This window comes from [Clostridium] celerecrescens 18A, assembly GCF_002797975.1.
Taxonomy (GTDB): Bacteria; Bacillota; Clostridia; order Lachnospirales; family Lachnospiraceae; genus Lacrimispora; species Lacrimispora celerecrescens.
In genome coordinates, this window is sequence record NZ_PGET01000001.1 from 1 (window position 1) to 230,686 (window position 230,686).

Annotated in this window: 222 protein-coding genes, 9 tRNA genes, 3 rRNA genes, 2 pseudogenes, 1 riboswitch and 1 other annotated feature (1 of these 238 cut by a window edge); of the genes and pseudogenes, 179 read left to right on the plus strand and 57 right to left on the minus strand. The window is 44.3% G+C overall.

All coding sequences use genetic code 11. The annotated features are described in order from the left end of the window. Positions 1-44 precede the first annotated feature (44 nt). The 9 genes from H171_RS00005 (at position 45) to H171_RS00045 (ending at position 8,661) form a co-directional block, all read left to right on the plus strand. Positions 45-1,573: ribosomal RNA gene (locus H171_RS00005) — 16S ribosomal RNA — on the plus strand. 198 nt (positions 1,574-1,771) lie between these two features. Then, positions 1,772-1,889, plus strand: a 5S ribosomal RNA gene (rrf, locus tag H171_RS00010). A gap of 7 nt (positions 1,890-1,896) precedes the next feature. Beyond that, positions 1,897-1,970 (plus strand) — tRNA-Ile (locus H171_RS00015). An 82-nt stretch (positions 1,971-2,052) separates the two neighbouring features. Beyond that, a tRNA-Ala gene (locus H171_RS00020) sits at positions 2,053-2,125 on the plus strand. Between the two features lie 375 nt (positions 2,126-2,500). Beyond that, positions 2,501-5,390, plus strand: a 23S ribosomal RNA gene (locus tag H171_RS00025). The 16S, 23S and 5S rRNA genes sit together here with 3 tRNA genes alongside, the layout of an rRNA operon. Before the next feature lie 99 nt (positions 5,391-5,489). Continuing rightward, a tRNA-Gly gene (locus H171_RS00030) sits at positions 5,490-5,562 on the plus strand. 774 nt (positions 5,563-6,336) lie between these two features. Then, on the plus strand, positions 6,337-6,528 hold the full coding sequence (locus tag H171_RS00035) for a YwbE family protein (RefSeq protein ID WP_038281155.1): 192 nt from the start codon (positions 6,337-6,339) through the stop codon (positions 6,526-6,528). 466 nt (positions 6,529-6,994) lie between these two features. Continuing rightward, positions 6,995-7,867: a damage-control phosphatase ARMT1 family protein gene (locus H171_RS00040; RefSeq protein WP_100303326.1), complete on the plus strand. Its 873-nt coding sequence runs from the start codon at positions 6,995-6,997 to the stop codon at positions 7,865-7,867. A gap of 239 nt (positions 7,868-8,106) precedes the next feature. After that, positions 8,107-8,661, plus strand: coding sequence for an AAA family ATPase (locus tag H171_RS00045; protein ID WP_100303327.1), 555 nt, complete (start codon positions 8,107-8,109; stop codon positions 8,659-8,661). Between the two features lie 439 nt (positions 8,662-9,100). On the opposite strand, the gene H171_RS00050 is transcribed toward H171_RS00045, so the two are convergent. Further along, the gene (locus tag H171_RS00050; protein WP_100303328.1) at positions 9,101-9,931 is read right to left on the minus strand and encodes a helix-turn-helix domain-containing protein; all 831 of its coding nucleotides are present in this window, start codon (positions 9,929-9,931) and stop codon (positions 9,101-9,103) included. Between H171_RS00050 and H171_RS00055 the strand changes: the two genes are divergently transcribed. From H171_RS00055 to H171_RS00070, 4 genes are all read left to right on the plus strand, one after another. Further along, a complete protein-coding gene (locus H171_RS00055; protein ID WP_100303329.1) occupies positions 9,930-10,085 on the plus strand; it encodes an FMN-binding protein in 156 nt (51 codons plus the stop codon). The genes H171_RS00050 and H171_RS00055 overlap by 2 nt on opposite strands. A gap of 590 nt (positions 10,086-10,675) precedes the next feature. Further along, positions 10,676-12,403: an ABC transporter ATP-binding protein gene (locus H171_RS00060; RefSeq protein ID WP_100303330.1), complete on the plus strand. Its 1,728-nt coding sequence runs from the start codon at positions 10,676-10,678 to the stop codon at positions 12,401-12,403. Then, the gene (locus tag H171_RS00065) at positions 12,400-14,259 is read left to right on the plus strand and encodes an ABC transporter ATP-binding protein (protein WP_408645653.1); all 1,860 of its coding nucleotides are present in this window, start codon (positions 12,400-12,402) and stop codon (positions 14,257-14,259) included. The genes H171_RS00060 and H171_RS00065 overlap by 4 nt, the downstream gene beginning before the upstream one ends. A gap of 79 nt (positions 14,260-14,338) precedes the next feature. Continuing rightward, positions 14,339-14,767 (plus strand): MarR family winged helix-turn-helix transcriptional regulator, encoded by a 429-nt coding sequence (locus H171_RS00070; protein ID WP_100303332.1) that lies wholly within the window; start codon positions 14,339-14,341, stop codon positions 14,765-14,767. Between the two features lie 139 nt (positions 14,768-14,906). On the opposite strand, the gene H171_RS00075 is transcribed toward H171_RS00070, so the two are convergent. The 8 genes from H171_RS00075 to H171_RS00110 all read right to left on the minus strand — a co-directional run bounded on the left by H171_RS00075 (position 14,907) and on the right by H171_RS00110 (position 17,021). Then, on the minus strand, positions 14,907-15,383 hold the full coding sequence (locus H171_RS00075) for a hypothetical protein (protein WP_242976823.1): 477 nt from the start codon (positions 15,381-15,383) through the stop codon (positions 14,907-14,909). A 13-nt stretch (positions 15,384-15,396) separates the two neighbouring features. Next, a complete protein-coding gene (locus H171_RS00080; protein ID WP_100303333.1) occupies positions 15,397-16,248 on the minus strand; it encodes an AraC family transcriptional regulator in 852 nt (283 codons plus the stop codon). Positions 16,249-16,456: 208 nt separating this feature from the next. Further along, positions 16,457-16,529: transfer RNA gene (locus tag H171_RS00085), tRNA-Lys, on the minus strand. Positions 16,530-16,532: 3 nt separating this feature from the next. Continuing rightward, positions 16,533-16,604 (minus strand) — tRNA-Gln (locus H171_RS00090). Between the two features lie 38 nt (positions 16,605-16,642). Continuing rightward, positions 16,643-16,718, minus strand: a tRNA-His gene (locus tag H171_RS00095). A 33-nt stretch (positions 16,719-16,751) separates the two neighbouring features. After that, positions 16,752-16,825: transfer RNA gene (locus tag H171_RS00100), tRNA-Arg, on the minus strand. A 3-nt stretch (positions 16,826-16,828) separates the two neighbouring features. Next, positions 16,829-16,899: transfer RNA gene (locus tag H171_RS00105), tRNA-Gly, on the minus strand. A 47-nt stretch (positions 16,900-16,946) separates the two neighbouring features. After that, positions 16,947-17,021: transfer RNA gene (locus tag H171_RS00110), tRNA-Pro, on the minus strand. A gap of 472 nt (positions 17,022-17,493) precedes the next feature. On the opposite strand from H171_RS00110, the gene H171_RS00115 reads away from it, so the two are divergent. Further along, positions 17,494-17,961 (plus strand): methylated-DNA--[protein]-cysteine S-methyltransferase, encoded by a 468-nt coding sequence (locus tag H171_RS00115; RefSeq protein WP_100303334.1) that lies wholly within the window; start codon positions 17,494-17,496, stop codon positions 17,959-17,961. Positions 17,962-18,086: 125 nt separating this feature from the next. Then, positions 18,087-18,779 (plus strand): hypothetical protein, encoded by a 693-nt coding sequence (locus H171_RS00120; RefSeq protein ID WP_100303335.1) that lies wholly within the window; start codon positions 18,087-18,089, stop codon positions 18,777-18,779. 64 nt (positions 18,780-18,843) lie between these two features. Here the strand turns inward: H171_RS00120 and H171_RS00125 are convergent, their stop codons facing one another. Genes H171_RS00125 through H171_RS00135 form a run of 3 tightly spaced genes read right to left on the minus strand, consistent with a single transcriptional unit; the run spans position 18,844 to position 21,290 of the window. Further along, positions 18,844-19,422, minus strand: a complete 579-nt coding sequence (locus H171_RS00125; protein ID WP_100303336.1) for an ATP-binding cassette domain-containing protein — start codon at positions 19,420-19,422, stop codon at positions 18,844-18,846. Positions 19,423-19,425: 3 nt separating this feature from the next. Further along, a complete protein-coding gene (locus H171_RS00130; RefSeq protein ID WP_100303337.1) occupies positions 19,426-20,196 on the minus strand; it encodes an ABC transporter permease in 771 nt (256 codons plus the stop codon). A 32-nt stretch (positions 20,197-20,228) separates the two neighbouring features. Further along, positions 20,229-21,290 (minus strand): ABC transporter substrate-binding protein, encoded by a 1,062-nt coding sequence (locus tag H171_RS00135; protein ID WP_100303338.1) that lies wholly within the window; start codon positions 21,288-21,290, stop codon positions 20,229-20,231. Between the two features lie 324 nt (positions 21,291-21,614). Between H171_RS00135 and H171_RS00140 the strand changes: the two genes are divergently transcribed. From H171_RS00140 to H171_RS00165, 6 genes are all read left to right on the plus strand, one after another. Then, positions 21,615-22,445, plus strand: coding sequence for a purine-nucleoside phosphorylase (locus H171_RS00140; RefSeq protein ID WP_100303339.1), 831 nt, complete (start codon positions 21,615-21,617; stop codon positions 22,443-22,445). 15 nt (positions 22,446-22,460) lie between these two features. Next, the gene (gene ade, locus H171_RS00145; RefSeq protein WP_100303340.1) at positions 22,461-24,212 is read left to right on the plus strand and encodes an adenine deaminase; all 1,752 of its coding nucleotides are present in this window, start codon (positions 22,461-22,463) and stop codon (positions 24,210-24,212) included. Between the two features lie 109 nt (positions 24,213-24,321). After that, complete coding sequence (locus H171_RS00150) at positions 24,322-24,561, plus strand: (2Fe-2S) ferredoxin domain-containing protein (protein WP_100042824.1); 240 nt, start codon at positions 24,322-24,324, stop codon at positions 24,559-24,561. Between the two features lie 2 nt (positions 24,562-24,563). Continuing rightward, positions 24,564-26,294 (plus strand): [Fe-Fe] hydrogenase large subunit C-terminal domain-containing protein, encoded by a 1,731-nt coding sequence (locus H171_RS00155; protein ID WP_100303341.1) that lies wholly within the window; start codon positions 24,564-24,566, stop codon positions 26,292-26,294. Continuing rightward, positions 26,294-27,475, plus strand: a complete 1,182-nt coding sequence (locus H171_RS00160) for a SpoIIE family protein phosphatase (protein ID WP_100303342.1) — start codon at positions 26,294-26,296, stop codon at positions 27,473-27,475. The genes H171_RS00155 and H171_RS00160 overlap by 1 nt, the downstream gene beginning before the upstream one ends. A 55-nt stretch (positions 27,476-27,530) precedes the next feature. Beyond that, positions 27,531-28,982 (plus strand): 4Fe-4S dicluster domain-containing protein, encoded by a 1,452-nt coding sequence (locus tag H171_RS00165; protein WP_100303343.1) that lies wholly within the window; start codon positions 27,531-27,533, stop codon positions 28,980-28,982. A 52-nt stretch (positions 28,983-29,034) separates the two neighbouring features. Here H171_RS00165 and H171_RS00170 read toward each other — a convergent pair whose 3' ends face one another. From H171_RS00170 to H171_RS00185, 5 genes are all read right to left on the minus strand, one after another. Continuing rightward, complete coding sequence (locus tag H171_RS00170; RefSeq protein ID WP_038278596.1) at positions 29,035-29,280, minus strand: spore coat protein; 246 nt, start codon at positions 29,278-29,280, stop codon at positions 29,035-29,037. A 13-nt stretch (positions 29,281-29,293) separates the two neighbouring features. Beyond that, positions 29,294-29,467 carry a hypothetical protein gene (locus tag H171_RS24260; RefSeq protein ID WP_166433200.1) on the minus strand — a complete coding sequence of 58 codons (174 nt, stop codon included), beginning with the start codon at positions 29,465-29,467 and terminating at the stop codon, positions 29,294-29,296. Positions 29,468-29,602: 135 nt separating this feature from the next. Then, on the minus strand, positions 29,603-31,279 hold the full coding sequence (locus H171_RS00175) for a glycoside hydrolase family 2 protein (protein ID WP_100303344.1): 1,677 nt from the start codon (positions 31,277-31,279) through the stop codon (positions 29,603-29,605). After that, positions 31,280-32,821, minus strand: a complete 1,542-nt coding sequence (locus tag H171_RS00180) for a response regulator transcription factor (RefSeq protein ID WP_100303345.1) — start codon at positions 32,819-32,821, stop codon at positions 31,280-31,282. 33 nt (positions 32,822-32,854) lie between these two features. After that, the gene (locus H171_RS00185) at positions 32,855-34,471 is read right to left on the minus strand and encodes a sensor histidine kinase (RefSeq protein WP_157803080.1); all 1,617 of its coding nucleotides are present in this window, start codon (positions 34,469-34,471) and stop codon (positions 32,855-32,857) included. Positions 34,472-34,798: 327 nt separating this feature from the next. Here H171_RS00185 and H171_RS00190 point away from each other — a divergent pair, with 327 nt between their 5' ends. The 5 genes from H171_RS00190 (at position 34,799) to H171_RS00210 (ending at position 40,787) form a co-directional block, all read left to right on the plus strand. Continuing rightward, positions 34,799-36,151, plus strand: a complete 1,353-nt coding sequence (locus H171_RS00190; protein ID WP_100303347.1) for an ABC transporter substrate-binding protein — start codon at positions 34,799-34,801, stop codon at positions 36,149-36,151. A gap of 90 nt (positions 36,152-36,241) precedes the next feature. After that, positions 36,242-37,132: a carbohydrate ABC transporter permease gene (locus tag H171_RS00195; RefSeq protein ID WP_100303348.1), complete on the plus strand. Its 891-nt coding sequence runs from the start codon at positions 36,242-36,244 to the stop codon at positions 37,130-37,132. Positions 37,133-37,143: 11 nt separating this feature from the next. Beyond that, the gene (locus H171_RS00200; RefSeq protein WP_100303349.1) at positions 37,144-37,974 is read left to right on the plus strand and encodes a carbohydrate ABC transporter permease; all 831 of its coding nucleotides are present in this window, start codon (positions 37,144-37,146) and stop codon (positions 37,972-37,974) included. A gap of 16 nt (positions 37,975-37,990) precedes the next feature. After that, positions 37,991-38,830 carry a sugar phosphate isomerase/epimerase family protein gene (locus H171_RS00205; RefSeq protein WP_100303350.1) on the plus strand — a complete coding sequence of 280 codons (840 nt, stop codon included), beginning with the start codon at positions 37,991-37,993 and terminating at the stop codon, positions 38,828-38,830. A gap of 22 nt (positions 38,831-38,852) precedes the next feature. After that, on the plus strand, positions 38,853-40,787 hold the full coding sequence (locus H171_RS00210) for a DUF2264 domain-containing protein (protein ID WP_100303351.1): 1,935 nt from the start codon (positions 38,853-38,855) through the stop codon (positions 40,785-40,787). A gap of 129 nt (positions 40,788-40,916) precedes the next feature. On the opposite strand, the gene H171_RS00215 is transcribed toward H171_RS00210, so the two are convergent. From H171_RS00215 to H171_RS00235, 5 genes are read right to left on the minus strand one after another with little or no spacing between them, the layout of a single operon-like run. Further along, the gene (locus H171_RS00215) at positions 40,917-42,662 is read right to left on the minus strand and encodes an NADH-dependent [FeFe] hydrogenase, group A6 (protein WP_100307361.1); all 1,746 of its coding nucleotides are present in this window, start codon (positions 42,660-42,662) and stop codon (positions 40,917-40,919) included. Positions 42,663-42,679: 17 nt separating this feature from the next. Further along, on the minus strand, positions 42,680-44,467 hold the full coding sequence (gene nuoF / locus H171_RS00220) for an NADH-quinone oxidoreductase subunit NuoF (protein ID WP_100303352.1): 1,788 nt from the start codon (positions 44,465-44,467) through the stop codon (positions 42,680-42,682). A gap of 12 nt (positions 44,468-44,479) precedes the next feature. Further along, a complete protein-coding gene (locus H171_RS00225; protein WP_025234797.1) occupies positions 44,480-44,857 on the minus strand; it encodes a (2Fe-2S) ferredoxin domain-containing protein in 378 nt (125 codons plus the stop codon). 34 nt (positions 44,858-44,891) lie between these two features. Continuing rightward, complete coding sequence (locus H171_RS00230; RefSeq protein ID WP_100303353.1) at positions 44,892-45,449, minus strand: ATP-binding protein; 558 nt, start codon at positions 45,447-45,449, stop codon at positions 44,892-44,894. A gap of 12 nt (positions 45,450-45,461) precedes the next feature. After that, positions 45,462-45,956 (minus strand): NADH-quinone oxidoreductase subunit NuoE family protein, encoded by a 495-nt coding sequence (locus H171_RS00235; RefSeq protein ID WP_100303354.1) that lies wholly within the window; start codon positions 45,954-45,956, stop codon positions 45,462-45,464. A gap of 234 nt (positions 45,957-46,190) precedes the next feature. Here H171_RS00235 and H171_RS00240 point away from each other — a divergent pair, with 234 nt between their 5' ends. From H171_RS00240 to H171_RS00285, 10 genes are all read left to right on the plus strand, one after another. After that, positions 46,191-46,538, plus strand: coding sequence for a DRTGG domain-containing protein (locus H171_RS00240; protein ID WP_025234794.1), 348 nt, complete (start codon positions 46,191-46,193; stop codon positions 46,536-46,538). Further along, positions 46,538-46,960, plus strand: a complete 423-nt coding sequence (locus H171_RS00245) for an ATP-binding protein (RefSeq protein ID WP_054791100.1) — start codon at positions 46,538-46,540, stop codon at positions 46,958-46,960. Before H171_RS00240 ends, H171_RS00245 begins: the two co-directional genes overlap by 1 nt. Positions 46,961-46,995: 35 nt before the next feature. Beyond that, positions 46,996-48,408, plus strand: coding sequence for a [Fe-Fe] hydrogenase large subunit C-terminal domain-containing protein (locus H171_RS00250; protein WP_100307362.1), 1,413 nt, complete (start codon positions 46,996-46,998; stop codon positions 48,406-48,408). Beyond that, positions 48,386-48,736, plus strand: coding sequence for a hypothetical protein (locus H171_RS00255; RefSeq protein ID WP_100303355.1), 351 nt, complete (start codon positions 48,386-48,388; stop codon positions 48,734-48,736). The genes H171_RS00250 and H171_RS00255 overlap by 23 nt, the downstream gene beginning before the upstream one ends. Next, on the plus strand, positions 48,717-49,433 hold the full coding sequence (locus H171_RS00260; protein ID WP_100303356.1) for a PHP domain-containing protein: 717 nt from the start codon (positions 48,717-48,719) through the stop codon (positions 49,431-49,433). The genes H171_RS00255 and H171_RS00260 overlap by 20 nt, the downstream gene beginning before the upstream one ends. A 145-nt stretch (positions 49,434-49,578) precedes the next feature. Further along, the gene (locus tag H171_RS00265) at positions 49,579-50,535 is read left to right on the plus strand and encodes a polysaccharide deacetylase family protein (RefSeq protein ID WP_100303357.1); all 957 of its coding nucleotides are present in this window, start codon (positions 49,579-49,581) and stop codon (positions 50,533-50,535) included. 373 nt (positions 50,536-50,908) lie between these two features. Then, positions 50,909-51,283 (plus strand): GntR family transcriptional regulator, encoded by a 375-nt coding sequence (locus H171_RS00270; RefSeq protein ID WP_100303358.1) that lies wholly within the window; start codon positions 50,909-50,911, stop codon positions 51,281-51,283. Further along, positions 51,280-51,987 carry an ABC transporter ATP-binding protein gene (locus H171_RS00275; RefSeq protein WP_100303359.1) on the plus strand — a complete coding sequence of 236 codons (708 nt, stop codon included), beginning with the start codon at positions 51,280-51,282 and terminating at the stop codon, positions 51,985-51,987. The genes H171_RS00270 and H171_RS00275 overlap by 4 nt, the downstream gene beginning before the upstream one ends. Positions 51,988-52,004: 17 nt before the next feature. Further along, complete coding sequence (locus tag H171_RS00280) at positions 52,005-52,877, plus strand: hypothetical protein (RefSeq protein ID WP_100303360.1); 873 nt, start codon at positions 52,005-52,007, stop codon at positions 52,875-52,877. A gap of 284 nt (positions 52,878-53,161) precedes the next feature. Beyond that, positions 53,162-54,301: an aldo/keto reductase gene (locus H171_RS00285; protein ID WP_100303361.1), complete on the plus strand. Its 1,140-nt coding sequence runs from the start codon at positions 53,162-53,164 to the stop codon at positions 54,299-54,301. Positions 54,302-54,410: 109 nt separating this feature from the next. On the opposite strand, the gene H171_RS00290 is transcribed toward H171_RS00285, so the two are convergent. From H171_RS00290 to H171_RS00300, 3 genes are read right to left on the minus strand one after another with little or no spacing between them, the layout of a single operon-like run. Beyond that, the gene (locus tag H171_RS00290) at positions 54,411-55,616 is read right to left on the minus strand and encodes a class I SAM-dependent rRNA methyltransferase (protein ID WP_100303362.1); all 1,206 of its coding nucleotides are present in this window, start codon (positions 55,614-55,616) and stop codon (positions 54,411-54,413) included. Between the two features lie 14 nt (positions 55,617-55,630). Further along, a complete protein-coding gene (locus H171_RS00295; RefSeq protein WP_100303363.1) occupies positions 55,631-56,152 on the minus strand; it encodes a hypothetical protein in 522 nt (173 codons plus the stop codon). Positions 56,153-56,154: 2 nt separating this feature from the next. Then, positions 56,155-56,580 (minus strand): DUF4430 domain-containing protein, encoded by a 426-nt coding sequence (locus H171_RS00300; protein ID WP_100303364.1) that lies wholly within the window; start codon positions 56,578-56,580, stop codon positions 56,155-56,157. 153 nt (positions 56,581-56,733) lie between these two features. Between H171_RS00300 and H171_RS00305 the strand changes: the two genes are divergently transcribed. The 5 genes from H171_RS00305 (at position 56,734) to H171_RS00325 (ending at position 60,382) form a co-directional block, all read left to right on the plus strand. After that, positions 56,734-57,351, plus strand: coding sequence for an SIR2 family NAD-dependent protein deacylase (locus H171_RS00305; RefSeq protein ID WP_100303365.1), 618 nt, complete (start codon positions 56,734-56,736; stop codon positions 57,349-57,351). Positions 57,352-57,422: 71 nt separating this feature from the next. After that, a complete protein-coding gene (gene hisH, locus H171_RS00310; RefSeq protein WP_100303366.1) occupies positions 57,423-58,031 on the plus strand; it encodes an imidazole glycerol phosphate synthase subunit HisH in 609 nt (202 codons plus the stop codon). Positions 58,032-58,042: 11 nt separating this feature from the next. Next, positions 58,043-58,804 carry an imidazole glycerol phosphate synthase subunit HisF gene (gene hisF, locus H171_RS00315; protein ID WP_100303367.1) on the plus strand — a complete coding sequence of 254 codons (762 nt, stop codon included), beginning with the start codon at positions 58,043-58,045 and terminating at the stop codon, positions 58,802-58,804. Positions 58,805-58,855: 51 nt separating this feature from the next. Next, complete coding sequence (gene ung, locus H171_RS00320; protein WP_100303368.1) at positions 58,856-59,530, plus strand: uracil-DNA glycosylase; 675 nt, start codon at positions 58,856-58,858, stop codon at positions 59,528-59,530. A gap of 18 nt (positions 59,531-59,548) precedes the next feature. Further along, positions 59,549-60,382 carry an undecaprenyl-diphosphate phosphatase gene (locus tag H171_RS00325; RefSeq protein WP_100303369.1) on the plus strand — a complete coding sequence of 278 codons (834 nt, stop codon included), beginning with the start codon at positions 59,549-59,551 and terminating at the stop codon, positions 60,380-60,382. A 90-nt stretch (positions 60,383-60,472) separates the two neighbouring features. Here the strand turns inward: H171_RS00325 and H171_RS00330 are convergent, their stop codons facing one another. Together H171_RS00330 and H171_RS00335 are read right to left on the minus strand one after the other, a co-directional pair. Further along, positions 60,473-60,718, minus strand: coding sequence for an HPr family phosphocarrier protein (locus H171_RS00330; RefSeq protein WP_100303370.1), 246 nt, complete (start codon positions 60,716-60,718; stop codon positions 60,473-60,475). 275 nt (positions 60,719-60,993) lie between these two features. Further along, positions 60,994-62,022: a 3-deoxy-7-phosphoheptulonate synthase gene (locus H171_RS00335; protein WP_100303371.1), complete on the minus strand. Its 1,029-nt coding sequence runs from the start codon at positions 62,020-62,022 to the stop codon at positions 60,994-60,996. A gap of 173 nt (positions 62,023-62,195) precedes the next feature. On the opposite strand from H171_RS00335, the gene H171_RS00340 reads away from it, so the two are divergent. The 17 genes and pseudogenes from H171_RS00340 (at position 62,196) to H171_RS00420 (ending at position 78,814) form a co-directional block, all read left to right on the plus strand. Next, positions 62,196-62,501, plus strand: coding sequence for a hypothetical protein (locus tag H171_RS00340; RefSeq protein WP_100303372.1), 306 nt, complete (start codon positions 62,196-62,198; stop codon positions 62,499-62,501). After that, complete coding sequence (locus H171_RS00345; protein ID WP_330404129.1) at positions 62,485-63,294, plus strand: MurR/RpiR family transcriptional regulator; 810 nt, start codon at positions 62,485-62,487, stop codon at positions 63,292-63,294. Before H171_RS00340 ends, H171_RS00345 begins: the two co-directional genes overlap by 17 nt. A 189-nt stretch (positions 63,295-63,483) precedes the next feature. Continuing rightward, the gene (locus H171_RS00350; RefSeq protein WP_100303374.1) at positions 63,484-65,076 is read left to right on the plus strand and encodes a PTS transporter subunit EIIC; all 1,593 of its coding nucleotides are present in this window, start codon (positions 63,484-63,486) and stop codon (positions 65,074-65,076) included. 35 nt (positions 65,077-65,111) lie between these two features. Continuing rightward, on the plus strand, positions 65,112-66,437 hold the full coding sequence (locus H171_RS00355; protein WP_100303375.1) for a 6-phospho-alpha-glucosidase: 1,326 nt from the start codon (positions 65,112-65,114) through the stop codon (positions 66,435-66,437). 253 nt (positions 66,438-66,690) lie between these two features. After that, a complete protein-coding gene (gene deoC, locus H171_RS00360) occupies positions 66,691-67,389 on the plus strand; it encodes a deoxyribose-phosphate aldolase (RefSeq protein WP_100303376.1) in 699 nt (232 codons plus the stop codon). A gap of 22 nt (positions 67,390-67,411) precedes the next feature. Beyond that, complete coding sequence (locus H171_RS00365) at positions 67,412-67,873, plus strand: PTS sugar transporter subunit IIA (protein ID WP_100303377.1); 462 nt, start codon at positions 67,412-67,414, stop codon at positions 67,871-67,873. Further along, on the plus strand, positions 67,870-69,234 hold the full coding sequence (locus tag H171_RS00370) for a PTS fructose transporter subunit IIC (RefSeq protein WP_100303378.1): 1,365 nt from the start codon (positions 67,870-67,872) through the stop codon (positions 69,232-69,234). The genes H171_RS00365 and H171_RS00370 overlap by 4 nt, the downstream gene beginning before the upstream one ends. A 26-nt stretch (positions 69,235-69,260) precedes the next feature. After that, positions 69,261-70,277, plus strand: coding sequence for a Gfo/Idh/MocA family oxidoreductase (locus H171_RS00375; protein WP_100303379.1), 1,017 nt, complete (start codon positions 69,261-69,263; stop codon positions 70,275-70,277). 75 nt (positions 70,278-70,352) lie between these two features. Further along, positions 70,353-71,393: an alcohol dehydrogenase catalytic domain-containing protein gene (locus H171_RS00380; protein ID WP_100303380.1), complete on the plus strand. Its 1,041-nt coding sequence runs from the start codon at positions 70,353-70,355 to the stop codon at positions 71,391-71,393. Positions 71,394-71,513: 120 nt separating this feature from the next. Next, positions 71,514-72,293, plus strand: a complete 780-nt coding sequence (locus H171_RS00385) for a DeoR/GlpR family DNA-binding transcription regulator (protein WP_100303381.1) — start codon at positions 71,514-71,516, stop codon at positions 72,291-72,293. A 414-nt stretch (positions 72,294-72,707) separates the two neighbouring features. After that, complete coding sequence (locus H171_RS00390; RefSeq protein WP_157803081.1) at positions 72,708-72,950, plus strand: MurR/RpiR family transcriptional regulator; 243 nt, start codon at positions 72,708-72,710, stop codon at positions 72,948-72,950. 184 nt (positions 72,951-73,134) lie between these two features. Continuing rightward, positions 73,135-73,422 (plus strand): annotated as a pseudogene (locus H171_RS00395) (PhoH family protein); the annotation flags it as partial. Positions 73,423-73,552: 130 nt separating this feature from the next. Then, on the plus strand, positions 73,553-74,425 hold the full coding sequence (gene pdxS / locus H171_RS00400; protein ID WP_186802617.1) for a pyridoxal 5'-phosphate synthase lyase subunit PdxS: 873 nt from the start codon (positions 73,553-73,555) through the stop codon (positions 74,423-74,425). 10 nt (positions 74,426-74,435) lie between these two features. Beyond that, positions 74,436-74,996: a pyridoxal 5'-phosphate synthase glutaminase subunit PdxT gene (pdxT, locus tag H171_RS00405; protein WP_100307363.1), complete on the plus strand. Its 561-nt coding sequence runs from the start codon at positions 74,436-74,438 to the stop codon at positions 74,994-74,996. 198 nt (positions 74,997-75,194) lie between these two features. Continuing rightward, a complete protein-coding gene (locus H171_RS00410; protein ID WP_100303384.1) occupies positions 75,195-76,967 on the plus strand; it encodes a MutS family DNA mismatch repair protein in 1,773 nt (590 codons plus the stop codon). A gap of 159 nt (positions 76,968-77,126) precedes the next feature. Then, the gene (locus tag H171_RS00415; RefSeq protein WP_100303385.1) at positions 77,127-77,639 is read left to right on the plus strand and encodes a dihydrofolate reductase family protein; all 513 of its coding nucleotides are present in this window, start codon (positions 77,127-77,129) and stop codon (positions 77,637-77,639) included. A gap of 605 nt (positions 77,640-78,244) precedes the next feature. After that, positions 78,245-78,814 (plus strand): DUF6143 family protein, encoded by a 570-nt coding sequence (locus H171_RS00420; protein WP_100303386.1) that lies wholly within the window; start codon positions 78,245-78,247, stop codon positions 78,812-78,814. 80 nt (positions 78,815-78,894) lie between these two features. On the opposite strand, the gene H171_RS00425 is transcribed toward H171_RS00420, so the two are convergent. Continuing rightward, positions 78,895-80,103 carry a winged helix-turn-helix domain-containing protein gene (locus H171_RS00425; RefSeq protein ID WP_100303387.1) on the minus strand — a complete coding sequence of 403 codons (1,209 nt, stop codon included), beginning with the start codon at positions 80,101-80,103 and terminating at the stop codon, positions 78,895-78,897. A 314-nt stretch (positions 80,104-80,417) separates the two neighbouring features. Beyond that, positions 80,418-80,674, plus strand: a binding site (T-box leader). Positions 80,675-80,713: 39 nt separating this feature from the next. On the opposite strand from H171_RS00425, the gene tyrS reads away from it, so the two are divergent. Then, positions 80,714-81,937 carry a tyrosine--tRNA ligase gene (gene tyrS / locus H171_RS00430; protein ID WP_100303388.1) on the plus strand — a complete coding sequence of 408 codons (1,224 nt, stop codon included), beginning with the start codon at positions 80,714-80,716 and terminating at the stop codon, positions 81,935-81,937. Positions 81,938-81,979: 42 nt separating this feature from the next. On the opposite strand, the gene H171_RS00435 is transcribed toward tyrS, so the two are convergent. Then, entirely contained in the window at positions 81,980-83,311 is a 1,332-nt protein-coding gene (locus H171_RS00435; RefSeq protein WP_207655164.1) for an HD-GYP domain-containing protein, read from the minus strand. 256 nt (positions 83,312-83,567) lie between these two features. Here H171_RS00435 and treR point away from each other — a divergent pair, with 256 nt between their 5' ends. From treR to treC, 3 genes are all read left to right on the plus strand, one after another. After that, on the plus strand, positions 83,568-84,281 hold the full coding sequence (treR, locus tag H171_RS00440; protein WP_100042782.1) for a trehalose operon repressor: 714 nt from the start codon (positions 83,568-83,570) through the stop codon (positions 84,279-84,281). A 229-nt stretch (positions 84,282-84,510) separates the two neighbouring features. Next, the gene (gene treP / locus H171_RS00445) at positions 84,511-85,920 is read left to right on the plus strand and encodes a PTS system trehalose-specific EIIBC component (RefSeq protein ID WP_100307365.1); all 1,410 of its coding nucleotides are present in this window, start codon (positions 84,511-84,513) and stop codon (positions 85,918-85,920) included. Beyond that, complete coding sequence (treC, locus tag H171_RS00450) at positions 85,921-87,570, plus strand: alpha,alpha-phosphotrehalase (protein WP_100303389.1); 1,650 nt, start codon at positions 85,921-85,923, stop codon at positions 87,568-87,570. Between the two features lie 5 nt (positions 87,571-87,575). On the opposite strand, the gene H171_RS00455 is transcribed toward treC, so the two are convergent. The 3 genes from H171_RS00455 to H171_RS00465 all read right to left on the minus strand — a co-directional run bounded on the left by H171_RS00455 (position 87,576) and on the right by H171_RS00465 (position 90,150). Then, positions 87,576-88,139, minus strand: a complete 564-nt coding sequence (locus H171_RS00455) for a manganese efflux pump MntP (protein WP_100303390.1) — start codon at positions 88,137-88,139, stop codon at positions 87,576-87,578. 63 nt (positions 88,140-88,202) lie between these two features. Next, positions 88,203-88,724, minus strand: a complete 522-nt coding sequence (locus H171_RS00460) for an NYN domain-containing protein (protein WP_100303391.1) — start codon at positions 88,722-88,724, stop codon at positions 88,203-88,205. A 55-nt stretch (positions 88,725-88,779) separates the two neighbouring features. Beyond that, complete coding sequence (locus H171_RS00465) at positions 88,780-90,150, minus strand: MATE family efflux transporter (RefSeq protein WP_100303392.1); 1,371 nt, start codon at positions 90,148-90,150, stop codon at positions 88,780-88,782. 690 nt (positions 90,151-90,840) lie between these two features. On the opposite strand from H171_RS00465, the gene aspS reads away from it, so the two are divergent. The 5 genes from aspS (at position 90,841) to H171_RS00490 (ending at position 96,833) form a co-directional block, all read left to right on the plus strand. Then, entirely contained in the window at positions 90,841-92,172 is a 1,332-nt protein-coding gene (gene aspS, locus H171_RS00470) for an aspartate--tRNA(Asn) ligase (protein ID WP_100303393.1), read from the plus strand. A 97-nt stretch (positions 92,173-92,269) separates the two neighbouring features. Further along, a complete protein-coding gene (gene gatC / locus H171_RS00475) occupies positions 92,270-92,563 on the plus strand; it encodes an Asp-tRNA(Asn)/Glu-tRNA(Gln) amidotransferase subunit GatC (RefSeq protein WP_100303394.1) in 294 nt (97 codons plus the stop codon). 12 nt (positions 92,564-92,575) lie between these two features. Next, positions 92,576-94,081 carry an Asp-tRNA(Asn)/Glu-tRNA(Gln) amidotransferase subunit GatA gene (gene gatA, locus H171_RS00480; RefSeq protein ID WP_100303395.1) on the plus strand — a complete coding sequence of 502 codons (1,506 nt, stop codon included), beginning with the start codon at positions 92,576-92,578 and terminating at the stop codon, positions 94,079-94,081. Then, positions 94,082-95,515: an Asp-tRNA(Asn)/Glu-tRNA(Gln) amidotransferase subunit GatB gene (gene gatB, locus H171_RS00485; RefSeq protein WP_100303396.1), complete on the plus strand. Its 1,434-nt coding sequence runs from the start codon at positions 94,082-94,084 to the stop codon at positions 95,513-95,515. A gap of 31 nt (positions 95,516-95,546) precedes the next feature. Next, a complete protein-coding gene (locus tag H171_RS00490; RefSeq protein ID WP_025234737.1) occupies positions 95,547-96,833 on the plus strand; it encodes an aminotransferase class I/II-fold pyridoxal phosphate-dependent enzyme in 1,287 nt (428 codons plus the stop codon). Between the two features lie 67 nt (positions 96,834-96,900). Here the strand turns inward: H171_RS00490 and apgM are convergent, their stop codons facing one another. From apgM to H171_RS00505, 3 genes are read right to left on the minus strand one after another with little or no spacing between them, the layout of a single operon-like run. Next, positions 96,901-98,154, minus strand: coding sequence for a 2,3-bisphosphoglycerate-independent phosphoglycerate mutase (gene apgM / locus H171_RS00495; protein WP_100303397.1), 1,254 nt, complete (start codon positions 98,152-98,154; stop codon positions 96,901-96,903). 24 nt (positions 98,155-98,178) lie between these two features. Next, positions 98,179-98,916 carry a hypothetical protein gene (locus tag H171_RS00500; protein ID WP_100303398.1) on the minus strand — a complete coding sequence of 246 codons (738 nt, stop codon included), beginning with the start codon at positions 98,914-98,916 and terminating at the stop codon, positions 98,179-98,181. A 19-nt stretch (positions 98,917-98,935) separates the two neighbouring features. After that, positions 98,936-100,423 (minus strand): SLC13 family permease, encoded by a 1,488-nt coding sequence (locus H171_RS00505; RefSeq protein WP_100303399.1) that lies wholly within the window; start codon positions 100,421-100,423, stop codon positions 98,936-98,938. A 241-nt stretch (positions 100,424-100,664) separates the two neighbouring features. Here H171_RS00505 and H171_RS00510 point away from each other — a divergent pair, with 241 nt between their 5' ends. Continuing rightward, positions 100,665-101,552: a LysR family transcriptional regulator gene (locus H171_RS00510; RefSeq protein ID WP_166433578.1), complete on the plus strand. Its 888-nt coding sequence runs from the start codon at positions 100,665-100,667 to the stop codon at positions 101,550-101,552. Positions 101,553-101,590: 38 nt separating this feature from the next. Here H171_RS00510 and H171_RS00515 read toward each other — a convergent pair whose 3' ends face one another. From H171_RS00515 to H171_RS00530, 4 genes are all read right to left on the minus strand, one after another. Continuing rightward, a complete protein-coding gene (locus tag H171_RS00515) occupies positions 101,591-102,469 on the minus strand; it encodes a LysR family transcriptional regulator (protein WP_100303401.1) in 879 nt (292 codons plus the stop codon). Positions 102,470-102,569: 100 nt separating this feature from the next. Beyond that, positions 102,570-103,118 carry a GNAT family N-acetyltransferase gene (locus H171_RS00520; protein WP_100303402.1) on the minus strand — a complete coding sequence of 183 codons (549 nt, stop codon included), beginning with the start codon at positions 103,116-103,118 and terminating at the stop codon, positions 102,570-102,572. An 87-nt stretch (positions 103,119-103,205) separates the two neighbouring features. Further along, positions 103,206-104,402, minus strand: coding sequence for an NADP-dependent isocitrate dehydrogenase (locus H171_RS00525; protein ID WP_100303403.1), 1,197 nt, complete (start codon positions 104,400-104,402; stop codon positions 103,206-103,208). Positions 104,403-104,473: 71 nt separating this feature from the next. Further along, positions 104,474-104,893, minus strand: a complete 420-nt coding sequence (locus H171_RS00530; RefSeq protein WP_100303404.1) for a metal-dependent transcriptional regulator — start codon at positions 104,891-104,893, stop codon at positions 104,474-104,476. A 305-nt stretch (positions 104,894-105,198) separates the two neighbouring features. Here H171_RS00530 and H171_RS00535 point away from each other — a divergent pair, with 305 nt between their 5' ends. The 10 genes from H171_RS00535 to H171_RS00580 all read left to right on the plus strand — a co-directional run bounded on the left by H171_RS00535 (position 105,199) and on the right by H171_RS00580 (position 117,801). Then, entirely contained in the window at positions 105,199-108,063 is a 2,865-nt protein-coding gene (locus H171_RS00535) for a penicillin-binding transpeptidase domain-containing protein (protein ID WP_100303405.1), read from the plus strand. Positions 108,064-108,076: 13 nt separating this feature from the next. After that, entirely contained in the window at positions 108,077-110,194 is a 2,118-nt protein-coding gene (locus H171_RS00540) for a penicillin-binding transpeptidase domain-containing protein (protein WP_100303406.1), read from the plus strand. Positions 110,195-110,665: 471 nt separating this feature from the next. Next, on the plus strand, positions 110,666-112,516 hold the full coding sequence (locus H171_RS00545; protein WP_100303407.1) for an RHS repeat domain-containing protein: 1,851 nt from the start codon (positions 110,666-110,668) through the stop codon (positions 112,514-112,516). A gap of 16 nt (positions 112,517-112,532) precedes the next feature. Then, the gene (locus H171_RS00550; protein WP_100303408.1) at positions 112,533-112,970 is read left to right on the plus strand and encodes a hypothetical protein; all 438 of its coding nucleotides are present in this window, start codon (positions 112,533-112,535) and stop codon (positions 112,968-112,970) included. A gap of 173 nt (positions 112,971-113,143) precedes the next feature. Then, positions 113,144-113,311 carry a phage holin family protein gene (locus H171_RS24845; RefSeq protein ID WP_242976824.1) on the plus strand — a complete coding sequence of 56 codons (168 nt, stop codon included), beginning with the start codon at positions 113,144-113,146 and terminating at the stop codon, positions 113,309-113,311. Between the two features lie 91 nt (positions 113,312-113,402). Further along, complete coding sequence (locus H171_RS24390; protein ID WP_207655165.1) at positions 113,403-113,894, plus strand: hypothetical protein; 492 nt, start codon at positions 113,403-113,405, stop codon at positions 113,892-113,894. Between the two features lie 36 nt (positions 113,895-113,930). Continuing rightward, positions 113,931-114,185: a CPCC family cysteine-rich protein gene (locus H171_RS00565; protein ID WP_100303409.1), complete on the plus strand. Its 255-nt coding sequence runs from the start codon at positions 113,931-113,933 to the stop codon at positions 114,183-114,185. A 190-nt stretch (positions 114,186-114,375) separates the two neighbouring features. Beyond that, on the plus strand, positions 114,376-114,804 hold the full coding sequence (locus H171_RS00570) for a DUF7674 family protein (protein ID WP_100303410.1): 429 nt from the start codon (positions 114,376-114,378) through the stop codon (positions 114,802-114,804). Between the two features lie 424 nt (positions 114,805-115,228). Next, positions 115,229-117,304, plus strand: coding sequence for an RHS repeat-associated core domain-containing protein (locus tag H171_RS00575; RefSeq protein ID WP_100303411.1), 2,076 nt, complete (start codon positions 115,229-115,231; stop codon positions 117,302-117,304). Next, positions 117,304-117,801: a hypothetical protein gene (locus H171_RS00580; protein WP_100303412.1), complete on the plus strand. Its 498-nt coding sequence runs from the start codon at positions 117,304-117,306 to the stop codon at positions 117,799-117,801. The genes H171_RS00575 and H171_RS00580 overlap by 1 nt, the downstream gene beginning before the upstream one ends. A 310-nt stretch (positions 117,802-118,111) precedes the next feature. Here the strand turns inward: H171_RS00580 and H171_RS00585 are convergent, their stop codons facing one another. Both H171_RS00585 and H171_RS00590 read right to left on the minus strand, forming a co-directional pair. Then, positions 118,112-119,908 carry a BlaR1 family beta-lactam sensor/signal transducer gene (locus H171_RS00585; RefSeq protein ID WP_100303413.1) on the minus strand — a complete coding sequence of 599 codons (1,797 nt, stop codon included), beginning with the start codon at positions 119,906-119,908 and terminating at the stop codon, positions 118,112-118,114. Between the two features lie 2 nt (positions 119,909-119,910). Continuing rightward, a complete protein-coding gene (locus H171_RS00590; RefSeq protein WP_025234720.1) occupies positions 119,911-120,294 on the minus strand; it encodes a BlaI/MecI/CopY family transcriptional regulator in 384 nt (127 codons plus the stop codon). 209 nt (positions 120,295-120,503) lie between these two features. Here H171_RS00590 and H171_RS00595 point away from each other — a divergent pair, with 209 nt between their 5' ends. From H171_RS00595 to H171_RS00635, 9 genes are all read left to right on the plus strand, one after another. Next, positions 120,504-121,946, plus strand: a complete 1,443-nt coding sequence (locus H171_RS00595) for an ABC transporter substrate-binding protein (protein WP_100303414.1) — start codon at positions 120,504-120,506, stop codon at positions 121,944-121,946. A 63-nt stretch (positions 121,947-122,009) separates the two neighbouring features. Further along, the gene (locus H171_RS00600) at positions 122,010-122,948 is read left to right on the plus strand and encodes a carbohydrate ABC transporter permease (protein ID WP_100303415.1); all 939 of its coding nucleotides are present in this window, start codon (positions 122,010-122,012) and stop codon (positions 122,946-122,948) included. A gap of 12 nt (positions 122,949-122,960) precedes the next feature. After that, the gene (locus H171_RS00605) at positions 122,961-123,824 is read left to right on the plus strand and encodes a carbohydrate ABC transporter permease (RefSeq protein WP_100303416.1); all 864 of its coding nucleotides are present in this window, start codon (positions 122,961-122,963) and stop codon (positions 123,822-123,824) included. A gap of 64 nt (positions 123,825-123,888) precedes the next feature. Continuing rightward, complete coding sequence (locus tag H171_RS00610) at positions 123,889-125,712, plus strand: histidine kinase (protein WP_100303417.1); 1,824 nt, start codon at positions 123,889-123,891, stop codon at positions 125,710-125,712. Continuing rightward, complete coding sequence (locus H171_RS00615; RefSeq protein ID WP_100303418.1) at positions 125,709-127,307, plus strand: response regulator; 1,599 nt, start codon at positions 125,709-125,711, stop codon at positions 127,305-127,307. Before H171_RS00610 ends, H171_RS00615 begins: the two co-directional genes overlap by 4 nt. A 13-nt stretch (positions 127,308-127,320) precedes the next feature. After that, positions 127,321-129,318, plus strand: coding sequence for a heparinase II/III domain-containing protein (locus tag H171_RS00620; RefSeq protein ID WP_166433579.1), 1,998 nt, complete (start codon positions 127,321-127,323; stop codon positions 129,316-129,318). Between the two features lie 153 nt (positions 129,319-129,471). After that, positions 129,472-129,774 carry a FeoA family protein gene (locus tag H171_RS00625; RefSeq protein WP_100303420.1) on the plus strand — a complete coding sequence of 101 codons (303 nt, stop codon included), beginning with the start codon at positions 129,472-129,474 and terminating at the stop codon, positions 129,772-129,774. Between the two features lie 2 nt (positions 129,775-129,776). After that, positions 129,777-131,084, plus strand: coding sequence for a ferrous iron transporter B (locus H171_RS00630; RefSeq protein WP_100303421.1), 1,308 nt, complete (start codon positions 129,777-129,779; stop codon positions 131,082-131,084). A 169-nt stretch (positions 131,085-131,253) separates the two neighbouring features. After that, entirely contained in the window at positions 131,254-132,585 is a 1,332-nt protein-coding gene (locus H171_RS00635; protein WP_100303422.1) for a redoxin family protein, read from the plus strand. A gap of 75 nt (positions 132,586-132,660) precedes the next feature. Here H171_RS00635 and H171_RS00640 read toward each other — a convergent pair whose 3' ends face one another. Continuing rightward, complete coding sequence (locus tag H171_RS00640) at positions 132,661-133,368, minus strand: FadR/GntR family transcriptional regulator (protein WP_100303423.1); 708 nt, start codon at positions 133,366-133,368, stop codon at positions 132,661-132,663. A 294-nt stretch (positions 133,369-133,662) separates the two neighbouring features. Between H171_RS00640 and ilvD (H171_RS00645) the strand changes: the two genes are divergently transcribed. From ilvD (H171_RS00645) to H171_RS00680, 9 genes and pseudogenes are all read left to right on the plus strand, one after another. After that, positions 133,663-135,378 (plus strand): dihydroxy-acid dehydratase, encoded by a 1,716-nt coding sequence (ilvD, locus tag H171_RS00645; RefSeq protein ID WP_100303424.1) that lies wholly within the window; start codon positions 133,663-133,665, stop codon positions 135,376-135,378. A 142-nt stretch (positions 135,379-135,520) separates the two neighbouring features. Next, positions 135,521-135,664, plus strand: a complete 144-nt coding sequence (locus H171_RS23970; protein ID WP_157803082.1) for a hypothetical protein — start codon at positions 135,521-135,523, stop codon at positions 135,662-135,664. Beyond that, complete coding sequence (locus H171_RS00650) at positions 135,661-135,858, plus strand: hypothetical protein (RefSeq protein WP_100303425.1); 198 nt, start codon at positions 135,661-135,663, stop codon at positions 135,856-135,858. Before H171_RS23970 ends, H171_RS00650 begins: the two co-directional genes overlap by 4 nt. Positions 135,859-135,941: 83 nt before the next feature. Beyond that, positions 135,942-136,412, plus strand: coding sequence for a methylated-DNA--[protein]-cysteine S-methyltransferase (locus H171_RS00655; protein WP_100303426.1), 471 nt, complete (start codon positions 135,942-135,944; stop codon positions 136,410-136,412). Beyond that, positions 136,399-137,016: a DNA-3-methyladenine glycosylase family protein gene (locus H171_RS00660; protein WP_100303427.1), complete on the plus strand. Its 618-nt coding sequence runs from the start codon at positions 136,399-136,401 to the stop codon at positions 137,014-137,016. Before H171_RS00655 ends, H171_RS00660 begins: the two co-directional genes overlap by 14 nt. A 69-nt stretch (positions 137,017-137,085) precedes the next feature. Beyond that, positions 137,086-137,667: a bifunctional transcriptional activator/DNA repair enzyme AdaA gene (locus tag H171_RS00665; protein WP_100303428.1), complete on the plus strand. Its 582-nt coding sequence runs from the start codon at positions 137,086-137,088 to the stop codon at positions 137,665-137,667. Positions 137,668-137,731: 64 nt separating this feature from the next. Next, on the plus strand, positions 137,732-139,399 hold the full coding sequence (locus H171_RS00670; protein WP_100303429.1) for a recombinase family protein: 1,668 nt from the start codon (positions 137,732-137,734) through the stop codon (positions 139,397-139,399). A gap of 12 nt (positions 139,400-139,411) precedes the next feature. Further along, positions 139,412-140,257 (plus strand): annotated as a pseudogene (locus tag H171_RS00675) (nucleoside recognition domain-containing protein); the annotation flags it as partial. Between the two features lie 66 nt (positions 140,258-140,323). Next, positions 140,324-140,551 carry a hypothetical protein gene (locus H171_RS00680; protein ID WP_100303431.1) on the plus strand — a complete coding sequence of 76 codons (228 nt, stop codon included), beginning with the start codon at positions 140,324-140,326 and terminating at the stop codon, positions 140,549-140,551. Between the two features lie 53 nt (positions 140,552-140,604). Here the strand turns inward: H171_RS00680 and H171_RS00685 are convergent, their stop codons facing one another. Next, entirely contained in the window at positions 140,605-141,003 is a 399-nt protein-coding gene (locus H171_RS00685; RefSeq protein ID WP_100303432.1) for a bacteriohemerythrin, read from the minus strand. A gap of 257 nt (positions 141,004-141,260) precedes the next feature. On the opposite strand from H171_RS00685, the gene H171_RS00690 reads away from it, so the two are divergent. Genes H171_RS00690 through metA form a run of 3 tightly spaced genes read left to right on the plus strand, consistent with a single transcriptional unit; the run spans position 141,261 to position 144,951 of the window. Then, entirely contained in the window at positions 141,261-142,082 is an 822-nt protein-coding gene (locus tag H171_RS00690; RefSeq protein ID WP_330398820.1) for a pseudouridine synthase, read from the plus strand. Next, positions 142,072-144,030: an NAD-dependent DNA ligase LigA gene (ligA, locus tag H171_RS00695; RefSeq protein ID WP_100303433.1), complete on the plus strand. Its 1,959-nt coding sequence runs from the start codon at positions 142,072-142,074 to the stop codon at positions 144,028-144,030. The genes H171_RS00690 and ligA overlap by 11 nt, the downstream gene beginning before the upstream one ends. A 3-nt stretch (positions 144,031-144,033) precedes the next feature. Continuing rightward, positions 144,034-144,951, plus strand: a complete 918-nt coding sequence (gene metA / locus H171_RS00700) for a homoserine O-acetyltransferase MetA (RefSeq protein WP_100303434.1) — start codon at positions 144,034-144,036, stop codon at positions 144,949-144,951. A gap of 1,121 nt (positions 144,952-146,072) precedes the next feature. On the opposite strand, the gene H171_RS23975 is transcribed toward metA, so the two are convergent. Next, positions 146,073-146,225, minus strand: coding sequence for a hypothetical protein (locus H171_RS23975; RefSeq protein ID WP_157803083.1), 153 nt, complete (start codon positions 146,223-146,225; stop codon positions 146,073-146,075). Positions 146,226-146,660: 435 nt separating this feature from the next. Between H171_RS23975 and H171_RS00710 the strand changes: the two genes are divergently transcribed. Next, positions 146,661-147,335 (plus strand): YczE/YyaS/YitT family protein, encoded by a 675-nt coding sequence (locus tag H171_RS00710; protein WP_100303436.1) that lies wholly within the window; start codon positions 146,661-146,663, stop codon positions 147,333-147,335. 127 nt (positions 147,336-147,462) lie between these two features. Here H171_RS00710 and H171_RS00715 read toward each other — a convergent pair whose 3' ends face one another. Next, positions 147,463-147,699 carry a hypothetical protein gene (locus tag H171_RS00715; protein WP_100303437.1) on the minus strand — a complete coding sequence of 79 codons (237 nt, stop codon included), beginning with the start codon at positions 147,697-147,699 and terminating at the stop codon, positions 147,463-147,465. A gap of 582 nt (positions 147,700-148,281) precedes the next feature. On the opposite strand from H171_RS00715, the gene H171_RS00725 reads away from it, so the two are divergent. Continuing rightward, a complete protein-coding gene (locus H171_RS00725; RefSeq protein WP_100303439.1) occupies positions 148,282-148,539 on the plus strand; it encodes a hypothetical protein in 258 nt (85 codons plus the stop codon). A 77-nt stretch (positions 148,540-148,616) separates the two neighbouring features. Here H171_RS00725 and H171_RS23980 read toward each other — a convergent pair whose 3' ends face one another. Continuing rightward, the gene (locus H171_RS23980) at positions 148,617-148,877 is read right to left on the minus strand and encodes a hypothetical protein (protein WP_157803084.1); all 261 of its coding nucleotides are present in this window, start codon (positions 148,875-148,877) and stop codon (positions 148,617-148,619) included. Positions 148,878-149,061: 184 nt separating this feature from the next. On the opposite strand from H171_RS23980, the gene H171_RS00730 reads away from it, so the two are divergent. Both H171_RS00730 and H171_RS23985 read left to right on the plus strand, forming a co-directional pair. After that, entirely contained in the window at positions 149,062-149,253 is a 192-nt protein-coding gene (locus H171_RS00730) for a hypothetical protein (RefSeq protein ID WP_100303440.1), read from the plus strand. Between the two features lie 137 nt (positions 149,254-149,390). Continuing rightward, complete coding sequence (locus H171_RS23985; RefSeq protein WP_157803085.1) at positions 149,391-149,711, plus strand: DNA methyltransferase; 321 nt, start codon at positions 149,391-149,393, stop codon at positions 149,709-149,711. 275 nt (positions 149,712-149,986) lie between these two features. Here the strand turns inward: H171_RS23985 and H171_RS24940 are convergent, their stop codons facing one another. After that, positions 149,987-150,208, minus strand: a complete 222-nt coding sequence (locus H171_RS24940) for a DUF4318 domain-containing protein (RefSeq protein ID WP_100303441.1) — start codon at positions 150,206-150,208, stop codon at positions 149,987-149,989. 183 nt (positions 150,209-150,391) lie between these two features. On the opposite strand from H171_RS24940, the gene H171_RS00745 reads away from it, so the two are divergent. Together H171_RS00745 and H171_RS00750 are read left to right on the plus strand one after the other, a co-directional pair. Then, complete coding sequence (locus tag H171_RS00745) at positions 150,392-150,847, plus strand: GNAT family N-acetyltransferase (protein ID WP_100303442.1); 456 nt, start codon at positions 150,392-150,394, stop codon at positions 150,845-150,847. Positions 150,848-151,104: 257 nt separating this feature from the next. Next, positions 151,105-151,716 carry a helix-turn-helix domain-containing protein gene (locus H171_RS00750; RefSeq protein ID WP_100303443.1) on the plus strand — a complete coding sequence of 204 codons (612 nt, stop codon included), beginning with the start codon at positions 151,105-151,107 and terminating at the stop codon, positions 151,714-151,716. Between the two features lie 228 nt (positions 151,717-151,944). On the opposite strand, the gene H171_RS00755 is transcribed toward H171_RS00750, so the two are convergent. Beyond that, the gene (locus H171_RS00755; protein ID WP_100303444.1) at positions 151,945-152,157 is read right to left on the minus strand and encodes a hypothetical protein; all 213 of its coding nucleotides are present in this window, start codon (positions 152,155-152,157) and stop codon (positions 151,945-151,947) included. A 309-nt stretch (positions 152,158-152,466) separates the two neighbouring features. Here H171_RS00755 and H171_RS00760 point away from each other — a divergent pair, with 309 nt between their 5' ends. From H171_RS00760 to H171_RS00765, 3 genes are all read left to right on the plus strand, one after another. Further along, positions 152,467-152,703 (plus strand): hypothetical protein, encoded by a 237-nt coding sequence (locus H171_RS00760; RefSeq protein WP_100303445.1) that lies wholly within the window; start codon positions 152,467-152,469, stop codon positions 152,701-152,703. Between the two features lie 29 nt (positions 152,704-152,732). After that, entirely contained in the window at positions 152,733-152,876 is a 144-nt protein-coding gene (locus H171_RS23990; RefSeq protein WP_157803086.1) for a hypothetical protein, read from the plus strand. Between the two features lie 354 nt (positions 152,877-153,230). Next, positions 153,231-154,601 carry a glycoside hydrolase family 18 protein gene (locus tag H171_RS00765; protein WP_100303446.1) on the plus strand — a complete coding sequence of 457 codons (1,371 nt, stop codon included), beginning with the start codon at positions 153,231-153,233 and terminating at the stop codon, positions 154,599-154,601. 88 nt (positions 154,602-154,689) lie between these two features. On the opposite strand, the gene H171_RS00770 is transcribed toward H171_RS00765, so the two are convergent. From H171_RS00770 to H171_RS00780, 3 genes are all read right to left on the minus strand, one after another. Further along, entirely contained in the window at positions 154,690-155,400 is a 711-nt protein-coding gene (locus tag H171_RS00770) for a hypothetical protein (RefSeq protein WP_100303447.1), read from the minus strand. After that, positions 155,384-156,925 (minus strand): DUF1538 domain-containing protein, encoded by a 1,542-nt coding sequence (locus tag H171_RS00775; protein ID WP_100303448.1) that lies wholly within the window; start codon positions 156,923-156,925, stop codon positions 155,384-155,386. Before H171_RS00775 ends, H171_RS00770 begins: the two co-directional genes overlap by 17 nt. Positions 156,926-157,098: 173 nt before the next feature. Beyond that, positions 157,099-158,073: a helix-turn-helix transcriptional regulator gene (locus H171_RS00780; protein WP_100303449.1), complete on the minus strand. Its 975-nt coding sequence runs from the start codon at positions 158,071-158,073 to the stop codon at positions 157,099-157,101. A gap of 250 nt (positions 158,074-158,323) precedes the next feature. On the opposite strand from H171_RS00780, the gene modA reads away from it, so the two are divergent. From modA to H171_RS00815, 7 genes are all read left to right on the plus strand, one after another. Next, the gene (gene modA, locus H171_RS00785; protein WP_100303450.1) at positions 158,324-159,217 is read left to right on the plus strand and encodes a molybdate ABC transporter substrate-binding protein; all 894 of its coding nucleotides are present in this window, start codon (positions 158,324-158,326) and stop codon (positions 159,215-159,217) included. Positions 159,218-159,245: 28 nt separating this feature from the next. Continuing rightward, complete coding sequence (gene modB / locus H171_RS00790) at positions 159,246-159,944, plus strand: molybdate ABC transporter permease subunit (protein WP_100303451.1); 699 nt, start codon at positions 159,246-159,248, stop codon at positions 159,942-159,944. Position 159,945: 1 nt separating this feature from the next. After that, positions 159,946-160,998 (plus strand): sulfate/molybdate ABC transporter ATP-binding protein, encoded by a 1,053-nt coding sequence (locus H171_RS00795; protein WP_100303452.1) that lies wholly within the window; start codon positions 159,946-159,948, stop codon positions 160,996-160,998. 216 nt (positions 160,999-161,214) lie between these two features. After that, a complete protein-coding gene (locus tag H171_RS00800; RefSeq protein ID WP_025234675.1) occupies positions 161,215-161,424 on the plus strand; it encodes a TOBE domain-containing protein in 210 nt (69 codons plus the stop codon). 283 nt (positions 161,425-161,707) lie between these two features. Then, positions 161,708-162,526, plus strand: coding sequence for a MerR family transcriptional regulator (locus H171_RS00805; RefSeq protein WP_100303453.1), 819 nt, complete (start codon positions 161,708-161,710; stop codon positions 162,524-162,526). Between the two features lie 125 nt (positions 162,527-162,651). Continuing rightward, positions 162,652-163,614, plus strand: a complete 963-nt coding sequence (locus H171_RS00810; RefSeq protein ID WP_100303454.1) for an ABC transporter ATP-binding protein — start codon at positions 162,652-162,654, stop codon at positions 163,612-163,614. Next, a complete protein-coding gene (locus H171_RS00815) occupies positions 163,601-164,344 on the plus strand; it encodes an ABC transporter permease (RefSeq protein ID WP_100303455.1) in 744 nt (247 codons plus the stop codon). Before H171_RS00810 ends, H171_RS00815 begins: the two co-directional genes overlap by 14 nt. A 174-nt stretch (positions 164,345-164,518) precedes the next feature. On the opposite strand, the gene H171_RS00820 is transcribed toward H171_RS00815, so the two are convergent. Beyond that, positions 164,519-166,069 carry a polysaccharide biosynthesis protein gene (locus tag H171_RS00820; RefSeq protein WP_100303456.1) on the minus strand — a complete coding sequence of 517 codons (1,551 nt, stop codon included), beginning with the start codon at positions 166,067-166,069 and terminating at the stop codon, positions 164,519-164,521. Positions 166,070-166,298: 229 nt separating this feature from the next. Between H171_RS00820 and nifS the strand changes: the two genes are divergently transcribed. The 6 genes from nifS to H171_RS00850 all read left to right on the plus strand — a co-directional run bounded on the left by nifS (position 166,299) and on the right by H171_RS00850 (position 171,799). After that, positions 166,299-167,483 (plus strand): cysteine desulfurase NifS, encoded by a 1,185-nt coding sequence (gene nifS, locus H171_RS00825; protein WP_100303457.1) that lies wholly within the window; start codon positions 166,299-166,301, stop codon positions 167,481-167,483. A gap of 69 nt (positions 167,484-167,552) precedes the next feature. Next, on the plus strand, positions 167,553-167,990 hold the full coding sequence (gene nifU, locus H171_RS00830; protein WP_100303458.1) for a Fe-S cluster assembly scaffold protein NifU: 438 nt from the start codon (positions 167,553-167,555) through the stop codon (positions 167,988-167,990). Positions 167,991-168,037: 47 nt separating this feature from the next. Then, complete coding sequence (gene mnmA, locus H171_RS00835) at positions 168,038-169,117, plus strand: tRNA 2-thiouridine(34) synthase MnmA (protein ID WP_100303459.1); 1,080 nt, start codon at positions 168,038-168,040, stop codon at positions 169,115-169,117. Continuing rightward, entirely contained in the window at positions 169,114-170,253 is a 1,140-nt protein-coding gene (locus H171_RS00840; RefSeq protein WP_100303460.1) for an N-acetylmuramoyl-L-alanine amidase, read from the plus strand. The genes mnmA and H171_RS00840 overlap by 4 nt, the downstream gene beginning before the upstream one ends. A 134-nt stretch (positions 170,254-170,387) precedes the next feature. Further along, complete coding sequence (locus H171_RS00845) at positions 170,388-171,278, plus strand: patatin-like phospholipase family protein (protein ID WP_100303461.1); 891 nt, start codon at positions 170,388-170,390, stop codon at positions 171,276-171,278. A gap of 47 nt (positions 171,279-171,325) precedes the next feature. Further along, positions 171,326-171,799, plus strand: a complete 474-nt coding sequence (locus H171_RS00850) for a GNAT family N-acetyltransferase (RefSeq protein WP_100303462.1) — start codon at positions 171,326-171,328, stop codon at positions 171,797-171,799. Positions 171,800-171,873: 74 nt separating this feature from the next. Here H171_RS00850 and H171_RS00855 read toward each other — a convergent pair whose 3' ends face one another. Next, complete coding sequence (locus tag H171_RS00855; RefSeq protein ID WP_100303463.1) at positions 171,874-173,100, minus strand: argininosuccinate synthase; 1,227 nt, start codon at positions 173,098-173,100, stop codon at positions 171,874-171,876. A gap of 273 nt (positions 173,101-173,373) precedes the next feature. Here H171_RS00855 and argC point away from each other — a divergent pair, with 273 nt between their 5' ends. From argC to H171_RS00945, 17 genes are all read left to right on the plus strand, one after another. Next, positions 173,374-174,414, plus strand: coding sequence for an N-acetyl-gamma-glutamyl-phosphate reductase (gene argC / locus H171_RS00860; protein ID WP_100303464.1), 1,041 nt, complete (start codon positions 173,374-173,376; stop codon positions 174,412-174,414). Positions 174,415-174,492: 78 nt separating this feature from the next. Next, a complete protein-coding gene (locus H171_RS00865) occupies positions 174,493-174,939 on the plus strand; it encodes a GNAT family N-acetyltransferase (RefSeq protein ID WP_100303465.1) in 447 nt (148 codons plus the stop codon). Between the two features lie 14 nt (positions 174,940-174,953). Continuing rightward, positions 174,954-175,346 (plus strand): ACT domain-containing protein, encoded by a 393-nt coding sequence (locus H171_RS00870; protein ID WP_100303466.1) that lies wholly within the window; start codon positions 174,954-174,956, stop codon positions 175,344-175,346. A gap of 1 nt (position 175,347) precedes the next feature. Then, positions 175,348-176,571, plus strand: a complete 1,224-nt coding sequence (argJ, locus tag H171_RS00875; RefSeq protein WP_100303467.1) for a bifunctional glutamate N-acetyltransferase/amino-acid acetyltransferase ArgJ — start codon at positions 175,348-175,350, stop codon at positions 176,569-176,571. 123 nt (positions 176,572-176,694) lie between these two features. Beyond that, positions 176,695-177,606, plus strand: a complete 912-nt coding sequence (gene argB / locus H171_RS00880) for an acetylglutamate kinase (protein WP_100303468.1) — start codon at positions 176,695-176,697, stop codon at positions 177,604-177,606. Next, positions 177,581-178,780, plus strand: coding sequence for an aspartate aminotransferase family protein (locus tag H171_RS00885; RefSeq protein WP_100303469.1), 1,200 nt, complete (start codon positions 177,581-177,583; stop codon positions 178,778-178,780). Before argB ends, H171_RS00885 begins: the two co-directional genes overlap by 26 nt. Before the next feature lie 414 nt (positions 178,781-179,194). After that, positions 179,195-180,322, plus strand: a complete 1,128-nt coding sequence (locus tag H171_RS00890) for a BMP family lipoprotein (protein WP_100303470.1) — start codon at positions 179,195-179,197, stop codon at positions 180,320-180,322. A 139-nt stretch (positions 180,323-180,461) separates the two neighbouring features. Further along, positions 180,462-181,979, plus strand: coding sequence for an ABC transporter ATP-binding protein (locus tag H171_RS00895; protein ID WP_166433658.1), 1,518 nt, complete (start codon positions 180,462-180,464; stop codon positions 181,977-181,979). Next, positions 181,976-183,007: an ABC transporter permease gene (locus H171_RS00900; protein WP_100303472.1), complete on the plus strand. Its 1,032-nt coding sequence runs from the start codon at positions 181,976-181,978 to the stop codon at positions 183,005-183,007. The genes H171_RS00895 and H171_RS00900 overlap by 4 nt, the downstream gene beginning before the upstream one ends. Positions 183,008-183,021: 14 nt before the next feature. Beyond that, positions 183,022-183,954 carry an ABC transporter permease gene (locus H171_RS00905; protein ID WP_100303473.1) on the plus strand — a complete coding sequence of 311 codons (933 nt, stop codon included), beginning with the start codon at positions 183,022-183,024 and terminating at the stop codon, positions 183,952-183,954. A 14-nt stretch (positions 183,955-183,968) separates the two neighbouring features. Further along, the gene (locus H171_RS00910; protein WP_100303474.1) at positions 183,969-184,907 is read left to right on the plus strand and encodes a nucleoside hydrolase; all 939 of its coding nucleotides are present in this window, start codon (positions 183,969-183,971) and stop codon (positions 184,905-184,907) included. Positions 184,908-184,912: 5 nt separating this feature from the next. Then, complete coding sequence (locus H171_RS00915) at positions 184,913-186,196, plus strand: M20 family metallopeptidase (protein WP_100303475.1); 1,284 nt, start codon at positions 184,913-184,915, stop codon at positions 186,194-186,196. Next, entirely contained in the window at positions 186,189-186,935 is a 747-nt protein-coding gene (locus H171_RS00920; RefSeq protein WP_100303476.1) for a glutamine amidotransferase, read from the plus strand. Before H171_RS00915 ends, H171_RS00920 begins: the two co-directional genes overlap by 8 nt. A 10-nt stretch (positions 186,936-186,945) precedes the next feature. Further along, positions 186,946-188,121: a M20 family metallopeptidase gene (locus tag H171_RS00925; RefSeq protein WP_100303477.1), complete on the plus strand. Its 1,176-nt coding sequence runs from the start codon at positions 186,946-186,948 to the stop codon at positions 188,119-188,121. Then, entirely contained in the window at positions 188,105-189,136 is a 1,032-nt protein-coding gene (locus H171_RS00930) for a LacI family DNA-binding transcriptional regulator (RefSeq protein ID WP_100303478.1), read from the plus strand. The genes H171_RS00925 and H171_RS00930 overlap by 17 nt, the downstream gene beginning before the upstream one ends. Then, positions 189,133-190,017 (plus strand): ribokinase, encoded by an 885-nt coding sequence (locus H171_RS00935; protein WP_100303479.1) that lies wholly within the window; start codon positions 189,133-189,135, stop codon positions 190,015-190,017. The genes H171_RS00930 and H171_RS00935 overlap by 4 nt, the downstream gene beginning before the upstream one ends. 545 nt (positions 190,018-190,562) lie before the next feature. Continuing rightward, the gene (locus H171_RS00945; RefSeq protein ID WP_100303480.1) at positions 190,563-190,955 is read left to right on the plus strand and encodes a hypothetical protein; all 393 of its coding nucleotides are present in this window, start codon (positions 190,563-190,565) and stop codon (positions 190,953-190,955) included. 163 nt (positions 190,956-191,118) lie between these two features. Here the strand turns inward: H171_RS00945 and H171_RS00950 are convergent, their stop codons facing one another. After that, positions 191,119-191,658 (minus strand): ECF transporter S component, encoded by a 540-nt coding sequence (locus tag H171_RS00950; RefSeq protein WP_100303481.1) that lies wholly within the window; start codon positions 191,656-191,658, stop codon positions 191,119-191,121. Positions 191,659-192,074: 416 nt separating this feature from the next. Between H171_RS00950 and H171_RS00955 the strand changes: the two genes are divergently transcribed. Next, on the plus strand, positions 192,075-192,704 hold the full coding sequence (locus H171_RS00955) for a cyclodeaminase/cyclohydrolase family protein (protein WP_100307367.1): 630 nt from the start codon (positions 192,075-192,077) through the stop codon (positions 192,702-192,704). 17 nt (positions 192,705-192,721) lie between these two features. Beyond that, positions 192,722-193,558, plus strand: a complete 837-nt coding sequence (locus H171_RS00960) for a bifunctional 5,10-methylenetetrahydrofolate dehydrogenase/5,10-methenyltetrahydrofolate cyclohydrolase (protein ID WP_100303482.1) — start codon at positions 192,722-192,724, stop codon at positions 193,556-193,558. 60 nt (positions 193,559-193,618) lie between these two features. On the opposite strand, the gene thiT is transcribed toward H171_RS00960, so the two are convergent. Then, positions 193,619-194,290 carry an energy-coupled thiamine transporter ThiT gene (thiT, locus tag H171_RS00965; RefSeq protein WP_100303483.1) on the minus strand — a complete coding sequence of 224 codons (672 nt, stop codon included), beginning with the start codon at positions 194,288-194,290 and terminating at the stop codon, positions 193,619-193,621. Positions 194,291-194,316: 26 nt separating this feature from the next. Then, a riboswitch (TPP riboswitch) is annotated at positions 194,317-194,415 on the minus strand. Positions 194,416-194,620: 205 nt separating this feature from the next. On the opposite strand from thiT, the gene H171_RS00970 reads away from it, so the two are divergent. From H171_RS00970 to H171_RS01050, 17 genes are all read left to right on the plus strand, one after another. Continuing rightward, entirely contained in the window at positions 194,621-195,046 is a 426-nt protein-coding gene (locus H171_RS00970) for a DMT family transporter (protein WP_100303484.1), read from the plus strand. 102 nt (positions 195,047-195,148) lie between these two features. Next, on the plus strand, positions 195,149-195,823 hold the full coding sequence (locus H171_RS00975) for a helix-hairpin-helix domain-containing protein (RefSeq protein ID WP_100303485.1): 675 nt from the start codon (positions 195,149-195,151) through the stop codon (positions 195,821-195,823). A gap of 21 nt (positions 195,824-195,844) precedes the next feature. Beyond that, a complete protein-coding gene (locus tag H171_RS00980; protein WP_025234634.1) occupies positions 195,845-196,543 on the plus strand; it encodes a response regulator transcription factor in 699 nt (232 codons plus the stop codon). Positions 196,544-196,657: 114 nt separating this feature from the next. Beyond that, a complete protein-coding gene (locus tag H171_RS00985) occupies positions 196,658-197,164 on the plus strand; it encodes a GNAT family N-acetyltransferase (protein WP_100307368.1) in 507 nt (168 codons plus the stop codon). Positions 197,165-197,176: 12 nt separating this feature from the next. Further along, the gene (locus tag H171_RS00990) at positions 197,177-199,033 is read left to right on the plus strand and encodes a DUF6320 domain-containing protein (RefSeq protein WP_100303486.1); all 1,857 of its coding nucleotides are present in this window, start codon (positions 197,177-197,179) and stop codon (positions 199,031-199,033) included. Between the two features lie 29 nt (positions 199,034-199,062). Continuing rightward, on the plus strand, positions 199,063-200,091 hold the full coding sequence (locus tag H171_RS00995) for an alpha/beta hydrolase (protein ID WP_100303487.1): 1,029 nt from the start codon (positions 199,063-199,065) through the stop codon (positions 200,089-200,091). An 11-nt stretch (positions 200,092-200,102) separates the two neighbouring features. Then, entirely contained in the window at positions 200,103-200,582 is a 480-nt protein-coding gene (gene rlmH / locus H171_RS01000; protein WP_100303488.1) for a 23S rRNA (pseudouridine(1915)-N(3))-methyltransferase RlmH, read from the plus strand. Between the two features lie 72 nt (positions 200,583-200,654). Further along, positions 200,655-201,407, plus strand: coding sequence for an IclR family transcriptional regulator (locus tag H171_RS01005; protein WP_100303489.1), 753 nt, complete (start codon positions 200,655-200,657; stop codon positions 201,405-201,407). Between the two features lie 184 nt (positions 201,408-201,591). Then, positions 201,592-203,265 carry a dihydroxy-acid dehydratase gene (gene ilvD, locus H171_RS01010; protein WP_100303490.1) on the plus strand — a complete coding sequence of 558 codons (1,674 nt, stop codon included), beginning with the start codon at positions 201,592-201,594 and terminating at the stop codon, positions 203,263-203,265. Positions 203,266-203,294: 29 nt separating this feature from the next. Further along, a complete protein-coding gene (locus tag H171_RS01015) occupies positions 203,295-204,554 on the plus strand; it encodes a GntP family permease (protein ID WP_100303491.1) in 1,260 nt (419 codons plus the stop codon). Positions 204,555-204,562: 8 nt separating this feature from the next. Continuing rightward, positions 204,563-205,450 (plus strand): dihydrodipicolinate synthase family protein, encoded by an 888-nt coding sequence (locus tag H171_RS01020; RefSeq protein ID WP_100303492.1) that lies wholly within the window; start codon positions 204,563-204,565, stop codon positions 205,448-205,450. Positions 205,451-205,467: 17 nt separating this feature from the next. Further along, positions 205,468-206,610 (plus strand): iron-containing alcohol dehydrogenase, encoded by a 1,143-nt coding sequence (locus tag H171_RS01025; protein WP_100303493.1) that lies wholly within the window; start codon positions 205,468-205,470, stop codon positions 206,608-206,610. Between the two features lie 340 nt (positions 206,611-206,950). Then, positions 206,951-207,511, plus strand: a complete 561-nt coding sequence (locus tag H171_RS01030) for a helix-turn-helix domain-containing protein (protein WP_100303494.1) — start codon at positions 206,951-206,953, stop codon at positions 207,509-207,511. Between the two features lie 14 nt (positions 207,512-207,525). Further along, a complete protein-coding gene (locus H171_RS01035) occupies positions 207,526-208,452 on the plus strand; it encodes a DMT family transporter (protein ID WP_100303495.1) in 927 nt (308 codons plus the stop codon). 319 nt (positions 208,453-208,771) lie between these two features. Continuing rightward, positions 208,772-209,431 (plus strand): pentapeptide repeat-containing protein, encoded by a 660-nt coding sequence (locus H171_RS01040; protein WP_100303496.1) that lies wholly within the window; start codon positions 208,772-208,774, stop codon positions 209,429-209,431. Positions 209,432-209,658: 227 nt separating this feature from the next. Continuing rightward, positions 209,659-209,943: a CD3324 family protein gene (locus H171_RS01045; protein ID WP_100303497.1), complete on the plus strand. Its 285-nt coding sequence runs from the start codon at positions 209,659-209,661 to the stop codon at positions 209,941-209,943. A gap of 127 nt (positions 209,944-210,070) precedes the next feature. After that, on the plus strand, positions 210,071-210,670 hold the full coding sequence (locus H171_RS01050; RefSeq protein ID WP_100303498.1) for a DUF1062 domain-containing protein: 600 nt from the start codon (positions 210,071-210,073) through the stop codon (positions 210,668-210,670). Positions 210,671-210,680: 10 nt separating this feature from the next. Here H171_RS01050 and H171_RS01055 read toward each other — a convergent pair whose 3' ends face one another. Beyond that, positions 210,681-211,928: an MFS transporter gene (locus H171_RS01055; RefSeq protein WP_157803087.1), complete on the minus strand. Its 1,248-nt coding sequence runs from the start codon at positions 211,926-211,928 to the stop codon at positions 210,681-210,683. Beyond that, positions 211,921-212,499 (minus strand): ArsR/SmtB family transcription factor, encoded by a 579-nt coding sequence (locus H171_RS01060; protein ID WP_100303500.1) that lies wholly within the window; start codon positions 212,497-212,499, stop codon positions 211,921-211,923. Before H171_RS01060 ends, H171_RS01055 begins: the two co-directional genes overlap by 8 nt. Before the next feature lie 431 nt (positions 212,500-212,930). On the opposite strand from H171_RS01060, the gene ahpC reads away from it, so the two are divergent. From ahpC to dxs, 22 genes are all read left to right on the plus strand, one after another. Continuing rightward, positions 212,931-213,494: an alkyl hydroperoxide reductase subunit C gene (gene ahpC, locus H171_RS01065; RefSeq protein WP_100303501.1), complete on the plus strand. Its 564-nt coding sequence runs from the start codon at positions 212,931-212,933 to the stop codon at positions 213,492-213,494. 12 nt (positions 213,495-213,506) lie between these two features. Beyond that, complete coding sequence (ahpF, locus tag H171_RS01070; protein ID WP_100303502.1) at positions 213,507-215,036, plus strand: alkyl hydroperoxide reductase subunit F; 1,530 nt, start codon at positions 213,507-213,509, stop codon at positions 215,034-215,036. A 196-nt stretch (positions 215,037-215,232) separates the two neighbouring features. Then, positions 215,233-215,616 (plus strand): YmaF family protein, encoded by a 384-nt coding sequence (locus H171_RS01075; protein WP_100303503.1) that lies wholly within the window; start codon positions 215,233-215,235, stop codon positions 215,614-215,616. 188 nt (positions 215,617-215,804) lie between these two features. Continuing rightward, entirely contained in the window at positions 215,805-216,344 is a 540-nt protein-coding gene (locus H171_RS01080) for a DUF3877 family protein (protein WP_157803088.1), read from the plus strand. Positions 216,345-216,370: 26 nt separating this feature from the next. Beyond that, entirely contained in the window at positions 216,371-216,916 is a 546-nt protein-coding gene (locus H171_RS01085; RefSeq protein ID WP_100303505.1) for a C40 family peptidase, read from the plus strand. Positions 216,917-217,082: 166 nt separating this feature from the next. Continuing rightward, positions 217,083-218,090: a stage III sporulation protein AA gene (gene spoIIIAA, locus H171_RS01090; protein WP_100307369.1), complete on the plus strand. Its 1,008-nt coding sequence runs from the start codon at positions 217,083-217,085 to the stop codon at positions 218,088-218,090. Then, the gene (locus tag H171_RS01095) at positions 218,083-218,613 is read left to right on the plus strand and encodes a stage III sporulation protein AB (protein ID WP_100303506.1); all 531 of its coding nucleotides are present in this window, start codon (positions 218,083-218,085) and stop codon (positions 218,611-218,613) included. Before spoIIIAA ends, H171_RS01095 begins: the two co-directional genes overlap by 8 nt. Before the next feature lie 10 nt (positions 218,614-218,623). Continuing rightward, on the plus strand, positions 218,624-218,818 hold the full coding sequence (gene spoIIIAC, locus H171_RS01100) for a stage III sporulation protein AC (RefSeq protein WP_013273849.1): 195 nt from the start codon (positions 218,624-218,626) through the stop codon (positions 218,816-218,818). 8 nt (positions 218,819-218,826) lie between these two features. Further along, positions 218,827-219,213 carry a stage III sporulation protein AD gene (gene spoIIIAD / locus H171_RS01105; RefSeq protein WP_038277071.1) on the plus strand — a complete coding sequence of 129 codons (387 nt, stop codon included), beginning with the start codon at positions 218,827-218,829 and terminating at the stop codon, positions 219,211-219,213. A gap of 17 nt (positions 219,214-219,230) precedes the next feature. After that, a complete protein-coding gene (locus H171_RS01110) occupies positions 219,231-220,412 on the plus strand; it encodes a stage III sporulation protein AE (protein WP_100303507.1) in 1,182 nt (393 codons plus the stop codon). A gap of 5 nt (positions 220,413-220,417) precedes the next feature. Next, the gene (locus H171_RS01115) at positions 220,418-221,101 is read left to right on the plus strand and encodes a stage III sporulation protein AF (protein WP_242976826.1); all 684 of its coding nucleotides are present in this window, start codon (positions 220,418-220,420) and stop codon (positions 221,099-221,101) included. Next, positions 221,049-221,675, plus strand: a complete 627-nt coding sequence (locus H171_RS01120; RefSeq protein ID WP_025234601.1) for a stage III sporulation protein AG — start codon at positions 221,049-221,051, stop codon at positions 221,673-221,675. The genes H171_RS01115 and H171_RS01120 overlap by 53 nt, the downstream gene beginning before the upstream one ends. 15 nt (positions 221,676-221,690) lie before the next feature. Then, positions 221,691-222,497 carry a SpoIIIAH-like family protein gene (locus H171_RS01125; RefSeq protein WP_186802610.1) on the plus strand — a complete coding sequence of 269 codons (807 nt, stop codon included), beginning with the start codon at positions 221,691-221,693 and terminating at the stop codon, positions 222,495-222,497. A 173-nt stretch (positions 222,498-222,670) separates the two neighbouring features. Continuing rightward, a complete protein-coding gene (locus H171_RS01130; RefSeq protein WP_029702046.1) occupies positions 222,671-223,048 on the plus strand; it encodes an Asp23/Gls24 family envelope stress response protein in 378 nt (125 codons plus the stop codon). Between the two features lie 125 nt (positions 223,049-223,173). After that, positions 223,174-224,520: a sensor domain-containing diguanylate cyclase gene (locus tag H171_RS01135; protein ID WP_100303509.1), complete on the plus strand. Its 1,347-nt coding sequence runs from the start codon at positions 223,174-223,176 to the stop codon at positions 224,518-224,520. An 88-nt stretch (positions 224,521-224,608) separates the two neighbouring features. Beyond that, the gene (locus H171_RS01140) at positions 224,609-225,394 is read left to right on the plus strand and encodes an aspartate dehydrogenase domain-containing protein (protein ID WP_100303510.1); all 786 of its coding nucleotides are present in this window, start codon (positions 224,609-224,611) and stop codon (positions 225,392-225,394) included. Positions 225,395-225,490: 96 nt separating this feature from the next. Then, on the plus strand, positions 225,491-226,399 hold the full coding sequence (locus tag H171_RS01145) for a D-isomer specific 2-hydroxyacid dehydrogenase family protein (protein WP_100303511.1): 909 nt from the start codon (positions 225,491-225,493) through the stop codon (positions 226,397-226,399). A gap of 65 nt (positions 226,400-226,464) precedes the next feature. Further along, positions 226,465-226,908, plus strand: coding sequence for a transcription antitermination factor NusB (gene nusB / locus H171_RS01150; RefSeq protein ID WP_100303512.1), 444 nt, complete (start codon positions 226,465-226,467; stop codon positions 226,906-226,908). 3 nt (positions 226,909-226,911) lie between these two features. Further along, entirely contained in the window at positions 226,912-228,225 is a 1,314-nt protein-coding gene (gene xseA / locus H171_RS01155) for an exodeoxyribonuclease VII large subunit (protein ID WP_100303513.1), read from the plus strand. Positions 228,226-228,242: 17 nt separating this feature from the next. After that, entirely contained in the window at positions 228,243-228,452 is a 210-nt protein-coding gene (gene xseB, locus H171_RS01160; protein ID WP_100042690.1) for an exodeoxyribonuclease VII small subunit, read from the plus strand. Beyond that, positions 228,445-229,332, plus strand: a complete 888-nt coding sequence (locus H171_RS01165; protein WP_100303514.1) for a polyprenyl synthetase family protein — start codon at positions 228,445-228,447, stop codon at positions 229,330-229,332. The genes xseB and H171_RS01165 overlap by 8 nt, the downstream gene beginning before the upstream one ends. A gap of 40 nt (positions 229,333-229,372) precedes the next feature. Next, a protein-coding gene (gene dxs / locus H171_RS01170; RefSeq protein ID WP_100303515.1) for a 1-deoxy-D-xylulose-5-phosphate synthase crosses the window boundary here: on the plus strand, positions 229,373-230,686 show its 5' portion. It continues 612 nt past the right edge of the window; 1,314 of the gene's 1,926 nt are visible here — the first part of the coding sequence; the start codon lies at positions 229,373-229,375; its stop codon lies off the right edge, out of view.

A 230,686-nucleotide genomic window follows, 5' to 3' on the forward strand; every position in this document is an offset into this window, starting at 1 on the left:
TAAATTAGCTAGTTAGTTGATTTTGACCCCGGATTGAACACCTTTAATTTGAGAGTTCGATCCTGGCTCAGGATGAACGCTGGCGGCGTGCTTAACACATGCAAGTCGAGCGAAGCGATTTCAAGGAAGTTTTCGGACGGAATTGAAATTGACTGAGCGGCGGACGGGGAGTAACGCGTGGGTAACCTGCCTCATACAGGGGGATAACAGTTGGAAACGACTGCTAATACCGCATAAGCACACAGTGCCGCATGGTACGGTGTGAAAAACTCCGGTGGTATGAGATGGACCCGCGTCTGATTAGGTAGTTGGTGAGGTAACGGCCCACCAAGCCGACGATCAGTAGCCGACCTGAGAGGGGTGACCGGCCACATTGGACTGAGACACGGCCCAAACTCCTACGGGAGGCAGCAGTGGGGAATATTGGACAATGGGGGAAACCCTGATCCAGCGACGCCGCGTGAGTGAAGAAGTATTTCGGTATGTAAAGCTCTATCAGCAGGGAAGAAAATGACGGTACCTGACTAAGAAGCCCCGGCTAACTACGTGCCAGCAGCCGCGGTAATACGTAGGGGCAAGCGTTATCCGGATTTACTGGGTGTAAAGGGAGCGTAGACGGCACTGCAAGTCTGGAGTGAAAGCCCGGGGCTCAACCCCGGGACTGCTTTGGAAACTGTGGTGCTAGAGTGCAGGAGAGGTAAGTGGAATTCCTAGTGTAGCGGTGAAATGCGTAGATATTAGGAGGAACACCAGTGGCGAAGGCGGCTTACTGGACTGTAACTGACGTTGAGGCTCGAAAGCGTGGGGAGCAAACAGGATTAGATACCCTGGTAGTCCACGCCGTAAACGATGAATACTAGGTGTTGGGGAGCAAAGCTCTTCGGTGCCGCCGCTAACGCAATAAGTATTCCACCTGGGGAGTACGTTCGCAAGAATGAAACTCAAAGGAATTGACGGGGACCCGCACAAGCGGTGGAGCATGTGGTTTAATTCGAAGCAACGCGAAGAACCTTACCAAGTCTTGACATCGGAATGACCGGGATGTAACGATCCCTTCCCTACGGGGCATTCCAGACAGGTGGTGCATGGTTGTCGTCAGCTCGTGTCGTGAGATGTTGGGTTAAGTCCCGCAACGAGCGCAACCCTTATCCTTAGTAGCCAGCAGGTAAAGCTGGGCACTCTGGGGAGACTGCCAGGGATAACCTGGAGGAAGGTGGGGATGACGTCAAATCATCATGCCCCTTATGATTTGGGCTACACACGTGCTACAATGGCGTAAACAAAGGGAGGCAAAGGAGCGATCTGGAGCAAACCCAAAAATAACGTCTCAGTTCGGATTGTAGTCTGCAACTCGACTACATGAAGCTGGAATCGCTAGTAATCGCGGATCAGAATGCCGCGGTGAATACGTTCCCGGGTCTTGTACACACCGCCCGTCACACCATGGGAGTTGGTAACGCCCGAAGTCAGTGACCCAACCGTAAGGAGGGAGCTGCCGAAGGCGGGACTGATAACTGGGGTGAAGTCGTAACAAGGTAGCCGTATCGGAAGGTGCGGCTGGATCACCTCCTTTCTAAGGAAGAAGAAGTAAGGGTTTTATATACTGTTGAGTCTTATGTTTCAAAGTTCCGTAATGTGTAACCTTGCGAACAAGTTCGCCCGGTCGCGGCTGCGCCGCTTATACAACAGAATACAAATGTGCTTATGAAAGCAAGCTTTCAACACACATTTCCATTCCGTTGTGCACGCATTACTAGTAAGACACGAAATTTCTGGTGCCGATGCGCTTAGGGGAGACACCCGTTCCCATCCCGAACACGATGGTTAAGACTTAAGCGGCCGATGGTACTATGCTGGAGACGGCATGGGAGAGCAGGTGGGTGCCAGATTATTTATGGGCTTATAGCTCAGCTGGTTAGAGCGCACGCCTGATAAGCGTGAGGTCGGTGGTTCGAGTCCACTTAAGCCCATTGGTTTATGAAACCAGATGATAAACATATAAAAAGAATATAGGGATAGCCTTTACAGGGTAGACCCACATCCAAGTTTTTCGGGGGTGTAGCTCAGTTGGGAGAGCACCTGCCTTGCAAGCAGGGGGTCAAGAGTTCGAATCTCTCCATCTCCATTTGGTGTAGTTGTGAAGGTGCACTTCGAAAAGCTGACGCTTTTCTCAGTCACGGCGTTACACGCCTATACAATGAAATACAAAACTGCTTATGAGAGCAAGCTTTCCACACAGTTTTCCATTCCATTGTGCACACTTTTAATTGCATCACGCATGTACCTTGAAAACCACATATTGAAATATATCTAGATTAGTTTTTATATGTCAAAGTATAAAAACAAAATCAAGACATCCGAGGTGTTACATCGCAAGATGTAACCAAACAAAACTCGTTAAAGTAACCGTAACGTACGGTGAAATAACAAACCTAAGACCAGAGATACAACGCTATGTATCTTAGATTAGTAGCCCGCACCCGCAGGTGAACATCGAATTGGTTAAGCTAATAAGAGCGCAGGGTGGATGCCTTGGCACTAAGAGCCGATGAAAGACGTGATAAGCTGCGAAAAGCTTCGGGGAGGAGCAAATATCCTTTGATCCGGAGATATCTGAATGGGGAAACCCAGCTGAGCAAACCTCAGTTGTCGTATGGTGAATCCATAGCCATACGTCGGGAACCCGGGGAACTGAAACATCTAAGTACCCGGAGGAAAAGAAAGAAAACTCGATTTCCAAAGTAGCGGCGAGCGAAATGGAAGGAGCCTAAACCAGTATGCGTGCATACTGGGGTTATGGACTGCAATAAGTGAGACGATTTGTTACCAGAACGGTCCTGGAAAGACCGGCCATAGAAAGTGAAAGCCTTGTATGGGAAAGCAATAGTCAGCGAGCAGGATCCAAAGTACCACGAGACACGAGAAACCTTGTGGGAATTCGGGGGGACCACCCCCCAAGGCTAAATACTACTTAGTGACCGATAGCGCATAGTACTGTGAAGGAAAGGTGAAAAGGACCCCGGGAGGGGAGTGAAAGAGAACCTGAAACCCTGTGTTTACAAGCTGTGGAACCACGTTAAAGGTGGAACCGCGTACTTTTTGTAGAACGGTCCGGCGAGTTACCGTTACTGGCAAGGTTAAGCACTTAAGGTGCGGAGCCGAAGGGAAACCAAGTCTTAATAGGGCGTTAAGTCAGTAAAGGTAGACCCGAAACCGGGTGATCTACCCATGTCCAGGTTGAAGTTTCCGTAAAAGGAAATGGAGGACCGAACGCACATCCGTTGAAAAGGGTGGCGATGAGGTGTGGGTAGGGGAGAAATTCCAATCGAACCCGGAGATAGCTGGTTCTCCTCGAAATAGCTTTAGGGCTAGCCTCGTATTAGTCTGCCGGAGGTAGAGCACTGAATTTCCTAGGGGGCGTCAAAGCTTACCAAAGAATATCAAACTCCGAATGCCGGCCAGATGATGTACGGGAGTCAGACTGCACGAGATAAGTTGGGTAGTCAAAAGGGAAAGAGCCCAGACCACCAGCTAAGGTCCCAAAGTGCGTGTTAAGTGGAAAAGGATGTGGGATTTCACAGACAACTAGGATGTTGGCTTAGAAGCAGCCACACATTCAAAGAGTGCGTAATAGCTCACTAGTCGAGAGGTCCTGCGCCGAAAATGTCCGGGGCTAAAACACGACACCGAAGCTGTGGAATGTATGTAAATACATTGGTAGAGGAGCATTCTTAACGCACAGAAGCATTACCGTAAGGAGATGTGGAGTGTTAAGAAGAGAGAATGCCGGAATGAGTAGCGAGATGGAGGTGAGAATCCTCCAGGCCGAATATCTAAGGTTTCCAGAGTAAAGCTGATCTGCTCTGGGTAAGTCGGGGCCTAAGGCGAGGTCGAAAGACGTAGTCGATGGACAACAGGTTGAAATTCCTGTACCGCATATCATCAGAACTGTGGGGACACAGAACCGAAGAAGAACCCGGGAATGAAAAGACCGGGGCAAGCACTGGACTGGCTGGAATGGCAAATCCACCCAGCAACAGGAAGGTGTGACGCGTACCGAACACAAGTAGGGAAGTCTTCGTAGGGGCTGTCAAGAAAAGCCGCTATTGTGTGATATGTGCCCGTACCGTAAACCGACACAGGTGGATGAGGAGAGAATCCTAAGGCCGGCGGGAGAAGCATTGTTAAGGAACTCGGCAAAATGACCCCGTAACTTCGGGATAAGGGGTGCCTGGGAAACCAGGCCGCAGAGAATAGGCTCAAGCAACTGTTTAGCAAAAACACAGGTCTATGCAAAACCGAAAGGTGAGGTATATGGGCTGACGCCTGCCCGGTGCTGGAAGGTTACGAGGAGGGGTTAGCGGCAACGCGAAGCTCTGAATTTAAGCCCCAGTAAACGGCGGCCGTAACTATAACGGTCCTAAGGTAGCGAAATTCCTTGTCGGGTAAGTTCCGACCCGCACGAAAGGCGTAATGATTTGAGCGCTGTCTCAACAATGCACCCGGTGAAATTGAAGTACCAGTGAAGATGCTGGTTACCTGCGCCAGGACGGAAAGACCCCATGGAGCTTTACTCCAGCTTGATACTGGGATTCGGTACTGCATGTACAGGATAGGTGGGAGGCAGAGAAGATAGGACGCCAGTCTTATCAGAGCCGATGTTGGGATACCACCCTTGCGGTATTGGATTTCTAACCTGCAGCCATGACCTGGCTGGGGGACAATGTCAGGCGGGGAGTTTGACTGGGGCGGTCGCCTCCGAAAGGGTATCGGAGGCGCTCAAAGGTTCCCTCAGAATGGACGGAAACCATTCGAAGAGTGCAAAGGCATAAGGGAGCTTGACTGCGACACCGACGGGTGGAGCAGGTAGGAAACTAGGACTTAGTGATCCGGTGGTATAAAGTGGGATTGCCATCGCTCAACGGATAAAAGCTACCCTGGGGATAACAGGCTTATCACTCCCAAGAGTTCACATCGACGGAGTGGTTTGGCACCTCGATGTCGGCTCATCGCATCCTGGGGCTGTAGTAGGTCCCAAGGGTTGGGCTGTTCGCCCATTAAAGCGGTACGCGAGCTGGGTTCAGAACGTCGTGAGACAGTTCGGTCCCTATCCGGCGTGGGCGTAGGATATTTGAGAGGAGCTGTCCTTAGTACGAGAGGACCGGGATGGACTGACCTCTGGTGTATCTGTTGGCTATCAAAGCCATGGCAGAGTAGCCAAGTCGGGAAGGGATAAACGCTGAAGGCATCTAAGCGTGAAGCCCCCCTCAAGATGAGATATCCCATCGCAAGAGTAAGACCCCTTGAAGACGACGAGGTAGATAGGGCAGAGGTGGAAGCATGGCAACATGTGCAGCTGACTGTCACTAATAGGTCGAGGGCTTAACCAGGTTGGTTTAGGTAAGAGGAAAGAACGGATGATAATAGATATGTAGCAATGTGTGGTTTTGAGGGTATATGTCTCAAAAGGAAAAGTAAAGAAGAGATATGCGCGAGTGGCTCAGTTGGTGGAGTACGACCTTGCCAAGGTCGGGGTCGCGGGTTCGAGTCCCGTCTCGCGCTTTTTTTTATTTGTAGCGGAAGTCTAGGTTTTATCAGGTTTCCGCTACTTTTTGATTTATAAAAATATATTTGATATATAGAAAGGGGTAGACATTAAACCGTTAAAGACTTTTATATATCGGATTCATTTTCTACACTGGTTTTTCGGTTGAAGAAGTAGTTTTTCATAGTGGTGCGCTCCGTCTTCATGGCCTACCTGTTTCCGTATCTGATAGATATTAATGCCCCAATGAGTTCTTATAAAAGTATGGATATTTACTTATTAGTGCAATAATATATTTATATTTTTAATTTCGAATCTAAATTATAGCAATAATGAGAAGTATACGTTAATACTAGAAAAATAAATGGGAGGTAAATATGAAGATAGTATTTTTGTTTAATAATAAGGGAGGCGTTGTAATATCTTAAACTTGTTTCTACAGGCGCAAGACCATCTAAATGAGAAGCGGTAAAATACCGTGTTATTTATATAAAATAAACAATGGAGAGATATAAAGGATAAATATAATTTTGCATGCAAGGCCTTAGAGTAGGCACAACAAGCTGTTATTTTTCAGGGAGAACGGACGATTGAAACAGCTCAAAACATTCCGATGATTTCATACCACATGTTTTGTTCGTTATCTCTTGACTCTAAATTCAGACAGAAGTCCGGAATTTAGAATTTTAATTTAAACAGCCTGTGGAAATGTTTTTCATAAAGGTAATTTAATAAACATCATCGTGTAGAATAATATATTATAAACTACTAATGCTTAAGCGAGGATAGAAATGAACGGACAAAATAGAATTGATATTAAAATAGGTGCAACAGTAAAAATTGTATTGAAATCTGACCAAAGAACCGGAAAACTAACAGAGGGAATTGTTGGAAAAATACTGACAAACAGTAGCTTTCATCCTCATGGTATCAAAGTGATGTTAACGAATGGACAAGTGGGGAGAGTCCAGGAAATATTATGATATAAGGCACATTATTTATTAAATAAGTATATTAATAAGAGGAAAGAATCTTAATCATGCATTTCCATATTTTGAAATGAATAGAGTTTTTTACAGGGTCAGGGCAAGCGTTGTTCCTGCAGAATCTTTGAAAGCTTCCTTTTAAAAGTAAAATATGGGGGTAGAGCGTGGGGGAGAGTACATAAGAGCAACTCTTAAACCCCTATAGGTTCGAGTCCCGTCTCTCGCTCTTTTTATTTGTAGCGGAAGCCGTTATTTATAAGGACTTCCGCTCTTTTTTGTATTCAGTTTGTATACAGTTACGCTTCTTTTTCCATTAGTGAATTGTAGATTTATCCAAGATAAATATTCTGAATGTAAATTCCTTGAAATTCATGGGATTTTTTGATACGTTGTTATGTGCACGGAACGATATTATGGTATTAGAAATTAATAAATAAGAAATATAAACAAAAGAGGTATCATTATGAGATTGCATGATAAATGTTTACCATGTGTTGTTAATCAAGCTATTAAAGTAGCGGATATCACCGGACTTAATACAAAGGAAGAGTTATTAAGAGAAGTTTTCACTTATCTTAGCAAAATGAACTTTCATGAAACTACTCCAGAAATTATAGGTGAAATCTTTGACATGATTAAAAGACATACGAATAATCCAGACCCATATAAAGAAACAAGAAATTACTACAATACTTTGTTTATGAAAATGCTACCTGAATTTGAGAGAAAGATTGAGCAGGCTGAAAATTCGTTTATGTTAGCAATTCGATATGCTATTGTTGGTAATATCATAGATTTCAATCCTATACACAATACGTTATTAGAGGATATTTATGATTGTTTTGAAAAAATGGAACAATTAGAATTAGCAATTAATGATTCTCATGCACTGATGAAAGATATTTCAAATGCAGGAACTTTGTTATATTTAGGTGATAATTGTGGAGAAATCTGTATGGATAAGATTCTTTTAAAAAAAATTAAAGAACAGAATCCTAATGTAAAATTGTTTTTTGGAGTACGAGGGAAACCTGTTGTAAATGATTCTATATCTGAAGACGCATATTCTGTAGGGATTGATGAATATGCAGAGGTTGTAGATAATGGGGATGGTTCCCTTGGGACTGTCCTTAATCGAACGAGTCCTGCATTCAAAGAAGTTTATAATAATGCTGATATAGTAATTGCCAAAGGGCAAGCAAACTATGAATGTTTGAGTGAAGAAAATAAAAATATCTATTTCCTGTTGATGACCAAATGTGAAGTAATTGCAAAAGATATCGGTGTCGAGGAAAAGAAAATGATCTGTATGAAAAACAAATCTTGGAAAAACTAATAAACCGCCATGAACACGTTATAAAGTTGGACGCGGATCGAACCCCTTTCTTTTAAGTATCTTATGGGTTGTCTATATGGGCCGTTGAAGCTTGGCATACTTTTACAGTACATAAGCAATCAGCTTTGATATTCCGGATTTAATAACGGTATGGATTTTTTTCTTGTGTGATAAAAAGATTGCATTATTTTAAGTTGAGCGTAATTAGAGCTAGTATTTTTATTAAGGTGGTTAAAGATATGGCAAGAGGGATTATTATTTTTGGTTCAGCAGGTTCAGGGAAAACAACATTGGGAAGAATGGTTGCTAATAAGCTTGGTTTTCCATATTTTGATATAGACGATTATATATGGAGAAAAGATACTGATAAACCTTTCACAGTTATGTATACTCGTGATGAGAAGATAAATAGGTTAATGACAGATATATCGAAAGGAAATTATTTTGTGATGGCAGGTTCCATGGATAGCTTTAATGCACCATTTGTCCCATTGTTCGATTTGGCAGCACATATCACTGCTTCTGTCGAAACAAGAATTGACCGGATTCATAAGAGAGAATATGAAATATTCGGAGAAAGAATCATGAAAGGTGGAGATATGTATGAGGGGCATTGCCGTTTTCTTGATAACTCAGCCAGATATGATTTGGATGGCTCTCCATGTATGAAGACACATATGCAGTGGGCTAATTCTTTACCTTGTAAAGTGCTGCAGCTGAGCGGACATGAGGATTTAAACAAGAATGTCGCTATACTAGTTCAAGAATATTTAAAGCTGGGTTTTACAAAATGAGTGTTCAAGAAATATGATATGGCTTATAATCGGATAGGTCAAGGGCAAGCGTTGCTCCAGCAGTACCCCTGATCTGTACAAACTTAAAATCCAACAATAATACAAAGTTGTAGACACTCATTGGACAGTGTGCGTCCCTCTTTATTTTATGTAGGTTTGCGGACAACAGTAATTCGAGCTCCGATCCCCACCTTTTTTATCTGTAGTGAAAATCCGGGTTTTTTCAGGGCTTTCACTATTTTTTGTTATGTAAATATATCTTCTGGGGATAGTCTGTGGTAGGCATTAGACATGCCTTTGCAGTCAATGATATGGTCCGTCTTTTGCTGTCACATTCCGCTTGCCGACTATTTAATCTGAGAGTTTCTTGATACTGCTTTCTTGAGTACCAGTTAAGTCAGCCCCTTTGTTCTGGCGCCGACCTTGCAGCCTTTTTAAATTATTTTGCGTCAAAAGATCGAATCAGGACGCGCGGAAGAATTCCGAATCTCTTTTGAAACGCTTCCGAGAAATGGCTTACGTTTGTATACCCCACAGCGAAGGCTGATTCACTCACGTTATGTTCCCCTTGCTCTAACAACGCAAATGCTTTTTCAAGCCGCTGCTCCCGAATAAACTCATAAACGGTTTTCCCAAAATACTGCTTGAAAGAACGTTTTAATTTACAATCATTCATATGGATTATCCGGGATAATTCTAACAATGTTGGAGGTGACTCCAGCCGGTTCAGAAGTATCTCACGTGCATAAGTCAAACGATCCATATCTGCTCTGGATAGCCTGCCTACATATTCCTTACTGTTATCTTTGCAAATCAACCTTTCTATATTAATGGATAACAGCTCTAAAATATAGCTTTCTAACAGAAGTCTGTTTATTTGATTCGTTTCTTTTATCAAACTCAGATCCAATTTGTTGATTATGCTTTCTTCCCGGGCATCGCTTTTAAAGCTGCAGCAAGAATACGTATTTTTTTGGAAAGAGCGGAACCCAATATTGCTTGTACCACAAACCGCTTCACAAAAACCATCGAACGTGTAAGGGCTAACCCAAATAGAGTATAGCTGAACTTCTTCGCCACTGTTGTATTCTGAATGTGCGCAGGCCTCTCCTAAAAAACCCAGCGACGAATATCCGGGCCGAAGCTCCACTGGTACACGATTTACCTCGCCATATATGTAATTTTTTCGTGTATAGCTTAGTTCAAACACAGGGGCTGTGGTGCCAGATTGTCTCTTTGTATTATTGGAAAATATACCAGAGGATACCATGATATGTACATCTGGGCGTATTGCTATTGTTTGTTTCGGAAATATGTTTGATGAGCTAACCTGGGAGGTGGATGCGGTTGCCTCTGCTACGGTGACCAGTGATGCAATCAAGGCTGCGGTAAAGGACTGTATAGAACAGGCTAAGAGCAAATAGTTGATAAGAGGTGAGGGGGGGTTCGCTTTTTTGTATCTTTCAGGCAGCAGACAGCTGAAAACAGGAAGTAGTTACAAAGATTTTAAAATAAATACATGTACTTGTAATATTTCAAAGAGTATGTATAATATAATAAAGAAAGGCAATCGCCACAGGGTGGTTGGCTAATTAGAAAAGCAAAGATCTTCCCGACCGGCCAAAGTACAGGGAAGGTCTTTTGCATTTAGCGACATGTCATAATGACGAATGTCAGCAGTGCTAGAAGGAACATACCAAAAGACATCAGGTCCTTAAAGTCAAGATTCTTCATGAGCAACACCTCCATTCTATGTAGAATCGAGGCCTACCACCCTATACACGATTGCCAGCAGTTTGTACCTGCCAGTATAATTATATGATCCAACTTGCAAATATACCAATAAAATATGAAAGTATCAGAAAAATCCCTCCCGGACAAAGTCATTGTCTGAGAGGGATTCTTAGTTTATGTATAAAATTCATTGACAATTCAAAGAATCACGATATAATAGTTATGTGTGCAATTGTTGCAAGTGCAATTATTGCTACAACAACTAATACGGGAGTCTAATATGAAAAATTTAATTCTCTATGCAAAAAAATACAAAAAAGAATTCATTCTTGCGGTCATCTGTATTGAGGCGGAAACCATTTTTGAATTAGTTATTCCCATGATTATGGCTGATATCATTGATGTGGGAGTTGCTAACGGTGATAGAAATTACATATTTCTAAAAGGATTTCAAATGGTTTTCTTTGCCGTTCTTTCTCTTTTTCTGGGGCATGCATGCGCCCGGTATACCGCGATCTGCGGAAATGGTGTGGGAGCTCAGATCCGAATGGCAGAGTTTCAAAAAATGCAGACTTATTCATTTGCTAACACGGACCGGTTCAGCACCCCTTCTCTGGTAACAAGGCTTACAAGCGATATTACCACAATCCAGAATTCCATTACAAACGGTATGCGTCCCGGTTTTCGTTCTCCAGTGATGATGATGACTGCACTGATCGTGTCCTTCCGGTTGAATGCGGAACTGGCTGTGGTATTTTTAATTGCAGCCCCCGTACTGGCCGTCATCTTATTTACAATCATCAAAAATGTAAGACCCTTATATGCAAAAATGCAGGGAGCCGTTGATCTTGTGAACCGGATCATTCAGGAGAATCTCATAGCTATCCGCGTGGTAAAAGCTTATGTCCGGGGCGATTATGAGATAAGTAAATTTAAAGAGGGAAATATGAATTTACAGAATTCTTCCGAAAGGTCCTTTTCCCTGGCGGCCTTAAATATGCCTGCCTTACAGTTTGTTATGTACGGGACCATATTAAGTATCCTTTGGTTTGGCGGTAACCTGGTTATGATCGGTAACATGAAGGTAGGTGCCCTGACGAGCTTTCTTAGCTACGTATTGCAGGTGCTTAATTCCCTTATGATGTTTTCCAATGTTTTTCTTTTATTTACCCGTTCCTTGACCTCATGGAAGAGGATTTCAGAGGTCTTAGAGGAAGAACCGACCATCAATGATGACCGTGCAAAGGATATCACCATCAAGGAAGGAAGGATCCGGTTTGAACATGTATATTTTAAATATAAGGAAGATGCAAAGGAATATGTTCTTTCCGATATTTCCTTTGAGATTGGACCCGGTGAGACCGTAGGAATCATTGGTCAGACAGGTGCCGCCAAAAGTACCCTGGTGCAGCTGATTCCAAGGCTCTATGAGGCGACAGCCGGTAATATTATCATAGACGGCTATCCCATATACGAGTATACTCAGGATCACCTAAGGGATTCCATTGCCATGGTGTTACAGAAGAACACTCTTTTTTCCGGCTCAGTGAAGGAAAATCTTTACTGGGGAAATGAGGATGCAACGGACGAAGAAATAGAGAAGGCATGCAGCATTGCCTGTGTTAACGAATTTATCGGCCGCCTGGATCATGGATATGATACGGAGCTGGGGCAGGGAGGCGTTAACGTCTCAGGCGGGCAGAAACAGCGGCTATGCATTGCAAGAGCGATTTTAAAAGCGCCAAAGGTACTTATTCTGGATGATTCTACAAGCGCCCTTGACACCGAGACAGAAGCAAAGATTAAAGAGGGCCTGGAAAAATCTCTTCCCGGTATGACAAAGATTATTATCAGCCAGCGGATCTCGTCTATCATGGATGCCGATCAGATTTTGATCCTTGATGACGGAAAGATAAATGCCATTGGAACTCATGATCAGCTGCTGGCAGACAATGAAATATATCAGGATATTTATTTTTCCCAGCAGAAAGGAGGCGGCCAGTCCTGATGAAGAATACCGGACATGTAAGACCCCAAAATACAAAAAAAGTTCTTGTTAAACTTTTGAGATACATTGGCCATTATAAGCTTTCCATGCTGGTCATAGCGATCCTGGTCAGCGTCAGTGCATTTTCCGGAATCATGGGAACCTATCTGCTGAAACCGGTCATAAACGAATATATTCTGCCGGGTAATATACCCGGTCTTGTGAGAATGATTGTTATCATGGGACTGATTTATCTGGCGGGAGCTATTTCCTGTCTGCTTTATAACCGGATGATGGTCCGTGTTTCCCAGCAGGTGGTCAGTGAGATAAGGATTGACTTATTCCGCCATACCCAGAAGCTTCCTTTAGAATTTTTTGATACCCGTACACATGGGGATTTAATGAGTCATTTTACAAATGATGTCGACACCATCTCGGAAGCACTCAATAACAGCTTTACATTGCTGATCCAGAGCTTTATTACTTCCACAGGTACCATTATCATGCTGATTCTCCTGGACTGGAAGCTGTCATTAATCGTTGTATTTTTTCTCCTGATTATGTTAATATATATTCGTCACAATGGAACGCTGAGCAAAAGGTATTTTGCTGAACAGCAGAAGAATCTGGGAAATATTAATGGTTATGTTGAGGAGATGGTGGAAGGCCAGAAGGTAGAAAAGATATTCCGCCATGAAAAACAGGATTTAAAAAAGTTTTGTGAGCTGAACGAGAAATTGAGGATTTCCTCAACAATGGCTGCAACTTATACGGGCATTACCGTTCCTACGATAGTTTCTCTTTCTTATATTAATTATGCTATTTCTGCCTGCGTGGGGGGATTGTTCGCTCTGTCCGGACTGATTAATATGGGAACACTGGCCTCTTATCTGGTTTATGTCAGGCAGAGTGCCATGCCTATGAACCAGTTTACCATGCAGATCAACTTTCTCATGGTAGCGCTGGCCAGTGCGGAAAAGATCTTTCATATGATGGAGGAAGAGCCTGAATATGATGAAGGAACCGTCACCTTAAAGAGGGTGGAGCAGGAGGCGGATGGGAGCCTTAAGGAAACGGATATTTATACCGGTGCATTTGCCTGGAAAGTTCCTGACAGAGATCATGGATATCTTCTTGTCCCTCTAAAGGGAGATGTCCGGTTTCACGATGTGGTTTTCGGTTATACAGGCGGAAATACAATTTTAAACAGCATAAGCCTGTATGCCAAGCCTGGTCAGAAAATCGCATTCGTAGGTTCTACCGGTGCGGGAAAGACGACTATCATCAACCTGATCAACCGATTTTATGAATTAAATGGAGGCACCATAACCTACGATGGAATCGATATCCGAAACATAAAAAAAGATGCTTTACGGCGTTCTATCTCTCTGGTCATTCAGGACACCCACTTATTTACCGGAAGCATTGCAGATAATATCCGATATGGAAGATTGAATGCTTCCCGTGAAGACATACTGGCTGCCGCAAAAATCGCTAATGCGGATTCCTTTATTAGACGTCTTCCTAATGGATACGATACTATGTTAGAAAGTGACGGCAGCAATTTATCACAGGGGCAGAGGCAGCTGATTGCCATCGCCAGGGCTGCCATATCACAGCCGCCTGTTCTTGTCATGGATGAAGCCACCAGCTCCATTGATACACGAACGGAAAAACTCATAGAAAAAGGGATGGATGCCCTTATGAAAGACCGGACGGTATTCGTCATTGCCCACAGACTTTCCACCGTAAGAAACTCAGATGCCATCCTGGTTCTTGAAAAAGGAGAGATTATTGAGCGGGGCAGTCATGACGAATTGCTGCAGGAAAAAGGGAAGTATTATCAACTGCATACCGGGCAGTTTGAATTAGAATGATGAAATGAAAGCGTAGAAGGGCACTACTGTTTCATGACTTATTAGTGCCCTTTGCAAAGGGAAAGGAGTGATAAAATATATGAAGCAGCATAATGTGAGAGAGCTATTGGTCCGTGAAGAAAAAGCCAGGAAACAGATAATTTCTCCGCTTCTGTCAAATATCGGATTGACGCCTGGACAGGGACATGCAAGGATCTTATATCATCTTTTACAAAAAGACCATATCACCCAAAAAGAGCTGGCAGACCGATGCCATTTCGATACGGCTACCATGTCAAGAAATATAGACAAACTGCAGGATATGGGGTTCCTGCTCAGGGAAAATAATCCGGACTGCAGACGTTCCGTTCTGATCAGCCTTACAGAAAAAGGGGTTGTTGAAGCAGAAGAGGTAAGAAAAGTTTTCAAGCAGTTTGAAGAACTTATCTGCTCTGATATACCTGAAGACGAAATAGCTGTATTCTGTAAAGTGTTAATGAAAATGTGCGACAATCTGGAAGCTTATTAAATTTCGGTAAGTATGAGAATAAAGGAGCGTTCAGCACAATGTCATGAAATCAGCGGCCATATCGCCAGGAGCAAGCCTTTTGGGATTCCTCCATAGCTGTCTGTACCCTTTGAACGATTGGCCGCTGTTACATGCAGTATTATGCGTTTAACTCCTTTTCTAGAAATTCCTTGATATAGGGCGTGGTCTCTTCACTTAGTGCAGGCATGAATGCCATGTAACGGCATTTTTGATGATGTTCCTCATCTAAAAGGAAGTCATATCCCATGTGACATTTAGAGTTGCATTCCTCCGGATTTATTATCCGCTTACACACAGATGCTTTTTTGATTTCTTTTTTCATTATTTCCGGCAAAGTATTTAAAAAGGATTCATAAGCTTTTACGTGCTCCGGATATATTCGTATTCTCATTCCTGTTTTCCGAAACACAAAAGTAGCTAAGACTTTTTTTGTAGTCTCTGGTTTATAAGAAGCGATAAAACCATTTTTAGCAGGCTTAATTTCACACTTACAATTATTTTGTGTAAGGTAATCATTTATTTCCATAACGAAATCTTTATAACGATCGTCTACTGCCTTAAGAAAAACATTAAAGTTCTCATTTGTTTTATCCAAGGTGCCCTCCTGATTATTTTTTAATAACGGGAATCCATACTTCAAATCTTGCATTCTGTGGGTCAGAATTTAAATAGACCTCAATATCCGGTCCATTATCATATTCGTATCCAGAAGTGGGAAGCCATTCGGTTACAATCCGCTTCTCTAGTTCTTGTATTGCATGGGGGCATTGGCCTTCTCCATAGAATATGGCCCAGGTGAAAGAGGAAACCGTATATTCTTCCAATGTATCATCAGCTTCTTTCGTGCTGGCTGCGGCTATAAAGTACCGCCATTCTTCCAGGTCATTGCAGATGCTGACTCCTAATATTCCTCCAGGGCAGCCATCTGCCATGGAGGCTAATTTAGGGATCGTTCCGTCCATAGCAGCCTTGCTCCACATTTGAGGTACTATTTCAAAATTCTTTTCAATTTCCCGGTTCAGGGATTGTGCAGTGCCTACAATCCGAAACGGATCCTTCTTTTCAATTCGATAATTCAATTCATCCACTCCTTTTATAATAATTTTGAAGCTGATAGGTGGATATGACTTTACGGTTGCGCCGCTTTCTTTTATACGAGATGGCGCTATTCCATGGATGCTTTGAAATGCCCGGTTAAATGCAGTGGGAGAGTGATATCCATATTTAAGAGCAACATCAATAATTTTATTATTCCCGTTCAGCAGATCCACCGCCGCCAAGGACATACGCCTGCGCCGGATATATTCAGATAAAGGTACATTTGCCATATATGCGAACATTCTCTGAAAGTGATAAACAGAACAACATGCGATTTTTCCTAACTGCTCATAGTCTATTTCTTCTGTTAAATGTTCCTCAATATAGTTAATTGATTTGTTTAATCCCTCGATCCATTCCATAAAATCAATCCTTTCTTATGTATTATATTTGTTATCGATTTGCTCGTCCTCTCTTTTTGTGCACAAATAAGAGAGGACGAGTGCAGGGAATGCCATGATCCTATTATAGGTTCTCAGGGATATTTTAACAATCACCTTTTATCCCATACGCGGGTAAATAAAAAGAGCGGGAAATCAAATGATTTCCCGCTCTTTTTCAATGCATTCATGAGACACCGGGGACTCGAACCCCGGACAACTTGATTAAAAGTCAAGTGCTCTACCACCTGAGCTAGTATCCCATACTGGGCTAGTTGGATTCGAACCAACGACTGCAGGAGTCAAAGTCCTGTGCCTTACCGCTTGGCGATAGCCCATTAAAACTTGTGATAAAAAAAAATTCCCTAAAAGGGAAAGGTGAGTACAGGGATTCGAACCCTGGGCCTCCAGAGCCACAATCTGGCGCGATAACCAACTTCGCCATACCCACCATAAATTTTCACACCTTGGTTAGAGATGTGAAACGAGCCTGAAGGGATTCGAACCCCCGACCCACGGCTTAGAAGGCCGTTGCTCTATCCAACTGAGCTACAGACTCAAAAGCGGGTGATGGGAATCGAACCCACGTATCCAGCTTGGAAGGCTGGTGTTCTACCATTGAACTACACCCGCAAAAGGTAAGAGAAACTAATACTACCATTGACGGTTTTTCTCTTGAATCGGGGTGACAGGATTCGAACCTGCGACCCCCTGGTCCCAAACCAGGTACTCTAGCCAAACTGAGCCACACCCCGATAGTGAAAGTATTTTCTATCTTTCGCTTGGTTGCTTTTCCGCAACGCAAGAGTTATTATATATGATGGATATCATTTTGTCAACATTATTTTAGAAAAAATTTCAAATTCGTAATTAAGCCTGTATTTATGCGGTTTTTTAGGAAAAAAGACCCTGAAATGGGAGGAACCGGCAGGTACATAAAATGTTCCTGCCGGTTGAGTATGAAAAATAAAAAGTCAATGTTAAAAGGGTGGGGTTCCTTTACAATATTTAGTATACGCGGAAATTATGACCGAAGTTTGACTAAGCCATAAATATTTCATAAAAAAACTAAAAGAATTATGAGGAATATTTGAAAAAACAGATAGCTTACTACTTTCGGCCCTGGAACAATGAATGAAAGAAGAGGTCGTCTCTAAGCTTTGTATATGATATAATGTAATTAGATGAAAACATGGTGCCGTTCATAAGAGAAAGAAGGAATATTATATGAAGTACTGGGAAGTTTATGAGAGCAAAATAGGACCTCTTACCATTCTATGTGATGATGAAGCTCTTCTTAGAATTGATTTTGGGAGGACGGAGCCTGAGAATGCCGTAAGGGAGCGGACAGAGCTGATCCGGAAAACAGAAGGCCAATTGGAGGAATATATGGCTGGAAAGAGAACGGTGTTTGATCTGCCTCTTAAACCAGAGGGAACGGAATTTCAAAAAAAGGTTTGGAATGCTTTGTTGATGATTCCATACGGAAAGACGAAAAGCTATAAGGATATTGCGGTCATGGTTGATAATCCCAAAGGCTGCCGTGCGGTTGGCATGGCAAATAACCGCAATCCCATACCTGTCATCATTCCTTGCCACCGGGTGATAGGGGCCAACGGAAGCCTGATAGGATATGGCGGGGGCCTGGATATTAAAGTGAAGTTACTGGATCTGGAGCGCACAGAAGCTTCCTAATATAATTATTAAGAATTTTTGGTGATTCTTTCAGTTCCTTTAATCCCCTATACATTTGATGCAGATAATGTTATAATCCTCATCGTCACCAGGAATGAGTTTGATGATAATGAGGAGTGATTAAAATGAGAAAAAACAAAATGTTGGCAGTAATAGCCATCGCCATGGCAGTTATGATGGCGGCTACAGGCTGTGGATCAAAAGATAATGGGAAATCCACGCAGGATAATCCTACAGAAGTAAGTGCTGCCGAGACAAAAGTAGCAGGTACAGATGAGACTACGTTAGGTGAGGATGAATCTGATAGTGAGGAAGACGGAACAGACGAAACCACCGAAACCACTGCTTCTGATGCAGGTAACTTATCTTCCGGCGTCTTTACATCAAAATCCGGAAAATATCAGATTACACCGCCAGAAGGCTGGACCATTGAAGATGATGGAGATGAAAGCTCAGTCGCATTCACCTCTTCCAATGGCAACGATCTGTTAGAAGTCGTCTATGTAGAAGGAGATGACGCCGACGGAGCCAGAGAAGTCTATCCGGCTACCATGGAAGAATACAAGGAATTTGTCAGCCGTGGCGAGGATATGGAATTTGTCCGCTATAATGTAGAAAACGGCAGCGACGGAAGCCAGACGTTCCGCTATGCAATCCGGTATAAGACGAATGAGGATGGGGTCCGTTATTATGCAATTTCCGGTTCTTACAATGCGGCTACAAAAAAGTACATCAGCGCGGCAGGTACGGTTGAATCACCAGACAGTGCGGTAGAAGGACAGATTGAAGCAGCACTGGATACCTTAAAACTGAAATAAAACTGAAAATAAGATAGGAATAAAACAGGGGCAAAAGCAGGAATATCTGCTTTTGCCCCTGTTTTTACAGTTTTATAAGGGTGCCGTTAAGGAGTGCCACATCTTCCTCCTGGTGGGTGCTTATGATGACCAGTTTGTCACGGGTCTTTTCTTTGATGTATTGAATTACGGTTCGTTTTGTGTTCTCATCAAGTCCAGTAAAGGGTTCGTCCATTAAAATCATGTCACAAGGGACCGACAAGGCTCTTATAATGGCAACCCGGCGCTTCATTCCCCCGCTTAAGGTAGATACGGGGCGGGATAAGGCCTCTTCCGGAAGAAGCCTTAAAAGCTCTCCTCTGGCCTGTTTTCTGCTTCGGGAGGAACGACCGGGGATTACCATGGTAATGTTGTCTACCGGGGTAAATGACTCACACAGACGGTTTTCCTGAAACACGGCGGAGGCTCTTATGCCCTGAAGTCCTTCCATGGATCCGGAATCGGCTTCTTCAAGTCCCAGAAGGATCCGGAAGAATGTGGTTTTCCCGGATCCTGAGGAACCCATGAGACAGTAGACCTGGCCGGAATGAAGGGAAAGATTCACCTGCATAAATACGTTAAGAGTCCCAAAGGATTTGGACAGTTGATTTACCTTTAGTTCCATGGATCAAGCCTCCTTTTTTTTATGGAATTTCCGGCCGGGACTTGCAAGGCTTAAAAGACATAAAAAGAATTTTTCAAAAAGGGCACTGATTACGATAATCACCAGGGTCCAGGCAAAAAGGTCCGCAGTGCTTAAATAAATTTTTGCCATATAGAGTTTTTCACCGATGGAATGGCTTGGGACGCCGATCACTTCAGCGGCAACCCCAGATTTCCAGCCCATGCCCAAAGCCACCCTGCAGCCGCTTATGAGGTAGGGAAGAAGGGCGGGGCGGTATATATAAAGGAGCTTCTTTTTGCCTTGCATACGGAACACCCGGGACATTTCCAAAAGCTTTGGATCGGTACTCATAAATCCTGCAATGGTATTTATGTAAATGATGGGGAATACCACAAGAAAGGCAATAAAAACGGATAAATTTTCAGAACCAACCCAGATCAGGGCCAGTATGACAAAGGAAGCTACCGGAACCGACTTTATCAGGGACATAAGCGGTTCCAGTAAATCCCTTAAAAGAGGGAAACGCCATGCAGCTCCCCCGGCCAGGATTCCTGAGCCAAAGGCCATAAGGAATCCAAGACTTATCTTTCCAAAGGAGAGGGCAATGGTTATCCAGAAGCCGGACATGGCCCTCTGGATCCATAAAGCCTGGATTACCTCCAAAGGGCCTACCAGTATGATGCTGTTGTGCACGGACAGACTAACTGCCTGCCACGCAAGAAGCCAGAGAAAGATGATACCGGCCTTTTTAGCCGGGAGGGCTGTTGGTTTCATAATGGGAATCTCCTTACAAAGCTTTACCTTAATTATGGCATATAGTAGAAGTCATCGGCTGGCAGTGTTCCGCCCACGGAAGACGGCTCCATATCGAAAAGTACTTTTAAGTATCCGCTTAACAGAGATTTCATCCGGTCACCGTCTACATAGGTGATGCTGCAGTATGGGATTGCCTTTTCAGCAACCGGTGCTTTTTCAATGATTCCGGCAGCAGCCACCAGAGCTGCAGTTTCGGCTACATTGGCATTGGCAAATTCAGCGGATTCCTTATGCTCCGCCATAAAGGCGGCAATGGCTTCCCCATGGTCTTTGATCACGTCATTCCGGCAGATGGTAACTCCGGTCACCAGACTGCCGCCGCTTTCACCGGCTGTGGCATCCCACTCCTTTGTTAAGTCAAGAACCATTTTTAGGGAGTCATTCTGAGCCATGGCCGCTGTTACAAAAGGCTGGGGAAGAAGACCTACTGCATCAGGCTTTTCCTTCAGGATAGAAACGACCTCAGCGGCTTCGGACTTATATTCCAGGGTTATGTCGTCAGCGGTTAAGCCGCTGGCTTTAAGCACGTGCTGAAGGGCATAGTCCGGCGTGGTCCCTTTGCCGGTTAAGTAAACGGTCTTACCCTTTAAGTCTGCGGCTGTTTTAATGGAATCATCGGCGGATACCCCGTAGAGAACACCCAGGGTGTTAATATCCAGGACAGTCACCTCATGATTGGTTTTATTATAAATAATAGAGGCCATATTGGCGGGCACAAGGGCAATATCCAGATCTTTGCTTACAATTTTTCCAAGGAGTTCGTCAGCAGCGGTTACCATGGTAAAATCATAGGAGCCTTCTGCATTGCCTTTTTCAGACTGGTCCATCAGCTTTACAAGGCCCATAGAGGTGGGCCCTTTTAAAGAACCGATCTTTAAGGTATAACGATCAGCTGGTTCTTGTGCTTTTGATGTTTCTTCTGCTGTCTCAGAGGTGGATTCCTTTTCAGAGACTGATGTTGCCTGGGGGTTTTCAGCGCCGCCTTTTGCACAGCCGGAGAGTACGGCCGCCGTTACGGCAAACGCCATCAATAGGGATAATGCTTTTTTCATAAGATCCTCGCTTTCTGTCCGTACCTGTTATAGTTCTTTTTTCTTTACGTCTATCAAAAAATCCCACACCAACAGGCATGGGATTTCCGGTTTACGTATTCTCCTCGCCTTCGCCGTCAGGGATCCTTCCGGGTTAGTACGAACACCTTCAGTATATCATTATTCCCCCATATTTGTCAAAATATAGATACAGATATATTGGCAGATGTGGTATACTGTATATACCTATGACGACCTTGTCTGGCGGTAATAATGAAACACCCTGCGGGTATACCTGTATGTCCAGAAAGCATGGACAATAACATTGGAAGGAGAACATGGTATATGAATGAAGTATATGCAAAGCTTAAGAATTGTTTGGAAAGTGTGCGGGAGAAGACGGACTTTGTCCCGGAGATAGCTCTGATCCTGGGGTCTGGCCTTGGGGAATATGCAGAGGAGATAAAGGTAGAGACCTCCATTGATTATAAAGACATTGAAGGATTTCCGGTATCAACGGTGGCAGGCCATAAAGGAAGGTTTGTATTCGGATATGTAAATGATGTTCCGGTGGTAATCATGCAGGGACGGGTTCATTTCTACGAGGGGTATCCAATGACGGACGTGGTGCTTCCGGCCAGGCTTATGGGCCTTTTAGGAGCAAAGGTCCTGTTTTTAACCAATGCTTGCGGTGGTGTTAACAAAGAGTTTAAGGCGGGTGATTTCATGCTCATAAGGGATCATATTGCGAGCTTTGTTCCGTCTCCGTTAATTGGGGCAAATTTAGAAGAGCTGGGACCCAGATTCCCGGATATGAGTGATGTTTACAGCAGAGAACTTCAGCAGACCATCAGAGAGGCTGCAGGAGAAGAAGAAATCGGCCTTAGAGAGGGTATTTACATGCAGCTTTCCGGTCCGGCATATGAATCTCCGGCAGAGGTACAGATGTGCCGCATTCTGGGAGCTGATGCGGTAGGAATGAGCACAGCCTGTGAAGCAGTTGCGGCAAACCACATGGGGATGAAGGTTTGCGGCATTTCCTGTATCACCAATATGGCCTGCGGTATTACGGATCAGCCTTTGAGCCATGGAGAGGTACAAGAGACGGCAGACCGGGTTGCACCTTTGTTTAAAAGATTGATTACGGCATCTATTACAAAGATCGCAGGTAAATAAAAGGAGGAGTTTCTTATGGATCGGTTGTTAGCTGAACGGGTTTTGGCAGCATCAGGGGCGAAAAAGGCGTCCCTGGTGCTAAAGAATGCCAGGGTGGTCAATGTTTTTACGGCTGAGCTGGAAAACGGAGATATTGCCATTGAGGAAGGTTACATTGTAGGGATTGGAGAATATGAGGGACAGACAGAGATCGAGCTGGGGGGCGCGGTGGTTTGTCCAGGACTGATTGACGGCCATATACACCTGGAAAGTTCTATGGTTGCACCGGGAGAATTTGAACGCTCTGTGGTGCCTCATGGGACTCAGGCGGTTATTACGGATCCTCACGAGATCGCCAATGTGGCGGGAGCGGAAGGGATCCGCTTTATGATGGAGAGGACGAAGGGACTTACCCTTGATGTGTATTTTATGCTCCCTTCCTGCGTACCGGCAACGGGACTGGATGAATCGGGGGCTGTTCTGGCGGCTGAGAATCTTTCACCCCTCTATGAAGAGGAGCGGGTACTGGGCCTTGCTGAGCTTATGAACTCCTACGGAACCGTAAGGGCAGACCGTGGGATCCTTGATAAGGTAGAGGAAGCCAGAAACAGGAATCTCTTAATCGACGGTCATGCTCCCGGGCTTTCCGGCAGGGAACTGAATGCCTATGTGACTGCCGGAGTGCAGTCGGACCATGAATGCTCCGATTGGGAAGAGGCGGTGGAAAAGCTTAAGAGAGGCCAGTGGATCATGATCCGGGAGGGTACGGCAGCCAGGAATTTAAATGCCCTTATGCCACTGTTTAAGGAGCCTTATTACCACCGCTGCATGCTGGTTACCGATGACAAGCATCCAGGGGATTTAATACGGCTGGGGCATTTAGACTATATCATTAAAAAGGCCATTAGCCTTGGGGCTGATCCGGTTCATGCGGTCATGATGGCCTCCCTTCATCCGGCTGAGTATTTCGGGCTTCGGAATGTAGGTGCCGTTGCACCGGGATATAAGGCAAACTTCATTGTTGTTTCTGATCTCAATGAATTTGTGGTAAAGCAGGTATATAAAAATGGTAAGCTGGTGGCGGAAAACGGCGGGATGAAGGCGGAAATCCTTGCAGCTGAAGAACGGAGCGTGGAAACGCCTGTCAGAGTGGGCGATTCCTTCCATTTAGAAGAGACTCGTCCGGAAGATTTCCATGTTAAGAAAAAAGGCAATACCATCCGGGTACTTTGCCTCACTCCCGGAGAGCTGACCACCAAATCCCTTCTGGCCCCATGGGTAGAAAAGGCAGGGGTCGCTCCCGGCGTCAACATTGAGCAGGACATTGTGAAAATGGCAGTGCTGGAACGCCATCATAATACCGGCCATATGGGATTAGGTTTTTTAGGCGGGTATGGCTTAAAACGGGGAGCGGTGGCCACCAGCATTGCCCACGATTCCCATAACCTGATCGTTGCAGGAACCAATGATGAAGATATGGCACTCGCTGCCAACATTGTGAGGAAGAACCGGGGCGGCCTGGCGGTCGTGGCCGATGGGAAGCTTATGGGTGAGCTGCCTCTTCCCATCGCAGGACTTATGAGCGAGGAACCGGCTGAGTGGGTGGATGAAAAGCTGGAAGAATTAAAGGCCCAGACAAGAAGCCTTGGAATCGGAGAAAGCATCGATCCTTTCATGACCCTTGCTTTTGCAAGCCTTCCGGTCATTCCGGAGCTGCGGCTGAATACATATGGCCTTATTGACGTAGAGAAACAGGAAATTTTAGAGACAATTATTTCCTGTATGTGAAAAAGAACAGGAAATCGATAAAAAAATATTGATAAAAATATAACGATGTGCGATAATATTTCAAAAGGGCAATCAAATGTAAGGTACAAAATTTGGAGGGAGAATATTCATGAGAGTAACAATATGTATAGGGAGCGCATGCCATTTAAAGGGTTCCAGAGAAATCATCGCACAGCTGCAGACCCTTGTGAAGGAAAACCATCTGGAGGATAAGGTGGATCTAAACGGGTCCTTTTGCTGCGGGGATTGTGTAAATGGAGTCTGTGTGACCGTGGAGGGTCAATTATACTCTTTAAAACCAGAAGATACAAAGGAGTTTTTTGACAAAGAGATCATGGGGAGGCTGTAATCATGGGGATCATTGATTTCAAGGCTACTAAATGCAAACATTGCTATAAATGTATTCGTAATTGCGAAGTCAAGGCAGTCATGATTAAAGATGAGCGGGCTGAAATTATGCCGGATAAATGCATTTTATGCGGAAAATGCATGCAGGTATGTCCTCAGTCAGCAAAAACTCTCATAAGTGATCTGGATCTGGTAAAGAGTTACATTGACGCAGGGATCCGGACAGTTATCTCCCTGGCGCCGTCTTATATGGGCTTGTTAAATTATAAGACCATCGGCCAGGTTAACGGTGCGCTGCGGAAGCTGGGATTTTATGACGTAAGGGAGACTTCGGAGGGGGCGGCTGTTGTAACAGCGGAATATGCAAGGCTTTTAAGTGAAGGGAAGATGGAAAACATCATCACCACCTGCTGCCCCAGCGTCAATGATTTGATCGAGATTTATTACCCCAAGCTGATTCCATATATGGCTCCTGTGGTATCTCCTATGATTGCCCATGGAAAGATGTTAAAAGAAGAACTGGGAACTGAGGTAAAGGTGGTATTCCTTGGACCGTGCATTGCAAAGAAAAAGGAAGCTGGAGACCCCCGCCATGATGGCTATATTGATGCTGTCCTGAATTTCAATGATATTTCCAGGTGGCTTTCTGAAGAGGAAATAACCATTGAAGACTGCGAGGATATCCCGTTTGCAAGGAACCCCAGAATCAACCGCCTTTATCCGGTTACCAATGGAGTGGTAAATTCTGTTCTGGCCACGGAAGAGAAACGGGATGGATACCGGAAATTTTATGTCCATGGCTGTCTCAACTGCATGGATTTGTGCGAAAGCATGCTGCGGGGAGGAATTAAGGGCTGCTTTATTGAGATGAATATGTGCTCCGGCGGCTGCATCAAGGGTCCCACAGTAGAGGACGAGAACGTATCCAGATTCAAGATTAAGCTGGATATGGAGGAATCCATTGAAAAGGATCCGGTACCAAGGGAGGAGCTGGCCCCTGTTATGGAGCGTATCTCCTTTCGGAAGCTGTTCCTGGACCGTGCACCCAAGGATGTCATGCCAACAGAAGTCCAGATTCAGGAGATATTAAAAATGACCGGAAAGACCAGGCCGGAGGATGAATTAAACTGCGGTGCCTGCGGTTATTCCACCTGCCGGGAAAAGGCCATAGCAGTTTTCCAGAAAAAGGCAGAGCTTAATATGTGCATTCCATTTATGCATGAAAAATCAGAGTCATTATCCAATCTCGTGATGCAGACCTCTCCCAATATTGTTCTGATCGTAGATAAAGATATGAAAATTTTAGAGTATTCTGCAGTGGGAGAAAAATATTTTGGAAAAACCAGGCAGGAAGCTTTGACCATGTATTTATATGAACTCATTGATCCTTCGGATTTCCAGTGGGTTTATAATACCCACCAGAAGATCCATGGAAAAAAGGTGACATATGGGGAATACCATATTTCCACTCTTCAGAATATTCTTTACATTGAAAAAGAAGATGTGGTATTAGCCACCTTCATAGATATCACCAAAGAGGAAGAACAGGCAAAGCAGGACTACGAACAGAAACTGGAAACCATTGCCCTGGCACAGAAAGTCATTCATAAGCAGATGATGGTTGCCCAGGAAATTGCAGGTCTTTTAGGGGAAACCACGGCGGAGACCAAGACTACCTTAACGAAGCTTTGCAGATCCTTACTGGATGAGGGAAGTGAAGGTGAGGTTAAGTGATGGGGATTACCGTAGATGTTGCATACACAAGCCTGAATAAATTCAAGGAAGTATTGTGCGGGGATAAGGTTGAACTTTTGCAGACCGAGGATTCCAATATTATGATACTCGCTGACGGTATGGGCAGCGGGGTAAAGGCCAACATTCTGGCCACCATGACCTCCAAGATTCTCGGAACCATGTTTCTAAACGGTGCGACCCTGGAAGAGTGTGTGGAAACCATTGTGGAGACCCTTCCGGTATGTCAGGTGCGCCAGGTAGCCTATTCGACCTTCAGCATCCTTCAGGTGTTTCATGACGGTGAAGCCTATCTGGTGGAGTTTGATAATCCCGGCTGTATCTTCATCAGGGATGGGAGCCTGGTTTCCATACCACGAAACACCAGGGTTATCAGGGATAAAAAAATCAATGAATACCGTTTTAAGGTGAGAAAAGGGGACGCGCTGATCCTGATGAGTGACGGGACCATCCATGCAGGAGTGGGGAAGCTCCTGAATTTTGGCTGGCTGTGGGAGGATGTTGCTTCTTATGCGGTGAAGCAGTACCGCCTGACCATATCTGCAGCTCGTCTTGCGAATGCGTTAACCAGCGCCTGTGATGAACTGTATCAGTACCGGCCTGGCGATGATACCACGGTTGCCGTTATGAGGATCATTGACCGCAAGCCGGTGCATTTGATGACAGGCCCGCCCAGGAAGACGGAGGACGACTGCGTGATGGTGAATGATTTCCTGTCGGGAGATGATTCCGCTAAGAAAGTCGTCTGCGGAGGAACCAGTGCCAATATTGTTTCCAGGGTAACTGAAAGGGAGCTGTTTGTTTCCCTGGATTACGATGATCCGGACATTCCGCCAATCGCTTATATTGACGGAATTGAGCTGGTTACAGAAGGTGTTTTGACATTAAATAAAGTGTTAAAGCTTTTAAGGCGTTATGTGAAGAATGAATCCGTCACAGAGGATTTTTTCCTGGAGTTAGATAAGCCAAACGGAGCTTCCATGGTAGCAAAGATGATCATTGAGGATTGTACGGAGCTTAAGTTATACGTGGGAATGGCAATTAACAGCGCTTATCAGAATCCTGGCCTGCCCTTTGATTTAGGGATCCGCCAGAATCTTGTGGAGCAGTTAAAGCACGTAGTGGAAGAAATGGGGAAAAGGGTTACGGTAACCTATTATTGAATTTGGATAGATATTCACAGAGCCACGATACGTGGAAGTTACAAGGAGGAAAAATATGGCAACAAATGATGCGACATTACTTCGCATAAAGCATCAGGTTTTAAATGAAGTGGCGAAACTTGCATGGGAGGGAAAGCTTGAGGAGAAAAGAAATGAGATTCCCTATGATATCATTCCAGGTCCCAAGGCCCAGTTCCGCTGCTGCATTTACAGGGAACGGGAAATCATCAGAGAGAGAATCCGCCTGGCGGAAGGTCTCTGCCCCAGCGGAAGGGATACGAAGAACGTCGTTCAGGTAATCAGCTCTGCCTGTGAAGACTGTCCCATCGCCCGGTATGTGGTAACCGATAACTGCCAGCTGTGTATGGGTAAGGCGTGCCAGGGTTCCTGTAATTTTGGCGCCATCAGCATGGGACGTGATCGTGCCTATATTGATCCTGATAAATGTAAGGAATGCGGAAAATGTTCCCAGGCATGTCCTTATAACGCCATTGCAGATCTGACCCGTCCCTGTAAGAAAAGCTGTCCGGTGGATGCCATCACCATGGATGAAAATGGCATAGTCGTCATTGACGAGAGCAAATGCATCCAGTGCGGAGCCTGCATTCATGGCTGTCCCTTTGGTGCCATTGATTCCAAGACATTCCTTGTGGATGTGATTAATCTTATTAATGCCGGAAAACGGGTGGTTGCCATGATCGCTCCGGCGACAGAAGGCCAGTTCGGCCCGGAAATCACCATGGCAAGCTGGAGAACCGCTTTAAAGAAGATCGGTTTCCAGGATATGATTGAGGTTGCACTTGGCGGCGATCTGACCGCTGCAGCAGAAGCGGCGGAATGGGCAGAGGCTTATAAGGAAGGCAAGAAGATGACGACCTCCTGCTGTCCGGCATTTGTGAACATGATTAAACAGCATTATCCTATGCTCCTTGAGAATATGTCCACCACAGTATCCCCTATGTGCGCTGTATCAAGAATGCTGAAGGAAAAGGATCCGGAAACGATCACCGTATTCATCGGGCCGTGTATTGCTAAGAAAAGCGAAACTCTGGATTTAAATATTAAAGACAACGCGGATTATGCCCTGACCCTGGGAGAAATTCAGGCAATGATGGCATCAAAGGGCGTTGAGTTATTGCCGGAAGATAACACCTACCAGGCAGGATCTGTATTCGGTAAGCGTTTTGGAAATGGCGGCGGTGTAACTGCGGCTGTTCTGGAATGTTTAAAGGAGACAGGAGAAGGTACGGATATCGAAGTCCTTAAATGCAATGGAGCGGCTGAGTGCAAGAAGGCTCTGATGCTTCTTAAGATTGGAAGGCTTCCAGGAGACTTCATAGAAGGAATGGCATGTGTGGGAGGCTGTGTAGGCGGCCCCAGCAGGCATAAGAGTGAGAATGAAGCAAAGAAAGCTCGTGATTTGCTGATCAAACAGGCGGATGGAAGAGAAGTCCATGAAAACTTACGGAACCAGGGACTTGAAGAAGTTGCGATGCACAGACATTAACAAAAAGGCTATGGATGCCCCCTTTTACCGGGAACACCCATAGCTTTTTTATTTACATTCCTGCGAACTGGCTCTTAACTTTCGTGAGTTTCTGCTGTTCTGCCTGATCTGTGGTATACCATCCCTTTGCGGACATTTTCTTGTAGATATCGCCCTGCATGCACAGGCTGTCGCTTAATGCGGTGTCAAATGCCTGATGTACGTTCATGGTAGGGGACTCGATGGTTCCATGCAGGTATAAGTCACACACGCCTTTTGTGGTGTGGAGCAGGTTTTCCATAATACACTTGTCATCCATATGTGATTCCTCCTTACACTAAGTTATAGAAGCTGTCAAAAATCTGCTGGTGCTTTTGCATAAGCTGCTGCGCACAGGCTTTTAATTCAGGATCCTGAAGATTCTGCGCTGCTTGCTGGCACTGGGTTTTTAAAAATTGCTCATGGCCAAGAGCATCTTCAATATAATTTAATTCTTTTGGGCTCATATGATATTCCCTCCATTGTTATACTATCTTTCGGCGTGTTTTCCCGGAAGACAGTATTAATATGGACGTTTTATGGGAATCCATGCATAACAACGGAAAAAATTCAATAACAGGGAGTACGATCCTTGATATATTTTAAGATTCCTTATAATTTCCATAACTTGTATAAATTTCTTTCACAACCTCATAAGAAAGCTTGTGCCTTCTGTATTCGTCGACGATTCCTTTATTATTCATTGTCCTTGGGCGGTTTAGGTACCATTCTTCACTGATTCTCACATCGCAGAACTGCCAGATATACAGTCCTGACGTACCGGGATGTTCCAGGATAACAGTAAGCTGTTCTCCCAGCGTCTCCGACTGATACTCTTCCGACCACTTGACCTTAGCTGGGCTCCTGTAACCGTAGATGGCTCCTGCGCCAACTTCCGTAATAAGAAATGGCTTGTTTTTTCCTGGTGTTTCTATTTGTACCCATTGGTACAGATCATCTAAATATTCCCGGACAGGGGTGTTGTGATACCATCTCGGATAAATGTTGTAGGAAACTACTTCCGGAAAGTCGAGACAAACATCTGTTTTAAATTTACAGCTTGCGCTGGAACGCGGGCGGGAAGAATCCAGCTGACTGATGAGGTCATACTGCTTTTTATAACATTCCCTGCCGTAGGGAGTTTCGCTGGCACATTCATTTAAGATACCCCAAATATAGATGCTCGGATGATTATAGTGATTCATGATCATTTCACGGATCACTACTTCTGCCTGCCTCTCAAAATTAGGATTTCTCATCTGTTCTTCGGAAAGCCCTCTTGCGTGGTTTTCTTCCCAGATCAATATTCCCAGTTCGTCACATAAATCCAGGAAAATTTCATCATTGGGATAATGCACGCATCTTATAGAATTCACCCCCATATCTTTGATTGTCTGCAGATCTGAGGCAATCTGAGAAAATGGGATAGCACAGCCGAATGCGGGATGGTCTTCATGACGGCAGAGTCCCTTTATCAGGAGGGCTTTGCCGTTTAAGAAGATAGAGTTGTTTTCTATTTTCACTTCCCGGAAGCCAGTTCTCTCTGTTAAGTCGTCTATGGCAGAACCGTTTTTGAATAGCGTTACTTCTACTGTATATAATTTTGGATGTTCCATGCTCCATTCTTCTGCATCTGATACGGCTGTCTCCGTTTGTATCAAAGATTCCGTATTTGCTTTTACGGTAATGTCCGGGAGTTTTAAATCTGTCTTATTTATCGTTATTGTTGCATCTAAGCTGATATCTTCATCAGATATATTGGAAATACAGAGTGTGAGGCCGGCCTTCCAGGTTTCGTCCTTTTTTTCAGGTGTAATATGGATCCATTTTATGTATGCGCAGTTAAGTTCCTCTAAAACGACACCTCTGGTAATGCCGCCGTAGCTCATATAATCGTTGGGAATATGCAGCGAGCTTTCTTCTGAAAACCGGTTATCAGCTATGACCTCTAGCAGATGATCTCCTCCAGGCAAACCTTTCAGGAAAATCTCAAAAGGCGTATAGGCGTTGTAATGGGTTCCTCTCATGGTCCCGTCTACGAAAACTTTTGCTGTATGGCTTACGCCTTTTAACAGAAGCCGTACATTCCCCTCTGACGTAAAAGTAGTGGAATATTTCCCTTCTCCCCTGTAAGCTTCATATCCCGGATAAGTTTCCCAGGCACTTGGGACAGGTACCGGGAACGTCTTATCTTTTCCGTCTAAGGGGGTGAAATCCCAAAGTTTACCGGAAAGTTCTGATATTTTTCTTACTGAATTTGTTTGAAAGGTACGTATCATTTAATTTTCCTCCTGTTTCAGGGTACATCTCCCCATATCCGTAGGGGTGTGTCCCGTATATTTTTTAAAGACTCTTGAAAAATACTGCGGGTTGTCAAATCCCAGTTCTTCACTGATCTGATAAATCTTCAAGTTGCTTTTTGCAAGCAGCTCCTGGGCTTTTTTAACTTTCATTTTATTGATATATTCAGAAAAGCCAAGATCGGAATATTGTCTGAAAAGAGCGGATAAGTAATTAGGGCTTACATTTATAAAAGAAGCGGTATCCGCTAAACTGATTTTCATAAAAATGTGATTTTTGATATAGTCTTTTGCCTGAATGACCAGATTGTATTTCGGATCGTTCAATTGGTTTTGCATTGCACTTTTTACTGCGGTTTTAAATACATCCAGATATCTGATGATTTCAGTTTTCTTATGATAGGTATATAAAACCTGGTAAGATTTTGCCTCTTTTTTGTAGCTTTCCGAAAGTATTTTTTCTCCGTCATAGATACAGTTCATTACCAGATGTATCATAAAGGACACAATATTGATCAGTTCTTCAAATGCCAGGGTATCTATGGCGGCTTCAATCGCTCTCACAGTCTGATCAAAAAGGGTAAGATTAAAATTTTCCAGGGATTCTATCAGTCTTTTGTTAAAGACATTCAGATCAAAGGTATTATTAAGGGATGGGGCTTCTTCCTTATTAAATTCAAAACACAGGTGGATCTCATTGAGGGAAGAGGTCATTTTTCCCGGTTTTATGGAAACTCCGGTATTGAAAAAAATTTTAATAAGCTGTCGGATGTCTTCTGAGACTGTATTGGTCAGCGCATTGATTTCATCTGCTTTATGAAAGAGAAGAATACATGCAATCCTTTGATGGTTGTACGCGATCACCGTGCTTTTTGTATAACGGCCGATGCACTCCTTTACGGTACTTAAAATACTTAAATAGGTAGAGTAAGCTCCGGTATTTAAGTTTTCCTTTTCAAAAAGGATGTCTACGGTCAGGGGCTGATAAAACTTCGCTTTCAAATCCAGATCGTACATTTTTATGAAATCCAGAATTTCTTCCTCGGAAGTGTAGCCGCCGCTTACCAGGTGGTAGAGAAAACGGTTTGTAAACAGATTAATCTCTTGCCCATACCTGCCGGCTTCTGTTTTTCTCTCGGCCAGTACTTTTTTAGCCTTGTTCAATGTTTTTTCAAGAGTTTCTTTGTTCAGCTCCATTTTTACAAGATAGTCAAAGGCATTCAGCTTCATGGCAGTCCGGGCATATTCAAATTCTTCAAAGCTGGATAAAAGGATACACAAAGGAGCGTTTTTATTCTCTGTGTTTTGTATGTATGTTAAAATGTCAAATCCGTCTGCTGCAGGCATTTTTATGTCTGTTATGACCAGGTCAAAGGTCTCTTTTTTTAAGATTTCGATTGCTTCGTTACCGTTTGCAGCAGTAGAGGCTATCTCAAAATCAGGGAAGTTCTCACATACCAGACCTGAAAGCCCTATACGGGCTAAGGGTTCATCGTCAACAATCAGGATCTTATATTTCATATTTTCCCTCTTTCATAAACGAATCATATGCTATTACGGTTTTTTATAAATCAGAGGCATTTTTACGGTAACTTTTGTAAATTCACCGAGAATGCTTTCTATGCTCAGTCCGTATTGGTCGCCGAACTCCATTTGTATTCTCTGGTGTATGTTTTGGATTCCTATGCCGGAAAGCCTGTCTGTCTTTGCTGTTTCCCTTGCGATTTCATCCAAAGACCGGACGGCAAGACCTACTCCGTTGTCTTTTACCACGAAAATCAGATCTTCACGTTCTCTATATACCCCTATCAGCAATGCACATTTCCTGCCTGCAGGTCCTATGCCGTGAAAAAGTGCATTTTCCACTAAGGGCTGTAAGGTAAATCTTAAAACAGAAGCGCTTAGAACTTCCGGATCCGGAATGTCGAATACCGGAGTAAACATATCTGCATAACGGTAAGATTGCAAATGGATGTATTCTTTTATAAAGTCCAGTTCTTCTTCCACACGGAACCATTCGGAATTGTTCTTAAAAACGGCCCTCATCATATTGGAAAGAGAGGTTGTCATGTCCACGATCGGCAGAACAGAATTCATCTGCCCCAGCCATCGGATGGAATTTAGAGTATTGTAAATGAAATGAGGATGGATCTGGTTCTGCAAAAGCCGGAATTTATAATTCCTTTTCAGTGTTTCTTCCTCTTTCAGCTGATTCAGTGCCAATTGAAAAGCTCCAGCCAGTTCATTGATATGGGTGCTTATTTCTTCAAATTCCGAGATGCCTGTAAATGCAGGTGAGACTTCATAATCCGCTTGTATCATTCTTGACACCTGATTATAAATGATCTTTACCGGTTTGTTGACAAGTTTGTTTAATAAAAGATACCAGAAAAACACCTGAAGGAAAAGCAATGAAAACGCGGGGAAGATAAAATTAAAATCAGGTACGAATATGTCGTCATGAAGAGCTTTTAAAGGGCTTATTAAAACGACGCCCGATTTGGATTTTGTAAGGAATACCGTTCCGTTATAAAGGTCTTTGTATTCCTTTGACACAATATGGGAGTTAGGAGCCAAAGCATCAAATTGCTTCACATCAAAATCCAGAGGTGAAAAATGTGTATTTTCAATTTTATAAAGCTGATCGCCAAGAAGAATAAAGGATTCTTCCAGGCCTTTTAGCGGATCCGCAAGTATGGCGGTATCTAAGGCTATATAAAAATTTCCTATTTTTTGGTTTGTTTTATAGCTGCTTACGGGAAAACGGAGGGGAAGTATCTGTTCCGGCTTGTACTGGCCGTAAAATTCCGGATTAAAGGGATTCACTGTTATGGGATAAGAAAAGGAGGGGCCGGCCAATTCTTCGGGGCATAATTTTTCAAAAGTCGCCCTGTCGGAAATCTGACCGTAAAAAAGGCCGATTTGTATATACCTCGGGTTCCGATCCGAAGTCAGGAGCATTTTAGGAACGTAACCGGAGATGGAAGTTGTATTTAACAGCATTTTTGCTTCGGTAACTGCCGAGAGCGCATAAGACATATTGCGTATGCTGTCTTTTCCGTTATCAGAAAGAAAAGCGGTGATTTTTGTATTAGCGGAAAGGACGGTATTTAAAGCAGAAACCTGGGCTAAGTTATTTTCTATGCCATAATTGGCATTCGTATGAAGCATAAGAGCGCTTTCCTCTGCTTCCCTTTCGTATTTTTCTTTTGCGGAAGAATAAAATATCCAGGAAAAAACTGAAGTAAGTAGCAAGACAAAACAAAAACAATACAACAGTAATTTAAATGTAAGGGTTTTATAAAATAAATTATTCTTTTTCATACATTAATTATATGATTGTAATAAAAAAAGTCAAGCATATGGGGGGTGCCTTGGTAAGATATTGCACGAAATCGTAAGATATTTCCTTGTACGTATTGTATAAATATACTAATATATCATTAACAAACAGTGGAATAGCATACATAATGCAATAAAAATTAAAGGAGGAGTTTTATGAAGTTGAGAAAGATTGCAGCATTAGGCCTTGCAGGTATTACGGCGGTCAGTCTGGCAGCTTGCGGGGGCAGTTCAGGTTCTGCCGGAGCTACGGCAGCGGGTACTACAGCGGCGGGCACTACGGCAGCAGCGCAGACGAATACGGGGGCAGGTGCCGAACCGGTGACAATTAAAGTTTCGCTTTGGGATTATTCAAACACAGCATATTATCCGATCATGGTGGAAGCGTTTGAAAAGTCTCATCCGAATATCAAGGTTGACATTGTTGAATTTTCGGCTGCAGAATATTCAGATACGATCGTTGTCAAGATGGGGGCAAAAGAAAAGTATGATGTGGTTTTTATGAAGGGTCTGCCTGAAATGAGTGCTTTGATCGCAGGAGGGCATCTGCAGCCTTTGACAGACAGAATCACCGGTTTTGATATGAAGCCATACGGCGGTTCGGAAAAGTCTCTGAGTCTGAACGGCGTTGTCTACGGTCTTCCTTTCCGGACGGATAATAATATGATTTTCTACAATAAAGATTTATTTGACAAAGCAGGAGTCCAATATCCTGAAGATGGTATGACGATGGAGGAATACAGGGAACTTGCAAAGAAGATGACTTCGGGCGAAGGTGCGGAAAAAGTATATGGGTCCCATGTGCACACATGGCCGTCAAACGTTTATCAGTATTCCAGATTCATTGACGAATTCAATTATCTGGATACATCGACTTATGAAAAACTAAAGCCATATTATGAGACGATTCTCGGAATGCAGAATGAAGATAAGTCCGTTCAGGATTACGGCGAATTAAAGACAGGAAATATCCATTATTCAGGTGTTTTTTATAATGAACAGGTTGCAATGCTTCAAATCGGGTCCTGGTATATTGAAATGCTTACCGGCAATGTAACACCTCAAAGCGAACACTATTTTAAGTGGGGCGCGGTGACCTTGCCTAATTCAAAGGGAAATACATACGAAAATATGGTAGGCGGGATTACCCCCTGTTCCATCGGCGCATATTCGGAACATCCGGAAGAGGCATGGGAATTTTTAAGCTATGTTTGCGGGGAAGAAGGGGCGAAAGTAATTGCGGAGCGAGGAATCGTCCCCGGCTGGAAAGGCCAGTCCATATTAGATATATTTGACAAAATACCAGAGCAGTTCCCCAATGCACCGGAAGGGCTTTCAAAATTCCTTACGCCTCCCAATTATATTGTGGAACAGCCTATGGATCCCAATGCAAAAGCGATTAATACGGTAATAGAAGAAATGCATTCTGATATCATGACCAATAGCGTTTCCATTGATGACGGTATTAAAACGGCGATTGAAAGGGCAAAAGAGGCCGGAGCGAAGTAAACTTAGAAATCATGAAATGGCGGTCAAAACCTGACCGCCATTTTCAAAATTTGTTTCATATGGTTTCAAATACGGACGGAGGTATCACTTATGCTCAAAAAAAGTTATAGACGTAAGAAAAGCCTGATCGCTTATTCTTTTATTCTGCCGAATTTCATAGGCTATTTTATTTTGACTTTTATCCCGATCATTCTGACTTTTGTTATGAGTTTATGTGAATGGAATTTTGGTCAGACTGTGAATTTTGTTGGTTTCAAGAATTTTATACAGATGTTCACGAAGGATTCCCAGTTTTCTTTGGTTCTTATAAATACCATTTATTATACAGTAGTTACAGTCCCTGTAACTATGCTGTTTTCTTTGCTTCTGGCCATGCTCATGAATTCCAATCTGAAAGGAAGGGTGTTTTTCCGCTCTGTCCTTTTCTTCCCTTATGTGGCTTCCTTAGTGGCGATCGCTATCGTGTGGATGGCTCTGTTTTCCCCGCAGTCCGGTCCGGTCAACTCGGTGCTTCGCTCCATAGGAATTGCGAATCCACCGCGCTGGGCGGCGGATAAACACTGGGCTATGCCTACGATCATCGGTCTTACGGTCTGGAAGGGCGTGGGATATTATATGATCGTTTACCTTGCGGCTTTGCAGGGCGTCCCCGGGGAACTTTACGAGGCGGCCAGAATTGATGGAGCTTCCGGATTCCAGCAGTTTACGAACATTACCTGGCCTACGGTCACTCCCACGACATTCTTTGTCGTTATGATGTTAACTATTTCCACCTTTAAATCATACGACATTATGTATATCACGACTCAGGGCGGTCCCGGAACGGCGACAAAGGTCCTGGCCTATCACATATACAACAAAGCGTTTAAAGATAACGCATTCGGATATGCTTCCGCACTTTCCATCGTTCTGTTTCTGATCGTGCTTGCCTTTACCCTGCTGCAATTTAAGGTAGAGAAAAGGTTCACCAACGACTTATAGGAGGTGGGATTATGAAAAAAAACGCAGGTATGATAAAACTGATCATAATCTATGGCCTTATGATATTCTGTGCCCTCATAATGCTTACGCCTTTTGCCTGGATGATATCTGCTTCTTTAAAGCTGGAAAAAGACGTATTTGCTTATCCGATTAAATGGATACCGAGAAATCCCGTATGGTCGAACTATACCGTGATCTGGGAAAAATTTCCTCTGTCCATAGGCTTTATTAATTCCTTTAAACTTACTTTTGCTACGATGGTTTTGCAGATCACAACATCTTCAGCTGCAGCTTACGCGTTTGCAAAACTTGATTTTAAGGGGCGGAACACACTTTTTATGGCTTATGTTACTACAATTGCGATCCCGTGGCAGGTCTATATGGTTCCGCAATACATCATGATGAGTAAATTTCACCTGGTAGACAGCCATATCGGAATTATATTGATGCATGCGTTTACGGCCATGGGAGTTTTCCTGATCCGGCAGTTTTATATGGGGATCCCCAATGAGCTTTTAGAGGCAGCCAGAATCGACGGTCTTAGTGAATACGGAATTTTAGCCCGGATCATGCTTCCTCTTTCGAAACCTGCAATTGCTACCATGGCAATTACTTCTTTTGTTTTTGAATGGAATGACTTTATGGGACCGCTCATTTATTTAAGTACGACCGAGAAAAAGACGATACAACTTATGATAAGGCTCTTTAACACGATGTACTCCACAAATTACGCCTGGATGATGGCGGCAGCGGTGATAGCGCTTATTCCGGTGTTTATTATTTTTATTGCGCTGCAGAAGTATTTTGTGCAGGGGGTTGCTACCAGCGGGCTGAAGGGCTAGGAGAAAGGAGAAAAATATGAAATATTCTGTATTTACCGTAGGACTTCCTGAAATGACAATAGAGGAAGCTCTTAAAAAAATGAAAGAGTATGGCTATGACGGTGTGGATTTCAGGGTAACGGAAATGAAAGAGGAGTTTGCCAGGGAACTACCGTCTTTCTGGAGAAATAATTACTGCACCGTGGATATAAACACGGTGGAAGAAAAGGCGGAGGAGTTAAAGGCTTTGGCTGACAAATACGGTTTAGAGGTCAATGCCCTTGCTTCTTATCTTACCTGTACGGATGATATTGATAAAATCGCCTCCGTAATGAGGGCTGCAAAAAAGATGGGAGCTGGGAGGATCCGTGTGAACGCCCCTAAATATGATTCTGAAAAGGGCTATAAAAAGGTGTTTGAAGAAGCACGCCAGGGCTTTCAGAGAGTGGAAGAAAAAGCAAGGGAAACAGGAATTAAAGCACATTTTGAAATGCACCATGGAACAATTACTCCTTCCGCGTCAGCGGCTTACGCGCTTGCTAAAAACTTTGATCCAAAATATATCGGCGTTATCTATGATACAGGGAATATCATATACGAAGGTCTGGAAGAATATCAGATGGCTCTGGAAATCCTGGGGGAATACTTAGATCATGTCCATATTAAAAACGCCTGCTGGCTGAAAAAGGGAGAGAAATACGGAGCAGACTGGGCGTCCTTTTCCGATGGATATGCGGATTTTCCAAAATTTTTTAAAGCTTTACATGCCGTAGGCTATGACGGTTATGTGACTTTTGAGGATTTTTCAGGAAAAGAAACCTCGGATGAGAAGCTTAAGAACAATCTTATTTTCATAAAAGAGATCATCGGCCGATGAAGAAAAAAAAGGATGAAGTTTTATGAAATTTGAAGTTGTAAATCCGAATTATGAGCAAAGCCCTTTCAGCGGAATGGACCGGAGTCATTGGATAGAGGCGGGAAAGTTTCTTCTTGGAGGGCTGTTTTCCCATATAAAATCCATGGACGATCCGGTATCTCCCCCAAGAAACGAAGAAAAAATAAGCTATCCGTTTCCCGGCGATCAGAGGGGGCGCATTGGTGCGGCACGATTTGAAGGCCTGGCGAGATCCTTCAGTATGGCAGCACCTCTGATACTGGAAGAAGAAAACCTGACCCTGAACGGAATCAATGTACGTGATTACTACGCATATCAAATTGTTCGGGGAATGACTTCGGGTGCTGAAACAGGGTTTGGGACTTTGAACGAACTTATAGAAGAAAAGGCTGGCCCGGGCCCTTTTCAGCAAACCGTGGAATGCGGGATCATGGGGATGAACCTCCTCATTTCCAAACCTGTGATATGGGATCGGTTTACGCAGGATGAAAAGGAGGTTGTGGCAGGATTCTTGTCCGAATATGGGCATTATCGGACCCATGATTCCAACTGGAGATTTTTTAATTTACTGGCACTTACGTTTTTGAAACTAGAAGGCTATGAGGTGGATGAAGTATTATATAAAGACCATCTGGAGTATCTGCTCTCTTTGTATGCGGGCGAAGGCTGGTATAGGGACGGAAATCTCTTTGATTATTACAGTGCCTGGGAATTTATATTGGATGCCTCGATTTGGTGTAAATATTACGGTTACAAATACGAAAAGGAAGCAGCAGCTGTATTTGAAAATAATATCGGTTTATTTTTATCATCTTATTGGAGAATGTTCAGTGAAAAGGGCGAAAGCATCCTTTGGGGACGGAGCGGAATCTACCGATTTTGTGCGTCGTCCGCCCTTTGTGCAGGGGGGTTTTTAAAGAATTATAACGGTTCTTCTGAATTTAATTTTTCTTCTGCCCGCCGTCTTATGTCCGGAAATCTTCTGCAATTTATCACGAAAGAAGAAATGTTTGTAAATTCGGTTCCCTGTCTTGGCTATTATGGTCCGTTTTTACCTATGGTGCAGTCTTATTCCTGTGTGAGCAGTCCCTTTTGGTGCAGCAAAGCCTTTTTGTGCCTGATCCTTGAGAAAGAACATCCTTTCTGGACTGAAAAAGAAGAGAATCCCTGGAATCAGACAAAGGACTTTGTATGTACGCTGGGGGCGCCGGGCATCCGGTTTGTGAATCACAAGGAAAGCGGCATTACGGAAATTAAAACGGCTAAATTTATGTTTGATGAGTCGTCAGATTATCTTCCCGCCTATGCAAGAGTTGCATTTTCTTCTGCGCTTCCATGGGAGAAGATGACAAAAACCCCGGCGGAAGCGATGGCATATAAATTAAATGGAAAGAAAGTGCCCACATCCTTTGCTTTCTGCAAAGATGAGAAGGGTATTTTGTACCGGTCAGCTTTTTTTGAAATTATGAAAAGCAGGGCAAAAAAAGTCGATATGGCCGATATAGAAGTTCCTTTCGGTACGCTTCGGGTGGACAGGGTTAGGATAAATGACAGGCCTTTTACATTGACTCTAGGGCATTTCGGACTTCCCGTAGAAGATGGGGTTTTGGAAGTGAAGGAAGGAATCGTTGAATATGAAAAGCAAAGCCTTCCTTACATAATTGCAAAAACAAAAAATTATCAGACAGCAATTGTTTTATATTCGGGATGGCAGAAACTTTCCTATTGTATCAGGGAGGAGGTCAATGCGGTGTCAAAAGAATCCTGCCTCTTATATGCTTCATATACAAGAGAAAAATTCTATGATAAATCAGAATACCTAATCGCTTTGTATCTGACCAAAGCCGCGGATTCAGAGTTTAGCCTGGAGGAATTATCGGCATTTGGCGGAAGAGAAAGGGTTGACTTTACAGGGATCGACGGGTTTGTATGCTTTTAGGCGAATAGGACTATATGAGTATAGGAACTTAATATTTAATGTATAAAAAATGAGCTTTGACATGGTTTTAAGACCAATCAAAGCTCATTTTTACACACTTATTTGCAGCAGTTCTTTTTATATCACAGATTAAATTTCGTTTATTCTTCTCTTTACGTAGGTTGTATGAAGCAGGTGATGAGCCTTTTCACTTCCCGGCTCTCCAAGGTAGGTCTCATAAAGTTCCTTGATTGCAGGGTTCTCGTGAGACTTACGAATGGTCTTTGCAGCATCTACATCATAAAGGACCTTAGCACGCAGGCCGCGGATATCCGTTGTATTGTGTACAAAGCCAGGCTGCTGAGGCTGTCCGCCGCCGTTTACACATCCGCCGGGGCATCCCATGATCTCGATGAAGTGATAATTTGCCTCTCCGGATTTTACCCGGTTAAGTAATTCTCTTGCATTGCCGAGACCGGAAGCGACTGCAACATTTACATCCATATCACCTACACGGTAGGTAGCTTCCTTAATTCCCTCTGTTCCACGGACATCGGTGAAGTCAGGCCTTTCAAGTTCTTCCCCGGTCAGGCTTTCTACAGCAGTTCTTAAGGCTGCTTCCATAACGCCACCAGTAGCTCCGAAGATAACAGCTGCTCCGGTACCAAGGCCTAATGGTGTGTCAAAATCTTCGTCAGGAAGCTCTGTGAACCGGATTCCTGCCTGCTTGATCATTCTGGCCAGTTCTCTGGTAGTCATGGAATAATCTACGTCAGGAGAACCGTTGGCATCCTGGTCATCTCTTCCGATTTCGAATTTCTTAGCGGTACATGGCATCACGCTGACGGATACAATATCCTCTGGCTTCAGACCCATCTTTTCTGCATAGTAGGATTTGGCAATGGCGCCGAACATCTGCTGCGGGGATTTGCAGGAGGATAAATTCTCTGTCATATCCGGGAAGTAGTGTTCACAGTATTTGATCCATCCTGGGGAACAGGAGGTGATTAATGGAAGAACGCCGCCGTTTTGCACGCGGTCAATGAATTCATGTGCTTCTTCCATAATGGTTAAATCGGCGCTGAAGTTGGTATCAAATACCTTGTCAAAGCCCAGTCTTCTTAAAGCGGCAACCATCTGGCCTTCCACATTGGTTCCGATGGAATAACCGAATTCTTCTCCCAGGGCTGCACGTACAGCCGGAGCGGTCTGGACGATCACATGCTTTGCCGGATCTGCAATGGCAGCAGCCACTTCGTCAATGCTGCTCTTCTCATAGAGAGCGCCGGTAGGACAGACAGCGATACACTGTCCGCAGGATACACAGCTTGTTTCACCAAGTCCCTTGTCAAAGGCAGAGCCGATGACGGTGGCGAATCCACGTTCATTCGGTCCGATCACGCCGATTCCCTGAACTTTTTCACAAACAGCAGAACAGCGGCGGCAAAGGATACATTTGCTGTTATCCCGTACCATATGCGCTGCACTTTCATCTGGGGTAGAAGGTGTTTTTGCTCCATCGTAATAATCATCCACATCAACTCCCAGTTCCTTACATAAGGTCTGTAATTCGCAGTTTCCGCTGCGGACGCAGGAGAGACAGGAACGGTCGTGATTGGAAAGGATCAGCTGAAGCGTTTTCTTTCTGTAATCACGAAGCTTCGGTGTATTGGTCTTTACTTCCATGCCCGGATTAATGGGGTAAACGCAGGAAGCAGCCATTTTGCCGCCGTTGATCTCTACGGTACAGATACGGCAGGCAGCGATTTCATTCATATCTTTTAAAAAGCATAAAGTCGGTATCTCAACATGGGCCAGTCTGGCAGCTTCCAGGATGGTGGAGCCTGCCGGAGCGCTTACGTCCATGCCATTGATTTTTATTGTGATATTCTCCATGATCCAATTTCCCTCCATTATTTCTTGTAAACAGCGTCAAACTTACATTTCTCCATACATACGCCGCACTTGATACACTTCTCAGGATCAATGACATGTGGGTTCTTAACGGAACCGGAGATAGCGTTAACCGGGCAGTTTCTTGCACAAAGGGTACAGCCCTTACATTTCTCTGCATCAATGTGGTAGGAGAGCAGCGCTTTGCACACACCAGACGGACATGTCTTATCGACAATATGGGCATTGTATTCGTCGCGGAAGAACTTAAGGGTTGACAGAACCGGGTTTGGTGCTGTCTGTCCAAGGCCGCAGGCAGAGTTTTCTTTTACGTAGTAGCACAACTCTTCCAGACGGTCTAAATCTTCCAGCTTTGCCTGTCCCTTGGTGATCTTATCGAGGATCTCCAGCATACGCTTTGTTCCGATACGGCATGGCGTACATTTTCCGCAGGATTCTTCTACGGTGAATTCCAGGAAGAATTTTGCGATATCAACCATACAGTCGGTTTCATCCATAACGATCAGACCGCCGGAACCCATCATGGAGCCGATTGCAATCAGGTTGTCGTAATCAATAGGAATATCGTAATGTTCTACAGGAATACAACCGCCGGATGGTCCGCCGGTCTGGGCAGCCTTGAACTTTTTGCCGTTTGGAATGCCGCCGCCGATTTCTTCGATGATTTCACGGAGGGTAGTTCCCATAGGAACTTCTACCAGTCCGGTGTTATGGATTTTTCCGCCTAAAGCGAATACCTTTGTTCCCTTGGATTTCTCAGTACCCATGGAAGCAAACCATTCGGATCCGTTTAAGATGATCTGCGGGATATTTGCATAAGTTTCAACATTATTTAAGATGGTTGGCTTGCCGAATAAACCTTTCTGTGCCGGGAACGGAGGACGTGGTCTTGGCTCTCCGCGGTTGCCTTCGATGGAAACCATAAGTGCGGTCTCTTCGCCGCAAACGAATGCACCAGCACCCAAACGAAGGTCAATGTTAAAGGAGAAACCGGATCCAAAGATATCATCGCCTAAAAGCTCCATCTCTTTGGCCTGGTTAATGGCGATCTTTAAACGCTGTACGGCGATGGGATACTCTGCACGAACGTAGATGTAACCCTGGGAAGCGCCGATGGCATAGCCGGCAATGGTCATGGCCTCCAAAAGAGCATGAGGATCACCCTCTAATACGGAACGGTCCATAAATGCGCCTGGGTCGCCTTCGTCTGCGTTACAACAGACATACTTCTGATCTGCGTCGTTTTGCTTGGCCAGCTTCCATTTGAGGCCGGTTGGGAATCCTGCGCCGCCTCGTCCTCTTAATCCGCTGTCTAAGAGAGTCTGGATCACTTCGTCGGGAGTCATTTCAGTAAGAACCTTACCAAGAGCCTGATATCCGCCGGTACCAATGTATTCTTCAATTTCTTCCGGATTGATGACACCACAGTTGCGCAGAGCGATCCTGTGCTGTTTTTTATAGAAATCGGTATCACTTAAGGCTTTGATACCTGCCGGGGTCACAGTCTCATCATAAAGCAGTCTTTCCACCGGACGTCCTTTTAATAAGTGCTCGGTTACAATTTCGGAAATATCTTCTTCCTTTACCATTGCATAGAAGGTGGCATCCGGGTAAATGATCATAATCGGGCCTAATGCACAAAGGCCGTGGCAGCCGGTCTGTACAACGGATACTTCCTGATCCAGACCCTGATTCTTTAATTCATCTCTTAATTTTACCATAATCTGCTGGCTTCCAGAGGAAGTACATCCTGTGCCGCCGCAAACTAATACATGTGAACGATACATCTTATTTCCTCCTTATTTGATGTCAGCAGAAGCTAACGTATAGTTTTGAACAACGTGGCCACTCAGTAAATGCTCTTTGTAAACTTCTTCTGCTTTTTCCGGGGTCATATTGATATAAGTAACTTTTTCTTTACCGGGTTCCAGAATTTCAACGATCGGTTCATATTGACATAAACCGATGCATCCGGTCTGGGTAACAGAAAAACGATCTGTCATATTGTTTTCCTGAACCAGGTTTGATAATGTATTAAGTACAGGTCTTGCTCCGCTGGCTATTCCGCATGTAGCCATGCCGACCAGAATCCGGGTACGTCCGTGATCTTCGCCACGCATGCTGACTTGACCCTGCATCTTTTCCCGAATTGCTTTTAATTCTTCAAGAGTCTTCATGTTAATCCTCCAATTCAACTTTGATCCGACGGACCTAAATGGCCGCGCCTCCATCTGTTTCCAATTTGTTTTCACTGAGATATTCCTTAATATAAGCCGATACCTCCGGGGTATCAAAGGGGATATCCCCTAAAATTTCGCGGAACGCTCTGGTATCCAGCTCAAACGACGCTTGGTTGTAACGATAGATATAGAGAAAGTCTGTGTCCGGATGACAGGTGATAAGGGTTTCAATGGTACTGTTTATATCACCAAGGGGCATACGGTCGATATGGGATAGCCCGAAAACAGCGGTTACTGCCGTGCCGGTCCCCAACTCTGACTCGATGGAAAAACTTCCGCCTGTGCTTTCCGCCGCATATTTGAAAAACGGAACGCCAAGGCCCACTTTTCTGGTTCCTCTGGTGGTAAAGAAGGGATCGGTCACTTGAAGTGCCTGTTCCTTTGTCATGCCGCAGCCGTTGTCCTCAATGGTAACAATCAGTTTGTCTGCAGCCGTTTCGACGGAAACAAGAATGGTAACCAGGGTAGCCCCTGCCCGCGTGGAGTTTTCTGCCACATCCAGGATATTTAAAGAAATCTCTGTCATCATAAGCGTGACTTTCTATTCGTACTTTGCAAGTATGTCATGAACATCATCAGTGGTCAGCCTACCGTAAACATCCCCGTTCACCATCATGACGGGAGCCAGGCCGCAAGCACCTACGCAGCGGCAGGAATCAAGGGAGAACTTTCCATCCGGTGTACATTCGCCGTTGGTAATCCCAAGGATTTCCTCAAGCTTATGGAAGATGTCTCCGGAACCTTTAACATAGCAAGCAGTTCCTAGACAGACAGATACCTGGTACTTGCCCTTTGGCTGAAGTGCGAACTGGGCATAAAAAGTTGCAACGCCATAAATCTTCTCAAGGGGAATACCCGTTTCATCAGAAATTATGGTCTGGACTTCGATTGGAAGATAGCCGTAAATCTCCTGTGCCTTTTGCATGATAGGCATGAGAGATCCTTTTGTGTCTTTGAGCAGGGCGATTGCTTCCTTTAAAGCAGCTTCCTGCTCCTTGGTCCCGTTAAATTGGACGCCTTGTGTTTTACAAGCCATTTTATAACCTCCTTATATGTTGCTTATGCAATGTACATGATATTTTAACATGTTATGAATGAAAAATCTATAGTTTCGGCAACTTTCGATAAAAAAATAACAATCCTTCCGTGGAATCTTTCTATACCTGGCGCCCTATTTATGTTATAATAGTTAATAATGATACGAATTGTATGAATAGTGCGAATCAAGTTGCCCAAAAGCTGGCAGGAAGAAGGAAAGGGGAGCATCAATATGACAGTAAGAGATGTAAGAGATAAACTGGGTGCCAAGGTGCTTGCAGGAGAGGACCACCTGGATGAGGAGGTAAAGAGTGCCTGCGGTTCTGATATGATGAGCGATGTGCTGGCGTTCTCCAAGGATCACTCGGTCCTTCTTACGGGACTTTGCAACCCCCAGGTAATCCGTACGGCGGAGATGCTTGATATAGTCTGTATCGTATTTGTCAGAGGCAAAAAACCGGATGAGTCCATGCTTTTGATGGCAGAGGAGCGGGGAATCATTATCCTGTCCACCGGGCATCGAATGTTCTCGGCCTGCGGCCTGCTTTATGAGGCAGGACTTCACGGAGGTGCGATCTGATGACGGATATGATAACGTTTCACTACAGGATTTCACCTGATGATTTTACAAGAGCAGGGGAAGCCAGCAGTGATGTGAAGAGCAAGCTGAAAAAGATGGGGGTCACCCCGGAAGCGGTGCGCAAGGTGGCCATTGCCATGTATGAAGGGGAGATCAATATGGTGATCCACGCGCAGGGGGGAGAGATAACCGTTAACATAACTACGGACAGGATCGAGATGATCCTGGCTGATGTGGGTCCGGGAATACCAGATGTCGGTCTGGCCATGCAGGCGGGATATTCCACTGCGCCGGATGCAGTGCGTTCCCTGGGCTTTGGAGCAGGAATGGGGCTTCCGAATATGAAAAAGTATTCGGATGAGATGGAGATCGATACGGTAATAGGAAAAGGAACGACCATTCGTATGATGGTGAATATATAAGAAGCTGGGCGATCATGTGGAAATGGGGGAATAAGGTGGATAAATTTTATCATTCAGTAAGGCTTGATGAAGAGCTTTGCATGGGGTGTATCAATTGTATCAAACGGTGCCCTACTCAGGCCATCAGGGTGAGAAACGGTAAGGCACAGATCAACAGTAAATTCTGCATTGACTGCGGGGAGTGCATCCGGGTATGCCCTCATCATGCAAAACATGCCACATATGACAAGATGGAGGTTTTGAAACAATATGAATATACGGTAGCATTGCCGCCGCCATCCCTGTACAGCCAGTTTAACAATCTGGATGATGTGAATATTGTCTTAAATGCTCTTCTTATGATGGGGTTTGATGATGTATTTGAAGTAAGCGCGGCAGCGGAGCTGGTAAGCGAGGCTACCAGGGAATATTTAAGTGAAAATCCGGACAAACTTCCGGCCATCAGCACCGCCTGCCCTTCCGTGGTGCGACTTATAAGGGTCAAGTTCCCGAACTTAATCCCAAACCTTCTGCCATTAAATCCTCCGGTGGAGGTGGCAGCCATCCTTGCCGCCCAAAAGGCAATGGAAAAAACCGGACTTGATAGAGATAAGATCGGGATCATATTCATCTCCCCCTGTCCGTCCAAGGTGACCTATGTGAAATCGCCTCTGGGAACGGAACACAGTGAAGTGGATAAGGTGCTTGCAATAAAGGATTTGTATCCCCGGCTTTTATCCTGTATGAAAGCGGTGGGAGATGATCCGCCTGAAATTGGGACTTCAGGTAAGATCGGAGTCAGCTGGGGGCGCAGCGGAGGAGAGGCGAGCGGCTTGTTTACCGAGGATTACCTGGCAGCAGATGGCATTGAAAATGTCATAAGGGTTCTGGAGGATATGGAAGACCAGAAATTTACGAACCTGAAATTTGTGGAGCTCAGCGCCTGCAACGGCGGCTGTGTGGGCGGTGTGCTCACGGTAGAAAATCCATATGTAGCGGAGGTAAAACTGAAACGGCTTCGTAAGTACATGCCTGTAGCAAGGAGCCATATGCAGGCAGGAGCCGAAGAACTGGTAAAATGGACGAAGGAGGTTCATTATGAGCCGGTGTTTAATTTGGGCGAAACCATGATGGAAAGCTTTGCAAGGCTTAATCAGGTAGAGCGGCTTTTAAAGAAGCTTCCCGGCTTAGACTGCGGTTCCTGCGGTGCGCCTACCTGCAAGGCCCTGGCCGAGGATATTGTGCGTGGAGAAGCGGTGGAATCGGACTGCGTTTATTTCCTCAGGGACAATGTGCATAAGCTGGCGGAGGAAGTTTCCAGACTGGCGTCTGATATCGTGGAAGGCGACAGAGACAGCTATGAGAAATTCAAGGTCATGACAAAATATATCGAAAGAATTTCTGATGAAATGACTCAGCTTGACAGAAAAGAAGGGAGGAAGCGTAATGACAGTAAGGGAACTGATTGACAGCAATTTATTTGAAATAATTAATGTTGGAGAAGAGCTTGACCGTGAAATTAAAAAGCCGTTTTGCTGTGATTTATTGAGTATTGCAATGGGAAGAGCGGCAGAGGGGTGCGCATGGGTAACGGTGATGGGAAATGTAAACACTCTTGCGGTAGCCTCACTTGCCGACGCTGCCTGCGTTGTTATGGCAGAGGGAACTGCTCTTGACGAAGCGGCTGTGAAAAAGGCGGCAGACCAGGAGATCACGGTTTTGAAAACAGAGCTGCCTATCTTTGAGGCCGCCCTGCTGATCTATCAAAGGCTGCCTCATGATGAACTTAACTTATGACCTTCACATCCATTCCTGCTTATCACCGTGCGGGGATGATGATATGACACCGGCAAATATTGTGGGGATGGCTGCCTTAAAAGGGCTTGACGTGATTGCGGTGACGGATCACAATTCCTGTAAAAATTGTCCGGCTGTGTTACATTTTGCAAAGGAATATGGGATCGTTGCTTTGCCGGGAATGGAAGTCTGTACATCGGAGGAGGTACATGCAGTATGCCTGTTTGACCATCTTGATAAGGCTATGGAGTTTGATGAGTATGTGTATGAACGGTTGTTGGCATTTCCAAATAATGAGGAAATATTTGGAAAGCAGCAGATATATAATAAGGAAGATGTCCTAAGCGGAACAGTGCCAAATCTTCTCATTAACAGCGTGGACATTTCTTTTGACCAGTTGTGGGGCCTGGTCCGGTCCTATGGAGGCGTCATGTTCCCGGCTCATATCGATAAGTCTGCCAACAGCCTGCTCTCAAATTTAGGCTTTGTGCCTCCTGACAGTCAGTTTAAAACGGCGGAGGTAAAGGACCTTACAAGGCTTCATGAGCTAAGAAAAAAGAACCCTTATCTGGAGGGCTGCCGGATCATCAGCAATTCCGATGCACATTATCTGGAGGACATTCATGAGCCAAGGTTAACGATTGAAGCAGAGGAAAAAAGCATGGCTGCTGTGGTCCGTGCGCTTCTGCACCACTAGGACTTTTTATTTAAGTTTGGAAATTTTCTTCCAATTTCCTCCTATTTCCTGTATAGTAGTGGTTAGTAACAGGAAAACACCCTGCAGGTAGTATACCTGTTTGCCCGGAAAGCACGGGCAAAAAAGGGGAAAGGAGAGATGTAACATGAAAAAACTATTACAATTGGGCTTCGGTCTGATGACTGTGGCACTTGTGACAGCGTTCGTACCAGCAACACCGTTTCCTTCCATGGCGGATGAAACGGCATCGGGCCAGGAGGCATCGGAAGTACGGAATGACTGGATAGATGAAAACCTGGGACCAGGTGTGGCCAGGTGGGTAGACGGGAATGGTAATATTTCAGAACAACCGGGAAAGCATACGGAGGACGAAGCCGGTGAGAGCCAGAGCAGTGCGGAGGGCCAGGACTTAAATGCCGGGACTGCAGCAGAAGGGCAGCAGGAGGCCGGTTCACAGGAGAGCCAGGAACAGGCAGCCGCAGGACGCCAGATAGACCCTTCAAGGCCAATGGTGGCTCTGACCTTTGATGACGGACCGTTTGCACCCGTGGGTAATCAAATTATGGATTGTCTGGCACAGTACGGCGGAAAAGCCACGTTTTTCGTGGTGGGAAGCCGTGTTTCTGTTTATGGGGCAGAACTGCAGCGCATGGTTGCGGAAGGACATGAAATCGGCAATCACACCAATGAGCACAAAAATCTTACCAAGTTAAGCGGTTCCCAGATCCAAAGCCAGATAAACCAATGCAATGATGCGGTACAAGCTGCCTGCGGCGTCAGACCGTCTCTGGTAAGACCGCCGGGAGGAGCAAAAAACAGTACGGTCCTTGCAAATGTACAAGCACCCGTGATTATGTGGAGTATTGATACAAGGGACTGGAAGACGCGAAATACCGGTAAAACGGTAAATGCGGTAATGAGCCAGGTACGGGATGGGGACATCGTTCTGATGCATGAGCTTTATTCCCAGACCGGAGCAGCAGCCATTGAAATGATCCCCAGACTTACAGAGGCAGGCTACCAGCTGGTTACGGTAAGTGAGATGGCTGCACTCAGGGGAGGAACTGCCCCGGGCGGAGTTTATTTTCATTTTTATCCATAAAGGATGAAGAAAGTGTATAGAATTAAATTAAGATACGAAAAGTGTTTGAGCCACCCATTGTTGGGGGGCTCAAACTTTTTTATTGGGCTGACTGCCATCATCACGCTAAATTTAACCTCATCAAGTAGCAAAGCGGATTGCGAACATCCCATTGCCCATTCCTGAATCCACCAGGTATCAGCCAGATGAAGAAGGGAGTATGGGAGAAACAAGTTTTGGCAATAGTTTGAAAAACAATAATTTAAAAATGCCTATTGACAAATACACAGAATAATTGTATTCTTGTATTAAGGCATTAGTACAACAATACAATGGTACAATAATCCTTAATATTACAATAAAATGATACAGCAATACAAAAGGAGGCAGTATTATGATCTGGAAACTGACCGATGACCGGCCGATCTGGATACAACTTTTCGAACAGCTCACTTTGCGCATCGTGTCCGGCTTATATGCACCTGGCTCGGCTGTGCCCACTGTACGCGCGCTGGCCAATGAGGCGGGGGTAAACCCGAATACAATGCAGCGTGCACTGGCGGAGCTGGAAAGCAGGGGTTTAGTAGAAACCCGCCGCACAGCCGGACGGATCGTTACTGAGGATCTGTCACTCATCCACAACGTGCGGAACGAGCTTGCCTATGCGCGGATGGATGAATTTCTTGCGTCCATGCGTGCCCTGGGCTACACCGATGAACAAATCCGCGAGCTGCTAGCCGCGTGGGATAAAAAGGAGGAACATGTATGAATCAGGAACTTATCACTGCGCGTGGCCTGACTAAGAATTATGGAACAAAGCCCGCGCTTGACCATATTGATTTAACGGTAGGCCGGGGCCGCATCGTAGGTCTTCTAGGTCCAAACGGCTCAGGCAAGACCACCTTTATTAAGCTTTTATGCGGACTCTTGCAGCCCACCTCCGGTACGCTGGAGGTAAACAGCAATGCGCCCGGCGTAGAAACCAAATCAGTCATCTCTTACCTGCCAGACCGCATGTACTTTGCCGATTGGATGAAGGCCTGCGACTTGACAGACTTCTTTGCCGACTTTTATGTGGATTTTGACCGCACAAAGGCAATGGAGATGTTCTCGGCTCTTGGCATTCAGCCGAAGGACCGGCTTAAAACAATGTCAAAGGGTACCAAAGAAAAGGTGCAGCTTGCGCTTATTATGAGCCGTAAGGCGCAGCTTTATCTGCTTGATGAACCGATCGGCGGGGTTGACCCGGCAGCACGTGACTTTATCTTAAACACGATTCTGACCAACTATAACGAAAATGGCACGGTCATGTTGTCCACACATCTTATTTCTGATATCGAGCGCGTGTTGGATGAGGCCATTTTCCTGCAAAACGGCAAGGTTGTCCGCCATGATACCGTGGATAACATCCGTGAGCAGGAAGGCAAGTCAGTCGATCAGCTGTTCCGCGAAATATTCGCGTATAGCAGCTAGAATAAGGAGGAAAAAAGATGTTTGGCAAACTTTGCAAATACGAATTTAAATCCATTGGGCGCACGCTTGTGCCTATTTACCTGGCGATTATCGCCATATCCATTCTCAATGCATTTATGGGTTTGGGCTCGCTGGCCAATGGCTATTATAACGGCCTGATGTCTGGCTTAAGCTTTGGCCGCGGCCTTCTCAGCCTGATCCAGACGCTCTCCATCATCGCCTATTTCGGTGTTCTCGTTGCGATGAGTGTCCTGACGCTGATTGTTGTTATCCAGCGGTTTTATAAGGGCCTTCTGTGCGATGAAGGTTATTTGATGTTTACCCTGCCGGTGAAGCCCTGGCAGCTGATCGCGGCAAAGGGTTTGGTGGCATTTGTGATGTCGCTGGCCAGTTCCCTGGTGGCTTTTGCTTCCATTTTTATTCTGGTGCTAGGTACTGCAGGTACTGCCAAGGTTTTTACAGCAATTACGGATCCCCAGTTATGGAGTGCCATCAGCCGCGCGATTGCTCATGTTTCGTCCTGGCCGCTGCTGGTGTTTGAGGTGATTATTCTGGTCATCGTCAGCGGACTGGTCCAGCTTTACCACATGTACTTTTCTATGGCACTTGGCCATCTGGCCAGCAAAAACCGTGTGATGATGTCCGTTGTCGCCTTTATTGCAATATCCATGCTCTTTAGCTTTATCAACGGCCTTGCAATGATCATTCTGGGTAATGTACCGTCCTTTCAATCGTTCTTCCGTATGATCGAAACGATGCCCGATACACAGGGGATTTCCATGATCATGCATTTAACCTTCATCGGTTCGGTTATTTACAACGCAATTCAGCTTGCGATATTCTTCTTCGGCACGGAACGTATCCTGTCCAAGCGTCTAAATCTGGAATAAAGTATAAAACAAGGCTTATAAACTAATCAAAAAATGATGCCTCGCAATTGATGATAGATTAATTAATTGTGAGGTATTTTTTTAAATTGGAATACCAGGCCATATCTTGACTTCTCTGTTTACAAGTGCTGTTATAACAGTTATAATAGGGCAAACGGAAGAAATAATGGAAGATCCTGCCACTAAAAAGCTGCTGTCCGGACCGGAACTGGCAGTTAAAGACATAGGAGAAGGCGGATAAATTACGGGGAAAAAGTTAAAAGATATATTCAGGAGGGAATAAGATGGAATACAGAGAGGTCGGAAAAACCGGCAAGCATGCAAGTATTATTGGCCTTGGCTGCGAACACCTTGACGGCAAGCCATACGAGCAGGTGAAGGAGACGATTGATGCCGCACTTGAGTATGGAGTTAATCTCATGGATGTTTTTATGCCCGGCACGGAAGTGCGTGAAAACATCGCAAAAGCACTGGGCAGTAAGCGGGATCAGGTGATGTTACAGGGGCATATCGGTTCCACGAATGTAAATATGCAGTACGATATCAGCCGGGATATGCCTGTGGTCAAGCAGTATTTTGAAGAACTGATGCGGGTCTTCGGCTACATAGATTTTGGCATGATGTTTTTTATTGATTCGGAGCAGGACTATAAAAATGTTTTCGAGACAGATTTTATTACATATGTGGAGCGTCTAAAACAACAAGGGGACATCCGGCACATTGGTTTTAGCTCCCATAACCCTGAAACTGCAATGAAGGTCATTGAGACAGGAGTGCCGGAGATGATGATGTTCAGCATTAATCCTGCATTTGATATGCTATCATCGAAAGCGAGTATTTTTGATTGTCTTGATAATGGCTTCCAGGCAGGGGCCTATAACGGAATTGATCCCAAACGTGCGGAATTATATAAGCTGTGTACGCAAAAACAAGTTGGTATTACTGTGATGAAAACCTTTGGCGGCGGCAAACTGCTTTCGCCGGAACATACGCCTTACAGCAGGCCGATGACTTCGCAGCAGTGCGTCCATTATGCACTCTCAAGGCCAGCGGTTGCCAGTGTCCTGACAGGCTGTAAAACCAGGGCTGAGATGAAGGACACCATGAGTTATCTTTCGGCATCTGACTCTGATAAGGATTACACATGGATTTATAACGAAGTGCATAGTGCTTTTGATGGAAACTGCGTGTACTGCGGACATTGCCAGCCATGTCCCTCTGAAATAGATATTGCCGCTGTCAACAAATACTTGGACATCGCACGGCTGGATAAAGAAGCAATCCCACCATCCATACGTTCTCATTATCAAAGCCTGTCTCATGGCGGTGATGAGTGTATTGCCTGCGGCAGCTGCGAAAGCCGTTGTCCTTTTGGGGTACCGATCATTAAAAATATGATAGAAGCTGATTCACTGCTTGGCTGAAGGAGGGAATGAGTGAGTAAAAGAGGGTGCCCCAAATTACTTTTTGGGCACCCTCTTTTACTTCATCAAGCAGGGTCGCGGATTGCGGATATCCGATTGACCCTTAATCTTATTTCTCGTCACAAACCTGAAAAATGTAAAATTTTAAGTAATAGGAGGTTTCATCTCCCGCCCACAAGATCGGATGATCTGCAGCCTGAGTCCGGTATTCTACCTGACGGAGGCGTTTGTGGACATTTGCGGCCGCCTCCCGGATGGTCTTTGTGAAAAGCTCGGGGGTCATGAAATGGGAACAGGAGCAGGTGGCTAAATAGCCGCCGTCTTTTACCAGCTTCATACCGCGGAGATTGATCTCCCGGTAGCCTTTTACTGCGTTTTTCACGGAGTTCCTGGATTTGGTGAAGGCAGGAGGGTCCAGGATGACCACATCGAAGGTTTCTCCGTTTTTCTCCAGTTGGGGAAGGAGTTCAAAAACATCGGCGCACTGAAAGGCTACCCGGTCAGATAAGCCGTTTAATGCGGCATTTTCTTTTGCCTGTGCGATGCCAAGTTCAGAGGCATCCACCCCAAGAACTTCCCTTGCTCCGGCAATACCGGCATTTAAGGCAAAGGAGCCGGTATGGGTAAAGCAGTCTAAGACCCGCTTGTCCTTACATAAGCGCTGAATGGCAAGGCGGTTGTATTTTTGGTCAAGGAAAAAGCCGGTTTTCTGCCCATCCTGGACATCGACCTGGTATTTAACCCCGTTTTCCGAGATCTCCACCTTAGTGTCAAAGGAAGGACCGATAAAGCCCTTATAGCGTTCCATGCCTTCCTGGAGGCGGACCTTGGCGTCGCTTCGTTCATAAATGCCGCGGATTTTAATGCCCTCCTCTTCCAGAACCTTTTTCAGCTTTTCCAGAATTACAGGCTTTAGCCGGTCAATGCCAAGGGCAAGGGATTCCACCACAAGGATATCCTCAAACTTGTCTACTACAATGCCGGGAAGGAAGTCTGCCTCTCCGAAGATGAGACGGCAGCTGGAGGTATCCACAGTGGCTTTGCGGTATTCCCAGGCGTTGCGGACCCGCATTTCCAGAAAGCTTTCATTCACTTCATTGCCTTTTTTCCGGGACATGATTCGGATGGTGAGCTTGGAATTGGTATTGATAAAGCCACGACCCAGGAAATAGCCGTCAAAGTCTTCCACGGATACGATATCACCGTTGGTATAATCCCCGGTGATGGTATCGATTTCATTGTCATAGATCCAAGGACCGCCGGCTTTTAATGAGCGGCCTTCTCCTTTTTTTAATCTTACGGTTGCTGATTCCATAAGCATACACTCCTTTATTGATGAGATTGACCCCGTTTTAATGAGGTGAGCAGCCGGTATAACGGCCGGAATAAAATGAGGGACAGAAAAAAATTGCCTGTTCCATGGACGATATCGTATGGAATTCCTGCCGCCCACCAGGTAAGAGCTGCGCCAGGACCTCCGGAAATTAAGTAGAACCCGGCACAGAAGAATCCAAACAGCATTCCAAAGATTCCGGAAAGCAGGGATATGCCAAAAGTTCCTGGCATATTGTTTTTATAAATCAAAAATACGGCGGCCGGAAGAATGGGCCACACATAAAGATAGGAAAACCACCAGAGGCCGAAGCCATAGACCAACCCTTCCAATATAACAAACACGTATAGGATGAGCCATACGTGTTTGCGGAATACGAGGGTGTATAAAATTAGAAGCAGGGATACCAGTTCTACGTTGGGAAGCCAGGACAAGCTTACCTGGCTGACAAATAAAAGGGCTGAAAGCAGTGCGTCTAATACAAGCTCCCTGGTGGTAAACAGGGGATGGTTTTTCATGATTATTTTGTTTCCTCAGAGGACAGTGTGTATTGAAAGGTATAGCGCTCCCCATCCTTGATGGCCTGCTGGCTCACTCCGTAGGTACAAGTTTCCCCGTCGCAGAGAAGAGCCCAGTAAGCGCCGTCCTTTTGGTAGTCTGCCCGCTTTCCGTTAATTGTATTGACCATGAGGCCAAATTCTTCAGAAGTGGTTCCTTCGATTTGAAAATCCGGTATAGATTTAAGCGCTTCTAACAGAAACTGCGCTTCTGTAGTGATCTGGTAGTGGTCATTTACTCCGTTTTCATATACCACATCAATGGAAATACTTTTTGGCCCCGCCATGGGAACCGGTTTTGTCAGGGTATATACGACTAAAAGCAGTGCCAGGACCGCGATGGCGGCGCAGCCTCCCAAAAAGGGAGAAAGCCTCTTAAACTTATTCATGATCTGCTGACTTCCTTTTTCATTATTTGACTAAATGCATGGATTAGTATAGCATATATTCATGGCACGCCGCAAGAACAGAATTTCCTTCTTTTCTTAAAATACCCTTTGATGTATAATAAATGGGTATTGTTTGAAAAAGAAGGTGGTTAGATGACTGTGAATGAACAGATTTTAAAAAAAATAGCAGCTTGTGAAAAGCTTTTGATCGGAATCGGAGAGGAATGGATAACAGAGGGAATTCCGGATATGGGAAACCTTTATGAGAAAATGAATGATCTCATAAAGGACAAGGATTTCTTTCTTGTAACTACAGTGACCGATGGTGAGATATTTAATTCTCCCCTGGATAAGAGCCGGATGGTAGCACCCTGCGGAAACGTGACATGGAGGCAATGCTCCAAAACCTGTACAAAGGATATCTGGGAACCGGGAGAGATCCCAAAGGATGTCTGTCCTCATTGCGGGGCACCTCTTACGGGCAATACCATAGAGGCTGAAGATTACATAGAAGAGGGGTATCTTCCCCAGTGGAGGGCTTACACCGCGTGGCTGGCAGGGACCCTTAATAAAAAGCTGCTGGTTTTGGAACTGGGGGTAGGGTTTAAGACACCTACGGTCATCCGCTGGCCGTTTGAGAAGACGGTGTCCATAAATAAAAAGGCCCATATGTACCGGATTCATGAAACGTTGGCACAACTGCCGGAAACTGTAAAGGGAAAGGCAGATGCTGTTTTAGAAAGTTCTACGGAATTCTTTCGGAAATTATAGGCTTATTTTGCGTTGTACATTACACGTTACTGTGTTAAAATGTTGAAAAAAGACGTAAAGAGGTGACGGCCATGATTGCGATAATCGACTACGATGCTGGAAACTTAAAGAGTGTGGAGAAAGCACTGACCGCATTGGGGGAAAAGCCGGTGGTTAGCCGGGAAAAGGAGATCCTCCTTTCTGCGGACAAGGTGATTCTTCCGGGTGTTGGTTCTTTTGGCGATGCGATGGAAAAGCTTCATCAGTATGAGCTGGTGGATGTGATCCATCAGGTGGTTTCAAAAGGAACGCCTTTTCTCGGGATATGCCTGGGACTTCAGCTTTTCTTTGAAAGCAGCGGAGAATGCGAAGGGGTCAGAGGACTTTCCCTGCTTCCAGGTAAGATCGTGAAATTTCCGGAGACACCGGGGCTTAAAGTCCCTCATATGGGCTGGAACCGTCTGGATATAAAGCCTGGTACAAGACTTTTTAAAGGAATAGATTCCGGGGCATATGTGTATTTTGTCCATTCATATTATTTAGAAGCGGAACGGGAATCCGATGTGGCCGCATCTGCAATCTATGGAATAAAGTTCGGGGCATCGGTGGAACATGAAAATTTATTTGCCTGCCAGTTCCATCCGGAGAAGAGCAGTGATACTGGCTTGAACATTCTGAAAAATTTCATTGAATTGACTTAAGGAGGTACAGGATGCTTACGAAGAGGATCATTCCATGCCTGGATGTGATGGACGGAAGAGTAGTAAAGGGTGTTAATTTCGTGAATTTAAAGGATGCCGGGGACCCGGTGGAGATTGCAGCAGCTTATGACAGGGCTGGTGCCGATGAACTGGTATTTCTTGATATCACCGCGTCCTCTGATCACCGGAATACGGTGGTGGATATGGTGCGCCGGGTGGCGGAAAAGGTATTTATCCCCTTTACAGTTGGCGGTGGGATCCGCACGGTGGAGGATTTTAGAATGCTTTTAAGAGAAGGAGCGGATAAGATATCCATTAATTCCTCAGCCATCAATACCCCTCAGCTGATCTTCGACGCAGCTGGCAAATTCGGACGCCAATGTGTGGTGGTTGCCATTGATGCCAGAAGGCGGAAGGATGGAAGCGGCTGGAACGTATATAAGAACGGCGGCCGGATCGATACGGGACTGGATGCGGTAGAATGGGCCATGAAGGCAGACAGCCTTGGAGCAGGGGAGATCCTCCTTACCAGCATGGACTGCGACGGAACGAAAGCAGGATATGATGATGAGTTAAACCGCATCATAGCAGAGCATGTTTCCGTGCCGGTGATCGCTTCAGGTGGTGCAGGCACGATGGAGCATTTCCATCACGCTCTGACGGAAGGAAAGGCTGATGCGGCTTTAGCGGCATCCTTGTTCCATTACAAGGAGCTGGAGATCATGGAATTAAAACGGTATTTGGAAGTCATGGGAGTACCAGTGAGGATTTAAGGATTATTTTAATACAAATGGGGTTTTCCCGAAACATGCAAAGGAGAAAGAATGGGAGCAATTGAGAACGACTGGCTGGAACCCTTAAGCGAAGAGTTTAAAAAGCCATATTACAGGGAACTTTATCAGAAAGTGAAGCATGAATATGAGATGACCCAGGTCTTTCCTGACCCAAACGACATTTTTAACGCGTTTCAGTTTACGCCTCTTTCCAATGCCAAGGTAGTGATTTTAGGTCAGGATCCTTATCATAATAATGGGCAGGCCCACGGGCTTTGTTTTTCCGTAAAACCTGATGTGGATATTCCTCCGTCCCTTGTAAATATTTATCAGGAGCTGAGGGAAGATCTTGGCTGTGAGGTTCCAAATAACGGATATTTAAAAAAGTGGGCAGATCAGGGGGTCATGCTCCTTAATACGGTGCTTACGGTGCGTGCCCATGCAGCCAACTCCCACCAGGGGATCGGCTGGGAGACCTTTACAGATGCTGCCATTAAGATTTTAAATAAACAGGACCGGCCCATGGTATTCCTTTTGTGGGGACGCCCGGCCCAGAATAAGAAGGTCATGTTAACAAACCCCAGGCACCTCATTCTGGAGGCGCCTCATCCCAGCCCTCTTTCCGCTTACAGAGGATTCTTTGGCTGTAAACACTTTAGCAAAACCAATGCTTATTTAAAGGAAAATGGGTTGGAGCCTATTGACTGGCAGATTGAAAATATATAAAAGGACAGGGGAAAAGGAATGAATATCATTGAGATTTTAAAAGTAATTGTTCTTGGAATAGTGGAGGGCTTTACGGAGTGGCTTCCCATAAGCAGTACGGGCCACATGATCCTGGTGGATGAGATTATACATTTAAATCAGCCGAGTGCATTTAAAAATATGTTTTTGGTCGTCATTCAGCTGGGAGCGATTCTGGCGGTGCTGGTTTTGTATTTTGACAAGCTTAACCCCTTTTCCGCCAGGAAAAAACCGGCACAGAAGCAGGCGACTCTGGTTCTATGGTCAAAGATCATCTTAGCCTGTATTCCCGCAGCAGTGATCGGGTTCCTGGTGGATGATATTCTTGATGAGTATCTGATGAACGGCTATGTAGTTGCAGCGACCCTGATCCTCTATGGTGTGTTGTTTATTATCATTGAGAACAGAAACCAGTACCGGAGTTTTGAAGTTCAGAAGGTGGGAGATATCTCATACCAGACAGCTCTTTGGATCGGACTGTTTCAGCTTCTTGCCCTGATTCCGGGTACCTCACGTTCCGGTGCCACCATTCTCGGCGCCATGATCCTGGGATGTTCCCGGGCGGCTTCCGCAGAATTTTCCTTTTTCCTGGGAATTCCGGTGATGTTCGGAGCCAGCTTTTTAAAGGTTGTGAAATATGGATTAAATTTTACCGGATCTCAGATCTTCTATCTGATTTTAGGCATGGTGGTGGCTTTTGTGGTTTCTGTTTATTCGATTAAGTTCTTAATGGGATATATCAGACAGCATGATTTTAAATTTTTCGGATATTACAGAATCGTATTGGGAGCAGTGGTGCTTTTGTATTTTACCATAACGGCTTTCCTTGGTTAAGGAAATAGAGAAACGAGAGTTGATGGTCAGCGTTATACTGATATCAACTCTCGTTTTTATGATAATTCATAAAGGTTCCTTTCTGACGGATTATGGTTGAAACAGCATCTCGATCCGTCCTTCGGCGGCCAGTTCATCAATGCCGTCGAAATTAAATTGTAAGTTCCGGTTCTGCGTGTTAAGCCCTTTTTTCATCTCGTCGTAGTCCTTGACATTCACCTTTGTTAAACCGTAGTCAATATAGATATCACAGTCAAAGGCATTAGCGGTGTTGATTAAAAGCGCGAGGGGAATGGGGGTGTAACGCAGCTGGATATCGACTTCAATGGTCCGCATACCCATACCTCCTTTTCCTGATAGCCGGATAAACCCGGCATGAACGTGCCAACAACATAGGGGGGTATAGAGATATCAACAGGATGAAGAGTCATATAAATGACTCTGATTTTATTTTATCATCTCTTGTTAGAAAAACAAGAGAAAATTGAAGAATAGTCAAAAAACAGGTTAATTACTAATAATAAACGGAGAATATGCATAGTAATCAGTAAAAAGAAACATGCCAGAGACAGTTATAAGTACCTCTGGCATGACTTGAGTTATAATACTATTTATGCATTTTCAGCGATTTCATAGATCAGACGCTCGGAATCTTCCCATCCCAGACAGGGATCGGTGATGGATTTTCCGTAAATGCCTTCTCCGACTTTCTGGCTGCCTGGCTCAATGTAGCTTTCAATCATCAGGCCTTTTATTAAGGAACGGATTTCCGGGGAATGCCTTCTGCTGTGCAGGACTTCCTTGGAAATACGGAACTGTTCCTTATATTTCTTGTTGGAATTGGAGTGGTTGGTGTCCACGATGCAGGCCGGGTTCTGGAGATTGCGGCGGCTGTACATCTCATGAAGAAGAAATAAATCTTCAAAATGGTAGTTGGGGATGCACTGGCCGTGCTTGTTGACCGCACCTCTAAGGATGGTGTGGGCCAATGGATTGCCCTTGCTCCTCACTTCCCAACCTCTGTAAGTGAAATCATGGGCCTGCTGTGCGGCAACTACGGAGTTAAGCATAACAGACATGTCTCCGCTGGTAGGATTCTTCATGCCTACGGCAACATCACAGGCACTGGAAGTCAGACGGTGCTGCTGGTTTTCCACGGAACGGGCACCAATGGCAATGTAAGACATAATATCATCAAGATATCCCAGGTTTTCCGGATATAACATCTCATCGGCTGTGGATAAACCGGTTTCAAGGAACACATTCATGTGCATCCTGCGGATGGCTATGAGACCTTCGTGCATGTCCGGCTTTTTTTCCGGATCAGGCTGGTGAAGCATTCCCTTGTATCCTTCTCCAGTGGTTCTGGGTTTATTGGTATAGATTCTTGGGATGAGGATCAGACGGTCTTTTGTCTTTTCCTGTACCTTTACAAGCCGGTTCACATAATCAGAAACAGACTCCTCATTGTCAGCGGAGCAAGGGCCGATAATAACAAGGAATTTATCGCTTTTTCCTGTGAGTACATCGCTGATGGCTTGATCGCGTTCTATTTTAAGGGCTTTAAATTCTGCTGGAAGTGGAAAGCGTTCCTTGATCTCTTCCGGGCTTGGCAGATTGTTTACGTATTGAAATCCCATGGCATCCTCCTGTGTATGTGATTAATCTGTGTTTTTTCTGTTGATTATATAACAGAACCCGTGAAAAATCCAGCATTCATTGAAAATTTAGCAATGTGCCTCCCTAAAGTGTTTCTTTTTGAAGAAAAATGGTGTATGATTGCAGAGAATGAATAGAGGAAGGATGGATTTCAATGGAACGATACTGGAACTGGCAGGGAAATTATATCGGAGTAAGGCAGAGGAATTACCTGGCCGCCTGTGACGGAAGGATTCTTGGGAAATTCTATGGAAAAGAAATCTACGACCAAAATGGGAATTACATCGGTGAAGTGGGCAGAGGCGGCCGGCTGATAAAAAATAAGAACAAGGAAGATTTTCGCCGCCAGGGGTTCAGCACCTATGTGAAGGGAACCATAACTGCGGCCTTAAAGGGCAGTGCCCCTTATCCCATGATTCAGGGGTATGAAGATTTTATAATGGATGAGACACGAGAATGAGGAAAGAAGGATAGCAGGAATGGTGGATTTAAGCAAACTGACAGCGGGAAAGAACCTGACTGAGGTGGAGGACAGTGTTCTCCGTTATATCATTGAACACATGGATTCCATGCTTAAAATGGGGGTGAGGGGAGTTGCAAAGGAAAATTACACCTCCACCTCAACCATTATGCGCCTGACAAAAAAGCTGGGCTACAGCGGGTTTGTGGACATGTATTACAAGCTGTTGCCGCTTGTGAACCGGGCCAGGGACAATGAGGACGCCGGAATGCAGTTTATCAACAGCTTTTGCTCCAACTCTCTTTTAAAGTATAATTCCTATGAAGACATCCGGGCATTTGCCAGACGGCTGGGCCATCTGGATGAAGGTTACGTATTTTTGTACGCAACGGGCTTTTCTGCTATTCCTGTGGAATATTTAACAAAAAAGCTTCTTGTCCTTGGGATAAAATGCATTTATTCCAATGGAATGGATTCCATCGGTGTTTTTGAGAACAATCTGGAGAATATGAAAATGCTCATTGTAGTTTCCAGGTCAGGAGAAACGGACTGGGTAGCGGACCGGGTAAAGACTGCCAGAGAGAACGGCATTTTTACCGTGTCATTTACCAATGAAGCGGAGAACCGGGTCAGTTCCATAACAGATATGCAGTTTCGCATAGAGGACAGCAATAAGCTGGACGACAGAAATATGATGGCAAACACATTTTTCCCCAATGTATTCATGCTGATGGAGCTTTTAATCTACGAATATCATAAGGTGCTTCAAAATATGGATAAAAAAGAAGAATAAAGGTTCCGGATGACGTTTAAAATAGCGGCATCCGGTTTTTTTTTGAAACCTGTTACCACTTGGAATAACAGGTTCCTATTCTTTCCCAAAGTATATACAAAAGGGGGAGACGGCGGCTATAATACGGATATGAATTTCACGTGAAATGAAAAACAGAAAACCATTTATTGATAGTTGGAGGAAAAGAGAATGAAAGATAAAGTGATGGATCAGCTGCAGCGCTTTTCAAAAGCAATGTTCATCCCGGTTTTGATCCTGCCCATCGCAGGTATTTTAATCGCTGTGGGAAACTTATTTACCAATGCAAAATTGCTGGAGCTTCTGCCCTTTATGGACAATCCGGTGACAAAGGGCTTTGGCACCATTTTGTCTGGTTCCCTGGTTTCGATCCTGAATAACCTGGGACTGATCTTCTGTGTGGGACTTGCGGCGGGCCTTGCCAATAAGAAGAAATATGAGGCTGGTTTTACCGGCCTTTTGGGATTTCTGGTATTCATTAACGCCATGAACAAATTCATGACTCTGACAGGGATCCTGTTTACAGGGGAATCTTTAAGGGGAACGGGTCAGGCCATGGTGCTGGGCGTACAGATCCTGGACATGGGCGTGTTCCTGGGAATTATTCTGGGAATCGTAACGGCTATGGTCCATAACCGGTTTTGTGAAACAGAATTTCAAAACGCGTTCCAGATTTACGGAGGTTCCAGGTTTGTATTCATCGTATTGATTCCAGTGACCGTTTTACTGGCTGTGCTCCTTACTTATGTATGGCCCTTTGTCCAGATGGGAATCACCAGCCTTGGAGGGTTCATTAATCGTTCCGGAAACTTCGGGATCTTTATGTACGGTGCTCTGGAACGACTTTTAATACCAACAGGCCTTCACCATCTGGTCTATACCCCGTTTTTATATACCTCTCTTGGAGGCATTGAAACCATTGGGGGACAGGTGTTTGAAGGTGCAAGGAATATTTATTATGCAGAAATCGCAGACCCTTCCATTCAGGTACTGTCCCGGTCAGTGATATGGGATGCAAGAGGTATTTCCAAGATGTTCGGCCTTATGGGTGCCTGTCTTGCCATGTATCATACGGCCAGACCGGAAAACCGCAATAAGATAAAAGCCATTCTGATTCCTGCTGCATTTACTTCTTTCATCGCAGGTGTTACAGAACCAATTGAATTTTCCTTTATGTTCGTGGCTCCGGTCCTGTTTATTGTTCATGCGGGTTTAAGCGGACTCAGCATGGTGGTTCTTAATATATTGAATGTACGTGCCATCGGTCCCAACGGCTTCCTGGATTTTCTGCTTTTCAATGTGCCTTTGGGAATTCATAAAACCGGATGGCCCATGTACATCGTCACAGGCCTTATATTTTTTGTAGTCTATTATGCCATATTCCGCCTTCTCATTACAAAGCTGAATTTAAAGACTCTGGGGCGGGAAACAGAAGGAATGGAAATGAAGCTTCATACGAAGGCGGAGTATAAGGAAAAGGTGGCTTCTGAAAAAGAGGGAAAAGACGCCGATGATGTGGATGCCCCACTGATTATAAAAGCCCTGGGCGGTGCAGGCAATATTGAAAAAGTAGATAACTGCTTCACCCGTCTTCGCCTGATCCTTACAGATCCGGACCTGGTACTGGAGGATGTATTGAAAAACGGCACCGGAGCCAATGGTGTGGTGAAAAAGGGCAATAACGTTCAGGTAATCTATGGTTTAAAGGTAACTGCCGTAAGAAGAGCTGTTGATGAGGAGCTGGGAAATGGCGAGAGTAACTAACTGATAAACCAGACATAGCAAGGAGGTAAAATAAAGTGAAAAAATTCTCAATCGTAATCGCAGGAGGCGGGAGTACTTACACGCCAGGCATTGTAATGATGCTGATGGATAACCTGCATCGTTTTCCCATACGTTCTTTAAAGCTTTACGACAATGACGGAGAGCGCCAGGAAACCCTGGCAAAGGCCATAGGCATCGTAATGAAGGAAATAGCACCGGAGGTGGAGTTTTCCTATACAACGGATCCTAAGGAAGCCTTTACTGATGTGGATTTCTGCATGGCTCATATCCGGGTGGGCAAATATGCCATGCGGGAGCTGGATGAAAAGATTCCAATGAAATACCATGTGGTAGGACAGGAGACCTGCGGTCCCGGTGGAATCGCATATGGGATGAGAAGCATTGGCGGTATGATGGAGTTAATTGATTTTATGGAAAAATATTCTCCGGACTGCTGGATGCTTAATTACTCTAATCCTGCTTCTATCGTGGCGGAGGCCTGCCGTGTATTAAAGCCTAATTCCAAGGTATTAAATATCTGCGACATGCCGGTGGGAACCAAGAGACGTATGGGATACATTGTAGGCAGGGATCCTAAAGATATGGATGTGAAATATTTTGGACTGAACCATTTTGGCTGGTGGACCAGCGTAAAGGATAAGGATGGGACAGACCTGATGCCGCAGCTTTTGGATTATGTGTCTAAAAACGGTTATCTGACAGAAAAGGCTGTGGAGACTCAGCATATGGATGAAAGCTGGCAGCTGACCCATAAAAAGGCGGCAGATTTATTAAAGCTGGAACCAGATTTTCTCCCCAATACGTATTTAAAATACTACCTTTACCCGGATTATGTGGTGGAACACACCGATCCCAACCATACCAGAGCCAATGAGGTAATGGAGGGAAGAGAAAAAGAAGTGTTTAGTGCCGCAAAAGCCATCATTCAGGCAGGGACTGCAAAAGGCGGAGAGTTCTCCATAGACAATCACGCTTCCTTTATAGTGGATCTGGCCTGCGCGATTGGGTTCAATACCCGCGAGCAGATGCTCTGCATCGTGGAAAATAAGGGTGCTATCTCTAATTTTGACCCTACTGCCATGGTAGAAGTTCCTTGCCTGGTAGGTAATGAAGGACCGGAGCCATTGTGCCAGGGAAACATTCCAACCTTTGAAAAAGGCATGATGGAAGAGCAGCTCGCAGTGGAACGTCTGGTGGTAGAGGCCTGGACCGAAGGAAGCTATTTAAAGCTGTGGCAGGCCCTGACCTTATCAAAGACAGTACCAAGCGCCTCTGTTGCAAAACAGATTTTAGATGATCTGATAGTAGCCAATAAAAAATATTGGCCGGAATTGAAGTAAGATTTTCGCAAATATATAAATAAAAAAGCTCTTAGCGAGACTTTCGCCTCGTCCTTTTGATAGGACGGGGCTGTTTTTTTGTTTATTTTAACATTGCATTCCATCAATACGCAACAATGAAGTTGGTTGAAGTAAAATGAAAGGGAAGAAAGTAAAAATATATGAAAGTATATTATTGACAAATAGAGAAAATGTGATAATATTAAAATGAGATATGAAACTAAACAAAAACAAATAGAAAGGAAATGAAAGAATGAAGCTAAGTGAGTTAACGGAAGCAAAGCTGGCAAATCTCTTTGACCATACCTGTTTAAAAGCCGGTGCGGTAAAAGCTGATTTTGACCTGCTGTGCAGGGAGGCAAAAGAGAATGGTTTTAAGATGGTTGCGATTAACTCCTCACCGGTTGCCTATTGTAAATCCCTGTTAAAGGATACTCCGGTCCATGTGGGGGCCGCAATAGGATTTCCTTTGGGACAGACAACCATTGAGACAAAGTGTTTCGAGACACAGGATGCGATTTTGCATGGGGCGGATGAAATTGATTATGTAATCAATATCGGGGAACTAAAAAACGGTAATTACGATTACATAGAAGAAGAGATGAGACGGATCTGCGATATCTGCCGAAAAGCGGGTGTCTTAAGCAAAGTTATCTTTGAAAACTGCTATCTTGAAAAAGATGAGATCCGTAAAGCAGCGGAGATTGCCAATAAAGTAAAGCCTGATTTTGTAAAGACCTCTACCGGGTTTGGAACAAGCGGGGCCACTGTAGAAGATGTAAGGCTGATGAAAGAGGCTGTAGGAGAAGAGATCAAAGTGAAGGCAGCAGGAGGAATACGGGACTGGGAAACCTGCAGGCAGATGATTGAAGCGGGAGCTGAGCGCATCGGCACCAGCAGCAGCTTTAACATACTGGAAGGCTACCGTGAAGCTTTGAAGTCCGGCTATTAAACGATGAGGGTGGGGAACAAACATGCTAAAAATTTCAGCTTTAATTAATGAGGATTTAATGATCACGGATTTATCAGCAGGTCATAAGGAGAAATGTCTGACTGACATGATTGCCCTGCTAAAGGCAGACGGCCGGATTGAAGACGAAGCGGTCTTTCTGGAGACAGTAATGGAGCGGGAGGCGGTCGGACCTACGGGAATCGGCATGCAGGTGGCAATTCCTCATGGTAAGAGTCACACAGTCAAGAGGCCAGCCCTGGTTTTTGCCAAGAGCAAAGACGGTGTGGATTTCAATGCTCCAGATGGGAGCCTTGCATCTTTGATCTTTTTGATTGCAGTTCCGGACACCACAGACGATCTGCACTTAAAGATATTGGCAAAGCTGGCAAGAAGCCTGATGCATGAAGAATTCAGAAGCCGTTTACTGACATGTAAGGATAAAAAACAACTGTTCATTATTTTAGAAGAGGGGGTTTCTTTATGAAATTAGTAGCAATTACTTCCTGCTCCACAGGAATCGCACATACTTATATGGCTGCAGAGAAACTTATGATGGAAGCTAAGGTCATGGGGCACGAGATCAAGGTTGAGACACAAGGGTCCATTGGTGCGGAAAATATACTTACAGCGGAAGACATTGCCGCAGCGGACGCAGTACTTATTGCAGCCAATACCGGTGTCAATAAGGAACGGTTTCATGGAAAACGTCTGTATGAGACCAATGTGGAGGACGGCATCAACAAGGCCGGTGAGATCATTGAGAAGGCACTGGCAAGTACATATATTTACAAGAACGCTGAGGCAGGTATGGACACAAATGCAGCGCAAAATACGAAACAAAAGGTCAGTGTCTACAAACATCTGATGGCAGGTGTTTCCTATATGATTCCCTTTGTTGTGGCGGGAGGCATCTGTATTGCCCTTTCTTTTGCATTCGGCGGCATCCATTCGGAGGGACCGATTGCACAAGCCTTCAGCATGATTGGCGGCGGAGTCTGCATGGCTCTCATGTTCCCGATTCTGGGAGGATTTATCGGACACTCCATCTCAGACCGGCCCGGCCTGCTGCCTGGTATGGTGGGTGGTATGCTAGCCAGCACATTGAATGCGGGATTTTTAGGAGCGCTGATCGGTGGATTTTTAGGCGGATACTCGGCATTATTCTTAAAAAAGGTGATCAAAATGCCAAAGGGCCTGGAAGGCCTGATGCCTGTTTTGATCGTACCGTTTTTGTCGTCTGTAATTGTAGGGCTTACCATGATTTTTATCATCGGCACTCCGTTTAAGGCGCTGAATGTCTGGATCACAGAGTTTTTAAACAGCTTATCCGGTGTGAATTCTGCTCTTCTGGGATTGATTCTTGGGGCAATGATGGCGGTAGATTTAGCCGGGCCCATCGGAAAGGCAGCTTATTTCTTTGGAGTTGCGTCTTTAACGACCTTGTCTCCGGGAGAGACGGCACCGGTTATGGCGGCGGTAATGGCCTCGGGTATGGTTCCTCCGTTAGCGATGGCACTTTCCACCATCATTGCGAAGGATCGCTATACCACGGACCAGATTGAGTCGGGAAAGACGGCCTGGATCTTGGGAGCTTCTTTTATCAGCGAGGGGGCAATCCCCTTTGCGGCAGCCGATCCGGTCCGCGTACTTCCTTCTGTTACCATAGGAGCTGCGGTAACCGGAGCGCTTTCCATGATTTTTAACTGCGGGCTTGCGGTTCCTCATGGCGGAGCCTTTGTATTTGTTATTCCGGGGGCAGTTTCCAATCTGCCGCTCTACCTTGTGGCAATTATCGCAGGAACGATTATATCCGGAGTTTTGGTAAGCTTTTTAAAGAAACGCTGATTTGACAGCGGTGAGGGGAAATAAGGATGAGAGACATAATAAATATCTGTTTGATAGGCGCAGGGCGTGCAGGAATGATTCATGCCAGAAATTTCGTATCCCGAGTACCGTATGCGAAAATGGCTGCAGTCTGTGATCCTTCGGAAGCAGCGTGCCAGGCGGCGGTGAAGGAACTGGAGATTTCACTGTATTATACGGATTATAGGGAAGCACTGAATAATGATGAGATCGATGCCGTAGTCGTTGTCACGCCCACCGTGTTTCATCATGAGATTGTAATAGCGGCAGCGAATGCAAAGAAGCACATTCTCTGCGAAAAGCCAATGGCCATGAATGAGAAAGAGTGCGAGGAGATGATTGATGCCGCAAAGGCAAACGGCGTCAAGCTGCAAATCGGGTTCATGCGGAGATTTGATGACAGCTTCGTCTATGGGAAGAAGCTTGTGGAGGAAGGGGGGATCGGTGATGTGGTGCTTGTTAAATCTCTCACAAGGGGCCCCAGCATACCCAAGCCATGGATGTATGATATTAAAAAGAGCAACGGCCCCCTTGCAGAAGTAAACAGCCATGACATCGACACGCTCCGCTGGTTTACAAAGGGAGAATTTCAAACCGTATACGCGGTGGCGGGGAATTATAGGTGCGTGGAGGCGAAAGAGGAGTTCCCTGATTTTTATGATAACGTCATACTGAATGCAAAGTTTGACAATGGCATTCTGGGAAGCATTGACGGCGCCCAGGGAGTGGGCTATGGATACGATGCGCGCGTGGAAATCCTGGGAACCAGAGGACTGATCACATTAGGGGAGCTAAAGGATAAGTCCACAGTCATTTATACCAAAAATAACGGCGGTAATATGGATGTTGTGAACAGCTGGACCCATCTGTTCCGGGAGGCTTATATCAATGAAGACATCAGCTTTATCCAGGCGATTTTAAATGACCGGGAACCGGAAGTGACAGGGAAGGACGGTTTGATGGCCGTAAAGGTGGTCAATGCAGGAAATGAATCCATTGTCACCGGAGAGATTGTGAAACTGTAAGGTGCATGCTGCAGGAATTTTACCCCAAGGAACGTACTGCAGAAGCAGAGAGTGTAGAAATATAAGGGAGTATTTATGAAAGCGATAAGATTATATGGAAAAGAGGATCTGCGTCTGGAAGACGTAAATGAACCTGTAATAACCGAGGATGAAGTTCTGATAAAGACAAAGAGTGCAGCGCTTTGCGGAACCGATATCCGGATGTACAAAAACGGTGCATCAGGAATCGATAAAGATCATCCGCTGATCATCGGACATGAGATCAGCGGGATCATTGAACAGGTTGGCAAACATGTACGGGGCTATCGCCCCGGAATGAGAGTTGCCGTAGCCCCCAATATGGGCTGCGGAACCTGTGACAGCTGTGTGTCCGGCAATACCCATCTGTGCGCGGATTATCAGGCACTTGGAATCAACTTAGACGGGGGTTTTGCCGAATATGTCAGAATTCCGAAAGCGGCGGTTATCCAGGGAAACATCAAAATACTGGAGGACCACATGGGCTATGACGAAGCGGCTGTGGCAGAACCGCTTTCCTGTGTGTACAACGGACAAAAGCAGGCTGGAATTCATCCCGGGGATAAAGTGCTGGTTATCGGAGCAGGACCGATCGGTCTGATGCATGGAATGCTGGCAAAGATGCAGGGAGCAGGCATGGTCATGATGAATGATCTGTCTGCGGAACGCCTGGCTTACTGTAAGTCTTTGTATCCGTATATGCATACCATAGAGGCAGATTCCCTGCGTGAGACGGTGATGCGTCTGACGAAAAACCGGGGGGCGGACGTGATTATTGTTGCCTGTCCGTCGGGAGAAATGCAGTCCATGGCCATCGAACTGGCAGGCTTGTTCGGCAGAGTTTTGTTCTTTGGAGGCTTGCCAAAAGACCGGGAGCTGGTTTCAATCAATTCAAACCTGATCCACTATAAGCAGATCAGTATCCATGGAAGCACCAGAGCCAGCTTAAGCCAGTACCGCAAAGTCCTGGATTTTGCGGCAGACGGTGTTATCGACTTAAAGCAGCTGGTTACCCATGTCTATGAGATAGGCGATTATCAGAAGGCGTTTCATGAAGCGATAAAATCCAGCGGACTCAAGCATGTGATACGATTTTAACCTCATCAAGCAGGCAGCGAAGCGGATTGCAATATCCGATTGACAATTGGCCTACTCCTGACTTTATTTTTCCGGTAATTTATAGTATATTAGATATAGTAAAAACAGGGGTGAAGCCAAATGAATGAAAAAGAAACCGTATTTATGGAAGAACGAAAGCAGATGATTTTGAATTTACTGCAGGAGACCGAGAAGGTGACGGTAGCCTATTTAAGTGAACTGTTCAATGTATCAGGTGCAACAATCCGAAGCGATTTAAGAGATCTGGAGAACGAAAAGCTTCTGCTCAGGACCCATGGCGGGGCAATGCGGATATCCAAGTCGGCATTTGAGATAGAGCCTCAAAAGCGGGGAGAAGCTACCGAATGCAAGGAGGCGATAGCCAGGGAGGCAGTAAAGTTCATTGATGACGGGGATACGATAGCGGTGGATACAGGCAGTACCTGTTATGCATTTGCCAAGCATCTGGGTACTAAAAAGGATCTTCGCGTCGTAACCAACGACTTAAGCATTGCCGCTCTGCTTGACCAGTTTGAGGATGTTACGGTTTATTTCATCGGAGGTGTCATCCGCAAGCATTATAATTGTACCATAGGCAGCTTTGGTACCGCACCGTTTCAGGATCTGGTTGTGGACAAGGCAATTATGGGTACAAACAGTTTTACTCTGGCAAAGGGTGCGACAACCCCGGACGTGGGACAGGCGGAGATGAAAAAGCTTCTTGTGTCAATATCGGATAAGGTTTTCATCCTGGGAAGCAGTGATAAAATCGGCCGGAATTCGTTTGTGACCTTTGCGGAAAGTAATCAGATAGATGTGATCATTACGGATGGAGCGATCAGTAAGGCATATAAAGAAAGCATAGAAGACAGTGGTATTGAATTGGTAATTGCTGAATAAAAGAGAGTGGAGCTAGAAAATTACACTTCCGCCTCAATCATTTGTTCTTAAAAAAGCTGGGCTGCAGTGGGGTGTGTGATAAAAACTGTAGCCCAGCATCGTTATTTCTGCTTGTTCTTTTCGCATAATAATTACATCAATCAAAAATATTTTGGTTTCTAATAGCAAATAACAGCTTACAAGGCCGCTTCCTCCATTCTTCTTTCTTTTCGAATCCCACATAGCCAAATAAACAATAAGCCGCAGACATGAATTACCATTTTCCTGAATTGTCCTTCATATTTGCATACTGAGAAAGTTTACTTTCATTTTACTTCAGTTTGATGGATAAGTTTACATAGTGCATTTATACTGGAAGTGACTCAATAAGGCTGCATGATTAAGAAGTATCCGCAGTGTAAAGGAGGTGGCTTTATGCAGCTGCATTTTCCGGCTTTGCCGGAAGAACTGACCAGCGCAGATCAAAAAATTATAGAATATATCAGCAGCCATACCGACGTATTTTTATTTATGACCATCGGTCAGCTGTCAGCCTGTTTGGGACTGTCGGTTGCCACGGTTTCCCGTTTTGCACGTCATGTGGGCTGCAAGGATTTTAAGGAGCTTAAGCATGTAGTAATACAGCAAAGTACGGAACACAAGCCTGTGCAAAAATAGCTGCAACGCTTTTGCAGGATGCAGGATTCACTCTGCAAAATTGGCTCTTGCGGCAGCAGCATTGCATACAAAAGACCCTGGAGCAGCTGGATACATCGGAGTTTGAATGTGCTATCAGGTCTATTCAGGAGGCAAAAAGCATCTTTATTTATGCTAAAAATGCCTCATTCTCTCTGGGACAGTTTTCATGCGCGGCCGTTCCATCACCGATACATGGCTTATTATCGACGAGGCACAGAATCTGACTCCGCGGCAGGTGAAAGGAATTGTTACCCGCGTGGGCAAGGGCACTAAAGTCATTTTGCTGGGAGATCCGGCTCAGATAGACCATCCTCTTCTGGATGAGCGCACCAATGGTCTTTCCTATGCAGCAGAGCGGATGAAGGGCAGCCCGCTCAGTGTTCAGCTTGCGATGTTCCCTGATGAATGCGTGCGCTCCGATCTGGCCTTGGACGCGGCTCAAAGGATGTAATACGGATTAGCAGTTGCTCTAATATCTAACTGGTATTTTTAAATAAACATTAACTGGTACTTTCGATAAGACCAGTTTTGGGGCATAATAAGGATATTAACTTAGACCCAAGATACCAGGAGGATTTATTATGTCAGAGCAATATGAACTCAATAAAAATCTGGCTCAAATGCTAAAGGGCGGCGTAATCATGGACGTCATCACCCCGGAACAAGCGCGAATAGCGGAACAAGCGGGTGCATGTGCGGTGATGGCTTTGGAGCGGATTCCCGCCGACATTCGGGCAGCAGGCGGCGTTTCCCGGATGAGCGACCCTAAAATGATTAGAGGGATTCAGGCATCGGTTTCCATTCCTGTAATGGCAAAAGTACGCATTGGGCATTTTGTGGAAGCGCAAATTCTGGAGGCCATCGAAATCGACTACATAGACGAAAGCGAAGTGCTTTCTCCGGCAGATGACATCTATCACATTGACAAAACCAAATTCCGCGCCCCCTTTGTCTGCGGTGCGAAAGACTTAGGAGAAGCATTGCGCCGCATTGCCGAGGGCGCATCGATGATTCGTACTAAGGGCGAGCCAGGGACTGGCGATGTAGTGCAGGCCGTGCGGCATATGCGGAAAATTCAAAGCGAAATACGGAGACTCACTGCATTGCGGGCGGATGAATTATTTGAAGCCGCGAAACAACTGGCTTCCCCATTGAATCTGGTAAAATGGGTGGCACAGAACGGCAAACTTCCTGTGGTGAACTTTGCCGCCGGAGGCGTGGCGACACCTGCTGATGCCGCGCTGATGATGCAGCTGGGAGCGGAAGGTGTGTTTGTGGGTTCTGGTATCTTTAAATCCGGCAATCCAGAAAAACGTGCCGCCGCCATTGTAAAAGCTGTTACCAATTTTAATGATGCAAAGTTAATCGCAGAACTTAGCGAAGACTTGGGCGAAGCGATGGTAGGTATCAACGAGCAGGAAATCGCCCTTTTGATGGCGGAACGTGGAAAGTAGAGTGAATGCCATGAGGATTGGAATACTTGCCCTGCAGGGGGCGTTTACAGAGCATGAAAAGATGTTGTCCAAACTAGGGGCAGACAGCTTTGAAATCCGGCAGCGGGCAGATTTTACCGAAGCAATAAGTGGCTTAATTCTGCCCGGCGGCGAAAGCACGGTGATGGAAAAGTTGATGAGGGAATCAGAATTAAAGGAGCCAATTCTTCAAATGATTCAGAGAGGAATCCCTGTGATGGGTACTTGCGCCGGTATGATTCTGCTGGCGAAGACGGTTATCGGAGGAGAAAGCCATCTTGCTTGTATGGACATTACAGTGGAGCGCAACGCATACGGGAGACAGCTGGCCAGTTTCAAAACTGAATCAAAATTTGGCGGCACTGGAATCATTCCAATGGTGTTTATCCGTGCGCCATATGTTGCTGATGCTGGCCAGGGGGTGGAGGTTTTGGCAAAGGTTGATGGAAAAATCGTAGCTGCCCGGGAAAAGAATATGCTTGCTTGTGCGTTCCATCCGGAGTTGACGGAAGATACGACCGTTCATTCTTACTTTTTACACATGTGTAGATAAATAAATTGTTGTGAGAAGGTTTTGTTGAGTAACAACAAAAAGAACTAAATGAAGTATGCCACATAACGCGGGGGCTGCATTAAGGGAAGTGCAAAAAAGGGACAGGGTAGGAAAAAATGGAAATAATGTTTTATAATCACTTGTTATCTCGTATAATAAAATATAATATTTGAATCTTTATATTGGAGACCATTACTTATGTATCAAACATACGAACTTGAAATACGTCAAAGAGAATCAGAACACGAAGAATACGATAAATTAGCTGATATAGTAGGTAGATTCAAATTGATTTGGATAGTTATGCTGGGGTATACCATTTATAATGCATGGACAAATCATTTTCCATTAAGATTTATTGTATTGTTGTTAGTAGAAGCGGTCTTTTTTATAATTGCCTGCATCTATCATAGAAAACTATTTCAACGTATCGCATATGAGGAGGGTCTTATTGCTATTGCAAAAAAGAACTTGTGCCGCATGTCAGGAGAATGGAGAACATTCGATGACATAGGGGAAGAGTTTATTGATTATAACCATAGCTATGCAATGGATTTAGATATTGTTGGCAGGAACTCCTTGTTTCAGTTTTTGAACAGTACAAACACTTATTATGGAAGATTAAGGTTTGCTCAAGACTTGTTAAATCCTAATTATTCAACAAAGGATATACAAATGAGGCAAGAGTCAATTTCAGAATTGAGCGATGATTATCCCTGGAGTAGTCACTTAGAATACTACTTTTCAAAAATCGGTATAGATAGGTCATTTCCCACGCTTATTTCAGAATTGGAGTGTAAAAATACCTTCATCAAAAGTAAGCTTTTACAACGTTTGCTGGATATTTTCCGTGTACTCACTTGTGGGTCAATCATTTTTTCTATATTAACAAAGAACAGATACGGTATACTTGTTGCAGGTTCACTGATTTTGTTTCAACTTTTCCTTTGGGGAATTGGCTTTCTTAGAGCAAATAGATATGTAGGAATAATGAGGAAAATCCCTTATAAAATATTTAGATATGATGATGTTATTCAGGAAATTGTGGAAAAGGAATTTTGTTCTTCTCGGTTAAAGAAGATCAAATCAATTTTGCACTCGGCTAAAGAGGCAATACAAGATTTATCAAAGATATCAAGTAATATCAGTCAACGGCAAAATGGAATTGCTTGTCTCTTTTTGAATGCTATATGGCTATGGGATTATAAAAATGCCGTGGATTTAGATATCTGGAAACGTAAGCATGGTGATTCAGTGGCTATGTGGTTTTCCACTATGGGGGAATTGGAAAGCTTGTTGAGTTTGGCAAATCTGCCCCGTAATTGCACTGTTACTGGCCTTCCTATAATTTCCCCACAGCCGAATACCATAAGGGCTAAAAATTTAGGACACCCCCTTTTAAACAATAATAATAGGGTTAGCAACGATTTGGAACTAGACAATCATATTTTTATTATTTCCGGCTCCAATATGTCTGGAAAAACCACATTTATGAGAACTGTGGGAATTAATATGATTTTAGCGAGTACAGGAAGTTATGTATGTGCAGATCATATGATATTTTCAAGGATGAAAGTAATGACTTCTATGCGTATAGTGGATGCATTAACAGAAGAAATTTCCACATTCTATGCGGAACTAAAGCGAATTAAAGAAATTATAGATGCAGCGCAGGTGAATGAGAATATACTATTCCTGATTGATGAAATATTTCGGGGCACAAACTCTGTTGACAGGTTGAAAGGAGCAGAAGGTGTTCTTCAAAAACTTCATATACTTGGAATATGCGGTATCATTACGACACATGATTTAGAGGTTTGTAAATTAGAAAGTGCATACCTCCGTATTAATAATTATTGTTTTAATGAACGATATTCTAATAACGATATTATCTTTGATTATAAAATGAAAAAAGGAGTATCGGAAACAACCAACGCACAATTTCTTCTTAAAAAAGTTGGTATTATTTAAGCAAACAATATTGATTAGATTGGGAATCATTAATAGCTCCAATAGACATTCCCGGAAGATCAGACTGCCTATCAAAGGCCGTGAAGTATTTTTCTAATGCAAAATCTTTATGACGATATTATATTACTAAACAGGAATTAATCAAAGGAGGGTTAAAAAATGAGTGTGTTTTTTTACGGTTGCATTACTTTGGATGGTTATCTTGCTGACAAAAACCATAACCTGGATTGGCTTTATCAAACTGGCACAATAGAAGAAACTGGTTATGAAAGCTTCTACAAAAACATGGATATTACTATAATGGGTAAAAGAACATTTAATGAAATAAAAAACATAGGAGAAATCGGCGGTATTTATCCTATTACTCAAAATTATGTTTTTACACATGCTGAAAGCTTATCGGCTAAGGAATTTATTCCTATAAAGTGTGATGTTGTTGAATTCGTGAAACAAATAGAGAGGGATAAAAATATTTGGATTATCGGAGGAAATACAATATTGGCCCCTCTGCTTGATCATCATTTGGTTGATACCATGATAATTCAGATCGCCCCTGTGTTATTAGGGAGGGGAATACCAATATTTTCACAAAAAGAAGGGTTAAAGCGATTTTGCTTAAAAGAAGTAAAAAAATACGGACAATTTGCAGAATTAATTTATAGTAAAATATAGTTCGTAGCAGCTTTTCAAAATCCCTTGCCTTTACCATAGTTGGTCATATAAATTCCAATCTATAAATTCCAAGACTACAAACTTTTGTATTAGGTTAGTAGTCTTTTTTGTTTCCAGAGTACTGTCCAAAAAAGAGAGTAGCCGACAAAACCTGGGGAAGATTTCATCGGCAGAAGTATGAACATGAAATGTCTGTTCTTAAATAGGATATCATGATTTGCTGAAATAAAGCTGAAAAAATTATTGAGAGGCCGACAAGAGTGAGAGATCCTGCCGGCTTTATGAAGTAGATTTATGTAAAAGGCTGTTAGCCTACTTACGATGATACTATAATGGAAAGTTATGATAAAAGTTTGTTGAATTTGTGAAAAGTTTGTGAAAATATTACTCAAAGTTTTGACAGCCCGCTTTAATATTATAATAGAAGTAAGCGTCAATTTGACGCTTACTATTTTTCTATACTTGCTTCCTCTCTACCAGTCCATTGAACAAGGAATAGTATTGCCATTGAATGAAATGATCTAATTGCTGCAGCATAGTATATATTGGCTGATTCAGTGCCAGCCTGTTAAACAGTAAATAATTCAGAAAGGTGATGTGGTAATATGGATAACTATATATGCAGTCATGATACGTGCATATTACCCAAAAAGGTGGATGTTTCAATAGAACTCTACAAGTCTCTGCAAGGGGTATACTTTATTGGCTATGCAGATAACTTAACTTTTGGCAACAATACAAGCGCGTGGGCGAGGTTATATAATCCGAGTCACTCTCGGGTTAACTTATATGTAAATGTATGGACTGTTACAGATATTTCGGAAGCACCTTACCGCGCCCAGTTCTGGTTCAATGCAACTCCACCGGGCACACCAACAGATTCGGATTTGGTAACGCCTACCAATACTGCCATTATTCCTCTACCAAAAACAAAAATAAAGCTACAGTATGCCTCAAACGTTGAGGGGGATCCATCAGGAGGCATAAAAGCGTTTGTTCGCAGAGCTCAACCGGAAACAACATTAGTTGAGACTGAAAATGGTAAATTAATATTCCCGCCCGGAGGTTCTTTATTGATATTCCTGTCTACTCCGGAAGCTCCCACCTCGTCTGCCTCAGGTAGGATAGCTTTTGGCTGGTGGGAAGAAAGCATTTATGAAACGTGTATTATATGAAACGGCTGATACCGATGGAAGCGAAGGCATTGCCCTTCGCTTCCTTTCAGCGTTGAGAGCATTTAAAAGGAGCAATGCAGTCATACATCCAGATACGCAAAATCAATTACATCACACTCATTAAACTTAGCAAATCGTTTCAAACAGCCAATAATGGCTTCCTGTAGCTTTTTTGTTTGCCTGATTCCATCCTCATACCAGATGTTTTTGATAACCAGCGTACTCTTCTTTATGTCAGCGACTGCTTCCAGACGTCCGATAAAACGGTTGCCATAAAGCATCGGTAAAACATAAAAACCATATTTACGTTTGTCAGCCGGAGTATAGATTTCCCAGGTATATTCAAAGTCAAATAATGCACGGATCAACTTTCTGTCCCACATCATGCAGTCAAGCGGTGCAATCAGTTCACAGCGTGGTTTATAAGTATCGGTTTGTAGTACAGTATCTATAAGAGATAAATCCTCTGCCTGGCAGAAAAGAATATCTTTTAAGCCGTCTACACTGACTTGCAGAATTTTCCCTTCGTCAAGCAATTCTTTGAACATTTCAGTTCTTTGAGGAGTTTTAAGCCCCCAAATATTTAACCATGCATCGGAAGAACGATTCCATAGAAGCCCTACCGCGCCTATCCGCCGAAGAATACGCCATTTTTGATGCTCAAATTCATCCGGCAGCGGGTCAGGAATGTCGAGGAGTTCGGCAGGCAGATGTTTATGGGTGAGGTCGTAATACTTCCGAGATCCTTTTTTATGGTGAATGATCAGCTCACCGGTAGAATATAACTGCTCCAGCACCGCCCGTGACGCGTTGGTATCGCCGCTCCAATTACCGCTCCAATGAATGGAAGAGTGCCAGTGTATGCTGCCTTTTATGGGGAGATTATCAGAGCCGACCGATCCGTTCGCCTGGATGTAATCCTTCGTGCTTGATTCCAGCTCCCTCAGTTCTTTGAAACGCCGTCCGCCTTCCCGTGCAGCATTCCGATAACGTTCAAAATACGGCCAGTCTTCTGTGGGAATGATGGAAAGATTTTTATCGGGATAATCCACAAGTATTCGGTCGTTATACAGCAGTTCATAAAGCGTTTGCTTCGTAAAGTCTTTGACACGGGACTGCAGCGTAAGCTCCGCATTCTTTCCACAGGAATCAACCGGATCAAACTGAATACAGCCTGCCTGGCGCACAAATTCAAAGACGCCCTGTTTTCCGTTAAATTTGTGATCGCCCAGAAGCCCGTGTTTGAGAAGCATAAAATTTCTTGCCTGTTTGTTAGTTAACGTGATCATAAGTTTTCTCCCAGTTTGTTTCCGGATTCGTTATTTTACTCTTTTTTGTTGCAGTGATGTTCAGATTTCTAGATGCATCCATTCTACCATAATCCAAAATTTTTTACTATATTCCATAACTTCATATCGTGTAAACCTACAATCTTTCGTTTGTTTGCTAAGTAATCCCAATCTTAATAATTGCTTCATTTCTTTCGGGTTACCTGCATGGAATCAATTCATTTTTTGTCATATCCGGACCAATAAAAAATGAAAAAAACCCTCTTGACAAATAAAACAAAACAACATATACTAGTCAATAACTTCATAAACAAGTAAAAGCGTTGATAAGAACAAGTAGCAGTACGATGGACCACACAGAAAGCAGCCGGCAGATGAGAGGCGCGTGGGATACGGGTTGTGAATACATCTTTGAGCTTCGCACCAAACGGCTTTGATGCCAAGTAGGCTGCGACGGATTCCCGCACCCGTTATTGTGCTAGAGTATCGCATCAGGTACTTAAAGAGGTAAACAGCGTGAGCTGTTTATAAACTTAAGGTGGTAACACGAGACTTCAGCCTCGTCCTTTTGATAGGACGGGGCTTATTTTTATGAAAAAGGAGAATAATGATGAAAATTTATGACGAATTGAAAGCCCGCGGCCTGATCGCCCAGGTGACGAATGAAGAAGAAATCAGCAAAATGGTAAATGAAGGAAAAGCCGTATTTTACATCGGATTTGATCCCACGGCCGACAGCCTTCACGTTGGTCATTTTATGGCCCTGTGCTTAATGAAGCGCCTTCAGGAGGCAGGCAATAAGCCCATCGCCCTGATCGGAGGCGGAACCGGTATGGTTGGAGATCCTTCCGGAAGAAGCGACCTTCGGCAGGTGATGACAGTGGAAACGATCCAGCATAACTGTGACTGTTTTAAAAAGCAGATGAGCCGTTTTATCGACTTTTCGGAAGGAAAGGCTCTTATGGTTAATAATGCAGACTGGCTTCTTAACTTAAATTACATTGATTTCCTCAGAGAGGTTGGCCCCCATTTTTCCGTCAACCGCATGCTGACCGCGGAATGCTATAAGCAGCGTATGGAAAAAGGCTTAAGCTTCCTGGAATTCAACTACATGATCATGCAGAGCTTTGACTTCTATGAGCTGTTCAACCGTTACGGCTGCAACATGCAGTTTGGAGGAGATGACCAGTGGAGCAATATGCTTGGCGGCACAGAGCTGATCCGCCGGAAGCTGGGAAAAGATGCTCATGCAATGACCATCACCCTGCTACTAAATTCCGAGGGAAATAAGATGGGGAAAACCCAGTCCGGCGCTGTATGGCTTGATCCGGAAAAGACGACTCCTTTTGACTTTTTCCAGTACTGGAGAAACATTGCCGATGCAGATGTGTTAAAATGCCTGCGTATGCTTACCTTCCTTCCCATTGAGCAGATTAACGAGATGGACAGCTGGGAAGGCAGCCAGTTAAATGAAGCAAAAGAAATCCTTGCCTATGAGCTGACCAATCTGGTTCATGGGGAAGAGGAAGCGGAAAGAGCAAGAGAGAGTGCCAGAGCGCTGTTTACCGGCGGCAATGCGGCAGATATGCCGACCTGTGAGCTGGAAGAGGCAGATTTTACGGACGGAAGCATTGACATCCTGGCCATTCTACAGAAATCCGGTCTGGCTCCTACCCGTTCCGAAGCAAGACGCAATGTGGAACAGGGAGGAGTAACCGTAGAAGGCGAAACTGTTTCCGATGTGAAAGCCGTTTTTGCAAAAGAACAGTTTTCCGGAGATGGGATGATCGTAAAACGCGGTAAGAAAAAGTTTGTAAGAGTAATTGCTAAATAAGAAAAAATATATCCGGCTGGTTCCAGCCGGATTTTTTATGCTTCATGGCCAGGACGGCAAAAGCTCAGGATCTCTTAAGGTAAGCGCAAAGTGAAGCTTTTCATCGTAAGATTCAAATTTAGGCAGAGTTTCATATTCTTTTCTCAGCTTCTCATAAATGCTTAATATGGGCTTACACCGGATTAAGGTGGTATCAAGGATATCATCAAGATGTTCCGCTGCCAGGTCAACAATGGATTCATCCAGGAGGCCGTCATATTTCATCCGGGTGAGGATGGACAGGATGTCGTCTGTTGGAAAGGAATCCTTATAGCTTCTGGCACCTGTTAAGGCGCTGATGATATCGGCAATGGCCACCAGGCGTTCTTCCGTAGTTAAATCCTCGGCTTTCAGCCTTTTCGGATAACCGGTTCCATTTAGTTTTTCATGATGACGCAGTGCGATGCGCTCAATGGTTTTATCAATGCTGCCGCCAAATATTTTTTCCGTGAAATTTACATGGGTCCGCATGACTTCCATGGCCTTTTGGCTTAATGTTCCTGGATACTCAAGAATTTCCACAGGAATGGCGATTTTACCCAGATCGTGCAGCAGTGAGCCGCAGAGAACCAGGTTTAATTGATCCTCACTTAAGGACAGGAGTTTTCCAAGCTCATAGCTGATGCTGGTTGTGGTTATGGTATGGGTTACCGTGTAATGACTTCTAAAATCAATGATAAAGACCAGCATTTTCAAATATTCCGTAGTCTCTTCTTCGGAAAGTGGAATGCTGGTTAAAAAGTCGAAGTATTCTGAATCTTTTCTCCATTCATTTTCAATGGAATCTTTAAAGTCAAGCCTGTCTGCAAGATCTACGATATGAGGGGCAAATACGTTATTCGTTCCCTGGGTGATCAGCTGGAGGGTTTCCTCCCAGGAACGCTTTTCCAGTGACATGGAGACATCAATGCGGTCTGCAATGTGAAGGATTTGTGATAGATCTTTTAATTTCGTGCTGGGTTCATCTCCCTGTTCCAGAAAATTCCAGGTGATATGGTGTAAGAGTACAGCAGGAGCGAATTCCTTGAGGGGAGAAAAATATCGTATGAAAAGATATCCGTAGAAGGAATGATCCCATATATCATCGGTTTCAAATTGAAGCATCCTGGAGATTTCTTCTGTTTTGTATGCTCCGATATCATGAAGCTGGGCCAAAAAACAGATATCCCGAAGCTCCTGCTTCGTATATTGTCCGGTATCCTGCAGCATACGGGAAATGATATAGGCCACGTGGGAACCGTGTTCCGTCAGCCGTGGATCAATATAATTACAGAAGCGCCGGATTATGCCTAAGACGCCTTTATTATTAAAACTCTTCGTATATTGGATTTGCATATTTAAGTCCTCCTATGTAGTCGTTGCTCTAAAATCAGTTTACCATATCATTCCATATATGGAAAGAAAAGAAAGGCGGCTATTGCATAATTAATTCTACTTAATAGAGGAAAAGGTGTATGTGAAAAAAATAAATAGATGTATGCTTATTTTTTTGTATGAACCTGAATTATTTGACTAAGGTATACGTATATGTTAAAATAAAGACTGATATGTAAATCAATGGAAAAGACAGGTAAAGTGAGGATATAGGCCTATGGAAAGTAAATACAGGCGTCTTTATAAGGAGCTGCTTGAAAAAATAGAAAAGCGGGAATACCGTCCGGGAGACAAGCTTCCGGCGGAAGGAGAGCTGATGGAGATATACGGTGCATCCCGTGACACTGTCCGCAAAGCCCTGGGGCTTTTGGAAGAAGATGGCTGCATCCGCAAAGCCAGGGGAAAGGCCGCCGAGGTGTTGGATAAGAGCAAGTTTAATTTTCCGGTATCGGAGATAGCAAGCTTTAAGGAAATCTACCGCTATTCAGATTCCAGGCCCAGAACCTTTGTGGAGAATTTAGAAATTGTAAAAAATGATAAGAAGTTGATGGAAGCCCTTCAGATCGGCCCGGAGGATGAGGCCTTTGTATTGGAACGGGTCCGGGAAATCGATGGGGAAAAGATCATAATTGATAAGGATTATTTTTCAAGGAAAGTCGTGGAGAATCTGCCTTTGCGCGCTGCCCAGGATTCTGTTTATGAATATTTAGAGAATGAACAAGGGCTTAAAATCGGCTTTGCCATGAAGGAGATCACGGTCCATACAGCAACGGATGAGGATTACCGGCTCCTTGATATGGGACGTTATGATATGGTGGTGGTTGTGAAGAGTTATACGTATCTGGAGGACTCTACCTTGTTCCAGTACACGGAATCGCGACACAGGCCGGACAAGTTTAAGTTTGTGGATTTTGCCCGCCGGAAGCTTTAATAAATAATAAGAAGAGAAGAATGCGCTTCTCATATACCCTTTGAAACGGTCCTACTCTATCTTACCAGGTCCGTACAAATACTGCATGCGGCGTCGCTTGCCCGCAGACGGACAAGTTAAATTATCTTTTCTGCATATTGACAAAGATATACGTATATGTTATAGTGTAATCACAAAATAAACGTATAAGTTCGGGAGCGTCTAAAACATGTATGAAGGGAGTATGAATATGGGTAAGTATGAGAGCGATGCCAGGAAACTGTTAGAGTATGTGGGGGGAAAAGAAAATATAGGTGCAGTGACCCACTGTATGACGAGAATGCGTTTTGCCCTGGTTGATCCGGAAAAAGCGGATACCAAGCTGATTGAAGCACTTTCAAGTGTCAAAGGTACCTTTACACAAGCCGGACAGTTTCAGGTAATCATTGGAAATGATGTACAGTCCTTTTACAATGACTTTGTATCCGTATCCGGCGTGGAAGGAGTATCCAAGGACGAAGTAAAGAAAGAGGCGAAAGGGAATTTAAACCTTTTGCAGCGGGCGGTGGCGGATATCGCAGAGATTTTTGCTCCATTGATTCCGGCGATCATCGTAGGCGGTCTGATTCTTGGCTTCCGTAACATCATAGGAGAGATCAATCTTATGAATGGGGGGACCCAGACTCTCATTCAGGTGTCACAGTTCTGGGCAGGTGTTCATAGCTTTCTCTGGCTCCTTGGCGAGGCGATCTTCCATTTCCTGCCAGTAGGAATCACCTGGTCTGTTACAAGAAAAATGGGAACCACCCAGATCCTTGGAATTGTTCTGGGGCTTACCCTTGTATCTCCTCAGCTGTTAAATGCCTATGCCATGGCATCAGGCGCTGAGGTTCCGGTCTGGGACTTTGGATTTGTGAAAATGGAGATGATCGGCTACCAGGCTCAAGTCATTCCGGCCATTTTAGCTGGCTTTGTATTGGTCTATCTGGAGAGGTTCTTTAAGAAAATTACGCCTCAGGCGATCTCTATGATCGTGGTTCCATTCTGTTCCCTTCTTCTTGCGGTAATCGCTGCACACGCAGTGGTAGGCCCGATTGGCTGGACGATTGGATCCTGGATTTCAAAAGTGGTTTATGCAGGACTCACCTCCAGCTTCCGCTGGCTCTTTGCAACCTTATTTGGCTTTGTCTATGCTCCGCTTGTTATTACCGGCCTTCATCATATGACCAATGCCATTGACTTGCAGCTCATGGCAGAGTTTGGAGGAACGATGCTGTGGCCTATGATCGCTTTATCCAATATTGCACAGGGTTCAGCAGTTCTTGGCATGATGTACCTCCAGAAAAAGGATGAGGAAGCAAAGCAGATTTCCATTCCTGCCTGCATTTCCTGCTATCTGGGAGTAACGGAGCCGGCGATGTTCGGTGTGAATTTAAAGAGGGGATTTCCGTTCCTTTCTGCCATGATCGGTTCCGCCATAGCTGCAACGGTTTCCGTGGGAATGAATGTTATGGCAAATTCCATCGGTGTGGGCGGTATTCCAGGTATCCTGTCTATCCAGCCTCAGTATATGGGAATCTTCGGTTTGTGCATGCTCATTGCCATTGCAGTGCCCTTTACACTGACAGTTATGGTCGGAAAAAAGAAAGGAATTGTATAAATGGAGAGCTTTAAGAAATCATGTGTTTATCAGATCTATCCCAAATCCTTCCGGGACAGCAACGGTGACGGGATCGGAGATTTAAAGGGAGTGATGGAAAAACTGGATTACTTAAAAACGCTGGGAGTGGATTGCCTCTGGCTGACCCCGTTTTTCCTGTCTCCTCAGAATGACAATGGGTATGATATCCAGGATTACTGCCGGATCGATCCTCTGTTTGGGACTATGGAAGATCTGGACCGGCTGACCGCAAAGGCCGGAGAGCTGGGTATGGGGCTGATGTTTGATATGGTTTTTAACCATACCTCCACAAGTCATGAATGGTTTCAAAAGGCTCTTAACGGCGATAAGAAATTCCAGGATTACTATTTCTTTAAGGAAGGAGCTCCGGGTAATCCGCCGACCAACTGGCAGTCAAAGTTTGGCGGCAGTGCATGGGAATATTCAGAGGAAGTCGGGAAATATTATCTTCATTTGTTTGATAAGACCCAGGCAGACTTAAACTGGGAGAATCCCATGGTACGGGAAGAGATAAAAAAGGTGATCCGGTTCTGGAAGGAAAAAGGGATCAGGGGATTCCGGTTTGATGTGATTAATCTGGTTTCAAAGCCTTCTGCCTGGGAGGATGATGAGGAGGGAGACGGCCGCCGGTTTTATACCGACGGCCCCCGGATTCATGAGTATCTGAGGGAAATCGTGGTGGATACAGGGTTAGATGCCGATGATATCATTACGGTTGGAGAGATGTCCTCTACTACCATTGACCACTGCATCCGATATACCAATCCCGATGAAAAGCAGTTTAAGATGTGTTTTAATTTTCATCATTTAAAGGTGGATTATAAGGACGGAGATAAATGGTCTTTAATGCCCTTTGATTTCAATAAACTGAAAAAGATTTTCCACACATGGCAGACTTCCATGGACGAAGAGAACGGTTGGAATGCGGTGTTCTGGTGCAATCATGACCAGCCAAGGGCCGTGTCCAGGTTTGGCGATGATGGAATATACAGAAAGCGTACCGCAAAGATGCTGGCTACTGTCATACACGGAATGCGGGGCACGCCCTATATTTACCAGGGAGAGGAAATCGGCATGACCAATGCAAATTTCACCCACATTTCCCAGTACCGTGATGTGGAAAGCCTTCATTACTTTGAAATATTGAAAGAACAGGGAAGAAAAGAAGAAGAAATTTACCGGGTATTAAGAGAGCGGTCCAGAGATAACAGCAGGACCCCTATGCAATGGGAGGCAGGAGAACAGGCTGGATTTACCACAGGCACCCCATGGATCGGCGTCAATGAAAATTGTGAGGAGATCAATGTGAAGGAGAGCCTGGCTGATCCTGATTCAGTCTTTTGTTATTATCAGAAGCTGATTGAACTGAGGAAACGCTGCAACGTGATCAGTGAAGGAAGCTATGAGCCGGTTCCGCTTAAGCAGGAAGGGATTTTTGCCTATCAGAGAAGCTGGCAGAAAGAAAAACTGCTGGTCTTTGCAAATTTCACCGGAAAGGACCAGGAGATAGAAGGAAGGGAAGCCTTGGACAACTGGGAGATCCTGTTATCCAATTACAACGCTCCAAAGATCAATGGGAAAAAGTTTGTACTGGCCCCCTTTGGCACAGTCATGCTGTATTCCTGTTAAAAAGCTTAATGCTCCAACAAATGCTGCACCAGAATTTTAAATCCCATAAGGATCAGGATCAGTCCGCCGGCAAATTCTGCTTTTGATTTATAGCGTGTTCCAAAAACATTTCCTACTTTAACTCCCAGGACAGACAGGGTAAAGGTGGTAGCTCCGATAAAGGAAACAGCTGGAACGATCTGTACCTGGAGGAATGCAAAAGTAACCCCCACAGCCAGAGCATCAATGCTGGTTGCTATCGCCAGAGGGATCATGTTTTGGGGAGACATGGGGGAAACCTCACATTCTTCCGTTTCTTTGCTAAAGGATTCCTTTATCATGCTGATGCCAATGGCTCCAAGCAAAATAAAAGCGATCCAGTGGTCAAAGGAAGTGATGGCCTCCTTAAACTGCGATCCCAGCAGGTAGCCCAAAAGCGGCATTCCGGATTGGAATCCCCCGAAATACAGGCCTGCGGTGACTGCATTGTTCCAGCTCATCTTTGGCATGCATAATCCTTTGCAGATGGATACGGCAAAGGCATCCATGGATAAGGCTACCGCGATGATGAACAATTCAAGTAATGACATGTGATATTCCTCCTATGTATAGGCTTAATAAATATATGCCCCGGAAAAAAAGGATAGAATGAGTTAATCCTTTTTATTCAGCCGTATTTTCTCCAGATATTCAAAAAGCTCCGGGTCTACGTTGTCGAAGAGGCGGTTTTTCTTTGATGGAATTCGCTCCAGATGTTCCTTCTTAATCTCAGAATTCGTCTCTTCGATTTCTTTTTTTAAATCCCTGGCGGAGAGGCGTGTGCTGCCTGTTCCCAGGATGATGATCTGCTCTAACTTGTCCGAGGTGGCTACCCGCACCTGATACTGCCTGCCGATCTGTTGGGAGACCTTTTCGATGTACTGGTCTGCGGTTTCCGCTTCCTTGGTAAAAATCACATGAATGTTGTGGTATTTTATAACTGTGCCTGGGTTTCCCTTGACCTTGTAGCCGTCAAAAACCAAGATGACATTGCATTTTTTATAACCCTGGTAATTGCATAGAATATCCTGAAGTTTCGTTCTGGCGGAGTCCAAATTGGTCTCCGCCAGTTCCTTTAGTTCAGGCCAGGCAAATATGATGTTGTAGCCGTCTATTAAAAGATATTCGGAACTCATTGTTTGCCTCCTAATGAAGCAAGCAGAATGCTTGCATATTCAGTTGCGTGGGAAACTATAGTTTCTTGATGCAGTTTTCATAAATTCGTTTAAACAGTATGGTGGTTAAAACCAGAGACATGATTTCAGCCAGAGGGAATGCAAACCAGATTGCATTAAGACCGAAGACGTTCGCGAAAATATATGCAATTGGCAAAATACAAACAAGCTGCCTGGCGACAGACACGATCAGGCTATAGATGCCGTTCCCAAGAGCCTGAAAAACAGAACCGATAATGATGCTGTAGCCGGCAAAGAGGAACCCTAAGCTGATGATGCGAAGAGCAGGAACCCCGATAGAAATCATGTGCTCTGAGGCATCGAACAGGAGCAAAAGCTGCTTTGGAAACACCTGGAAAATGATAACTCCCAGGAACATGATGGAGACAGATCCTATGACGCTGGAGCGTATGGTTTTCATGATACGGTCCTTGTTTTTTGCCCCCCAGTTATAGGCGACAATGGGTACCATACCATTATTGAGTCCGAATACGGGCATAAAGATGAAGCTTTGCAGCTTAAAGAAAATGCCGAATACGGATACTGCGGTTTCGGAGAACATAAGAAGGATCTTGTTCACACCAAAGGTCATGACAGAACCGATGGACTGCATGATAATGGAGGGAAGTCCTACCTTATAAATATCAATGATCGTTTCTTTATGCGGGCGAAAACCACGCATGTTCAAATTTACATCAGGATTCCTGGTTAAATTAAAATACAGCAGGAGCATCATGGCAATGATCTGGCCGATGATGGTTGCAATAGCGGCTCCGGCAATGCCAAGGCGTGGAAATCCAAAGAGCCCGAAAATGAGAATTGGATCCAGAATGATATTGATAATGGCTCCCAGTCCCTGGGTGATCATATTATAGATGGTGCGTCCGGTGGACTGCATGATCCGTTCAAAAGCAATTTGCAGATAAACGCCAAAGGAAAAGATGGTGCAGATGGAAAGATAAATGGTTCCCTGGTTAATGATCTCCTCATTGCCTGTCTGTACTGTAAAATAAAACCGGGAAAAGAAAATTCCAAACAGGGCGGAGACAAGATAGCTGAGAATAAAAATAAATATTCCATTGACTGCGGCCAGATTTGCCTTTTCCGGATTCTTTTCCCCCAGGGAGCGGGAAAGGAGAGCATTGACTCCCACACCGGTTCCTACGGCGATGGCGATGATTAAATTTTGTATGGGAAATGCAAGGGAAACTGCGGTAAGAGCTGTTTCACTGATCTGTGCGACGAAAATACTGTCGACTACGTTATAAAGTGCCTGTATCAACATGGAAATAACCATGGGAAGTGACATGGTCAGTAAAAGTTTGTTTACTGGCATGGTTCCCATCTTATTTTCTTCAGGTCTTATAGCATCCAATGTTTCAGACATAAAAAAAGGCCCTCCTGATTCTTTAGTAAGCGTGTTCATAATTGTAACTGCTTCAACAGGAAAAGTCAATATTGTATGATTTATTAGGTTCTATTTCCCAATGCTGGGGATAATTTGTGAAAAATAAATATTGCAGGTTAAAATGGATTATGATATTATTAGTGAAATTCATTGTAGTGAAGTGATGAACTGTTATAAAACAGGCCTGTACAGGGAATCATGAATCAACAGGAGTTTAAAGGCATTCGGTGAGCCAAGCGAACCGAACTTCCGTTATATTGAAAAAGGCAGAGAAGGAGACTCTGGCCTATGGACCTCAACAGGAAGAGGGCGTCACCGACTGAGAGCGCCGTCATGTGGGACTTGGCTAAGGGAACACTCCGGAGCCGATATGCCGAAGCGGCGGTCAATTCTTAAAGTGATTGATTGTGACATGAGTAGGCTTATCCGTACACATGCGTTAAATGTTTGAGTGGGGGCATTTGCTTATCTGGCTGTCATATCTGCGGCCGGAGGAAGAAGCAGCTGTCTCAATGCGGGTGGTACCGCGGGAACTTATAGCCATATAAATCCCGTCCCGGAATATGTAACTGTATTCCGGGGCGGGATATTTTTATGCTTAGCACTGCTAAACGATAAATATCATTACCGGAATCAAAACAATTACATTCAGGTAAGGAGAATGCAGATATGGAATTTATCAGTGGTGTTAAAGAAAAGGAGACGGTCCCTGTGGACCGCATTAAATCCGGCGGTTATGAAGGCCGGACCGTAAAAATGGAAGGAAGCGTCCATACCATAAGGGATATGGGAGAGGTTGCTTTCGTGATCCTTCGGAAAGCAGAAGGACTGGTACAGTGCGTGTACGAGGAAGGGAAAACGGATTTTGACTTAAGCCTTTTAAAAGAAGAGTCAGCGGTCAGGGTCACTGGAATCGTAACGAAGGAAGAGAGGGCTCCCCATGGGTTTGAGATCCGTCTTTTGAAGATTGACTTATTGTCCCAGCCGTCAGAGGCCCTTCCTGTGGCAATCAGCAAGTGGAAATTAAACACTTCCCTGGAGACAAAGCTTACGCTGCGCCCCATTACCCTTCGCAATCCCATGGAGAGGGCAAAGTTCCGTCTTCAGGAAGGAATTGTAAGAGGCTTTCGGGACTTCCTTCACAGCCAGGGTTTTACGGAGATCCGTACACCAAAGATCGTAGCCCGCGGAGCAGAAGGCGGCTCCAACGTATTTAAACTGGATTACTTTAATAAAAAAGCAGAACTGGGCCAAAGCCCCCAGTTTTATAAGCAGACCATGGTAGGCGTATACGACCGGGTATTTGAGGTCGCTCCCGTCTTCCGTGCGGAAAAGCATAATACAACAAGACATTTAAATGAATATACCAGCATGGACTTTGAAATGGGATACATTGAAAGCTATGAGGAGATCATGGAAATGGAGACAGCTATGCTCCAATATACCTTTGGACTTCTTTGCGAGGAATATGAAGCAGAGCTTAACATGCTTAAGGTCACACTTCCCGATGTAACCAATATCCCTACGGTCCGTTTTGCAGAAGCAAAGGAGCTGGTTGCCGGGAAATATAACCGTAAAATCAGAAACCCTTATGACCTGGAACCGGAGGAGGAGGTGCTTATCGGCCGGTACTTTAAGGAAGAGTATGGCAGCGATTTCGTATTTGTTACCCATTATCCATCAAAGAAGCGTCCTTTCTATGCCATGGACGATCCGGCAGACCCTAAGTTTACCTTAAGCTTTGATTTATTGTTCAAGGGACTGGAAGTGACTACCGGAGGCCAGAGAATCCATGATTATGCAGCGATCCTCAGGAAAATGGAGGCCAGAGGCATGAATCCGGAGGATATTTCTTCCTATTTAATGATATTCCAATATGGTATGCCGCCTCACGGAGGCCTTGGAATCGGCCTGGAACGCCTTACCATGCGTCTTCTTGACGAAGGGAATATAAGGGAAACCACCCTATTTCCAAGAGATGTAACGAGACTGGAGCCATAATGAAGGGAATCACCCTGCGGGTATCTTTTATGCCTGGTAAAACGGGCGGCCCTGCCCAGAATATGTGGACTGGAAATATGAATGGAGGAAGAAAAAGATGGCACACATGATCGATGATGCTACAATCGAATACGTTGGAATCCTGGCACAGCTTGAACTTGACCAGACGGAAAGGGAAGCGGCAAAGAATGATATGGGCCGTATGCTGGATTATATTGATAAAATAAACGAACTGAATACCGATGGCGTGGAACCCATGTCCCATGTATTCCCGGTACACAACGTTTTCCGTGAGGATGTGGTGGAAAACGGTGACGACAGAGAGAACATCTTAAAAAATGCTCCGGAAAGTAAGGATGGAGCTTTTAAGGTGCCAAAAACAGTGGAATAGGGGGAATCTGGTATGACAGCGAAAGAAATATTATCCCTCACGGCGGTACAGCTTGGGAAAAAAATTAAAGACGGAGAGGTTACTTCCGTAGAAGCAGTAAAAGCGGTCCTGGGTCAGATAAAGGCCATGGAGCCGGTGCTTAACAGCTTTGTGACAATAGAGGGAGAAAGTGCACTGAAACAGGCAGAGGAGGTGCAGAAGCAGATTGCAGCCGGTGAACTGACTGGTCCTCTGGCAGGTGTACCGGTAGCGGTAAAGGATAACATCTGCATCGATGGAATGAAGACCACCTGCAGCTCCAAAATCCTTTGGGACTTTGTTCCTGCCTACACGGCAACAGCAGTGGAGAATTTAAAAAAGGCCGGAGCAGTGATTCTTGGAAAAACCAATATGGATGAGTTTGCCATGGGAAGCACTACGGAAACTTCGGCATACGGAGTTACAAGAAACCCATGGAACCCGGACCACGTTCCCGGCGGTTCCTCCGGCGGTTCCTGTGCGGCAGTAGCGGCGGCGGAATGCTTTTATGCCTTGGGTTCGGATACAGGAGGTTCCATTAGACAGCCGGCCTCCTTCTGCGGAGTTACCGGATTAAAGCCTACTTACGGAACCATTTCCAGGTACGGGCTGATTGCCTATGGGTCTTCCTTAGACCAGATCGGCCCCGTTGCAAAGGACGTGACGGACTGCGCCGCGGTTCTTGAGGTTCTGGCTTCCCATGATGAGAAGGACAGCACATCCGTGGAACGGAAAGACTGTGACTTTACTGAGGCTTTAAGAGATGATGTGAAGGGAATGCGGATCGGCATACCGGCGGATTATCTGGGGGAAGGACTTGATCCGGAAGTGAAGGAGGCGGTATTAAAAGCCGCCAGGGTTCTGGAGGAAAAGGGAGCCATCCTGGAGACCTTTGATCTGGGTATGGTGGAATATGCGATTCCGGCATACTATGTGATCGCTTCCGCAGAGGCCAGCTCCAACTTGTCCAGGTTTGACGGTGTCAAATACGGCTATCGTGCAAGAGAATACGACGGACTACACGGAATGTATAAAAAGAGCCGTTCCCAGGGCTTTGGCCCGGAGGTAAAACGACGCATCATGCTTGGTTCCTTTGTATTAAGCTCCGGTTATTATGACGCCTATTATCTGAAGGCTTTAAAGACAAAGGCTTTGATCAAGAAAGCATTTGACGAGGCATTTTCAAAATACGATGTAATTCTGGGGCCCGCTTCCCCGTCCACAGCACCAAAGCTTGGAGAGAGCTTAAGCGATCCCTTAAAGATGTATCTGGGGGATATCTATACCATATCCGTAAACCTTGCCGGACTTCCAGGTCTTACGGTTCCCTGTGGCAAGGATTCTAAAGGATTACCAATTGGAGTTCAGTTTATTGGGGATTGTTTTAAGGAGAAGAACATCATCCGGGCAGGCTTTGCTTTTGAGCAGAGCAGAAACTATGAGATGCCACCTATGGCGGAAGATGCTATTTTAAAACAAGCGGGAAAGGAGGAGAGGTAAATGAGCAAACAGTATGAGACAGTTATAGGACTGGAAGTCCATGTGGAACTTGCCACAAACACGAAAATCTTCTGCGCCTGCTCTACGGAATTCGGTGGTGCGCCCAATACCCACACCTGCCCGGTCTGCACTGGTATGCCAGGTTCCCTTCCTGTCCTTAATAAACAGGTGGTGGAATATGCCCTTGCAGTAGGTCTAGCGGTAAACTGTCAGATCAACCAGTACTGCAAGTTTGACCGGAAGAATTACTTCTATCCTGATAATCCGCAGAACTATCAGATATCCCAGCTTTATCTCCCCATCTGCCACGATGGCTGCGTGGAGATTGACACACCGGCAGGAAAGAAAAAAATCGGGATCCATGAGATCCATATGGAAGAGGATGCGGGAAAGCTTATCCATGACGAATGGGAGGATTGTTCGCTTGTGGACTTTAACCGGAGCGGGGTCCCTCTCATTGAAATCGTTTCAGAACCTGATATGAGAAGCGGGGATGAGGTAATCGCCTATCTGGAAAAGCTGAGGCTCATCATTCAGTATCTGGGAGCCTCCGACTGTAAGCTTCAGGAAGGCTCCATGAGAGCTGATGTGAATTTATCAGTCCGTGAAGCCGGTTCCTCCGAATTTGGAACCAGAACGGAGATGAAAAATTTAAATTCCTTTAAGGCCATTGCCCGTGCCATTGAAGGAGAGCGGAAACGCCAGATTGAATTGCTTGAAGAAGGGAAGCCGGTGGTTCAGGAAACAAGGCGGTGGGATGATAATAAGGAATTCTCCTATGCCATGCGATCCAAAGAGGATGCCAGGGATTACCGTTATTTCCCGGACCCGGATCTGCCTCCGGTGGTCATAAGTGATGAATGGATCAGGAGCATAAGGGCCAGACAGCCGGAGCTGCGGACGGAGAAGATGGCCCGCTATCAGGAGGAATTTAAGCTTTCTGGATATGATGCAGATATCATCACCGGATCTAAGCATATGGCGGATATTTTTGAAGCGGTCACAGCAATCTGCAGTAAGCCGAAAGAAGCTGCAAACTGGCTGATGGTAGAAGCCATGCGGCTTTTAAAAGAGCATGACATGGATCCTGAAAAAATGACATTTTCCGCGGAAAACCTTGCAAAATTAATTCTTTTAGTAGATAATGGTACCATTAACCGTACCGTGGGCAAGGAAGTCTTTGAAAAGATCTTCGCAGAAAACATTGATCCGGAACAGTATGTGGAAGAAAAAGGATTAAGGGTTGTAAATGACGAAGAGGAGCTGCACAGGGTAATTGAGGGAATCGTTTCCGCAAATCCACAGTCTGTGGAGGATTATCATAGTGGGAAAGAGAAAGCTTTTGGGTTTTTGGTAGGCCAGACCATGCGGTCTATGAAGGGAAAAGCCGATCCGGGAGCGGTCAACAGGATTCTTAAGGAACTATTAGGTTAAAGGAGTCTATATGAGGAGGAAAAAGAAATCTATGAAGCCATATGTTGAGATGACAAAGGAAGAGTTACAGGAACTGAGAAAACAGCTTCACGTGCAGTATAAGGAGTTTCAGGGCAAGGACTTAAGGCTTGATATGTCCAGAGGAAAGCCCAGCACGGAACAGCTGGATATATCCATGGGAATGATGGATGTACTGAGCAGCAACGACGATTTAACCTGTGATGACGGTACCGACTGCCGTAACTATGGGGTGCTTGACGGAATCAAGGAGGCAAAGGAGCTTCTTGCCGATATGATGGAGGTTGCGCCTGACCATATCATTATTTACGGCAATTCCAGCTTAAATGTCATGTATGATACGGTTTCACGCTCCATGACTCACGGCGTTATGGGAAGCACTCCCTGGAGTAAGCTGGATAAAGTGAAATTCTTATGCCCTGTTCCTGGGTATGACAGACATTTCTCCATAACCGAGTATTTTGGGATCGAGATGGTGAATGTTCCCATGACCCCAACCGGTCCGGATATGGATATGGTGGAAGAGCTGGTGGCAAACGATGATTCCATTAAAGGGATCTGGTGCGTTCCAAAGTATTCCAATCCTCAGGGGATTTCCTATTCCGATGATACGGTACGCCGTTTTGCCCGGTTAAAACCGGCTGCCAAAGACTTCCGCATCTACTGGGACAATGCGTATACCATTCATCATTTATATGACAGGGACCAGGATCATCTCATTGAAATTCTTGCAGAGTGCAAGAGAGCCGGTAATCCGGATATGGTATATAAATTCGCTTCCACCTCAAAGGTCAGCTTCCCGGGTTCCGGTATCGCAACCATCGCGGCCAGCCAGAACAACCTGGTTGACATAATGAAGCAGTTAAAGATCCAGACCATCGGCCATGATAAGGTAAATCAGCTGCGCCATGTACGCTTCTTTGGAGATATTCACGGGATGGTAGAGCATATGAGAAAGCATGCAGACATCATGAGGCCGAAATTCGAAGCAGTGAACCAGATCCTGGAAAGAGAGCTTGGCGGACTTGGAATCGGAGAATGGACCAGTCCCAAAGGCGGCTATTTCATTTCCTTTGATTCCCTTGACGGATGTGCAAAAGCCATTGTAGCAAGGTGTAAGAAATCCGGTCTCGTCATGACCGGGGCAGGAGCCACTTACCCATATGGAAAGGATCCAAGGGATAACAATATCCGCATTGCGCCTTCTTATCCACCCTTATCTGATCTGATCCTGGCGATGGAATTATTTGCTCTTTGTGTGAAAATCGTCAGCATTGACAAGATTTTAAAGGAATCATAAAATAAAAAGCGCCGGAAAATGACAGCAGTTTCATCATTTTGCGGCGCTTCCTTTTGGTTTATCTGGATTAGGCTCCTCTTTTTTTGGTAAAGCCCATCAGGTCCATTTGCATGGTAAATATATCCCTTGCCTTTAGGTTTTGCAAGGCTCCTTCCATAAAAAAGGTTTCACCTGCCTTTTCTGTCTTATCCCGTCTTACATCCCAACCCCATATAATGGTGGGGACGCCGTCTCCTGTATGGTCTCTTGCTTCACAGGGGGTGGAATGGTCTGCTGTGAAAGCGATGTAACATTGTTCTCCGCTAATGTGATCCATGATATAGCCTGCCATGCCGTCAATCTCTTCTATGATCCGGACCTTTTCCAAAGGCTGGTTGTCATGACCAGCCAGATCGGTGCCCTTTATATGGACGATGACCCAGTCGTAGCCTTCCTTTAAAGAATCCACAGCCTTGCGGGCTTTTCCCATGATGTCTGTGTTAAATCCACCGGTAAAGGATTCCTGTACGTAATAATCGAAACCAACCAGCCGGGCGATCCCTCCTACGGTGATATCGCCTGCAATGCAGAGGGCACGGATGCCCAGCTGCCGGGCCGTACTCGGTATGGTGCTTAGCTTTCCCGGTCCCCTGGTTATGATTACGTTGGCCGGCAGCAGTCCGTTCCTGACCCGTTCCTGGTTGACAGGATGTTTTTTTAGGATCTCCATAGCATTCAGGGTAAATTCCCAAAGGTTTTCAGCAGTTTTTACAGCCTCTTTACAGGCAGGATCCTCTGGGCAGGGGATCACCAGCTTTGCACCTTCGTTGGCAGTGCCGACATCTGTGGGTACAATAGCCGCAGACAGTTCCTTCCCACGAAGCAACACTGCGACCCTGTGCTGGGTCAGCTCCTTTACGAGAACTGTTGTGCCGTCTTTAAGCTTCATACCGGATAAGGCTTCGGCAAGTTCCCGGGTTCCAGCCTGAATCCGTCCGGCTCTTCGGTCGATCACCGTATATTCCTCGTCAATGGTTCCGAAATTCCCGCGAAAGGCAACATCCCCTTCCCTTATTTCGATTCCTCCGCTTAAAGCTTCCAGAGGGCCCCTGCCGGGGTAGTACTTATTGGAATCGCAGCCAAAGATCTCCATATGGCCCACATCGGTGCCAACGGGTATCCCTGGGGCGATGGGGTAGACGTTCCCTGTGCAGCCTTCTCTTGACAGGCGGTCCAGGTTTGGCGTGTTTGCATATTCTAACGGGGTTAAACCGCCCAGCGCCTTTATCGGCCGGTCTCCCAGGCCATCAGAAATAATCAGTATTCCCTGTCTTTTCCTCATATGATCACCCATCCTCTTTTCGATTTATTCATTGACCGGCTTTTTTAGCAGGTCTAAATTGCGGTACATGAATCCGGCTGACAGCAGGATAATGATGATCCATAGGAAAACAGAGGAACCGCTTTTCTTGTCGAACACGTTAATAGCAAGCTTTGATTCTTTTCCCGGGGAAACCTTTCCGAAATCAAATCCTCCGAACGTATATTCGTCTTCGCTGGTGATGGTGAAAGGCTTTTTGTCGGAATAATCCACGATATTAAGAAGCTCTTTTCCCTTTGGAACGGCAATTTTCATCTGGTAAGAACCGATGGATATTGGGGTGGTATTTTTGGCCTTAAATGAGAGTTCCTTTGCATTGCCGGGATAGGTATCGCCTAAATCCGCAGCCTCTCCTTCATAAAATCCTTCCCCCCGTAAAACCACCTGAAAAGAAACCTCCTTTTCTTTTTCAGCAAACACCGCCAGATAATAGGACTGATCGCCATCTGTTTTTTCAGTTACTTCTTCTGCTGTCAGATTACCGGAGATGGTTTTTATGGACTCTATGGCAGCATCTTTCCAAATGGGAAAGATGACTTCCCCGGATTCATTGGTTTTGGCATTTATGGTCTGGGTAATGATTCCATCTTGGCCATCAGGCGTTATCCGGTCTTCCATGGATACAACTTTACCGGCATCGCCTGCATAAGAGGTCTGTACTGCCGCCAATGAGACAAACAGGCAGAGGTATGAGATATATGATAATTTTTTAATTTTATTCATATGATTTATTTCCTTTCTCTTATACTAGTCCGATGAATCGGAACCAGGTCAGGGAGGCGATGATCATTAAGCCCCATTTGGCAAGCAGAACCAGTGTGCCGTAAAGCATTTGTTCAAGGACATTGAAAAAACCGGTATTGTAATAGATTAGGTTGACTTTGCTGTGAGGCGGCAAAGTTATGGTATCGGAAATGCAAAATGCAGCCGGAAGGGCCAGGGCAACAGGATTAATCCCGGTTGCATTGGCGATGCCGATGATTGTGGGAATAAGAATAATGGTCCGCACTGTCTTGGAGGTGAAGATAAAGTGGCTGAAGCTGGCAATCAGCATGATGACAGCAAATATTACAGTAAAGCTCATATTCTCAATGCCTAAGTGGGCGAACAGAGCGTTAAGCCCCCATGCGGCTACTCCGGTTTCATCCAAAGCCACTCCTGCGGCATAAGCCCCGCAGGCGAAAATCAGAAGATTCCAGGAAATTTTGGCCTCTTTCCATTTCAGTATGCCGAGATAGGGCATGAAGAATAATGCTGCTGATAAAATAGCTACCATTACAAGGCTGAGCTGAAATCCGAATAATTGAATCTGCCTGGTATCAATGGCCCATAAGGCAATGGTGATACCAAAGATGATCAATGCTTTCTTTTCTACCAGACTCATTTTACCAAGATTTTTACGTTCCTCTTCAAGAAGGCTTAAGTTTATTTTTGCATTGGAAGCAGGTATTTTAAATAATAATTTTCCTATGAAAAATGAAGCCAGCAATGTGAGTATGGTGACCGGGGCGGATGCAATAAACCAGTAGGTCCATGAAATGTTCTGTCCGGTTAAATCCTTAATAAAGCCGATGGCCATGATCTGGGCGCTGGTTGCGGTTACGATGGCCCCTGTGGATAAGTTATTGGACTGAATTCCCTGTAAGGCCAGAAGTTTTCCCAGGTTATTCTTCGGGTCGTTCATAGTAGTTCCGAATGCTTCGATTACCAGCAGGACAATGGGAAACATCATTGCCGCCCGGGCCGTGGTGGAGGGAACGACAAAAGCAATCAGGAAGTTGGTTGCCATCAGTAGAAGCAGAATGCTGTTAGCGCTTTTTCCGAACCTGGTTATGAGATTTAGGGCAAGTCGTTTTGCAAGACCGCTTTTTTCCATGCCTGAGGCAATGATAAAGGCTGCAAAGGTCAGCCAGATAACCTCATAGCCCAACACGCCCATGGCTTTTTCTTCTTCCCAGATGCCAAGTAGGGGAAGGGCCACAATGACAAGAAGGGAGACCGTATAATTCGGAATGCTTTCCGTGACCCATAAAATAAGGGCAGTTAAGAATACCCCCAGAGCCATCTTTCCTGCATAAGAAAGTCCTACAGGGACCGGGGTGGAATAGAATAGGCCGAATACGATCAGTGCGGCCGGAAGCCCGAAAAATTGCATTTTAAGTTCAAAAGGGCTTTTGACTTTTTTTACTTTGATTTCTGGTGCTGACAATGTTGCTTTTGCTTCATTCATGGCAGCATCTCCTTTCTTACAATATCTTTTGTAGCCTAAGTGTAAAATTTTTGTAGAGAAAAGTACAACAATAGATTTTTATATTTATTTCATTCTTAGGGGAGGAAACCATGACTTTATAAAATTATCTTATAGGGTTGGAAAAAATGTTTATTAAGAATAGAATATTTGACATGATTTTGTGAATTTGCTATAATCTCCATAAATATATTTTATGCAAAAGACTTTAAGGAGAATGATCATGAATCTGGAAACCTTGGAAACCTTTTTAAAAGTCGCCGGAAACCATAGTTTTACCCAGACTGCTTCAGAGATGTTCTGCTCCCAGGCGGCTGTTTCCATACGCATGAAAAGCCTGGAAAAACATTTTGAGACTATATTATTTGAACGTGATAATAACAGGATAAGATTGACAAAGGAAGGGAAGCTGCTTCTGCCTTATGTGGAGACGGTCTTAGAAACCATGAGAGGAGCGGAAAAGGAGATATACGCCTCCCAGAATCTTAAAAACAAGGAAATACGCTTCGCATGCTCCGGTACGCCCGGAACTTATATCTTTCCTCCGATCATTCATGCTTTTTCCGCCAAATATCCGTCTGTGACCGTGGTAAACCACGTAGAGTACACTCAGAATGTTTTTGAGGATATTGAAGCTAAGGTTTTTCCTCTGGGTTTTGTGAGCCAGCCTTTCCCACCGCAAAGAGAGTCACTGATGTATGAGGAGCTGATGGACGATCCGCTGGTCTTTTTTGCATCCGTAGAAAACCCATTAAGCCGGAAAGATGAGGTTACGCTGGAAGATCTGGTAGGAGAAACCCTCATGACCACCAATCACCGCTCATCCATTGTGAAATATTTAGAGTCAGCTGGAAGCCTGAACTTCCCGAAGAGGAACATCCAGGCCATCGGCAACATCGAAGCGGTAAAAAAATGTGTGGTGGATAATCAGGGAATCGGCATATTATCGGTCCTTGCTATTGAGACAGAACGTAAATACGGAGTAATAAAAGAGTTAAAGCTTAAGGATCCCATAAATCTCACCAGAAAGATATATGCGCTGTATCATAAGGATCAGCCTTTATCTCTTCCTGATGAAGTGTTTCTTGATTTTGTGAAGAATTATATTTGACGCTCCATAGAGGGATAAAATCCCCCATGGAGCGCCTTCTATTCGAACAGCACCAGGTTGATAAATGCCTGGAATGCTTCTGTCTGAAATTTGTCTTTATGAAACACCACATGATTCATACAGCTGATATCTAAGTTTTTCACTTCTATTTCAATAACTTCCCCTCTTTTTATAGACTCATCGGCAAAAATCCTGGGAACAATGCCGATTCCGATATTCTCCTTTACCGCCTGCAGGATCACATCCGAGTTGGTGCTTACCCAGTGTGGCTCGGCCGATAAATTGTTTAATGCCAGGGCACAGTCAAAGGTATCCCGGATGGTACATCCCTGTTCTCTCAAAAGCAGGGGCTCTTCAATAAGCCGGTCTAGCGCAACAGGCTGTGCAAGGCGTTCTGCAAAAGGATGGCCGGGAGCGCAGATAACTGCGATAGGATAGGAAGAAAAAGGAATTTTCTCCAACTGTTCATCCGCTATGACACCCTCGATCAGGCCGATATCCAATTCGTTTTTTAAAAGCTTATTTGTGACTTCAAGAGAATTGTTAACGGTGACCTTTAGCTGTGTATCAGGGTTTGTCAGGGTAAATCGGGATACCACTTTGGGAAGTAAGTAGCTGGCAAGGGTTACACAGGAACCGATCCGTAAAGGAGCCTGCAGATGCAGGGCACCGGAGTAGTTTTCCAGATCCTGATACAATTCCAGGAGAGGAATGACCTTAGACAAATAAAATTTTCCGTTTTCATTGATGACCACTCTTCGGGACACACGGTTAAACAGAGGAGAACCTACGGATTCTTCCAGTTCATTGATGGCGTGGGAGATGGCGGGCTGGGTCATGGACAGCGCTTTGGCCGCTCCGGTAATGCTGCCTTCTTCACACACCGTTTTAAAGATAGTAAGATGTCTTAAGTTCATATCAGGGATCCTTCCATTACCAAGATGTTATATAACAATCTTCATTATATCATTTTGATTATGGTATGAACAGAGATTTAGAAAAAAATGTCAAAAATTTTTAAAGCCTTACCATCATCAGATGAGCGGCCGCATAACTTCCATCCCGGTATTTAAAGCAGTACTCCCTGGTGCCGTAAATCACAAAACCGTACTTTTTATAAAGAGCCAGACCCCGTTCATTTTCACTTACCACCTCCAGCTCCAACTGCTCATAGCCCATTTCCCGAGCTCCCCTTATGATGGCTCCAAGGAGATGGGAACCGATCCCAAGCCCCCAGTATGGCTTGCATATGGAGATGCCAAAGGTGGCCCGGTGGGCATAACGATCAAATAATGCAATGGGGTTGATTCCGGCATTTGCAATAATCTTCCCGTTAACTACCGCGCAGATCATCAAATCCTTCTGGCTTTTAAGGAGGGAAGAAAGAAAATCCTGTTCATGGTGGAGAGAAATGTTGATCTCATCTGCATACCGGGACATATACCTGGTTTCCTCTGAAGTCTGGCTCATGAGTCTTAAGATAGCGGCTGCGTCACCAGGGCCGGGACTTTTTAAGAGGCATGGGGTCCCGTCTTTTAACAGGACTTCTTTTGGTTTGTATTCCATATTTGTATTACCTCCTGAAAGGAAAAAGAAAGCAGCTGATTTTGCGGCTTTCTTTTTCTGTCTTAGTTTATTTGGAACCAGGTATCTTTACAGCCGTTTTGCAATGGCCTTTATAAATTCCTCACTGTTTAATGCGGTTGGATTAGGAATGGAAGTAATGAGAGCCAGATCTTTTGTCATTTCGCCTGCTTCGATGGTATCGATGGTCGCCTGCTCCAGCTTATCTGCAAATGCGGCCAGTTCTGCATTTCCATCCAGTTCTCCCCGCTTTCTTAATGCCCCGGTCCATGCAAAGATGGTGGCAACGGAGTTTGTGGAGGTTTCCTCTCCCTTTAAGTGCTTGTAGTAATGGCGCTGTACGGTTCCATGGGCGGCCTCGTATTCATAGTCCCCATCAGGAGATACCAGGACAGAGGTCATCATGGCCAGAGATCCGAAAGCAGATGATATCATATCGCTCATTACATCACCGTCATAGTTTTTACAGGCCCATATATAGCCGCCTTCTGATTTCATGACACGGGCGACTGCATCATCGATCAGGGTGTAGAAATAGGTGATGCCGGCCTCTTTAAATTTGTCCTCGTAATCAGCCTCAAAGATGTCCTGGAAAATATCCTTGAAGGTATGGTCGTATTTCTTTGAAATGGTATCCTTGGTGGCAAACCATACATCCTGACGGGTGTCAAGAGCGTAATTAAAACAGCTTCTTGCAAAGCTTTCAATGGAATCGTTTAAGTTGTGCATTCCCTGTACGATTCCAGGACCTTTAAAAGAATGGACCAGCTCCCGTGTTTCGCTTCCATCCTCTGCGGTATAGACAAGTTCTACTTTACCGGTTCCGGGGATCCTCATTTCAGATCCTTTATAAACATCACCGTAAGCATGCCTTGCTATGGTAATAGGTTTTTTCCAGTTCATCACACATGGTTCGATTCCCCTGACAACAATGGGAGCACGGAATACGGTTCCGTCTAAGATTGCCCTGATGGTGCCGTTGGGGCTTTTCCACATCTCTTTTAAGCTATATTCCTTTACACGGTCTGCGTTGGGAGTGATGGTGGCACACTTGACGGCGACCTTATATTTTTTGGTGGCATTGGCGGAGTCAATGGTCACCTGGTCGTTTGTCTTGTCACGGTATTCCAGGCCCAGGTCGTAGTATTCTGTATTTAAATCAATATATGGCAGCAGAAGGTGGTCTTTGATCATCTGCCAGAGAATCCTGGTCATCTCATCGCCATCCATTTCGACGATAGGGGTTGTCATCTTAATCTTATCCATGTGTTTGTCCTCCTTAGAAATGTTCGTGTTATGCTATAGTATACGATGAATTATAAAATCACACAAGCTTTCTATGTAAACTTATCCAGCCATTTTTCAATATTATACACAGTTTTCGGCTCAATGAAATGTTCCACCTTTTCCACCTGCTCTAACTCATTGGAATTTTGATTGATGTAGCAGAAAAAACGGCGGAGGACTTCGTGGCGGAATAATAAATATTCTCCCAGCTCTAAGCCGTCCTCGGTCAGGGAAACGGTGCCGTATTTCTCAAAGCATACCAGTCCCTGCTTCCTTAAGTTTCCCACCATTTTTGATGCGGAGGAAGGTTTTACATGCAGGCATTCCGCCAGCTCCTTGATGCGGATAGGCTGGCCGCCACGATGGATCCTGCATATCATTTCCAGATAATCTTCCATGGAGGAGGTGATTTGCGTATGCTCCAAGAGGGAGTAACCCTTCAGGGTATAGAAATTATCGGTTTGGGCCATGGTTCGCTCCTTTCTTTTAACCTTTGAATATTACTTATACTTATTCTCATATGGGGAGATCTATGAGTGGGGAGGGTAAAAGGAGGGATGATTCGTTTAACGCTATCCTAATAGCATTTTGAGCAGGGAGTTCTGTCAAGGGCTTCTGCATCTGATTGTGTCATGTGGGCTGGGATTATCATATTGCGAACCTTAAGATGCTTTCTGATAAATTATCAGAAGTGATTTTATAAAAAAAAGTTTACATCAGAACCAAATCCGTGTATAATGAAATCTTACAATTGTAAGATTAGAGGAGAACTATTTTGCGCAATCATAAATTATGGAAAAAAGAGAATATTTCCGGACTTCCATTACTGGACCGGATTCCAAGGCTTGCAATCCTGGGTGTTTTTTTCGGATTTCTGTTTCTGGCGCTTATTTTACGGCTGTACCGTCTTCAGATCCTGGAGGGGGCAGCAAATCAGGAAGAGTTTATGAGTTCTATTATGAAGACTCAGAGACTTGCCGGAAGCCGGGGAAACATCTATGACAGGAATGGGAATTTACTGGCTTCTAACCGGCTTTCCTATGATATAACCCTGGAGGATTCCCAGAATTACAGATCCAACAAAGAGCGTCAGCGGTCCTTAAACGGAACTGCCTATCAGCTGATCTGCCTGGTTCAGGATGAGAACAAGCTGAATACAGTTTTGCCTATATCTGTGGACGAACAGGGAAACTATGGGTTTACGGAAGAAGGGTGGAAGCTTAGCCGTTTCAAAGCCGATTTTTATGGAAAAAGTACGGTAGATGAGCTTACGGAAGAACAAAAAAGCGTAACAGCAGAAGAACTCATGAAAAAATTATGCAGCAAGGAAAAGTTCCTGATTGAGGATACTTACACAGAGGAAGAACAGGATCAATACGATCTGCCTCATACCCTTACTGCTAAGGAGATATTGCAGATAGCAAACATCCGTTACGGCCTTTCCTTAAATTCATACCGCAAGTATCTTCCATATCTGGTCGCATCAGATGTGTCTGAGGAAGCAATGGTAGCGGTGTTGGAAATGAAACGCAGCCTTCCGGGGGCGGATATCCAGGAAGGCAGCATCCGTGTTTACGAAGGAGGAGAAAGTCTTTCTTCCATATTGGGATATACCGGGCCGATTTCTGCTGATGAACTGGAGGTGGGGAATGGGGAAGGTACTATTTACACGAACCAGTCCACGATTGGAAAAGGTGGAATTGAGAAATCTATGGAAAACCGGCTTCGGGGCCAGGATGGCATGGAACAGTTTTATACGGACGTCGTGGGAAACCGGAAATCGGACCCGGAAATTACCAGGGTACCCCAGACCGGAAATGATATTTACTTAACCATTGACAGGGATTTGCAGAATGCAGTTTATCAGATGCTGGAGCAGCAGATTGCAGGGATCCTCCTTGCCAATATGTCAGAGAGCAAAAGGGCAGACATGCCAAAAGCAGCCGATGCCTCCCAGATCCGGATCTCATCGGATGAAGTGTATTTTGCATTAATAAAGAATCATGTCATTGATACCGGACGGTTACAGGAAGCGGATGCAACGGATCTGGAGAAGGCTGTCTATGAAAGGTTTACGAATAAGAAAGAGCAGGTTTTAAGGGAGTTTTCTGATTCCTTTGATGTTTCAGACACCGGGTATGACTCTTTAAGCAGTGAGGTAAAAGGTTATTATGATTATCTTCTGGATGTAGTAAAGAAGAAAAAAATACTTTCGGAAAAGAGCGGGGATTGGGACCGAAAGGAAAAAAGCTTCCGACAGTATCTTTCTGACTGTATTGCAAATGGCTGGATTGATTTAGGTCAGGTGGAAGCCTCTGAAAAATATATGACACTTGAAAACAGCAGACGCCTGACGGAAGAAATGATCCTGGATATTTTAAAGAAAGATTCCGGATTTGAGTTACTGATATTTCAGACAATGTTAACAGAAGGTACTTTAACTGGGGAGGATGTGGAAAAACTCCTTTATGAACAGGGAATCCTATCAAAAGAGGATCCGGATTATCCCCTTCTTATCAATGGACAGCTGAATGCCTGGCAGTTTATACGGAAGAAAATATTAAATCTGGAGATCACCCCGGCTCAGCTGGCGTTAAACCCCTGTTCCGGATCGGCTGTAGTGGTTAACCCTAAGGACGGACAAGTGCTGGCCTGCGTAAGCTACCCGGGCTATGATAACAACCGGCTGGCAAATCAGATGGATACGGACTACTATCAGAAGCTTGCAGCAGATTTATCCCTTCCTCTGTTTAACCGGGCTACCAGCCAGCTGACGGCTCCGGGATCCACTTTTAAACCGGTAACGGTAATTGCAGGACTGAATGAAGGGGCCATCAGTACGGATACCAGTATCGTATGCACGGGCGTATTTGATAAGATAGAGCCTCCTCTGCGCTGCTGGAAACGGTCAGGACACGGTCCGATTCTCTCCAGTGCCGATGCCCTTAAAAATTCCTGTAATGTTTATCTGTCCGAAATCACATACCGGTTGGGTACGGTCGAGGAGGGGGTGTTTTCGGAAGAGAAAGGACTCAGTAAGCTTCAGGAATATGCCGGTTTGCTTGATCTGGATAAAAAAACAGGCATTGAAATTGGGGAAGCGGAACCTCATGTAACGGATCGGTTTGCCATACCTTCATCCATCGGACAGGGAACCCATAACTATACGACGACACAGATTGCGCGGTATACTTCTACACTGGCCAACCATGGGAACAGCTTTGATCTTTCCCTGATTTATAAAGTGACAGATTCAGATGGCAATACGATCCAGTCTTTTAAGCCTTTGCTTCAGTCCAATGTTTCAATTCCGGACTACATATGGAATGATGTGGCAAAGGGCATGAATGAACTGGTAAAAACCAATGCAACCTTAAAAGACTTGAAAGTGAATGCAGCAGGAAAGACCGGTACAGCAGAGGAATCCAAAAGCCGGCCAAACCATGGACTTTTCATAGGATATGCCCCGTTTGAGGACCCGCAGATAGCCGTAACTGTGCGGGTTGCCAACGGATACAGTTCCGGCAATGTGGTCGGGGTAGGAAAAGAGATATTCAATTATTACTTTCATCTGGAAGATCCCGCTGATATCCTTACCGGGACTGCTTCCGGCGTTTCCAATAATCTGCGGACGGATTAACAGGAGGTATGCGATGAGGCATAAAAAAAGGAGATTTTTATTCAGCACTGTTTGCACACTTGGTATTTTGCTTACTGGTTTGGCAGGGGCGGCTCTGTTCTTCTGGATTCAGGAGAAAATCGAATCGTCAAGGAAAAAGCCTGATGAGTTGTTTCAGGAATATGTGGAATGCCTTTCTAAGGCAGACTATACGGATATGTATGGGATGTTAGATGATCAGAGTCATCTAAATATCAGTGAAGATGATTTTATTACCAGGCATAAAAATATCTACGAGGGGATTGAGGCTTCTGGAATAACCGCCCAGATCGGGCCGGTAGTGGAAAAAGACGGGGAAGCAGCGGTCAGCTACAATATGAGCCTTGACAGTATAGCAGGAGAAATAAATATCAGCAATCAGGTAAAGTTCCGGAAGGAAAAGAAAAAAGGCTATCAGATGGTGTGGGACGACAGTGTGATTTTTCCGGAGCTGGGGCGTTCCGATAAGGTAAGAGTATCAACGGACAAGGCAAAGAGAGGAAGTGTTTTTGACAGGAACGGACTGCTTCTGGCTGGAAAAGGCACCGCTTCCTCCGTAGGCCTGGTTCCCGGAAAAATGAGTGAGGATTCTGCCGGAGATCTTGAGACCCTTGGGAACCTTCTTGGAATGTCTGCAGATGCAATCGGGAAGAAACTGTCAGCTAAATGGGTGAAAGAAGATTCTTTTGTGCCTTTAAAAACTATTAAAAAAGTAGATGAGTTAAATTTGAATTCCATGGAGCCTAGGGAGGATAATGTTAAAAATAAGGAATTCCAGGATGAACTTCTGGCTGTTCCGGGAGTCCTGATCACAGACACGGAAGTACGCTATTACCCGTTGGGAGAGAGTGGAGCTCATCTGGTGGGATATGTCCAGAATGTGACGGCAGAGGATCTTGAAAAGCATCCGGATGAGGATTATCTGTCGGACAGCGTTATAGGAAGGAACGGGATGGAGGCCTTGTTTGAGAAGGAACTGAAAGGGACCAATGGACGGACAATTACCATTACTGATTCTGGCGGGACCGTTAAGAAGACCCTGGCTGCTAAGCCGAGGGTAGACGGAAAGGATATCACTCTGACTATTGACAGCACCCTTCAGGATGAGATATATCAAGCATTCAAAGAGGATAAGAGCTGTACGGTCGCCATGAATCCTTTTACCGGCGAAGTGCTGGCCCTTGTCAGCACGCCGTCCTACGATGATAATGATTTTATCCTTGGAATGTCCGAAGAAAAATGGGCTTCTTTAAATGATGATGAAAGAAAGCCAATGTTTAACCGGTTCCGCCAGAGATTTGCTCCAGGATCTTCCTTTAAGTCCATAACCGGTGCCATCGGGCTTTCTACCGGAGCAATTGATCCTAACGAAGACTTTGGAAGGGAAGGGTTAAGCTGGAGAAAGGATGAAAGCTGGGGGAATTACTATGTCACTACTCTTCATGATTACAGCCCGGCGATACTGGAGAATGCATTTATTTATTCGGATAATATTTATTTTGCAAAGGCTGCCTTGAAAATCGGCTATGATGATTTCATGTCAGGACTGGATAAACTAGGGTTTAATCAGGAGATTCCTTTTGATATTTCTGTAACAAAGTCTCAATATTCCAATACGGAACGGATCGAAACTGAGGTTCAGCTGGCTGATAGTGGATACGGACAGGGTCAGATGTTAGTGAATCCCATACACTTGGCGTCGCTTTATACCATGTTTGCCAATCATGGGAACGTCATAAAGCCGTATCTGCAGTATAAAGCGGAACCAAAACCGGAAGTCTGGCTGCCGGGGGCATGTTCCCCTGAGATTGCAGACAGGATCCAGACTGCCCTCGGCAAAGTGATCAGTTCCGAACACGGGACCGGACACGCGGCTTACCGAAATGATATTGAGCTTGCGGGAAAGACGGGAACGGCTGAGATCAAGGCATCAAAAGACGACAGAACCGGTACGGAGCTTGGCTGGTTTGCTGTCTATACTACAGATCCAAATCTGGAGACTCCCATTCTTCTTGTCAGTATGACGGAAGATGTGAAGGACCGGGGAGGGAGTGGGTATGTGGTGAGAAAGGACAAAGCTATTTTAAATTCTTATATTCCAGGGGGGCAGTAAATAGAAGGCTGCCGTAATGGTTTGAATTAATATGATATCAAGAAATTGTGCATAAACATACACGAAAAATCCCTAAGATTAAAATTAGGGATTTTTTTTGTGTTTATGCAATTTTTCTGCCTGGTGGGGGAGGGTATGTAACCTTAAAGTTATAAAAAGTAGAACATATGTTCGTAAAACATAAAAGAAACCGTGCAAAAGAGAACTCCTGATGGAATGGCAGTCAGTGAGCGGGAGTACGCCTATGGTAAGAACGGCAAGCGGATTCGGGAAGTTAGCCGGGAATCCGTGAGAGGAAAACAAACCCTCCTCCTATAGACGAAGTACCGCTATAATCATAAAGGCCAGCTAATTCTCCAGGAAGATCCGGGAAATGTAAGGAAAGAATATAAATATGATATTTATGGAAACCGCCAGTCCTTTCAACTGACCCGTGAAGGGAATGGAAGCCCGGATGTCAGTCTGTATTACGTGTATGATGATTTATATCGTCTAAAGCAGGTAAGGAAAAGTAACGTTGCTGGGGTGATACTGGCGGAATACGAAAAAGGCAACCGTAAAACCCTCCGCTATCCGCAGTCCGGTATGGAAACCAGCTATCAGTATAATGATGGCAACCGGATAATAACTTTGGAGAATAGACGGCAGGGAACCGTGATTTCTGCATCGGAATATGGCTATGATGTGAATGGGAATATTCTAAGTAAGATCAACAAAACCGGTTCTTCCCCCGTTACCATATTCTATCAATATGACCGACTGGGTCGTATGACTGAAGAAGATTATTCCGGCTGGAAGCGGACATTTTATACCTATGATGCCTATTCCAACCGTGTGAAAATGATGGTGGAAGGAAGAACAAAGGATGAACTGGTCAGTGTTACCAATTATGAGTATGGTTTGAACAACCGGCTGGAAAAGGAGACAAAAAAGCAAGGGAAAACAACGGAAACGTATCGGTACCGTTATGATGATAATGGAAATGAAACCTTCCGGATTTGGGAGAAAACATCGCCAACACCAGACTATCCGGGAACTGTCAAGTTATCGGGGCATTATAAAAGGGAGACACCGACCGTTTATGAGTGGAGACATTATGATGGATTTAACCAATTAATCCAGATCAACCAGGATGACAAAGAGATTCTATATCAGTACCGTGGAGATGGCCTGCGCCACAGCACCCAGGTGAGGAAACTGACCGAAAGCCAGGGGAAAACGAATTTGTATTGCTGGGATGGAAATGATATCGTAGCGGAACAGACTGACGGTAAACAGATTAAAACCTATATAAGAGGAATCAATTTGATTGCCGGAGAATTCGATCGTGTGGTATACTACTATATATTGAATGAACATGGGGATGTAACCCAGCTATGGAGTCAAAGCGGAGCGTGCAAAGCCTCGTATGAGTATGATGCTTTTGGAGTTGAGAGAAATCCAGATAAGGAGGATGAGAATCCGTTCCGGTATTGTGGGGAGTATTTCGATCTAAGCAGTAGTACATATTATCTTCGTGCCAGAGATTATAGATCTTCGACAGGCCGATTCCTCGCTGAGGACAGTATTGAAAAAACGACAAGGAAGATGCCGAATGATCAAGAGATTACAGACCCACTCAGTCTGAATAAGTATACTTATTGTCACAATAATCCGATTGTATATAATGATCCAACTGGACATCTTCCATTTTTGGTTCTTGCAGGACTAGCCGGTTTAGCAGCTGGAGCGATTGCAGGGGGAATATCATCGGCCATTCAGGGCAAATTTTCCTTGGAAGCAATAGTTCAAGGTGCTGCAATCGGAAGTACGGTCGGTATAACTGGAGGAGCGGGCCTTGCATATGGTGTTACTGGCAGTGCTCTTGCATCAACTGGTGCAGTTGCGTCAGGTCTTGGATTTGGTGTAGCAACTGTGGGGCATGCTGGAGCAACTGGTTTTGAGCAGGCTCGGCAATTATTGCAGTCACAACAAATGAGAGCTATTGAGGGCGCTGGGACTGCAAAAGGGCTTATTGGAAAAGACTTTGAAGACTTTTTAACGAAAAAGATTGGTGGTTATGGTTCATTTAGTATAGGTGGACGAGATTTTGACGGCGGCCTTGGAAATAGATGGTGGGAAGCTAAATCAGGACAATATTGGAATATGTTAGAAAGCAATCCTAATAATGTACTTAAATTCAAAAGTGACATGGGAGATAGACTTAAAATTGCTATTGATAATGGTGCTACTTATGAGCTGTTCTCGAATACCTCCATACCACAAACAATCAAAGACTGGTTAACTAAAAAAGGAATACCGTTTACAGAAATTCTCAAATAAATTTGGAGGTGCATTAATGTCCATATCAGCTTCGTTAAGTATTACACTTGCCAATAGATGTAATCAATCTTTATCTTCTATAAAAATAATTAATAGTCTTTTAAATAACGGTTGGTACTTAGAAAAGAATAACAAAATTTATTATCTACCACTAGGGGATGATGATGATTTTGACTGGCAAGAAAACCAAATAAACAAGGATGCTTTTGCTGAAATAGTAGAGCAAAAAGAACAGGCTGGCGAAATAATAGGCGTAGGGCTAACATGGGGAAATACCGACATAGGTGTTATTTTATTAATCTATACGAACTATCAATTATCGTTTGGCCTTACAATTAACAGAAAAAAATTACAAAGCAATATTACTGATTTCAATTGGTATTTAGAGAAAATTTTGCCTTGTCTTGAGACAGATTTTATGACTGTCTCAAACTTTTCTTTTAGTCAAGATTAGTAATTGAGCAACAAGAAACAGCACAAAAAGCCCAATGCTATGGGCTTTTTTGCTGTTAGTCTAGTATTGTTTTTCAATGACCTCGATGGCAATCCTCATTCACAAATAGAATTCAAATTAAGTTGTTATAAAATTCAACTTTTCTTTTAAAATGAAAGGAGTTTATATTATGTGTGGTTTTAGGAATATCTTTATGTTTCGGGTATGTCTTAAAGAACTGGATTAAAGATGTAGATAATAAATATATCCCAACTATTTGTGCTTGTCTAGGTATTATTTTAGATTATGATAAGCGGTCTGGCAAGTACGGGGCTTCATCAGGCCATGAAACAGTTGATTGAAAAGAAATAAAAGATTGGAGGAAATATATGGCTGGAGTTTTACTCAATATAGGTGGTAGAGCAAATATGATCTTTTGCGAATATTTTGTAGATGATGAAAGTGAAATTCAATATTTACCCACTACAACAGAAAAAGGAACAGGGTCTTTTAAGGATAATCCTTCTTTTTGCAGTTGCGTCAGGTCTTGGATTAACCGTGGGGCCTGCTGGAGCAACTGGTTTTGAGCAGGTTCGGCAGTTACTGCAGTCACAACAAATGAGAGCTGTTGAGGGCGCGGAGTATAGTGGTGTAAGAAATGCTGTTACTGATTTTATAAATGCAAAAGGCAACAGTACACTTACAAACCATTTTACTAACCACGCAGGGGACCTTGGGTATACTACTGAAACTCAATATCTAAACGGAGCTAGAAATTTTCTTGAAAAGCCACTGACTTCAACAATACAATCATTTACATCAAGTGGAGGCACATATTTTAGATATGATACGGTTACAAATGAGTTTGGCATAATAATTCAGTATGGTGGCATCTCTACTTACTTTAGGCTGACTGAGGGGCTTAATTATTGGTTAGGCAGATAAAATTGTATGCTCCTAAATAGAATGGAGGTTTAAGTGATGAAAAGAAAAATATGTCCTTGCTGTGGATATTTCACGATTGATAGTGAGGACGAGACTATCGTTGATATTTGTGAAGTGTGTTTTTGGCAATATGATGCTGTAGCACATGATAAAGCAGACCAAAATATTGGCGCTAATCATATTTCATTGAACGATGCGAGAGATAACTACAAAAAATATGGTGTTTGTAAAGAAGAGTTCAAGAATATGGTTAGAAAGCCTCTCGAAGATGAATTGCCCGAAAACAATTAATCATTAAGTAAGCCAATGCTCGTATAGCAGGGTGGTCTAAAAGGTGATTTACAGTCAGCTATTAATTTATTTAATTAGAAGTACTCATGTAAAAAAACTATGGATAATGAAATTGACTTTGAGCTCCCATATTGTAAACCTTGGCATAAATCAAAATGCCATGAGCTTGTTATAAAAGTACGGTGTTGTTATGAATTATAATGACTTAATAAAAGAGGCTATTAGCGTATTTCCGGAATTTTTAGAGGAATATAACAGTATTATTAACAACTCAGAGCCTGATTTGTCTATATTAACGTTTTATATGGATGAGTTTCAGCAAAAAATTCAAGAGCAAATTAATCACAATAAAACTGTTTTACCGGTATATCAATTTTATGAAGATATCGTTCGTCAACAGTTTATTAAGTTGATTGATGAGTACTACCTTGACAGAAATGATGATGTTTTAAATAAAATTAGTAAAATGACCGACTTTTTCGAGAGAATGGCAATGTCTGAAAATATGGATGTTCAGAATGTATTAGTAGTGGGAATATTAGAGGGCATTACAGAAGACAAGGAAAAAGAAAAACTGATCAAATCTTTGCTAAAAGAAAAAAGCCGCAATTTAATGTGAATTGCAAAACTGTATTCATCAACAGTATTAATGTAAAAATAAAAAAACTGGTGTGCTACCCGTCAATAGGACAATGAAAAATAATAAGTTTTCTTCCGTCAGTCAATGAATTGGCTGACGGAATTTTTATGGTGCGCCCGGCGGGCGCACGTTCTAACGAGTGCAAATCTCGAATCCGTCCGGTAGTGGGAAGGATATAGCCAAGACCAAGGGTGTCGTCCATGAGGACGAATCTGAAGGAAGGTGGAGGTGACCCAATAAAAGTTCAATTTGAAATGCCCGTGGCTGTACGGAATACTATGAGTATGACAAAGCCAGAAGGCTGCAGAAAAAAACGGACAGGAACAAGGACCAGACCGTTTATCAGCATGATGCCCTGGACCGTCTGATAAAAGAAATCGTGCAAAAGAGAACTCCTGATGGAATGGTAATCAGCGAGCAGGAGTATTCCTATGGTAAAAACGGCAAGAAGATACGAGAAGTCAGCCGGGAATACGTGGAAGGAAAACAAACCCTACTCCTGGAGACGAAGTACCGCTACAATCATAAAGGCCAGCTGTCCCGCCAGGAAGATCCGGGAAATGCAGGGAAGGATTATACTTATGATATATATGGAAACCGTCAGTCCTTTCAACTGACCCGGGAAGGAAACGCAAGCCCGGTTGTCAGTCTGTATTATACGTATGATGATTTATACCGTTCAAAGCAGGTAAGAAAAAACTTTGCTGCCGGGGTGATACTGGCCGAGTACGAATACGATGAAAAGGGCAACCGTAAAACCCTCCGCTATCCGCAGTCCGGTATGGAAACCAGCTATCAGTATAATGATGGCAACCGGGTAATATCTTTGGAGAATAGACGGCAGGGAACCGTGATTTCTGCATCGGAATATGGCTATGATGTGGATGGGAATATTCTAAGTAAGATCAACAAAACCGGTTCTTCCCACGTTACCATATTCTATCAATATGACCGACTGGGTCGTATGACTGAAGAAGATTATTCCGGCTGGAAGCGGACATTTTATACCTATGATGCCTATTCCAACCGTGTGAAAATGATGGTGGAAGGAAGAACAAAGGATGAACTGGTCAGTGTTACCAATTATGAGTATGGTTTGAACAACCGGCTGGAAAAGGAAATAAAAAAGCAAGGTAAAATAACGGAAACGTATCGGTATCGTTATGATGATAATGGAAATGAAACCTTCCGGATTTGGGAGAAAACATCGCCAACACCAGACTATCCGGGAACTGTCAAGTTATCGGGGCATTATAAAAGGGAGACACCGACCGTTTATGAGTGGAGACATTATGATGGATTCAACCAATTGATCCAGATTAACCAGGATGACAAAGAGATTCTATATCAGTACCGTGGAGATGGCCTGCGCCACAGCACCCAGGTGAGGAAACTGACCGAAAGCCAGGGGAAAACGAATTTGTATTGTTGGGATGGAAATGATATCGTAGCGGAACAGGCTGACGGTGAACAGATTAAAACCTATATAAGAGGAATCAATTTGATTGCCGAAGAAATCGATCGTGTGGTATACTACTATATATTAAAGTATGATGCTTTTGGAGTTGAGAGAAATCCCGATAAGGAGGATGAGAATCCGTTCCGGTATTGTGGGGAGTATCTGAACTTAGAGACGAATTCCTATTACTTAAGAGCAAGGTATTATAGAACTGTAACTGGGCGTTTTAAAAGCGAGGATACGCTCCGATGTGTTATAAATCAATTGCCGAATAAGCAAGAAGTGAGTGACCCACTATCGCTTAACCTGTATACTTATTGCCATAATAATCCGGTGAGATATACTGACCCTACAGGACATCTTCCATTTTTAATTGTTGCAGGACTAGTTGGTTTAGCAGCTGGAGCGATTGCAGGTGGAATTTCATCGGCAGTTAGTGGTAAGTTTTCAATGAAAGCAGTTCTTCAGGGTGCTGCAATCGGGAGTACGATCGGTCTAACCGGAGGCGCAGCTCTTGCATATGGTGTTACTGGCAGTGCTCTTGCATCAACTGGTGCAGTTATGTCAGGTCTTGGATTTGGAGCAGCAACAGTGGGGCCTGCTGGAGCAACTGGTTTTGAACAGGCTCGGCAGTTACTGCAGGCACAACAAATGAGAGCTGTTGAGGGCGCGGGGAAAGCTGATATTGGCAATAAACTTGATTATGTATTTGGTCAGGCAACCGGGAGTGCTCATAATATTCAGCGTTCACAATCAATGGCAAGTGAACTAGCTCACATTGGTATTCAGGATACGCCAGCAAATCGCGCATTACTTCAAAGTCATTTTGAGAGTGTCGGCATTAATCTAAACAACATTGCTGGCACAGAATTGAGGTCATATATCGCTAATGGTCAAACTTTTAATTATACTGCAATAATTCGAGAAAGTTTTTTTATGGGACCGAGTGGTGGTGCCGGATTTAGAACTGTTTGGGAAGGGTATAGACTTTTAACTATTATTATACTAGGAGGGCAATAATGATAACAAAACAAAAATATGAGTCACTTCAGGCTCTTCAAATGTATTCATTGGAGCATCGATTTAAAATCTATGGTAATTTAGGAAAAAAAAATAATAGATTTGAGTCCATATCTTTGCCAGAGAAAGACTATATATTTGGATTAGCATATTACAATCATGGTATCGATTCACAGGGGTTATTGTTGGACAATGCGTCAAAATTAATTGTGGGATTCGATCACTATATACTAGGGTTAGATTGTGAAGCTAAAGCAGAATTAATCCAAAAAGAATCAATAGCCCCATTCTATGAATTTATTGAAACAGAAAACCGTATTTTAGCAATTTGCGAACTGGATATATTTGCTTTTGATTTAGAGTGTAGGCTAATATGGTCATCGGGGTTTAGAGATATTGTCGATAATTATGAAGTGATTGATGGCAAAATAGTATCAATAACATGTTCTAATGGAGATAAAAACAAATTTGAATTAAGTGATGGGAAGGCTTTGTAGAATCGCTAATAGAATGCCGAAAAAGTCCGATAATATTTCAGGTTTTCTTTTGAGAGCGTAATTTTTTTGTGTCCAGAAAGTGCAAATAAATAATAGTGATTTTCACAGATGTATTTGTTTTAAAATTATATAAAAAAAGTAAGAAAATCTATAAAAATCAATGGATATAGGTATTTAACAAATACTTATTGGAGTTAAATCAAAGGAGAATAAAGGACAAAACTGACTTCAGTTACGAAAGCGAGGTAAACTAGACTTTTCTGGAAAACGAAGGGCTGCTGCGACTTTAATCCCCGTTACGGCAGCCCTTTTAAGGTAATTGGGCATAAATTTCTTCATCATTTAAAATATCCAATGTAATTTTTCCTGCCATACTTCCATTCGCCTGAGCCCCACCCTGAACATTTGTTGCAAACACATAGGTTTCATCTCCTGTCTCCACAAAGCCGATGAACCATCCATTTACATTCTCCCCTTCCACAGTCCCGGTCCCGGTTTTCCCGTACAGGGAAGCACCATTGGAAGAAGAGAGGAGTAAGGACTCTTTTACCGCCTTTATATTCTCCTGTCTGAATGGAAGCTCATCCTGATAGAACCGAGCTAAAAGCTTCACCTGCTCAACCGGTGAAATCTTTAACGAAGATTGGATCCAGTAACGCCCTATTCCGCCGGATAAGTCCTTGTTGCCATATCCGATAGTATCTAAGTATTGCTTTAACCTGGACAGCCCGGTCTTTTCATCCAGGGAAGTGAAATACCAGTTAACCGAACTCTTCATTGCAGTATCAAGAGTCTGGTCCTGGTTCCAGGCTTCAAAAGGGTAACTGGTCCCATCCCAGGAAAGCAGGGAAGCTTCCGGAGTTATGGTTCCAGTTTCCAGGGCTGCTAAGGCACTGTAAATCTTATAAGTGGAATCCGGGGAAACCCTCCTTGTCCCAGCTTCCCGATTATAGATGCAGTACTGTCCCGAATTCAGGCAATACAGAACAAAACAGCCATCGTATCCTTTGAAATAAGAGGATAAATCCAGCGTGGTTACATTTTCAGCCGTAAAGTCGTATTCTGTACCGGTGTAAGCATCTGCAGACAATACCGGAATACAACCCAGCACCAGTGCTGCAATCACAGTAAAAAGAATTCTGCCTTTCACCACACGCCACCTGGATTCTTTGCGGTAACCGGCAATGTTCAGAATGCGCCTTTTTATCTCTTTCCTTGAGCCGCTGATACTGGCGGCGGAATAGGAAAATAGGGATATCTTTTCTGCAAAATTTATCAGCGTACTTCCATAATCCAGATAGCTTTCCGAATCCAGCAGGGACAGGACTGATGAATCGCAGGCAATCTCCCGATCGCTTCTCATTTCCTTAAAAGCAAACCAGACAAAAGGATGGAACCAGTAGATAATCTGTGCCAGAGCCATAAGCCTGTTTACCAGAAGGTCCTTGTGTTTGCAGTGTAAAATCTCATGGAGAAGAATATACCGGATTTCCTTTTTGGAAAGCTCCGAAATCATATTAATAGGAACAATGATGCAGGGGTTCCATAATCCGGCCGCAATAGGAGAGGAAATATAAGCGCTGCTATAAATCGGTATTTCTTTTCTAACACCAGATTCTTCCATACATGTTGCAAATAGTTCCCGTATCTCCTTATTCTGAAGTGGAAGAGAGGACCTTTTCAGCTGCCTGATTTTCCTGCTGAAATGGATATGAAAACCAGTCATTAATACCATGCCAGTGATCCAGATACCAGTTAAAACAGTAGGAAGTCCCGGATGCGCTACACGGCTTACGGAAACAGAAAAATCCTGGAGGAAATATTCAGTTGCTGCCGCGGTTTTATAGGCAGCCCCTAAAGTACCTGCATGCTCAGGCGAAAAGGAACCCCCAAAAAAACGCAGCAGCTTAAACACATATCCAGGAAAAAGAAAAGAGCATGGCAGAAATGGGGCAGCCAGCACAAACAGAAACAGAAACCAAAGATTGTACCGGATTCTTGCAGTCAGCTGTTGATTTAATAATTTCCTGACCAGCAGGATTGCGATAAGCAAAATGGCCAGGACCACGCTGTTAAAACAAAGGCGTGTCATAAAAGAATCAGGCATAATCAACGTTCCTCCTCTTGTCCGCCCAGAAGAAGCTTTCTCAGTTCTGCCAGGTCTTCGCTTGATACATAATCACTGTTTAAATAGTTGGTCACCATGCTTGATATCTTACCGTTATAGAAACGGTTTAAAAAATGATCATTTTCTTTCGTTAAATATTCTTTTTTTTCCACGAGCGGGGTATAGACGAAAACACGGCCTTCCTTCCGATAGGTGGCAGCACCCTTTTGAACCAGTCTTTTTAAGAGTGTGTGAATGGTCTTTGGGTTCCAGTTAGTGGTCTTCACCAGTTTGTCCGTCACTTCGTTGGTACTGATGGGGGCGTCATTCCATAGCACCTTCATTACCTCATATTCTGCTTCGGATATTTGCGGCAGTTGATTCATTGCGGTCTCCTGTTCTTACAATTGTAATAATACTATTATAAGAGCACGATGCAGGCATGTCAATGAGTTCTGTGACTCTGCCAGTTTGTGATCAGTGTAACATTAAAAATATAAACAGATTTTAAACATGAGACCGTCAGATATTGCATTTACTTAACAACCATTTTTCCGTAAAATGAAACCATAAACAAACAAGGGAGGTTTAAGGGATGAAATTAAGGAGATTTAGCGGCATACTGATGGCAGGGCTGATGGCGGCTGGAACGCTGGGCGGATGTTCAGGCACCAAGACAGATACCACAACAGCGGCAGCTGGCGGGCAGACGGCTGCTCAGACAGAAGCGGAAAAGACTCAGTCAGCGAGTGGGGAAAAAACCGTCATTAAGGTCTGGTCCAAAGACCGGCATGACGCCACCTATGTTCAGAAAAAAGTAGACGAATACAATGCAAGTAACACGGATAACATTCAGGTAGATTATCAGCTTTACACGGATAATTATGTGCAGGCCATTGATATGGCGGTACAAAGCGGGGAGCTTCCTGATATTCTGGTACAGCAGGACCAGATGTTTGATAAATATGTAAACGAGGGGCAGTGGGCAGATTTTTATGATTACATAGATTCTGATATGAAAGAATATTTTAAATCTGTGGTTTATCCTGGTTACAACGAACTGGATGGAAAGCTGTATTTCATCCCAACCACCGGAACTACCTGCCGTCTTTTCTATAACAAAGAAATCTTTGACCGTGTAGGGATTTCGGAACCTCCAAAAACACTGGAAGAAGTAGTGGAGTATGCTAAAAAAATCAATACGGAATTATCCAAAGAAGGAATTTATGGATTTGCAGAAAATATGAAAAGTGCCAGCTCCGGCTTGCAGCGTTCCATGTGCGTCGGCCTGGATCGAGAGACCGGACTGGTACGTGGATACGACTTCGTAAAGGGAGAGTACGACTTTTCACAGTGGGCAGATACTTTGAAGCTTTGGAAGGAACTGCTGTCTGACGAATGTGCGTTTCCTGGATGTGAATCACTGGATATCGATCCCTTAAGAACCCAGTTTGCAGCCGGCAAGATTGGTATGTATATGTCTTACAGCCATGCAGAGCCAGGGGTTTACCAGAATCAGTTCCCCATGGATTCCTCTAAATGGGACTGCGTTCCAATTCCAACCGTTGGCGGAAAAACCACAGGAAAGCAGTATTTTACCGGTACAGGTAGTTATGTTTTAAATGCAAAAAGTCCTAACGTGGATAAAGCATTTAAGGTTTATAAGGATATCTTTGCAAATGAGGATTATTTAATCGGATACTACGAAGGCGGATTTGGTGTAAGTATTCTACCTAGCGTTATTGAAAAGGCAAAGCCAGGTCAGGATTTCCAGGATAAAAAATGGCTGCTCATCAGTGATATTGATGCCCTCCTTCCAAAGCCTCCCCACACTGCCTTCGCATCTGGCATGGTGGTGGAAGGTGAGGATATGTTTAAAACCTGCGAATCTATTTATTATGGAGATGCAGATATAGATTCTACCTTAAAGGATCTGACAGACCGTTACAATAAAGCGTATCAGGAAGCAGTGAAAAACGGAAGCGGTCATGAAGTAAAGATTGAAAACTATGACCCGATGAATCCAACTTTACAGTAATATTGAAAGAGGGGCGCATAATCAGCGAGGCCCCTCTTTCTTTGAAAAGAAAGGAGTATGCAGATGAAAGACTGGAATAGCAAAAGTGCCTTGCGGGGAAGTAAGATTGTGAAAAAAAACCTGCAGGCCTATTCATTTATGCTTCCTAACTTGATTTTGTTCACCATCTGTTCCCTCTATCCGGTGGTATGGACTTTGAAATATGTATTCTTCCAGTATGGGGGATATGGAACAGGAGTACCGAGATTTGTGGGCCTTGCTAACTTTGCCCGGGTGTTCCGGGATAAAGTTTATTGGGAAAGTGTGATCCATACTTTTACATACGGTTTCGGGAAGGTAATTTTTATCATTCCTCTGGCCTTTTTTCTGGCATTTCTTTTAAATCAGCAAAAAAGTGGGAATGGTGCGGCCCAGAGCATTGTATTTTTACCTACCATTATGAGCTCTGCGGTCATGGGTCTGGTGTTTTATCTGCTTTTTAATGCTTACAATGGAGAGGTCAACAAGTATTTAATGACGGCAGGCCTGATACAAAAACCAATAAACTGGCTGGGGAAAGAACATGCCATGAAAACCCTGATTCTGACAGCGGTCTGGGGCGGTGTTGGGAATTACATGGTATATTTCATAGCTGGAATCCAGCAGGTATCCGGGGAAGCAATCGAAAGCGCCAGGATCGACGGGGCCGGCAAGCTTCAGACCATCTGGTACATCATCATTCCAATGCTGGGACCCATATTAAAAATTATACTTATGCTGGCGATCACCTCAGCGTTTCACGACATTACCAATGTGATGGTATTAACCGAGGGCGGCCCCAACAATGCGACCATGGTCATGTCCCTGTACGGATACCGTTACTTCTTCCCCATATCAGCGGCAGAAGCCACGGTTCCCCAATATGGCTACGGTGCTGCGGTCAGCGTCATATCCGCAGTAATTGCTGGTATGGTAACCGTAGGTTATCTGCGAATATCTAAAAAACTGGATGAAATTTATTAAGGAGGCGGCAGCATGAAAAACTGGAATGGAAAACATATATCAAAAGCCGCCTGGCTTTCTTTGGCCGGAAAATGGGTATTTCTGGGCATTATGATTTTATTTACGCTTTATCCGGTCATCTATACAGTGCTGGGATCTTTGAAAACCAATGCAGAGCTGACCCAGGGCGGCGGCTTTTTTCCGGAGAAATGGCATTTTGAGAATTATTACCAGGCCTTTGTCCAGGCAGACTTTACAAAATATACGTTCAACAGCATTGTGGTCAGCGTTTCCGTTACACTTCTGGCTGTGGTTACCTGCTCACTGGCAGGTTTTATTCTGGCCAGAAGAGAGTTTGCCGGGAAAAAGGTGCTCTTAGCCCTTTACTTATCCATGATGTTCGTATCCTTAGGGTCAGTTACCCTTTATCCGATTTACGAATTACTGCGGGCATTAAAGTTAAATAAGTCCATATTTGCCCTTATTGTGGCACTTACGGGAGGGCAGGCCACCAATGTTTTTCTGGTCATGGGTTTTACAAAAGGAATTCCAAAGGAGCTTGATGAGGCGGCCATCATTGACGGCTGCAGCATTTACGGAGTTTATACCCGGGTGGTTCTGCCTCTAAGTAAGCCGATCCTGGCGGTAGTAGCCTTATTTTCTTTCCGGAATGCCTGGAATGATTATATCACCAGCCTGATCATGACGATTTCTATGCCGAAGCTTCAGACTCTTACCGTGGCGGTTGTCCAGCTAAAATATTCTGTTAATGCCGCGGCAGAGTGGCACATCATGCTGGCGGGAGCGTCCATCGCCATCATTCCGATCCTGATTGTCTATTTGTTTGCCAACAAACAGTTCATTGCAGGCCTTACGGCAGGTGCGGTAAAAGGATAGGAAAAAGGGCGGGTCCTGTGATATACTGGAAATAAACAGAAGAGCAGGAAAACGGGGGGAAAGCATGAAGAAATTTATAAACAATTTAAGATTCCGCAGTAAAATCATCTGGCTGTTCGGAATCATGTTTTTCTTTACAACCGCCATCAGTGGATTATCCTATTACCAATACGCATCCAATGATATTGAAGAGAATTTCAAAGTGGGGGCAGAGGACGTCCTGGCTCAGATTGTGGATACCTTAGGCCAGCGGCTGGGCGTCATCAATCAGAGGGCCAAGGGAATGCTTGCTAATTATACTTTTATGGTAACCCTTTCCGATTATCTGAATAATCCAAATGACATCAACCTGGTAAAAGCCTTAGGGACCATACCGGATTTCATGAGAGACTTTGAGACCGGAGAGGGGCTGATCCACTCCACCTATATATATACGGATAAAGGGAGCTTTGATAATTTTGTACGCATGAGAAATTGGGAGTTTGATTTTAAAGAGTCTGTTTATTACAAAAGCTATCAGACAGGCGGAGGCGATGCCATCCGCTGGTTCCCGATATGGAAAGATGAGATCTTTCAGGACAATGACCTGGTGATACCCTGTGTCTGGCAGTTCAGCGTTCAGGGCTATGTGGGAAATGAATATCTGGTGATCCAGTTAAAAAAAACCGAACTGGAACGCCTTTTAGAAGGAAAATATGAATTTTTTGACAAAATACTCATTCTGGATGGGGCAGGAAATGTAATGATAGGTTCCACTGATATGGATCCGGAAGAACTAAGGAAGCTTTCGGAATCCAGGGAAGGGGGAAGCAATGTCATTACCAGCGATTTTCAGTACGAAGGAGATTCCTATCTGGTCACCTATGAACGTCTTAAGGAAAACGGCTGGCAGATTTATGGGCTGAAATCAAGGCAGAGCATACTGGGAAGTCTGAAAATCCTCAGAAACACGATTTTTGAGATCACGGGTGTTATTTTCTTACTGGGAGTAGCGGTCATTCTGTTGTTGTCCCACCAGCTGACCAATTCCTTAAGACGGTTGGAAAAGCGTATGAGCTGCGTGGAAAAAGGTGATCTGGGAGTTCGGTTTTTCTACCCCTATAAGGATGAAGTGGGAAGCCTTGCTAAATCTTTTAACTATATGATCGGAGAGATCCAGAGTCTGGTCCGGAAGCAGGAGGAGACCATTGAGGAGCTGAAACGGGAGCGGGATTATGTGGCCGAGGTTCAGAAGCAGAAGCGGAAAGCGGAATTAAAGGCCCTGCAGGCTCAGATTAATCCTCATTTCCTCTATAATACTTTAAATGCCATCACCTGGCAGGCCGCAGATCAGGGAGCAGAAGAAATCAGCATCCTTTCTAATTCACTTGGTAAGTTTTTCAGGATCGGCCTAAGTAAGGGGGCAGAGGTGATCACCCTTCGGGAAGAACTGGAACATGTGTCAAGCTATTTAGACATCCAGAGCATCCGCTATCATTCCCGTTTAAGCTATGAAATCCATGCGGATGACAAATGCCTGGATTTCCGGATGATCAAGCTGATCCTGCAGCCTCTGGCTGAAAATTCCATATATCATGGAATCAAAGAGAAGCAGGGGGCCGGTATCATAAAGATCTCCGTCAGTGAAGAAGGATCTTGCAAAGATACGGTCACGGAGCTTGTAGTGTGGGATAATGGGGCAGGGATTCCGGAAGAAAAGCTTGCATTCATCAATGAAACCTTAAAAAAGGGCGGAACGGACTGTGAAGCAGGCTATGGCATTTACAATGTCAATGAAAGGATCCGACTATTTTACGGAAAAGAATATGGGCTGTATTATGAAAGCAGCTTCGGCCATTGGACTAAAGCGGTTCTTAGGATTCCGGCAATGACAGAGGAGGTGGAATGATGTACCGCATATTGATCGTAGATGACGAAGACTATGTAAGAGACTTACTGGTCAGAAATATCCAAAATTCGGCCCTGGAAGTGGATGTGGTTGCGGTGGCAGGTGACGGAGAGGAAGGGCTTAGAGAAGCGCTGTTAAATAAGCCGGATATTATCATTACGGACATTGCCATGCCCTTTATGAATGGCCTGGAATTGATCCGCAGGATTCAGGAAGCCGGGCTTTACAGTAAAAATGTGGTCATAAGCGGTTACGATGAATTTGACTATGCAAAGCAGGCCATTTCACTTGGAGTCAAGGATTATTTACTAAAGCCCTTTTTGCCCAGGGAAATGATTGATGTTTTAACAAAGGTGATACAGGAGCTGGACAGCCAGAAGGCGCTTTTGCAGAATATGAGCCTGTTAAAGGAACAGGCCGTGAGCCGGGCCGGACTTGCCAGGGAAAAAGCGCTGAAGGCTCTCATAAGAGGAAAGGAATGGGGAGAGGAACCGGACTTCATACTGGAAGGCAGTTTTTATGCGGCAGGAGTGATCCGCATGGAAGGCGGAGCATGGGATTTTGGCAAGCAGGAGCATGTGGAGGAGTTTCTGATGCTGATACGGAACGGTTATCTTTCTGCAGGGATCTGCCTGTATGCGGTCAGCTTTGACGGGATCCAGCTGGCGTCCATCTGGTGCGGTGACGGGGAAAACGAGGAGCATTTCCTTAAAAAGATTGGGGAAAGCCTGGAAAAAGTCAGTATGAGCCTGGAGAAATATTACCATATTCAGATGAACAGCGCCCTTGGCCGTGCTTACCGGAGTCAGGCAAAGCTGGTGGATTCCTACAGGGAAGCTATGGCTGTGTGGCGGGGGAATTTAGACGCAGAAAAACGATTCCTGTTTTATGGAGAAGAAAGCAGCCGGAAAGAAGAAATCAGCAGCAGCCAGATCAGGGAGTGGAAAAACCAGATCCGGCTTTCTGTGCGTGCCGGACAGGAGGCAGGGGCTCTTGCTGGGCTGTCGGGCCTGATGAAGTGTTATGCCTCCATGTCCAACAGGAAGAATGATTATGTGGGCGTATCTGTAGGGGAACTGGTTTATGCCATTCAGAATGATATGGAGCAGGATGGATATGACCGGGCGGATACGGAGCCTCTATCCTTCATGCAGGACCGGATCAATTACGGAAGCCTGATGGATATGAACCATATGCTGGCCACTTATATTGAAAAGTGCTGTCGGGTGGTACGGGAAAATTCAGAGGAAACCAGGGCAGATGCAGTGGTGAAGCAAATGAAGCAGATCATTGAAAATGATCTGCATAAGACGGAGCTGGATCTTGAGGGAGTGGCTTTAAAGGTGCATTTCAGCTCCAGCTATGTCAGGCAGATATTCAAACAGTACACAGGAGAGAGTTTTGGTGAATATTTAATCCGAAAGCGTATGGAACGAGCAGGGAGCCTGCTCCAGAAAACTAGCATGAAAATCCAGGAGGTGGCAGACCAATGCGGGTATGATAACCAGCGGTACTTTGCCAGCAGTTTTAAGAAATTTTATAGCTGCACTCCCACGGAATTTAAAAAATTGGTGGAAGAAGAGAATATATATTAGGAGGGTTAGGATCATGATTCAATTTACAGAACAGGAAATCCGGCATTTAAGAGAAAAGTACCAAAGGCAGCGGTCAGCTGTTAACCGTATCATGGAAGATGTAAAAGAAATCATGGCAGAGCCTGTTTTGGTTCCCAAAACAGGGATCGCCAACTGGACCCTTTATTATTACTGCCCGGATTGTTCTGTGCGGCTGACGTTTGACAGGGACGATAAATTTCATCACAGCTGCCCCTCCTGCGGACGGGTATATTCCGGTGAGCCCTATGACAGTACCTGGTGGGGAATCATTAACAGCAGAAATTACACGGCGGTATTTCAGATGGGACTGATTTATCTGATCACAGGGGAAACTGACTATGCCAGAAAGGCCGTAGATATCATGATGGAATATTCCGGATACTATAAGGACTATGAGGTACACGGCAATATTCCTTATAATGGTCCCGGTAAGTCAGGCGCTCAGACTCTTGATGAGGCGAATTTCCTCAGAAGCTTTGCCATGAGTTATGATCTTCTGTCTGATTTCATGACGGAGGAGGAAAAAGAGTTTATTGGAAAGGAAATGCTCATCCCTGGAGCTGAATTTTTGATGAAATACCGCCATAACCAGCTGCACAATCATGAAGTGATCATAAGCTCAGCCATTGCGGTCATCGGATTGATCTTTGGCATTGACCGGTATATCCAGTTTGCCGTTTATGAGCCTTATGGGATTTTATATCAGCTGGAGAATGGGATGCTCCCGGATCACATGTGGTTCGAAGGAGCACTGGGCTATCACTTTTATGCCCTTACCAGTTTTTTTGCCTATGAAAAGTTTGCCCTCCATACGTCTCACAGCCATATCAGCCATCCAAATTATAAAGCCATGATGGAGCTGCTGGCATCCTATCTGGAACCGGGATTCCGTATTCCCATGTTAAACGATACCAATTACGGACATACCTCCTCAAGTCTTTATTTATATGAATTTGCATACCGGGAACTGGGAGGGGAAAAGCTTCTTTTTATACTGAACCAACTATATGAAGAAGAAAAGAGAGACAATCTGGAAGCCTTTATTTACGGGGCTGATGAGCTGCCTAAGTGCAGTATGGAGCCAGGGAATTATCATGTGAAAGCAGGGCAGTCAGGGAGCACGATTTTAAGAGGGAAGGATGATAGATATCTGCTGATTAAACATGACCGTTATGGCGGGGAACATGATCATTATGATCGACTTGGCATCAGTTATCTGGCTCATGGAAAGAGGATATCTCCTGATCTTGGTACTACCGGATACGGTGCGGTTATGCATTATGATTTTTATAAGAATACAGGTTCCCACAATACAGTGAACATTAACGGTGATAATCAGGCGCCGGTCAATGCAAGGCTTACCCGTTACGAAGAAAGAGATGGGGGCATATATGTGGAAGCAGAAGCGGACTGGACCATACCCTATGAAATGCCGGATAGCTTTACCATCGTTCAGTGGAAGGAAGAAACTTACCGGCCTGTAAAAATGTTGAGAAAGATCGCATGGAACGAAGATTATTTTGCAGAAGTATTCCAGGTAAAGGGGGCAGGGAAGGATCTGCCTGTGGACTGGGTCATGCATTTTTCCGGAAACCGGATCATACAGCCTGAGGGAATGGAAATAAAAAAGTTTTCTGACAGGAAGCCATATAGCTATCTTCATCACATGAAAAAGGCCGTTCTGTCAGAAAATCAAACCAGTGTGATCCATGATTATGTGGATGGAGGCATACATACGCGGGTATTTACCTGGAACCAAGGAATGGAATTGTATGATGGAATGGGGCCGGATAACCCCTCGATATCTGATATCAATTACCAGATTGAACGCGGGTATGGACCGGATCTTGTATTTGCCCATGTGATTACCAGCAGCAATGGGCCTTGTCTGATCAGGAATGTAAACTTTTCTGAAGATGGGGACTGTATCGTGATTGAAGTGGAAGGAGAAAAAGACGAAAGGAAATGGAGCAAGATCCATAAGATATAAAGAATAGAAACAGGGCGGCCCAAAAGTTGGTAATCGACTTTTGGGCCGCCTTATTTAGAAGGACAAAAACATTGTAATTAAAATGGAACCAGATATTTATTTCCTGCATATGTTAGGATATGGAAACTTTTTAAGATGAATGGAGGCAGAAGAATGTCTGATAATATTTGTTTAGCAGATTTAAAAAGGGGTCAGAAAGCAGTGATCGCAAAGCTGGCCGCCTATGATGATATGAGAAGGCGTTTACAGGATATTGGCATTATAGAGGGAACTACTGTGGAGTGCCTGGGAAAAAGTCCTTTGGGAGACCCAACGGCATTTTTAATACGGGGTGCGGTGATCGCTCTTAGGAGTGAGGATTCTGGCCGTGTTCTGGTGCAGTCAAATATAGAGGAAAAAGCGAACCGTCATTATGGGGAAGAGATGGTGGCCGCTAACCTTTCGCTGGAGGATTAGGTATGGGATTAAGCAGGGATTCAATGGGAATTAAGTCTGTGGACTGCGGTCTGGAAATTAAGAAACGGAAGGAAGAGGATAAGGTCATTGCACTGGCCGGAAATCCCAATGTAGGTAAGAGTACGGTATTTAATCAGCTTACTGGGATGAATCAGCATACAGGAAATTGGCCGGGAAAAACCGTTGCCAACGCCCAGGGCTGGTGCTCGGATGGTCAGCAGGGATATGTTATGGTGGATATTCCCGGCTGCTATTCCCTGATGGCCCATTCCACGGAAGAAGAGGTCGCCAGAGACTTTATTTGCTTTGAAAACCCGGATGCAGTAGTAGTAGTCTGTGATGCCACATGCCTGGAGAGGAACTTAAACCTGGTGCTGCAGATCATGGAGGCCACGACCAATGTGGTGGTATGTGTAAACCTTATGGATGAGGCTAAAAAGAAGAAAATTTTCTTACACCTTGATATGCTGGAACAGCGCCTGGGGATCCCGGTTGCAGGAACTGCAGCCAGAAGCAATAAAGGACTGGATCAGATCTATACCGGTTTAAAACGCTGCCTGGAACAGATAGAGGAGGAAGGGGATAAACCTGCTCTCATCCAATACCCCCAATATATTGAAAACGCCATTGCCAGGCTCCTGCCTGCAGTGGAACAATTGGCCAACGGAAAGGCAGAGGCCCGCTGGCTTTGCGCCAGACTGTTGGATGCCAATGAGAATTTGATGGAAGCCGTAAGAAAATACCGAAAGCCGGTGGCTGATTCCGAAGAAGTGGTTTCCTGTCTTGCTGAAATCTGGGAAGAATGGAAGTCTTCCGGGATCAGCCAGGAGCAGGTAAGCGACGATATGGCTACTGTTTTCATAAATAAGGCGGAAAGTTTATGCAAGGATATCGTGGAATATGAAAACCAGACCTATAACCGGAAGGATCGGAAACTGGATTGGATTTTTACTAGTAAGGCTACAGGCTTTCCCATTATGTTCCTGGTTTTGCTTGGAATCTTCTGGATTACCATAACAGGAGCTAATTATCCGTCAGAGTTAATAAGCACCGTACTGTTTAAGATAGAAGCGTGGTTGGTCGGGCTGGCTGACGCTGCCGGTGTGCCCGTGATTATCACTGAACTGCTGTTTCATGGTGTTTACCGGGTTCTGGCCTGGGTAGTAGCGGTTATGCTGCCTCCTATGGCAATATTTTTCCCACTGTTTACTCTTCTGGAGGATTTTGGATACCTCCCCAGAGTGGCTTTTAATTTAGACCGATGCTTTAAAAAGTGTTCTGCCTGCGGAAAACAGGCGCTTACCATGTGACAAAGGAAATCTATGCTTTTTTTGTTTCTTCCATGTTTAGACTTGACACTTTTTCTTTGAAATGGTATATTATTTACACGCAAACTGTAACTGAAAATAATACAGAATCACAACTAAAAACGCCGGAAATCAGTAACATATGGCACAACCTTAAAAGGAGGTACAGTATTTGGGCTTTTCTATCGACGTAAGTATTCCAGTTATGACCGTGTTTCTTCAGGGGATTATCAGCTTCTTTTCTCCCTGTGTGCTGCCACTCATCCCCCTTTACATAGGGTATCTGTCGGGAGGGACGGGAGTCCGCGGGGAGGACGGGCGGATTTATTATAAACGCAGCAAGGTTATGGTTCACACTGTCTGCTTTGTTATCGGGGTCAGCTTCGCATTCTTCCTGTTGGGGCTGGGATTCTCAGCTCTTGGAAACTTTTTTAAATCAAACCAGCTTCTTTTTGCAAGAGTGGGAGGTATCCTGGTAGTTTTATTCGGTTTATACCAGCTGGGTGTTTTTGGGACTTCTTCTGTATTGGGAAGGGAACGCAGACTGCCATTTTCCCTTAATACCCTGGCCATGTCTCCCTTAACTGCGTTAATCATGGGCTTCACCTTCAGCTTTGCCTGGACGCCCTGTGTGGGACCGGCTCTTGCCAGTGTCCTGCTTATGGCCGCCTCAGCCTCCACAAAGGCAATGGGGTTTGTCCTGATCGGAGTATATACACTGGGGTTTGTTCTGCCGTTTCTTGCGGTGGGATTCTTTACCACCACAGTGCTTGAATTTTTCAAAGCTCACGGCAATATTGCAAAGAATGGGGTAAAGGTCGGAGGAGTTCTCATGGTATTTATGGGAATTTTAATGTTCACCGGAAAGATGAATGCGGTGACCGGATACCTTTCAACCATTCCGTCCCCTGCCGTCACAGAATCAAGAGAGACGCCGCAGCCGGAAACGACTGCAGAACCATCGAAAGAAAAACCTGCAACAGAAGAAGAATCTGTTACGAAAGAAGAATCTGCATCGGAACCGGGGAATACCGGTGAGTCAGAGGAAGCGAATCAGCCTCTTCCGGCAGTTGATTTCACTTTAACCGATCAATACGGCAATACCCATTCTCTTTCTGATTATAAAGGAAAGACGATCTTTTTAAACTTCTGGGCGACCTGGTGTCCCCCATGCAGGGCGGAGATGCCGGACATCCAGAAAATATTCGAAACCGCCGATACAGAAGGGGATAATGCACTGATCATTCTGGGAGTTGCAGCTCCTAATTATGGAAGTGAAAAAGACGAAGAAGGAATTAAACAATTCCTGAAAGAAAACGGATACACCTATCCGGTTCTCATGGACACGAATGCGGAGCTGTTTGAAGCTTATGGAGTATTCTCTTATCCGACTACATTTATGATTGATAAAGATGGTAATGTATTTGGTTATGCAAGCGGCCAGCTTTCGGAAGATACGATGCGCAGCATTATAGAACAGACCATGAAAGGGCAGCGGAAATAATCCGCCGCTATCGTTAATAATAAACAGAGCAATTATGGCATTCCAAAGGGAAAAAGGATCTTTGGAATGCCATTTTTATTGGTTGGAATTACTGGAGTTCTTTTTCTCATGAGCCTTGCGCAAACGGTCCCGGTTGTAAATGAGATGAAGAGTCATGGCATCCTGTGCGGCAATGGCATCGTTTTTTTGTATGGCATTTACTATTGCCATATGTGTTCTTATGGTTTCTTCTTTTAACTCGGAATGGGTTATGTCTATAAGCATATCAATGGCATGCATAATAAGAGGCTCAAGCTGTGGTACGATGACATTTCCGCTGATCTCTGCAATCTTGGCATGGAAAATGGCATCTGCTTCTGAGTGGGATTTTCCTAAGTCGTAACATTCCGCCACCCGTTCCGCCAGGTGGAGAAGCTCCCCGGCCTGATCAGGAGTAGCCTTAGAGGCGGCCATAGCGGCGACCCTTGGCTCGATCATCATACGGAATTCTAAAAGATCAGTCACCAGTTTTTCCTTATTTTCTATAAAGGTGAATCCAAGTGGATCATCAGCAACACCTGTATTGTGGCAGACGTAGATTCCGGACCCCTGCTGAACTGTCAGGATATTGCGTGAAGCAAGAGCCCGTATGGCCTCACGCAGAGTGCTCCGTCCAACTCCCATAAGAGAGGAAAGCGTGGTTTCGTTGGGGAGCTGTGCACCTTCTTTTAATTTATGATCAATGATGTATTTGATGATTCCTTCCGCTGTTGTATCGGCGAGAGATTTATGTGATGGTGTCATGGTAAATTCCTTTCAGGTAAAGAATAGTCTCATCTGATTATAAATGCAATTTCTGATTCCTTCAAGTGCAAATGAATCAGATGTGTCTTGAGTATATGAAGTATTTGTCTGATGAATACATAAAAGAAATAGATACTATATGATAGTATGTATGAAAATATTAGGAAAATACATGAATTAATGAAATGAATGATGAAGAATAGTTGACAATCATATGATGAATTATTATAATCAAGATATAATTACAAAGATACAAAATAAAAAGTTCAAGATAAATAGGAAAGGGACATTATTATGGTTAGTCAGGAAATTCGGAAATTAGCTCCGGAAATGGACCCGCTTCGGATGGGTATGGGCTGGAAGGTAGAGGATCTTTCTAAAATGCAGATCATGGTGGAGAGCACCTTTGGAGACAGCCATCCGGGAAGTGCTCATCTGATGGAACTGGTAAATAAGACAGTGGATGGGGTAAGGGATCAGGGAGGAAAGGCAGCCAGATATTTTACAACGGATATCTGTGATGGTATGGCCCAGGGACACGACGGCATTAATTATTCCCTGGTCTCCCGTGACACGATCTGCAATATGATTGAAATTCATGCGGGTGCAACTCCATTTGACGGCGGAGTATATATATCAAGCTGTGATAAGGGGGTGCCTGCTCATCTTATGGCAATCGGCCGGGTGAATATGCCTTCCATTCTGGTGACCGGCGGTGTTATGGATGCCGGCCCGGATCTTCTTACCCTGGAACAGATTGGAAAGTACAGCGCCATGTGCCAGAGAGGGGAACTGGAACCGGAAAAGCTGGAATTTTATAAGCAGCATGCCTGTCCATCCTGCGGAGCTTGTTCTTTTATGGGAACGGCATCAACCATGCAGGTCATGGGCGAGGCCCTTGGCCTTATGCTCCCGGGATCCTCACTTATGCCGGCAACCTGCCCTGATTTAAAGGATATAGCTGAAAGAGCCGGACATCAGATCATAGAGCTTGCGAAAAAGGGAATAAAACCAAGAGATATCGTTACCATGGAATCCTTTGAAAATGCGATTATGGTACATGCAGCCATATCCGGTTCAACCAATTCCCTGATCCATCTGCCTGCTATTGCCCATGAATTTGGACTGGAAATAGATTCTGAGATGTTTGACCGGCTGCACAGGGGTGCCCATTATCTTCTTGATATCCGGCCCGCTGGAAAATGGCCGGCCCAGTATTTCTACTATGCAGGCGGAGTGCCCAGGGTCATGGAAGAAATCAAATCCGTGCTTCACCTGGATGTTATGACTGTGACAGGAAAGACTCTGGGTGAAAATCTCGAAATACTGAAACAAAATGGCTTTTATGATAAATGCGATGAATATTGTGCAAGCGTTGGGGTGAAAAAAGAAGAAATAATCCGCCCGTTTCATGATGCCATCGGAACCGATGGGGCAATTGCCATTTTAAAAGGAAATCTGGCACCGGAGGGTGCTGTTATTAAGCATACTGCATGTCCAAAGGAAATGTTTCATGCGGTGTTAAATGCACGTCCCTTTGACAGTGAGGAAGAGGCAATTGAAGCGGTCCTGAAACACCATGTAAAACCTGGAGATGCTGTATTCATCCGGTATGAAGGTCCAAAGGGAAGTGGAATGCCGGAAATGTTCTACACCTCTGAGGCGATCTCATCGGATAAAGAACTTGGAAGCACCATTGCCCTGATCACAGACGGGCGTTTTTCCGGAGCTTCCACTGGTCCTTCCATCGGGCATGTTTCTCCGGAAGCAGCGGATGGCGGTCCCATTGCGCTGGTGGAGGAAGGGGATATGATCCAAATTGATATTCCTAACCGGATTCTTGCAATTGTAGGCGTAAAGGGCCAGCGAAAGACAGAAGATGAGATGGAAAAGATTCTTAAGGAACGGCGGAACCAATGGCAGCCAAGAATTTCAAAGTACCAGTCGGGAGTATTGAAAATATTCAGTGAGCGTGCAGTATCGCCAATGAAGGGCGGATATATGGAGTAATGAAATGAAAAGAAAATGGGTATGGCAGGGGAGCTGCCATGCCTTTTTCTATTTCTTAGGATATAGTTTGAGATTAACTTATGGTGGGGGGCGGTATATGGTACAAACCTGCCTGAATAGGATTTCTCAGGAGGTGGCTGTTATGGATTTATCAGATCGGGTAACTTATGAGGAAAAAAACATGACCATAAAGGTGGAGCGGGTTTTTATTGGTGAAAAAACAGCTAAGGAGCGGGTTTTGGAATTATTGAAAAAACGCCGGGATGCCGGGGAGTTTCGGACTTGATCAAAGCCAGTCATAAACGCACCGGAGCCTGGCTCCGGATGCTTTGTACTTCTGCAAGGGAAAGCGGTTTTGAAAATTGCTGGAAGTATGTGTGTGTTAAAACAGGGCTTAATCAATCCATTAATGGAAGAGGAGGACTGGAAAGTCCTGCTTTTTTAAACCCGATTGTCAGGTTTACAGGTGAAAAGGAGTAAAAAATAAAAATTAAATGGTGCAAAATAGGAGGACACGCGGATAGATTTCGGATATATTAGTAATAGAAAAGGAGGCAAATCTTATGAAACATACAGCATATATTAAAACTGCCCTGGGTCCGATTGAAATATCTGAAGTGGATGGTTTTATTACTGAGTTGCTTTTTGTAAAAGATACCCTTAAAATTTCCGGTGAACAGAAGACCCCTTTGCTGGAGAAAGCAGAAAAGCAGATAAAGGAATATTTAGACGGGACAAGCAGGGAGTTTGATTTGCCGCTTGCTGCAAAAGGGACGGAGTTTCAAAAGACCGTATGGGATGCCCTGCACAAAATTCCGTATGGAGAAACGCGAAGCTATAAGCAGGTTGCAGAAATGATCGGAAGGCCGGACGCATCCCGGGCAGTTGGTATGGCAAATGGAAAAAATCCCATACTGATCCTGACGCCGTGTCACCGTGTAGTGGGCTCAAATGGTAAATTGACAGGCTATGCGGCAGGCCTGGATATCAAGGAACAACTACTGGAATTGGAACTGACATATGAAGGCCGTTGAGACGAAGTTCTTTGATTATGGCAGTAAGGAGGTAGAGTGCCTCTCCAATTCAGACCCGGTGTTAGGTGATGCGATGGCACGGTTCGGAAGGGTGGAGAGGGAGGTGATTCCCGAGCCCTTTGCTGCTCTGGTCAATGCGATTATTGGCCAGCTCATATCTGTAAGTTCTGCCAAAACCGTATGGTGCCGAATGCAGGAAAGTCTGGGAGATATTACCCCGGAAAACTTATCAGCCGTTTCAGCGGATGATATTCAGCGCTGCGGCATGATCATGAAAAAGGCAGTTACCATATCTGAGCTGTCAAAGGACATTTTACAGGGCAAGGTTTGTCTGGATGATCTGCGGCAACTGCCGGATCAGGAGGTTATCCGGTACTTAACGACGATAAAGGGGGTTGGGCTTTGGACGGCTGAGATGCTTCTCATTAACTGCCTGGAGCGTCCCGATGTGGTTAGCTGGGGTGATATCGCCATTCGTAGGGGAATGGAAAAACTGTATGGTTTTCCTAAGCTGACAAAGGATCAATTCGAAGTGTGCAAGAGCCGGTATTCACCCTATGGCTCGGTAGCTTCCATTTATTTGTGGAAGATATCCTTTTTATGATACAGGATACTATGGTAATAAAATGAAATATATCCATGGTACGTTAAAAAAGAAAGGAGGTGTATTGCCATGCTGACTGAGGAGGAAAAATGGAAGGCAGCACTGGAATGTGATGCATCTTATGACGGCAGATTTTATTACGGAGTAAAAACAACAGGAATTTTCTGCCGTCCTTCCTGTAAATCAAAGAGTCCTAAACGTGAAAACGTTGAATTCTTTGATACGGCAGAGCAGGCACGTGAAAGCGGGCTTCGCCCCTGTAAGCGCTGCCGGCCTGATTTGCTGGAATTTCACCCGCAGAGAGAGAATGCGGAAAAAATTAAAATAGTTTATGACCTTTATTATTCTGAAAATGATCGCTTAAGGGAGGAATTGAAAAATCTTGGGCTCAGCAGAAACAGAATCCTCCAGCTGTTTCAGAATCAATATGAAAAGACCCCGACGGAGTATTTAAATGGCTTACGTATATCCAGTGCCAAAAAGCTTCTGTCCAATACCCCTGATAATATTCTGCAGATCGCTTTACAAAGCGGCTTTGGGAGTCTTTCATCTTTTTACACACAGTTTAAGCGTGTAACAGGTATTTCTCCCAATGAATACCGGGAGAGCCTCACCGGAAAGAATGCTGATACGAATAAAGGCACACGGTAGGAAGCAGCTCCGATAGTATATGGTACAAACCTGCTGGAATAAGATTTTCCAGGAGGTGTAAGAGATGGATCGATTAACTCAGGCAGCCTATGAGAAAAAGAACGTCTTTACAAAGGCGTCAGTCTGTTACAAGGCGGCGCTTTATATGCGCCTGTCAAAAGACGACGATGGTACAGGGGAAAGCTCCAGCATCGGCACTCAGCGGAAAATGCTTCGTTCCTATGCGATAGAAAATGACTTTGAAATTTACGGGGAATATGTGGATGACGGCTACAGCGGAACCAATTTTGACCGCCCGGCCTGGAGCCGGCTGCTGAAAGATATAGATGCAAGGAAGGTAAACCTGGTAATTACCAAAGATTTATCCCGCCTTGGAAGGGATTATATCATGACAGGACAGCTTACTGAAATTTATTTTCCCTCCAAAGGGATCCGATACATAGCGGTCAATGACGGTTATGATTCCGATAGTCCGTGGAGTGACATCGCACCGTTTAAGAACATTGTAAATGAGATGTATGCCAGAGATACTTCAAAAAAGATCCGCAGTGCATTTCAGACCAAAATAAATGAGGGGGCATTTATCGGGAATTTTGCTCCCTACGGCTACCAGAAGGATCCGCAAAATAAAAACCACCTTCTTGTTGATCCCGTAGCAGCTTCCATTGTCCGGGAGATATTTGAATGGGCGGAGCAGGGGGCGGCACCATCCCAAATTGCTGTGAGTTTAAATGAGAGACAGGTGCTGACACCGGCCATGTACCGCTGCGCCGGGCGGCCTTATTTGAACCTGGATGATTACTCTAGGAGAAAGGAATGGACATCAGGCACGGTATGCAAGCTGTTAAGCAATCCCGTATATTTAGGCCACATAGTTCAGGGAAAGACTGTAAAGGTTTCCTTTAAAAGCAGTTTGACCCTTCGGAAGCCCAGGAACGAGTGGGTGGTTGTTGAGGATAAGCATGAACCACTCATTTCAGGGGAGACCTTTGAACGGGTAAGAAGACGGAGCGTTTCCCGCAAAAGCACAGCGGCAACCGATTTTACCAATATTTTTTCCGGACTTGCCAAGTGTGGGGACTGTGGAAGAAATATGTCGTCCACAGGAGCCGGTGGAAGAACAGGATCCCGCAAGCTGGTATGCGGAGGGTATAAGCTTTACGGAAAGAAAGAGTGTACGAATCACTTTATGGATTACGAACTTCTTTATCATGTGGTGCTTCAGGAAATGCGCAGCCTGCTATCATTTACGGAAAACGAAAAGGAAGAAATTGAAAAAGCCCTTCGGGAGCCTGTTTGCCCTGGAGAAATGCAGGGGGAAGAAAAGGCAGTGTTTTCACTGAAAAGAAGGGAAATAGAGCTTGGCTGCATAATCGAAAAGCTCTATGAAGACCGGGTAAACGGAAGAATCGGTGAGGATCGGTTTTATAAAATGCTGGATTCCTGTGAAAAGGAAGAAAGAAAGATTGCAGAAAGCCTGGCATTGATGGAAAAATCATGTTCTTTGGCTCAGGAAAGAGAGCCTGCTTTTGAAGGCCTGTTATCCAGCCTGTTAGATGATATAAGCCGGGGAAAAGGTCTTTCCTCCGATTTGCTGGGAAAGTTTATAGATAGAATTGAGATTTTCCAAAGCTGTGAAGGCGGAGAGGGGAAAACAGGCTGTAAATGCCAGACGATCCGAATCTGCTACAAGGTAATTGCTCCTGATGAAGAAGGGAATGGTTTAGCATAAATTTCTGCTGTCATGTGCATGGGGTTTGGATGCAATGCAGCAGGTATTATCGGCTGCCGGATCATCGATTCTCCGAGAGAGCGGCTGATTGCCATGATTACCAATAACTTTGTGCCTTGTAACGGACGATTCCCCACCATGATTGCCATTATCACCATGTTCTTCGTGGGAGGGGCAACAGGTGCTTTTTCCTCCATATTGTCGGCGGCCATCCTGTCAGGTGTGATTATCCTTGGGATTATCATGACGCTGGTCATATCAAAGCTGTTATCAGCTACCATATTAAAAGGGGTTCCATCCTCCTTTACCTTGGAGCTGCCGCCCTACCGGAGACCGCAGATCGGTAAGGTCATCGTGCGTTCTATATTTGACCGTACCCTGTTTGTGTTAGGCCGTGCTATTTCCGTAGCGGCTCCGGCCGGGCTGGTCATCTGGCTTCTGGCCAATATTAGCGTTGGTAATGCGACCCTGCTGGCCCACTGTTCCGGTTTTCTTGATCCTTTAGCCAGGCTCATGGGCTTAGATGGAGTTATCCTTCTGGCTTTTATCCTGGGTTTTCCGGCCAATGAAATCGTGGTTCCCATCATCATCATGTCTTATATGGCAGAGGGAAGCATTCGGGATATCAGTGATCTGTCCGTCTTAAAAGAGCTTCTTGTAGCCAATGGCTGGACCTGGATTACAGCAGTAAGTACCATGCTGTTCTCCCTGATGCACTGGCCTTGCTCCACCACCTGCCTTACCATCCGGAAAGAGACACAGAGCATGAAATGGACGGCTGTTTCCTGGTTGGTACCCACTGTAACCGGATTTGTGGTATGCTTTTTATTCACAACCATTGCAAGGGTTTTCCTCTGATGTTTAAATTTCCCTGTGGTTGTCTACAATAGGAGTAGAATACCGAATGGGAAAGGAGGGTGAAGCGTGAGCAGGATCTACCACGTTTACTCCCTGTCAGACCGGTTGAAAGCCAGAAAAATCGAGGGCGAGATTGCCAAGGTTGACGGGGTGAAAGATATCAGAATCTCGGAAGACTTAAAAGAAATGAAAATTGAAGTGGACAAAGGAAAAATATCCGCTGTCATGGAGCGGGTGGTTAACATCTGCAGCAGGATATCCTATGGATGTGAAGTGAAATATAAGTTTATTTAAACAGGACATTGAAAAAGGCGGCCAACGGGGCCGCCCTTTTTCATCTGAAAGGATTAGTGAGCATTCTTTGCATAATCACCAATTTTTTTATCCATGTTAGAAATATGTTTTGTGAGCCAATCCACTACCATTTGATTGGCGTTCAAAATCACCAGAAGATTGCCCCCGGAAGATTTATATTCATTCCTTAATTTCTCCAGCTGCGCAATGAAAGCGGTATGAGCCTGCTTTTGCTCCGCATAACCAGGGTAATGAATGCTCATCATGTATTTTTCTTCGTCAGCAAAATGTTTTTTTGTATAATCATCCAAAAAATCAAGAAGCTCTCCAACGTATTCCTTTGCGCGGTTGTTTTTCCCTGCTTCAAACAGTGCTTCTGCTTTTTCAAACCACTTTTTATGCTGATCATCAATCATTGATATCCCTACGGATAAATTCGGTGTCCACGGCATAACAATTCCTCCTAATGTTTTTAAAAATTTACATCTTCTTCCATTCTATACCAGAATTTCCAAAAGTTCAACCGTAGATATAAGCAGAAAGTACAAATCAGAGAAAATGCGGACATTTTATTATAAAATTCGGATCCAAAGGAAACGGTGGAAAACCACGTTCAAAATAAGCAGATGAATTGACGTTCCTTCCCGGTAATGCTATAATTTTTACTTAGTATGTAGTAAATAAGATAGAACCCTATGGGGATGCCATTATGCCCAAAAGTATAGGGCAGGAAAGAGGAAACATGGAGACAGAAGGAATCCGTCTGAACAAATTTTTAAGTGAAGCCGGGGTATGTTCCCGAAGAGAGGCGGATCGCTTCATTGAGGCTGGGAAGGTCTGTATAAACGGACAGGCGGCTAAGACCGGCCAGAAAGTTTTACCTGGTCAGTCAGTTACAGTAAACGGACGCACCATTCACGCAGGAAAAGGAGATAATAGCCATAAGGAAGAACCGGTCCTTCTGGCAGTTCATAAACCCAAAGGCATTGTATGCACAACCTCGGATAAAGACCGTGCACCCAACATTGTGGATATGGTGGATTATCCAGTGAGAATTTACCCCATCGGCCGCCTGGACAAGGATTCCGAGGGGCTGATCCTCATGACCAACCAGGGCACTCTGGTGAATAAGATGATGCGCAGCGGAAATGCTCATGAAAAAGAATATCTTGTAAAGGTCAACCGTCCGATAACCGATGAATTTATCCGGAATATGAAAAAGGGAGTATTCCTGCCGGAGCTAAATGTGACCACCAGACCATGCGTTATAAAGAAAGCCGGTGAAAAAGCGTTCCGAATCATTTTGACCCAGGGGTTAAACCGCCAGATCCGCCGAATGTGCGGACAGCTGGGCTTTGAAGTACGGATGCTAAAACGATTACGAATAATGAATGTTGAACTGGGAGAGTTAAAGCCCGGAGCTTACCGGGAGCTTTCTAAAAGGGAGTACCACCAGATGAAAGAGGCCTTAAAAGGCTCGACGAATCGTTCCTATAAAGAACAGAAAAAGGAGATATCTGATGGACGCTAACATAAGCAGAATGAAAGAGTTGATTGCCGTCTTGACGGCAGCAGGAAAGGCTTACTATCAGGAGAGCCGGGAAATCATGAGCAATTTTGAGTATGACAGGCTTTATGATGAGTTAAAGGAGCTGGAAGAGGAGACTGGAATCATACTTTCCCAAAGTCCGACGCAGTATGTAGGATATCAGGCTTTAAGCGAGCTTCCCAAAGAGGCCCACGAAACCCCAATGCTTTCCCTTGATAAGACCAAGAGCACGGAGAGTCTGCAGGAGTGGCTGGGCGGCCAGACCGGAGTGCTGTCCTGGAAGCTTGACGGTCTGACCGTAGTTCTTTCCTATCACCATGGAACCCTTCAAAAGGCCGTGACCAGGGGAAACGGAGAGATCGGTGAAGTTATCACAAATAATGCAAAAGTATTTTCTAACATTCCTTTAAATATATCCCATCAGGGAGAGCTGGTTTTACGTGGAGAGGCAGTAATTAAGTATTCGGATTTTAACCGGATCAATGAAGAGATCGAGGAGGTTGCTGCCAAATACAAGAATCCAAGGAATTTATGCAGCGGATCCGTAAGGCAGTTAAATAACCAGATCACAGCTAAGAGAAATGTGAATTTTAAAGCATTTGGCCTGGTAACGGCAGAAGGCGTTGACTTTAAAAACTCCAGAAAAGAGCAGTTTGAATGGTTAAAGAGACAGGGCTTTGATGTGGTAGATTTTAAAATGGTGACCAAAGATACCCTGCCTGAGGCGGTAGAAGAGTTTTCCAAAGCCATTTCCAGCTATGATATTCCATCAGACGGCCTGGTGCTTTTGATAGATGATATCGCTTACGGAGAATCTCTTGGCCGTACATCCAAATTTCCCCGTAATGCCATTGCCTTTAAATGGGCCGATGAAATCAAGGAAACAAAACTTGATCACATCGAATGGAGCCCATCCAGAACCGGGCTCATTAACCCGGTGGCAATCTTTGACCCGGTGGAACTGGAAGGAACCACGGTGAGCCGGGCCAGCGTTCACAATCTAAGCATTATGGAGGCATTGGAGCTGGGAGAGGGAGATGAAATTACGGTTTATAAAGCTAATATGATCATTCCCCAGATTGCCGATAACCTGACAAGAAGCAAAAAAATACAGATCCCTGAACAATGTCCAGTCTGCGGCGGTAATACGGAGATCCGCAAGGTGAATGATGTCAAGAGTTTATACTGCACCAACCCGGACTGTCAGGCCAAACGGCTGAAAGGTTTTACCCTTTTTACGAGCAGGGATGCATTAAACATTGATGGATTATCAGAGGCGACTCTGGAAAAATTCATCGGAGCAGGGTTTATCCGGGAATATGCGGATATTTTCCATTTGGAACAGCATGAGGAAGTTATCACCCAGATGGAGGGATTTGGAAAAAAATCCTACGACAACCTGATAAGAGCCGTTAAAAAAGCTTCCCATACCACCCTTCCGAGGCTGATCTATGGTCTGGGGATCGCTGGAATCGGATTGGCTAATGCCAAGATGCTGTGCCAGGAATTCAAGTTTGATTTTGAGAAGATGCGTGCCGCTGGGGAAGAGGAGCTGACCGCAGTCCCGGGAATCGGCAAGGTGTTAGCGGATGCCTGGATCACTTATTTTAAGGAAGAAAAGAATAATGAGATGGTGAACCGCCTGATGTCTGAAGTAACCATTGAGAGCGATATGGAGGCCAGGGGGGACGGAATCTTTGAAGGTATGGTATTTGTCATTACTGGTTCTGTGAACCACTATGAAAACCGAAAAGCCCTTCAGGAGGCTATTGAAGCCCACGGAGGCAAGGCTACCGGTTCGGTGACCTCTAAGACAACCTATTTGATCAACAATGATACTACGTCCAATTCCTCCAAGAATAAAAAGGCAAAGGAACTTGGAGTGCCCATTATTTCAGAAGAGGATTTCATAAAAATGCTGGAGGAATAAACTATGCCGATTAAAGTACAAAAGGATTTACCTGCAAAAGCCATACTGGAAAAAGAGAATATTTTTATGATGGATGAGGACCGTGCTTTAAGCCAGGATATCCGTCCTCTTCAGATCTTGATCATTAATCTCATGCCTGTAAAGGAAGAGACAGAGACTCAGCTTCTTCGGGCCCTATCCAATACTCCGCTGCAGGTGGACTGTACCTTTTTGATGCTGGAGAGCCATACCTCCAAGAATACGTCAGCCAGCCATTTAAATAAATTTTATGTTTATTTTGATGAGGTAAAGAAAAGTAAATTCGACGGTATGATCATCACCGGTGCGCCTGTGGAGAACATGGAATTCGAAGAGGTGAATTACTGGGAAGAGTTAAAGAAGATCATGGAATGGAGCAAAACCCATGTGACCAGTACCCTCCACATCTGCTGGGGGGCCCAGGCAGGGCTTTATTACCATTATGGCATACAGAAATACAAGAGAGAGAGTAAACTGTCAGGCATTTACCGGCACAAGGTTTTGGACCGGAAGGTCCCCCTTGTCCGCAGTCTGGATGATTATGTGATGGCTCCTCATTCCCGCTATACAGAGGTAAGGAGAGAGGATATTGAGAAGCAGCCGGAGCTGGTGATTCTTGCGGAATCAAAAGAGGCCGGTATTCTTCTGGTGATGAGCCGTGACGGAAAGCAGGTATTTGTCCAGGGGCATCCGGAATACGACCGTATGACTTTAGACGGGGAATATCACCGGGATCTGGATAAGGGATTGGAGCCTGAGATTCCATGCAATTATTATGAGAATAATGATCCGGATACGGTGCCGGTGCTTAATTGGAGGAATGTAGCGAATACCATGTATGGGAACTGGCTGAATTTTTATGTATATCAGATCACGCCTTATTTGCTGGAGGTGGAGGAATAAAAATCCTTTATTTTACAAGGTTTTTAGCATTTTTAATTAATTTATTGTAATTTGAAAAGTGTCGTAAATTATCGCAGGATAACAGCATTTATCATAGAAATGGGAGTAGAAATAGGGGTAGATTCACTTGCAAAATGGGGGTAGATTTTCAAGAACAATTCAGTAATGTTTTTATCATATAAATAAGTTCTTTGTTAATTGTAATGGCACAATTGATCAAGGGCTTATTTATATTGTAAAACTGTAAAGTCATATTCCATGTATAAGAAATTCTAACTTAAAAAAGTCTGATTACCTTAAATGCCTTTACCATAATTACCCATTGTATAGATTTGGTAATATTACATATTATTATTTATATGAGACCCAATCGAATTTCAACTAAAGATGAGACTGTTCAAAGCGGCATAAAATCAGATTCCAAATATGGTAGAAGAGAGTAGTAATCAAATAAAATGTCCAACATGCGGCTCTACTAACATAGAACGTATTTCAACTGCATCCAATAGATTTTAACGAATCCAATATCTCGTATATAGGAGAACAGGAACTTATAAATCAATTAGCAATTCTTGAAACAGAAGGATTTATAACGGTTAAATTTTTGACTCCCAAGAGAGACTTGTCTTACTATATTATAATTATACTATACGATGTGACTTTGAATTATTTCGATAATAAAAAACAATCTAAAACAATTCAAAGAAATCAATGGATTCAATTTTGGATACCTGTTGGGATTTCTGCCGCAGCTCTAGTAGTGTCTATCGTAGCCTTAATAATAGGACTATAATAGAAATCATCAGTGATATAGCTGATATTAAATTTGGTATCCACCAAAACTTTTCATAAAAATTTTTCTGCAAGGTTATTTAACTCCAATCTAACTGAGCGTTTTATTTAAAAGCCGCTTATGATATTGTTAGGCGGTAGGAGAGTATAAATGCCCACACTGCATCTCCACCGACTTAAAGAAAATTTTTTTCTCAAAAGCAAGAAGTGTAGCACTTTTTTAGAATATTTGCTGTAGGTAAGGTAGGCAAACAATGGCACTGTAATAATTGTAAGTGTGATTTTAAATATTTAAAAGAGTAGGAGATTATTCCTACTCTTTCGTTAGTCTAGCGCATATCCATGCTCATCTCATAAGCCTGACAGATATTACCGCCAAAATCATACTCTGCCAATTTATTCTTCACATTTTTCTCAAATATCACCTCTGATTTAAATGGATCAAGATGAATCACTATTGCTTTTATGTATTTTTCCATCATGCTACCTCCAACTCTTTAATCTTGTATAGGAGATTAGTATCAAATTTGTCTAATACATTTTTTCTTCCATTAGTTGTATATTTGACACTGGACAAATGTCCACTTTTAGACTTCGATGTGATTACCTTGAACATACCATTGTTTATGTACTGCGTACTGATTATTCGGGCATATTTGACTGCCTCAGCCCAGAAGAACAGGAGACCTTTGGGAATTATCTTGCCCGTATGATGTCCAGGGGTGGCTAATTTGGCCTCCATCCTGTTATAATGTGATAAAACAGGATACTAAAAATTTTTTAGGTACGCTAAAATTAATTGTGCACTATGCCAAATTTTCAAATGGTATTTAAGTTACAATGTCCATTGTAGGAGTGAATCCTTAGTGATAAGATTATTATATAAAAAAATATTTAGATATAAGAGGAGTTTGCTAGTGAAAAATTCAGACATGTTTAAACGTTATGGACTGTTTATTGCAGGAGTTATATTCAGTGCATTGGGAATCAGCCTTATAACGAAAGCAGGGCTTGGTACATCACCGATTACAAGCCTTGCTTTTGTGTTGACCTTTATCTTTCCTGAGAGCCTGGGCGTATTTACAATGATGGTTAATTTTGCTATGTTTCTGCTTCAGGCAGTTCTTTTGGGAAAAACCTTCAAGAAGATCCAGCTTTTGCAACTTCCTGCCGCACTTCTGTTTTCCCTGTGCATTGACGTATGGATGTATCTGCTCTCCTTCTGGAAGATGGGAAATTATCTGGGTGAGGCTCTGATGTTGCTATTTGGCTGTGTATTCTTAGGCTTTGGAATATCACTTGAAGTGATTCCCAATGTGCTTATCCTGCCTGGAGAAGGTCTGGTAAGGGTGATAGCAGGGCTTACAGGCTGGAGGTTCGGCAGGGTTAAGACCGGATTTGACCTGAGTATTGTTATCAGTGCTGTGATTGTGTCTGTACTTGTGACAGGCAGCGTGCTGGGAATCAGGGAGGGAACAGTGATCGCTGCTCTTATTGTTGGAAGTATTTCTAACTTTTTTATAGATAAGGTATCTGGCCTGCTTGCAGGGTGGATTCCCGCTTATACCAATACAAAAGATGTCTGTCTGTAGGTGTTGTTTCTGTTGGTCCGCCGGAACCGGGTACTTCTGACGGTCTTTGCAACGCCCCTACCAATCTCTGTCGAACAAAAAGAGCCAGTCTAATGACTGACTCTAAATTTAGTTGCTAATTTTCTATTTAATTAAATATTTCAATGTAATCGATATCAGAAAATCTTAATGTAACAATAGCAGAATCATCTTTAATATGACTTGGTTCGTTTTTACAAGCTATGTTCGATTCTTTATCAAACTTTGCAAATCCACTCAACGCCAACCATGTATCGCCACCGTTTTCATCGTGATTTTTATGATGCCCAATTATGTAGTAATCTTTGCCCTTAAAATATACTTTAAGATTCGAACCCTTTTCCAAATCTAAAACATCTCTCCAAATATCATCATTTACAGTCTTATGAAATAGTTTTATCACAATATTTTTAAACCATGTTCTTTGTATAATTATCGATTTTGGTTGTGTTCTGCCATAAAGACAAAGCAAATTTAATTGAAAGTGAAATAAAGAATTATATCAACAAACCATATCAATTAAAAGAATTTTCAACGTTATTAGACCATATCAAAGGAAAGGGCGGTTTTTGCTCCGACTATAATTTGAAAAAGGATTTTTTCTGGGACTTTGATACAGGAGAGAACGGTGACTGGATGGGATTCTTTTCTATGGATAAATTAACACCTAATATGTTTTTTAAAACATAGAGAACTATTCATCGAAGACGAACAGAAAAATTTATATCAAATGGAAAATCTTTATGTTGGTTCCTATCTTGATAAGTTAATCAAAGACGCGTTATGGTAACTTTTAATCTTGTGAATCCTTCGGTAAGTCAACATATTGAAGATTGGGAAAGAGAAGTCTGGGATTATACAGAAGTGGATAATTTTATAAAAAGACTCTCATTGATATGAAATTGTAATTTTATAAGGAGAGGGCACTATGGAAATACATGTAACTGATTTTGACGGTTTCTTTCATTCTTCATATTCTGTAATAGTAACTAAAGAAGAATATGAAAATAGATGTACAAACGAACATGGATATAATTTTATAAAGCATGATGGTTTGCTTTATGTGACTGATTATCCGGAACCCGAAATTGAATATGTTAGTTGGTCGGTAATTCGTTCTGAAAAACAAATTGAAGAAGCATTCAATCCTGATAGATTTTATTTTGAGAATTGGGGATCAGAATAAATAATAGATTTCAAGCGGAAAATGTCAGATATATATTTAAAAAGATAAGGCCCTAGCACGAGCTAGAGCCAAAATTATCAATAATGCTGTCCACAACTCAAACATACTACACTATAACTTGAGCATTGAGAGCATTTAAAATAATAAGTACTACCTTTACACCAAGAATTAGTGCAGTCATTTGCTCTTGTAATTTGTTGCATTGCACCATGAGAACTGTAAATACAATAAGGCCAATTCGATGCTTCTACTGAATTTGCTGGAATAAGAGTAATTCCTAATAAAATAGCAGTAGATGCCAGTCCCATAAAAATACGTTTTTTCAATTTCTTCGTCATATAATCTCCTCCATTTTATATGAAAATATTAATGGTTACAATAATAATTATATGAGCACATTTGGATAATTATGTTGGATTGTAATTAAATTAAGATTCACCTCACTATGTCAAAAATGTAAAAGAAAAAGATAAAATTATTAATATAATTACATTAAAAATATAATTCAAGGAGGAATAAAGTATGAGTCAATTATGGAATTACATTATAAGCAAGTTTCCAACGGAACTTGAAACATCATTTGCCCGTGATATGCTTGATAACATTTTAGAAGAGTCAGAAAAGATTGAAAATATAGCAGAAAGATGCGACTGGCTTGCTAAAATGATTCCTCAGATCAGCTCAACAGAAATAAGAGATATTTTGTTACGATGAAAAGCACATTTTATAGTAAGGAGGACATATGGGATCGTTTTACCTTTTAATAGTAAGTGTTTCTATAGGCACGTTAATAGGGTATTTTATTTCTCGTCTGACTTGTAGAGGAGAGCATAAAAGGGAAGGGAATTATAATGAATTTGGTAAGAGATACGACAAGTGATTATAGCTGCTCATATAGCTATCGACGCATTGAAAGGCGAAAACAAAGACGAAATTTCATAATATGGGACCGAGTCGTAGGAAGCATTTTATTATTGCTTTCTTTTTTAATAGATCCATGTGCTGGCAGTGGGGCGACTTTGAGGGCCGCTATGGAATTAGGTAGGAGCAGTTATGGATTTGAGGTTTCAAAGGAATTCTACAGAAAATCAAAGGAAGAAATGCTTATTTATACCCCTGATCCACAAATGGATATAACAGACTTCCCGGAGTTCATGCCAGCGGAAGCATGATCTGGTAAACGAAGATTACAATGAAAAATCAAAAAATCGGAGGTGAACTATGTTTATATATATTATATATATCATCGGATCAAATCATAAATTCCAAGGCCAAGCAGGAATAGGCCAAAGGTAAGCAAAAGCAAATTCATTAGCATAGAGGTTGATGAAAACTTTTTAACTATAAAACTTTCCAATACTGACTTAGGGTATCTATTGAAAAACAGCTCGAACAAACTGCAAAATTAAGATTAGGGTGTGAGAATAATTCAGAATAATTAAAACACTTAATTTTCCTTGCAGTGAATATAGTACCCTCCGCGCATCATAGAAATGCCAGCAATATAAAGTACATTATTTAAGCGAAAGGTTATAGGTTTTTGGGTACTTACGAAATCTAGTTTCTCGCCGGATGATATTGCATAATTTTCTATGCATGAACAAATTACTTTTGCAGATGGATATGTTAACGAATCTTCTAAATCGATTTGAAAGCCTTTTTTTAACATAAAAACTCCTTTCAGTGAATTATTCTCACATATAGATTATACAAGAAAATAGAAATAAGTTAAATATTGAAATTAAGATTTAACGTATTATGAACGTTGAAAGCTTAATATTGATAGTTAGTAGAATTTGTTGTATTCTTACATGTAGACAAATAGCAATTTATTGATATAGGAAGGTGAATTATGAGATTGAGGTTTATAAAGGCTGAAAAGAAAGATGCCGATTTATTAATAAATATTTATAATGCAGCATTCTATGATGATTATGTAAAATATGGAGAGTGCCCTGCTTATGGAAAAACAAGAGGAGAAATGGAAGCATCAATTGAAAAGTTCCCGAAGCAAATTATTTTTAACGAAGATAATCCCATTGGAATCATTTCACTTGTTGACAGAGGAGATGGAGAGTATTATTTGGGCTGTCTTTGCATTATTCCTGAATATCAGGGCAAGGGAATAGGAACACATGCATTTCATTATATGATAGACTTATATAATGATTGGAAAAAGATAACATTGGTAACCCCTGCGGACAAAGAGGAGAATATAAAGTTTTATACAGTAAGATGTGGCTTTATAATAGATGGCACAGAAATGGATGGAAATGTTAGATTAGTGCATTTTTTATTAGAGCGGTAAATCTCAATTTCTATAATATCAGAATTAAGTTGGTGGTTTTTTTATTGTAATTAATCAACAAAACTGAAATTTAACGTATTAATGTACATCGAAAATTATTGATAGTCAGAAGAGTTTTTTGTATTATTGAATAAAGGTATGCGGAATTCGGAACTCTAAAAGAGGTAGAATGTAACTGTTTAAGCTAACTCAACCGTTGGTTTGTTCAATGTCTTATTGAGATTTGGTAATATAAAGGCAAGAAAGGAGGATTCCCTATGGATCAGATTAAAATTGGAAAATTTATTGCTTCTTGCCGAAAGGAGAAAAATCTGACACAGGCTCAACTTGCCGAGAAACTAGGAATTACAGACAGAGCGGTATCAAAATGGGAGACTTCGAAAAGTATGCCAGATACCGGATTAATGCCAGAACTATGTGAACTTCTTGGAATAAGTGTTAACGAGCTGCTCAGTGGGGAAAAGTTAAATCTTATGGAAGATTACAGAAAAAATGCAGAATTAAATTTACTGGCGCTCAAAGAAATGGAGGAGAGCAAAAATAGAGAGCTTTTGAATCTAGAATGGGTTATTGGGTATATGGGAACAATACCGTTTTTGATTTTGATATTCACAGCAAGTTTTGGCAACGTACCGACCATTATTCGTGCTATTTTGATTGGATTGGCTATTGTACTTTTCATACCAGCCATATATTTTTCCCTAAAACTGGAGCGTGATGCAGGATATTATGAATGCCAGCATTGTCATGAGCGATATGTGCCAACTTTAAAACAGGTAGTGTTTGCACCACATAACGGAAGAAAACGCTATATGAAATGCCCAAAATGTGGGAAAAGGTCTTATCAAATAAAAGTGCTGACGAAATAATAAAAAATCCAATTAATCATGAACTACTAACTATCGATATCAGTTAGTAGTTTTTTTATACATTAAACTTATGTTGTATGGAGGATAAAAAAACTCCCTGCAAGCTTTGCTTACAAGGAGTACTTTATAATTTCTCGCTTGTTGTCAGAGGTTATCTTCCGCAACCACGACCGCCGGACCCTCTTCCGCCAAAGCTGCCGCCGTTTGCTACACAGTAATCGAACATTTCTACATAATTCCCCTGTCAGCAGAAGTAATATCCCCGTCTGCTATCGCCTTGTCGAGATTGGCCTCAAAATCTTCTTTGCTTAAAAAGTTTCCGTTGGCATCTCTCATCAGGTCATACCCTAAGCCGCCGCAAGCGCCATAGGCGGCAGCCTCTGTTTTTCTGTAATGTTTTGCTATCAATAGTATAAGGGTATTATTTATTGATTGAATCAATGAATAGTACTCTTTTTTTTATGAATTTAAATGCATTAGAAGCATAGAAGCATATATAGAAGATAAGAATATTAAAATCTTAGTAAGTTTCAATTTATCAGAGTAAATGGAGTTGATGATGAAGGATACGTGTTATTCTTATGAAGAAGCTCAAGAACCACCAGAAGTCCTAATACGTGCACCTACATAAAAGATTGTCAGATTATTGGAGACAATATAGATAAATTGGAGGTAATCTGAATGATAATAATGTTACCATTGGACATAATGTGAATAATATATAATAGGGAGAAATAAGGAGGTGATTTTATGCGAGGTTATTTGTCCATTGGAATATTTTTCATCGGAATAATCTTGGCTGCTTATATTGGATATTGGAGTTTGTTCATTAAGCCTATTATGGTTTGTGTATCGGCATCAAAGGCAGGAGTGCTGACATCTGCAATGACGACGATGACAATAATAAAATGTGCTGTATCATGGTTGGTTGCGGGTGTGATTTTCGGATTAGGATATATTGCTGCAATAATAATAAGTCATAAATAATCAGGGACGCAGAAATGGAGGAAGGAACGATGTTAAACGAAGAGGTACAAGCATGGGTAGACTTGGGGTTTTCAGAGGAAGAGGCAATTACTATGGTAAATACAATGAAAGCCAGGTCTGATGATGCTGAAATAAAAGACGACGACTCTATGACTCCTTTTACTGAATCGTAATGTCGTAAAGTAGTACCCAATAAAATAGAGGAGGCAAAGAATATTAAAGGAATTATTTACGCCGATGTTATGGCAAGGAAATGCCAAGTGGTTACGCCCTGGCTTATAAAAAGACTGGTATTTATTCAATTAAGGAATGAATAACCAGTCTTTTTTTACCTCATTAAGTAAGTTCCCAACCTCAATCCCCAAAAAGGCATGAGTGGTGGATGGGGATTTAAACTGGAAATGACAGGAACGAAAAAACCAGAGATGAGAATATCCATATATATGCAATTGAACCATTTTTTGCGCGTTGTTCAAGGAATAACCAGCATGTTATACTTGTGAAAAACTAAGAGAGAAAAGGATCATATGATGAACAAAAGTATTATGAAGAAACTATTTCTGTCTGTTCCCGTTTTTATGGTGATCATTCTGAGCTGCTATATAAGCAGGGGGGTATTTTCTGAAAAGCCTAACAGAATTTCCTCAGAATCTTCCCAAGACTCCACAACCGTTACGGTAGCAGACACTCAGGTACCTCTTTCCCCGAAAGTTACTTCAGATAATCCTGAAACGGCTGCTGTCCTTGCCGCAGAGGAATCATTAACACCGCCCGCAACGGAACCGTCTGCTTCGACTGCAGCGGAATCATCTGCTCTGCCCGCAACAGAATCCGCTAACCTGCAGACTGGTAAATTAGTTGGATATTATGCAGCATGGGCGGCCTATTATAATTACTATCCAAACCAGATCGATGCCGGGAAGCTGACCCATATTAATTATGCTTTTGCCAACATTGGCTCTGACTTAAAGCTGACCCTGGGATATCCTGACGTGGATTCTTCTAACATAAAGCTTTTGAATTCCTTAAAACAGACCAATCCGAATTTAAAAACAATGATTTCCGTCGGAGGCTGGAACTGGTCCGGGAAGTTCTCGGATGCGGCTCTGACAGAGGAGTCCAGAACTGCATTTGCAGACAGCTGCGTAGATTTCATTAAAAAATACGGATTTGACGGAGTAGACTTAGACTGGGAGTATCCGGTCAGCGGAGGTCTGGCGGCGAATTCCAGGCGTGGGGAAGATAAACATAATTTTACTCTGCTTCTTAAAAAGATCCGGGAAAAACTGGATGAGAAAGGTGCTGCTGACAATAAGCATTACTTACTGACCATCGCAGGAGGAGCGGATACTTCTTACATAAACAATGTGGAGCTGTCAAAGCTTGCTCAGTACCTGGATTATGCAAATATCATGACCTATGATCTACATGGTTACTGGGATACGAATACAGATCTCCTTGCTCCTTTATATGACAATGATGATTCTTCTCCCCAGTATAAAGCGAGTGTGGATCGAGGTGTCAATGCCTGGCTTAGTGCCTCTTTTCCGGCTGAAAAGCTGGTAATGGGTATCCCGTTTTACGGATATTTATATTCTTCTGTAAATAATTCAAACAATGGATTGTACCAGACCTTTGGTGGTTCCAATTCTATCGGATATCAGGATATTAAAGAAAACTATTTAAATAAATCAGGCTATACCAGCCATTTCCATTCCCAGTCAAAGGTTCCCTGGCTCTTTAATGGTACGATCTTTATCAGCTATGAAGATCCGAAGTCCATAGGCTATAAATCAGATTATATCAAATCAAAGAAGTTGGGCGGAGCTATGGTTTGGGAGCTGAGTCAGGATCCGAAGGGAGAACTTCTCAGTGCACTGTATCATGGATTAAAGTAAAAAAAAGAAGGCGTCAGCCCCATATCCCAGACAGGGAATATGGGACTGGCGCCTTCTTTTTATCCAGCCGGTCCATATAAAGATTCTTTTACTTTTCCAGAGTGCTGAGTCCGGCAACTTCATCTACGGGAAGAGAAAAAGCAATGGCATGTTCTCCGGTTTCCTTTAGCACCGTTTCGCAGATGGATTTAAGAACCGCCTGTTTATCCGTTAAGGGAACCAGGATGAGGAGAATTTCCTTCTCGCTGGAAAGAGTCAGACCAAAAAGCTTTTTTGAATCATCAGCAAGTGCTTCTCTGGCCTTGACCAGGGTTCCTCCCTTGCAACCGGCATTTCTGGCAGCTTCCATAATAGGAGCGGAAAGGTCGGTATTGATGACAGCAGCAATTAGTTCGTATCTGATCGTATCTGACATAGAGCGATCCTCCTTGTGATAATCTGTGGATGTGGGCATATCCCCGGCTGACGGGGCAGTTTCTAATATACTGGAAGCTGCGGCGCTGATCCCTGACAGGGGGATGGTAAATACAATGCCATAGCCTGGTTTTTCAAGCTCTAATTTTTCATGCAGAGCAGATAATAAGCGCTTGGTAGCCGCTTCCTCCACAATTCCGATAACCAGATCTTTTTCCGGCTCATCAAACCCAAGGCAATCCCTGATTGCAGAGCTTGCGGTCCCATGTCCTCTGGTAATGAGAAGCAGTTCCTGATGATGCTCTCTAAAAACGGAAGCTGCCTTTTCGCCCTTTCCCCTGGCAACGATAATCGTTATCCAGTTTATTTTACGATTGGAAGTCATCAGCCTCCTCCTTTCCTAAGTCAATAAATTCAAGATCCATATTAAGAAGCGGCGCATTCGCCGGAACGTTCGCTTTTTTAGTTTTGTAGTTATAGGAGACGCCGATGAGCTGAATGATGATCAGGGGAGTCATGGCGACCATGGCTACGATACCAAAGGCATCGGTCACAATATTTCCACCCAAAGCCTCACAGGCTCCCATGGCAAAGGGAAGCAGGAAGGTAGCCGTCATAGGACCGGAAGCCACACCGCCTGAATCAAAAGCAATGGATGTAAAAATCGGCGGGACCACAAAGGAAAGGCCAAGAGCCAGGGCGTAGCCGGGAAGCAGGAGGGCCAGTAGCGGCAGGCCGGTCATGACCCTTATAATTGACAATCCAAGAGAGATAGCCATGCCGATGGATAATCCGGTCATCATTGTTTTTTCCGAGATGGAGCCTCCTGTAATGTCCTCTACCTGTTTATTTAAAACCTGTACGGCCGGTTCTGCTTTTACGATAAAGTACCCAATAAGCATGCCGATGGGAACCATGACCCAATTATAAGGGAGTGAGGCAAGCTGCTGTCCCAGATAATTACCGGCAGGCATAAAGCCTACGTTGACGCCGGTAAGGAAAAGCGTCAGTCCGATGTAGGAGTAGATGAGTCCTACCAGGATTTTGATTAACTGTCTTTTTCGCAGCTTCAGAAAGAAAAGCTGGAATATGATAAAAAACAGCAAAACAGGGAAAAGAGCCAAGAAGACCTCCCAGGCATAATCAGGAAGTTCATGCTGAAAAGCCAGCCAAAGATCCTGGGAATTGTTTATGGAAGGGATCATCAAGGGTTCATAATCGGTGGCAGAGGATTTATAGGCCAGTCCCAGTATCATAACGGAAAGAATCGGTCCTATGGAACATAGGGCGACCAGGCCGAAGCTGTCGCTATCCGAATTCTTACCACGCCCGATGGTTGAGAGACCCACGCCAAGAGCCATGATAAAGGGCACCGTAATAGGGCCTGTTGTGACGCCGCCGGAGTCAAAGGCCACAGCCAGAAATTCTTTTGGAACAAAAGCGGATGTAATAAAGAGTATGGCATAGCAGATCATAAGGATATGGGATAAGCTCCATCCAAACAGGGTTCTTAAAAATGCAATTGCCAGAAATACCCCTACTCCTGCGGCCACAGAAAGGATCAGGACCATGTCAGGAACTGCGGGCGTCTGTCCCGCCAGGACCTGAAGGTCCGGTTCTGCGATGGTAATAATGAAACCAATGATAAAACAGGCAAAAACAATCAGCGGCAGCTTTTTGGATTTTGCCAGGTGGGCACCCGCTTTTTCCCCGATGATCATCATGGACATGTCGACACCAAGTGTAAAAAAGCCCATTCCAACGGTTAAAAGGGTTGCACCTACCAGAAACAGCATCAGTGGGTCAAGAGGCATGGGAGTGATGGTTATGCACAAGATCAACACGATACATGTAACGGGCAGGACAGATGATAGGGATTCTACTATTTTTTCTTTTAATTTTTGATTCAAAGAGATACCTCCTGTTGTCCGTTTTTAATGATAGGGATTCTTAAGAATGATAATTTGCACAGAATTGTGCATGAGCCTGCAGACTCTTTTTAGATCATGACTAGTTTAACACATAATTAGTTGCGAGTGCAACTAAAATCTTTATGAATAATTAATATCACTGGAAAAAGTTGTCAGTGGTTCACAAATGTACAATTACCAGTCTTACTAATTTCATATCCCTTAAATGGAAGGAGACTGTTTTTAAATTCCTTAGAACCTATCGTGCCGGCAATTCTTTGAAAGGATGGATGGTTCAAGGCTTCTATAGAAAAGACTAAATCCATGGAGGCGGAGGTCAAAGGGATATAATCCAGCTGGGGGTATGCTGCCAGGTGGGAGATGTCACCGATGCCCGCATCAGCGGCTCCCGATGCAACCGCATTTGCGGCTGACATATGGGAGAGGCATTCTTTCTGGTATCCGGAGATAGCGGCCTTATCAATGCTTTGTGCTGAAAGGCCGGAGTCCATATAGATCCGGTACCCGTTTCCTTTTTCCCGGTTTATGAACCGGATATCCGGCCGGCATAAATCCTTTAAGGTGTGTATGCCCTTTGGATTTCCTTTTCTGATATAAAAACCTGCTAAAAGGCTGCAGATATGGATGATTATTGCTTCCTTTCCTGGCAGCAGGCTTTGAATCTGCTGGATTTCCTGCCCTTCCCGGCTGATGCAGAAAGAGGTGAGGGCCATATGGGTCTTTTCATAGTACAGGGAATACAGGCTGTTATATTCATTCATATAGGAATGCAGGATGGGAAGGCTGTCCGGATGCAGGCTCAGCTGGCTGCGAAACAGTTCCACAACTCTGGATTCCTGACTGCTTATGATCAGGCCGCTGGCGTTAAGAAGGTAATCCATCTGCCGGATCGCGGAATCAGCGGTAAACAGGGGGATATCCATGATCCCGGGAAGAGGCTCATCAGCCTGGAAAGAGCTGCCGCTGTTTGGAACCTTTAAGTATTCATCCAGTTGATCCTGGCTGATCCTTATCTGCTTGCCTACCTTATTTGCTCTTAATTCTCCCCTCTTTATCAGTTCATAAACAGTGGATTTTTTAATTTTAAGCTGATCGGCGACTTCCTGGGTGGTATATATTTTTTCCATACGGTTTCCTCTTTATATCTTGTAGTTTTCATCAGTTATAAATAGTTATAGCATATTTCATTTCATTGTCAATCAAAGCTGCAAAAGCCGGTTTAATTCCCGATGTTATTATATAATTAGATTGGCATTGACATTCCATTAAATTTCATCTAAAATGAATTGGTAATTACCAAACGGGACAAAACCCAACAAAACATAATTAAAATGAACAACAATTAATATTATTGTTCAAAAACCAGGAGGAAGTATTATGAAACCAGGAAAGAAATTACTGGCAGTAATGATGGCAGCTATGTTTGCTGCCGGTACGGTTGCGGGGTGCAGTTCAACCGGTACAAAGGCTACGCAGGCGGATCAGACAACTGCAGCAGAGGAAGCCAGTAAGGCTGAGGAAACTAAAAAGGCAGAAGAAACCACCGAGGCAAAGGCAGATAAGGAAGACCTTTATGTCTTTATTGCGGCCAGTTTAAAAAACACAATGGAAAAGATCAAGGAAACTTATGAAAAAGATTATCCAAATGTAAACATAATATACAATGCAGACAGCTCCGGCACTCTTCAGACTCAGATCGAAGAAGGCGCCCAGTGTGACATTTTCTTTTCTGCGGCAACCAAGCAGATGGATGCGTTAAAAGAAGACGGATTTGTAGTTGACGGATCTATCAGCAATCTGCTTGAGAATAAGATTGTTCTGATTAAGCCAAAGGATGGGAAAACTGAGGTAACTGGTTTTGACAATATTACAAAGGCATCAAGCCTTGCTCTCGCAGGAGAGGATGTGCCAGTCGGCCAGTATGCGAGGAAGCTGTTCACCAATCTGGGAACCCTTGATCAGGTAATGAAGATAGAAATCAACGAAGGAGCTAATGTTACTGCTGTTTTAACAGCTGTTGCAGAAGGAAGCAATGAAGTAGGGGTTGTATATGCAACCGATGCGGCTTCCATGGCGGATAAGGTTGAAATCATTGCAGAAGCAGATAATAGCATGATCGATCCTGCTGTTTATCCGGTGGGCCTCATCATTGACAAGGAGGCATCAGAGGGGCAGGCAAAGGCAGCCGCTGATTTTAAAGAGTTTCTGGTAAACGATGAAGGCGTTATGAAACTGTTTACAGATGCCGGATTTGCAAAATCTTCAAAATAAATATTACATAAAAAGGGGGTGAAAATCTATGCTTGATCTGATGAAAACAATAGATTGGAGTCCCCTTTTTATTTCTTTTAAAACGGGGATTCTGGCAACGGTGCTGACATTTTTTCTGGGGATAGGCGCAGCAAGACTGATTATGAAGCTGAATAACACGGCAAAATCCATTGTAGATGGTATTTTAACATTGCCTTTGGTACTCCCACCTACTGTGGCAGGGTTCTTCCTACTGCTGATCTTCAGCCTACGAAGGCCCTTCGGCAAATTTCTTTTTGAGGAATTTAACATAAAGATGGTACAGACATGGCCAGGCTGTGTCATAGCTGCTTTTGTTATCGCATTTCCTTTGATGTACCGGAATGCGAGAGCAGCTTTTGAGCAGGTGGACGTTGACATGATTCATGCGGGAAGGACCCTGGGCCTTTCGGAGAGAAAGATATTCTGGAGGATCATCGTTCCCATTGCGGCTCCTGGACTGGCTTCCGGGACCGTACTCGCCTTTGCCAGAGCCATCGGAGAATACGGGGCGACCGCCATGCTGGCAGGAAACATTCTTGGAAAGACCAGAACGGTTTCCGTTGCAATTGCTTCTGAAGTTGCGGCAGGAAACTGGGATACGGCAGGTTTCTGGGTATGTGTCATTGTTATCTTGTCTTTTTTTATTGTTGCTGTTATAAATTATATATCCGGAAAAAATATGAAACATGTGAACAGGTGGATTTGATATGGCATTGCAGGTAAACATCCGAAAAAAGTTTTCAGGATTTGAATTAAATGTGGATTTTGAAACTGAGGCTGGCTGCATGGGGATCCTGGGAGCCTCAGGCTGCGGGAAAAGCATGACTCTAAAATGCGTGGCAGGAATTGAAAAACCGGATCAGGGCCGGATCGTTTTAAACGGGAAGGTGCTGTTTGATTCGGAAAAGGGGATCAATCTGCCTGCCAGAGAACGCCGTACCGGCTACCTGTTTCAGAACTATGCCTTGTTTCCCACCATGACGGTAGAGGAAAACTTAAGTATTGTGATTCCAGGAAAAAAACGGGATAAGCTTCCTCTTGTCGCTGAGCAGCTAAGGCGCTTTCAGCTGGAAGGGCTGGAAAAAAGATATCCCTCCCAGCTATCGGGAGGGCAGCAGCAAAGAGTGGCCCTTGCCCGCATGCTTTTATACAAGCCGGATATAATTATGCTGGATGAGCCGTTTTCTGCGTTAGATGGCTTTTTAAAGGATACGCTTCAGATGGAAATGCTGGAACTGATCAGGGACTATAGCGGCGATGTTCTCATGGTATCCCATTCCAGAGATGAAATCTACAAATTCTGTGACCATATGATGCTCCTTTCAGAAGGAAAGACCATATTGAAAGGCTGTACAAAAGATATTTTCCGCAGACCGGAAAGAATGGAAGCTGCAAAGCTGACAGGCTGCAAAAACATTTCATCCATAGAGAAAATAAGTGATTATGAGCTTTATGCCTGTGAATGGAAAATAAGGCTTATAACAGAGGAAAAAATCGGAGATTCCATTAAGTACGTAGGTATCAGGGGCCATAACCTGATTCCGGTCCAGGAGCGGTCAGAGGAAAATGTCATGGGAATTGAATTGGCTGGGTTTGCCGATACGCCGTTCCAAAGGCAGTACCTGTTCCAGAACTCAGACGATAAAACCTCCTCAAAGATCTGGTGGATCCAGGATAAAATGGACTTTGAAGAAGGAAAGCTTCAAAATATTCCGCCATTTATCAAGTTTCCCAAGGAGGACCTCCTGCTTTTGCTTTAGTGCTTGTGAGAACCGGTTGACAATGAGAATAGAAATGCTTACAATCATTTTATGAAAAAGCAGTATAATCTTCTGGCCTGCAATCCATAATTACTTCTATATATTTCCACTTTTCTGCCATGCTTTTTTGGCAGAGCCCGCCCCGTTTTAACGGGCGTAAGGGTGTACCGAAGTATATTTCCATAGGCCAGGATTGGATGAGAGGAGGCATATGAGATGAAACTCAGTGCAAGAAATCAGTTTAAGGGAAAAGTTGTAGGAATTGAAACAGGTGCTGTAAACGCCATTGTAACCATTGATATCGGCGGCGGTAATATCGTATCGTCTACAGTTTCCATGGCGGCGGTGAAGGACTTGGGATTGGAAGTCGGAAAGGATGCCTATGCCATCATTAAAGCGACTTCTGTAATGGTGGGGATCGACTAAAAGTATATTTAGAAAAACGGTATTCTGACAGTCCTGTAAGACAGTATAAATTAAACTGTTTATAGGCACTGCCGAGTAAGATATGTAAGAAAGGAAGCGTATCGTTCAATGCGAATGATACGCTTCCTTTCACGTTGTACGGTAGCTAACACTAAAACAATGGGATTGAAATCTACCAAACGGATAATTTATGAAATGTTTAGGAGAACTATTGACTCTGGCATAGTGTTATAGTTTATGATAAATACATGCAGTTTGGTTTAACTGCAAGGAGGTGATGTCTATGCTCAAAATCGGAGATTTTTCTGCATTATCAAAGATAAGTATTTTTATGCTCCGGCACTACAATGAAATAGGATTGCTCCTTCCGGTGCATATAGATGAATTTACAGGTTACCGCTATTACAGCGAAGAACAGCTCCCTATGGCCAATCGCATACAGGCACTAAAAAATATGGGGTTTGGGTTGTCCATTATCAAGGACATTCTATCAGAATACAATCATGAAGATAGCCTAAAACGTTATTTGACTCTTCAAGCCGCTCAAAAACAAGAAGAAATTGAGACAATGCAAAAGCAATTACTGTTGCTTCAAACAACCATAAAGGGTCTTGACAAGAGTTCCTCACTTTCCAGATTTAACATAGCGATTAAGGAACTTCCTAAAAGATATGTCATAAGTTATCGCAGTACGATTGCTGCATATAATCAGGAGGGTATTCTGTGGAAGGAATTGTCAGAGAATATTGGGAAACAAGACGTACAGTTTGCTAATCCAAGCTACAACATTGCCATCTTCCATAATGAAGGATTTGCAGAGCATGAAATTGATGTAGAAGTTCAAAGAGCCGTTGTTGGAAATTATAGAAGTACAGATATTGTAAAATTCAAAATCGTACCTGTGGTTACCGCCGCAACATTAACTTACAAGGGTGGCTATATTCAACTTGCCGAAGCAAATGAAGCAATTGCAAATTGGATTTTAGAAAATGGTTACGAGTTTGATGGTCCAATCTTCAATATCTATCATGTTTCTCCTGAAACGGAACCCGACCCGGACAATCTGATTACAGAAGTATGTTTTCCAATTAGAAGCAAATAACGTATTCATTTTATCGTTGCTGAATAAGCAGCGATTTTTTTGTCTTATAAATTTCTTCTATGTCTATTGACTCTAGCATCGTACGATACTGTACGCTTAGTACAAAGAGAAAAGGAGGTATAGATTTGGAGGCTATTTCAGTTAATAATCTATCAAAAGAGTACGCAAGCGGTAAAAAGGCGCTTGACAATGTAAGCATTTCAGTTTCAACAGGAGAGATATTTTCTTTGCTGGGGCCGAACGGAGCAGGTAAATCGACACTAATTAATATCCTGACAACATTTTTAAAACCTACAAGCGGGCTGGTATCAGTTCTAGGTCATGATGTGATTACAGAACAGAATTCTGTCAGAGCCGATATTTCCTGCGTTGCTCAAAAGGTATCCATTGACGATCACTTATCCCTGCGGGAAAACATGCTGTTTCAAAGCCGGCTTCACAAGCTGGACAGAATGACTGCTACCAAGCGCATGGACGCTCTTATTGCTGCATTTCTTTTAAAAGAATATGAAAAGCACAAGGTGACAGCATATTCCGGAGGTGTAAAACGGCGTTTGGATATTGCCATGAGTATGATGTCATATCCCAAGATTCTATTTCTTGACGAACCAACGGCAGGAATGGATATTGAATCAAGAAAAGCCATGTGGGAAGTCATTAAAACAATCAAAACACAGTTTGGTACAACCGTTTTTCTCACAACTCATTATTTAGAAGAAGCCGATATGTTAAGTGATACGGTATGTATTATGAAGGACGGACATGAACTGGTACAGGATACACCGGAACATTTACGGGAACATACCCGCAAAAATATTGTTCGTATTGATTTGGATAATCCAGAAAAGCAGCAGGAAATAGTGACGCAGATTTTAAATCTGCCATTTGTAAAAGGAATACGACAAGAGCAAAATACCATTTATGCAAATACGTATGACGCGAAAAAGGACTTTTACACTCTGAATCAATTCTTGTCAGACAAACGAATTTATTACTCCTCAATTGGAGTTGTAATACCCAGCCTTGATGATATCTTTCTGTCTCTTACACGAAAAAATGAAGGGGGTGTTCGCTATGCAAACTTATAATCTTTTTTGGAGAAGCATAAAATGGCGCTTTCAAAATCCGGTAACTATTATTATGACATTGGTTCAGCCGCTCATTTGGCTTTTATTGTTCAGCACTATATTTAACGGAGGTAAAGCAGAAGAAAATTACACTGCTTTTATCCTCCCCGGCATCTTGGTCATGGGTGTACTGTCCAGCTCCGGCGTAAGCGGAATCGCCAATTATTCCCTGAAAACAGGAGGCAGTTTCTACCGAATTATGATTTCCCCCGTGAGAAGGAGCTCTGTTATACTTGCTCATATTTTAGATGCCGCTGTCCTGTCATTTATCCAAATTGCAATTTTAATGGGCATTGCTTTTCTAATGTCCGTGCGAGTTGCTTCCGGAATAAGTGGAATACTTTCCATAGCAGTATTGCTGTTTCTTGCGGTGGTATTTGTGGCAGCTGTCTCTTATACCATCAGCCTTACGCTGCCAGACGAAAACTCTTTTATTGCACTTATAAATACATTCACTTTGCCGTTGTTTTTTGTCAGTTCGGCATTAATGCCTTTTGAGCAGCTTCAGGGGGGATTCCGAATAGCAGCAATGATTAACCCGTTCACCCATGTTGTTAATAGTCTTAGAATGCTGGTACAAGGAACAATAATTGATTGGTTTCAATTGTATTATACGGGAGGGCTTCTTCTTGTTCTAGGTGCAATCAGCTTTATTGCAGCTGTCTATTCTTTAAAAAAAGATAGTGATTGATTTATTTCTAAAACATTGGGAAAGGCCAACAGATAAAAAAATGGCGTAGCTATACGCTACGCCACACGTTCAAAACTGATACAATACTGTTATACGAAGGGCTGCCATTTGACAGTCCGTTTTTACTTTTCTATTATGTACATGTAAATCCTCATAAAAGGAATCATCTGATCCTTATAGGTCCCTGGATTTATCCCCTTTCATAATATGGGCACCAAGGAGGAGTACCAGATAGAAAATGCTTAATATAGTAATATGGAATGCTGTTTTTATAAATAATGGCATGCTCTGAAATGGATCTGCTACGGAAAACACCGCAAAGTAGATACCAATGGCGAGTACCATCAGGGCCGCAGGCTTTAGGATCATATCCCAAGCGTTCCACACAAAATCGACTTTTTTCCGCAGAGTCAGTACATGCATCATAGCCAGGAGCAGCTCACTTGCCAGCATTCCCACCAGATAGGCTAAGATCCCATATTTGGGAATACCAAAGAGAACAAATCCTAAACGCATTAACAGTGCTATGGCGTTCTGGACAAAGGTGACAGAGGTTTTCCCCAGGCCGTTTAAAATACTTCCCATGGTGGTCACCAGATAGAGGAAGGGACAAAGCCATGCTAAAATGGTCATATAGGTTCCGGCGGTATTATCCTTAAATACGCTGACGCCCAAGTCATTACCGAACAGGGTGAAGATTCCGATGCACAGGATTCCCACATACAGGCAGTAACGCAGTGACATGGAAATGGCATCACCGATCCTCCGGTCGTTCCCTTCTGACTGGGCCTCGGCTACCGTTGGAAGCAAAAGAACGGCCAGGGAATTAAAAATGGTGGAAGGGAACAAAATAAAGGGCAAAGCCATTCCGGTTAAAACACCGTATACGGAAAATGCCCCTGAATCAGAAAGTCCTGACATCTGCAGTCTGCTGGGAATCAGGATAGCTTCAGCGCTTGCAAGGATATTTAAGACCAGGCGGTTCCCCATAAGAGGCATTGCCAGGTGCATAAGCCCGGGAGCAGTTTCATGGAAGGAAGAAGCAACCGCTGTGACGCCTTCGGGCATTTTTGGTGAAAAAAAGCGATAGGCCGTAATCGTATAAAGAGAAGAGACAATTTCTCCTATCAGATGCCCCATGGCTGCCAGCTGGACAGTGATTTTAATCCCGGATTCTATCATGATATCTGCAATGAGGAACACGGCTCCGATTCTTATAAACTGTTCGATCACCTGAGCAGATGCCGGGACATGAGGGCGCTGCATACCATAATAGTAACCATTGATACAGGCGTGAATGGCCGCACAGGGGACGGATACCGCAATAAAGAGAAGAAGAGGGGCACAGCGGGGTTCCATCAGGATATTGACGGCCAGGAAGTCCTTAAACCGGATGATGGCATATGCCAGGATCATGGAAATAGCCACTGAAATAACAAGGCCGGTTCGGAAAATGGAACGGCCTTTTCTCACATTAGCGGCTACGGACTGGGATATGGCGGTCTGAATGGAACCGGCACATAAGGCAAAGCAGACGCCAAACACCGGATGGATCAGGTTAAAGATTCCCAGTCCTTCTGCGCCAATGGTCCGTGAGAGAAAAATCCGGTAAAAAAAGCCTAACAACCGGGTGATCAGCCCGGCAGAAGTCAAAAGAAGGGTGCCGGTGAGAAGCGCATATTTTCTTGGCGAAAGTTTTCGGGGAAATTTCAGAGAATCATTCATGCAATCTCCTGAAAATGAGAATTATTATAAATATATGGAAAGGGTTTCTTGTTCATGACATCTGTTGCAGTTCAGTTATACCAACTCCGATTGTACAAATTTTTATGCATGGCAGAACTGTAACTATAATGAGAATCATTCCTATTGAAATTCTAGGAAATGTGTGTATAATAGAATTTGTAGATGAAGCTTTTAACTTTAGGACTACAGAAAGGCGGAACTAACAATTATGAAGCAATTGATTTATCTTGACAATGCAGCGACTACCCAAACGCGGCCAGAGGTCGTGGAAGCCATGCTGCCTTATTTTACGGAGTATTATGGAAATCCATCCTCCGTATACGAGTTTTCCGGCATCTCGAAAAAGGCCGTCTCAGGAGCCAGAGAAACCATTGCAAACGCTCTGGGAGCCAAGGCAAACGAGATTTATTTTACGGCAGGCGGTTCAGAGTCTGATAACTGGGCACTGATTGCAACTGCTGAGGCTTATGCTTCAAAAGGAAAACACATCATCACCAGTAAAATCGAACACCACGCCGTGCTTCACACCTGTGAGTATTTGGAGAAGCAGGGCTTTGATGTAACCTATTTAAATGTAGATGAAAATGGGGTTATAAAGCTGGAGGAGCTTAAAAAAGCGATCCGCCCTGACACCATCCTCATTTCTATTATGTTTGCTAATAATGAGATAGGAACCATAGAACCGATCAAAGAAATCGGAGAGATTGCAAAAGAACGGGGAATATTATTCCACACAGATGCGGTCCAGTCATTTGGCCATATGCCCATTAATGTGGATGAGTACCATATCGATATGCTCAGTGCCAGCGGCCATAAGATCAACGGACCCAAGGGCATTGGTTTTCTCTATATCAGAAGCGGCATCAAGTCCCGTTCCTTCATTCATGGAGGTGCACAGGAGAGAAAACGCCGTGCAGGAACAGAGAATGTGCCGGGAATCGTAGGCTTTGGCAAGGCTGTGGAGCTTGCGGTTGCAGGTATGGACGATAGAGCAAATAAGGAATGTGAGCTGCGGAATTATCTGATGGACCGGGTTATGGCAGAGGTTCCTTTTACAAGAATTAACGGACACAGGAAAAACAGGCTGTCCAATAATGTAAATTTTGCTTTCCAGTTTATTGAAGGAGAGTCCCTGCTGATTATGCTGGATATGAAAGGTATATGCGGCTCCAGCGGTTCTGCCTGTACTTCAGGTTCCCTGGACCCATCCCATGTGCTGCTTGCCATTGGCCTTCCTCACGAAATCGCCCATGGTTCCCTTCGTCTGACCTTAGATGAGCGCAACACAAAGGAAGAGATGGACTATGTTGTGGAATCCATTAAGGAGATCGTGGAAAAACTGCGCAGTATGTCCCCGCTTTATGAGGATTATATCAAGCATCAGGCGAAATAATTCAAAGCACCGCCTGTTGGCGGCCAGAAACAAAGCAGATTGATTACCTTGAAATGGAGAAAATAAATTATGTATACAGAAAAAGTTATGGATCATTTTGAGCATCCAAGAAATGTAGGGGAAATTGATAACCCCAGCGGTATGGGTACCGTAGGAAATGCCAAGTGCGGCGATATTATGAGAATTTATCTGGATATAGATGAAGATCAGATTATCCGTGATGTGAAATTTAAAACCTTTGGCTGCGGAGCAGCGGTCGCTACCAGCAGCATGGCTACAGAGATGGTAAAGGGAAAATCCGTTCAGGAGGCCATGGCTGTGACAAATATGGCAGTCTGTGAAGCACTTGATGGATTACCTCCAGTAAAGGTGCACTGTTCCCTGCTGGCAGAGGAAGCAATTCACGCTGCTTTATGGGACTATGCAAAGAAAAACGGACTTGAGATTGAGGGCTTAAAGAAACCCAAGTCCGATATCGGCGAGGAAGAAGTGGAAGAAGAATATTAAGATGCCGGGCTTTTGCTTATCCGGCTAGAAAGTGGAAACATAAAGCTATGAGCAAAGGGAAAGTAGTAGTAGGAATGTCTGGAGGTGTGGATTCTTCTGTGGCAGCATGGCTCCTGAAAGAACAGGGGTATAAAGTCATAGGTGTTACCATGCAGATATGGCAGGATGAGGATACCGGGACCCAGGAGGAAAACGGAGGCTGCTGCGGCTTAAGTGCCGTGGACGATGCCAGGCGGGTAGCCTGGGACCTGGAGATTCCTTATTATGTCATGAATTTTAAAGAGGAATTCAAATCCCAGGTCATTGATTATTTTGTAGGAGAATACCAGAAGGGGCGTACGCCCAATCCCTGCATTGCCTGCAACCGTTATGTCAAGTGGGAGTCTCTTTTAAAGCGAAGCCTGGATATCGGGGCGGATTTTATTGCCACAGGCCATTATGCCCAAATTGATAAGCTCCCAAGCGGAAGATATGCTTTAAAGAAGTCCGTGACAGCGGCAAAGGACCAGACGTATGCCCTTTACAATCTGACGCAGAACCAGCTGGCCCATACCTTAATGCCGGTAGGAGCTTATTCCAAGGACCAGATCCGTGAGATCGCGGACAGGATCAACCTGATGGTTGCCCATAAACCGGACAGTCAGGAGATTTGCTTTATTCCGGATAATGATTATGCGGGATTCATTGAAGAAAGTGCAGGAGAAAAAGCGCCGGAAGGGAACTTTGTGGATCTTTCCGGCCAGGTTATCGGCAGGCACAAGGGAATTACCCATTACACCGTAGGACAGAGAAAAGGGCTTAACTTATCCATGGGCCGCCCTGTTTTTGTGGTGGAGATACGGCCTGAAACCAATGAAGTGGTGATCGGAACAGGCGATGACGTTTATTCAGATACCCTTCGGGCCAACCATATTAACTGGATGGCAGTTCCCGGACTTCATGGAGACACCATGCGGGTATCGGCGAAGATCCGCTACAGCCATAAAGGCGCCATGTGTACCATACAGGAGGTGGAGGATGGAGTGGTGGAATGCAAGTTTGACGAACCTCAGCGGGCCATCACTCCTGGGCAGGCCGTGGTATTCTATGATGGAGACTATGTTGTCGGAGGAGGAACCATAATTTGAGAAATTTAAGAAAAGGTCTCGGTTGGCTGTTATTGGCCTCTATCCTTCTTTGCACATTTATGCTTGCAGGCTGCGCAAGGAAATATGAAGCAGTTAAAGCACCTGCTCTGGAAGAAGCACAGGGCGGTTTAGGCCAGGAGGAGGGAGAAGAAACGGCTCCCGTATCCATTGCAGACGATAAAACCGGAGAAACTGAGACCGGAAAATCGGCGGAGACAAGCTCCCATGAAGCTACTGTGACCATGGAGACAGCTCCTTCTTTTGAGGCGGCCGATGAGACCGTTTATGTTACCGGGTCCCAGGTAAATATAAGAAAGTTTCCTTCTGCTGACGGAGAGATTCTGGACAAGCTTGATCAGGGAGCTGTTCTTAAACGGACCGGATCCAGTGATAGCTGGAGCCGGGTAGTTTATAAGGACAAGGAATGCTATATTTCCTCCCGGTACGTGTCAAAAGACAAGCCGGTACAGGAGACGGCGAGCACTGCTCCTTCTGTTTCCGGAAACGGGACGGGGAAGATCATTGCCATTGACGCAGGCCATCAGGCAAAGGGCAATTCCGAAAAGGAACCCATCGGGCCAGGCTCTTCTGAGATGAAGGCAAAGGTGGCTTCCGGTACCCAGGGAACGGCAACCGGTATCCCGGAATACCAGCTCACTCTTGCGGTTTCTTTAAAGCTAAAGCAGGAGCTTATAAACAGGGGTTATCAGGTCTACATGATCCGGGAAACCCATGATGTAAACATCAGCAATGCAGAACGTGCCCAGATGGCGGATAAAAGCGGAGCGGATATCTTCGTCCGGGTCCATGCCAATTCCTTAAATGACAGCAGCGTTCAGGGAGCTCTTACCATGTGCCAGACGGCTAAGAATCCTTACAACGGAAACTTATACAGCAAGAGCCAGGCTCTTTCCAAGGCTGTTGTGAATGGAATCTGCAATCAGACCGGATTTAAGAACCGGGGAGTGCAGGAGACGGATTCCATGAGCGGCATCAACTGGTGTAATATACCGGTGACCATTGTGGAGATGGGATTCATGAGCAATGCAGACGAAGATAAGAAGATGGCTACCGAGGAATACCGTGATAAGATCGTAAAAGGGATTGCCGACGGAATTGATGCATATTATAAATAAAATCAAAGAAGAACAGTTGTTTTGAGCCTGACTCAAAGCCTGTTCTTTTTTGCATTTGACGGACTAGGCATAAATGAAAAAGAAATGGCATACATTTTCCTGAAATGCGGCTGAGTAACAAGGAGAATGGAAGCATGGCAGATTATGGACTGGCGATGGCAGGTGGCGGAACCAGGGGAGCAGCTCATGTGGGAGTTTTATCGGCACTGGAAGAAGCAGGACTTCTTCCTGACAGGGTAGCAGGGGCCAGTGCCGGAAGCATTGTCGCAGGGCTTTATGCAGCAGGCATGACAATAGGAAATATGAGGGAAACGGTGCGGTGGCTGATAAAACATGGCAGAAGCATGATCGATCCGGATATTTTAGGAATTGCCCTATTTCTTCCCCAGTTCCTGACTGGAAGGGAGACAACGCTTCAAGGGCTTATAAAAGGGAACCGGCTACAGCGTTTTCTCTGCGATTTAACAGATGGGATGGAGATACAGGGAAACTGCTGCAAGGGCCTGCTGGTTCCGGCTGTGGATATTAACAGCGGGGATACGGTAGCCTTTACAAACATGTTTGCACAAGAAATTCCCCTTTCCGCATTAAGACAGGAGCATGTGAAATGGGAGCGGAGCGGACCTCTATGTGATATCATGATGTCAAGTTCCTCAGTTCCAGCCGTATTCCGGCCAAGGCAGATGAATGGCTTTCTCTTGGTGGATGGGGGTGTGACGAACAATCTTCCTGTAGACCTTTTGATCGCGGCAGGGGAAACAAGAGTCATTGCGGTGGATATTGGAGAAGACTATGAAATGCCTCACGATTATTCCATCATTGAGACTGCATTCCATTCCTTTTCTATTATGAGCCGGGAGCTTAAGGACTGCCGTTCCAGAGGTGAGATCCTTCTGTTAAAGCCTCCCATGCCAAAAGGTGCAGGACTTTTGACCTTTGAATGCATGGAAGAGTGTATGGAAAACGGCTATATTTACACAAAAAAAATGATTCCCAGGATCAGGCGGGTACTGGAAATAAGATAGGATTTATAGTATTCTATAAAAACAGATTACGATCAGGAGGAAGAGAAATGGAATTGACATTCAGATATGCTGAAAGAAAAGATACGGCTCTAATATTGAAATTTATTAAAGAACTGGCAGAATACGAAAAGATGCTTGATGAAGTGGTGGCCACAGAGGAACTGCTGGAAGATTGGATTTTTAATAAGCAGAAAGCTGAGGTAATCTTTGCCCTGGCTGATGAAAGAGAGGTTGGATTCGCATTGTTCTTCCATAACTTTTCTACGTTTTTAGGGAGAGCCGGAATCTATCTGGAAGATTTGTACGTAAATACAGAGTACAGAGGCTTTGGAATTGGAAAGGCATTATTAAAGAAGCTGGGGGAGATCACGGTGGAACGGGGCTGCGGCAGGCTGGAATGGTGGTGCCTGGATTGGAACAAACCCAGCATTGATTTTTACCGCTCCATGGGAGCAGAGCCAATGGAGGACTGGACGGTTTACCGGATCGCCGGCAATGCTCTTAAAGAGCTGGCGGATTAACTTTAGATATTAGCTACATAGCCATAAAAAGGGACGTACACAGAACATGTATCTGTGTACGTCCTTTTTCTCACTTATTTATTAGTTTTTTCGATTTCCTGCATCTTCATAGCACGAACCTTTAACGGAAGTCCAAACAGAGTGATGAAGCCATCTGCGTCGTGGTGATCATACAAGTCGCCTGTTGTAAAGGAAGCCAGGGACTCGCTGTACAAGGAGTAAGGAGAAGTGGTTCCTGCCTTAATGATATTACCCTTATAAAGCTTCAGCTTTACTTCTCCGGTCACATACTTCTGAGTGGATTCCACAAATGCCTGAACTGCTTCACGCAGGGGAGTAAACCATTTTCCTTCATAAACGATCTGTGCAAATTTATTGCCCATATCTTTCTTCACTTCCATCGTAGCACGGTCTAAGACCAATTCCTCTAATTGCTGATGAGCCTCAAGAAGGATGGTTCCGCCGGGAGTTTCATAAACACCGCGGGATTTCATTCCCACAACCCGGTTCTCCACGATATCCACGATGCCCACGCCGTGCTTGCCGCCCAGTTCATTTAATTTGGCAATGATATCAGAAACTTTCATCTTTTCCCCATTGACGCTGGTAGGAATGCCTTTTTCAAAGGTCATGGTCACATATTCCCCTTCATTCGGAGCCTTTTCAGGAGATACGCCCAGTACTAATAAATGGTCATAGTTCGGTTCGTTTGCCGGATCTTCAAGTTCCAGGCCTTCATGGCTGATGTGCCATAAGTTACGGTCACGGCTGTAGCTGTTGTCAGCGGAGAAAGGAAGGTCGATTCCGTGCTGCTTGCAGTATTCGATCTCATCTTCGCGGGACTGCATGGTCCATACATCGGTCATACGCCATGGAGCAATGATCTTTAAATCAGGAGCCAGAGCTTTGATTCCCAGCTCAAATCGGATCTGGTCGTTTCCTTTTCCTGTAGCGCCGTGGCAGATGGCAGTAGCGCCTTCTTTCCTTGCGATTTCCACCAGCCTCTTTGCGATGGCCGGACGTGCCATGGATGTTCCTAATAAGTATTTGTTTTCATAAACTGCATTTGCCTGCACACATGGAATGATGTAATTGTCGCAGAAGTCATCAACCAGATTTTCAACATATAATTTGGTAGCACCGGATAATTTGGCTCGTTCCTCCAAACCGTCTAATTCATTTCCCTGGCCGCAGTCGATGCAGCAGCAGATTACTTCATAATCAAAATTTTCCTTTAACCACGGGATAATGGCTGTGGTATCAAGACCGCCGGAATAAGCTAAAATAACTTTCTCTTTCATTTATAGATCCTCCTCGATTTTAAATGGATTTTTTTCATTGAACTTTCATAAATATACACCTAAACCATGAAAAATGCAAGGGTAAAATAAAAAATATAAAAAAAACTTGCATAATATGCGTTATCAATGTATAATTATGAATTATCAGTAATAGAAAAACCTGGAAAGGCGTTCTTTTTAACGGAAGAGTCTGTATAAATAAGGTATAAAATGCCAGAAACCAGAAGAAATTAAAAACAGATGACCTATGAAAAAATATAAGGAGAGATGAATATGATTAAGGCAGGAATAATAGGATCCACCGGATATGCAGGCGGCGAACTTGCAAGGCTTTTGCTACAGAGAGATGATATAGAGATCCTATGGTACGGATCAAAAAGCTATGTAGACCAGAAATACGCTTCCATTTACCAAAACATGTTTCAAATTGTGGACGATTCCTGCCGGGATGAAAATGCGGAGACCCTGGCAGAAATCGCAGATGTGATTTTTACGGCAACGCCTCAGGGCTTTTGCGCATCTCTTATGAATGAGAAGATTTTAAATAAGACAAAGGTAATAGATTTAAGCGCAGATTACCGGATCAAGGATGTGGCTGTCTATGAAGAATGGTATAAGATGGAGCACAAGACACCTCAGTTTATAAAGGAAGCAGTCTACGGGCTTCCGGAAATCAACCGGGAGAAAATTAAAAATGCCAGACTCATTGCCAATCCGGGCTGTTATCCTACCTGCTCCACTTTATCCATTTATCCTTTGGTAAAGGAAGGACTCATAGACCCCAGCACAATCATCATTGACGCCAAGTCCGGGACTTCCGGTGCCGGAAGAGGAGCTAAGGTGGATCATTTATACTGTGAGGTCAATGAAAACATCAAGGCTTACGGAGTTGGCGTTCACAGACACACACCGGAAATTGAGGAGCAGTTATCTTATGGGGCTGGCCAGCCGGTCACCATAAGCTTTACCCCTCATCTGGTACCCATGAACCGGGGCATTCTCATAACGTCCTATGCGGCTCTTACCAAGTCAGTTTCTTATGAGGAAGTAAAGGCGGTCTATGATAAATATTATGCAAAAGAAACCTTTGTACGGGTACTGGAAAAGGATGTGGTTCCCCAGACCAAATGGGTGGAAGGAAGCAACTTTGTGGATGTGAATTTCAAGATTGATCCTAGAACTAACAGGGTAATCATGATGGGTGCTATGGATAACCTGGTAAAGGGAGCCGCAGGACAGGCGGTTCAAAATATGAATATTTTGTTTGGACTTCCGGAGAATAAAGGGCTTAAGCTTATCCCTTTGTTCCCGTAAGGTTTACGAGTCTGAGCCAGGAAAAAACAACTGCATCATGCAATAGGCACGATATAAAAGGGGATAAGGAGAGTATATATGATACTTCGTACCATGACATTGGAGGATTATTACCAGGTACATAAGCTATGGACAGGAATCAAAGGATTTGGAATCCGAACGATAGACGATTCAAAGGAAGGCGTGGAAAAGTTTTTAAAGAGAAATCCCCAGACCAGCGTGGTGGCAGAAGAGGATGGAAACATCATCGGATCCATCTTATGCGGGCATGACGGACGGCGGGGCTGTATGTATCATGTTTGTGTGGCTGAGGAATACCGACAGAAGGGGGTTGGACAAAAAATGGCTCTGGATGCAATGAAACGGCTGCAAGAAGAAGGGATCAGCAAGGTAAACCTAATTGCTTTTAAGTCCAATGCTGTGGGAAATGAATTCTGGAGCAAGTCCGGCTGGACATACCGCAATGATATTAATTATTACGATTTTGACCTAATTGAAGTTAATTCCGTAAATTTTGTTGATTAAGTGAGGAAAATGAGATGAATTTAAAAAGAATATCTGTAGAATTTTCCGTATGCAAGCTGTCTGGTCCATCGGATATTTTAACACTTGACATGACCTCCGGATTCTGGTTTCTGGGTAAGACAGACGAGGAGCTGTCTCTGGTATGCGAAACTTCCTCAGTACCTGAAAATGCGATAGAGCGTGAGGATGGTTTTCTGGCATTCCGTATAGAAGGAATCCTGGATTTTTCCCTCATTGGGATATTATCGAAAATATCAACGGTACTGGCAGATCATGGAATCGGAATATTTGCAGTATCTACATTTAATACAGATTACATTCTTGTGAAAAAGGAGAATTACGAAAAGGCTTTGAATCATCTGGAGGCCGCAGGGTATACGGTCACAGGAACAAAGGAGGAAAACTGATATGAAGCAGATAGACGGCGGAGTAACCGCGGCAAAAGGATTTAAGGCTGCATCCACAGCAGCGGGAATTAAATATAAAGACAGAAAAGACATGGCGATGATTTACAGCGAGATGCCCTGTAAGGCAGCAGGAACCTTTACCACCAATATTGTAAAAGCAGCCCCGGTAAAATGGGATAAGGTCGTTGTGGAGAATTCCACTTGCGCCCAGGCAGTTGTTGTCAATGCGGGCATTGCTAATGCCTGTACCGGAGAGGAAGGACTTCGTTACTGTATGGAAACAGCAGAGGCGGCAGCAGCGAGTCTTTCTATCCCCGTCAGTTCCGTGCTGGTGGCGTCCACCGGAGTGATCGGGAAACAGCTTCCTATGGACCGCATTGTGGCTGGCGTGAAAGCCATGGTGCCGGAACTTGACAGCAGCCAGGAAAGCGGGACGGCAGCGGCCATAGCCATTATGACTACAGATACGGTAAAGAAAGAAGTTGCGGTTCAATTTGAAGCCGGAGGAAAGACCATCACCATGGGCGGCATGTGCAAGGGCTCTGGTATGATTCATCCAGACATGTGCACCATGTTAAGCTTTGTAACCACGGATGCGGCTATTTCCAAAGAGCTTTTGCAGGAAGCCTTAAGAGAGGACATCAAAGACACCTATAACATGATTTCCGTGGATGGGGATACCTCCACTAATGACACCGTGCTCCTTCTTGCAAATGGTATGGCGGGGAATGAGGAAATCCAGTCAAAGAACGAGGATTATGAGGCATTTTGCAAAGCGCTTAATTTCATTAATGAAACTCTGGCAAAGAAAATGGCAGGCGATGGGGAAGGCTGTACCGCATTGTTTGAGGTGAAAATCGTTGGAGCGGAAACAAAGGAACAGGCGGTGGCACTTTCAAAATCAGTGATCACCTCCAGCCTGACCAAAGCCGCTATTTTCGGCCATGACGCCAACTGGGGCCGGATCCTTTGTGCCATGGGCTATTCCGGGGCCGTGTTTGATCCGGAGAAGGTGGACCTGTATTTTGAAAGCGCTGCGGGAAAGTTAAAAATCATTGAAAACGGAGTCGCCCTTTCCTACAGTGAAGAGGAAGCCACCAGGATCTTATCAGAACCGGAAGTGACAGCAACTGCGGATATTAAATTGGGGGAAGCCACAGCTACGGCATGGGGATGTGACCTGACCTTTGATTATGTGAAGATCAATGCGGATTACCGCTCATAAGAAGAGGAATATCTGTATATCAAAAGCGCAGGCTGGAAACACCTTACAGGTAACCCTTTACGTCCGGTATACGGCGGGGGCTCTGCCGGAAAACAGGCAGGTAAGAGGAAAGGAGAAATTTATATGCAACTGGATCATAGCATTATGGAAAAAGCAGAGGTATTGATAGAAGCCCTCCCATATATACAGCGTTTCAACCGCAAAATCATTGTAGTAAAATACGGCGGAAGCGCAATGGTGGATGAGGAATTGAAAAAGCAGGTCATTCAGGATGTTGTGCTTTTAAAGCTGGTTGGCTTCAAGCCAATCATTGTACACGGCGGGGGAAAGGAAATCAGCAGGTGGGTAGAAAAGTCAGGCATGGAGCCTCATTTTGTCAATGGCCTCCGGGTTACCGATGAGCTTACTATGGAGATTGCAGAGATGGTGCTTAACCGGGTCAACAAAAGCCTGGTGCAGATGGTTAACGAACTGGGGATAAAAGCTGTGGGAATCAGCGGAAAGGATGGCATGATGTTAAAATGCCAAAAGCGCTTTTCAAACGGAGAGGACATTGGCTTTGTGGGAGATATTACGGAGGTGGATCCGCAAATCATATATGATTTACTGGAAAAGGATTTTCTCCCCATCATCTGCCCTGTGGGCTTTGACGAGAGTTTTGAAACCTATAATATCAATGCCGATGATGCGGCCTGTGCCATTGCTACGGCTATGGAAGCGGAGAAGCTGGCTTTTTTGACAGATGTTGAGGGCGTTTATAAGGATTTTCAGAATAAGGAATCCCTTATTTCCGAAATGTCCATGACTGAAGCGCAGGAATTTGTGGAAAGCGGGATGCTGGGGGGAGGTATGCTCCCTAAGCTTCAAAACTGCATTGATGCTATGAAGCAGGGAGTATCCAGGGTACATATCATGGATGGACGGATTCCCCATTGCCTGCTTTTGGAAATATTCACGAACAGGGGAATCGGAACGGCCATAATGAGTGCAGGAGAGGAGCGTTTTTATCATGCGAAGCAAGCAGGAATACATTGAGAAAGCAGAATCGGAGATTTATAAGACTTATAACCGTTTTCCTATTGTTTTTGACCATGGGGACGGTGTCCGCCTTTATGACACGGATGGAGAGGAATATCTGGATTTTGGAGCAGGGATCGCTGTCATGGGTTTGGGCTATAATGACCCGGAATTTAATGAAGCCTTAAAGGAGCAGGTAGATAAGCTTCTTCATACCTCCAATTTATTTTATAATGTCCCGGCTGTGGAAGCGGGAGAGCTTATTTTAAAGGTCTCGGGCATGGATAAGGTGTTTTTTACTAACAGCGGAACGGAGGCGGTGGAAGGGGCTTTAAAGATAGCCAGAAGATACGCTTACAATAAGGACGGGGGCCATGACCACGAAATCATTGCCATGAAACATTCCTTTCACGGCAGGAGCCTTGGAGCTCTTTCCGTAACAGGCAATGATCATTACCAGAAACCTTTTAAGCCTTTGCTTCCGGGAATTAAGTTTGCTGATTTTAATGATCTGGACAGTGTGAAGAAACTGCTGAATGATAAGACCTGCGCCATAATCATGGAAACCGTTCAGGGAGAAGGGGGCATCTATCCGGCCAGTGAGGAATTTTTAAAGGGTATAAGAGCACTTTGTGATGAGCATGACATGCTGCTGATTCTTGATGAGATCCAGTGTGGAATGGGGCGGACCGGTACCATGTTCGCCTGGCAGAAACACGGTGTAAAGCCTGATGTAATGACCGTGGCAAAGGCTTTGGGAAACGGCGTGCCAGTGGGAGCATTCCTGGCTGCAGGAAAAGCTGCAACAGCCATGTCCCCCGGTGACCATGGAACCACCTACGGCGGTAACCCGTTTGTGACAGCTGCGGCGTTTAAGGTGCTGGAACTGTTTGAAAAGAGGAAGATCGTAGATCATGTAAAGGAAATGGGAGAGTATCTTTCAAAGAAGCTTAAGTTTCTGGCAGACCGGTACGATATGATAACTTCACAGAGAGGAATCGGGCTGATCCAGGGCCTGGAGTTCTCTGTGCCGGTTGCTCCCATTGTGAGCCAGGCACTTCTAGAGCAAAAGCTGGTGCTCATCAGCGCCGGGGCGAATGTTATTCGCTTTGTCCCTCCGCTGGTGATCGAAAAAGAGCATGTGGATGAAATGGTGGAGAAGTTGGAGGCAGTGCTTAAGAGTCAGCTATAATATTTTCGCCGGAGCTTTCAGAAGTAATTCTGATGGCTCCGGCTTTTTTAGTCTGCACTCACATCTTCAATAATCCCGTCTCAATACTGATTTTCTTGATTGTCATCTGGCTGTCTCCCTATTGTTTATAAATTATAACAAATAATGAACGATATAAAGATGATTATGTGGTATATATATGTATTTATCAATAAGAGCAAAGAAAGGAATTGTAAAAACGATATAAGAAAGCTGTTTAATAAAATATTTTTCTGTGCAATAGTACTTGACATCTCTTTCTGAGGATGGTAGTATTGGCTTAAGAAAATACAGATAAAGAAGCTGTTTTATTTTTTGACAAAAAGGAAAAACGTTTTACCAAAATAAGAGTAAAATGGTATCCTTTTACACTATATTTTTAAAGGAGGTATTTCAATGAAAAAAAGAGTTTTGAGCATTCTGATGACGGCAGCACTGGCGGTATCGCTGACCGGCTGTTCCGGCGGGGCAGGAGCAGCAAAAGAGGCCGGTAAGACGGTAGAGGCAACCGCAGGGACAACTGCAAAGGCTGCATCAGAGAATGGGGAAGGAAAGGAAAAGGCAGGAGCCGGAAAAAGGGTATGTATCGTGTATTCCGGAAATTTAGGGGACAAGTCCTATAATGATTCCTGCAATGAGGGGGCAAAAGAGGCTGCCGCAGATTATGGAGTGGAAATTAAAAATCTGGAGGGTACATCTGCAGAAGAATGGGAGGCAAACTTTTTATCTGCCTGTGAGGACGGTTATGATCTTGTTATCTGCTCTTCCTCTAACTTTGAAGAGTATATGAAAGAGCATTGTGCCAGCTATCCGAACGTAAAATTTGCGATTATCGACACCACGGTGGAAGGCGATAATATCGTATCCATCAGCTTCGCACAGAATCAGGGTTCTTTCCTGGCAGGTGCGGCAGCAGCCATGTTTACCCAGAAAACAGATATTGAAGGGGTAAACCCGGACAAGATCATTGGCTGGGTAGGAGGAATGGATATTCCGGTTCTTCATGATTTCTTTACAGGATATGAGCAGGGAGCGAAATACATAGACCCGGATATTAAGGTTCTTCAGTCTTTTGCAGGAACATGGAACGATCCGTTAAAGGGTAAGGAGCTGACTCTGGCACAGTTTGATCAGGGAGCGGATATCGTAATGAACGTCGCTTCCGGTACAGGCCCAGGAATTCTGGAAGGAGCAAAGGAAGCAGGAAAATATGCCATAGGTGTGGATTTGAACCAGGATAATGACCAGCCGGGAAGCGTACTGACCTCTATGGTAAAGCGTGTGGACACAGCCTGCTATCTGGCAATCCAGTCAGTGGTTGAAGGTACATTTAAGGGAAATTCCACTTCTTATCTGACCATAAAGGAAGAAGGTGTCGGCCTGACCGATTTCAGTGTAATGAAAGAGCACCTGGGAGATAAATTCCCTGAAGATATCGTAGAAAAAGTAAAAGAACTGGAAGAGAAGATTGTTTCCGGGGAAATAGTTGTAGAGAATTATACCGGTTTCGGTGCAAATAAATAGCAGGAATTGAAAAGAATGCAGAATGGTTTGGATTTCCTGATTCCCCTCGGGTTTCCAAACCATTTTACAATCATAAGGTGCGGGAGACGGCTACTAACATAAAGAAGAGGGTGAAAGTTTGAGCGAATATGTAATTGAGATGAAGGATATTGTAAAATCATTCGGAAATGTTCATGCAGTAAGGAACGGGCAGTTCACCTTAAAAAAGGGTGAGATCCATTCTCTGATCGGAGAAAACGGAGCCGGAAAGTCCACCATGATGAAGCTGCTTTACGGTATGTATCCCATTGATGACGGAAGCATCCGGATCCATGGAGATCATATCCCATCCATCTCTCCTAAAATTGCCATTGAAAAAGGCATCGGAATGGTGCATCAGGAATTTATGCTGGTCAATGAACTGACGGTATTAGAAAACATTATTCTGGGATTTGAACCACGCCGTGGTATCACCATTGATTTTGATAAGGCCAGAAAGACGGTGGAACAGTATATCAGTCAGTATGGAATGGATATCCAGCTAGGGAAGAAGATCAATCAGATATCAGTGGGTGAGGCACAAAGGGTGGAGATCATCAAAACCTTAACCAGGGGAGCCAATGTGATCATTCTGGACGAGCCTACGGCAGTCCTGACACCCCAGGAAACAAGACAGCTTTTTGTAATTCTTCAGAATTTAAGAAAAGATGGAAAATCACTGGTGTTTATCTCTCATAAATTGAATGAGGTCATGGAGATTTCCGACCGCATCAGCGTAATGCGCCAGGGAAATTATATTGGAAGCGTATATAAGGAAGAGACATCCCCGGCAGAGCTTGCTAAAATGATGATCGGAAGAGAAGTGTTTTTAAATATTGAAAAAACCCAGACAAAGCCGGGGGAAAAGGTTTTGGAAGTAAAGGATGTATGGGTTTCCGGAGAAAAGGAGATCTCAAAGATCAGGGGAGTATCACTGGATGTCCGGGAGGGAGAGATCGTTGGTATAGCGGGAATCGATGGAAACGGACAGAGTGAGTTGATTGAGGCAATCGCAGGACTCAGGCGGGTTGAGAAAGGAAGCGTGCTTTTAGACGGAAAAGAGATAGCGGGCCTTAGTCCAAAGCAGATCCGGAAGGCCGGATTGTCCCATATTCCGGAAGATCGCAATACAAGGGGCTTAAACCGGTCCATGAGCATCAAGGAAAACCTCATAGCCGTACAGGTAGGGGAAACTCCATTTTGCCGGGGCGTCGTACGAAATGATATGGAAACGCTGGAATATGCTAAAAAGTTGTCTGAGGTTTTTGACATCCGTCCCAGAGATCCGGAGATATCTACCCAGTCCCTGTCAGGTGGAAATGCACAAAAGGTCGTGGTTGCAAGGGAAGTTTCTATTGGGGGGAAGCTTCTGGTTGCATCCCAGCCTACCAGAGGTGTTGATATCGGAGCCATTGAATCCATCCGGAAAATTCTTCAGGAGGTCAAAGCCAAGGGAATGGGAGTTTTACTGGTTTCTGCTGACTTGGAGGAAATTTTGTCCCTTTCAGACCGGATCGTCGTCATGCACGAAGGCAGGATAACAGGAAGGCTGAAAGCAGAGGAAGCCAACGAGGAAAATCTGGGATTATTGATGATGGGCGGAACTGCATCGGCTGAAGAAAGGGGAAGTACAACATGAATGTGGCGGTAAAGAGCATACAGAAAATTTTACTTACCATGCTGCTTGCATTGGCGATCGGTGCTTTATTTATCCTATTTATCGGGGAAAATCCCCTGGAGGCCTATGGGGCGCTGCTGCGTGGAGCATTTAACGGGAAACTCAAGATTGGAACCACCCTGGCCAGCTTTACACCCCTTCTCCTCACCTCTTGTGCGTTTGCGGTCGCGGCAAAAGCGGGAGCATTCAACGTTGGAGTGGAAGGTGAGGTGTTTCTGGGAGGCATTACTGCCGCATATATCGGAATCAATTGGACATTTCTTCCGGCTCCTCTCCTCTTAATCGTCTGCTTTCTGGGAGCCATGGCAGTGGCAGCATTGTGGGCACTTATTCCAGCTGTGCTGAAGGCTTATTACCGTGTGAGTGAGGTTTGTGTGACCATTCTCATGAACAGCGTAGCTCTGTACATAACCTCTTATCTGGTCAGCGGCCCCATGAGTGCAGGCGTGGCCAATGCCCAGTCTCTGCCGGTGACTGTGAACCTGCCTCAGTTTATGAAGCCGAGCAGTGTTAATGCGGGACTTTTCATAGCCCTTATCACAGTGGTTCTTATGATCTGGGTCTTAAACAAGACTACTTTTGGATATAAGGTAAAAACAGTGGGAACCAACCCATCACATGCGGAGTATGTGGGCATCAGTCCCAAGAAAATATTTATACAATCTATGATGCTCAGCGGAGCATTGGGCGGTATGGCCGGCTGCATTGAAGTTTTGGGTGTTCACGGTTATTTCTTAAATAATTTTGCGGCTGGGCTTGGTTCCAACGGCATGCTGGCCTCTCTGATCGTTAAAAACAATCTGGTTTTTGCACCCTTTATGTCCTTCTTCCTGGCGGTGTTAAAATCAGGAGCCATGGGAATGCAGCAGAGTACCGGTGTACCAAAATCGATTGTTGACACCATAACAGCAGTTTTTATTATTGTGGCAACCATGGAGCTGTTGTTTCAGTTTAAGGATAAGAAAAATAAAAAGGAAAAGAGCAAATAGGAGGAGGCAGGACTATGGATTTAGGAAAAATTTTCAGTGTATCCCTGATATATGCAACCTTTCGTTCTGCCACGCCTATTATTTATGCGGCTTTGTGTGCAGCCATCACTCAGCAGGCAGATATTTTAAATATCGGAACGGAAGGAATCATGCTGACCGGTGCATTTGCGGCAGTAGCGGTCAGTTATTTAACAGGAAGCTGGTTTTTGGGAGTCGTAGTTGCCATGATTGCAGGACTTATTATGGCCATGATCATGGCAGTAGGCCATATCCGTTATAAAGCGGAGATCTGTGCCATCGGCATGGGCATCAATTTATTTGCACTGGCGATCACCAAGTTTCTTTTAAACAGCGTTTTGGGAAAAAGCGGTACGTTTTCAGAACCGGGGATCATTGCGATCCCAAGAGTCAGTCTTCCATTTCTGGCTAAAGTCCCATTTCTGCAAGAGATTTTTGACAACTGGTGCATCACAGAGTGGTTTGTTATTGTACTGATTATACTGGTCTGGTTTGTATTTTATAAAACGGTCTGGGGCCTTCGCTTAAGGGCAGTAGGCCAGTTTCCAATGGCAGCACAGACGGCAGGAATTAATGTTAATTCCATGAAATACCGGGCCATAGCCATATCGGGCCTGATCGGAGGCCTGGCAGGAGCCCATTTGTCCCTGGGATACAGCAAAATGTTTACGGAGAATATGACAAATGCCAGGGGATTTATGGGAGTGGCGGCTATGTATTTCGGAGGAGCCCACCCAATCCTGACTGCGGCAGGATGTCTGGTGTTCGGGTTGACAGATTCCATAGGTGCCAGGCTTCAGGCTTACGGAGTGCCGTCCCAGCTGGTACTTTTGATGCCTTATGTGGTGACCATAATCACCCTGGCAGTATCCATGGCATCTAAAATGGCAAGGGAGAAGAAGAAAAAGAGTGCATTAGCAAAAGCTTAAAAGGAGAATAATCAATGGAAAAACAGAAGGTTATCCTGGACTGCGATCCGGGACACGATGATGCGGTGAACATATTACTGGCAGGAAAAAACAGTGGGATAGAGGTGCTGGGTATTACAGTGGTGGCAGGAAATCAGTCCCTTGAAAAAACTACAAGAAATGCCCTGAATATCTGTCAGTACCTGGGACTTGATATCCCCGTTTATGCCGGCTGCGGACAGCCCATGATCCGGGATAAGCAGCTCCTTGCAGGAGATATCCATGGAGAAAGCGGACTTGACGGCCCGGTTTTTGATCCATTAAAAAGAAAGGAAGAGACAGAGCATGGGGTAATGTTTCTCGTCAAAACTCTGATGGAATCGGAAGGTGACATTATTCTGGTGCCAACAGGTCCCCTGACCAATATTGCCATGGCCATGAGAATGGAGCCCCGCATTATACCGAAGATTAAGAGAATTGTTCTTATGGGAGGCTGCTATCAGCTGGGGAATGTAACTCCGGCGGCTGAATTTAATATTATCGCCGATGCAGATGCGGCCCATGTAGTATTTACCAGCGGCCGCCCCATTACTATGGTAGGGCTTGATGTGACCAGGAAAGTGCTTTGTTATCCCCAGGTGGTAAAACGGATGGAAGAGATCGGCACTCCGGCAGCCCGCCTGTTTACAGAGCTGATGGGACATTTCAACAAGAGCCAAAGGCAAGTGTTCGGCTGGGAAGGCGGGCCTCTCCATGACCCGGTAACCATTGCTTCCATCATTGATTCAGAGCTTCTGGTGACAAAACCTATGTTTACGGAAGTGGATATCAGAAGCGTACAAAGCTACGGAAGGACCAATTGTGACTTCTTTGGCTACAGTCATAGAGAAGCCAATGTGGATGTGGCCGTGGATATTGATGTGGAACGTTTCTGGGATCTGATCGAGACGGGAATACGGGCTTATGGTTCGTGAGGTGGATGATGGAACAATTGAAAGAAGTACTGGAAAACAACAGAGAAGATTATGTTAAATATTTATCAGGACTGATTGCCATAGATACCCAGGATCTTGGACATGGGATTGCCGGAGGAAGAGAAAAAGAGGGACAGGAATATTTAATCCGGCTGCTGGAAGAGATGGGAGCGGATCAGATAGAAAGAGATCCCATGACCGAAGAAACGATCGCAGCCTCCATAGAAGCATATGGGGAAGGCAATCCTGGTCATGACTATAAGGACCGCTATAATGTCTATGCCGTTTTTAATGGGCAGGGGAGCAAGAGCCTGATGTTTAACGGTCACATGGATACCATGCCTCCGGGGGATGAGTCCCTGTGGAATGTGCCTCCTCATGTTCCGGAAATCGTAGATGGCAGGCTGTTCGGTCTGGGAGCTGCGGATATGAAAGGGGGCCTTATGGCTTCCGTCATGGCAGTGAAGCTTTTAAAGGATGCCGGTATCCCTCTTCCACTTAACGTCCACATCTGCTCAGTGTGTGATGAAGAGGGAGGCGGCAACGGCTCCATTCAGGCGGTCATGAGAGGAAAACGGGCAGATGGAGTGGTGGTCTGTGAACCAACATCCGGAGAACTGATTCTTGCCCATATGGGATTTGTATTTATGAAAGTACGGGTCACCGGAAAATCCAACCATTCCGGCGCTAAATGGCTGGGTGTGAGCGCCATTGAAAAGGCAATAAAGATCATAGAAAGACTGAATGAACTGGAGCATAGCTGGCTGCTTGGCCTTAAGCATCCCCTTCTTCCTGCCCCTAATTTAAACGTAGGGACTATTCATGGAGGAAGTGCAGGATCCACGGTTGCCGGGGATTGTGAATTTGAGATGTGCATCCATTACCTTCCTGGCCTGATGAGCCATGAGCAGGTAGTAGCTGAGGTCACAGACGAGATCAGGCGTCTGGCAGAAAGTGATTTATGGCTGCGGGGGCATATGCCGGAAATCAGTATATATCAGGCAGGAGGTCCTTTTGAGATGGAAAAGGGACCGTTTGTAAACAGCTTTGAAAGAGCATTTGAAAAAACGGAGGGAAAACCAGTGGCCATAAAGGGCTCACCGGCTGGCTGTGACTCCAGGCTGTGGAGGAATATAGCCGGTTGTCCAACCATACAGTTTGGACCTGGAAATCTGGAACAATGCCATTCCGTAAATGAGTATATTAAGATAGAAGAATATCTTAAGGCAATTCATATTTATGCACAATTGATTTTAGAATGGGGAAAGGAAGACAGGACAGATGAATAAGAAAATACTATTGGCAGGAGAATCCTGGATGAGTTATACTACACATGTAAAGGGGTTTGATTCTTTTTATACCTCTTCCTATGAGACAGGAGAAAAGTGGCTGAAAAAGGCACTGGAGAAAGCTGGTTATGAGGTAACATTTCTTCCAAATCACCTGGCATCGGAAGAATTTCCATTTACCATGGAAGAATTAAAACAGTATGACGGGGTCATTTTGTCCGATATCGGAGCAAATACCCTGCTGCTTCCTGTGGCGACCTTTACACACAGCCGTAAAATGCCGGACCGTTGTAAACTGATCCGGGATTATGTTCTGGATGGAGGTGCACTATTGATGATCGGGGGATATATGACATTTTCCGGCGTAGATGCAAAGGGAAAGTGGCATGATACCGCTGTCCAGGAAGTTCTTCCTGTAGAGGTTTTGACTGTGGATGACAGAATGGAACACTGCGATGGTGCAAAGCCAGTTGTAGGAGATGTCCATGAAGCTATATCCGGACTTCCATCGGATTGGCCGGAGGTATTGGGCTACAATAAAACAGTGGCAAAGCCGGAAGCAATTGTACCCGTTACCATAGAAAATGATCCGTTCCTGGCACTGGGAGCCTATGGAAAAGGAAGGAGTGCAGCATTTACCACGGATTGCGCCCCTCACTGGGCTCCGCCTGAATTTTGTGAGTGGGAATATTACGATCAGCTTTGGAAGGGGATCCTTGACTGGTTGACGAGAGAATAGAGGGCTTGGAATGAAGAAGGAAGGCTGGGAAGAGGAAGCGGTACAGCTTTTAAAGGATTTGATGGGAATCAGGACAGTCAACGGAAAAGATGGAGAGAAACCGGCAGCAGAATATATCTGCCAATACTTAAATAACCGTGGAGTAAAAGCCTTTGTTCAGGATATTGGAGAAGGAAGGGGAAACGTAATTGCCCTGCTTTCGGGAGATGATGCGGATAAGGGAATGATCTGGAATGGACATTTGGACACGGTGGACTATGGTCAGCTTGAGAGCTGGGACCGGCCGCCATGGGCCCCGGTGATACATAACGGTTTCCTCTTTGGACGGGGAGCCAGTGACATGAAGAGCGGACTGGCTGCCTTGGTATATGTTCTCGGTATGCTGGGGGAGGCTGGGAAGAAGCCGAAAACTTCTATCCAATTTCTGGGGACATGTGACGAAGAGCGGGGAGGGACAGGAGCAAAGGCCATTATTTCCAGCGGACATATGATGGAAGCATCGACGTTACTGATCGGAGAACCTACGGGCTGTACTGTGGGAATCGGACAAAAAGGCTGTATCTGGCTGGAATTGGAAGTAAGAGGTAAGACCAGCCACGGGGCATATCCGGAAGAAGGCTGCAATGCAGTCACCTGTGCATATGAAGCGGCCGAGCGCCTGGCAGACTGGATCCGTGGACATGACCATCCGGTACTTGGAAACGCTACTGCCCAGGTTACGGAAATCCAGGGAGGGATACAACCAAACATGACACCGGATGTGTGCACTGTTTTAATGGATATCCGGACTGTGCCGGGACTTACTTATGAAAAGATTCTCTGCCGGCTGGATAAAGTATTTCAGGGTATCAGCCTGAAATCCGGAGGAATCCCCAGTCTGACTACCACAATTAAGAATCACAGAATAAGCATTGAAGCGGACAAGGCTTCCTGGGGAGTTTCCCAGCTGGTAAAGAGTATGGAGGCTGCCGGAATTAAGGAAGCCTATTCAGGAATTTCCTACTTTACGGATGCCTCCATACTGGCGGAAGGAAAAGAAGGGCTGACGACCGTCTTATTTGGACCAGGTTCGGCAGATATGGCGCACAAGCCCAATGAATGTGTACGCATCGCGGATTACCTTAAGGCAGTACGGGCGTTGACAAATATGGCATCAGCGAGGATTGAGGATGAGAGCGACAATTAAGGACATAGCGAATGACACAGGTCTATCTGTGACGACGGTATCTCTGGTATTAAATGGGAAAGCCCATAAGATACCGGAGGATACAAAAAAACGGATTATGGAATCGGCACAGAAGCTTGACTATCGGCCGAATCAGCTGGCAGTCAGTCTGGTTAAAAAGAGAAGTAAAACCATAGGTCTTATTATTCCTGATATCGGAAATATATTTTACGCCAATATGGTAAAAGGAATTGAAGAGTGCTGCAGGGAGTATGGCAGAACACTGGTCTTGTGCAACACCAATGATCTCCATAAGAGGGACATGGAATATATCCATTTTCTGGCTGACCAGGGGGTAGACGGAATCATCTATGTCATGTCCAGAGAAAGTGATGAGACAGCCGGTAAAGAATCGGTTCGCTTATTGGAACAGCTGCAGCTGCCGTTTGTGCTTCTGGACCGCTTTCTTACGGATGTGGACTGTGCAGAAATTATTCTGGATCATGAAATGGGAGGGTATCTGGCAGCGAGACATCTGGCAGAGCTTGGCCATAAGAAGATCGCCTGTGTAACAGGACCTGCAAATTTGGCGGATTCAGAAAGAAGATTGAAAGGATATGCACGCGCCCTGCAGGAATTTCATATTCCTTTTGATGAAAGGCTGGTTTATGAAGGTGATTATACCATGGAATGCGGGGAGCGTGCGGTGGCAGCGCTGATGCAGTTTGGATATACGGCGGTATTTGCCTGCAATGACCTATCAGCCTTTGGAGTGTGCAGACAGCTGTCACAATATAATAAGAAAGTACCTGTAGATATATCAGTGGTAGGATATGATGATGTATTGTATGCGGAAATGATGGCGGTTCCTCTTACAACGGTCAGACAGCCTGTATATGAGATGGGAGTGGAGTCAGTCAAACGGCTGATTTCCCTGATAAAGAAGAAAAAAGTAGAAAAAAGCCAGGCGGTATTTGAACCGAAATTGATTATAAGAAGCAGTACAATGAGAATTGGACAGGAGTACAATCTATGAAAATATTGAATTTTGGTTCTTTGAATATTGATTATGTTTACCAGGTGGATCATTTTGTCAGAGAGGGAGAAACCATATCCTCTGATTCTTTGGAGATATTTTGCGGTGGAAAAGGCCTCAACCAGTCTCTGGCACTGAGCAAAAGCGGCGTCAAAGTCTGGCATGCAGGTGCGGTCGGGGAACTGGACGGTGAAATATTGACCCAGCAGCTGGAGCAGTTCGGCATAGATACAAGAAATATTAAGCGGGTAAAAAATAAGACAGGTCATGCCATAATACAAAAGAATCAAGAAGGGCAAAATGGCATCCTTTTATATGGCGGAGCGAATCAGGAAATAACAAAGGATCAGGTGGACCATGTTTTAAATGAGTTTGGGGAAGGGGATTTTCTCATTCTTCAAAACGAAATCAACGAAGTTGGATATATTATGGAGCAGGCATATGGGAAAGGCATGAGGATCGTTTTGAATCCTTCCCCCATGAACCGCAAAGTATGGAGTTACCCCCTTCATTATGTGGAGTTTTTTATATTGAATGAGATTGAAGCCGGGGATATCTGTCAAAAATCCGGAAGCAGCAGAGAACTCCTGGGTCAGCTGGCTGAAAAATTCCCGGACGCAAAGATTCTTTTGACATTGGGACAAGATGGTTCTTTATACAAAGACGGCGATCAGGTGTTTGAGCAGGAAATCTATCAGGTACAGGTGGTTGATACAACAGGGGCCGGGGATACCTTTACCGGCTATTTTATAGGCGGACTTGCTCTGGGAGAAACTCCCGGACAGGCTTTGGATCATGCGGCAAAGGCAGCTTCCATTGCGGTATCCAGAGCTGGTGCTGCACCTTCGATACCCACGAGGGATGAAGTTTTAAATGGATAAAAGCAAAACACAAAAAAGGAAGCGCCCGGGAGATTGGATCCCAGGGCTTTCTTTTTAGTGCGCCCATCGCAAAAAAAGCCCTGTTCGGCCCGGTTACTACCGAGATTCCTGCCAGTGTGTTCCAGCTTCATCCCAATTATACGGTTATCATGGACGAAGAGGCCGCATCTTTGCTGGATTATTAAACCAGAGGAAAAGCAGAATGAATCAGATTTAACTGATTACAGGCTTTGTTACAATAAAAGCTAGTGCTCATCAGCACTGGGACGAATGTTATTCGAATTAATATTTTTGCCGGAGCTTTCGGAAGGTGTTCTGAAGACTCCGGCGATTGTATGTAATAAGTAACAAGGCGATTAAAGGGGAGGTCTGGCTGCAGAGAAGAAAGTTTGAGCTGAGCAGTGCACGCCTACTTACTTTTCACAATGAAATGATATATAATATGAATAAAGACTGTCATGCTTTTTTCTACTTGTATGTTATATAGATATAAGCCTATGAACTATAAACATAAAACTGCAAAAAGCATATTAGGGGGCGAAAGCTTGAAGGTATATAAAAAGAGGCTGGTTGGAATTCTTGTTTTAATATTTATATGTATAATTGGAAATTTTCTTGTTCGAATAATACTCCTATATTCAGTGAAAGAATCTCCAATTTTGCAAGGAACTTACTCATGTGATAAGCTTCCCTTTGCATCAATGGTATTTGATCTGGATGATAACAACACATTTTATTATTATAATTATGATGAAATGAGCAAAGGGACTTATTCTAAGGGAACAGATAGTGAACATTTTATCAATAGTTCTAAGTTTCAAAATACTAAAATACTATATGATGGAGAAAAACAGACATTTATAATTAAGATAGATGGAGAAACCTACTTATTCAAACAGTTTGACCGATTACCAATTATTCATCTTGAATCAGAATGAAAACTTCACAAAATGTAACTTTTAAATATCTTATTCCAAACAAATCTAAGATATACGACATAACTCTGGAAGTCCGGGAAGTGATGAGCGAAAGGGTTGGATATTTAAGTTAAATGTAAAAAAAGGAAGCCCCAGTAGATCGAATCCAGGACCTCCTTTTCTGTTACGAAGCTGTCTCTCTATTCAGTTCCCGGATCTCACGCACACGCAAAAGAATAGGAAGTAAAACCCCGGCTGCAATCAAACTGAATAAATTCTGTACCAGATTGAACGGAACATTGGAAATGGCAGCCGGCCAGCTATATACTGCAAGTTCAAATATGAAGTACCCGCCTGTGACTACTGCGCTGCTAAACACTCCGGCGGTTAAAAAGGGCAGTACCCGAAAGCCGCCCGCCGGTCCCCGGGAAGGCAGATGTTTATACAAATATCCCCCTGAAAATGCCGCCAATGCCTTAATGACCAGAGTAGCCGGTGCATAAAAGGCGTAACCAGACAGCAAATCCGCCATCATAGAGCCTATCCCTCCTGCGGCCGCACCTGCCATAGGTCCTAAGAGCAAACCGCTTAGCAATACCATTCCGTCTCCCAGATGAATATAACCGCTGAATGCAGATGGTATATGTATTACCATAGTAGCTGCAGTGGTAAGAGCTGCCATCAAAGCACTGAAAACTATTTTTTTTGTTCTGTTATTATTCATGTATTCTCCTCTCTAGCAGGTCATTTTTTTATTTTTATTTAAATCTATCATATAAAAAAACTGGCATTTTATAAATATCCAATTTGGATAAAATTATACATACCAGTTTTGCCGCGGCAGCCTTTAAATGCTTAATCGAAGAAGATGTCACTTATAGCGAAAAAAGACATTTTTGGAATAGCGGGATATTTTTTTAACTAAAATCAAATTACCACGTGGATAATAAAATAAAGGAATCGATCAGAATGGAAAAGGAGAACTGGGTATTGGCATGCGCGGTCTATATGAAATCCGCAGTGGAAAGAGGATCAATCATAGCATTGACTGTTTCACTTGACAAGTTAAACTTGTTTTTTTATAGAAAGCCTTATATAATAATGGAAAATAAAATGCGGTTGGAAAGGCGGATCAATGTTATGATACAGGACTTTACAATTCACACATTCCTTGAAAAATTATCCTCAAAAAGCCCAACGCCGGGCGGTGGCGGAGCAGCAGGTCTTGGCGGCGCCGTAGGAGCGGCTTTGGGAGAGATGGTGGTAAACTTAACTCTTGGCAAAAAGCGGTATGCCGATGTGGAAGAAGAAATGCAGTCGATCCTTGAAAAGCTGGAAGCTTTAAAACGCGAATTTTTAAGGCTTGCAGATGAAGACGAAGTTGTATTTGTTCCATTGGCGGCTGCATACTGCCTTCCCTCTGGTACGGAGGAAGAAAAACTTCATAAGACTGAAATCTTAGAAACCCACCTTCTTGCCGCCTCTCTGGTTCCTCTCATGGTCATGGAGCGTTCCATGGAAACTCTTGATATCCTGGAATTTCTGGCAGAGAAGGGAAGCCGCCTTGCTGTCAGTGACGTAGGCGTGGGAGTCCAGTTTATCCGTTCCGCACTGCTGGGAGCCAAGATGAATGTTTCCATCAATACAAAATCCATGAAGGAGCGGGAAAAGGCCGGACAGCTTCAGAGTCAGGCGGAACATCTGGCTGAAGAAGGAATCAGAAAGGCAGATGCCATCTATGCGAAGGTAGAAGCTGCGTTAAAGGCTTAATAAGGAGGAAAACAGACGTGATAACCTTAAAGGGTGCAGCCGTATCTGCAAAAATCAAGGAACAGGTAGAAACGCTTTTGAATGATTTAAAGGGAAAAACCCCGAAGCTTGCCATTGTGCGGGTAGGAGAACGGCCTGATGACTTATCCTACGAACGGGGAGCTTTAAAGAAGATGGAAAGCTTCGGTCTGATGGGGGAAAGCTTTGCATTTTCCCAGGACATCACTGATGAAGCATTTAAGGAAGAATTTGCAAAGATCAATGATAACCCGGACATCGATGGCATCCTTCTCCTTCGCCCTCTGCCAAAGCAGATAAAGGAAAAGGATATTGAACATATGATTGACCCGGGAAAAGATTTGGATGGCATATCCCCGGAAAATATCGCCAGGGTATTTGCCGGGGACGATACAGGATTTGCTCCCTGTACGGCAGAAGCGGTGGTGGAAGTCTTAAAAGCCAATGATATTTCCCTGACAGGAAAAAGAGTAGCCATCGTGGGCAGAAGTATGGTAGTTGGCCGCCCCTTATCCATGCTGTTGCTGAAGGAGAACGCTACGGTTACCATCTGCCACACCCGCACGGAGGATTTAAAGGAGACCTGTAAAAATGCTCAGATCCTTGTGGCTGCTGCCGGACGTGCAAGGATGGTGGATGCATCTTATGTAGGTAAGGATGCCATAGTGGTTGATGTGGGAATCAATGTGGACGAAGACGGAAAGCTTTGCGGAGATGTGGATTTTGATTCTTTAGAAGGAACAGCTTCCATGGCAACTCCTGTACCAGGAGGTGTAGGAGCGGTGACAACGGCCGTACTGGCCAGGCATCTGGTTTTGGCTGCCCTTAAAAGATAAATCATTTTTTGCGTAAAAAAGTAAAACAGAGACACTGCAGAAAAGCAGTGCCTCTGTTTTTTATCCGTTTAAAGCCTGCCGCTTCACCTGTCCGATAGCTCCAAGTACAGGTGGGAAATACAGGATTAATACAGTTAATACCAACTCTGGCAGGATATAAGTGGCATTATAACCCAGAGTATAAACCAATGGAGGTATGCCCTCTGGTGTATAGGAGGCAAAGAATATATAACCGGAAACAACATGGAATAAGTACCGACCTGTAACTCCCACAATATATCCGGCTACAAGGCCGTGCTTTTTGTTACTGAACAGCCCGGAAAGACCCAAAGCACCGAATGCCAAGGGATAGTCAAGAAGAACCTGGATCGGAGCGAATATATAGGGGTTCGTGATAAACTGTAAGATTCCATAGGCTATCCCGGTCGTGATCCCGGCCTTTACACCGTAAACATAACCGATGAGGCAGATGAACAGCATGGAAAACAATGTGATTGAGCCGCCAAAAGGAAGGGAGGCTACTTTGATAAAGGAAGTTACTGTTGCAAGCGCCATTGCACCTGCGCAGTAAACCAGCTGTCGGGTCTGCAGCTTTTGAGATTTAGAAGACGATCTGCCAAGAAGATGCAGGGCAAAAAAGATCGCAGCAAATAGAACGATTACCAGCAAGTATCCTGCCGGCCTTAATAAATACTCTTCATTTTCCGCAGAGTAAGTTAGAAAAAATGACATAAAAAATCCTCCTTTGTGTGCGCAGGAGGGGACTACTATTGCTTCCTTACGCCGGCATTATCCGGTTCAAGTAGTGAGGGTTCGGTTTCTACCAATCTCAGCCAATGGCTCCCCTAGCGTGTGTAATTTATACAATTTTGCTGTGAGTATAGCGCAAAAACACAGGCTTGTCAAGCCTTATCAAGTCATGTTTTTGCATATCTGATCCATAACCAAATTGTAAATTCAGTATAAAAATGCAAATAAAGCACAACCTAGTAAAAGAAGTAAAGTTGAAATAAAGTCCGCTTGATTAATTATTAACAAATTGGAGATACGGAGGTTGTTTTAATGACAGGCTTTATTATTGCTCTTATATCCGGAGCGCTTATGAGCATACAGGGAGTTTTTAATACGGGAGTGACAAAGCAGACCAGCATGTGGGTTTCAACAGGCTGGGTACAGCTGACTGCATTTTTGACCTGCCTCATTCTGTGGTATTTCTCCGGCAGGGAGAACATTACCGGCCTATTTGATGTGCAGCCCAAGTACTTATTGATTGGCGGCGTTATGGGTGCATTCATTACCTATACAGTAGTAAGGAGTATGGGAACCCTGGGTCCGGCCAAAGCGGCTCTGATCATTGTAATTTCTCAAATCATTGTAGCCTATGCCATCGAGTTGTTTGGCTTATTCGGTGTTGAAAAGGTGGGTTTTGAATGGAAGAAGCTGATCGGTGCAGTTGTTGCCATTATCGGAATCATGATATTTAATTAATTTGGAAATAGTGCTTGTATTTACTTATTTCTTTAGGTAGAATAGTAACATAGGCTGAAGATGGTATCCTTTTTTGGAGATTTTTGTAAGAGGAGGGATATCATGGATTACCAGAAAGTTAAAATCATCCTTATCGCCCTGTGTGTCTTAGGGGCGGGTGTATGTTATGGCTTCAGCAGAAGCCAGGAGGTTCACAGGCCAGGGGTTTCTTTGACAGAGGAATCGTCTTTATATTCCGGGGAAAGTGTTATCGGAATTGAAGCAGGTGATGGCACGGAAGCTTTAACAGCAGAAGAGGACAGTTTAGGAAGTGCAGGAGAGGAAACGGCCCTGCCTTTCTATGTACATATCTGCGGAGAAGTTGTTTCTCCCGGTGTTTATGAGCTTAAAGAAGGAAGCCGGGTTTTTCAGGCAATCGAGATAGCAGGCGGAGTCACAGACCAGGCTGCGGCAGAATATTTAAATATGGCGGAGCAGGTCAAGGACGGCATGAAGATCGTGGTCCCTGGAAAGGAAGAGGTGGAAGCGGCAAAGGCCAGGGGTGAGATTTCCTTACAGGCAGAGGCTTCATCGAACGTACAAAAAACAAAGGTAAATTTAAATACAGCCACCAAAGAGGAACTGATGACCCTTCGGGGAATCGGAGAAGCCAAGGCAGCCGATATCCTTAAATATCGGGACAGCCATGGCGGATTTCAAAAGATCGAGGATATCATGAAGATATCCGGCATTAAAGATGCGGCGTTTCAAAAAATAAAAGATGATATAACGGTTTGAAATAGAAGACAGAGGTGTAGTATGGCAAGCGTTTTAGTAGTTGATGATGAAAAACTCATCGTAAAAGGAATGAGATTCAGTCTGGAGCAGGATGGTATGGAAGTGGACTGTGCCTATGACGGAGAGGAAGCCATTAATCTTGCAAAGCAGAAAGAGTATGATGTGGTCCTATTGGATGTCATGCTTCCTAAATATGACGGATACGAAGTATGTCAGGCTATCCGGGAATTTTCCGAGATGCCCATTATCATGCTGACGGCAAAGGGCAACGATATGGATAAGATCCTTGGCCTGGAATACGGTGCCGACGATTATATTACAAAGCCTTTTAACATTCTTGAGGTAAAGGCCAGGATCAAGGCTATCCTGCGCCGGAATGCCAAGAAGAACAAGCGGGATAACCAGGAAGACAGCCAGGTGATAAAAGAAGGCGATTTGAAGCTGGACCGGGACAGCAGGAGAGTGTTTATTGCTGAGAAAGAAATCAATTTAACAGCAAAGGAGTTTGACCTGTTGGAGCTTCTTACCTGCAATCCGGGTAAGGTATACAGCAGGGAACAGCTTCTTACTTACGTATGGGGAAATAAAGCCATGGATACGGGGGATGTACGAACGGTAGACGTTCATGTAAGGCGTCTTCGGGAGAAGATTGAACCCAGTCCCAGCGATCCTAAATATGTGCATACCAAGTGGGGCGTAGGATATTATTTCCGCGTCTAGTAAAAGAAAGAGGAGGATTTCTGACGGGTGACCGGAGAAATCCGCCTTTTCTTAAATTTTGGGAGAGAAAATCCCATAGATCAGAATCAATTTTGGAAATGGGGAAACGATAGGATGGATTACAGCATTAGAAAAGTAAGAAAAGAGGATTTGGACCGTGTGGTAGAAGTGGAAGCCCTCTGTTTTCCGCCGGAAGAGGCAGCGGGGAGGGAAGCCATTTTGCAGAGGATTGCTCTTTTTCCTGAAAGCTTCCTTGTGGCGGAGCTATCCGACGGGACGATCATTGGTTTTATTAATGGCTGCGTTACAGAAGGGAATACGATTTGTGACGAAATGTTTGAGAAAGCAGATTTTCATAACCCAGACGGTGCTTACCAAAGCGTGTTTGGACTTGATGTGATAAAAGAATGGCGGGGCCGGGGAGTTGCCGCTGCGCTTATGAAACGTTTTATTGAAGAAGCAGGAAAAAGAGGCAGGAAAGGAATGATACTCACCTGCAAGGACAGGCTGATTCATTATTACGAAAAATTCGGTTACCGGAACATGGGAGTGTCCGGATCCGTACACGGAGGAGCCGTCTGGTATGACATGCGGCTCGATTTTATGGATACAGGGAAGTGAGGCACCGTCAGTATGAAGAGAAGCCCCCAGGGAGAGCGGTGGAGACGGCTTGACAATACGGCAAAGATATTTCCGGTCATAGCCAGTGAAAATTTAAGCAATGTATTCCGGATTTCCGCGGTTCTAAAGGATGAGGTGGATCCGGGTACCCTGCAGCGTGCACTGGAAGAGATCCTTCCTCAGTTTGAGGGATTTTCGGTGAGGCTGCGAAGGGGATTTTTCTGGTATTATTTTGAGAACAATAAGAGGATGCCGGTCATTGAACGGGAAACGACTTATCCCTGCAAATACATTGATCCTCACAGCAATCAGCTTTATTTGTTCCGAGTCACATATTTTGACAGGCGGATCAATCTGGAGGTATTCCATGCGGTTACAGACGGACTGGGAGCGGTAAATTTTTTAAAGGCCCTTGTTTACCGGTATCTGGATCTTAAGAAAAATTCCAGGACCGGCCATCGGGCCTCTCAGAAGATATCATCGGATGTATCCATGAATGTGGAGGATAGTTACGTCCGCCATTATAAAAAAACCGAAAAACGCAAATACAGCTCAAGAAGAGCCTATCATCTGGCAGGAGAAGCCCTTCCTCTCGATGAGGAAAATGTTCTTCACGGTTACGTGGACTTAAAGATGCTTAAGACGGTCGCTAAAAGCTATGGGGTCAGCATCACCAGATTTTTGACGGCGGCTTTGATCTGGTCGATCTATCAGGAATATCTTGACGGAAAGCCTTGTGAGGAGTCCATCGGTATCAGTATCCCCATTAACCTGCGGACCTTTTTCGGCTCGGAGACAAATGCTAATTTTTTTGCGGTGACGCTTATTGATTTTTTATCCACCAGTGAGGAGCATACCTTTACAGAGGTACTGGAAGCGGTAAGCAGCCAGATGGATTCAAAGATCACAAAGGAAAAGATGGAGCAAATCATCTCCTACAATGTTTCCAATGAAAAGAAGTGGTACCTGCGGGCCGCACCTCTTGTTGTAAAATGGTGTGCATTAAACCTGGTTTTCCGGAAAAATGAAAAAGCCTACACCATGACTCTTTCCAATATAGGTCCGATTGATATTGAAGAGGATTACAGGAAGGAAATCGAACGGTTTTCCATAATGATCGGAGTTTCCAAGAGGCAGCCTATGAAATGTGCGGTCTGTTCCTATGGAGAAGAGGTCATTGTGACCTTTACTTCCGTATTTCAGGACACCAGGCTTCAGGATCGTTTTTTCGGTTTTCTTAGAGAAATGAGGATTCCGGTGAGCCTTGAGAGCAACGGTGTTCCGGATCACAGGGATGATCTTGGAATGTATCCCCAGATCCGGTATGACCGGAAACGTCTTAAGAAGCTGGCCACTGTCTTTTATGGATTGCTGTTTTTTGTAGGGGCTGTTTTAGGGATGATCAATTATGCCACTTATTCCGGCTCTTTGTGGTCCATCATTGCCATCGGACTTATGGCATATACCGCTCTTACCGTTGAATATTCCGTTTTGCGCCATGCGAATCTTGCATCTAAGATCCTTTTGCAGACGGTGGCCGCGCAGATACTTTTAGTGGCCCTGGACCATTCTACGGGTTATAATGGCTGGTCAGTGAATTACGGAATTCCAAGCACCATTTTATTTGCGGATCTTTCCATTGTTTTTTTGATTCTGGTGAACCGGATGAACTGGCAGAGCTATTTCATGTATCAGATTGCTGTTACAGTGTTCAGTTTTATTCCTTTGATTTTATGGGCGACTGGTCTTCTTACCAGACCGTTTCTGGCCCTGTTTACTGTGACAGTGACAGTGATCATTCTTGCCGTTACGATTGTGCTTGGGGACCGAAGTGTAAAAACGGAACTGAAAAGGCGGTTTCATGTGTAAAAAGATGCCGGAAAAGGAGGGGATTGTTGATGAGCCGAAGAAAAGTGAGCGTAAGAGGAAATCTTGTGAGGGACATGATGCAGAATGTAATGGAAACTTCGTTAAAACAGCCCATCCGGACAGGAGAACTGAGGAAAAATCCAGTGGAACCTGCATGGGTCCGTCCGGCGGGTTATGAATATGAAATCGTAGAGCTGGAACATTTGAAAATGGAATATCTCCGCCCTGTGGGAGTGGTGACGGACCGGGTGATCTTACAGCTTCACGGCGGCGGATACATCGGGCCTATGAAGAACATTTACCGGAGATTTGCGGTCCGGTATTCCAAGCTAAGCTACGGAGGGGACGTTTTGACCCTTGACTACCGGGTGGCCCCGGAACATCCATATCCGGCTGCTTTGGAGGATGCAGTGGCTGCTTATCAGTGGCTTATTGAAGAAAAAGGGTACCGGCCAGAGCATATTGCGGTTGCCGGGGATTCTGCCGGTGGCGGATTAAGCCTGGCCTTAGGGCTGTATTTGAAAGATCATGGAATTGCCCTTCCCGGAGGGTTTATCACCATGTCTGCCTGGACAGATCTAACCAACAGCGGGGAAAGCCGTGTGTCTAATTACGAGATTGATCCGCTGTTTGGAAATTCTACGGATAATATGCTTTACAATTCGGAATATATCGGGGGAGAGGACCCTGGCATTCCTTATATTTCTCCGGTATTTGGGGAATATGAAGGCTTTCCTCCTGTTCTCATGCAGGTTGGAAGCTATGAGGTGCTTTTAAGTGATACGCTGACTGTAGCTGACAAGTTAAAACATGCAGGAGTGAAGCGGCGGGTTTCCGTTTATGAGGGAATGTTTCATGTATTTCAGATGGGACTGGATTTGATCCCCGAGAGCCGGGAGGCATGGGATGAAGTGGAATCGTTTTTACGGATCATCTTTAATATCAATGTCAAACCCGATGGAAAAGTGGTGCGAAAGGTGAAAACAGAGCACACAAAGCCGGCAAGAGATATGGTTAAGCTTCTCATTGCCATGATGAAGAAAGAACTGGACGCATAAAGGAGACACCAATGAAGATTACGCTGGTAACTGTGGGAAAAATAAAGGAGAAGTTTTATACAGATGCCATCGGGGAATACAGCAAACGATTGAGCCGCTACTGCAAACTGGATATCGTACAGGTGGCTGACGAAAAAACACCGGACTCGGCCAGTGAGGCAGTTGAGAGGCAGATAAAGGAGAAGGAAGGGGAAAGAATCCTTTCTTCGATTAAGGATGGGGCTTATGTGATTGCGTTGGCAATTGATGGGGAAATGCTTAACTCGGTTGAACTGTCGGAGAAGATAAACGGTCTGGGGATCGGAGGAGTGAGCCATATTGTCTTTGTGATTGGCGGGTCTTTGGGGCTTTCTGATGCTGTTTTAAGGCGGGCGGATTATAAGCTGAGCTTTTCCAGGATGACGTTTCCGCATCAGCTGATGAGAGTTGTTTTGCTGGAGCAGGTTTACCGGAGTTATCGGATTATTAGCGGGGAGCCTTACCATAAGTGACCCCGAAACCTTGTTTCATACAACGAAAGATGATATAATCAGTTTATTATTTTACAGGAGAGTATACGATCTATGCATATGCCAACATATCGGGTGACCTCGATTTTAAATGCCCTTTCCAACAGTCAGGAAGGATATACATTAAGTGAATTGACCAGAAAAACAGGAATATTGACAGGAACTATCTCGCCCATTTTAAAAACATTGCTGGAAGAAGGCTTTCTGGAGATGGCGCCCACTGGGAACCGTTATAAGATTGGTATGCAGGCCTACTATATAGGATTGGCCTTTTCAAAGGGTAGTACCACTCTGGAACTGGTGAGAAAAGAAATGGAGAAGCTGTCAAAGGAGTGCAATGAAACCTGTCAGATGGGGATCTTGCGGGAAGGTGAGGTGTTCTATCTGTTAAAGGTTGAAGGGAATGAGTCGATCCGGGTTGTATCGGAAGTTGGAGGCAGCCTGCCTGCTTATGCCACGGGTCTGGGAAAAGCGATTTTGTCAAAGTATGAAGCATCTGAATTAAAAACGTTTTACCCTGATGGACTGAAAGCCCTCACGGCTAATACCGTAACTGATATGGAGGAATTGAACAGACAGATAGAAGCCATAAAGAGCAGTGGGTTTTCCTATGAAGAAGGGGAAAGCGGCGAACATACCGCTTGTATTGGAACGGCGATCTGTCAGAATGGAGAAATTGTTGCCGGTTTAAGCGTCGTATTTCCGATTTTCAGGAAATCAGAAGAAAAAGCACAAATAATCCGGCAGGCATTAATCAAGTGCAAGACTAACATTGAAAAGATATTGGTAAATAATTCTTTGATTTAAATAAAAAACATTTTGAAATTTCCAGGAAATCTCAAAGTGTTTTTTTTGTGCAATTGATACAAAAATAGAGGGAAATTATTGTCAAAATGACATTTTTATAATAACTATTGATTTTTCATTGTTCAGGAGTTATCATATATACATAAAATATCATATATACAAAAAATGAAAGCGGGGAAATGGAATGTTCAGAAGTGAAAAAACACTAAGAGGAATTGAGAATCAGTACTACCGTGCAACCTATAAATCAATGGGTTTTACCAGTGATGATTTGGAACGGCCGATTATCGGTATTGCAAATTCGTGGACTGAAGGGGTACCGGGACATTTTAATCTGCGTCAGGTGGCGCAGAAAGTAAGAGACGGTATTAACCGTGCTGGAGGAACCGCAGTAGAATTCGGCACCATTGCATGCTGTGACGGAATGGCCCAGGGACATGATGGCATGCATTTTATTCTTCCCTCCCGCCAGATTATCAGCGACAGTATTGAGACCTTTGCCCAGGCCCAGCTCCTGGATGCGATTGTTTTACTGGGATCATGTGACAAGATTGTTCCGGGAATGCTGATGGCTGCAGCCCGGCTGGACATCCCCTGTATTCTCTTGCCAGGCGGTCCCATGGAAGGCGGAATTGTATTTGACGGCCGCCAATCAGACCAGACCTCCAGTGCGGAAGCATTAGGGATGTTAAGTGCCAATAAGATCACGGAGGAGGAATATAAGAAGCTGGAGGATTTAAGCTGTCCAAGCTGTGGCTCCTGTTCTTATCTTGGAACTGCCAATACCATGTGCTGCCTGTCGGAAGCCCTGGGGATGACACCACCTAATGGTGGTATGGCTCCGGCCACATCAGCTGAGCGTTTGAGAATCGCGGAAGAAACCGGAATTAAGATTGTGGAACTGACCAGAAATAAGGTGACAGCAAGGAAAATTATTACAAATGAGTCAATCAGGAATGCCATCAAAGTCTGTATGGCAATCAGCGGAAGTACGAATGCCGTAATGCATTTAACCGCAATTGCTCACGAAGCAGAGCTGAATATCAATGTTTTGGAGGAATTTGACGAGCTTAGCCGGAAAACGCCGCAGGTTGCCAAGATTAATCCTTCCAGCCAGTATAATTGCATTGACTTTCACCGGGCAGGAGGAGTCCCGCGGGTAATGGAAGCATTAAAAGAGCTGATTGATTTAGATGAGATGACGGTCACAGGAAAAACAGTAAGAGAAAATATTGAAAATCACAGATATGCATATCCAGCGGACCCAAGGGTAATTAAAACGGCGGAAGATCCCTTTGGTTTCCAGGGCGGTGTCGCTGTTTTAAGAGGAAATCTTGCTCCTGATACCGGTGTGACGAAACCAGGAGCATTTGATAAGAGTCTTTACCATTTTACCGGTGAAGCGATCTGCTTTGACAGTGAAGAGGCAGCGGAAGAGGCGATTCTGGCAGGAAAAGTACGGGATGGGCATGTTGTGGTAATCCGTTATGAAGGCCCCAAAGGCGGTCCGGGAATGAGAGAAATGTTCAAAGCCATGAAGTATCTCTATGGAAGAGGATTGGCGCTGACTACAGCACTGATTACTGACGGCAGATTTTCAGGAACCAACAACGGATGTTTTGTCGGTCATATCTCCCCGGAAGCAGCAGAAGGCGGACCAATTGCAATTGTAAAAGACGGAGATAAGATTGAGATTGATGTGGAAAACAGAAGTATTAACCTGCTGGTTAGTGATGAGGAGATCGCTGCGAGAATGGAAGGCTGGAAGCGGCCGGAGCCGAAGTTTAAGAGGGGATATTTAGCGCTTTACTCCAAATTTGCAGCTTCCGGTTCAGAGGGCGGAATTTTAAAGATTTAATGAATCATAAGAGAAAGAGGTAAAAACGTATGAGTGTATCAGCATTAGGAGCAATATTGGCTCTGGTAGTTGCCATCGTTTTAATTTTAAAAAAGGTCCCTCCTACATATGCCATGATAGCGGGCGCTGTTGTGGGCGGCTTAATCGGCGGAGCCGGGCTGGCCAATACGGTAACTTATATGATAAACGGAACAAAAGATATTGTGTCGGCAATTATCCGAATTGTGGCTGCCGGTGTGCTGGCAGGAGCTTTGATTAAATCAGGGGCAGCAGCGCGGATTGCCAATTCCATTGTGGAAAAACTGGGTGATAAAAATTCCCTGCTGGCAATGACTCTGGCTACCTGGCTGCTTACGGCCATCGGTGTTTTCGGTGATGTTGCAATCATAACCGTATCACCGATTGCCATTCAGATAGCCCAGAAAACAGGATATAAGAAGCTTGGCATATTGCTGGCCATGATCGGCGGCGTTAAGGCTGGCAATGTAATGAGTCCAAATCCCAACGGAATTGCTGCAGCAGAAACCTTTCATGTCCCGCTCACTTCCATGATGGCGGCAGGAATTCCTGCTGCATTGACAGCAATCGTGATTACAACACTTCTTGCCAAAGGCCTGGCTTATAAAGGGACAGATGTTGTGGCTGACAGCGACGGGGCGGATACCGTTCTGCTGCCATCACTTGCCGGTGCATTGACTGGGCCGCTTGTGACCATTATGCTGCTGCTGTTAAGGCCGGTTGCAGGTATTACCATTGATCCATTGATTGCCCTTCCGGTGGGCGGCCTGGTGGGCATGGCCGTAATGGGAAAGCTAAAAGATTTTGTATCATACCTGGAATTCGGACTGGGAAAAATGAGCGGCGTGGCAATGCTGCTCATAGGAACCGGAACGCTGGCCGGAATCATAGCCAATTCCACCCTAAAAGAGGTGATTGTCCAATTGCTGCAAAAAGCCGGTTTGCCGGGATTTCTGCTTGCGCCAATATCTGGAACCCTCATGGGTGCGGCTTCCGCTTCTTCCACAGCAGGCACGACCTTAGCCAGCCAGATTTTCGGTGATACCATTCTTTCTTACGGTGTTGCAGCACTGGCAGCCGGTGCCATGATCCACGCGGGAAGCTTTGTGTTTGACGGACTTCCCCATGGTTCATTTTTCCATGTCAGTGCCGGTTGTGTGAATATGAAAATCAATGAGAGACTGAAATTGATTGCTTATGAATCATTCATTGGCATCTGCATGGTAACGGTATCAACCATTGTATATGGTGTAATTAAAATAGCAGGATAGGAGACATAATGAAAGCAAAAATAGTAACCCCAACCCTCACCATTTTTAATCAGGAAGGTGCAATTGATTATGAAGGCAATCGTACGTTAATCCGTCATCTGGTAGACAATGGCGTTGATGGCGTGGTACCCCTTGGCAGTACCGGTGAGTTTACCATCCTTCCTTTTGAGGAAAAGAAAAGGTTTCTGGAGTTTTATCTGAAGGAAATTAACGGAGCAGTAAAAGTGCTGCCCGGAACAGGCTGTATCAATCACGAGGAAACGGTAAAGCTGTCGAACTTTGCTTTGCAAAATGGCGCGGATGGAGTTCTTGTTATCGGCCAGTACTATTACGGCATATCCCAGGAGGAGATTTTCCATTATTATGACTTCCTGGCATCCCGGATTGAAGGAAATGTGTACCTGTATAATTTTCCTGCCAGAACAAATTCAACATTTGAGCCGGAAACCGTTTTGCGCTTGCTGCGCAAACATAAAAATATTGTAGGAATGAAAGAATCGGTTTCTTCTTTTACTCATACAAGAGATATTCTGGATCTGATTCAGGGTGAATTTCCGGATTTTCAAATGTATTCCGGATTTGATGACCAGTTTCTTGATAATATTGACTACGGCGGACAAGGTTCCATCGGAGCCATTTCCAATCTGCTGCCCGGACTATGGTCAGGCTGGGTAAAAGCAAGAAATATGGAGAATTGGGAAGATATTATGAAATATAAGAAAAAAATCCATAAGCTGATGCGTCTTTATCAGCTGGAAACCAATTGTTCCGGTCTGTTTAAAGCGGTGTTAAAGGCAAGAGGGCTGGATATTTGCTCTCAGTCCATGTTCCCGTTTGACCAGGTGAGGAAGGAATCTGTCAGTGAGGCTTTGGCATTAATAGAATCCGTAGGATAAAGAAAAGGAGAATACTTATGATTTATTATATTCCACCCGTAAACTTAATGGGGAGAGGGTGCTTAAAAGAACTGAAGGAGCCGATCCGGAAATTGGGCTGTAAAAAGGCATTGGTTGTCAGTGATGGTTTTTTAAAGAAAAACGGTACAGTTGAAAAGGTTACGGCGATTCTTGATGCTGTGAATATCGGATATGCGGTTTACACGGAAGCAAAACCCAATCCTACTATAGATAACGTAAATAAAGGTCTGGAGCTTTTACAGAAAGAAAATTGTGATTTTATTGTTTCTGTGGGCGGCGGATCCCCTCAGGATTGTGGAAAGGCAATTGCTGTTTTGGCAGCAAACGGCGGACAGATTACTGATTATGAAGGTATCAACAAGTCTGCCAGAAAGTCTCTGCCTATTGTTGCAATAACGACAACCGCGGGCACATCGGCAGAAGTGACGATTAATTATGTGATTACAGATGAGAAACGCCATGTGAAAATGATAATGGTAGATTCCAACACCCTGGCTGAGATTACTGTAAATGATCCGGAACTGATGCTGGAAAAACCGGCAGCCTTAACGGCGGCGACCGGCATGGATGCTTTGACACATGCAGTGGAAGCTGTGGTTGCCAAGGGGGCCATGGATGTTACTGATGCAACGGCGCTGTACGCAATCAAACAAATTTTTGAGTATCTGCCACGTGCCGTAAAGGATGGAAACGATATTGAGGCAAGAGAGCAGATGGGATATGCATGCTTTTTAAATGGAATAGCTTTCAGTAATGCCGGACTCGGTAATGTTCATGCAATGGCTCATCAATTGGGCGGCCTTTATGATCTGCCCCACGGTGTATGTAATGCGATGCTCCTGCCGGTTGTGGAGGAAGAGAATGCAAAGCATGTGCCAGAGCGTTTTCGGTTAATTGCCGAAGCTGCCGGCTGTGATACCAAAGGCAAATCAGATCAGCAATGTGTGGATGATGTCATCAGAAAAATGAAGGAATTATCAAGAGAAGTTAATATTCCGGAGTCCTTAAAGGAACTTGGGGTGGATGAGCCGGATTTTGAGTTGCTGGCCGAAAATGCCATGAAAGATGCGTGTGCAGGTGCCAATCCTGTTTTCTTTGATAAAGAAAGGCTTGTGGAATTATTTAAAAAAATTCAGTAAAAGGGAAGCGCCGGTCTCCGGCGCTTCTATGCCTGTTTTTCAAAGAAGTTTCATGGCATTTTAGTGCAGAAATCATAAATATGGTTGTCAAACCGTGTCATTTTTTACAATAAAAGGACTCTCCGCTGGGCGGTGGTGCTTTCCGTAATTTTAAACTGGGCGTTTCTGGAGATGAAGTTTCTGCCGAATGCCCATAACAGTTGGTTATTGCTGCAAGATATCATTTGGCTTTTTCTACATCCTGCCCTTTATGATTTAAAAACATGGATTTTTAAGTATTTACTTTGCCTCTTCTATATGTTATGATGAAAAAAATACGTTATAATAGATGGTGAACAGTATGAATGACTTAAAATCAATTATTGTAGAGCGAATGAAAGCAGTACGCAACAGCAAGCAGTTAAGCTTAGATCAAGCGGCGGATATAACCGGAATCAGCAAGGCCATGCTGAGCCAGATCGAGCGTGGGCAGTCTATGCCTACAATCACAACACTTTGGAAAATCTCCACAGGGTATAAGGTTCCGCTCACCTATTTTTGGGAGAAGGAAAAGAGTAATTACACCAAAATAGACACATTGAATACCCAGCCGGTTTATGAGGAAGACGAAAAGATGCGGACCTTCCCCCTTTTCCCCTATAATCCAGCTCAGAGCTTTGAGATGCTGTATATCGAATTTGAGCCGGGGTGCGTTCACCAATCAGCCAGACATATGGATGGCGTGGAAGAATATATCTTTGTCCGGAAAGGACAATTGGAGATGCGCCTGAATCAGGATGAGACTGTTTTGACCGAAGCCCAGTGTTTCCGTTTTAAGGCTGATGTTCCTCATTGCTATATCAACTCGTCAAAGGAAACGTGCTGCATACTGAACATTATTTTTTACCCGATAGGGTCATAATGGAGTCCCAAAATATGAAAAAAGCACTTATATTTGGAATTATCGGATCTTTCTTTTTTGCATTTACATTTGTTCTGAACCGCAGCATGCACCTGTCCGGAGGAAGCTGGATTTGGAGTGCAAGTCTACGCTATCTGTTTACCTTTCCGATTCTTGCTCTGATTGTGGGAAAACAACACGGGTTTTTGCAAGTCCATAACGTGATCAGAAAGAATCTTTTCAATTGGCTTACTTGGAGTACCGTCGGATTTGGTCTGTTTTACGCCCCCATGTCTTATGCAGCCGATTATGGGGAGTCCTGGCTGATTGCTGCATCCTGGCAGGTAACAATTGTAATGGGTATATTATTGTCACCAGTATTCCATAAGCGTATCCCGATAAAAAATCTATGTATATCAGGATTTATTTTAATCGGAGTTTTTCTTTTACAGGTACATAATATTGCAGATTTGGATATTAAGATAACCCTTATGACGCTGCTTCCCATCCTTGTAGGGGCTGCCTCCTATCCTTTGGGAAATAGAAAAATCATGGAGGCAAGCGGGGATCAGCTTTCTACAATCCAGCGAACTTACGGTATGACGTTATGCAGCCTCCCCTTCTGGTTCATTTTATCCGTGTTCGGACTGGTAAATGCCGGGGTCCCTTCTGTAAATCAGACCGTACAATCCTTATGTGTCGCGGTTTTTTCCGGAGTGATCGCAACGCTGTTATTTTTTAAAGCCACCGATTTGGTTAATTCGAACCATAAGCAGCTTGCTGTGATAGAATCCACACAGTCGGGTGAGGTCATATTTACCTTATTAGGAGGTGTTTGGCTTCTTGGGGATTCCCGGCCTGATGGTCTGGGAATTATCGGCCTATCGTTTATTGTGTTTGGTATGATCTTAAACAGCATGATTGTATCCTTTTCTAAAAAATCAGAGATTATTGACCTGTAACGAATTGGTCTTTACCTGTCAGCCTGCAGTGCGTCTGCCGGCTGTTTTTGTATTCATATGCGGCGGCCTTGAGATGATAGAATTTCAGGGCGCCCTTTTTTATTTATCTTAAGTTATTACAAGTATGTAAGTATCAGGGATGTTTTGATCCGTATGAACTTGAAAGTCTCTTGATAGTCTGGTAATATTAGGAACAGATCACTTTGTTTTCAGCCGTCAAATGATAAAGAGGCTGAAGTAAAAAGGGCGGTCGGGAATGAAAAGGAATAACAGCCAGGTATACCGACAGGATAAATAAAGATAGGAAAGGAAAGGGTATATGAGCCAGAAACTTCTTACCCCCATCCTTCCGGAGTGGATGGATTTTGTTCTGGAAGATGTGGATGAATTATACCGCAAAAAAGACCAGGAGGAAGCGGTAAGTGATGTTCTCATAAGAAATCTTCATGTAACGGAGGAAGTGCTTTCCCATATGCGTTTTTCCGCCGTCATATTTGAAAACTGCATATTTCAGGATTGCAGCTTTGAAAAAGGAGAATTTACTGACGTGGCGTTCCGGGCCTGCGACATATCCAACTGCAACTTTGAGGACAGCTATTTTAACCGGGTGGAATTTACCTCCTCAAAGGGTATGGGAACAAAATTCTGCGGGAATACCATGCTCCATACCGTAATAAAAGACTGTAATTTCAACTATGCCAATTTCGATTCCTCCAGACTGGAGCACATCCAATTTACCGATTCCCAGGTCCGGGGCGGTTCCCTGACCCAGTGCCGCTGCAAGGCGTTTGAATGGAACCGGGCGAATCTGGAAAATGCAAGTTTTTTTAAAACCATGATGAAAGGAATGGATTTTACCAACAGCACCATACAGGGGTTGGTGATGTCTGATAACTGCACGGAGATAAAGGGCGCTGTGGTGGACCTATACCAGGCGGCGGAACTGGCAAAGTATCTTGGCATTGTCATAAAAAACTGACCATTCTGCTCTAACACGTTTCTGGATAAAACATGAGGTTTACAATGATCCCTTATATGATAAAATGGTTATAATTATGTTGCAAGATAAGCGTTTATTTAAGGAGGCGGGCTTTTTTATGATGGAACCCTCAAAAACTGCGTAGCACGGGTTATGCAGTTAAAATAATTAAGTAATTGTATAGCCTTTGCTATTCCTGACAGTAAAAATATGTTTGGGAGGCAGCGATGCGCTATCAGAAGGCGAATGAGATTTTACCGGAAGAGCTGGTGGAATTAATTCAGAATTATATAGATGGGGAATATGTTTATATCCCCAGAAAACAGGAAAATAAACGAACCTGGGGCCAGAGGACAGGTGCCAGAGAGGAAAGAAAGCTCCGGGACTTATCCATCTATGAGGATTACCTTTCCGGCATATGCGTAAAGCTTTTGGCGGAGCGCTATTACCTGTCCGAGAAAAGCATCCAGAGGATCGTACTTCAGGAAAAGAGAAATATGAAATTGAAATAAAGCGGCGCATCCGTAAGAAAATGGTGCGCCGCCTTTTCTTTGTTCCATAAGAAAATATGAGGTGGGATAAAGAAAGAGGGCGTGTTACAGTTGTTGAAAGAAACAATTGTAAAAATGGAGAAAGAATATGAATCGAAATTTACGAAAACAATGGATCGTCACGCCGGACCAGCTTCCAGCAATCATAAGAAGATGCCCGAAATGCGGGAAAAAGACGGAATTTATAAACAGCGGAAAATTCAGGGTCAATGCCAATGGCCGCCTCATAGATGTCTGGATGATTTACCGGTGCGGACAATGTAAGACCTCTTGGAATATGACCATATGGGAAAGAGCAGAGGCAGGCCGCCTGGAGAAAGAAGAATATGAGGGATTTTTAAATAATGATCCTGATCTGGTGGCAAAATACGGAAATGACAGGGATTTATTTGCCAGAAACAAGGCAGAAGCTGCTGCCTCAAAGGCGGAATACCATGTAACAACCGTTGATACTGCATTACCCTGCGGGGAGGATCATGCCATGGAGACCGAGATAAGGATTCCGCCTGGATTTGATTTGAGGGCAGATATTTTTTTAATGCAGCAGTTGTCCGTATCCAGAAGCAGGATAAAGAAATGGTGTGAGGACGGGCTGATTCTAAGCTGCGGACAGGTATTGTCTCCCAAAGGGAAAATCAAAGACGGGATGCTTCTGCAGATAAAAAAGGAAGCCTGCCGTTCGCAGTAGGAGGAATCGTTTAAGATGATTCAGTATCATATGATATAAATTCCTGCTTTTCCAGCTTTTTCTCATCTGCCCCGGTCCTTTTTATAAGAAGAAATAAAGTCATAAAAATGGTATATCCGATCAATAATGCTCCTGCAGTCAGCCATAACCCAGATATGGCAATCCGGTCTACAAACAGACTGCAGAAAAGGGACGCACACATGGAGCCTGCCTGCAGAAGAAAGGAACCTAAAGAAAGAACACTTGCCCTGAAATACCCTGGAGTATATTGGTTGATCAGGGTGTTTTCAGCTACACTTCCGGTTCCGAGAAGGAGATAAATACTGCCATATCCCAGGATAAAGAGCCAAACATTTTTATGAAGTGCCAGAACAAGCAGGGCGCAGCCAAGGAAAAACCGGCTGATGCTGTAAATCCGCCATTGGCGGCCGGGAAATTTTTTCAGCAGCCTTTGACAGAAGGAATTTCCCGTCGCTGCCAGTAAGAAACCGGCAAAGGACAGAATACCCAAAACCCAGGTTCCTTCCGTATGGTTTGAAATCTTAAGATAAGCCGGCTGCCAGTAGGTTTCAATAGAGATAAGGAAAAAGCCGGTAAACAGCATGCCTGCCAGAATCAATGGAAAGTCCTGTTTCGACAGGACTGTTTTTACGCCTCTCTTTATATGCCTTGTGAGGGGAATCCGATCTCCCCGGCGGCCGCAGATTTTATCCTCCCGGATGCAAAACAGACAGAGCATGAAGGTAACTGCTGTAAATACGCCGCGGGTCAATATATTTCCGGTAAAAGAATCTCCTATACAGGAAAGAAAGCCGCCAAGGACACAGCCGGCCGCAAGTCCGGCTTCTTCCAGAATTCCAAGGCGGGCAGCGATTGCAGGAAGACAAGCTTCTCCCTTTTCCTGAAGAGCCTGATCCACGATGAGGGCATCCAAGCTTCCGGTGGAAAAGGCCCTGCTGATTCCATTAAGAAGAATGTAAAACAACAGCCAAATCCAGTTGTCCGCAAACAGAAGCAGGATCAGAGACAGCATCTGGCATGCACCGGAAATTAGGAAAACCGTCTTTCGTCCATACAAATCTGCACAAATTCCGCTGGGCAGTTCAAAACAAAGGACCGCAGCAGAATAGGCAGCGATCAAAAGAGGCAGAGTCTTTAGATCGGCCCCCCTGTTTAAAAGAATTAAATTCAGCACAGGCAGAAGGATTCCCAGAGAAACATAATTGAGAAAAATAGTCAGCTGCTTTCCATTACTCATGAGGTTTTTCCTCCGCATTGTAGAGAATAAACGCATATTCCCAGGGGGATTTTTCTGCAGAAGGAATGGCATGCCGGTCTAAATAATCCGTGATCATCGTCAAAAGCTCTTTGCCTTCGCCCTCGGAAAGATGAATGACACCGGTCAGGATATCCCCTAAATTCCACGAACTTTCAGACTCGGCAGAATCATGCTGCCGCTCCAGATACTTCTTTTTCTGAGCCAGAAATCCTTCATAAGTACTTGCAATCTGCTCCTGGACAAGAACTTCCTTCTGCATATTGTTCTCATCAGGATGATCCAGTCCAATCTGGACATTAATATAGGTGGGTTTGTAATATCTGGCAGTAATACCATTGATCATTTCTGTATGATCCAGTTCCACGACTCCCAGCGAGCTTAGTTTCTTAATATGATGCTGGACACTGGAAGGGGATATCTCCAGTCTTTCCGACAACTGCTTGGGTGTCATAGGAGTTTTGGACCGTCCCAATAATCTAAGAAGCTTTTGCCTTACAGGATTCATGTAGATTTCCAGTTCCTTTTTTGTAGATAACGTAATTTTATCCATATTCCTTTCTCTCCTTATCCCTGTGATATCGTTACATGTATTGTAACATTACTTATTGTGTAACGTCAAGCGGTAATTAAGCAGAAAACAAGAAAGGTCTTATAAGTTTCGCAAATACATATCTTATGTATTGATTAAATAATTAAAAAGAATAGATATTTTTGGAAAAGCCTCTTGACAATCAGGGAATAATCTTATATTATAAACATAGTTAATAATAATAATTATTACTGATATTATTTATCAATAAGGGAAAGCAGCTATTATTATTTCACTTTCCATATGTCAGAATCAACACGCAGCCATACAGCTGTTTTCGCGGGGGCATGGCCTTCACGGAAAAAAGTAAAGTTTCCGCCCATAGAAACAGCGGAAAATCCTGATAAGTTAACATTAAATCAAAATATAAAAATCATAGGAGGTAATTCATTATGTCATTAATCGGAACAGAAGTAAAACCATTCAAAGCGCAGGCTTATCACAACGGAAAATTTGTAGAGGTCACAGAAGAAGATTTTAAGGGTAAGTGGAGCATCATCTGCTTTTATCCTGCAGATTTCACTTTTGTTTGCCCGACGGAACTTGAAGATTTGCAGAACAATTATGAGACATTTAAGAGTCTGGGAGCGGAAGTTTATTCCGTATCTACGGATACCCATTATACCCACAAAGCTTGGCATGACAATTCCGAGGCCATACGTAAGTTGACCTATGTTATGATTGGAGACCCCTCCCATACAATTACCCGCAATTTTGATGTACTGATTGAAGCAGATGGACTTGCGGACCGTGGTACATTTATCGTTGACCCGGACGGCATCATTCAGTCAGTAGAGATCAATGCCGGAAACATTGGCCGTGATGCAAACATTCTTATTGATAAGATCAAGGCTGCCCAGTACGTTAGAAAGAATCCTGGTGAAGTTTGCCCGGCAAAATGGAAAGAGGGCGGAGCCACACTGAAACCAAGCCTTGACCTGGTAGGAAAAATTTAAGGAGTAAAGATTATGATGCTGGATGCTGATATAAAGAAACAACTGGCTGAGTATCTCCAGCTTCTGGAAAACGATGTGCTGATCAAAATCAGTACAGGATCTGACAGTATATCAAACGACATGATGGCTCTGATGGAAGAGCTGACTGCACTGTCACCAAGAATTAAGACAGAACAGGTAAAACTGCCCAGAACTCCCAGCTTTACCATTAACCGAATGGAAGAAGACTTTGGGATAACTTTTGCAGGCATCCCTTTGGGCCATGAATTTACTTCTCTTGTACTGGCTCTTTTGCAGGTAAGCGGAAGAGCCCCCAAGGTTGACGGTAAACTAATTGAACAGGTGAAGGGTATCAAAGGCGAATATCATTTTGAAACCTACATCAGTTTAAGCTGCCATAATTGCCCGGAGGTGGTGCAGGCCTTTAACTTAATGAGCATTTTAAATCCTGGCATTACCCATACGATGATTGACGGTGCCGCCTTTAAAGAAGAGGCGGAGAGCAAAAATATTATGGCTGTGCCTACGGTTTTATTAAATGGTGAGGTTTTTGGCAGCGGGCGCATGACCCTGGAAGAGATTCTTGGAAAATTAGGCAGCGGGCCTGATATGTCAGAGTTTGAGAAAAAAGAGCCGTATGATATCCTTGTAATCGGAGGCGGTCCCGCGGGAGCAAGCGCAGCCATATATGCGGCGCGCAAAGGCATACGCACGGGGATTGTCGCAGAACGCTTCGGCGGTCAGGTCAGAGAGACGTTGGGAATTGAGAATCTGATCAGCGTCGGATACACCGAAGGTCCCAGATTAGCAGAAATCCTGGAGCAGCATGTTAGTAGTAATGATGTAGATATTATGAGTGCACAGCGTGCCAGGCGCCTGGAAAGAAAAGAACTCATTGAGGTGGAGCTGGAAAACGGCGCCGTCTTAAAAAGCAAGGCAGTAATCCTTTCAACAGGAGCCCGCTGGAGAAATGTCGGGATACCGGGAGAAGAGGAATTTAAGAACAAGGGAGTTGCTTATTGCCCCCATTGTGACGGACCTCTTTATAAAGGAAAGCAGGTGGCAGTCATTGGAGGCGGTAATTCCGGCATTGAAGCCGCAATTGACCTTGCAGGAATTGCCAGCCATGTAACGGTGTTTGAATTTATGCCTGAGCTGAAAGCGGATGCCATACTACAGAAACGCCTTTACAGCCTGTCTAATGTAACAGTCTTAAAGAACGTACAAACAAAAGAAATTACCGGCACGGATAAGGTAAACGGCATCACTTATATGGAACGTGAATCCGGAGCAGTCCATCATATGGATTTGCAGGGAGTATTTGTTCAGATAGGACTTATAGCCAATACAGACTGGTTGGGTGATACGATTGAGCGCAACCGCATTGGTGAGATTGTTGTTGATAACCGCAATGCAACCAGTTTGCCAGGAGTTTTTGCAGCAGGAGACTGCACGGACAGCGTTTATAAACAGATTGTGATCTCAATGGGATCCGGAGCCAGTGCAGCTTTGAGCGCTTTTGATTATTTAATAAGAAATTGATTTTATGTAAAGTGGTACCCATGAAACCCTTTGTTTATGCGTGTTTCATGGGTATCACTTTGCTATCAACGTGAATGCGGATGAGAACGTGAACGTGATCAAGGTAAGGACTGCACAACACCCTATTGTTTTATATTCATATAATAATAATGGAAAACAAAATTTTCCGAATATTGGAGTATAGGAGTAAATCAATATGGGTAACAATAACCAAAATTGGTATAAGGAATGTTGTGATTGCCAAGATAGGCGGCAGTCACATGTTCATGAAGTTCTAGGCAGCGTCCAGATAGCAGAACGCGAAGAAGATCCCCATAATCACCGTTTTGCTACGGTTTCTGGTGAAGCAATCCCTGCTGGTATGAACCACTTTCATGAAGTGAAATTTAGAACAGATTTTTATGAAAATCATTTTCATGAATTTCGTGGCAAAACATCGCTTGCAATTCCTGTTGGGGACAGACATGTTCATTTTCTGGAATCCGTAACAGAAGTGAGCGATGGTCATTTTCATGATTTTAGGGTGGCCACCTTGATTGAAGACCCTATCGGTGAAGAAGATTTAAAATCACGTTGTTAATATTAATGGCGGGTATCCGGTTTACCGGACCCGCCTAAAAAAATACCATGCAATCTTAGATGGTTCAATTATGTGCCGGTTGACCGGCAGGAAACAGCAGCTTTACTATAGCCCAAAACCTTGACATGTCCCATCTGTAACAGTATAATTTAAATGGATACGGCTGGAAAATGACTGGAGTGATAAATATGCAATATCGTGCACTGGAGCAGATGCTCATTAATTCAATAAAAGAAGTACAGATAAAATTAGGATATGAAAAAGAACCTATTCGCTTCTATTACCCCGAACGTGCTCTGGTGAACATCTTAAAAATCCACGAAGGCTCTCCTCAGGAAATAAGAGCAGCTATGGAAGGCTTTAAGGAATATGTGAAGGCGCGTCTGGGAAACATCAGGATCACAAAAAGCCAGGAACGTTTTTGCTTTGAGATTCCCCAGGAAGGAATCGAATACGTATATTACCATAAAAAGGACAATGGCTTCTTAAAAGAATTCATTGAAACCGTAGAAAAACCCAATACGACCTTAGAGGATATCTTGAGAGTCTTTCATAAATACGCCGACGGCAAGGTTATCTGCGTAAAATCTCAGGAAGAAGATTTCGATTATATTATATTTATTGAGGATTCCTCAATGGATCATTACCGGTATTATATTAAATTTCATGGAAATCACGCCACATACCACAGATTCTTATCCGAAGATGCAGCGGATATGGGCATATAACGATATCCTATCAGGAGAAGAGAACAATGCAGAGAAAAAGTTGGATCACAACCCTGTTTACAGGCCTGGTATTTATGGCCGCTAATAGTTTTACTGCCAAAGCAGATATGGCCGCCAATATGGTAATTCCCATCGTAGCTCCGCCGCCCTTTGAGCAGCAGACTGGCCCTGGAATCAGCGGGGGGAAAGAATTTTCCCAGACAGCACCGGAAATTTACACAGGTACTGGAGAACAGGTTGTGGTTTTTGCAAAACAGTTTCTAGGAAACCCCTATGTATATGGTGGGACAAGCCTTACGTCAGGTGCCGACTGTTCCGGATTTGTGCTAAGCGTTTATAATCAATTTGGCATAAGCCTCCCAAGGACCTCTGAAGCCCAGGGAGAAGCGGGATTTGATGTAGGCGGAATCGAGAATGCCCGGCCGGGCGATATCGTATATTACATAGGACATACCGGTATTTACATAGGGCAGAATCAGCTGATCCACGCAAGCGGCCCAAAGGATGGGATTAAAATATCCGCTGTGGATTTTATGCCAATTGTTTCAGTCAGAAGAGTATTAGGGAATTAAATAATAATAAGATCATATTTAAGCTTATTCAGATGCTTCGTCAGAATCATCGGGAATAAGCTTTTTTTAATGCAGCAGTTTGCCGGAATGCCTTTCATTAAGTCAAAAGTTTTTCAGTCATAATTTGTCCCGCCACACATATATTGAGGTAAGAGGAGGGATGAAGGTGGAGAGGAAAGACGAGCTTATCAATATATTTTCCAGGAGCATAAGAGAAATTTTAAACCGGGTGACAATTGACTTTGACGAGGTTCAGGAAATCAGGCTCCGGGTAGGAGCTCCTCTTTTAATGGTATACCGGAATGAGGAGTATTATGTGACTCCCAGGGGTTCCCTGAATAAGGAAGGAAAGGACGCCTATATTGTCTCGAAAAATGAGCTTAAGGAAACCATGGAGTACATGAGTAACTATTCTCTTTATGCATTTGAAGAAGAGATGAAGCAGGGGTTCATTACCATTCAGGGAGGACACCGGATCGGAATCGCAGGAAAGACCATTTTAGATGAATCCGGAATTAAGGCCATGAAATACATATCCTTTGTCAACGTCCGGCTGTCCCATCAGGTGAGGGGCTGTGCCTCTGAGGTTTTGCCCTATCTTTATGAGGAAGGGAGAGAAATCTATCACACTCTGATCATTTCACCTCCAAGATGCGGGAAGACCACTTTGCTGAGAGATTTGATCCGTCAGGTTTCTAACGGTTCTGAGGAGCATGCAGGCCTTACCGTAGGCGTGGTTGATGAGCGTTCTGAGATTGGGGCCTGTTATCAGGGGATCCCTCAGAATGAACTTGGAATCCGTACCGATATTTTGGACTGCTGTCCTAAGGCAAGAGGAATGATGATGCTGATACGGACCATGTCCCCCAGAGTGATCGCCGTGGACGAGATCGGGAGCCGGGAGGATCTGGAAGCAATGGAATACGTAATGAACTGCGGCTGCAAGCTGATTGCCACGGTTCACGGAAACTCTATAGATGATTTAAAGCAGAAGCCGATTCTTAGAAAGCTGGTGGAGGAGCGGATCTTTGAGAGATATGTGGTCTTAAACAACTTAGGAAGGATCGGAAACATCGACCAGATCTATGACTCCAGGGGAACGCAGCTCTACAAGGCGCAGGTACATCAGATGGGAATACGGTGGGACAGGCAGGAGTGCATAGCTTATGGATAATACATGGCTGCGGATAATAGGAGCTCTTCTGGTCATTATATCATGCTCGGGCCTTGGATTTTTTATGGCGGCCCAATGGAACGAACATTTAAGAACTGTAGAAAAGCTTAGAAAAATGATTTTTTTATTGAAAGGCGAGATAGTTTATGCCAATTCTCCGCTGACTGAGGCCTTTGAACGGACCGGTAGAAAGGCAGGGGGGGAGATCGGTGTTTTGTTTGAGAGCGTGTCGGAAAGACTTTCCGGACAGCAGGGAGAAACCTTTTATACCATTTGGCAGGAGGAGATTGACAAGCTTCCCAAAGAGGTCTGCTTGTCCAAAGAGGACAAACAGAATTTAAAAGGTCTGGGGGAGCATCTGGGCTACTTAGACATGGACATGCAGGAGCGGAATATCCTTTTATATCTGGAACAGCTGGACTTAACAATCGGTTATCTGAGAAAACATAAGCAGGAAAAAAGCCGCCTTTATACCAGCCTGGGTATCATGGGCGGTTTATTCCTAACAATCGTAATGTATTAAGGAGGATCGCATGGGAGTCAATTTGATTTTTAAAATTGCAGCAGTTGGAATCCTGGTTTCCGTCATCTGCCAGGTTTTAAAGCACAGCGGACGGGAAGAACAGGCATTCTTAACAAGCCTTGCGGGGCTGATCCTGGTACTGTTCTGGCTGGTGCCTTATATTTATCAGTTGTTTGAATCCATTAAAAATCTATTTGCATTGTAGGTGAGCGTATGACCGTAGTGACCATAGCCATAACAGGAATCGTTGCAGTGCTTTTAGCGGTTTCGTTAAAGGGGATGAAGGGGGAATATGGGACCTATCTGGTCATGGCGGCGGGCTTTTTTATCTTCTTTTACGGTATGGGAAAGCTCACCACCATTCTGGATACGATGAAGGAAATCCAGACCTATATAAAGATTAACAGCATCTATTTAACCACATTGGTAAAGATGATAGGAATTACCTATATCGCAGAATTTGCCGCAGGGATATGCAAGGATGCCGGATATGGAGCCGTAGGGACTCAGATCGAAATATTTGGAAAGCTGTCCGTACTGGCGGTCAGCATGCCCATTCTCCTTGCGCTGATCGAAACACTGCAGGTATTTTTATCATGACGGGAGGGATCAGGACTATGAAAAGAACCGCCTTTTTCCTACTGTGCCTTATTAGCTTAATGCTGCTGTTTTTCTGCAAGGACAGCCTGGGAGCGGAAGCATCATCAGGTAAGGAAGCATCTGTTCCGGCGGAAGATTTAGACCTGGATCAATATGATCTAACGGATATCCAGAATTTCCTGGACCGTTCGAAGGAGAACCAGGGCATGAATCTTTCCTTTAAAAAACTTATGAAGGATCTGATGGATGGAAAATTAAACGATGTCATGGGACAAGTCGGAAAAGCGTTAAAAGATCTGCTGGTGGGGGAGGTAAGAAACAGCGGGCATATGATGGGACAAATCATGGTGCTTGGAATCATTGGAGCAGTTTTTTCCAACTTTTCCAGCGTATTTACCGGAAGCCAGATTTCAGAAACCGGGTTCTTTGTCACCTATTTGCTTTTGTTTACGTATCTGGCCGCCAGCTTTTTTACAAGCGTGACCATTACGGGAAATGTGGTGGGGCAGATTCTGGATTTTACCAAGGTATTGATGCCTGCCTATTTCCTGGCAGCGGCATTCGCGGGAAGCAGTGCATCGGCGGCGGCTTCCTATGAATTCACACTGTTTGTCATCGTTGCCTCCCAGTGGCTTTTGGGGCAGGTACTTTTAGCACTCATAAGAGTCTATGCTCTTTTGGTCATGGCAGGCCACATTGCAAAGGAAGAAATGCTTTCAAAGCTTACGGAACTGTTGGAACAGGTGGTTTCCTGGAGCTTAAAGACCCTGGTAGGAGTTGTGCTTGGGTTTCATCTCATACAGTCCATGGTTCTGCCCTATGTGGATTCCATGAAAACGGGAGCCATTCAGAAGCTGATCGGAGCCATTCCGGGAATCGGCCAGGGTGTCAACTCGGTTGCCCAAATGGTTTTAGGCTCCGGGGTACTTATAAAAAACACCATTGGTGCAGCCGGTATTATCATACTTCTTATCCTTTCCGTCATTCCTCTGATTAAACTGGCAGTGCTGATGATTTTATACCAGTGCGTTGCAGCCCTTTTGCAGCCGGTCTGTGATAAAAGGATTGTATCCTGTATTTCAGAAATGGCCAAAGGCCACAAAATGCTGCTGTCTGTAGCGGCTTCTGCAGTGATTCTCTTTGTTGTTACTATAGCGCTTGTATGCGCTTCTACCAATGTGACCTATTATACCGGGTGAGTGGCATGGAAGAATTGTTTAGCTGGATACGCAATATAACCTATTACCTGATTTTTATAACTGTGGTGGGAAACCTCCTGCCAAATAAAAAATATGAAAAATACATAAAATTATTTGCCGGCATGGTACTGATCCTTCTGGTATTAAAGCCAATTACAGGGGGCTTAAGGCTTGATGATACGCTGGCTTACTATTTTGAGTCAATAAGCCTTAAAAAGGAAGCTGGGGAGCTGACAGGAAAGCTTTCAGAAATGGAAGGGAAAAGGCTGGAAAGCATGATCACCAGGTATGAAGAGGCGGTTGGAACGGATTTAAAATCTATGGCTGAGACCGACGGCTTTACCTGCAGGGAATCCAGGGCGGAGATTAACCAGGATCAGGCAAGCAGTAACTTTGGCCATGTTGTGCGGGTGACCTTGGTTCTGGCACCGGGAGGAACTGGAAAAGAGGGAACAGATATTGCCGTTTCCGGTAATGGAAATCTGCCGGTAAAAAAGGTACAGGAAGTGGAAGATGTGAAAATAGCCGGCTCTGAACCGGAAAAGACTGATGATAAGGGACTGGAGGATGTGAGAAAACAGAAGCAGGAAGAAAATTCACGGCTTTCTGGTCTTAGAAGGCGGATTGCGGAATATTATGATTTGGAGGAACAGGATATTGAAATTCAAATGGAAGATGGGAAAGGATAAATGGCTGATCCTGCTGGCGGTTGGAATGATTATCCTGATCCTTACATTTCCCTCCGGTTCGGGTATGGCTGCCAGGGTAGAGAAGACAGCAGAAAGCAAAAACCAGACGGCACTTCAAAAAGGGATTGTGACAGAGCCAGCAGATGGGGAAGCGGCTGTTGCGGCAGGAGCAGACCGGACCTATGAGGAACAACTGGAGGCGAGGGTGAAGAGAATCTTAAAAACCGTGGATGGGGTCGGTCAGGTAGAGGTAATGATCGTACTGAAATCCTCAGAGGAGAAGGTACTCCGAGTCGATAAGGACAGTTCGGATTCATCTACTGAGGAAAAGGACAGCTCCGGGGGAACCAGAAAGATCACCAGCGCAGATCGCAAGGAAAACACGATTTTGACCGGTTCAGGAGAAAATACAGCTCCCATTGTGGAGAAAGAGATACGTCCGGAAATAGAAGGAATCATCATCAGTGCCCAGGGCGGTGGCAGTCCTACGGTAAAAGCTGAAATTTCCGGTGCCATGGAAGCATTATTTAACCTGCCCCCACATAAAATTAAAGTATTAAAGAGGGTGGAATAAAAAGGAGTGTCATGTATGAGAAGTTGGAAAACAAGCAATGAGCCCAAAGTCCCTAGAACCCCAAAGAAAATGGATATGAAGAAACTGTTCCGAAGAAACCAGATTATTATCACCACCTTAGCCGTTATGATAGCTGCTGCTGGATATTTAAACTATGCAGGAAAGCAGGAGGCCGCTTCCGGGACAGACGTCTATGAAGCTGGAATGACTGATATTTCTGAAGAAGATATTTTAGCGGAAAACCAGTCCCTTACCGGTAGTGATACAAATCAGGAAATTGCAAGCCTTGACCAGGATGCAGAGGATATTGATAAACTGGCGGCAGGAGAAACCGATGCGGCTTTGCAAAGCGAAGGATCAGTAGACTTAGCGGCAAATGAGACACAGGTGGCAAATGAGACACAGGCGGCTAAAACCGGCCTTGACAACCCTGGAGAAGCAGTGCTTACCAGCGGAATGAACGTATCAGAATACATATCCAGCGTACAGTTAAATCGGGAGCAGGTAAGGGCAAAGAATAAGGAAACCTTAATGAACCTGATCAACAATCCAAACATTGAAGAAGCAGCAAAACAGCAGGCCATTCAGGAAATGATTGATATGACGGCTATTGCTGAAAGAGAGAATGCAGCGGAAACTCTGCTGCTTGCCAAAGGATTTGCGGATCCGGTGGTCAGCATTTCCAGCGGAAAAGTGGATGTTGTTATCAATGCCCCCAGCATTACAGATCCTCAGCGGGCTCAAATTGAGGACATCGTAAAGAGAAAAACGGAAGTGGGAGCGGAAAGCATCGTAATCACTCTTATGAAATTGGAAGAGTAAAAAGCCTTTGCAAACTGCGGACAGTTTTGCTATAATGATTCCAGAACCTAAAGGGTCGGAAGAAAAAAACATCTTTCAACCCCCCCGCTTTTGAATCAGGCGGATATGCCTGCATATCCAGTTGATTCATTAGTATATAAATATTAGTACAGGAGGGAATTGCTGTGGCAGAAATGGAAAGCAGAAATACTCACAAGGTATATGAAAAAGATAAAATTGGCGAAGTACAGATTGCGGACGATGTGGTGGCCATCATTGCAGGTCTTGCAGCAACCGAGGTAGAAGGTGTAGATTCCATGGCTGGCAACATCACCAATGAGTTGGTGTCAAAGCTGGGCATGAAAAATTTATCCAAGGGCGTTAAGGTGGAGCTGACAGAAGAACATGTATCTGTGGATCTATCCTTGAACATCAAATACGGTTACAGCATACCTGCCGTCAGTGAGAAGGTTCAGGAGAAGGTGCAGAACGCCATTGAGAACATGACAGGCTTAACAGTTCTGGATGTAAACATCCGGATTGCCGGTGTAGCATTGGAAGAGAATAAATAGATGAAAAGGTCTATCGCGGGGGCGAACCGGGAAAAGGTTCATGCCCCCGCTTTTCTTTGTGTACAAAAAAATAAATGTTGTAAGGATATGATTCGGGATTTATAAAGGGACAGGTGTTTTCATATATGATGGCTGATAAGGAGAAAGACCGCTACTCGCTGAGGGTGATGACATTGTTTGGTCTGGTGGTATCGGTAATTATAGGGATATTCGCTTTAAACATTTATTACTTCAAAGAGGTGGAAAAAAGTCTGGTAGAACAGACTTACCAGGATTTAAAAAGGGAGAATGACGAAGCACTTACCTATTTTCAGGGAATGATCCGGGAAAGGTTTGAAGTGCTTGAGGCATTCTCTGCTTATGGTAATCTGCCGGAGGGATCGGAAATTGAAGTTTTAGGCGGACAGGGAATTATGTATTACGGGATCCGTGAATCCCAGGGGTTAAAGGGAGAAAACAACATATCAAGACTGCCTTCCAAGGGCTCTAACGGTCAGTCAGGGATCACTCTGTCCGTTCCGGTGGTTAGGGAGGGACAGGCAAAGGGGGCGGTCTGTATGAAGTATACCGCTGAAGAACTGGGGAAGTATTTAAACAGTACAGAGTTAAGCCCATACAGTGCCAGTCTGGTTTTCACAAGGTCCGGAGAGCTGGTGGCCACGTGCCCCGGGTATGAAACTTATGCCAATATTTATGATATACTCAAAACCATGGAATTTAGAGACGAACAATCTTTAGAGCAGATGAAAATGACTGCGGAGAGCGGGGGTTCCGGATATGCCTCCTATTATTACAAGGGCAGCTGGGAACTTCTTTATTATCAGCCTGCGGGAGTTGAAGACTGGATGGTGGCTTCCATGGTGAAAACAGAAAGCTATGAGGGTGCTCTTTACAAGATCAGAAAGCTGTCAAAAGTCTTTCTTGCAAGCTCAACGGCAATGGTTGCCTGTACAGTTCTTCTTATTATATGTATTATTTATTTACGGAAAAAGGAAGCAAAGCGGGCGCAAAAGGATTATTTAACCGGCGTTTATACCAGAGAAACAGCCAGAAAGCTGGTGGAACAGCGGCTGAAAGGCGGAGGGAAAAAGAGGTTTTATGCTTGTATGTTCCTAGATATTGACGATTTCAAGAAAATCAATGACACCTTCGGCCATCATAAAGGAGATATGGTTTTAACCCAGGCAGGCCAGATTTTAAGCGCCTGTACAAGAAAAGAGGATGTAATTGTCCGTTTTGGCGGAGATGAGTTCTGCATCTGGCTGTACGGCTTAAGCGGCAGGAAACAGCCGGAGGCAATTGCGAAACGGATATTAAATGCGTTTCACACCTCCGGAACCATACATGCAAGCATTGGAATCACCCTGGTAGGAGAACAGGAGACAGAATACGACGCCATATTAAGACGGGCTGATCAGGCATTATATCTGGCAAAGGGAAAAGGGAAAAATCAGTTTGCATTCCAGCTTTGAGTCCTGGGGTCCTGCACTCCTTGAAAGTCCTTATTATTTCAGGTATAATGAAGTTTAATGTTTTTAAAATTACTAAAAGGAGAAAAGCATGAATAAGCTTAGACTTGGAATTATTGGAAACGGTTATCTTGGAGATATTATTGCCGGTGCATGGAAAGATGGTTTACTGCCTGAGTATGACTTGGTGGGAATCGTTGGGAGGACAAAGGAAAAGACAGACGCCCTGGCAGAGAAAAGTGGCTGCAGCTCCTGTGCAGGGATCGATGAATTGCTTAAATTAAAACCGGAATACATCGCCGAGGCAGCATCCGGGGATTCCGTTAGAGACATGGCGGAGAAGATTCTGGCAAATGGCTGTAATCTCATCGTACTGTCCATTGGCGCCTTTGCTGATAAAGAATTTTATGAGAGAGTGAAGGCCACGGCCGTAAAACATAATACCAGGGTATACATCGCCTCAGGAGCGGTGGGCGGCTTTGACGTGCTTCGTACGGTTTCTCTCATGGGAGAGGCCGTAGCAGGAATTGAGACAAGAAAGGGTCCGCAATCCTTAATGTATACACCCCTTTTTGAAGATCATTTAATGACCGATAAGGATAGCACCATGGTGTTTGACGGCAATGCAAAAGAGGCTATCGGGCTTCTTCCTACAAAGGTGAATGTTGCGGTAGCATCTTCCCTTGCAACAGTCGGACCGGATAAAACCAGGGTGAACATTCACAGCGTTCCTGGAATGATTGGGGATGACCATAAGATCACTGCAGAAATTGAAGGCGTGAAGGCTGTTGTGGATATTTATTCAAGTACCAGCGCCATTGCAGGCTGGAGTGTAGTGGCTGTCCTGCAGAATATTGTGTCACCAATCGTTTTTTAGCCGATAGCTGCTATTCGGTTATGCCCGGTAGAGAGAGGCAATGTGAGCAAGTAAGGTCGCGGATTGGGAATATCCGCTTAACAGGAGGATAAGAAGATGTTTGAGAAGTTGGTTGCCATAGAGCCGGTGAGTCTGGTAGAAGAAGCGGAGAAAGAGCTTTACCGATATGCGAAACAGGTGGTGATGTACCAGGATATTCCCTGTGATGACGAAGAGATCATAAGGAGAATCGGAGATGCGGATGGGGTGCTTTTAAGCTACACCTCCAGGATCAGTCAATATGTCTTTGAACGATGTCCTAAAATCAAATATGTGGGGATGTGCTGCAGCCTTTATTCAAAGGAGAGCGCAAACGTAGACATTGCTTATGCAGAACAGCATGGGATTACCGTTATGGGAATCCGTGATTACGGCGATGTTGGAGTGGTGGAATATGCGATCTGTGAACTGGTGCGCTTTCTTCACGGATATGACAGGCCCATGTGGAAGGATATGCCGGTAGAGATTACCGGATTAAAGGTAGGAATTATTGGAATGGGTGTTTCCGGAGGCATGATCGCCAATGCTTTAAAGTTTCTTGGGGCAGATGTTTCCTATTACAGCAGGAGCAGAAAACTGCAGTACGAGGAAAAAGGAATTGGATATCGTCCATTGGGAGAGCTCTTAGAAAACAGCGAAGTGGTATTTACCTGCTTAAATAAAAATGTGATACTTCTGCACGAAGAGGAATTCCAGAAGCTGGGAAATGGAAAGATCCTGTTTAATACGTCCATTGGGCCTGCCTTTGAACCGGAAGATCTGAAGAACTGGCTGGATTCCGGGGATAACCGGTTTGCCTGCGATACGGCGGGAGCTGCCGGGGACGGTGCGCTTTTAGAACATCCCATGGTGTTTTGTGTCAATGCTTCGGCAGGGAGAACCAGGCAGGCCTTTGGAATTTTAAGCGAAAAAGTGCTTGATAATATCCGGAGGTTTTTGGAGATTAGCAAAGTTTCTATTGTATAAAAAACCCTGGTAAGGTATAATAATTCCAAATGTCCAGAAAATCACCAATAGGAGGACCATGGGAAATGACCAGAAGTAAAATGCGCGAACACTGCTTTAAATTGCTCTTTTGTGCGGATTTTTATCCGGCAGAGGAGAAGACGGGGCAGCTTATTCAATATTTTGAGGAACCAAAAGAGGATGATTTAAACGCCGAGGGCGTAGAAGAGATCATCCATGATGTGGATATGAGTGAAGAAAATGCTGCTTATTTAAGAGAGAGGGCAGAGTCCGTTATGGTCAGAATCCCTGAACTGGATTCAAAGATCAACGAAGTAGCCGAAGGCTGGAAGACAAAACGTATGGGTAAGGCTGAACTTACCATCCTCCGCCTGGCCCTGTATGAGATTTTATTTGATGAGGAAGTGCCGGAAAAGGTAGCCATCAATGAGGCTGTGGAACTGGCTAAAAAGTACGGCGGGAATGAAGCTCCGGCATTTATTAACGGAGTCCTGGCAAAGCTGGTGTAAGATATGGCGAGTGTGTATTCCGTTACTCAGGTCAATGCCTATATTAAGAATATGTTTGCCCAGGATTTCGCCCTGAACCGGATATCCGTTAAGGGTGAAGTGTCCAACTGTAAATACCATACCTCTGGCCATATTTACTTTACCTTAAAGGACGGAAAGTCGTCTATGGCGGCAGTGATGTTTGCCGGGCACAGGAAGGGTCTTGCTTTTAAGCTGGAGGAAGGACAGCAGGTGGTGGTAAAGGGCAGCGTGGAGGTTTATGAGCGGGACGGAAGATACCAGCTCTATGCCCAGGAGATCACAAAAGAAGGAATCGGTGATCTGTTTGAACGGTTCCAAAAACTGCGTGATGAACTGGAAGAAATGGGGATGTTTTCTCCTGAATATAAGAAACCGGTTCCAAAGTACGGGACAACCGTGGGAATCGTAACGGCTCCTACCGGAGCTGCTATCCAGGATATTATAAATATATCTACCAGACGCAATCCTTATGTGCAGCTTTATCTCTACCCGGCTCTTGTCCAGGGAGAGAGTGCAAAGGAAAGCATTGTAAAAGGGATCGAAACCCTGGACCAGATGGGACTTGATGTCCTGATCGTTGGGAGGGGCGGCGGTTCCATTGAGGATTTATGGGCATTTAATGAGGAAGTTGTGGCAAGGGCTGTTTTTAACTGCAGCACTCCTGTGATCTCTGCGGTAGGCCATGAAACCGATGTGACTATTGCAGATTATGTGGCGGACATGCGTGCCCCCACGCCTTCTGCAGCAGCAGAGCTTGCTGTATTTGATTACAGCAAGTTTGAGGAGCAGGTGGAAATGTACGGTCATACGCTTTTAAGGACTGTGGAAAGAAAGCTGGAACGCTACCGGTTCCATGGAAACCAGTACGCCTTAAAGCTGAAGCTGCATGACCCCAAGCGCAGCATCCATGAATGCCGTCAAAGGCTTGTGGACACCCAGGACAAGCTAAAAAGCCTGATTTTGTCAAAGACTGCCTCATACCGGGCAAGGGCGGAAGAAGACAAGCTTCATATAAAACAGCTTATAGAAAAGCAGGCGGTCAGGGACAGACACAGGTTGGAGATTTTCATCAGCCGCCTGGAAGCAGAATCCCCTCTTAAGAGAATGGGAGGCGGCTATGGTTTTGTAACTGATGGAAATGACAGGCGGATTGATTCCGTGAAGCAGGTAAAAGCCGGTGACAGAATTGGGCTGAGGCTTAGGGATGGAAGCATGGAGGCGGTGGTTTCCCGCGTTGCCCCGGCGGAATCCGGCTTATTTGGCAGCCAGCGGGAGGGCGTTCGTGGAGACAGGTAATAAGGAGAAACGGATTTATGGCGGCAAAAAAAGAAAAAACGATTGAAGAGACATTTGGAGAGCTGGAAGAGCTCATTAAAAAACTGGAAAGCGGAGAATGCTCCCTGGAGGAATCCTTTCAGTATTATGAGACCGGCATGAAGCTGGTAAAGTTCTGCAATGAAAAAATAGATAAAGTGGAAAAAAAGATTATCGTGTTAGAGGAAAATGGTGAGGAACATGAATGATAAAGATATGTTTTCAGCCCGTACAGAGGAAGTAAGGCATGTTGTAGAAACATACCTGCCTCCTGTGGAGGGCCATCAGAGTACGGTTCTGGCGGCAATGGATTACAGCGTTCGCGCTGGAGGAAAGAGGCTTCGTCCCATGCTGATGGAGGAGACCTACCGCTTATTCGGCGGTAAGGGGAAAGAGATTGAGCCTTTTATGGCGGCGATTGAGATGATTCACACCTCCTCCCTGATTCACGATGACCTTCCCTGTATGGATAATGATACCCTGCGCCGGGGACTTCCTACGGCATGGGTTAAATTTGGTTATGACATGGCGGTGCTGGCGGGTGACGGTTTGCTGATTTACTCCATGGAGACAGCTGCAAAAGCCCTTTCCATGACAGATCGGCCGGACCTGGTTGCCAGGTGCATGGGGATTTTAGCAGAAAAAACAGGGATTTATGGAATGATCGGCGGCCAGACCGTTGATGTGGAGCTTGCAGGAAAGCCTGTTCCAAGGGAAAAGCTTGATTTCATTTACCGGTTGAAGACCGGGGCGCTTTTAGAGGCCGCAATGATGATCGGAGCTATTCTCGGCGGAGGGGATGAAAAACAGCTGAAGCTGGTGGAGAAGATGGCCTCCTGCCTGGGACTTGCATTTCAGATTCAGGATGATATCCTGGATTTAACCAGCAGCGCGGAGGTTCTTGGAAAGCCTGTGCTCAGTGATGAAAAGAACCATAAAACCACCTATGTAACCCTGGAGGGAATTGAAAAGGCGAAGCAGGATGTGGAGAGGATTTCAGAAGAAGCGATTTCCTGTCTTCATGAGCTTCCTGGGAAGAATGAATTCCTGGAAGCGCTGATTCGGATACTTGTGAACCGGGAAAAGTAAGCCGTTTTACCATAAGGCTAAAAAAGGATCTGATAAGAATATGATGCTGGAATTAATAAACGGACCTGAGGATATCAAAAAACTGTCAAAGCAGGAGCTTGATATTTTAAGTCAGGAAATCCGTGACTTTTTGGTAGGAAAAATAAGCATGACTGGCGGCCATCTGGCTTCCAATTTAGGAGTGGTGGAGCTGACTATGGCGATCTACCTGGCTTTTGACCTTCCCAAGGATAAGGTTATCTGGGATGTAGGGCATCAGTCCTACACTCATAAAATATTAAGCGGCAGGAGAGAGGAATTTGACGACCTGCGGCAATACGGCGGCATGAGCGGCTTCCCCAAGAGAAAGGAAAGCCCTTGTGATGCCTTTGATACAGGACACAGCTCTACTTCCATTTCAGCCGGACTTGGACTGGCCCAGGCAAGAGATGTGCTTGGAGAGGATCATTTTGTGGTTTCCGTAATCGGAGACGGCGCCTTAACAGGCGGCATGGCCTATGAAGCTTTAAATAATGCGGCCAGAATGAACAAGAATTTCATTATTATTCTAAACGATAACAACATGTCCATCTCAGAAAATGTAGGTGGCATGTCTACTTATTTAAATAGCATCCGTACCGGAGAAGGGTATCTGGACTTAAAGAAGCACGTGACCAACGTGCTGTCCCGGATTCCGGTTGTAGGAGATCAGATCATCGATAAGATCAGCAGGACAAAGAACGGCATTAAACAGCTGCTCATACCTGGAATGCTGTTTGAGAATATGGGGATCACCTATCTTGGTCCGGTGGACGGCCATAATATAAAGGCTCTTTCCAGGGCCCTGCGGGAAGCAAAGAAGCTTCCCCATACTGTGCTGGTCCATGTGATCACCCAGAAAGGCAAGGGATATGCCCTGGCGGAAAGGAATCCTTCCAAGTTCCATGGAGTTGATCCTTTTGATATCATCACCGGGGAGCCGAAGAAAAAGAAGAATAATCCCAGCTATACGGATGTGTTTTCCAAAACCATCTGCCGTCTGGCTGAGCAGGATAAACGAATCGTGGCGGTAACGGCAGCCATGCCGGATGGAACAGGTTTAAAACGGTTTTCCCGTCTGTATCCCGACCGCTTTTTTGACGTGGGAATTGCAGAAGAGCATGCGGTGACATCGGCGGCTGGAATGGCGGCAGGCGGCTTAAAGCCGGTTGTGGCTATCTATTCGTCTTTTTTACAGCGCGGCTTTGATCAGATCCTCCATGATGTGTGCATTCAAAATCTGCCTGTGGTCTTTGCCATAGACCGGGCTGGGCTTGTGGGAAGTGATGGGGAAACCCACCAGGGGATTTTTGACTTATCCTATTTAACGGCAATC

Coding starts and splice junctions, on each gene's coding strand:
- H171_RS00035 (WP_038281155.1), top strand. CDS start 6,337: ATGAACGGACAAAATAGAATTGATATTAAAATAGGTGCAACAGTAAAA.
- H171_RS00040 (WP_100303326.1), top strand. CDS start 6,995: ATGAGATTGCATGATAAATGTTTACCATGTGTTGTTAATCAAGCTATT.
- H171_RS00045 (WP_100303327.1), top strand. CDS start 8,107: ATGGCAAGAGGGATTATTATTTTTGGTTCAGCAGGTTCAGGGAAAACA.
- H171_RS00055 (WP_100303329.1), top strand. CDS start 9,930: ATGATATGTACATCTGGGCGTATTGCTATTGTTTGTTTCGGAAATATG.
- H171_RS00050 (WP_100303328.1), bottom strand. CDS start 9,931: ATGGTATCCTCTGGTATATTTTCCAATAATACAAAGAGACAATCTGGC.
- H171_RS00060 (WP_100303330.1), top strand. CDS start 10,676: ATGAAAAATTTAATTCTCTATGCAAAAAAATACAAAAAAGAATTCATT.
- H171_RS00070 (WP_100303332.1), top strand. CDS start 14,339: ATGAAGCAGCATAATGTGAGAGAGCTATTGGTCCGTGAAGAAAAAGCC.
- H171_RS00080 (WP_100303333.1), bottom strand. CDS start 16,248: ATGGAATGGATCGAGGGATTAAACAAATCAATTAACTATATTGAGGAA.
- H171_RS00115 (WP_100303334.1), top strand. CDS start 17,494: ATGAAGTACTGGGAAGTTTATGAGAGCAAAATAGGACCTCTTACCATT.
- H171_RS00120 (WP_100303335.1), top strand. CDS start 18,087: ATGAGAAAAAACAAAATGTTGGCAGTAATAGCCATCGCCATGGCAGTT.
- H171_RS00125 (WP_100303336.1), bottom strand. CDS start 19,422: ATGGAACTAAAGGTAAATCAACTGTCCAAATCCTTTGGGACTCTTAAC.
- H171_RS00130 (WP_100303337.1), bottom strand. CDS start 20,196: ATGAAACCAACAGCCCTCCCGGCTAAAAAGGCCGGTATCATCTTTCTC.
- H171_RS00135 (WP_100303338.1), bottom strand. CDS start 21,290: ATGAAAAAAGCATTATCCCTATTGATGGCGTTTGCCGTAACGGCGGCC.
- H171_RS00140 (WP_100303339.1), top strand. CDS start 21,615: ATGAATGAAGTATATGCAAAGCTTAAGAATTGTTTGGAAAGTGTGCGG.
- ade (WP_100303340.1), top strand. CDS start 22,461: ATGGATCGGTTGTTAGCTGAACGGGTTTTGGCAGCATCAGGGGCGAAA.
- H171_RS00150 (WP_100042824.1), top strand. CDS start 24,322: ATGAGAGTAACAATATGTATAGGGAGCGCATGCCATTTAAAGGGTTCC.
- H171_RS00155 (WP_100303341.1), top strand. CDS start 24,564: ATGGGGATCATTGATTTCAAGGCTACTAAATGCAAACATTGCTATAAA.
- H171_RS00160 (WP_100303342.1), top strand. CDS start 26,294: ATGGGGATTACCGTAGATGTTGCATACACAAGCCTGAATAAATTCAAG.
- H171_RS00165 (WP_100303343.1), top strand. CDS start 27,531: ATGGCAACAAATGATGCGACATTACTTCGCATAAAGCATCAGGTTTTA.
- H171_RS00170 (WP_038278596.1), bottom strand. CDS start 29,280: ATGGATGACAAGTGTATTATGGAAAACCTGCTCCACACCACAAAAGGC.
- H171_RS24260 (WP_166433200.1), bottom strand. CDS start 29,467: ATGAGCCCAAAAGAATTAAATTATATTGAAGATGCTCTTGGCCATGAG.
- H171_RS00175 (WP_100303344.1), bottom strand. CDS start 31,279: ATGATACGTACCTTTCAAACAAATTCAGTAAGAAAAATATCAGAACTT.
- H171_RS00180 (WP_100303345.1), bottom strand. CDS start 32,821: ATGAAATATAAGATCCTGATTGTTGACGATGAACCCTTAGCCCGTATA.
- H171_RS00185 (WP_157803080.1), bottom strand. CDS start 34,471: ATGCTTCATACGAATGCCAATTATGGCATAGAAAATAACTTAGCCCAG.
- H171_RS00190 (WP_100303347.1), top strand. CDS start 34,799: ATGAAGTTGAGAAAGATTGCAGCATTAGGCCTTGCAGGTATTACGGCG.
- H171_RS00195 (WP_100303348.1), top strand. CDS start 36,242: ATGCTCAAAAAAAGTTATAGACGTAAGAAAAGCCTGATCGCTTATTCT.
- H171_RS00200 (WP_100303349.1), top strand. CDS start 37,144: ATGAAAAAAAACGCAGGTATGATAAAACTGATCATAATCTATGGCCTT.
- H171_RS00205 (WP_100303350.1), top strand. CDS start 37,991: ATGAAATATTCTGTATTTACCGTAGGACTTCCTGAAATGACAATAGAG.
- H171_RS00210 (WP_100303351.1), top strand. CDS start 38,853: ATGAAATTTGAAGTTGTAAATCCGAATTATGAGCAAAGCCCTTTCAGC.
- H171_RS00215 (WP_100307361.1), bottom strand. CDS start 42,662: ATGGAGAATATCACAATAAAAATCAATGGCATGGACGTAAGCGCTCCG.
- nuoF (WP_100303352.1), bottom strand. CDS start 44,467: ATGTATCGTTCACATGTATTAGTTTGCGGCGGCACAGGATGTACTTCC.
- H171_RS00225 (WP_025234797.1), bottom strand. CDS start 44,857: ATGAAGACTCTTGAAGAATTAAAAGCAATTCGGGAAAAGATGCAGGGT.
- H171_RS00230 (WP_100303353.1), bottom strand. CDS start 45,449: ATGATGACAGAGATTTCTTTAAATATCCTGGATGTGGCAGAAAACTCC.
- H171_RS00235 (WP_100303354.1), bottom strand. CDS start 45,956: ATGGCTTGTAAAACACAAGGCGTCCAATTTAACGGGACCAAGGAGCAG.
- H171_RS00240 (WP_025234794.1), top strand. CDS start 46,191: ATGACAGTAAGAGATGTAAGAGATAAACTGGGTGCCAAGGTGCTTGCA.
- H171_RS00245 (WP_054791100.1), top strand. CDS start 46,538: ATGACGGATATGATAACGTTTCACTACAGGATTTCACCTGATGATTTT.
- H171_RS00255 (WP_100303355.1), top strand. CDS start 48,386: ATGACAGTAAGGGAACTGATTGACAGCAATTTATTTGAAATAATTAAT.
- H171_RS00260 (WP_100303356.1), top strand. CDS start 48,717: ATGATGAACTTAACTTATGACCTTCACATCCATTCCTGCTTATCACCG.
- H171_RS00265 (WP_100303357.1), top strand. CDS start 49,579: ATGAAAAAACTATTACAATTGGGCTTCGGTCTGATGACTGTGGCACTT.
- H171_RS00270 (WP_100303358.1), top strand. CDS start 50,909: ATGATCTGGAAACTGACCGATGACCGGCCGATCTGGATACAACTTTTC.
- H171_RS00275 (WP_100303359.1), top strand. CDS start 51,280: ATGAATCAGGAACTTATCACTGCGCGTGGCCTGACTAAGAATTATGGA.
- H171_RS00280 (WP_100303360.1), top strand. CDS start 52,005: ATGTTTGGCAAACTTTGCAAATACGAATTTAAATCCATTGGGCGCACG.
- H171_RS00285 (WP_100303361.1), top strand. CDS start 53,162: ATGGAATACAGAGAGGTCGGAAAAACCGGCAAGCATGCAAGTATTATT.
- H171_RS00290 (WP_100303362.1), bottom strand. CDS start 55,616: ATGGAATCAGCAACCGTAAGATTAAAAAAAGGAGAAGGCCGCTCATTA.
- H171_RS00295 (WP_100303363.1), bottom strand. CDS start 56,152: ATGAAAAACCATCCCCTGTTTACCACCAGGGAGCTTGTATTAGACGCA.
- H171_RS00300 (WP_100303364.1), bottom strand. CDS start 56,580: ATGAATAAGTTTAAGAGGCTTTCTCCCTTTTTGGGAGGCTGCGCCGCC.
- H171_RS00305 (WP_100303365.1), top strand. CDS start 56,734: ATGACTGTGAATGAACAGATTTTAAAAAAAATAGCAGCTTGTGAAAAG.
- hisH (WP_100303366.1), top strand. CDS start 57,423: ATGATTGCGATAATCGACTACGATGCTGGAAACTTAAAGAGTGTGGAG.
- hisF (WP_100303367.1), top strand. CDS start 58,043: ATGCTTACGAAGAGGATCATTCCATGCCTGGATGTGATGGACGGAAGA.
- ung (WP_100303368.1), top strand. CDS start 58,856: ATGGGAGCAATTGAGAACGACTGGCTGGAACCCTTAAGCGAAGAGTTT.
- H171_RS00325 (WP_100303369.1), top strand. CDS start 59,549: ATGAATATCATTGAGATTTTAAAAGTAATTGTTCTTGGAATAGTGGAG.
- H171_RS00330 (WP_100303370.1), bottom strand. CDS start 60,718: ATGCGGACCATTGAAGTCGATATCCAGCTGCGTTACACCCCCATTCCC.
- H171_RS00335 (WP_100303371.1), bottom strand. CDS start 62,022: ATGGGATTTCAATACGTAAACAATCTGCCAAGCCCGGAAGAGATCAAG.
- H171_RS00340 (WP_100303372.1), top strand. CDS start 62,196: ATGGAACGATACTGGAACTGGCAGGGAAATTATATCGGAGTAAGGCAG.
- H171_RS00345 (WP_330404129.1), top strand. CDS start 62,485: ATGAGACACGAGAATGAGGAAAGAAGGATAGCAGGAATGGTGGATTTA.
- H171_RS00350 (WP_100303374.1), top strand. CDS start 63,484: ATGAAAGATAAAGTGATGGATCAGCTGCAGCGCTTTTCAAAAGCAATG.
- deoC (WP_100303376.1), top strand. CDS start 66,691: ATGAAGCTAAGTGAGTTAACGGAAGCAAAGCTGGCAAATCTCTTTGAC.
- H171_RS00365 (WP_100303377.1), top strand. CDS start 67,412: ATGCTAAAAATTTCAGCTTTAATTAATGAGGATTTAATGATCACGGAT.
- H171_RS00370 (WP_100303378.1), top strand. CDS start 67,870: ATGAAATTAGTAGCAATTACTTCCTGCTCCACAGGAATCGCACATACT.
- H171_RS00375 (WP_100303379.1), top strand. CDS start 69,261: ATGAGAGACATAATAAATATCTGTTTGATAGGCGCAGGGCGTGCAGGA.
- H171_RS00380 (WP_100303380.1), top strand. CDS start 70,353: ATGAAAGCGATAAGATTATATGGAAAAGAGGATCTGCGTCTGGAAGAC.
- H171_RS00385 (WP_100303381.1), top strand. CDS start 71,514: ATGAATGAAAAAGAAACCGTATTTATGGAAGAACGAAAGCAGATGATT.
- H171_RS00390 (WP_157803081.1), top strand. CDS start 72,708: ATGCAGCTGCATTTTCCGGCTTTGCCGGAAGAACTGACCAGCGCAGAT.
- pdxS (WP_186802617.1), top strand. CDS start 73,553: ATGTCAGAGCAATATGAACTCAATAAAAATCTGGCTCAAATGCTAAAG.
- pdxT (WP_100307363.1), top strand. CDS start 74,436: ATGAGGATTGGAATACTTGCCCTGCAGGGGGCGTTTACAGAGCATGAA.
- H171_RS00410 (WP_100303384.1), top strand. CDS start 75,195: ATGTATCAAACATACGAACTTGAAATACGTCAAAGAGAATCAGAACAC.
- H171_RS00415 (WP_100303385.1), top strand. CDS start 77,127: ATGAGTGTGTTTTTTTACGGTTGCATTACTTTGGATGGTTATCTTGCT.
- H171_RS00420 (WP_100303386.1), top strand. CDS start 78,245: ATGGATAACTATATATGCAGTCATGATACGTGCATATTACCCAAAAAG.
- H171_RS00425 (WP_100303387.1), bottom strand. CDS start 80,103: ATGATCACGTTAACTAACAAACAGGCAAGAAATTTTATGCTTCTCAAA.
- tyrS (WP_100303388.1), top strand. CDS start 80,714: ATGAAAATTTATGACGAATTGAAAGCCCGCGGCCTGATCGCCCAGGTG.
- H171_RS00435 (WP_207655164.1), bottom strand. CDS start 83,311: ATGCAAATCCAATATACGAAGAGTTTTAATAATAAAGGCGTCTTAGGC.
- treR (WP_100042782.1), top strand. CDS start 83,568: ATGGAAAGTAAATACAGGCGTCTTTATAAGGAGCTGCTTGAAAAAATA.
- treP (WP_100307365.1), top strand. CDS start 84,511: ATGGGTAAGTATGAGAGCGATGCCAGGAAACTGTTAGAGTATGTGGGG.
- treC (WP_100303389.1), top strand. CDS start 85,921: ATGGAGAGCTTTAAGAAATCATGTGTTTATCAGATCTATCCCAAATCC.
- H171_RS00455 (WP_100303390.1), bottom strand. CDS start 88,139: ATGTCATTACTTGAATTGTTCATCATCGCGGTAGCCTTATCCATGGAT.
- H171_RS00460 (WP_100303391.1), bottom strand. CDS start 88,724: ATGAGTTCCGAATATCTTTTAATAGACGGCTACAACATCATATTTGCC.
- H171_RS00465 (WP_100303392.1), bottom strand. CDS start 90,150: ATGTCTGAAACATTGGATGCTATAAGACCTGAAGAAAATAAGATGGGA.
- aspS (WP_100303393.1), top strand. CDS start 90,841: ATGGAATTTATCAGTGGTGTTAAAGAAAAGGAGACGGTCCCTGTGGAC.
- gatC (WP_100303394.1), top strand. CDS start 92,270: ATGGCACACATGATCGATGATGCTACAATCGAATACGTTGGAATCCTG.
- gatA (WP_100303395.1), top strand. CDS start 92,576: ATGACAGCGAAAGAAATATTATCCCTCACGGCGGTACAGCTTGGGAAA.
- gatB (WP_100303396.1), top strand. CDS start 94,082: ATGAGCAAACAGTATGAGACAGTTATAGGACTGGAAGTCCATGTGGAA.
- H171_RS00490 (WP_025234737.1), top strand. CDS start 95,547: ATGAAGCCATATGTTGAGATGACAAAGGAAGAGTTACAGGAACTGAGA.
- apgM (WP_100303397.1), bottom strand. CDS start 98,154: ATGAGGAAAAGACAGGGAATACTGATTATTTCTGATGGCCTGGGAGAC.
- H171_RS00500 (WP_100303398.1), bottom strand. CDS start 98,916: ATGAATAAAATTAAAAAATTATCATATATCTCATACCTCTGCCTGTTT.
- H171_RS00505 (WP_100303399.1), bottom strand. CDS start 100,423: ATGAATGAAGCAAAAGCAACATTGTCAGCACCAGAAATCAAAGTAAAA.
- H171_RS00510 (WP_166433578.1), top strand. CDS start 100,665: ATGAATCTGGAAACCTTGGAAACCTTTTTAAAAGTCGCCGGAAACCAT.
- H171_RS00515 (WP_100303401.1), bottom strand. CDS start 102,469: ATGAACTTAAGACATCTTACTATCTTTAAAACGGTGTGTGAAGAAGGC.
- H171_RS00520 (WP_100303402.1), bottom strand. CDS start 103,118: ATGGAATACAAACCAAAAGAAGTCCTGTTAAAAGACGGGACCCCATGC.
- H171_RS00525 (WP_100303403.1), bottom strand. CDS start 104,402: ATGGATAAGATTAAGATGACAACCCCTATCGTCGAAATGGATGGCGAT.
- H171_RS00530 (WP_100303404.1), bottom strand. CDS start 104,893: ATGGCCCAAACCGATAATTTCTATACCCTGAAGGGTTACTCCCTCTTG.
- H171_RS00540 (WP_100303406.1), top strand. CDS start 108,077: ATGAGGCATAAAAAAAGGAGATTTTTATTCAGCACTGTTTGCACACTT.
- H171_RS00550 (WP_100303408.1), top strand. CDS start 112,533: ATGTCCATATCAGCTTCGTTAAGTATTACACTTGCCAATAGATGTAAT.
- H171_RS24390 (WP_207655165.1), top strand. CDS start 113,403: ATGATGAAAGTGAAATTCAATATTTACCCACTACAACAGAAAAAGGAA.
- H171_RS00565 (WP_100303409.1), top strand. CDS start 113,931: ATGAAAAGAAAAATATGTCCTTGCTGTGGATATTTCACGATTGATAGT.
- H171_RS00570 (WP_100303410.1), top strand. CDS start 114,376: ATGAATTATAATGACTTAATAAAAGAGGCTATTAGCGTATTTCCGGAA.
- H171_RS00575 (WP_100303411.1), top strand. CDS start 115,229: ATGGTAATCAGCGAGCAGGAGTATTCCTATGGTAAAAACGGCAAGAAG.
- H171_RS00580 (WP_100303412.1), top strand. CDS start 117,304: ATGATAACAAAACAAAAATATGAGTCACTTCAGGCTCTTCAAATGTAT.
- H171_RS00585 (WP_100303413.1), bottom strand. CDS start 119,908: ATGCCTGATTCTTTTATGACACGCCTTTGTTTTAACAGCGTGGTCCTG.
- H171_RS00590 (WP_025234720.1), bottom strand. CDS start 120,294: ATGAATCAACTGCCGCAAATATCCGAAGCAGAATATGAGGTAATGAAG.
- H171_RS00595 (WP_100303414.1), top strand. CDS start 120,504: ATGAAATTAAGGAGATTTAGCGGCATACTGATGGCAGGGCTGATGGCG.
- H171_RS00600 (WP_100303415.1), top strand. CDS start 122,010: ATGAAAGACTGGAATAGCAAAAGTGCCTTGCGGGGAAGTAAGATTGTG.
- H171_RS00605 (WP_100303416.1), top strand. CDS start 122,961: ATGAAAAACTGGAATGGAAAACATATATCAAAAGCCGCCTGGCTTTCT.
- H171_RS00610 (WP_100303417.1), top strand. CDS start 123,889: ATGAAGAAATTTATAAACAATTTAAGATTCCGCAGTAAAATCATCTGG.
- H171_RS00615 (WP_100303418.1), top strand. CDS start 125,709: ATGATGTACCGCATATTGATCGTAGATGACGAAGACTATGTAAGAGAC.
- H171_RS00620 (WP_166433579.1), top strand. CDS start 127,321: ATGATTCAATTTACAGAACAGGAAATCCGGCATTTAAGAGAAAAGTAC.
- H171_RS00625 (WP_100303420.1), top strand. CDS start 129,472: ATGTCTGATAATATTTGTTTAGCAGATTTAAAAAGGGGTCAGAAAGCA.
- H171_RS00630 (WP_100303421.1), top strand. CDS start 129,777: ATGGGATTAAGCAGGGATTCAATGGGAATTAAGTCTGTGGACTGCGGT.
- H171_RS00640 (WP_100303423.1), bottom strand. CDS start 133,368: ATGACACCATCACATAAATCTCTCGCCGATACAACAGCGGAAGGAATC.
- ilvD (WP_100303424.1), top strand. CDS start 133,663: ATGGTTAGTCAGGAAATTCGGAAATTAGCTCCGGAAATGGACCCGCTT.
- H171_RS23970 (WP_157803082.1), top strand. CDS start 135,521: ATGGATTTATCAGATCGGGTAACTTATGAGGAAAAAAACATGACCATA.
- H171_RS00655 (WP_100303426.1), top strand. CDS start 135,942: ATGAAACATACAGCATATATTAAAACTGCCCTGGGTCCGATTGAAATA.
- H171_RS00660 (WP_100303427.1), top strand. CDS start 136,399: ATGAAGGCCGTTGAGACGAAGTTCTTTGATTATGGCAGTAAGGAGGTA.
- H171_RS00665 (WP_100303428.1), top strand. CDS start 137,086: ATGCTGACTGAGGAGGAAAAATGGAAGGCAGCACTGGAATGTGATGCA.
- H171_RS00670 (WP_100303429.1), top strand. CDS start 137,732: ATGGATCGATTAACTCAGGCAGCCTATGAGAAAAAGAACGTCTTTACA.
- H171_RS00685 (WP_100303432.1), bottom strand. CDS start 141,003: ATGCCGTGGACACCGAATTTATCCGTAGGGATATCAATGATTGATGAT.
- H171_RS00690 (WP_330398820.1), top strand. CDS start 141,261: ATGCCCAAAAGTATAGGGCAGGAAAGAGGAAACATGGAGACAGAAGGA.
- ligA (WP_100303433.1), top strand. CDS start 142,072: ATGGACGCTAACATAAGCAGAATGAAAGAGTTGATTGCCGTCTTGACG.
- metA (WP_100303434.1), top strand. CDS start 144,034: ATGCCGATTAAAGTACAAAAGGATTTACCTGCAAAAGCCATACTGGAA.
- H171_RS23975 (WP_157803083.1), bottom strand. CDS start 146,225: ATGATGGAAAAATACATAAAAGCAATAGTGATTCATCTTGATCCATTT.
- H171_RS00725 (WP_100303439.1), top strand. CDS start 148,282: ATGGAAATACATGTAACTGATTTTGACGGTTTCTTTCATTCTTCATAT.
- H171_RS23980 (WP_157803084.1), bottom strand. CDS start 148,877: ATGACGAAGAAATTGAAAAAACGTATTTTTATGGGACTGGCATCTACT.
- H171_RS00730 (WP_100303440.1), top strand. CDS start 149,062: ATGAGTCAATTATGGAATTACATTATAAGCAAGTTTCCAACGGAACTT.
- H171_RS23985 (WP_157803085.1), top strand. CDS start 149,391: ATGAATTTGGTAAGAGATACGACAAGTGATTATAGCTGCTCATATAGC.
- H171_RS24940 (WP_100303441.1), bottom strand. CDS start 150,208: ATGTTAAAAAAAGGCTTTCAAATCGATTTAGAAGATTCGTTAACATAT.
- H171_RS00745 (WP_100303442.1), top strand. CDS start 150,392: ATGAGATTGAGGTTTATAAAGGCTGAAAAGAAAGATGCCGATTTATTA.
- H171_RS00750 (WP_100303443.1), top strand. CDS start 151,105: ATGGATCAGATTAAAATTGGAAAATTTATTGCTTCTTGCCGAAAGGAG.
- H171_RS00760 (WP_100303445.1), top strand. CDS start 152,467: ATGCGAGGTTATTTGTCCATTGGAATATTTTTCATCGGAATAATCTTG.
- H171_RS23990 (WP_157803086.1), top strand. CDS start 152,733: ATGTTAAACGAAGAGGTACAAGCATGGGTAGACTTGGGGTTTTCAGAG.
- H171_RS00765 (WP_100303446.1), top strand. CDS start 153,231: ATGATGAACAAAAGTATTATGAAGAAACTATTTCTGTCTGTTCCCGTT.
- H171_RS00770 (WP_100303447.1), bottom strand. CDS start 155,400: ATGACTTCCAATCGTAAAATAAACTGGATAACGATTATCGTTGCCAGG.
- H171_RS00780 (WP_100303449.1), bottom strand. CDS start 158,073: ATGGAAAAAATATATACCACCCAGGAAGTCGCCGATCAGCTTAAAATT.
- modA (WP_100303450.1), top strand. CDS start 158,324: ATGAAACCAGGAAAGAAATTACTGGCAGTAATGATGGCAGCTATGTTT.
- modB (WP_100303451.1), top strand. CDS start 159,246: ATGCTTGATCTGATGAAAACAATAGATTGGAGTCCCCTTTTTATTTCT.
- H171_RS00795 (WP_100303452.1), top strand. CDS start 159,946: ATGGCATTGCAGGTAAACATCCGAAAAAAGTTTTCAGGATTTGAATTA.
- H171_RS00800 (WP_025234675.1), top strand. CDS start 161,215: ATGAAACTCAGTGCAAGAAATCAGTTTAAGGGAAAAGTTGTAGGAATT.
- H171_RS00805 (WP_100303453.1), top strand. CDS start 161,708: ATGCTCAAAATCGGAGATTTTTCTGCATTATCAAAGATAAGTATTTTT.
- H171_RS00815 (WP_100303455.1), top strand. CDS start 163,601: ATGCAAACTTATAATCTTTTTTGGAGAAGCATAAAATGGCGCTTTCAA.
- H171_RS00820 (WP_100303456.1), bottom strand. CDS start 166,069: ATGAATGATTCTCTGAAATTTCCCCGAAAACTTTCGCCAAGAAAATAT.
- nifS (WP_100303457.1), top strand. CDS start 166,299: ATGAAGCAATTGATTTATCTTGACAATGCAGCGACTACCCAAACGCGG.
- nifU (WP_100303458.1), top strand. CDS start 167,553: ATGTATACAGAAAAAGTTATGGATCATTTTGAGCATCCAAGAAATGTA.
- mnmA (WP_100303459.1), top strand. CDS start 168,038: ATGAGCAAAGGGAAAGTAGTAGTAGGAATGTCTGGAGGTGTGGATTCT.
- H171_RS00845 (WP_100303461.1), top strand. CDS start 170,388: ATGGCAGATTATGGACTGGCGATGGCAGGTGGCGGAACCAGGGGAGCA.
- H171_RS00850 (WP_100303462.1), top strand. CDS start 171,326: ATGGAATTGACATTCAGATATGCTGAAAGAAAAGATACGGCTCTAATA.
- H171_RS00855 (WP_100303463.1), bottom strand. CDS start 173,100: ATGAAAGAGAAAGTTATTTTAGCTTATTCCGGCGGTCTTGATACCACA.
- argC (WP_100303464.1), top strand. CDS start 173,374: ATGATTAAGGCAGGAATAATAGGATCCACCGGATATGCAGGCGGCGAA.
- H171_RS00865 (WP_100303465.1), top strand. CDS start 174,493: ATGATACTTCGTACCATGACATTGGAGGATTATTACCAGGTACATAAG.
- H171_RS00870 (WP_100303466.1), top strand. CDS start 174,954: ATGAATTTAAAAAGAATATCTGTAGAATTTTCCGTATGCAAGCTGTCT.
- argJ (WP_100303467.1), top strand. CDS start 175,348: ATGAAGCAGATAGACGGCGGAGTAACCGCGGCAAAAGGATTTAAGGCT.
- argB (WP_100303468.1), top strand. CDS start 176,695: ATGCAACTGGATCATAGCATTATGGAAAAAGCAGAGGTATTGATAGAA.
- H171_RS00885 (WP_100303469.1), top strand. CDS start 177,581: ATGCGAAGCAAGCAGGAATACATTGAGAAAGCAGAATCGGAGATTTAT.
- H171_RS00890 (WP_100303470.1), top strand. CDS start 179,195: ATGAAAAAAAGAGTTTTGAGCATTCTGATGACGGCAGCACTGGCGGTA.
- H171_RS00895 (WP_166433658.1), top strand. CDS start 180,462: ATGAAGGATATTGTAAAATCATTCGGAAATGTTCATGCAGTAAGGAAC.
- H171_RS00900 (WP_100303472.1), top strand. CDS start 181,976: ATGAATGTGGCGGTAAAGAGCATACAGAAAATTTTACTTACCATGCTG.
- H171_RS00905 (WP_100303473.1), top strand. CDS start 183,022: ATGGATTTAGGAAAAATTTTCAGTGTATCCCTGATATATGCAACCTTT.
- H171_RS00910 (WP_100303474.1), top strand. CDS start 183,969: ATGGAAAAACAGAAGGTTATCCTGGACTGCGATCCGGGACACGATGAT.
- H171_RS00915 (WP_100303475.1), top strand. CDS start 184,913: ATGATGGAACAATTGAAAGAAGTACTGGAAAACAACAGAGAAGATTAT.
- H171_RS00920 (WP_100303476.1), top strand. CDS start 186,189: ATGAATAAGAAAATACTATTGGCAGGAGAATCCTGGATGAGTTATACT.
- H171_RS00925 (WP_100303477.1), top strand. CDS start 186,946: ATGAAGAAGGAAGGCTGGGAAGAGGAAGCGGTACAGCTTTTAAAGGAT.
- H171_RS00930 (WP_100303478.1), top strand. CDS start 188,105: ATGAGAGCGACAATTAAGGACATAGCGAATGACACAGGTCTATCTGTG.
- H171_RS00935 (WP_100303479.1), top strand. CDS start 189,133: ATGAAAATATTGAATTTTGGTTCTTTGAATATTGATTATGTTTACCAG.
- H171_RS00950 (WP_100303481.1), bottom strand. CDS start 191,658: ATGAATAATAACAGAACAAAAAAAATAGTTTTCAGTGCTTTGATGGCA.
- H171_RS00955 (WP_100307367.1), top strand. CDS start 192,075: ATGATACAGGACTTTACAATTCACACATTCCTTGAAAAATTATCCTCA.
- thiT (WP_100303483.1), bottom strand. CDS start 194,290: ATGTCATTTTTTCTAACTTACTCTGCGGAAAATGAAGAGTATTTATTA.
- H171_RS00970 (WP_100303484.1), top strand. CDS start 194,621: ATGACAGGCTTTATTATTGCTCTTATATCCGGAGCGCTTATGAGCATA.
- H171_RS00975 (WP_100303485.1), top strand. CDS start 195,149: ATGGATTACCAGAAAGTTAAAATCATCCTTATCGCCCTGTGTGTCTTA.
- H171_RS00980 (WP_025234634.1), top strand. CDS start 195,845: ATGGCAAGCGTTTTAGTAGTTGATGATGAAAAACTCATCGTAAAAGGA.
- H171_RS00985 (WP_100307368.1), top strand. CDS start 196,658: ATGGATTACAGCATTAGAAAAGTAAGAAAAGAGGATTTGGACCGTGTG.
- H171_RS00990 (WP_100303486.1), top strand. CDS start 197,177: ATGAAGAGAAGCCCCCAGGGAGAGCGGTGGAGACGGCTTGACAATACG.
- H171_RS00995 (WP_100303487.1), top strand. CDS start 199,063: ATGAGCCGAAGAAAAGTGAGCGTAAGAGGAAATCTTGTGAGGGACATG.
- rlmH (WP_100303488.1), top strand. CDS start 200,103: ATGAAGATTACGCTGGTAACTGTGGGAAAAATAAAGGAGAAGTTTTAT.
- H171_RS01005 (WP_100303489.1), top strand. CDS start 200,655: ATGCATATGCCAACATATCGGGTGACCTCGATTTTAAATGCCCTTTCC.
- ilvD (WP_100303490.1), top strand. CDS start 201,592: ATGTTCAGAAGTGAAAAAACACTAAGAGGAATTGAGAATCAGTACTAC.
- H171_RS01015 (WP_100303491.1), top strand. CDS start 203,295: ATGAGTGTATCAGCATTAGGAGCAATATTGGCTCTGGTAGTTGCCATC.
- H171_RS01020 (WP_100303492.1), top strand. CDS start 204,563: ATGAAAGCAAAAATAGTAACCCCAACCCTCACCATTTTTAATCAGGAA.
- H171_RS01025 (WP_100303493.1), top strand. CDS start 205,468: ATGATTTATTATATTCCACCCGTAAACTTAATGGGGAGAGGGTGCTTA.
- H171_RS01030 (WP_100303494.1), top strand. CDS start 206,951: ATGAATGACTTAAAATCAATTATTGTAGAGCGAATGAAAGCAGTACGC.
- H171_RS01035 (WP_100303495.1), top strand. CDS start 207,526: ATGAAAAAAGCACTTATATTTGGAATTATCGGATCTTTCTTTTTTGCA.
- H171_RS01040 (WP_100303496.1), top strand. CDS start 208,772: ATGAGCCAGAAACTTCTTACCCCCATCCTTCCGGAGTGGATGGATTTT.
- H171_RS01045 (WP_100303497.1), top strand. CDS start 209,659: ATGCGCTATCAGAAGGCGAATGAGATTTTACCGGAAGAGCTGGTGGAA.
- H171_RS01050 (WP_100303498.1), top strand. CDS start 210,071: ATGAATCGAAATTTACGAAAACAATGGATCGTCACGCCGGACCAGCTT.
- H171_RS01055 (WP_157803087.1), bottom strand. CDS start 211,928: ATGAGTAATGGAAAGCAGCTGACTATTTTTCTCAATTATGTTTCTCTG.
- H171_RS01060 (WP_100303500.1), bottom strand. CDS start 212,499: ATGGATAAAATTACGTTATCTACAAAAAAGGAACTGGAAATCTACATG.
- ahpC (WP_100303501.1), top strand. CDS start 212,931: ATGTCATTAATCGGAACAGAAGTAAAACCATTCAAAGCGCAGGCTTAT.
- ahpF (WP_100303502.1), top strand. CDS start 213,507: ATGATGCTGGATGCTGATATAAAGAAACAACTGGCTGAGTATCTCCAG.
- H171_RS01075 (WP_100303503.1), top strand. CDS start 215,233: ATGGGTAACAATAACCAAAATTGGTATAAGGAATGTTGTGATTGCCAA.
- H171_RS01080 (WP_157803088.1), top strand. CDS start 215,805: ATGCAATATCGTGCACTGGAGCAGATGCTCATTAATTCAATAAAAGAA.
- H171_RS01085 (WP_100303505.1), top strand. CDS start 216,371: ATGCAGAGAAAAAGTTGGATCACAACCCTGTTTACAGGCCTGGTATTT.
- H171_RS01095 (WP_100303506.1), top strand. CDS start 218,083: ATGGATAATACATGGCTGCGGATAATAGGAGCTCTTCTGGTCATTATA.
- spoIIIAC (WP_013273849.1), top strand. CDS start 218,624: ATGGGAGTCAATTTGATTTTTAAAATTGCAGCAGTTGGAATCCTGGTT.
- spoIIIAD (WP_038277071.1), top strand. CDS start 218,827: ATGACCGTAGTGACCATAGCCATAACAGGAATCGTTGCAGTGCTTTTA.
- H171_RS01110 (WP_100303507.1), top strand. CDS start 219,231: ATGAAAAGAACCGCCTTTTTCCTACTGTGCCTTATTAGCTTAATGCTG.
- H171_RS01115 (WP_242976826.1), top strand. CDS start 220,418: ATGGAAGAATTGTTTAGCTGGATACGCAATATAACCTATTACCTGATT.
- H171_RS01120 (WP_025234601.1), top strand. CDS start 221,049: ATGATTTGGAGGAACAGGATATTGAAATTCAAATGGAAGATGGGAAAG.
- H171_RS01125 (WP_186802610.1), top strand. CDS start 221,691: ATGAGAAGTTGGAAAACAAGCAATGAGCCCAAAGTCCCTAGAACCCCA.
- H171_RS01130 (WP_029702046.1), top strand. CDS start 222,671: ATGGAAAGCAGAAATACTCACAAGGTATATGAAAAAGATAAAATTGGC.
- H171_RS01135 (WP_100303509.1), top strand. CDS start 223,174: ATGATGGCTGATAAGGAGAAAGACCGCTACTCGCTGAGGGTGATGACA.
- H171_RS01140 (WP_100303510.1), top strand. CDS start 224,609: ATGAATAAGCTTAGACTTGGAATTATTGGAAACGGTTATCTTGGAGAT.
- H171_RS01145 (WP_100303511.1), top strand. CDS start 225,491: ATGTTTGAGAAGTTGGTTGCCATAGAGCCGGTGAGTCTGGTAGAAGAA.
- nusB (WP_100303512.1), top strand. CDS start 226,465: ATGACCAGAAGTAAAATGCGCGAACACTGCTTTAAATTGCTCTTTTGT.
- xseA (WP_100303513.1), top strand. CDS start 226,912: ATGGCGAGTGTGTATTCCGTTACTCAGGTCAATGCCTATATTAAGAAT.
- xseB (WP_100042690.1), top strand. CDS start 228,243: ATGGCGGCAAAAAAAGAAAAAACGATTGAAGAGACATTTGGAGAGCTG.
- H171_RS01165 (WP_100303514.1), top strand. CDS start 228,445: ATGAATGATAAAGATATGTTTTCAGCCCGTACAGAGGAAGTAAGGCAT.